Below are 230,686 nucleotides of genomic sequence, written 5' to 3' on the forward strand. Positions count from 1 at the left end.
CACTTGATGATCCGCAAACTCATCTTATAATCATGAATAAGTGCGGAAAATTGTTCATTACCTGCATTTTGGGACAATAAGATACCGGCCTTTTTAAATAAGCGTTGGTGAACTTCTTCACGCGAACTTAAAAATAGCAGCATTTTTTTTACATTGCTATCGCTGGTCATCCCCACATGTTTCATATAAAGCTTCTTCATCCTGTTCTCAGCTTCTTCATTGAGTCTCATAAGTTCGATAGAGCTCGCCTCTTTTTCAACATAGCCAACATCCCACGGAGATCCTTTGGGATCCGTCAAGGGCAAATTGTCAATGCCGAGTTTTCTGATTGCGGTGCCGATGACCTCCATATGTGCCAGTTCTTCCGACCCTAACATGCCCAACAGATCGCGTATGTATGGATTTTCAGCCTGCAGCCGCTGATGCATCAGACGCATAAATGCGGTCAATTCGCTGTCGTATCCGGCAAAGTGCTCCAAGAGGACTCGGGCGAGTTTTTCATCCTTATAATCAACATGAACAGGAAAAAGCAACCGTTTTTGATAACTGAACATTTCTTCCCCTTCCTTCTCTATGAGTCGGACATGGACATACAATCGATGTATTCCCACGTTCCATAGGTTATTATATTGAGAAGATGGCGTTACGGTCACAATGCTTGTCTCGCCTTAATGTAAAAATCCGCCACCGAATTGCCAGCAATGACATATTGGATAAATATGTCTCTTGCACGCGTATACGCATCGAATAATTCCTTGGCGTTCTCCTGTGATTGATAGACTTTCCAATAACCTTTAAGTATCGGCTTTGCACCTGGACATTCGATAAACATCCTCACATCGTGCAAAGGGATCCCCAGAAAAAGACCGACCTCATGCGGAAACGGCGGGTGCCTGAATCGAGCCTTCAGGATGTCCAGGTTTGAACTCCAACTTTCATCCGGATTATAACCGTATTGGATTAAGAAATTCCGGTTAGCGTGATCGGACATTATTTTATCCAATCGGAAGGCATTATAAAAAAAGACGGTGATCTGTTTATTATCGCGATATAACTCTACATAGTCTATGGTGATGGGGCCACTCACCAATGGAAAAAATGCCGTCTTAATGCGATCCCAGATCTCAGGAAGGTCCTTGCGAACCCCTCCGGTAAATGTCATCAGTTCAGCCGATTTGGAAGACCATAGCAATGGCATCAGATGAAACATGATCAAATCAAGAAGATAGTCTCGGGTTGAAAGCGTATGGCGATGAGTGAGGTAGGATAAAAGATGCTCGTTCATATGCCTGCCTTACCTTTGAAGATGTAATCTGTTTTTCTTTTTATTTTTTTAAGCCAGGCAACAAATTATGCACACAGATACGCCGCTCCGTTAAAGTATTTGAGGCCTGCACGTGTTAACTCCGCGGCATCAAGTCATGAATAAAAAAAATCCCAAATTCGCACGCGATTGCGAATTTGGGATACCGTCTTATTCCTTCATTCCATTTCGTTATACTTATCGTGGTTTGTCAAATTTCACTTTAAAGACCGGCCAGTTTCCGTAAAGCGGCTACTTTGTCAAGCTTTTCCCACGGCAGATCAAGGTCATTTCTGCCGAAGTGACCATAAGCTGCCGTTTGGCGATAAATCGGCCTGCGCAGATCAAGTGTATTAATAATTGCCGTCGGGCGTAAATCGAAGGTTTCTTTGATAAACGCTATGATACTCTCATCGCTGATTTTACCCGTACCAAACGTTTCAACGGATATGGATACAGGATAGGCAACGCCGATAGCATAAGCTATCTGAATCTCACAACGGTCAGCCAGTCCGGCAGCGACGACGTTTTTGGCCACATAACGGGCAGCATAAGCTCCGGAACGGTCTACCTTGGTGGGATCCTTTCCAGAAAATGCGCCGCCCCCGTGACGGGCCATGCCGCCGTAGGTATCGACTATGATTTTCCGGCCGGTAAGACCGGCATCCCCTTGGGGCCCGCCGATAACAAATCGTCCGGTTGGATTAATATAATATTTGGTCTTCTCATCCAACATTTCTTTAGGTACGACAGGTTCAACAACCTGCTTTAAGAGATCCGCCTCAATTTGTTCGTGTGTTACCTCCGGGCTATGCTGGGTGGAAATAACAATCGTATCGATCCGAACCGGCTTACCGTCCTGATATTCAACCGTGACTTGGGTCTTCCCATCCGGTCTCAAATAATCCAGAACTTTTGTCTTACGGACTTCACTCAGTCTCCGTGACAGCTTATGCGCATAGTAAATGGGTACCGGCATATAGTTATCCGATTCGTTGGTGGCATAGCCGAACATCATGCCCTGGTCTCCGGCACCAATCTCGCTCACATCAGATTGAGAAACTTTAGCCTCAAGTGCTTTATCCACGCCCATAGCGATATCGCTGGACTGTTCGCCGATAGAGGTTAATACAGCACATGTATCCGCATCAAAGCCATACTTCGCCCTGTTATAACCAATTTCGCGAATGGTATCCCGAACAACTTTCGGAATATCAACATAACAACTCGTTGTGATCTCACCGCTGACGAGTACGAGACCGGTGGTCACAGACGTTTCACAGGCAACCCGGGCTTCTTTGTCCTGACTTAAAACCGCGTCTAAAATCGCATCAGAAATCTGATCGCATATTTTATCGGGATGCCCTTCGGTTACTGATTCTGAGGTAAATAATTTGTAACCCAACTAAAATCACTCCTTTGTTAGGTTGCCTTTGATTAAGGCGGCTATTTCTTTCACCAATGTCCTGGCGATTTCTATTTTGCTCATTTTTGGCAGATCCAGTTTCCGTCCATCCGCATAGAGGAAGCTTACAATATTGGTATCTGTCCCAAAGCCCGCACCGGGTACAGTCACATCGTTAACAACCAGCATATCGACATTTTTGCGTTTCATTTTATCCAAGCCGTTGGCATAAGAATTTTGTGTTTCGGCAGCAAACCCGACCAAAAACTGATGTTTCTTTTTTTCGCCAAGGGCAGCTAAAATATCCGGATTGGGAATTAACTCCAACGAGTATGCTTGTCCATCTTTTTTTATCTTTTGCTCATGGCGGGATGCCGGTCGAAAATCAGCGACAGCGGCCGCCTTGACCACAATATCAAGGTCGTTGTATCGCTGGAGTACTTCCTCATACATTTCTTCCGCCGATGTGACCCGAACGAGGTCAACGCCACTGGGTACAGGTATTGCGGTGGGACCGCTTACTAACGTGACTTGCGCTCCAGTCTCCGTAAAGGCTTGCGCAATAGCATAGCCCATCTTGCCGGAACTATAGTTACCCAAGTAACGAACAGGATCAAGCTCTTCCCGCGTACCGCCTGCTGTGACCAGCACATGGCGTCCCTGCAGAAGATTTCGATCTGCAAAAAAGCCCTCCAAATAGGCAACAATTTCCGCAGCTTCGACCATCCGCCCGTCGCCCTCAGTCCCGCATGCCTGATATCCCTTAGCCGGGCCAATAACATTTACCCCACGCTGCTGCAATATTTCAAGGTTTTGCTCAGTCGCAGGGTGGTGGTACATGGCATGATTCATCGCCGGCGCCACAAAAATTGGATTCTTAACAGCCATGAGTACGGTGGAAAGAAAATCGTCCGCGATACCGACTGCCATCTTAGCCAGAATGTTGGCTGTCGCCGGAGCAATTAGGGTGATATCCGCTTTTTGAGCCAACGATATATGTTCGATGTTCCACGTTTTGGGTTCGTCGAAAAGATCCGTGTATACCGGCCTGCCGGTAATACTTCGAAACGTGAGCGGCGTAACAAACTCTGCTGCGGAGCGCGTCATGACGACATCGACTTCAGCACCTTTTTTCTTCACCCTGCTGGCGATATCGACAGCCTTATAAGCCGCAATACTGCCGGTCACACCCAAGAGGATACTTCTACCTCGAAACATCACTGTCTACCTTATCAAAAAATGTCGAATCAACTTTGCCGCCGGCAATCTCAGCAAGCGCTCTGCTTACGGGTTTGGTATCTTTGAAATCATTGATATCCAAATTCGCCATAAGCACCCGGGCTCTTTTTGCCGCTGCGACGACCAATGTGTATTTACTGTCAGCATGATTCATCAGAATATCCAATGACGGCTGTTTCATGATTAATTCCTCCTTTATTAAGAAGACGTTTTCTTTATGCGGCAATGTTCCGCGATAATGATACTTTTTATTTTCTCAACGGCGACATCAACTTCATCATTTTCTACAGCATAATCGTAATCATTAATATTCTGCATTTCTTCTACAGCCTGAGCCAGCCTCAAGGCGATGACTTCCTCGCTCTCTGTCCCTCTGCCATGGAGCCGGTCAGCCAGTTCTGTAAAAGTAGGCGGTACAATAAAAATAAAGACGCCGTGAGGAAATACCTCTTTTACTAACTTAGCTCCTTGAATATCAATCTCTAATAAAATTGTTTTATCCTGTTTCAAAACATTGTGGACATGAAACAAAGGAGTCCCGTATAGGTTTCCACAAAATTCAGCCCATTCCAGAAACTCGTTGTTGGCAATCATGTCCAGAAACTCTTCCCTGGTACGGAAATAATATTCTTTCCCCTCGATTTCTCCCGGTCGTGGGCTTCGGGTGGTAACCGAAACAGAATATTCAAGGTTCAGCTTCTCAGCCTGACTAAACAATCGTTTGCACAATGTGCCCTTTCCAACTCCGGCAGGCCCAGAAACAACCAGCAGCAGTCCTTTATCTTCCATCTCAGTCAACCGGATCCTCATTACTGGATTCTTTTACTGTCAGTCGGTGCGCAACCGTTTCAGGCTGAACCGCTGAAAGGATGACATGATGGCTGTCACACATAACCACAGCACGTGTTCTGCGGCCATATGTCGCATCGATCAACATGCCTGCATCCCGGGCTTCCTGAATGATTCGTTTAATCGGTGCCGATTCCGGACTGACGATAGCAATGATTCTATTGGCAGATACAATATTGCCAAATCCTATGTTAATAAGCTTGATGTCCAAGGTTTATTTACCTCCTGCTCACTATTTTTGCTCTCTATTTTTATATAAACTATGGATTACTCAATGTTTTGTACCTGTTCCCGGATTTTTTCCAGATCGCTTTTTCCTTGAACTACGATACGGGATATCTCCATGTCATTTGCCTTTGAGCCGATGGTGTTGATTTCTCTGTTCATTTCCTGAACAAGAAAATCCAGTTTCCGCCCAATTGGTTCGGATGCGGCAAAAGCATCTCTAAATTGAACGAAATGGCTTCGCAGCCTGACCAGTTCTTCTTCAATGGACGCGCGGTCAGCGAATATCGCCACTTCCGTAATAAACCGGGTCTCTTCAATTGCCGTATCGGCAAGGAGTGTCGACAGCCTGTCCCGCAGCTTTTCCTGATATTCAACGACGACCTTTGGTGCTCTGAGTGTTATCTGATCGACCAGCCCCGCCAAATCATCAATCCGCTTCAATAGATCCGAAGTAAGTCGGTTTCCTTCATCGCGGCGCATGCAGACCAACCTATCAATCGCTTCTTTTAACGCTGATTCTAAAAATGGCCATAAATCATCGGCACTGGTTTCTTCGTTTTCGACGTTGAGAACTTCCGGGAGAGTAACCAAGCTGAAAAGGTCGCATTTATACTCTGTATTGAGCAAATTTGCCAGTTCCTTCAGAGAATTATCATACGACAGCACTAAATCTTTGTCAACCTTTACTAATCTCTTTTTTTCTTCCGTTTCCTTGATATTAATATAGATATCGGCTCTGCCTCGCTGCACCTTTTCTTGGACAGCTTTCCGAAAACGTTCCTCAATGCTATTGAGGTTTCTGGGCAGCTTGACCACCACTTCCAAAAAGCGGTTATTGACAGTTTTGATTTCAACGGAAATCTGATAACCACAGCCCTTGGCTTCGCCTCTGCCGAAGCCGGTCATGCTATTAGCCAAAATTGCTCAACTCCTTTAACGCTAATCATAACACTGATACGACACTGTGGGCAAGGCGGATAATGGAAACTCCCCCCAACAGGCGACGAAATACCTACTATCGGAGGGAGTTATCCGTTTAATCTGAATGATGCGAATGATGCTCGTATCGATTTTAGCTTAATCGTGTTTTGATTCTTTCAATGGCTTTCTCGGTATTTTCCTTCGTATTGAACGCGGTTAACCGGAAAAACCCTTCGCCACTTGCTCCGAAACCAGCCCCAGGGGTTCCGATAACGTGTGCTTCCCGCATCAGTTTGTCGAAGAATTCCCATGACCCCGTCTGTCCGGGGGTCTTCAGCCAGATATACGGTGCGTTAATCCCGCCAAAAACCGTATAGCCCGCATTCTCCAATCCTTCACGGATAATCGCTGCATTAGCCATATAGTAATCGATCGTTTCCTTGATCTGTCTCTGACCCGCTTCTGAAAAGACAGCCGCTGCTGCAGCCTGAACCGGATAAGAAACGCCATTAAATTTCGTGGTCTGTCTCCTCAGCCACAGTTTATTTAAACTATGGGCTTGACCATTGCTATCGTAGACCATCACTTCCTGAGGAACGATCGTATACGCGCATCGTGTCCCGGTAAAACCCGCAGTCTTGGAAAAACTCCGGAATTCTACGGCGACCTCACGGGCTCCTTCGATTTCGAAAATACTGTGGGGAACACCGTCTTCTCGGATGAATGCCTCATAAGCCGCATCGAAAAGGATAATGGCTCTGTTGTTCCGTGCATAGTCGACCCATGTTTTTAATTCATCTTTTGAAAGGGTCATCCCCGTTGGGTTATTCGGATAACACAAATAAATCAAATCGACTTTGACGTCCGGAAGTGCCGGTTTTAAGCCGTTCTGCACATTACACGGCAGGTAGACGATCCTGTCATATTGACCTTTTTCCTGGTTATATAAACCCGTACGTCCTGCCATAACGTTGCTGTCAACATACACCGGGTAGACAGGATCGGTCACCGCAAAAACAGTGTCAACACCAAATAGTTCCTGGAAATTCGCAGTATCTGTCTTAGCACCGTCACTGACAAAGACTTCGTCAACACTGAGTTTAACACCCCGCGGCGTAAAATCATGGGCGATGATTTTCTCGATCAGAAATTCATACCCCTGCTCCGGCCCGTAACCCCGGAAAGTCTTCTGGCCGCTCATTTCATCAACAGCTTGATGCATCGCCTCGACGACAGCGGATGACAGGGGCTTGGTTACATCCCCAATCCCCATTTTGATAATATCACAATCCGGATTCTCACTGCGAAATTGTCTTTCCCGGCGAGCAATCTCCGAAAAAAGATAACTTCCGGGTAATTTTAGATAGTTCTCATTGACAAAAGCCATCGTATTCACTCTCCTGATAGTTTATGTATTTCAATATTTAATTTGTAAATATATTCCTTGCTTGATCGCTAGGCGATCAGTCAGCACTAGCGATTCTCTAATGTCTTCCCCTCAAAGACATAGACAGCCGGTCCGGTCATATCCACCGTATTATCCTTATTCCATGCAATCTCCAAATCTCCGCCGGGCAAGTGGACAGTCACGTTTCTCTGGGTTTTACCTGCCGATACAGCCGCGACAACGCAGGCACAGGCTCCGGTCCCACAGGCAAGCGTCGGTCCTGCCCCTCGTTCCCAAACCTTTACAGTAATTTCCTGCGGATTATCGATCCGTACGAATTCAACATTCGTTTTTTTCGGAAAAAGCGGGTGTTTTTCAATGGCTGGTCCCAGTGATTCGAACAGCAGCGCGTCCAGATCATCGACGATAATAACACAATGCGGATTGCCCATCGACACAGCCGAGAATAGGAATTCTTGGCCTTCGGCAATCAATTTTTCATTTAAAGCGTTCTCTTTTTCAGCTAAAACCGGAATCAAACCCGGAACAAGACAGGGTTCACCCATATTGACGGTTACTCCAACCACTTCTTCCTCACTGATTTCCAAGTTAACCGAAAGAATCCCCGCCAGCGTTTCGATGGTCATTGCTTTCTTTTTGACATAGCCGCGATCATAGACATATCTGGCAAAACAGCGTATCCCATTGCCGCACATCTCCGGTTCTGAACCATCCGGATTAAATATACGCATCCGTGCGTCAGCCTTATCCGAAGCGAGGATGACGAGCAATCCGTCTGCGCCAATCCCGAAACGACGATGACAGGCGCGAACCGCTATTTCGGAATAATCCATAGGGTCATGTAAAAGAAAATGATCCAGGCAGATAAAATCGTTTCCCAGACCATGCATTTTCACAAAATCCATACAGGTTCCCCTTTTCTAACCTTTTCTAACCTTTTCTAAAGAATACTATGAGATTAGCCTCGGGGTCAATATTTTTGACAGAAGTATACATAATCCGTCCGGCATAAAATGTTATGCCGGACTCAACACCACCGGCAGGATTGAATTGTGTCATAGTTTCTTCTGTATCAAACGTGGCCTGGGGCTGTCTGTTTTCGCGGCATTTCCTATCATGCGAATCAAACCGATGATTACACTCGGTCCGCCGGCAACGAGCAGGATTACAATCCACTGCCAGCCAGTAAGTGCCGTCGTCTTAAAAATAGTCTGCATAAAAGGCAGATAAATCGCACAGAGCTGCATGGTCACTGAAACGGCTACAGCACCGACTAATAAGGGATTAGAGAATATACCCACCTCGAAAATCCCTCTGCGTTCCGATTTGCAATCAAATACATGAAAGAGCTGCGAGAATACCAATGTTGTAAACGCCATTGTCCGAGCTGCCAGTAAACTTGTACCGTAAAATAATCCAATAACGAATACCAGCAACGTGCCCAGTCCGATTATTGTTCCTCGTATCAATATTTTTTTTCCCAGACCTTTGGCAAAAACATTTTCTCCGGGCAGGCGCGGACTTCTTTTCATAATATCCGGTTCGGATCCGTCAACACCCAAGGCCATAGCAGGCAACCCATCCGTTACCAGATTCACCCACAGTATCTGTATAGGTAACAGCGGCAGAGGCAGTCCGGTCAGTGTTCCCAAGAACATTGTGAGTACTTCCCCGAGATTACAGGACAAAAGATAACGAATGAATTTGCGGATATTGTCATAGATTCCCCGCCCTTCCTCAACTGCAGCCACAATCGTTGCAAAGTTATCGTCAGATATGATCATGGCTGAGGCTTCCTTGGTTACATCCGTCCCTGTTTGTCCCATAGCGACGCCAATATCCGCTTCTTTAACCGCCGGCGCATCATTAACACCGTCACCAGTCATCGCCACAATTTGTTTATTCTTTTTATACGCCCGAACAATGCGCAATTTATCTCGTGGTGCCACTCTGGCAAAAACAGAAATATCCATGACCTGATGTTCCAGATCGTCATCGCTCATTTGGTCAAGATCTATACCGGTCACGACGTGCTCATCTGTGCCTTTGATGATCCCTAACTCTTTGGCCACCGCTTGTGCTGTCAGTTTATGATCACCGGTGATCATCACCGGTTTTATACCGGCTGCCTGGCATATTTTGATGGCTTTAATAGCGCTGGTACGCGGAGGATCAATCATCCCCATCAGGCCAAGGAACGTGAGATTATCTTCCACCTCGCCGCTGACATCACTCTTGGGAATGTCTCTGACAGCCAGGGCCAGGACTCTCAGGGCATGCGTCGCCATCTCATCATTATAGGCAAGAATCTTCTTCCGTCTCTCAGGGGTCATCGGGACAACACCATCTTTGGTCATCTCCTGTGTACATAAGCCTAAGATAACATCGGCAGCCCCTTTTACATAAGCCGTGAAGGCATCTTTGCTTTTATAAATAACTGTCATCCGTTTACGCTCGGATTCAAAAGGAATCTCAGCGACCCGCTGTTCCTTCCGTTCAAGCCCTTCACGCCAGATACCCGCCTTCGCTGCAGCAACTAATAATGCACCTTCTGTGGGATCGCCATCGATCCCCCAAACGCTGTCCGGATTCTTGCCACGAAATAACCCGACTACCCGGACGCCTTTTTTAGTCAGCACGGCATTGTTGCATAGGGCTGCGCATTTTAACAATTCTTGCAGGGGGCCTTTTTCCTTATAGGGATTGATGCCATGATATTCTCCTTTAGGGTCATAACCCTGTCCTGTCAGTGAAATAATCTGATTATCGCAGAATATCCTGCGCACTGTCATTTCATTTTGTGTCAGTGTCCCCGTCTTATCCGAACAAATAACCGTCGCACAGCCCAGTGTTTCTACTGCCGGCAGTTTACGGATTACTGCATTGCGCTTGACCATCCGTTGTACACCAATGGCCAATGCAACCGTAACGATAGCCGGTAGACCTTCCGGGATTGCCGCTACTGCCAACGAAACGCCGGCAAAGAACATTTTTTCAAAACTCTCGCCTTGCAGGATCCCGGTAATAACAACGACCACGCAGACTGCCACACTGATTGTCACCAACCATTTGCCTAGTTGGGCGAGTCTTTTCTGAAGAGGGGTCTCCTCGTCCTGCACTTCCTGAATCATTCCGGCAATGACTCCCATTTCCGTATCCATTCCGGTGGCAACTACGACACCAAGACCACGGCCATTGACAACGATCGTCCCCATATAGCCCATATTTTTTCTGTCTGCTATTGGCAGGTATTCATCCAATAGGGGGTGATCTACTTTGGCTGTGGGTTGGGATTCTCCTGTCAGCGCCGATTCCTCAACACGGATATTGGTTGTTTTCAGCCAGCGGATATCTGCCGGTATACGATCACCTGCATCCAGCATGACAATATCACCGGGAACCAGTTCCGAAGCGGGCACGCGTACCGTTGTGTTGTTACGCAGTACCATCGCTTCGGGAGCAGCTAGAGAACGCAGGGCTTCCATGGATCTCTCGGCACGATATTCCTGAATAAACCCTAAAATTGCATTCACAAAAACAATAGCCAGAATCGTTACAGCATCTGCGATTTCACCCAATAATCCCGATATCAACGTAGCAACCATCAGGACCATCACCATAAAATCCTTGAATTGACCCAAAAACAAGAAAACCGGATTAATTCCCTTTTTGATACTCAATGTATTCTTACCGAATTCCGCCAGTCTTCGGGTGACCTCCTTATCGCTAAGGCCTTTTCCCGGTTCGACCCGAAATCCCTTGCATATTTCAACATCTGTCATGATATGCCAAATCTGCCGCTGCATTCGTGTGCCTCCTTTTTCTTTGTGAATCTTTCCTGCCTGCATAAATTCAATAAGGCATTCCCTCATAGTAATGCTATTCAGCCTGTCCAGAAAAAAGTACTGCCTGACAGATGATTGTGTATACGATTTGCACGTTACGATGGCAATATAGGTGGACAATGGAATTCGAGAAATTCAGCCGTCCTTATGCTATACTGATAACATCTCAACATATCTGAATACCAACGCATCCCATTCTGAAAGGATACACATTATGGCATTAGACAGTATTACTCTTTACCATTTGATCAAAGAGCTTCAGCCGCAGTTAATCGGCACCCGCATTGACAAGATACAGCAGCCTGAAAAGGAAGAGATCCACCTGATCATACGCGGATCGGGTAAAAATATGCGTCTATTATTAAACGCCGGAAGTACCGCTGTCCGGCTCCACCTCAGTTCTGAAAGCAAAAAGAACCCCCTCACTCCGCCGATGTTTTGCATGATTCTGCGCAAGCACATTGAAAACGGTAAAATCATTGCTATCCGCCAAGTTGGTTTAGAGCGTGTCGTTACCCTGACCATTCAGAATTACAATGAGCGCGGTGATCTGCAGAATTATGACTTGCATTTGGAAATCATGGCCAAGCACAGTAACCTGATCCTGGTCGATTCGGAAACAAACATCATTCTCGACGGTATTCGCCGATATTCGCATCTTCTCAGCCGTCACCGCGAAGTTCTTCCCGGAAGACGTTATGTGGCGCCACCATCACAAAATAAAATCGAACCGATGGGTAATGAAGAAAAGTGGATGCAGAAAATTTTGGAGACACCGCTTGACAGAAGAATCTCCGACATCTTAGTCATGTTCTTTGATGGAATCAGTCCGGAACTTGCCAGAGAAATCGTCCTGAGAGCCGAGCTCGATCCGAATAGCGTACTGGATAACTGCGGTGAAATCGATTTAAGCCGACTGTATCAGGCCTATGCGTATTTTTTGATAGATAAAGCCGTCTTGCCGCTCGCTCCCTGCGTCTATTATGCGTCGGACAAAGATAAGCAGACACCCACAGCTTTTTCGATTGTTCCTTATCGGCAATACGCGGATCTTTACCGAAAGGACCTCTCCAGTCTGAATGATACGGTGGACCTGTATTATACTCAGAAAAATACTTCCAATAAAAACGATGCAAAAAAGGGTTCACTGCGCAAGGTTGTTCAGGACCATTTAAGCCATGTGATCAAAAAAGACGGTATCTACACGGAGACCACTGCCAAAGCCCAAAAAGGACTGGCCTATCAGAAACTGGGAGAACTATTAACGGCCAACTTGTATAAATTGACACCCGGGATGAAGGAAGTCACAGTCGAAGACTATACTGATCCTGAATATCAGCCGTTGACAATTACGTTGGATCCGAATCTATCCGGAATCGACAATGCGCAACGGTATTACAAAATATACAGCAAAGCCAAGTCGACGATAAAAAACACACTACCCCTTCAGGAAGATGTCCGCCAAGAGATGGCATACCTTCAGTCTTTACTCCTAAGCATTGATCAAACCGCGAATGATACTGAACTGGGTGAAGTCTATCAGGAACTGATCGATCAAGGGTATGTCGCATGGAAACACGGTAAGGGGGACGATGCCAGGCACTCCGGGGGGAAAGGCCTCGCTGCCGGCAAGGGCAACCGCTCCGGCACCGGCGGCAAAAAAGCGAAAGAAGCCCCGGTGTACTCTATTCCTCATCATTATTCTTCACAAACTGGCAAAACAATTATCGTCGGACGCAACAATAAGCAAAACGACTGTATGACCTGGCGCGAAGCAAAACCAGGGGACCTCTGGCTGCATGTAAAAAATATACCGGGATCCCATGTCATTGTTCCACTGACGGAAGGCGAAGAATTCCCGGATGATCCGACCCTGCTTGATGCCGCAGCACTGGCAATTTACTACAGCCAAGCCCGTGGCTCATCCCACGTTCCGGTGGATTATACCCATGTCCGCGAGATTAAGAAACCCCGCGGAGCAAAGCCCGGGATGGTCGTTTACGAGCAAAACTGGTCCCTGCTCTTAACCCCGGATCAGGACACCATTAACCGTCTCCTCTCCACCGAAACCTAAAAAATAAAAACAATTTCGGAAAAGAGATTGACAAAAGGTAACATGTTACGTATATAATATACGTAACATGTTACCTTTTGTTTTTGGCTATGTTTTCCTAAAAACCTACAAATGATTTAGGACGGCGACGCCATGGATGTGCTTATCTTGTGAATGACCATTCCCAGGAACAGTAATTATGAGAGGTGAAATAGTGAACGAAATAGAACAACAGGCATTTATCTTCGGCAATATTTTTGTTTTGGCCAACAGGCTCCAGGTACTGGGTGATGCTTTTGATAAAAACATAACCATCAAGCAATGGCTGTTCTTGGCCTGTGTCGCCCAGTTTAAGTCAGCGCCCACCGTGAGTGAAGTCGCAGAGCATATTGGTTATTCCAGGCAGAACGCCAAGCGCATGGCAGATGCACTCGAACAAAGGGAGTTTGTCCGCATCGTCAAAGATAACACCGATGCCAGAGCATTACGGATCCATCTGACTCCCAAGTTTAACGATTATTTTGAATCACGTCGCCAAAAAGAAGTCGCATTTATACAAAACCTATTTCATGGATTTGACTTGAAATTAACGAGCGGATTGTATCAAGGATTAATCCAACTTACAGAAAATATGATCACGATGGAGAAAGAAAATGCGGAAGTTAAGGAGTAGAAAAATGACGTCAATCATTTTAAGTGTAATTGCACTGATCCTCGTAATCGCCCTCTATTTTATTCAGCCTTATTCCCCATTAAAATCCGATTTTTATCAATTGGCCAACCGGTTGATCTCTGAGTCCGGAGAAGGAACTGCGCTTTTTGGGCAGCAGGATATCGCCGATCTACCGACGCCCATACAGAAATATTTTATTCACTGCGGTTATATCGGGACCCCGAAAATGGCTTGGCTGAAAACAGAATTCAAAAACGTTGCTTTTTCTACCGGTGTCGGTAAAGCAACGCTTAAGATGGATTATACACAGTATAACTTTGTAGAAGTACCCAACCGTTTAGCCTTTATTGACAGCGCGCTGTACGGAATACCCTTTCAAGGTTTCGATAGCTTCAGTCAAGGAAAAGGTTCGATGAAAGGAGTCATCGCCAAGGCGTTTACTTTATTTGACCAACAGGGTGCTGAAATGGATAAAGCCTGTCTTGTAACGGTCCTGGCCGAATGCTTGTATGTCCCTAATATTGCTCTCCAAAACTATATCACGTGGGAAGCAATCGATGATACCCATGCCAAAGCGACCATCAATTACTTCGGTATGCAAGGCGAAGGCATTTTTACCTTCAGTGCCACAGGCGAAATGCTTTCGTTTACGACAAATGACCGTATGGCGGTCGGGTTTGACGGGGTGAAGCAACGCGTTTCCTGGACAGCCGTATGCTCCGATTACACAAGAAATGACAACGGGATCCTCAAACCAACCAATTTTAAAGCCATCTGGCATTATCCCCAAGGCGACCATATTTATTTTGACGGAGACCTAGTGCCATGTAAACCCTAATTCCTGTACATCCTTGCGGCAAATTTCATGTAATACTGCGTTGTCTTGCCGCTCCTACACCTTCCATGGTGTCCGCGGCATTAGTCCATCCGTGGACGTTAATCGGCATACGCTCGGTATGCCTTGCCTCCGACGGCCAAGGATGGCCTAGTGTCGCGATGCCATGGAGGGCAAGGAGCGACCGCCTTGTCTTACAAGAAATCTGCTCGCAATTATATTACGGTTTTAGAGTTTACAATGCACTAGTATCGGAATAAAATCCTTTCCCCGCTTCCCTGGCCTGTTTCTGAAGCGCTATAAATTCATCGACATATTTGACGTTTGGCGGATAGGTGTCCACGCTGGCATGCCCTTCCGCCAAAAGTGTTTTATTGACCATTTCACCATCAAGGTAAACATAAGCCAGCAGACGGCCATACCGATCGCGCTCCTCGACATCGCGTTCAATTTGCACCGACCGGCCTGCCAGTAACGATTTCGTATAATCGGCGGCGATTTTTCCATAGGGTACGTTTTTATCCTGATCGGGGTGCACAGATTCCGGTGTATCAATGCCGATCAGCCTGACCCGCTCATTTTTCCCGTTAATATCGAGGATGATCGTATCGCCGTCCACCACCCTGACCACACGATAAGGACCCATTAAGTCCACAGGGATATCATTTCTGTCGTTCGCTTTTAATGCCGCAATAAGATGTGATCCTGTTTTCTGTCCATAGACGACCGAAAACAGGATTACACCTATGATTACCAGATAACTTATTCGTTTCGTTGTGATGTTTTTTTTACTCATTAGATATTCACATTTCTCAAAAATTTTTCCCGGTCACCTAGTATTATGATAATTAGACAAATATATTTGTTAGGGTCCGGTCCACGCACCACATTCCGCTTTCGGCTCTTGCGCCATCCGTGAATTTGCATTAAGGAAGTTAAAATTCTTTTGCCCTCCTTGGCGAATTTTAACTTAGGTCCATCCATGGACCGTTGCGCTTCGCCTCCATGCGCCGCTTGGCGCTGGAATTGTGGTACGCAGACCGTGCTATGAAGCTGAATGTCCAGTTATTTAGAGAGCGTTGTACTAGTTATACTGAGACCGGTCATACACTGACCGGTCAAGAATAATAGCTCATAAAACGAAGTGGCAAGGTATTTGAAAATTATCTGCACGGGATTGGAAGGCTTATTTGATGCCCCTGCTACCCGGCTTTTCACATGGTATTCCTTGTTGACAAAGCGTACAATTTTCCGGTTCAAAGGCTTCAATATTCAACTGGATCAAGCTATGCAGTTCTATCCCGTCAAAATCTGCTTTGCCGCCGCTGCGGTCAACCAAAACGCCGACACCCACCGGCACAGCACCCGCTTCCTTAACAATTTCAATGACTTCTTTCACCGACCCGCCGGTTGTGATCACATCTTCAACGACCAGAACCTTTTCACCGGGCTCGAGTTTAAATCCTCGGCGCAAAGCCATGACGCCATCTTGTCTTTCGGTAAAGATTGATTTGACACCGAGGGATCTGCCAACTTCATGGGCGACAATGATTCCGCCCATTGCCGGTCCGATGACTGTCTCGATCTCCATTCCCGTGAATTTATCCGCGAGCTCTTTACCCAGTACAGCCGCTTTTCTCGGATACTGTAAAACCTGGGCGCACTGCATATATTGCGCACTATGTTTGCCGGATGTCAATTTAAAATGGCCATTCAGTAAAGCACCTGTTTCTATAAAAATGCCTAATATCTCTTCATTACTTAGTTTTTGATTATTAGAACAGCAGTTCGTCACAATAAGTCCACCCTTCTTATCATTTTGCTTTGTATTTTACCATCTTCATCTCTAAAAATAAAATACTTTATGACCTTTAGTCTAGCCATGGCTATCTTTCAATGACGTGTCTTTTATTCTGATCTGGGATAAAAGCATGCCGGCGAACATCAGAACACACCCTAAAAGCTCAACGCTGCCCAGTCGTTCATTCAGAATAAAGTATCCGCCAATACCGGCAAATAAGGTCTCCATGCTCAAAACAATAGCGGCTTGAGATGGTTTCGCATATTTCTGCCCCACGATCTGAAGCGTGTAGGCAACACCCACTGAACAGATTCCGCCATAGAGAATCGGAACCGCTGTCAAGGTGATGCCCTGCCAGGTAATGGTTTCAAAGATCACGGCCGCTGCCATACACAGTACAGAACAAACAATAAACTGATAAAAAGCCAGCCGAAGCGCATCGATCCGTTTGACATAAGCGTCAATGATCAAAATATGCGCGGTCCAAAACAAAGAGCCACATAACTCGAACAAATCGCCGCGCTCTATCTCAAAACCTGTTTTGACGCTCAAGAAATACAACCCGACAACGGCCATGACCGTTCCCAGGACAGCCGTTTTCGCTAAACGCTGTTTGAACAATACATATCCCACGATGGGTACAAAGACCATGTATAACCCCGTGACAAAAGCCGCTTTTCCCGCTTCCGTATAAATCAATCCGATTTGCTGCAGGGAAGCCGCGCAAAAGAGAACAAGACCGACAATCAAACCCGGCTTTAATGCCGCTTTCCATATGTGTGGAACCTGATCCATTTTGCCTTGTTTTCTATCGAAGTACACCATTAAGGGAAGCAGAGAAAGAGCGCCCAATGCAAAACGGACGCCGTTAAAGGTAAATGGCCCGATATGTTCCATGCCCACGCGCTGAGCAACAAAAGCCAGCCCCCAAATCAAAGCGGCCAGCAAAAGAAGGACATTCGATTTTTGCGAACTCATTGTATACTCCTTCAGAAACAAACTCTTTAAAAATTAGACACTCTAAGGAATAACGCTTATATAAATGTTGAATTAGTTGGAATAGTTAGATTAGAGTATTTTCGAAAGGAAAGCTTTTGTGCGCTCCTCTTTGGCTTCCGCAAAAAATGTCTTGGGATCGCCTTGTTCGATAATCCGACCTTCGTCCATGAAAATAACTCTGTCCCCAACCTCACGGGCAAAACCCATTTCATGGGTCACAACAACCATGGTCATTCCCTCATGGGCCAAGTTTTTCATCACATCGAGCACTTCATTGATCATTTCCGGATCCAGTGCCGACGTTGGCTCATCAAACAGCATGACTTTGGGACGCATGGCTAAAGCGCGCGCAATGGCCACCCGCTGCTGTTGTCCGCCGGAAAGCTGCTCCGGATAAGCATTCGCCTTATCGGATAAGCCGACCTTTTCCAATAGCACTATCGCCGTTTTTTCTGCCTCTTTAGCAGAAACTTTGCGGACCTGCATCGGTGCCAGGGTAATGTTTTTGAGTACAGACATATGCGGAAAAAGGTTAAAACGTTGAAAGACCATCCCGACTTCGGTACGGACGGTATTAATATTAGCACTGTTGCTTAAAGGGATCCCATCAACAACAATCGCTCCATCAGAGGGTTCTTCCAAGTAGTTGATACAGCGAAGTAGCGTGCTCTTACCGGAACCGCTCGGCCCGATAACGACAACAACTTCTTTTTCTTTGACATGGAGATCGACACCTTTAAGCACGTGGAGTTTTCCAAATTTTTTATGCAAATTCGTGATCGTGATCATTCGATGTTATACCTCCGCTCCAAATAGCCGACCAGACGGGAGATCACAAAGGTCATTACCAGGTATAGAAATGCTACCGTCAGCCAGATTTCAAAGCTGCCATACGTCGTAGCGATGATCAGTTGACCTCGGCGCGTCAGTTCTTCAAAGCCAATGACCGACACCAGCGATGTATCCTTAAGCATAGCGATAAATTCATTCCCTAACGGCGGAATGATCCGTTTAAAAGCCTGGGGAAGAATAATAAACCGCATGGTTTGAGCCCAAGACATTCCTAATGACCGTCCAGCCTCGGTCTGGCCTTTATCTATCGATTAGATCCCGGCGCGGAAAATCTCGGCTATATAAGCACCACTGTTAACGCTGCAGGCTGTGATTGCAGCAATAAACGGGTCGATACGCTGTCCTGAGAGCATTGGCAAAGCCCAGTATATAATAAAAATTTGTACAAGTAGTGGCGTGCCTCTGAGAACATCAACATATATAGCAGACAGAATTTTGATAGGCCAAAATTTTGACAGTCGAGCGATTCCGACAAACATACCGATTATAAGACCAAAGCCGACACTGATAGCCGTAATCTTCAGTGTGATACCGGCCCCGGCAACGAGTAACGGGAAAGAACGCACTATAAGTCCAAAATCAAAGTCCATAATTTCACCCTTAATATAGAGTACCCTGTGTTATTCCCTCAGCGAGTTAAGGATCATTAAACAGGCTTACTTAGTCTATCATATATATTCTGATCGATAAAGGTATAAATCACAATCAACAATCCGTCAATCCATCTCAACAAACTAAAACTGCACACAATTATTCAGCTTAAACAAGGATATGAGGGTACGGCCTCTGTCGCACCCTCATTTAGAAGACAATCTTACTTTTGTGCACCAAACCACTTGGTATAGATTTCGTCATATTTACCATTTTCTCTCAATTTAGCCAAAGCTTGATCAACTTTTTCTGCCAATTCGGTGTTCTTCTTCGCACTAGCGATTCCGTAAGACTCAGCGGTCAAAGGCTCACCAACCTGTTTCGCATCTTTTCCGCCTGCTTGGGTGATGTAATAATCGTTAACCGGTTTATCGTTGATAACAGCGTCAACTCCGCCGGCTTTCAGTTCAAGGAAAGCATCCGGTGCTGTATTGAATTCGCGAATGGTGGCTCCCTCAACTTTTTTGGCCTCCATGGCACCGGTTGTTCCGATTTGAACAGCAATCGTTTTTCCTTTGAGATCATCAAAGCTGGTGATTGTCGTATTATCGGAACGAACAACAATGGTCAGACCTGACTGATAATACGGTTTGGAGAAATTAACCTTGAGAGCGCGTTCATCCGTGATTGTCATAGCTGAGATAACGAGATCAATGGTACCAGCTTCCAATCCGGGGATCAAACCATCAAAAGGCATACCCTGCACCTTGACTTCATAACCCATTTCGTCGCCAATTGCTTTGATCAGGTCCATATCAAAACCGACATATTCTTTGGTTTTTTCATCCTGATATTCAAAAGGAGCAAACGCGGTGTCCGAGCCAACATTCAAGACTTTCTTTTCCGTAGTTTTACTGCCACAACCAAATAAACCGAGTGATAATACGAGAAGGCCAATAAGCATAGTAGTAATTAACTTTTTCGACATCAGCAGAAACCTCCCATAACATATTCTGTTCTTAATTTTACACACGGAAGGTTCATGTAACAAGTATTTAAAAAAAAAATAAATTGTTTTTAATGAATATTATAACAAAAAAAATATTAATATATGGAAATATATTAATATTATGTAAATATATTCAAAAATAAGTTATTATCGTCGTTGATCAGTTCCCTTTATGAAAACAAATTATTTTGGCATTGATGGCATCATCACCGCCACAAATTTTCCAGGGCTTTTCTTGGGTCATCGTTTAGGGTGATTGGTCTTCCCACGACAAGATAGGAACTTCCGGCTTCCAAGGCCATCTGCGGTGTTAAAATCCGTACTTGATCATTCTTCTCACTCCAGGAGGGACGAATTCCCGGTGTTACGAGCAGAAATTCTTTCCCGCATGCCTGGCGAAGCGCTTTAGCCTCCTGGGCCGACGCCACAACACCGTCCAAGCCTGCGTTTTGAGCCAGTTTGGCTAATTTAAGAACCTGTTCCTCCGCACTACCCTGAACCCCGATTGCGCTCAGCTCATCGCCGCTCATACTGGTTAACACCGTGACCCCAATAATCCGTTTGTCAGCCTTATGACACACTTCAGCAGCGCGAGCCATCATTTCATACCCTCCGCTGCAATGGACATTGATCATATCCACCCCCGATGCCGTCAGAACCTTCAGTGTTTTTTCCACAGTGGTCGGTATATCGTGGAGTTTCATATCCAAAAAAATATTGAATCCCATTTCCTTAAACTTGTTAATCAAGCTTAGTCCCGAGAGCGCATAGAGTTCCAGCCCGACTTTAAGCCAACACCCGCTTTTTTCTAACTGTTCAGCCAATTCCAGCGCCTTCTCCGTCGTATTGATATCCAAGGCAACCATGACTTTTTCATTCAAGGCTTGCAGGTTTTCTCTGCTATGTATTGGTTTTTCTATTGAATTCATTTTTTTGTTCCCCTTCTAGTTTCTGTGAGCTAATCCGATGATTTCGCCGATTGAATGATACCCTTTTGCTGAACAATAATTTTTTATCCCATTCACTATCGTGATCGGTGCCGTCGGATCATTGAAATTCGCTGTGCCAATGCTGACTGCGCTCGCTCCTGCCAACATAAACTCAATGGCATCCTCCCAAGTGGATATCCCACCCATACCAATGATCGGCAGTTTGACGGCTTGGTATACCTGATAGACCATTCTGACGGCAATAGGACGGACAGCCGGGCCGGATAGACCGCCCATGGTATTGGCGAGTACCGGTTTCTGCGTCGCGATATCGATAACCATACCCAACAGTGTATTGATCAGGGATACACAATCCGCACCGCCGTTTTCCACGGCTTTGGCCATTTCCGTGATATCGGTCACATTGGGTGATAATTTGGCAATAACCGGCAAATCGGTTTCTCTCCGAACGACGGCAATAGCCTCCTCCGCACTCTTCGGATTGGTGCCAAAAGCCATACCGCCGTGTTTGATATTCGGGCAGGAAATATTGACTTCCAACGCCGCGATGCCACAGCCCAATTGAAAAGAAGAGGCCATAAGCGCATAGTCTTCCAAGGAAAAACCGGAAATATTCAGAATAAGTGCGGTATCCAGGGATCGGATCTCCGGAAGATAGTCCTTCAAAAAGACGTCAAGCCCAGGATTCTCTAACCCGACTGAATTTAAAAGGCCCGATGGTGTCTCGGCCAATCTCGGCACCGGATTACCTAATCTGGGTAAGGGTGTAGTCCCTTTCAGTGTGATTGCCCCCAATTCCGTAGGCGGGCAATACGCTGTATAGGCTTGCCCAAAACCATAAGTCCCCGAGGCTGTTATGACCGGATTCCGGAGTTTTAAACCCGCCAGGTCCGTACTGGCATCAAAAGTCTGCATTCCAAACAACCTCCCGTCCCTTAAATACGGGGCCATCTGAACAAACTCGTTTCCTGGCCGGCTGTCCGTCCTCCCCCATCACGGTACACACACAGCCGACACAAGCCCCGACACCGCACGCCATCCGTTCTTCCAGTGACACTTCGATAGGGACATCATGCGCCAGACATCGATCCGTAACCGCTTTAAGCATGCCGTTCGGGCCACAGGCAGCCGCCTGCAGAAGTCCCTGTTGCCGTAATTCCACGGTATGCTTATGTTCAAGATATTTATCTAACAACAGCGTAACAAGTCCCTTTTCACCGTAACTGCCGTCCATGGTGGCTATCTCAAAATCCAAACCCATGGTGATGAGGCTGCTAAGTCCGGCACTCTCTAGAAAACCCCTATTCTCTCCACCCCAGAGCAGCTTCATCCGAATATTCTTCTTTTGTGCCGCCTGGATCAAAGAATAGAGCGGAAAGATACCAATTCCGCCGGCGATGAGCAACAGTTCACCGTCTTCCGGAACTAAAAATTCCGTGCCTAAAGGACCTAATATACTCAAGTGATCGTTCTCATCAACCTGGGAAAGTAATTCTGTTCCTTTCCCTTTGACCCGATAATAAATCGTCAGTTCTTCCTTTTCACTGTCAATACCGGCGATACTTAACGGTCTTCTTAGCAAAGGATCATTGGTGTTATTCACTTTGATATGAAGAAACTGTCCTGGTCTGGCTTCTTTGGCCGCCTGGCCTTTCAAGACCAGCTTATAGATACCCAGGGCAGGGTGCCCGACAAATCTGTTTTCGACTACGCGTTCTTTAAGGTACACGATTCATTCAACTCCCTTTGATCTATCAGAAAGGATCCAGCGTTTTTTTGTAGGATATCACTAACTTATCAGCTATTTTAACTTAAAGCAATAATACTCGGCGAATTCAGCTCGAGAACATGCAGCCAGGCCTCCGCTGTATCCATGCTGGTGAAACAGGGAATACCGTATTCGACCGCACTGCGCCGTATCGCAAACCCATCGCTTTCCGTCTTGCGTCCGTTTGTCGTCGTATTCAGGACGCATTGAACCTGTCCGCGGCGAATAAGCTCGGGAATGTCGGCTGAACCGCTATGCAGCTTGCCCACAGTCGCAACCTTTATGCCGGCGGCTTCGATTGCTTTCGCCGTACCTTGGGTGGCGATGATTCTGAATCCCAGCTTAACAAAACGCTTAACGAGCGCAATTCCCTCTTGTTTGTCCCTATCCGCCAATGTTGCCAGCAGGGTACCATGGACCTTGATCTGCATCCCTGCAGCGATCAGCGCTTTATATAAGGCTTTTTCATAGTTATAGTCAATACCCATGACTTCACCGGTGGATTTCATTTCCGGGCCGAGGGAAGGCTCAACGCGATGCAGCTTGGAGAAGGAGAAAACCGGGACTTTGACAGCTACTTTATCTCCGATTGGCCAAAGACCGGTGGCGATTCCCATGTCTGCCAGCTTTTCGCCAAGGATCACTCGGGTGGCCAGATCCACGATCGGAACTTGGGTGATCTTGCTTAAAAACGGAACGGTACGACTGGAGCGCGGATTCACTTCCAGGACATAGACTTCATTTTCATAGATGACATACTGAATATTGAGCAGTCCTTTGACCCGCAGGGACCGGGCAATGGATATGGTAAGCTCTTCGATGACAGAGATAATCGATGACGGCAGTGTCTGCGGCGGATAAACGGCAATGGAGTCGCCAGAATGAATACCTGCCCGTTCTAAGTGTTCCATAATTCCTGGGATACACACTGTTTCACCGTCGGAGATAGCGTCGATCTCTACTTCCTTGCCCAGCAGATATTGGTCGATCCAGATGCTCTGACCAGGAAAATCCGCCTGTGCTTTTTCAAAAACGCCTTGAAGTTCCTGTGCTTCATAGACAATCTGCATCGCGCGGCCGCCCAGGACATAGGAAGGACGTACAATCAAGGGGAATCCGATATCCCCGGCGAGTTTCTCCGCTTCGCTAAGTGAGTAAACGCACCCGCCCCGGGGCCGGCGTGCCCCGATTTCCTGAAGAACATCATCGAAGATGCTTCTTTCTTCAGCTCTATCCGTATCTTCCACGGTCGTACCCAGAATAGTATACCCGCGACCCGCAAGTCCTTTGCATAAGCCAATTGCTGTCTGCCCGCCAAATTGAACAACAACGCCCTCGGGCTTTTCTTTTTCCAGTACGGCGGTAACATCCTCCATCGTCAACGGTTCAAAATACAGCCGATCGGCGGTATCAAAATCGGTGGATACCGTTTCCGGATTGTTGTTAATAATGATGCTCTCAATTCCAGCCTTACGCAAGGATTTTACGGCATGGACCGAGCAGTAGTCAAATTCAATACCCTGTCCGATACGAATCGGCCCGGATCCAAGTACGACCACTTTCCGCCTGTTCGTTGGCAGAGCCTCGTCTTCAACATCGTAACTGGAATAAAAGTAGGGCGTTGTCGCTTCAAATTCCCCGGCGCACGTATCAACCATCTTAAATACCGGCGTTAAATTGTGCTGTGTTCTGAAGGCATACACCACATCTTCCTGCGTCTGCCAAAGCCGCGCGATCTCTCGGTCGGAAAACCCGATGCGTTTGGCTTTCGTCAATTCATCCATGTTCCAGGGATTGTCTCTGATCACAGGTACAGCCATGACGATTCCCTGAATTTTTTTCAAAAAGTAGGGGTTCCATTCATTTAAGCGGTTGATTTTCTCCAGGGACCATCCGCGGCGAAAAGCTTCCGCGATGATAAAGAGAAGCGTATCTTCCGGTTGGTTGCAGCGCTTTTCCAGCTCATAATCCGAAAGAGTTTCCATCTCCTCCAACAAGATACCGAAAGCCTTTATCTCCAGAGAGCGCACTGCTTTTAACAGGGCGGTTTCCAGATTCCGGCCCAGGCTCATGACTTCGCCGGTGGCTTTCATCTGGGTCCCTATGCGGCGGTCCGCATCGGAGAATTTATCAAACGGCCAGCGCGGGATTTTGACGACCACGTAGTCGAGTGCCGGTTCAAAGCAAGCGGATGTTTTTCCCGTGACCGCGTTGGTCAATTCCGCTAACGTATAGCCGACGGCTATTTTGGCGGCGACTTTAGCGATGGGGTACCCGGTTGCTTTGGATGCCAGGGCACTCGACCGGCTCAAACGCGGATTTACCTCGATAACGCAATATTCCAAGCGTTCCGGATGCAGGGCGTACTGAACGTTGCAGCCGCCTTCAATACCTAAAGCAGCCACTATTTTCAAAGCAGAACTTCTCAGGGTTTGGACTTCTTTATCCGTCAGGGTCTGGCAGGGTGCGACAACAATACTATCGCCGGTATGCACCCCAACCGGGTCCATATTCTCCATATGGCAGACCGTGATACTATTACCGCAGCTGTCCCTTAAAACTTCGTACTCGATTTCCTTCCAGCCGGCAACGCTTTTCTCCACCAGGATCTGTCCAATCATACTGGCTTTTATTCCACTGGCTGCAAAGGTCTCCAAACTCTGAGGATCTCTGGCTATTCCGCCGCCGGTACCCCCTAACGTGAAGGCTGGACGAACGATAACAGGGTAACCGATTTCTTTCGCAAATGTCAGTGCTTCCCCCACATCAGAAACAATGATACTGGCGGGAATCGGCTCATTGATTTCCTGCATCAAATTGCGAAACAGTTCTCTGTCTTCCGCTTGGCTGATACTATCCAATGAAGTACCCAAGAGAGTAACGCCGCAGCGTTCCAATATCCCGGCTTTTGCCAACTGGAAAGCGAGATTTAAGCCGGTTTGCCCGCCCATCGTCGGGAGCAGCCCATCCGGACGCTCGACTTCAATTATTTTCTCTAAGAACTCTATCGTTAACGGTTCAATATAGACTTTATCAGCGATTTCTTTGTCTGTCATAATGGTAGCGGGATTGGAGTTGACCAATACGGTTTCAATCCCTTCTTCCCGCAAGGCTCGGCAAGCTTGAGTTCCCGCGTAATCAAACTCGGCGGCCTGTCCGATGACAATGGGTCCCGATCCGATTACCATGACTTTTTGCCAGTTTTTTTTCGGCATGTTGTCCCTCCTAATTTATTTCAAACCCAATGGCACTGGGCACCATTATCTCTCTCCTGTTTATTCCAACATCGTCGCGAAAAGATCAAAAATATTATTGTTTTCTTCCGGTCCAGGTGCGGCTTCCGGATGATACTGCACGGTGAGTACCGGAAATCTGTCGTGACGCAGACCTTCAACAGTCCCATCATTGACATTTCTGAACATGACAGAAAAACCTGTCCCGTTTAGGCTCTCCTCAGTGACCGCGTAACCGTGATTCTGGGATGTCATGGTTACCTTACCCGTATTCAGGTTCTGGACCGGATGATTTCCGCCGCGGTGTCCGAACGGCAGCTTGTAGGTATTCGCACCGGCTGCCATGGCCATGATCTGATGACCCATGCAGATTCCCAGAATTGGCAGCTTATCAATCAGCTGGGCCATATTCCCGGCGATTTCCGGAAGTCCCGACGGGTCTCCGGGGCCGTTGGTCAAGACCAATCCTTGCGGCATAATATCCAGGATCTTCCGGGCGGGCGTTCCTGCCGGAAAGACGTGAAGCTGGTAGCCCCGTTTGGTCAGACAGCGCAGGATATTCTTTTTTGCCCCAAGATCCAGGACCGCGATGGTCGGACCACTTCCCGGAATGACAACTTCTTCGGTCACGGTGGCCTGATAGACCCAGTGTGTATCCGGTTCGATAACCTTCGGGGCAAATTTCTGCCAGTAATCAATTCCCTGACTCAGTTCCTCGACCATGACACCGGGAATGGTACCATGGTTCCGAATATAACGGGTCAAAGCACGGGTATCCAGCCCTTTCATACCCGGTATGCCATGTTCACAGCAAAAATCCTCGAGACTTTTATCCGCATGCAGGCTGCCCTCTCCTGACGAAAGTTCCCTCACCAGAATTCCTTTGATCAGGACTTTATCTGCTTCACTTTCTTCATTGTGCCAGCCGTAGTTACCGATTTGTGGGTGAGTAAAGGTCAGGATCTGTCCGGCATAAGAGAGATCCGTGATCATTTCCTGGTATCCGCCCATCGATGTGTTAAAGACAACTTCACCTTTGATTATTTTATCTGATGCATTCCAGGGTCCGAACGGATCGCCAGCGAATGCTTTCCCGTCGCTTAATACAAGCCACGCCATAGTGTTCCTCCTTATCTTTTGAGACCCTAGTACGCCATTCTTTTAATCCGTCTACTAGATGACTTTTCTGTCAATCATGCGTATCGTGCCGCCAATAATGGTCATCACCGGCATTCCCTCCATCACCTGACCTAAAAACGGTGTATTCTGTGCTTTGGATTCCATTGTGTGCGCTTCGATTTTCTCTTTAAAATCTGGGGCAAACAATACCAAATCCGCCGGGCTTCCCGGTTGCATGCTGCCTCCCGGCAGCCCGAAGCGACGAGCAGGATGCAGCGACCAGAGCGCAACAACCTTTTCCAGCGTGAGTTTATTTTTCAGGATCAGGTTTTGCCACACCGCAGACAAAACGGTCTCCAGCGCATTAATCCCAAAGGGCGCTTCCGCAAACGGCCGGGTCTTTTCTTCCCAGGTATGCGGTGCATGATCCGTCGCCAGCATATCGATAGTCCCGTCAAGAAGTCCTGCCAGCAACGCGGCCTGGTCTTCTTGACTGGGCAGGGGCGGATTTACTTTCATCGATGTATTGGTCAAAGCAACATCATTTTCGGTAAAGATCAGGTGATGGGGATTTACTTCCGCCGTAACGTCAACCCCTCGTTTTTTTGCTTCCCGGATAATCTGGACACTCTCTTTCGTGGAAACGTGGGCGATGTGCAGCTTCCCGCCTGTTTCCGCTGCCAAAAGCACATCCCGCGCCACCATGATGCTTTCCGCACTGGCCGGGATTCCTTTTAACCCCAAGCAAGCGCTCATTTCGCCTTGACGCATGGCGCCATGATCTGCCAGGCTTTCATCCTCACAATGACTGCTGATCGGGCAACCGGTGACTTTCGCATATTGCAAAGCCAGTCGCATCATTTCTGCGCTTTGGATCCCTTTGCCGTCATCGGAGAAAGCAACGGCACCGCCGTCGCAAATATCCGCCATTTCAACCAATTCTTTGCCCTGAAATCCTTTGGTTACGGCGGCGATAGGATAGACCCGGGCCATGTCCGCCCTTTCCCCCTGCAAACGGACAAATTCGGTCAGTGCCCGGTTATCGATGATGGGAGCCGTATTCGCCATGGCAAGTATGGAGGTAAAACCCCCGCGTACTGCCGCTCGGGATCCGCTGCGAATATCTTCCTTTTCTTCCTGTCCGGGCTCTCGGAGGTGAACATGAACATCGATCAGACCTGGAAACAGAAATTTCCCTTCGGCTTCAATTTGCCTGATATCTTCTAATGTGTCTGCACCTAAAGCCGCAACGACGCTTTCCGGGTTAAAGTTCCCCCCCGCCTTGATAATTGTATCGTTTTTTACCAACACATCGCCCTTTTCAGATAATCCTTGTGCCGGGTCGATAATATGCGCATTTTTAATCCATAACATGGCCGGTTCCTCCTATCAACAAGTAAATTAACGCCATTCTGACTGCAACGCCATTGGTGACCTGAGCTTCAATCACTGACTGGATACTGTCTGCCAGTTCGCTGGTGATTTCGACGCCGCGATTCATTGGGCCGGGATGCATGACAATCGTTTGTTTTCCCGTTTTCTGTAAGCGCTCTGAACTCAGACCGTATAGTTTGCTGTATTCCCGCATGGAGGGCAAGAGTCCGCTCTGCTGACGTTCCAACTGCAGACGCAAGGCCATGACGGCGTCGGCTCCGGGAAGTTCCTTATCCAAATCGTACGAGGTTTTGACCCCCAGGTAATTCATTTCTGGCGGCAGCAGCGTAGGCGGACCGACAAGAACAACCTCCGCCCCCAGTTTCTTAAGCCCCAACGCATTGCTGCGGACCACCCGAGAATGCAGGATATCGCCGACAATGACAATCTTTTTGCCTTCAATATCGCCTAATCTTTCCTGCATCGTAAATATATCAAGCAATGCTTGCGTGGGATGCGCGTGCTGCCCGTCGCCGCCGTTTATTACACCGGCTCTGAGCTCGTTGGCCAAAAATTCAGCAGCACCGGAACTGCCGTGTCTTAAGATAACCAGATCGACTTGCATGGCTTGCAGTGTTTTTGCTGTGTCCAGGAGTGTTTCTCCTTTGCTTACACTGCTCGAAGCCACTGCGATATTGGTAGTATCTGCTCCCAGGATCTTAGCCGCACTTTCAAAAGAAGTCCGTGTCCGTGTACTATTTTCATAAAAGAGCATGACCACTGATTTCCCTCTGAGTGTCGGAAGTTTCTTGATCGGCCGCAGAACAATTTCTTTCATAGGGGCTGCCGTCGTTAAAATATGTCTGATCTCTTCTGCCGTCAGATTGTCCAAATCAAGTAAATCCTTGTGTTTCCAATTCATGCATAAGCCTCCCGTCAAAAATTCTTTAGATCCATGGCAAAATAAGTAAAACTCGGCTGGCGCCGAGTCCTTGGACGAAAGCGGCTGCCGTTAGTTGCACTTATGTAAATCAGAACTTGAATCAAACTTTCTGGAACAGAAAGTAACTTATACTTTCTGATATACTAAAAAAACCTGCCGTAGGGCAGGAGAAATTGTATGACAACTCTGCTTACCCTTGGTTACCTCTCTGGATAACATTTAAAGGGGCGATATCATTTTCAGGTGTTTATGTTTTTCCTGTTGGATTCGTTCGTTCTGAAAGAAATACCTCTTCTGTCTGATCCGTTTCCTCCAAACATACAGAAACGATCTCTCTGCTGGAAGTTGGTACATTCTTACCTACATAGTCAGCGCGGATGGGAAGTTCCCTGTGTCCCCGGTCAATGAGGACTGCCAGCTGGATCTTTGCCGGCCTCCCGAGATCGATCAGTGCATCAAGCGCGGCACGGACCGTTCGTCCGGTGAAGAGCACATCGTCAACTAAAATAACATTTTTTCCATCCAAATTGAAAGGTACTTTGGTTTCATGGATGACTGGCTGGATAGCTATCGTACTTAAATCATCCCGATATAACGTAATATCCAATAATCCCAGAGGAACCTTCACCCCTTCATACTCCTGGATCCTGTTCCGGATCCGTTCGGCTAATGGGACTCCCCGGGTTCGAATGCCAATAAGGACGAGATCATTGGTGCCTTGGTTTTTCTCCAGTATCTCATGCGCAATCCGGCTAATGGCTCTGCGGATCCCTTCCGAATCCATGATCTTATTTTTTGGAGTTCCTTCCATGCCCGTCACATCCCTTCACCTGTTATATCCATTATTTTTTGTCTGTCAGCTCTAAACTATCCCTGATTAGGACGGCAATTCTATTATATAAGTAAAACTTGGCTGGCGCCAAGTCCTTAGACGAAGGCGGCAACTATAGCTGCACTTATATAATTCAGAACGTGAATCAAACTTTCCGGAACAGAAGTCACTTAGAGTTTTTCTGATATACTAAAAATAGCTGTCTGCAGGAGCAGACAGCTATACATCACGTTCACTATTCGTTCGTACAACTCAATCTCTGCCTTGCCTGCCTCACGGGACAATTTTAAAGGCAATTCCTATTCACTTGTTATGAATAGTCTAGTACACCTTGGGAAAAAAGTCAATTCACGATAAGCCAATTCATATGGATAAGCTATTAATAGGAATTCCTTAACGTCTCCAATACAGTTATAAATGATGCTGGCGGGGACACAGTGAATTTCATTTTTTCTCCGGTCCGCGGATGGACAAATTGCAGAGTTTCAGCGTGCAAAACTTGAGCGGCTAAGCCAAATGGATTTTTCTTGGGTCCATATAACGGATCACCCAAAACGGGATGTTTCATATATGCCATATGCACGCGGATCTGATGGGTTCTTCCCGTTTCCAGCACCGCCCGGATCTCAGTAAATTGAACAAATCGCTCCAGAACCTCATAGTGAGTGACAGCCTCACGCGAATGTTTAAAGACAACCCCCATTTTTTTCCGATCTTTAGGATCTCTGCCAATAGGAGCATTGATCGTTCCGGATGGTTCGGACAATACCCCGTGAACCACTGCACGGTAAGTCCTTCCGGCAGTGTGTTCTTTGATCTGACCGGCTAAATGATGATGCGCATCATCATTTTTAGCAACAACTAACAGTCCTGATGTATCCTTATCAATACGGTGAACAATCCCCGGCCGGATTATGCCGTTGATCCCCGAAAGGTTTTGACAGTGATAAAGTAATGCGTTGACCAGAGTGCCGCTCCAGGCTCCCGGTGCCGGATGAACGACCATTCCCTGGGGTTTGTTGATAACCAAAAGGTCTTCATCCTCGTAGACAATAGTGAGCGGGATATTTTCAGGTTGGACGTCTAATTGCTGCAGCGGCGGGAAAGAGATCTCCACCGTATCATTATCCTGTAAACGGTAATTCGCCTTTCGGGGAAGACCGTTGACCAATACGCGTTCATCCTGGATCAGTACCTGAATATAACTCCTGCTGACCTCTGTTTTTGCCGCCAATGCCGTGTCCAGACGCTGTCCTGAAGTGACCTCAACTGTCTGCCATGTGTCAGGGCCGTCGTTTTCTGTTACATCCGTAATATTGTCCGCATGCACCTGTCCGTTATCTAAACTATCTTGCTCATTATGTTTAGTCATGAGGTTCCTCTTTCATACGCAATATTAATATGACCAGGAATACACTTCCGACGAGGATCATACTGTCCGCAATATTAAAAATATAGGACCACACCTTAAAATCCAGGAAATCGATAACCTTTCCTGTCTGGATCCTATCCCACAAATTGCCTAAAGCACCGCCCCCGATTAACCCCATGCAAAAGCGCATCCATTTCTGGTCTCCTTTAATTTTCGTCTGGATATAGAAAAGTGCGGCCAAAACAATCACGGAAGCAACGATCAGGAGCCAGGTCCGGCCTTGCAGCATACCAAAAGCAGCCCCGGGATTCAATATATACGTGATGTGAAAGAATCCGGGAATAACACTAAGGCTTTCACCAAGTGCTAAATTACTCTGTACAATCCATTTAGTGACTCTGTCCACTACCAATATGATAACCAATGTTATCCATGTGTATAAAAAAGGCAAATTCAAACCTCCAGTAATCGATTAATCCTCAATAATAACCGTACCTGTATCACCGTTTTTGAGTCCGAGGGCATTCGCCTCATCCGTATCGATATGAAAATCCCAGGCATACGTGCTGCTTACCCGCACGATGACATTGTGCAATACACCGCCGCGAGGTCCTTCAAACATTACTTTAACGATATCTTTATCTTTCAGTCCGTATTTTTTTGCATCCTCTTCACTGGCATGAATATGACGTTTCGCTGCTATAACACCGTAGTCCAGGTGAACCTTTCTGTCACCGTTTATTAAATCGATCCCCGGTGTTTCATCTAATTTACCGGATTCACGCGTTTCTACTGTTACTCCCAGTTTGATTGCGTCTGTCAATGCCAATTCGATTTGTGTTTCTTTACGAGCGGGCCCTAATACGCGCACGCCGGCAAGTGTTCCCTTTGGTCCAACCAGGGTCACCGTTTCTTCTGAGGCATACTGTCCCGGCTGACTCAGTGCTTTCTTAAAAGTCAGTGCTGCATTTTCACCATACAATTCCTGTATATGCGCTTCGGAGAGGTGAAGATGGCGATTGGAAATACCTACTGGAACCGTACATGTACGCATGTAACTATCACTCCTTTATTTGTTGCGTTCACTTTTTGTATGCTTGCTGCCTGCCATCCGTTGATACTAGTACATCATTCTTTAAATACCATGAGAGAAGTACCAGGAATTATTTACGTTTTCAGGCAGATCTCAAACTTTTGGCTTAGCCATCGATTTTTTCGATGGTAATCTGTCCGTGTTGATAAACAGGTACGACCGAATAGATGTTCACTAAAGCGCAGAAATCGATGTCGCATTCCATTCCTATAGAAAGCATATATTGGCCATGCCGTGAATTTTTGAGGGTTTCTTTTATATTCTCTCGCGATATATTGTACATCATCCGAGCGGCAAGTCCAAGATCATTAATGGAAAACCCACTGCCTAGTCCAGCCAAAATCATTCCGGCGCAAATTGTATCCGGAAGATCAAAGCGTTCTTCCGTCCCGGCACAAATAATAACGAGCCCGCGTATCTCCTCATGCCTGGCCAAAAACAACTTCACCGCTTCCGTTACACTGTCTGCGTTTAACAATGAAGCGATCCAGATCTTCGAAGCCTCTTGAGCTGCTTGAATCGCTTTTGTTCCGTTAGTTGTGGTTATAACTACTTTTTTGCCGCTGACAACTTCGGGAGAATAGTCAGAGGGAGAATTACCGAGATCAAAACCGTCGATGCGCTGTGCTCTTCTTTCTCCGCCCAGTAATACGCCCGACTCACCCGCTTTTATTTCTCTGGCTTCTTCAATGCCGCAGACAGGAACAACAACCCGGCATCCGTTGGCCAGGGCCGTAATCACGGTACTGGTAGCCCTCAGCACATCGATGACGATGACTGCTTTATCCGTCAGGTCTGGCATAGGAAAATAACCAATGCAAGGCAGCACTTCGACATCCAAGGCACTGTCCTCCTAAGCAGCGTAATATTCTATAGTTTACCATAAGGCTATCATTTGAAAAACCCATGTCGCTAAAAAAGGAGAGACATCTGACTATAGGCTGACAAATGCCAGAAGAATAGCGCTCCCCAACAACGCAGGCAGGACCTTATCTTAATCTGCATTAAGGGGAGCGCTAAAACACATATTCAAAATTTCTCAATGACAGCATCCGATGTCTTTATGCTTCGATGTGACCAATAATCTTATGATCACGAAAAATCGATTCGGTTAAATTTTAAACTGACTGGTTAACCCACTAAGTACTTCAGCCATTTTCGCAAGGTCCTCAGCCGCATTGCTGATATCCAGCATGGATTTTGTCGAGGCTTCAATACTTGTCGCAATTTGTTGTGAACCGTCGGTGCTTTGTCCGATACTCTTGCTTATTTCATTCATCGCCATACTGACCTCATTGACGATCCGCACCACCTGATTGCACTTGGACGATGCTGCTTCCGTGATTTTCTCAAAGGTTCCCGCATCCTCACGATACTGAATAGCCGTATTCATATACCCCTTATAATCGTCACTGACATTCGTATTGATATAGTATAAAAGCTCCTTCGAATCTTTGACTAATTCATCGATGCTTTCCCTCACTTTAGAGGTCACACCCTTAATATTCTCTACCGTGGACGCTGATTGTTCCGCCAGCTTTCTTACCTCTTCCGCCACGACGGCAAATCCTTTTCCTTGCTCACCCGCCCGGGCTGCTTCAATCGCCGCATTCAGAGCAAGTAAATTTGTTTGTCCGGCAATATCCGCAATAAGGTCGGTCATTTTGGAGATTTCTTCGACGATCTTTGATTTCTCAATGGTGAGTGTCATTCGTTCTTCCAGCTTGATGTACATTTCCTGCGCTGTTTGCTGGGAAGCATTGACCGAACGATAGACGGTATCAACGCGTCTGCCAATGTCTTGAGCATCCTTTCCAGCACCAATCATCTCGTTGTTTAACAGATCCATGGAGGCATTCATTTCCTCGCCGGATGCCGACACCTGCTGGCTTGAGGCATTTACTTCTTCAAGCGAAGCAGTAATTTCTTCTGTCGATGCGGCGATCTCTTCCATATTGGCAGATGCATTCTGTGTAATGCTGGATAATTCTTCGCTGGCTGCCGCAAGGTCAACCGCAGATGCCGCAATTTTACCCACCGTCATATTCAACACATCCTGCATTTTCTGGAATGCCTGCGATAAACGTCCAATTTCATCTTTGCGGCTCAGATTATTAGCATCGACTTTTTGGGTTAGATCGCCATCAGCAATAATTTCAGCATAAACAGCTGCTTCGTTGATGGGCTTGGCCATCTTTCTGCCTGTGATTAACGCAACAATAGCCCCAATGACGATAATAACAAACGAGATGATCACAACACTGACTTTAAGCGGGTTCAGCACTGCTAATATTTCGTCAACGGGGGCGGTGAGAGCAAGCCCCCAACCGGTGATTCCTATGGGTGCATACCCCATATATTTTTCGACGCCCCTGAATGTATACTGTCCTGAGCCTTTTTCACCTTTTATGACCTTATTCTGGATAAAATCACCTAAATGTGCAACACCCGAATCACTCTTTGCTGCTTCAATCGGATTATATTGACTTTCAACAAGTGTTTTATCCGGATGGGCGATGAACACGCCTTGGCTGTTGACAATAAACGCATATCCGGTTTGGCCTACCTTCAGCGAATCCGTCAGCGTTGTCAAGCGCTCCGCGTCTTCTATTGCCGCCAGAACACCCATCACAGTGCCGTCAATTTTTAGCGGGACTGCAAAAACGATAACAAACGTATTGTCAGCCTTGCTGTGAATAACATCAGAGACGGCTCTTTCACCTCTTATAGCCTTTTGAAAATATTCACGATCTTTAATGTTAGGTGTCTTATTGTCTGAGGAATATATGACTGCACCATTAATATTCGTTATAAACATAGACTTATAATTTGCTCGTGATGCCTCTTCGCGTAACGCTTTCTTTTTGTCATCTGCTGTCGCATCGGCGAAATTGCCTGAACCGCGAATAATGTCGCTACTGGCTAAGACTTCAAGCGAATCTAACGACAATTTTATGTTCGTTTCGACATTTCCCGCCGCTTCCTCTGCCAAGAGTGTCATGGATGCGCTGACTTCTTCAGATACGGCTGCAGCCGCGCGATTATAGGCCAGCAGACCGTAAGCAACATTCGCTACAATGAGAACAACAGCGAAAATAAGCGCAATTCTGTTGCCAATACTTTTCATTCTCTTCCACCTCATTGTCTTTTTTGGTAATAATAAACATTACCAATTTAATTATATTATTATATATATCGTTTGATAGTCAAAATTTCATTAGCTCTAATTTATATTTTTATGAAATATTTGATTATAAAAATTATCATTGGTTTGTGACACTCGGTATAAATTTCTTCCAGAAACATTCCAAATTCGCCATCGATGGCGAATTTGGAATACCATCTCCTACCAGGAGGCAAATAAGAATAATCACCGCTCCTAGTCATCCATGACTTCGCGGCATAAATTCATCCATAAAAAAACCAGCGTTTTTAGGCGCTGGCCGGTAACAAAGAGCTTATAGCCATTGTTTAAACTACCGTTTGGCGGGTAGTAAAAAAGATTAAATGTTTTGCGAAATTTCTTCGAGTCTTTCGGCAGTGCAGGTCAGTGATTGGACTGACGCGCTGATTTCCTGAAGAGCAGCAGATACTTCACTGGTACTGTTCCCCAGTTTAGTTATTTCATCGGTCACATCACCAATGAGTTTGCGAATGCCGACGATGATTTTTTTTATTTCTTTGGCCGAACCTGCGCTGGATACTGCCATTGAACGGATCTCCGAGGCGACTACTCCAAAGCCTTTGCCGTGTTCACCGGCTCGAGCTGCCTCGATCGCGGCATTAAGGCCCAGTAATTTCGTGTCGCTGGCGACAGAATCAATATAAACAACGACCTCTTCCATTTCCTCTGCTTTGTTGTAGATATTCCCCGAGGATGCGGAAACGCTCTCTCCGCTCTCCGCCAGTTGTTCGGCAGATGCGGTAATGTTCTCGATTGCTGCTGTCATTTGTTCCATTGATGAAGCCAGCTCATGGGCCATATCACGGAGCTTGTCTGCAGCTTCGATCAATTCCGCCGGCATGGCCATAGCCATACCGCCGATCAGATCTCCGTTGTTAAACAATGGATAGGTTATGCAATAATATGAACTACCGTTTACCGGATTATCGATACGATCGGTGACAGACGTCTTTGACTGGAGCACATGATAAGATGACGTTCCCTGCTTGACTAAATCACCGTTGTTAATTGGAAGCTGAATTTTTGAACCTTGCTGAATTTCAATAAACTTTTCCGTATCAAAGAGAGCAACAGCACCTTTACCTCCGACAGTAGCCTGAAACATAGGAATGAGTTGCGCGTAGTTTTCAATCATCATAATCTTATCTTTCCTTTCTTTCAATCCTAAGTAATGTATATGGACATAAACGTTTAATTTTATTGTGGTATATTTTCTGAATAGAGTAATCTTCAATTATTCTATCAAAGGTTCGGACTTTTCTTCCGAATTCAGCCAGGCTGTGACATCTTTAGATAGTAGGCGCTCAATATCCAAAATCGGAAGGATATTATCCTCGAGTTTGATTATTTGTGAGATTGTTCCGAAATACACTATGGCTGGCACAGCTTCAAGCGAATTGGTTTCAATGATTTCGATGACATCATCAACATAGAGGCCCAGGCACGCGTTACCATGATCCAGGATAATTATCCGCGGTTCCCCGCCGGTTCTTTCCTTGGCATCGACCCCGAATTTGCGGTGCAGGTCAATAATGGTCAAGACTTCGTCCCGTACTTTGGTGATCCCTTTGACATAGTCTGGCGCGCCAAGCAAGTTTCTGATTTCCAAAGGTTTAATGATTTCACGAATATAACATAATGGAATTGCATACTCTTGCTTGCCTAAAGCAAATTGCAGATATTGGCTTAAATCCATATATGGTGTTCCTCCTCTTTCAATACATTAGAAATTTGCTCGTATGATATTTCAGGCAAAGTCCTTATTAATTCATTGACGATCAGGCTGTCCAATTCTCCGTTTTTTGATGCAAATGTAAGGATCTCCAGCGCTTTCTCCTTGCTCATAGCCGGACGGTATGGCCTGTCACTAGTCAGTGCGTCGTAAATGTCGGCAACTGTTAAGATCCGGGTCTCGATGTTGATGGCGTCTCCGCTTATTCCGTCGGGATAACCGCTGCCGTCAAGTTTTTCATGGTGCTGCCGGATAATCCGGTTGACATTGTGGAAGGCCTTTATACTGCTGCAGATCTGTTCCCCGATAACCGGATGCTTTTTCATCAGCGCATACTCCTGATCAGTGAGCTTGCCGTTCTTATTTAAAATATTATCCGGGATGCCGATCTTCCCGATATCATGCAGGATGCTGGCTGTTGTAAGGTCTCTGATCTGCCGGGTGGATAAATTCATATTTTCAGCGATCTTCACCGCATATTGGCTGACCCTCTCCGTGTGCCCCTCGGTATAATGGTCCTTGGCATCAACCGCTTTGGCCAAAGCTAAAAGGATGTTATTGACATTCTTCAGGTCATCTATAGCATGTTTTAAACCTACGATATAACCGATTTTAAGTTTTAACTCCAAGGCGTCAAACGGTTTGACCAAGAAATCGTTGATACCCACTTTTAATGCCCGTGTCCTGTCTTTCTTATCCTTCGACCCGGTCAATACCAAGATCGGCAGGAACCTTCCCTGGTCGCTTTCTCTGATTACTTTGCTGACTTCAAGTCCGGACAATCCCGGCATATTTATATCCAAGATCACAAGATCCGGTTTGGCCTTTTGGATTAAGTCCAATGCATCTATACCGTTTTTCGCTGCAAATACGCTGTAACCCAGTTTAATTAGATGCATTTTCAATGATTTGAGTGAAACCGGGTCATCATCGGCTATAACAATCTTTGACCCTTTTAATGTTGCCTCCATAAATTGAACCCACTTTACCCTTGATTTCGTTTTATTCTGTCATGACGTTTTGAGCCATTCCTCAAGCTTTTTCTTCAGCTGTTCCAGCGATACCGGTTTGCTTAAATAGTCGCTCATGCCAGCGGCTAAACATTTTTTCTCATCCCTTTGCCTCGAGTAGGCCGTCATGGCTATGATCGGAATACTTATCGGCAGGCGAACCCCCAATTTTCGAATCGCCCGCGTGGTTTCAAAGCCGTCCATGCCCGGAAGCTGACAATCCATCAGGATCAAATCAAAAACATGCTCTTTAAATCTTTCAATAGCATCCTGGCCGTTCTCAACAACCATAACGGAGTAACCCAGCTTTTCCAGCTGTAACAGTACCAATTTTTGGTTGACAGGATTGTCTTCAACCAAAAGGATCCGCCATTTGACTTCAGGTTTTTTCTGTAAAATTGGCGTCTTTACGTCATGTTTTTCTAAAGTTTTCAAAGATTTTCTTAATATATTTGCATTTCTTGATTGATTTACATTTACTAATTGATTTTCATTTATATTTTCTGCTGAGGGAGACAAGATGCGACACCGCCGGAGCGGTACCTCAAACCAAAAAGTGGATCCTTTCCCCTCCATGCTGTTCACTCCGATTTCACCGTTCATCATTTCTACTAATCCTTTGGAGATGGATAGCCCCAAACCAGTCCCGCCGTATTTCCGCGTGTTGGAGGTATCCGCCTGGACGAAAGGCTTAAAGATTTCATCCTTTAAATATTCCGGCAGGCCAATTCCGGAATCTTCAACTTCAAAGCGGACGACATCCCGTTTTTTATCAGTGTTTTGCAGCAGGGCGCGGATTCGGATCTTACCTGATTCTGTAAACTTAACGGCATTGCTGCTAAGGTTTAGCAAGATCTGGCCAAGCCGATGGGCATCTCCGACAACGTATTCCGGAACATCCGCTGCAATTATGGTTTCTAAAACCAATCCTTTTTCTTTTGCCTTAATCTGCGTCAGCTTTACTATCAAATCGAGGATCCGATGAATACTGAACTGATCGCTAACGAGCAGAGCCCTGCCTTCCGATATCTTGGCGAAATCAAGGATGTCGTTGATCAGCGACATCAGCAAGTCCGCAGAATTCCTGACATCAGTCAACAGCCCCGACTGCTCCTTGTTGAGCGGTGTATCCAGTAATAGTTCGGTCATACCAAGGATTGCATTCATCGGGGTGCGGATCTCGTGGCTGATATTGTAAAGAAATTGGCTTTTGTCCCGGTCTGCTTTTTCCGCCGCTTCTTTTGCCTGTCGAAGTTTTTCTGCCGATAATTTCTCTTCAGTTACATCCCTGGATACGCAAACGATGTATTCGACATGGCCCTCTGCATCAAGCTTTGGTATTTTTGTGATACATAATGCCCGAAAAGTTCCTTGTGCATCGCGAATCCACTTCTCGGTGGATATTTTTTCCCCGTTCTGAAAGATTCGCTTGTTTTCCTTGACAAATTGATCCGCCAGTTTTTTGGAGAATATTTCATAAAGGCTGTGATATTGGACGTCCTCTTTAGCGACGCCTAAGAACTCCGCATGCGCTTTATTGACTGCCCCATAGTGTTCGGCGTCTTTTAAATACCAGATCTGGGTCTCGATATTTTCTAGTAATGCCGCCTGTTCCTCCGCTTTGATCCTTAAATCCTCACTGGCTTTTCTTCTTTCCAGAGAAGAAGCGAAAATCTCACCCACGACTCGGAGCATCGCCAGCGTATGTTCGGACCAGACGATCTCAGATTTACCGGATTCGAAGCGAATAAACCCGACCAGACGCTTCCTGACGACCATCGGTACGAGTACGGATGCCATTTCTTCGTCGTCCGCTCCCCGAGGGATACGTATATTTTCTTGGCTGATCAGCATATCCATCCACCAAGGCATCTGCTCCAGCGGTATTGCCTGAAAATGTTGCCTTATGGCTTGAACCCCTTCATCATGCCACTCATGGGTGTTGTCGATGATGGAGCCTTTGTTGGATAACTGGAAAACAGAACACCGGTCGACCTTCAGCATCTTGCCGATGATTTCCAAGGACATTGTGATCTCTTGATCGATCTCCATATCTTTTAGATTGATGAAATGCTTGGATAACTCGGTGACGACCGACTCAAGATGCATACGTTTGATTAATTCGGCTTCGATCTCATGGTGCCGCTGACTCACGCTCTCGAGCTGACTGATCATTTGGTTGAAGGATAATGTCAGCTTGGATATCTCGTCATTTCCGCTGTGAGTAACCCGCAAGGACAGGTCATTGCTGTCAATGATCTGGCTGATGGTTTCATTTAAGCGCTGGGCCCGTCTAAGAACCATGAACTTCAGAAACAGCCAGCAAATCAACCAGGTGATCAAGACACTCACGACGACAGAAATAATAAAATAGTTGCCGATCAGGGCGCTCTGCTTAACGATACTCAAGGGGATGTCCATCCGAATTAGTAAGACCGGTTTATCGGATAAATCCTTGAGCAAGGTATACCCGGACAGGATCTGATCATTGTGGCTGAACATATAGACTGGTTTATTCTGGGCGGACTGGGTCTTGAAATAATCCACCGCCCTTTGAAAGTCGTCAGGCAGATTGTCGTAATCGTAAGCATACGTCAGCGTGGATACTCCTGTCAGATTCTCCATACGGATGATCTGGCCGGCATCGAAATATTTTCCGACGATCAGCGTCCCAATCACCTTGTCTGTTTCGCCTGCTTTTGGTATATGCCGGCAAACAATCAACATCTCACGCCCCTCAAGATTGATGATCCCTCTCAGCGAATTATCTGTGCTCTTAATGACAGGTATCTTTTGAGCCAAAGACGTATCGATTCCCTTGGAAAACAGGATCGTGCCATCCGAGCGTTTAAAAATCATAAAATGCAGTTGCAAATTTTCAAAGATCTCTTCGGTGAGATAAGTATGGATGTACTGCGTATTCCGGTCTCGGAGAAATGTAGCGGTATTATCCCTCAAAGCATAATTCGATGCGACCGTATCCAAACTGATGAGATCATCATTGATCACCCCAAAGATCCGGTCCATGGTATTCCGCATATATTCTTTTTCGAGTTCTGCGAAATTGTTTTTGAAGACGATACTTGTCGTCACGACAATAATCAGGCAGGAAATGATAGACGAAACGATGATCAGCAGGAGCGATTTCTTAAAGAGATTCATCTGCGCTGCTCCTCAGTCTCAAAAATGCCCGTTGAAACGCATCTATTTCCTTTTGGAGAAGCTCGATGATCCTTTTGGCCTGATGGATATCATCCTCCGTGATGATTTTTCCTTCTTTAGCCATTTGCTCCAATCGGTTCAATAATATCGCTGCTGCGTCCATTTCAAAGTTGACGACTGCGCTCCGCAGTTTATGGGCTGATTTTGTCAGCGTATCATAATCGCCTTGACGCATGGATTGATTGATATGATTTATTTCTTCAGCAAACAAATTGACCATATCCGAGCTGATCTCCAAGACGACATCTATATCTCCGTTACAGAGATCCATAATATTGATAAAGTAGTTAACCGTATCTGTCATTTCCATAACTCCCTGTAGTAATGGTTTTATTTTAAAATGCATATGTAAATAATATTTGTTAAATTGTAAAGGTTTTGTAAATAAAAAAACGCGGATCATCGCCTGAAGCGATAACCCACGCCGCGTACGGTCTCGATATAATGGCCATTTTGTTCGTTATCCCCGATTTTTTTGCGTATTGCGGATATATGCATGTCGATCGTTCGCGATTCTGTGACATAGAGATCGCTCCATATCTTTGTTAACAGGTCATCCCGGGAAAAGACGATTCCGGCATTCGCCGCAAGAAACAACAAAATTTCGTATTCTTTCATGGTAAGATCGACTATTTTGCCTTCCTTCCGGACTTCCCGCATTTCGGGATTGATTTCCAGCGTACCGAAAACAAGCTGACTGCATGACGCTTCGGCAGAAGGTCTTACGCGTCGCAGGCACGCGTTGATTCGGGCGATAAGTTCGTGCTTGTCAAACGGCTTGGTGATATAATCATCCGCCCCCATCTCCAGGGCAAGCACCGTATCAAGTTTGTCATTGTTGCAAGTTAGGATAAAGATGGGAGTATCGTGATGAACCGGATGCTTCCGGATCTGTTTCAAGAGTTCAAATCCATTGATGTCCGGCAGGTTAAGGTCTAAAATAACCGCGCTTATTTTCGGGTCGGTCAGACAAAAATCGGCTTCCTCGCCGCTTCGCGCTTTGACCACTGAAAAAAAGTAGCTCTCCAGAACATATCCAATCAAATTCAGTGTGACACTATCATCTTCAATGATTAAAATACTTTTTCTGTTACTCATATACCTTACAATATAATACAATTTTAGGTAAAATGCGATATTATTCTCTAAAATTTTGCAGCTTTTTAGCAAATAGAGAATTTATATATTGCCATGCCGTAGAAGATATTTTTAACTGAACATGTTAAACGTCACAACAAGGTAAATACTTCAAAAAATCACCACCACCCGCCAGGTGGTTTTCGTTAGACAATAAAAAAACCGTTCTTTGCGAGAACGGTTTCAGTAATATCATTCTATTTTAGAACAGTCGTGCCATAGCTATAAATATCTGGGGCAAGATAAGACTTCTGATCAAGTACAAGGCTAAAACGGCAAAGAATGGGGAGAAATCCACCATCATGCCGGGTCCGCCCAGCCTGATTTTTCTAAATGGGGCTACTATTGGTTCTGTAATATTATAAATTAAGAGCACAAATTTATTTCTGGGGGATAATGGTATCCAGGAAAGAAAACAGCGGATAATCACAGCCCATTCCAGAATAAGTAAAACTAACATAAGGATCTGGTAAATCCAAGTCAGAATAGAAATTCGTATTACCTCCTCAGTCGCAATCAACCATTAATCTTGGGCCACAAAATTTCCCTTTCCGATGTCGTTGCCTTATAATTGAGCTCGCCGCTGATGTCCACATTGTTTGGAACAAACAGGAATATTCCGTTGCCGACCTTTTGCATGTTTCCGCCTAAAGCATAGGTTGTCCCGCTGATGAAGTCAACAATACGCTGCGACAGATTTGAGTCGGTTCTTTCCAAATTGAGTATGACCGATTTCCGTGCTTTTAAGTGCTCGGCAATACCTTGACATTCTTCAAAGGATACCGGTTCCACGACGATAACGCGAACTTGTTTTTGCGTATGGATACTGACAACCGGTGCTTGTTTCCGTTTAAATGCACTGTCTTTCATTTCTCGGTTAAATGCGTCCGGATCGGGTTCTCTGAGAGCGCTTTCTCTGTAATTGTTGTTCCTGTATTTTTCTGTTCGACTGGAATATCCTTCATCCATTTCCTCAGGTTCAAAATCTTCCTGATCATCGTCCCCGAAGCCCATGATTCCAATGAATTTGTCTAAAATCTTCGCCATTTTCATCCTCCCTGATTAAAATACATCATTTATATTTTGGCAGTCAATTCCTGTGTCCGAAAATGACACTCCCGACTCGGACGATGGTAGCGCCCTCTTCGACGGCCATTTCGTAGTCCTGACTCATCCCCATGGATAAATGGGGCAGGGTATCTCCAGGAAAAATACCCTTTCGCTGTAAATCATCACGAATCTCGCGCAGCTTCCGGAAATATCCCTTTGTTTCTGCCGGCCCGGCATTGAAAGCACCAATCGTCATTAAGCCGTGTACACGGACGTTCGGATATTCCTTCACTACCTTAAGGAAGTCGATGACTTCATCCGTCTCCAAGCCCGCTTTCGCTTCGTCTCTGGCAACATTGACCTGTACCAAGGTGTTCCACTTGATCCGCCGCTTGTCCCCTTCCTCATGGAGTTTTTCCAGAAGAGAGATGCGATCCAGCGAGTGGATCAAGACGATGCTGTCATCAAGATACTTTACCTTATTCGACTGCAGCCGACCGATAATATGCCACGCACATTCTCCGGGAAGCAAAACATGTTTGTCCTGCCATTCCTGAACTTTGTTTTCGCCAAATGCCCGGATTCCTGCTTCATAAGCCTCAATGACCCGGTCAGCCGAGACTGTCTTGGAGACAGCCAGAATTGCCACATCCTCCGGTTTTCGTCCGGATCTTTCAGCTGCGGCGGCTACTCTTTGTTTTACTTCCTCAATGTTTTTTGCAATGCTCATATCCGTCTCCCACCAGCTGTCTGGCATTACCAATTGTATATGTTCTACATTTTCCTTGATTTCCCTGCTTTTTATGCATAAAAACCAGGGAAATATAATATTTCTTTTAAAGAATTAGGATTAATTAGGACTAAAGTACTACGTTTTTATTTTCTCACAAACATTCCCTCGATATCTTTTCGCGGATTAACGACAACTTGGGTTCCCAACGGTAACCCTTCGACGCTGGTCAATGTTGCGTTACTATCCAATACAACCACACTGCGATACCGGATCACACCATCCAGAAGGATATAAACGCCTTTTTCTTCCCCGGTACCCCAAACAGCACTGGTTGGTACGACTAACCCTTTGCTGGATGATTCGAAGCTCCAAATGATCTCCATTACCCGCTGTGCCGTACTTGTGGATATATATTCAGAAAAACGGATAACAGCACCTTTCGGTTCGCTGGAAACCCGCATCACTGTTGCGGTATACTCCTCGTCGTTGATTTTAACTTCGATAAAATCCCCTTTCGCCATGTGATCTTGTTCACCAAGGTAAAGGAACGCCCAACTCGGCAATAAATTATTGACCATTTTCCCAATCGGTGCATTCAGGTATACCGTATCGGTGTTCTCTTGGTTGGCATTGCTTCCACCCTTCGTCTGAGAGTTCTCAGCAGACTGCCCGTTACTTTCCACCTGTGCCACAATACCGCCGAGCTCGAGATTCATCAGATTCTCAGGCGTCACTACCTGTTCCAAACCATCATAGCTAGAAAAAAACAATCCGGAAATGGGAGCGCTGACCGCGTTACCTGAAGATATTGGATCATGCCCTACCCCGGAAGGTACTACGGTTGCTACCGTCTCCCCCCGTTTATATCGCTTGCCGTCTCCCACTGATAAGACAGAACCTTCCACAGGTGATGTCAGTATGACTTCGGTATTAGCAAAAACTGCTTTGATATTTTTCTCATGTGTGACCTCGCCTTCATGAATGCTGGTATAAGTTAGCTTACCAGTTATCCAATTAGACCGGTAATCCCATAAGATCAAGCAAGCCAAAAATATGACAATAAGAATGAAAATATAATTAATCCTTCGTTTTAGCGGTTTTGACATAGATGTATCCTTTTAACTTATAGTTTTTTCTTTTAACTTATAGTTTTTTTGCCTGATTAAGCTATTTCTTCGCAATAAATGCCGCCATCCGGCCTGTGATTCCCTCTCGTCGATAGGAGAAAAAATCCTCTGAGTGACACGATGTACAGAGATAGGCTGTTGTGATATTTTCGGGACGGATACCTTCTTGTGTCAGCAGAATCCTATTGGCGGCAGCAAGATCGAGGGTGTATGTACCCTGTCCGTACTCGGTGAGGACTGTTGGTAGGCTGGATCGGTCATTAATCTCTTCTTTTAACAGCGACACGACATTCTCCCCAACGGTATAACAACAGGGCCCAATACACGGGCCGATTGCTACAAGACACGTGTCAGGGTCTCCTCCTGCCTTCTTTATCGATGTCAGCATTTCGCGGGCGATATGATGAACCGTCCCCCGCCATCCGGCGTGTGCAAGCCCAATTATCCCAGAATTCGGTTCAAAAAAATATAATGGAACGCAATCCGCAAAAAAGCACATCAACGCCGTATTGTCGCAAGTGAGCATCCCATCGCAGCCTGGCAGCGCCGTCTCCATCGTGCTCATCCCAAGTCCTTTAGAGGCTTCGTTAATAAATCGCACCTGCGTACCATGGACTTGTTCCGCTGCCACACAGTCTTCCAGCGAATATCCAAATCCAGAAAGAAATCGTTTTCGATTACCCAGAACATCACCGGGATTATCCCCAACATGAAATGCAAGATTCAAGGAGGCGTAGGGCGGTTTGCTCAGACCCCCGATCCGAGTAGAAAATACCGCTGTGACTCCCTGTTCTTCCCATTCAGGTATTGTCAGGAAATTCTGCTCCGGTGAAACAGTCCGTTGCCATTGCATAATAATCTTCCAATTCCCTATATCGAAATTATGAATACGATAGTTTAATAATTCTACACGTTGTGGCTATGTCCCTGCATTAATAGGCAATATTGATAAGATCTTTGCCGTCTACCAGAATAACATCGACGCCAATTTTTAGTACTTTATCCCAAGGTATAAGGACATCTCCGCCGCGTCCGCCGCTGAAAAATCCTTTTCCTTTATAACCTGTCATAATGACAATACCCTTCACAAGCCCTTTTTCCAGGTCAAGATCAAGATCGATAACCGGTCCCAGACGACGTCCATCTTCAATATTAACAATATCCAGCACACGCAGCTCGGAAACCTTCATAATAGAGCCCCTCCTCTACTTACTATCATATGAGGAGGGGCTTAAATCATGTTATTGGTTGATCTGCAAACTTTCTTTTTTCTGTAAAGCTTCTTGGTTGCCTCAAACGTGTTTGCGCATATACTTTAAGGCAGCCTTTTCCAAACGGGATACCTGGGCTTGAGAAATACCGATTTCCTCAGCAACTTCCATCTGGGTTTTCCCCTGAAAAAACCGGAGCGAAATAATTTTCTTTTCACGCTCGCCCAGCTTGCCCATTCCTTCCCGGATGGCTATCGACTCTAACCAAAGTCTGTCCGATTGTTTATCGTCACCAATTTGGTCCATCACAAAGATGGGATCACCGCCGTCATGATAAATCGGTTCGAACAGCGATACAGGTTCCTGAATAGCGTCTAACGCAAAAATGACATCTTCATGAGATATTTCCAGTTTCTGTGCAATCTCATTGATCGTTGGTTCCCGTGCGCATTCCGAAGCAAGTTTATCCCTGATCTGCAACGCTTTATATGCGATATCCCTCAAAGAACGACTTACCCGGATTGGGTTATTGTCTCTTAAATAGCGCCTTATTTCCCCGATGATCATCGGCACAGCATACGTCGAAAATTTGACATTTTGGCCAAGGTCAAAATTATCGATCGCTTTCATTAGCCCGATACAGCCGACCTGAAACAGGTCGTCAACATGTTCTCCTCTGTTACTGAAGCGCTGAATGACACTCAAGACTAACCGGAGATTCCCTCGGACCAATTGTTCGCGGGCTGATTTATCACCAGCCTGGTATTTCACGAACAGCTCTTTCATCTTGGCCCCACTCAAGACGGGCAGTTTGGATGTATTGACCCCGCAGATCTCGACCTTGTTTAAGACCATGAAAATACCCTCCAGCCGTGGTTAAGTCCCGGATATTCTCTGGAGAGTATTCCCTAAGTGCGCCTAAGTTATTCCAAAAACTTACTCTAAACGGACGAATTCCTTTCTCAGCCTGCGTATGATTCTTTTTTCCAGTCGCGATATGTATGATTGGGAGATACCCAGCCGGTCTGCAACTTCTTTCTGAGTCTTTTCTTCAATGCCCCCCATGCCGAACCGCATTTCCATAATAAGTTTTTCCCGATCAGTCAGACTGCCCATCGCTTGATTGAGTAACTGTTTATCGACCTCCTCTTCAATCGGACGGGAAATGATATCGTTATCTGTTCCTAACACATCGGACAATAGCAGTTCGTTACCGTCCCAATCGATATTTAAGGGTTCGTCAAACGAAACTTCTGTCCGGATCTTATTATTTCGCCTTAAATACATCAGGATCTCATTTTCTATACAGCGAGAAGCATACGTAGCGAGTTTGATTTTCTTGGCGGGATCAAACGTATTAACAGCTTTGATTAACCCGATGGTTCCAATAGAAACGAGGTCTTCAATACCAATTCCGGTATTTTCAAACTTTCGGGAAATATAGACTACCAGTCTCAAGTTACGCTCAATGAGAGTATCTTTTACCGATTGGTCCCCTTGTTCCAGTCTGCTGATCAGATTTTCTTCCTCTTCCAGACGCAGCGGCGGAGGCAGGGCTTCGCTGCTTCCAACATAATATATCTCTTTAATTCGGCCCCATCTTAACCTAATTCGATTGATCAGGGATACCCATTGTCTCTTTATTCGTGAACAAAATGCTTTCAACTGCGCCACTATGCGATCTCCTCCCTACCGTTCGTCTTTTGAATATTTTCCGGATGCAGAAGCGCTTGGTACTTTCCTTCCGTATTTAAACGCTGCTGTACTAATGCTGCCGTCATTGACTGTTCCCAGCACGTATCATGTTGGGTTATTTTCACGGTTCCCAGGCGTATTCCCGGCAGCCAAACCTGACCGTTTATCCCCTTCGCGGCGATAAATACCATCTTGCGGATCACGCTTTCATCACTGTTCCAAATAAAGGGCCATGGGTTTGCTTCATTCCGCCAAGGCAGGTTCAGGAACTGCTGGATTTCTTCAGGCAGTATCTCACTCACAGCCTTTTCTTCCAGAATCATCACCGGCGTATTCGTTAATGGATCCCGAAGTTCATTCCCGGTATCGAGCAGCGCTTTGATGGTGAGTTTTTTGCCGTTTTCCATCATCAATTCCACATCATACAGGACGTTATCCAAATACAGATTTCGCTTTGTAAGCTTCTCCCAGACTCGGTATCCACCGACCAGGAGTATGGCTATGACCGGCAATATCCAGATATCGCAGAGTAAAAGCCCTGTAGTGCTGCCGGTTATACCGATCCAGCCAGCCAGAAGATAATAGATCCCCCCGCTGACGGCAGCTAAAAGACTAAAATAGAGGAGTCCTTTGGCCAGCTCATATATGCTCTTGGTTCTGAATGCCACAGCGACCATCAATATGGGGATCATTATCCTGGATATGGCGATCACTGCGTTCATCTCATAGAGAATAAATACAACCGGCAGTTCGCCGATGAGCACCGCACCAAAAACACTCAGCTTGTAAACTTTTTTTCGAAGCAGATAAGCCGTAAAGTACAACAAAAAAGCATCCATAGCGCCATTGAGGAACAGAATGACATCCAGGTAGTACATACCCGAAGATCCTTTCAGCACAAGCGGTAAAGTGATTCTATTACCACATTATACCCTTGTACCAAGAGAAATCCTGTCGCTTTAAGTGGGCTTGGGATGCGATATTATTGGCTAATGATAGATAGATTTTGGGGATATTGGGCGATAATGACGGAGGCGTCACCTGATCCTTATTTTCTCAGGATGGGAATAGATATTAAACCTGTCTTTTCGGGCAAATCCGATCGTGGCCAGGTTTAATTCCTCAGCGAGTTCAACTGCAAGATCTGTCGGTGCTGCTTTGGAAACAATCAGGGAAATATTCGCTCTGGCAGCCTTGATTACAATTTCCGAGGTAATTCTACCGCTGAAAACAAGATATTTCTCCTTTACATCGACAGACCTTAAAAATGCAGCTCCTATCAATTTATCAATCGTATTGTGCCGTCCGATATCTTCAAACATCAGAACCAACGGCTCATTCTCTATGTTTATGTCACTGAGGGCGGCGTTATGAACTCCCCCGGTACAGCGAAAGACATCTGATCTTTCTTCTAATAGGGTGATGGCTCTCAGTATGTGCTCGCTCCTGAATTGAACATCCGAGGGGACAGCCCTCACTTGTTTGGCGTCACTGATAAAATAAAGTCCTGCTCTTCCCTTGCCGCAGCAGCTGGCGATATTCCGACGCAAAAAACCGCTTGGCAGTGCCGCCGTCTCATCAAGAACAAAGTTTAAAAATCCTTCATCCTCTTGTAGTTCGATGGCGTGAATATCGGAAAGGTTCTGGACAATCCCTTCACTTAGAAGGAATCCAACACCCAGCTCGGCAAGATGATCCGGTGAACATACAATCGTGAGGATCTCCTTGTGATTGATGAATATAGTTAGAGGGAATTCACGGACGATGTCATCCTTCTCTGTAGCAGCAGCATCTTTATATACAACAATCGGTCTTTTTACCGTTAACTTGTCCAAATAGTTACCCCCTGTTTCCCGTCACTTCTTTATTGTAATATCTTAACCTTTCCTAATCAATTATGCAAAGCATAACAGATAGTCAATATTTCCTGCTGAATGTGCTCATACTACCACTATAAAAAGGAGGCGCTGACAATGCATACCATGTGGAAGGGTTCTGTCAGTTTCGGACTCGTCAATATTCCCATCAAAATGTTTGCCGCGACAGAAGAGAAAGATATTCGGTTCCGCTATTTACACAAAGAATGCAATACCCCTCTGAAATATAAAAAAGTGTGTCCAACCTGCAATAAAGAGGTCAAAGAAGAAGACATCGTCAGAGGGTACGAGTATGAAATCGGGCACTTCATTATTATCGACGAAAAGGATCTGCTAGCCTTAAAAGCCGAAGCAGAAGAGAAATCCATCGAGATTCTTGATTTTATCAATCTGGCGGAAATCGATCCTATTTATTACGATAAGTCTTACTATCTGGCACCGCAGGAGACAGGAGGTAAGGCCTATAATCTGTTGCGTCAGGCTATGAACAACACGGGAAAAATCGCCTTGGCCAAAATGACGATCCGCAACAAACAAACCCTCTGTGCCCTGCGCGTCTATCGGAAAGTTCTTGTCCTGGAAACCATATTTTATCCGGATGAGATCCGGCCGGTCAGCGAGATTCCGGGTATTGCAGAAACTGCGGGGATAAATGAAAAGGAACTGGATATTGCTACTCAGTTGATCGCCAATCTCACGGCTGCTTTTGAACCTGACAAATACAAGGATGACTATCGGGAAGCGCTGCGGGATCTGATCAACAAAAAGATTGAGGGAAAAGAAATCGAAGTCGCTCCGGAAGCGCCGCATCGCAACGTCATTGACCTGATGGAAGCTCTCCAGGCCAGTTTGAAAGAAAGCAAAAAGAAACCAACTAAACGCAAAGCCAAAGCAGCCGAAACCGAGACACCGGATCTCCCGCCGGAAGACAATGTTAAAGAATCGCCATCAGCAACGGTAAGAAAAGCAAAATCAACCGCCAGTTAACCGGGAGGCAGATATGGAACTGCTCGAAGTTATGGAACCGGTGCTTTCCCCCAACATTGCCAAAGGTGACGAATGGCTCCACCAAATCAAATGGGACGGGATCCGGGGTATCACCTATATTGAAAACGGCAATGCGCATATCTATACCAAAAGCGGGCGCGAACGAAGCGCTTTCTATCCGGAGCTGAGCGGGATTACCCGGCAACTCAACGGTCACCAAGCAGTAGTTGACGGTGAATTGGTTGTTTTTGACCCGCATAACAAGCCTGCCTTTAATCTGATTATGAAAAGAGAACACCTGCGAAATTCGACGCGGCTGGAGCATTACCTCAAGTACTATCCGGTACGGTATATCCTTTTTGATTTGTTGTACTTGGACGGCAAAGACCTGCGTCGATACCCCCTGCAGGAACGCAAGCAGAATCTTGTACGCTATTTATCCGTTTCGCCTGAGGTTGGTATTACCGATGATTTTAATGATGGGCACGCTCTGTTTGAGTTAATGAAATCTAAAAATTTCGAAGGGATTGTCTCCAAGAAAAAGAACAGCCTGTATGTTTCGGGCAAGAAACATACGGATTGGTTCAAAACGAAGATTAACAAGAAGATTCTCGCTGTGATTGGCGGATTGTCATTAAAGGATCACTTTCCAAATTCACTCCTTCTCGGTTATTACCAGGAAAATCGTCTGATCTATATTGGCAGTGCAAGCATCGGGCTAACCCAAAACGATTTGCAGTTGCTGAAAAAAACCGCTGTAGATTTAGCACAGGATCAAACTCCTTTCAGCAATTTAATTGCACGCAAAGACGCGATATGGTTTCGTCCAATCTTAACGTGCTGGGTCAGTTTCCTGGAATGGACGGAAACCGGGGGTCTCAGGCATCCTAAAATAATCGGCTTCAGTGATTTATCGCCGACCGCAGCCCAAGGAAAGGAATATATCCTGGAATGAACCTCGATGTTGACGGAAAAAAAGTTCCCATCACGAATCCGGAAAAGCTTTTATGGCCCAATCTAGGCATTCGTAAGATAGATTACCTGAGAATCCTTTTAGAATTAGGGCCTTATCTCTTACCCTATACCCAGGATCGATTACTCACAGCAATTCGCTACCCTAACGGGTATCAGGGAAAATCTTTTTTTCAAAAAAATATCCCAGCGCATTCCCCTTCATGGATCCCGACTCATCTCTGGCATGACAATCAGTATATTATTATTCGGGATAACGCGGTTCTGGCCTGGCTGGGAAATCAGGCGGCATTAGAATTTCATATTCCCTTTAATTCATACACACAGGCGGATTTTCCGAGTTCCCTGGTGTTTGATTTAGATCCTTCGGAAGGCCAGACCTTTGACGATGTAACGGAAGTGGCTCTGATTATTTTTAATGACCTGAACACATTAAATATTAACAGTTTTGTAAAAACATCAGGCGCCAGCGGCTTACAGCTCTATATCCCAGTCGGCGGAAAATATGATTATAATACCGCCAGGAAAATCAATGAATTCTTCGCCCATTATTTTGGACAGAAATATCCCGAGAAAATCACTATCGAGCGCAGCGTCGGTAAACGAGGGCGAAAGCTGTATTTTGATTACCTGCAGATGTGGCAAGGTAAGACCATCATCTGCCCTTACTCACCTCGCGCAACAGAATATGCGTCCGTCGCTGCCCCGCTGGAATGGAATGAACTAAAAAAGGGCATTCACCCCAAAGATATCACCCTATTGAATATTGGCACCAGGCTGAAATCAAAAGGAGATCTCTTCGCGCCACTGCTTAACGGGGGAAAAAATACGGATCTGGATTTTATCCTGAAGCATTTATCATAGTGCCTTGTAAACTCTAATTCCTGTACATCCTTGCGGCAGATTTCATGTAATACTGCGTTGTCTTGCAGCTCCTTGCCCTCCATGGCATCGCTGCATTCGTCCATCCGTGGACATTAATCGGCATACGCTCGGTATGCCTTGCCTCCGACGGCCAAGGATGGCCTAGTGTCGCGATGCCATGGATGGCAAGGAGCGACCGCCTTGTCTTACAAGAAATCTGCTCACAATTATATTACAGTTTTAGAGTTTACAAGGCACTAGATTGATGAAAAACACCACGCTGGTGCATTTTTTATTTTTTTTGAATCAGACTAAATAAGATAAATACCAGGAGGCAATACGATGACCGAAACACTATTAGAAAAAACAGAAGGGCGGATCAGTTATCATGATTCCGTCGAAGAAATGATGAAACGCATACGGGAAGATGGGATGTCCAATGTTTTCGACCGTTATGCCGCACAGGAAAAGATCCGCTGTAAATTCTGCTTGGAAGGATTGAGCTGTCAGCTGTGTACCAACGGGCCCTGCCGCATCAGTGAAAAGACCGGACTGGACAAAGGGGCGTGTGGCATCGGCGGCGATGCCATGGCTATCCGCAATGTTCTTCTGCGCAATATCATGGGTGCAGGCACATACAGCCACCATGCCTACGAAGCCTTCCGGACACTCAGAGCTACCGGCCAAGGTAAAACGCCGTTCCAGCTGACCGATGTCGACAAGTTAAAATGGCTGTGCGGTCTTGTCGGCATTAACGTCAATCAAGATCAGAATCAATTGGCAATCCAGTTGGCCGATTTTCTCGAAGCTGAAATGGGCAGAGATCCGGATAACCCCAGCGTGATGGTGGAGGTCTTCGCTCCGAAAAAAAGGAAACAGGTATGGAAAGACCTCGGCATCTATCCGACCGGTGTAAACCATGAAGAGCAAAACGCGGTTGCCAGCTGTCTGACCAATGTTGACGGAGACTATGTCTCTTTATCCAAAAAAGCCCTTCGCTTGGGTCTTTCCACCATTTACACGGCACAGATCGGACTGGAAATGACCCAAGACATATTATTTGGCACGCCACAACCCCATGAAGTCAATGTTGACTTAGGTATTATGGATCCGGACTATGTCAATATTGTCTTTAACGGCCACCAACCCTGGGCCGGTGTCGCTACGATCCTAAAAGCGCGTACTCCGGAAGTGCAGCAGCGGGCAAAAGACGCCGGTGCCAAAGGACTTCGGATTGTCGGCTCGATTGAGACCGGGCAGGAACTGCTGCAGCGGTTTGTTATTGATGATGTGTTTGTTGGTCTTATGGGGAACTGGCTGTCAATTGAACCTCTGTTGGCGACAGGTACGGTTGATGTCCTGGCTATGGAGGAGAATTGTTCCCCTCCTGCCATCGATCAGTATGCCGAAAAGTACCAGATCACCCTGGTCGGCGTCAGTACAATCATCAATCTTCCCGGCCTCAATCATCTGATACCGTATTACCCGGCGGAAGTCAGTTCGATGGCTGATCAGCTTATCGATTTGGCCATCATCAACTTTACAAAGAGGAAGAACAACATAACTCCCCACGTACCGGCCAAGATCCAGAAGGCGATTGCCGGCTTTTCGACTGAAGCGGTGCTGGCTGCCCTGGGAAATAAACTCGACCCGCTGGTAGACGTGATTGCATCCGGCAAAATCAGAGGCGTCGTTGCTTTAGTTAATTGTTCCAGTCTGCGCAATGGTCCCCAGGATTGGAATACGGTCAATGTCGCCAAAGAACTAATTAAGCGGGATATCCTGGTCGTCAGTGCCGGCTGCGGCAACCATGCGCTTGAGGTTGCGGGCCTTTGCAGTATCGAAGCCCAGAATATCGCCGGCGAAGGGCTGAAGGAAATCTGTCAAGCTCTAAAAATACCCCCGGTTTTGAGCTTTGGCACCTGTACGGATACCGGTCGGATTTCTATGCTGGTGACTGCACTTGCCGATCACCTTGATGTAGATGTACCGCAGCTACCGATTGCCGTCACCGCCCCGGAATGGATGGAACAAAAAGCCACCATCGATGCGGTTTTTGCTTTGGCCTACGGTACGTACACCCATCTTTCCCCAACCCCGTTCATCACCGGCGCGCCAAAGCTGGTCAAACTGCTTACTGAGGATGTTGAGACACTGACCGGAGGAAAAATTGCCTTAGGGGATGATCCTGTTCAAGTCGCTGTCGATATCGAAAACCATATTATCTGCAAGCGCCAAGCTTTAGGATTACAATAGCACCGCGTATAACGCCTCAAAATATCCCAGTATACCTTTCTTCAAATGCGATGCAAATTATTCGTATTTGGGGCTTGTCCGTCTGCACAATACACTTTTGGCGCTTGTGCCCTCCATGGCATGCCGCTCCTACACCCTCCATGGTGTCCGCGGCATTAGGCCATCCGTGGCCGTCACAGCCGCACTCCGCCTTCATGCTCGGCTTGGCGCTGGAAATGTGCCACCCATACCTACTATTGGGTCATTTAGTCTGAGTAATGGTTCGAAGAATGCTTTTAGCAGGTTTTTAAGACAAGGGGAAAGTTTAAGTTATCCCATATTAAAAGAAAGGGCTGCTGTCTACGAAACCTGATTCGTGACAACAGCCCTTTCTATAGAAACTGATGATACTTATAGAAACAATCCAGATACTAATAACTATACAGGCAATAAAGAGAGTTATAGAGTTTTACAGAGACTGACACTAATTTATTACTGCTTTCTATTCGTAGGAAGACGTTTTAAACGTGATTTCCGGGTATTTGTCCTTCAGACGGTCAAGATAGTACTCGTCTTCGAGCAAAACGACCAGCTGGTCATCCAAGTCCTTAACACACAGGTTGCGCAACCCTCTGAGGTTTGCTGTATCCACCGGCTTATCGCTTTTGACCCAGCGGGCCATATGGTGAAGGAGATGATGCAACTGAACACGTGTACCGTATTCATTTTGCAAACGATATTCAAGAACTTCAAATTGAAGTTTACCGACTACGCCGACAATCATTTCTTCTGGACCATCCATAAATGTCCTGAAAACCTGTACAGTACCTTCTTCCGTCAGTTGTTTTAGTCCTTTCTGAAACTGTTTGTATTTGGAAAAATCAAGGTTGATGATTTTTGCAAAATACTCGGGTGAAAACTGCGGCAGCTTCTCGAATTCAAAGTCCGCAGATTCCGTTAGCGTATCCCCGATCCGAAATATTCCGGGGTCAAACAATCCAACAACATCGCCGGGGTAGGCTTCTTCAAGGATATCACGATCCTGGGCTAAAAATTGCTGCGGCTGGGGCAATTTTATTTTTTTCCCGCTGCGGACATGATTGGCCGCCATACCGCGTTCGAACCTCCCGGAGCAAACCCGCATAAAGGCGATACGATCACGATGAGCCGGATTCATGTTGGCCTGGATCTTGAAAATGAATCCGGAGAAGTTCGGGTCTGTGGGTTCGATCAGGCCAGCCGTACTTTTTTGCGGCCGCGGCGCCGGCGCCATATCCAAAAATTGCTCCAGAAAAGTCTGAACTCCCACACTGCTTAACGCACTGCCAAAGAATACCGGTGACAGCATGCCCTGTTGAATCATTTCATCATCAAAGGCATCACCGGCAATATCCAGAAGTTCCATATCTTCACATAGTTTATCGTACAATGCCGGCTCAAGACATTCTTTTAGCGCCGGGTCTTCCAGTCGTCGCTCGTCGGCATAGATCAGCTGCCGTTCACCGTGACGATAGAGTTCCAGACAGTTCTGCCTGCGGTCATAAATCGCACTGAAATCTTTGCCCATCCCCACCGGCCAGTTCAACGGGACAGTATTGATCCCCAATACATCCTCGATTTCCTGGAGAACATCCAACGGATCCTTGCCAAATCGATCAAGCTTATTGATGAACGTAAAGATAGGGATTCCACGCATACGGCATACTTTAAATAATTTGATGGTCTGGGCTTCTACTCCCTTGACTAAATCGATCAACATGACGGCACTATCGGCAGCCATCAGGGTTCGGTAGGTGTCCTCACTGAAGTCTTCGTGCCCCGGTGTATCCAAGATGTTGATATGAATGCCGTTATAGGTAAACTGCATCGCACTCGAGGTTACGGAAATCCCACGTTCCTTTTCTATTTGCATCCAATCGGAAGTTGCGTACTTGCTAGCTTTCCGCCCTTTGACCGTTCCGGCCAAACGAATTGCGCCGCCAAAAAGAAGAAGTTTTTCCGTTAATGTCGTCTTCCCGGCATCCGGGTGGGATATGATGGCGAATGTTCTTCTGGGTTTAACCTTATTATCTATTGTCGTGTTTTCCATTAAATTCCTCAGGTTTCTCAAAATGTACCCATCCGGGCCATTCACTATAATATCATAAACTTTTTATTTTTAACACCCGCATCGCATTCAGCACCGCAATCAGTGCAACGCCCACATCCGCGAATACAGCTTCCCAGAGGGTAGCCATACCCAATGCGCCAAGGGCTAAAACGACAATTTTGATTCCCAAGGCAAATAGGATATTCTGCCAGACGATGTGACGTGTCTTGCGCGCGATTTGGATCCCTTCCAGTAACTTTGACGGTTCGTCTGTCATCAGGACGATATCGGCCGCTTCGATTGCCGCATCCGAGCCTAATGCTCCCATAGCAATGCCGATATCCGCCCTGGCCAGTACCGGCGCATCATTGATCCCATCCCCGATGAAAATCAGTTTACTGTTCTTTTCCTTTTCTTCCTCAAGCTTTTCTAATATCGCTACCTTTTGATCGGGAAGCAGCTCCGCATAAACGTGATCAAATGCCAGCTGTTCCCCTATTTCCTCACTAACCGCGCGGTTATCACCGGTCAGCATGATAATATTTTTTATACCGGCTTGACGTAAGCCGTTAATTGTATTGGGAACATCTTTTTTTAGGATGTCCGTTATTAATATATGGCCGGCATATCGGTTTTCGATAGCGATGTAAACAAGCGTACCCAGTGCAGAAGCCCTTTCAAAAGAAATCCCCTTGTTCTCCAGGAGTCGGACATTGCCGGCCAGAATCCGCTGTCCTTTATAGAAAGTCTCTACACCCTGTCCGGGAATTTCCGTGTAGTTTTCCACATTATCTGTGTTTATCTTCTGCCCAAATTCTTTCAGAATGGAAACAGCAATGGGATGTCCGGAATAACTTTCTGCCGCCGCTGCCCATTCCAGGATATTTTCCTTAGTATACCCGTTTGCCGGTACGATCTCGGCAACTTTAAATACGCCTTCCGTCAGAGTACCAGTTTTATCAAAAACAACGGTTCGCACTTGGTTTAGAGCTTCAAGGTAATTGCTGCCCTTAATGAGGATGCCGTGGCGCGAGGCGCCGCCGATCCCCCCAAAAAAGCTCAGGGGAATGGATAGAACCAAGGCACAGGGACAGGATACCACCAGGAAGATAAGCGCCCGGTTGAGCCACTCACTGAAGGTTGCCCCCGGCAAAAGAAGCGGAGGGAGGCACGCTAAAAGAACAGCACCTAAAACAACTGCCGGGGTATAGTAATGGGCAAATTTTGTGATGAAATTTTCCGTCGGTGCTTTTTTGACGGATGCATTCTCCACAAGCTCAAGGATGCGGGCGACCGTACTCTGACCAAATTCTTTAGTGACTCTGACCCGCAGCAGCCCGTTGATATTGATAAATCCCGCCAGAATATCACTGCCTTCTTCTACTTCTCGCGGCGCAAACTCACCTGTCAGCGCCGAGGTATCGACAACGGACCGACCATCAAGAACAATACCATCTAAAGGCACTTTTTCTCCGGGTTTGATCAGAATCATTTGGCCGACTAGCACATCTTCCGGTGCTGTTTTTCTCTCCAGCAAGCCATCAATGAGGTTGGCATAATCCGGTCGTATATCCATCAGAGTCGCTATCGATCGTCTGGACCGTTCAACGGCGCTGTCCTGAAAAAACTCACCGATCCGGTAAAATAGCATAACAGTAACCGCTTCCGGATATTGCCGGAGCGCAAAAGCGCCGATGGTGGCAATAACCATCAAAAAATTCTCGTCAAACAACTGTCCCCGCATCATGTTGCGGAGCGCATGATACACCACTTCCCCTCCAATCAGCAAGTAACTAACGAGAAACAAGGTGAATTCAACGGTTGGCGTTAGTTCAGCCACATAGGGAACAACAAACAGAACAACACCGACCAGTGCGGACCAGAAAAGAGGACTGCGCAACTGATTGTTAAAATCAACCCAGCGTATACTTTGCTTTTCTGTTTGTTGTTTTGGTCTTTTATTTGTAAGCTCAACGACGTGAACACCACTCTCAATCCGTTGAATGATATAGGTGATTTGTTTAATGATATCCGCTTTATTTTCACGTTTTCCTAATTCTGGATCTAATTCGATGAAGAATTTTTTACTGACGAAATCTAAATTCGCCGCATTAATTCCCTTCAAGCGTTGGACGGCTTTTTCTATCTTTGCCGCACATTGGGCACAACACAGGCCTTCGAGCATCAGTGTGGTTTCAACCGTTTTTGCAGACATACTCTTTTCTCCTTATCATGATGTCTTTTCTATCAGCTTTTAACCGTTAGTCTTTAAAGCGCACGGCCTCAACCTTCCTTAACATGGATCATTCCCTGATTGAAAATCCCCTGAATATGCTCGTCGTCAAGGGCGTAAAAGACGATTTTTCCTTCTTTCCGATTTCGTACAAGCCGGCATTGTTTGAGTATACGCAATTGATGGGATATCGCGGACTGCGTCATATTCAGCAAAAAGGCCAGATCACACACACACATTTCCGCTTCCGAGAGCGCCCAAAGGATCTTGATGCGGGTCGTATCCCCAAATACTTTAAACAGTTCAGCCAGATCATATAGATTTTCTTCTGCAGGCATAACGTCTTTGACCTTTTTGACAATGGCATCATGAATAACTAAACAGTCACATTTCATAAATTCGCTTTTATCTGTCATTAGCTCTTTCAACTCTTTTCTGCACCAACTTTCATCTTCATGTCATATCCGTTAGTACTTGATTTCTGCATTAATTTGTAATACGTGTTTAACACTTGAATACTTGAATAATCATTCAATTATTTAAGTATAGTTTATGCTTCTTCTTCGCCCATAGTCAAGATTAAAAATATTCTTTAATGCCTTCAAGACATATAACTCATCATTCGTAGCCGGTAAATATTGATTTGAGTTTTTTAAAGCCATGGGTAAACGCAAAATACAGATGCCCTGACACGGAGTAAACCAGCATTAATGATAACACATAGTGCGATAAACGAACGGGGTTAAGACCGCCTGCCGCTTTAGCTGTCCCCTCAAATTTTTTTGAATAAAGCGCCAGCCCTGTTATGATCTGTATCGGAATCACCAATGCAAAATTCGTGATGAGCAGTTTCTGCCCGGGGTTATATTTGGGATACGTCACTTTTTTATTGCTTAGAAAGAATTCATATTTTAAGAATCCTGGAAACGACAGCCATGTTTTGCGATTGGGAATAATCTCCCTGTAGTTCTTATCCTTAAACCCGTAGACAATCCGTGCGAGAAATGAAAAGATCAGTGCGTATTGTGAGACAGCATGGACTTTTTTTGCGGAATCCATCGTATGAAAGACGTTGAAACGGGACGGGTTATGGATATAAAAACCGCTTAAAATTGACGTGATAACAGCTGGGGCATAGATCCAATGGAGAATAATTGCCGTTCGTGTATGCCGTTGTTTTGCTTTCATCACTGCAGCCTCATTTCTTTGAGAGGCGAACCGGGGGTTATGATATGTGTTGAGCAAGAAGAACAGATATCAAAAGCCCTGATGACACGGCCAATCTCAATGGGCTGAGCTTCATCCGCTATGGACGTACCAATCAGCGCTTCCTCAACCGGCCCTTTTTGTCCAGTATCATCCTGAGGTGAAAAATTCCATGCCGACGGTGTAATGATTTCATAATGAGCAATCCTGCCCTTCTTTATTTTCAGCCAATGTCCCAGTGGTCCGCGCATGGCCCCGGTAAGGCCAACACTCTCTGCTTCCATCGGCATTTTAAACGACGAAAAAGTCGGCTCACCCGGCCTGATCTCAGCCAGCCAGGTTTCCATAACTCTGCCGGTTATTTCTGCTTCCAAAGATCGGGCCCTAATTCGGTCCATGGTAGATATTCCGTTACGGTAATCCCCGCGAATCCAAAGTCGGACCAATGGTCCGCCTTCCATAGGTATTCCAAAATAGCGCGGTGCTTTGACCCAAGAATAAGCGTCCTTTTTGTCAACGTCAGCCACGGTTATACCGGATCCAGGCTCTGGGGCAGCGGGATTATCACTATACCAGGATCGACTGATGTGTTCTGTGATATTGGAAAGATTCACGTCCTTGAGCTCTCCGTTGAGAACGGCACCACCAGGTAAATATCTCTCTCCTGTGTTTCCGGCCAACGGAAAGAGCCCGAACTCCAACATATTCAGCTTCCGTTTGCCAATATTAAAATAATCGGGGTAATAATCAGCCAGAATATGGGTATCATCCTGCATCGTCGTTCGAATAAATTCGTTGATCTTCTTTAGTTTCGAATTAAAGTGCACAATCACATCCGCGGTCGGCGCCACACTACAGCCGCCGGCTAAAATACTATGGGGGAAAGGCGTCTTGCCGCCAATTAAAGCAATCATTTCCGTAGCCAACCGGCTTATTTCAATAGCTTGAAACATATTTTTCACCAGATTATCGTTTACGTTTTTAGGAAAACGTTTATCAACGGCATAGCCAGTATCAAGAGGGGATAACTGCGGGCCTTGGATATAATCTGTCAGTACAAAGAGATAAAAATGCCGAATATGATTCTGCAATATATCCGCGCCAACAATGAGATTGCGCATCAAATGACCGTTATACGGCACCTGGATACCCGCAGCGTTTTCCAGAGCATATGCCGCCGCAAGAGCATGCACGGATGAACAGATCCCGCAGATCCTTTCGGTAATGTAGCCGGCATCGCGCGGATCCTTTCCTTCAAGAATTCTTTCAAAACCGCGATAGAAAATCCCTCTGCACTGGGAATCAACAACTGTCTTGTTTTCGATAGTCACTTCTACGGCACTGCTATTATTCAGACGGCTTAGCGTACCAATTAATATTTTCTTCATGCTGGTTTCCTTAACAAATGTATTTTATGGTTTCACAGTTTTTGGCGTATCGGCATAATTGGTTATGATTCTGGATGCCAATTATTTTTTCCCCTTTTTGTGTTTTCCTAGGCGCATTGCCTTTATCGCGCGTAGAAGCGCTTTTGTTTTTTTCCTCCTCGGGAAATCATCGCGTATCGTCTGCGCCAGCCGCCCCGTCAGAACACTGCCCGCCAGATGTGATCCGATGCCAATGGCGGTAGCAGCCCCAGTGAATATTCCAAAACGGTTGGCTGTCAATTTAATACCAGGCAGTTTAACATCGGGCGAGTGCTCAAAAAAAGGTACGTCCCCGTCGATGAATTCAGGGCTGGTGCACCCGATACACGGTGTGTTGGCTTTAACCGGCCAATTGACATGTTCCCCATTCCACTGGCGGTCAGGACAGTCGGCATAGGTCGATGGTCCTTTACAGCCGATTTCGTACATACACCATGGTTCTCCGTGCGTCTTGGCAAACAAGCTGTTATCAAAATAACTGCGACGCTGGCAGCGATCATGTACTGTGTTGCCAAAAAAGAGTTTAGGACGTTGATAATTGTCCAATGCAGGAACCTCGCCCTTGACTAAATAAGCCAGCGTTCCAACCATCCACTCCGGGTTGATAGGACAGCCGGGAACGTTGATAACTTGTCTGTCCAGTACTGCCTGCAGCGATACGGATTGTGAAAGATTTGGTGCCGCAGCATAGATACCGCCAAAAGCAGCGCACGTTCCGGCAGCAACCACATAGCGCGCATTGACACTTAATTCCCGTACTGCATCCAAGGCCGTCCACGGCTTGCCTTGACGATACCCGATAATGGAATAGCGGCCCTCTGAAGCCAACGGAATACTGCCTTCGACGATAAGAATATACTGACCCTTACACGACCTTTGCGTCTCCTCTAGAATCGCCATACTGCTGTTACCTTCAGATCCCCCCCCGAGATAATCATAACGAAGATCGATCATGTCGGAAATAAAACTCTGATAGGTTGGATCAAGTGTATTCAGCAGGGAAAGCATATCGCCGGCACAGGTATTAGTCCCTAACCAAATAACGGGCGGTTTCTTATGCCTGCCAGCTGATAAGGTTTGGGTTACAGCATTGATATTATTCTTGTGAAGATATGTTATATGATTATTGGTATTTTTATTGCCGTGACAGATACGATCATTGTCCATCACTGTCGCTTACCTCACCCATTTAGTTTGGAAGCTTTTTTGGCATGAACCCTCATCAGTTAAAGGGTTAAAATCAGTGTTCGATATTAATCTAAATCTATTATTTCCTGCCACCTTCGTACTATACCAAAGGATTTTTTTAGTCTATACGACGTGCTTAACGCATAGATATTTATGATTGGCATTGTATATCGCCATGGAAGGATGATAGGCAATGAAACTAAAAAGAAAGATTCTGCCCCTGCATCGTAAGCGTATTCTATTTATTTTGACCTTTATTCTTCTGACTGCAACTCTCGTGGTCCGAGATATTTATCTGAAACCGGAAGTGACCACGAGCCAACTTTTTGATCAGCCAAATCCGGATACCCCCGCCTATGAGGCTGTCATGAAAAGAGATATCCTTTGCCTGATGCTTGCTTATCCCAGTTATATCACCGGTATTGAAAAAACAGACAATAATCAGGTTTATCTTGTCATGAAGTCCGGCCGAAAAATTTTATACGATGATGAAAAGGAAAAAAACACCTGGCAAATATCCGATAACCCGGATCTACAAGATATGATGCAACAAATCTATCCATTGGGCAATATAAGCACGTTGATGCTCAGTCACAATAATCCCGGCTGTCTAAGGGTCTATCCACTGCTTAAAGAAGTATATGGTGTCAACAAAAAAACGATACTGGCCAATTTGGTTAAGGTCAGTATCGGTTATAAATATGTGGAATTTAACCAAAATAACAACGCCTCGATGGCCTTAGCATCCGTTATGAAAGAACTTCTTCCGCTTTCCCGGCAAAGCAACAAGATCTATGCTGCTTCTTTTCCCTGCAGCGGCGCCTATAATTATCGTTTGATTGGCGGTACAGGTCGTTTAAGTTCCCATGCATACGGTATAGCCATTGATCTCAATAATAATAAATACGATTATTGGCGATGGTCAACGCGCGAAGAAGGCCAAAAGAGACTGGATGCCTATCCCCAGGAAATACCCCAAATTTTTGAAAAATACGGGTTTATCTGGGGCGGCAAATGGGGAAATTTCGATATCATGCACTATGAATACCGCCCGGAAATCATTTTAAAAGCACGGTATTTTTCTGAAGATCCTATTTCAGGTATTCCATGGTATGCCGGTTTGCAGAATGACAAAGAAGCATGGCAGTATATTTGGCAGATCGAGAATAGTCTCAAATAACCATTCAATCGTCAAATACATCATTCGGGGATGACATTGGGATCTTTATCATATAATAATAGTGTCTCTAACAACCATCGTAGTTTATACAGTAATGATCATCATGGATTTAAAAGGCTTGTCCGATGAATCCTCCGGCTATAGCTGCGGTGAGTAATGTAATCAGCTGGGCAATCAGACTTTCCCAGCGTTTGGCTGGTTTGCCTTCAATTTGCCGAATCCTTTCTTCATGGTCGGTAATCTCGCTGTCATGTTTTTCCATCAAAGAGGTAAGCCGGATAATCGCCTCCTGAACATCTTTGATCTCAAGCTCGCAACGATCCGTCTTTCCTCTTTCATTGCTCAGGTAATTCTCCAGCGCCTTGTGGCGTTCATCGCATAATTCCTGCAAAACCATCTTTTTCTCCATGGTCCTGCTCCCTTCATGATATCTGTATGCATTAATAGATTCACTATATCTTATAAAAATTGAATAGTTATGTTCCCATATACTGGTATATTGTGTTATATTTTAGGAAGTAATGCGACCCAAGGACATAATCGTTTCAGCTTACCTTGAAATGGCAGGAGGCAGCAGCGCTTGAATAAAAAAGAATTGGGACTCATAGGCGAGGACCTGGCGACGAAACACCTGGAACAAAAAGGTTTAACCGTCGTGAAACGTAATTATCGCTGCCCCAAGGGCGAGATGGATATCATTGCCCGCGAGGGAAAAATACTTATTTTTGTCGAAGTCAGACTGCGGACCTCCACTGTCCGGGGATATGCAGAGGAAAGTATCGGCCTGTGGAAAAAACAGCGTTTACGGAGTATTGCCACTTACTTTTTGCTCGAACAGGGCTATGAAACATGGCCGGAAATCCGCTTTGACATCGTGGCGATCAACGTGATCGAAGGCAAACCGACGATCAATTGGCTTCAAGGGGCTTTATAGAGCAACAAGAATCCATAAAAACCAATACCAGAGGAAAAATGCCTTAAATAGATTACAAAACAGACAATTAATTTCCATATATTGTCTGTTTGTGTTATATTTTAGTAAGGGCCATCTTCAATGGTAGGCTTTTTATTCAGCTAGAATAGGTGGTGTCTCATGTTTGCATCTATTAACGGGATGGCTGTTGATAGCTTCACGTCGCGCCCTGTTCAGGTCGAGGTGGATATCAGCAACGGCTTGCCCGGCCTGGAAATTGTCGGTTTAGCAGCGACGGCAGTTAAGGAAGCCCGTGACCGCGTGCGCTCGGCGCTGAAAAATTCCGGCTATCCATTTCCATTGCAGCGCATCACAGTCAATCTGGCACCCGCTGATCTAAGAAAAGAAGGATCCGGACTGGATCTGCCGATCGCGTTAGGGATACTTGCGGCAATGAATGAACTTGATACGTCGGCTCTGGAGAAGTTTGTTTTTGCCGGTGAGCTGTCCCTGGAAGGGCAGCTTCGGCCTATCCCTGGTGTATTATCCATAGCCCTTCATTTAAGAAATACGCCGTTTTCCTTGGTTATTCCCCCGGCAAATCTCTCAGAAGCCCGGCTTGTGGATGATTTGATCAGTGAAAGTGCGGTCAGTCTTGCCGAACTCGTCCAAATCTTAAAAAAAGAGCAGTCTTTCAGCGTTTCTCCCGCAAACGTCATTTCTCCGCCCACCGAAACAGTTCACGCGGATTGGTCCGATATCCGGGGACAAGCCCAAACGAAACGCGGTCTGGAAATTGCTGCTGCCGGCGGCCATAATTTAATCATGGTCGGTCCGCCGGGTTCCGGGAAGACCTTGCTGGCCAGAGCGTTTGCCGGTATCCTGCCGCCATTGACTCGTGAAGAGAGCCTGGATGTCACACAACTCTACAGCTTAGCCGGAATCCTCCATGAAGCAGGCAGCCTCGTCACTGTCCGTCCGTTCCGTAATCCACATCATACGGTAACGGTTGCCGGCATGATTGGCGGTGGTCAAAAAATTAAAGCCGGTGAGCTGAGCTTAGCCAATCATGGCGTTCTCTTTTTGGATGAAATGCCCGAATTTTCACGAAGTGTTTTGGAAGCCCTTCGCCAGCCGTTAGAAGACAGAAAATTAACGCTGATTCGGCTGCGTGAACGGATCGAATTCCCGACGCGGGTCAGTCTCATCGCGGCGATGAATCCCTGTCCGTGCGGAAACTTCGGTGATAACGGTCGGGAATGTTCCTGTACTCCCCAGCAAGTCCATTTATACCGCAGCCGTGTTTCGGGTCCTCTGCTCGATCGCTTTGATCTTCAGCTGGAGGTTCCCCGGCTGAGCTATGATGAATTGAAAAACGGAGAGAGTCCGGAAACATCAGACAGCGTCAGACATAGAGTCATAAAGGCCAGAGAAATCCAGTGGCAGCGCTTTAGCTGCTGCCGAACTAATGCGGAAATGACCGGGAGAGAAACCCAAGCGTTTTGTGAATTGGACCCCGCCGGCGAATCACTCTTCAAGAAAATATTTGATAAAAGCCTATTCAGTGCACGAGCTCACGACCGTATCCTCCGTGTGGCCAGAACTATTGCCGATATGGCTGGATCAGAGATTATCCGTGTGGAACACCTCGCTGAATCGCTCCAGTTCCGGGCGTTGGATAAATTGAATTAGGAAAGCCGGGGATTATACCCCGGCCTTATATATGCTCATAAATACATCGTACTTATTCAATGCTACATCTAATAATTGACTAGCAACAACCATTTTATGATCTGTTAGTATCTTGTTCTTTTCATATAACGTGTACATATTTAACCGCAGCTCTTCTATTTGATTTAATAATTCCTCAAGCTCAGACATACACAATCCCACCTTTTGATTAATAGGAATGTTATCGCAGAATAAGCAAAGCATTACCAAAAGAAGCATAGAGGAACATACAACGTTGTTTACGGACAATGTACAGTCTCTATTAAATTATTGACACCTTTCATTTTATTGGTAACTATAGCATTGAGATTCCCATGTTTAAAGCCGTCTAATCGATAGAATCTTCCTGAAAATTCCATTTACATCCCAGCGTATCATCAACGGAGCAGATATCTTCATTTTATACCTTCATACAAGCATATAACACCACCACCGTTTGAATATTGGAAATATACTAAATATTCTACATAATACACTATTTTCCTGCCAAGGAATATTAAGTAATGCTAAATTTTTTTTTTTATAAACATTTCTTTCCATCTATATTTAATGGGAAACTCAATTCCAACAAAATTATAGAAGTTATATCACATTCTATTTTCAGGTACATACACGAACAAACTCCTTCATTCCATAATATGGATTATCCAATGAATAAGGAGTGATGATATGCATCATCAGGTTCGTCACGGGGATAATTTGTCCAAAATAGCACGCCGTTATGGCGTAACCGTTATCTATATAATCAGACTCAACCCACATCTAAAAAAACGCAGACATCGAATCAATGTTGGCGAAAGAATCAAAATCCGTTAGAAAAAATGTGTTCCCGTAACTTGTCATTAACTGCCGCGAGATGTTAATTTATTGGCAAATTATTCTAAATCCGGAAAAATAGCGAACAGCCGCACGTTGCATCGGCTGTTCGTCTCTTGTAATCAGGTCAACTGGAATCATTTTCTATTTTAAGGTATAATGAATCAGAACCGTGACGTACATTTATTTAAGTAAAGGTAATCGTGCAAAGGAATTTGATCTTATGATGATGGAAATGGATCGAATACTGATTGAGCTCATCATCCTTACCGGGATCATCCATATCGTTGATACACTGGCCTACTCCGTACGGCTGAATTCGGTTAAGAGCGGCCAGGTCGTTTTATCATTTTCTCTGTTTAATATGGTTGTGCTCGTTTCCCGAACAGCCAATACGTTCCAAGGGCCATTAATCGGCAAAATCGTCGGTTACGGACTGACGCATAATATCGACCCTGCAGGGGATCTCCGTTTTGTTATCTTCGCCGCAACCGGCGGTACTCTTTTGGGAATCCTGTTGATACCTACTTTTTTAAAGGTATTTCAAGCCGCGGTCAAACGGTTGGAAGAAGCAGGATCGGTTCCCTCCCTGGTCATCGAAGCTTTGCAGGTCAATAATATCAAGCGGATTGTGAAGAGCACGGTGAGACCCTCTCGAAGTATGCTGCAAAAATTAAGGTACAGAGAAATCCCCAAACGATTCTTACTGATCAATATCATCGTCACCGGGATTTATACCATTGGTGTCATTGCAGCCCAGTATTCAGCGGTTTTCGTTCCTGCAGAAGACCAATTAGCGGCAGCCGCTGCATCTGGAATGGTCAATGGAATAGCCGCTATCCTTCTGACCTTTTTTATTGACCCCAAATCTGCCATCGTTACCGACGAGGCACTGCGGGGCAAACGGCCTTATGGTGATGTCAAAGCACTGGTTATCCTGCTTATCACCACGAAGCTGCTCGGGACACTGCTTGGTCAAGTGTTGTTCCTTCCTGCCGCCCACATGATTGCCTTGTTTTTTTAATAAGCAAATAACCATAAATCGACCGGTATTCTTTACCCGGTAACCTTTACTATCATCTCTTTGATCGGTGAAAAACTCTGCCGATGGATTTGACATGGACCAAAACGTTCAATCATCGCAAGATGCTGCGCGGTGCCATACCCTTTATGCCGGTCAAAGCAGTATTCGGGATAGATCCGATGCATGTCATCCATAAGCGCATCCCGGGTCACTTTGGCAAGGATAGACGCAGCCGCGATGCTGGCACTCAGACCATCTCCGCCAATTACCGCTCTTTGGCCTAATGTGATATTTAATGTGTCTCTACCGTCAATAATTATGTAGTCCGGGGTGTGCTGCAAGGCATCCAAAGCCCGGGTCATGGCAAGTTTCGTTGCATTTAAAATATTGATTAAATCGATTTCGCTTGCGGTTGCACTGCCAATGGCATAAGCAACAGCTTGATCTTTTATTTTTTCCGCTAATTCTTTCCGCTTCTTTTCAGATAACTTCTTAGAGTCATTGAGTCCCGGCAGATCAAATTCAACGGGCAGGATGCAGGCAGCAGCCACGACCGGTCCTGCTAATGGACCGCGCCCGGCTTCATCGATACCGGCTATACTGCGATGACCTTCTCTCCAAAGCCCTCTCTCAATCTCCAGAAGCCTCCCCATTCTCTCGGCTTCGTCCATGATAGTATCTCCTCAATTTAAATGATAAATCGTGTCATCAATAGTATCTTCTGTTTGAGGAATATGATCTTGTTCTCAGTCCATCGTCACTTTGGCAATCTTACCGCTGCGGAATTCACGCAGAAATATCTGAGCGGCCTTGAAGGTATCGATGCGTCCGCCGCTGATCAGACAGCCTCTTTTTCGGCCAATCAGCTCAAGTCCGAAACCAGATTCTGATTCATTCTCATCGCTTCTCTCCGCTTCCGTCATTTCCTCTGCCGTCAGCTTATAAAAGCCTGCCAGATCCTGCGGGTAATTGGCCTTCAGCCATTTTAGCAACCATAAAGCCAGCTCTTCCTGATCAAATACTTCGTCCCGTACGGCACCGGTGACCGCAAGCTTTCGTCCGACTTCGGGGTCATCAAACTTAGGCCAGAGCATTCCCGGCGTGTCCAGAAGTTCCACTTTATCATGGATTCGTACCCACTGATTGCCTCGGGTAACACCCGGTTTATTTCCCGTCTTGGCCTGAGAGCCGCCTGTCAATTGATTGATCAGGGTTGATTTGCCAATGTTCGGTATACCGACAACCATCACTCGGATCGGTCGTTCCCGCACGCCTCTGGCAGCCAAACGCTCTCTTTTTTCCGTCATCAGTTTTTCCAATAACGGGACAATATTTTTTATACCTATACTCGTTGTTGAACTGATCGCTAAAACCGGGCCATCCTTTTTTAACATTGTAACCCATTGTTCAGTCCGGACTTTATCGGCCAAATCCGATTTATTCAGAAGAAGCAGACGTTGTTTCGTCCCCAAGAGCTGGTTTAAAAGTGGATTTCTGCTGCTTAAGGGCAGTCGGGCATCAGCCAGCTCCAGAATGATATCGACCCACTTCAATTGTTCTTCGAGTTTTCTTTTGGCCCGGGTCATATGACCGGGATACCATTGTATGTTCATAATACTCCTTCATGGATCAGGCGTTAAAAAAGAGCTGAATTTCTCCAGCTCTTTCTCTTTTTTCTTTTTTAGCGGCGCTCTCTAATGCGAGCTGATTTACCGTAGCGATCACGCAGGTAGTAGAGTTTAGCTCTGCGGACAATCCCTCTGCGTACTACCTCAATCCTGTCAATACGCGGGGAATGCAGGGGGAACGTTCTTTCAACACCAACGCCGTTGGAAACACGGCGTACAGTGAATGTTTCCCTTAAGCCATCGCCCTTTCTTTTGATCACGAGACCTTCAAAGACCTGAATACGCTCACGCGTACCCTCGATAATACGTACGTGTACTTTGACCGTATCGCCGGGGCGGAAAGTAGGAATGTTATCTTTAAGCTGTTGCTCTTCAATTATTCTAATATAATCCATTAAAAATACCCCCTTCCTTGCCTAGATGTTCGTAACTCCTTCAACTAAGCCAGAGGACCATCCGTTTTCATACTGTACTATATTACCATAGACCGGAAATTTGCGCAATATCATAAGTGATTAATCATGCTGAAATAATCGGTCATTACGGCGAAATTTATCGTCATGTTACTATTTACTGAACGTCGATTTTATATTCCTTGAGTTTCCGATAAAGGGTTGATTTACTAACCCCAAGCAGTGACGCTGCTTTAGGAATGTTATTATTGGTATCGGAAAGTGCTTCTTCTATATGAACCTTTTCCAAATCCCGCAGGTCAAAAACGCGCTGGTTGATCGCAGCGTTTTCCTTCTTTGGGGTCAATAAATTGTTCGGTAGATGATCGATCGTGATCTCCTTGCCATTGGCAATATTGACAGCGTAGATGATTGTATTTTCTAATTGGCGGACATTCCCCGGCCAGCTGAACAGATCAAGTATTTTTTGTGTCTCCGGATGAATTTTCGAGGCCTTGATCCCCGTTTTCTGACAGTAATTCTGGACAAAATAGTTACTGAGAAGCGCGATATCACTCCCCCGCTCTCTTAGCGGCGGGATGTCGATAGACAACACGGAAAGCCTGTAATAGAGGTCTGCCCGGAAAAGATTCTTTTCCACCAGTTCCCAAAGGTTTTGATTTGTGGCGGCAATGACTCTAAAATTGACCTTTTTATGAGTCTGCCCCCCGATGCGCATAACCTGTTTATCCTGAAGGACCCTCAGCAAAACAGCTTGCAGTTCATAAGGCATGTCCCCGATTTCATCTAAAAATAATGTACCGCCGTTGGCCAGTTCGATTTTCCCGGGGCGTCCGTTGCGGTCTGCCCCCGTAAAGCTGCCGCCTTCATACCCAAATAGTTCACTTTCGATGAGCTCACGCGGCAAAGCGGCACAATTGACAGCCATAAAAGGCCCTTTGGGCCGGTTGTTGTTATGGATGGCCTGAGCGTAGAGTTCTTTGCCTGTTCCGCTTTCACCGATAAGCAGAATATTTTCGGATGACCCAGCAAAAACCTGACCAAGTTTAACTGCCTTTTTAAATGCCGGACTTTGCCCAATAAGATTATCAAATGAAAACCTGGCCGCATTTCCAGCGCGGACCGCAGCTTGTACGTTGACTTTTTCCAAGAGATTTAAACGTAAAACAGCCCCTTTGACCTGACTGGTATCCTGTTTAACAATAGGATGGATATGGATTAAATAGGATTTCCCCTCATCGCCTGCATGAACGATTTCTTCGAGTTCCATGTTATAGCCCGCTCGAACCGAGGCCATAAGCGGAGAATTTTTACTCAAGAAGTTTTTAAAGTTTAGTGTTTTTAGCTCTGCAATTTGGTTGTTTGCTTGCGAATTGATCTTGAGGATGGCAGCACCTTCTTCATTCAGATTAATTATATTCCCGAATTCATCAATGGTGATGATCCCCTCATCAATCACTGCCAACGTATTCTTCAATAAGTTATTAACATCTTCCAGTTCATTATAACTTTCTTCGAGTTGAATGCGGTTTTCTATGGCTGCTGCCATTGCTGTTACTAAGGCAAAGGTATTATAACAGATGATTTGAAAATTCGGATCCCAGGGAGGATGAATAAGCGGCTGAGCCAGGGAAATTACAGCATCAACCTCACCGTTTCGATCCAGAATCGGCACTGAGGTAACCACAAAATCTTCAAGATATTTGCTGTAGTGCTCGGGTCCCATGAGCTGGACCGGCCTTTTCAGTCTTCTGCAAAGAATATGGGCAGTGGTACCGGCAACATTCTCGTCAAACACTTTGCCTAGGAATTTACGTTCTTCTATAGTATAGTTATCGTTCAGACGATACAGCGGGATGCCATTTTTGTCATCTAAGGTTAGCCGATAAGCAAGGTCCGAGGGAACCTCGAAATGGTCAAACATTGATTTGATGAATTCAATGAGCAGCCGGTTTTCCTCTTGGCTTTCTTCGACGGTATGGGCAGAGAGTTGTTTTCCCAGTTTCAAATTTTCAGGATCGATACCTGCTTTTCGGCTTCTTATCCAAGAATCAGCAACCTCGGGGCTCAAATAAGGAGATTCCCTGGGGTCAACTAACTTATTGTCAAGAAAATCCTGTTTACATTGAACAATTCCTTCCCAACGTTTCCTTGTCATCTGCCTGTAATTGTCAACGTGAAATATGCCGGAAGTCATAGAATCTTCCTCTCTGTTTACATGATAAACAATTGGCCATTAATTTTTCTTTATTCGATTCTAAATAATAATTGTAATAGTAATCGTAATAGTGATTTTTGTAGTAATTGTAATACGTTATTATTTTTAGATTACCTTCATTATAATATTTTAACATAAACTCAAATTTCGTACTATAAAAGACAGACACCAAATTCATTACTTTTCTTGCTCCACATTCATACTCTGGGTTGGATAGGGTGGCATATGTAAAACAGCTGCTATAGAATATGTGACTTCTATAGCAGCTATTTTTTGTTCCTAAATAAATAGCGAATAGTTATTCAGGATATAGACTTGATTATTTTGGAGCAAAGAGCACCATTTTGGGTTGCCCGTTAATCTTTTTGGCCAGCTCCTCTACCGGACCATACTCCATGACAAGCGACTGACAGTGTTTAACGCACGTCGGCTTCTTTCCTTTAGCGACACGATCAGCGCAGAGATCACATTGATCCGTTGGGATGGGAATGAATTCATACTGCCATTTTTCTTCGCTGATCTGCCAGGGGCCGATTTCAGCCAGTTTGATCCCCCATTGATCAACAGGAAGTTTATGCTCCATCTGACAGGCTACTTCACAGCTGTGGCAGCCGGTGCAATATTGATAGTTAATTAGCAAACCATTCTGTGCCATTGTGTTTCCCTCCTCTATTCGGCTTTGTATACTTTGCATATTAAGGATTTACTATTGGAACCAAATCCGCTGCGGCCGAATTTCGCCGGAACGAGTTGATTGACATTTGCTTCGAAGACATCATAGAGTTTTTCCGGGTCTCTTTCCGGGTACCACCAGGCATGGTCGCAGTTAACCACGCGCGGGTCAATACCGACGGAAAGCTTGGCTCTCATTTTTACTTTACCGAGACGGTTTTCGATCCAGCACCAGTCGCCTTCTTTGATCCCATTGGCGGCAGCTGTCTTTGGGTGCATTTCCACGAGGGGATCCGGCCGCAAAGATCTCAGTCTGGAAATCTGACGGTGCTCGGAATGGAAGTAGGACCAATGGCGGGCACCGGTTGTCAGCACATACGGGAACTCTTGCATCAATTCCGGACTGCTAAGCGGACCTTCCTCCGGTTCTTCAAAGAACGGCAGCGGTTCCAAACCCCACTCGTCAAACAGCGTTGAATAGAGCTCAATGCGACCGGTAGGGGTGTTGAAGCCCGGGATTCCATCAAAACGCTGCTTGCCATTTTCATATTTATGGTACTCATATTCCGGATAAACCCAGTTTTGTTCCCGGGTTTCTTCAAATGACATGCCGATTTCTTTCATCGTATGGCTGAAGAATTCGGTCAGTGTGTCTCCCGGCCAAGCTTCCGGATTGAAGCGCTTACCAAGTTCATAGGTGATCTGCATGTCGGATTTACATTCACCAACAGGCTCCATCGCTTTATTAATGGTCTGGACATAGTAGTAAATGCTGCGGATACCGTCTCTCTCAGGGAAAGTCGCAACCGGAAGAACGATATCGGCACACGCCATGATCGTCGGTGTCATGAATACATCCAGTACAACGTTGATATCAGCATTTAAGAAACCTTTGAGCATTTTTGTTTCAGGCTGCATACCGGTACAAGCAATAGGATTCGTTGACAGCATGAAATTTCCTTTGATCGGATAGGGCTTACCCGTCAGCATCGCATCGACCGTCATATCGGTCTGGGACAGAACAACGCCGCCGTACTCATACATCGGATATTCTTTGCCGCCGATACGTTTTTCACACACGTCAAGCGGCAGCATTTCCTTTGGATCGGGTGGGTTCCAGGTTTGAATGTTAAACGGTTGGTGCGTCGGTATCATACCGCCGGGGATATCGATGTTGCCGGTGATGCACCACAGTGACGCTACGGAAAGTGATCCCGGGATTGCTTCCTTGGTCATATCCAACGCAAGACCCCATTGAACGGAAACGGGTTTCTGTGCCATCATTCGGGCAGCACGGCGGATTTTTTCTTCAGGGACCCAGGTGATTCGGGCCGCTTTTTCAACCGGATATTCAGCGACGCGTTTCGAATATTCTTCAAAGCCATAGCACCAGTTCTCTACAAAGTCCTTGTCATATATACCTTCTTTAATAATCGTGTCTGCCATCGCCATGGCGAGGGCAGCATCTGTGCCTGGACGGAGCTGCAGCCAGAGATCGGCTTTGGATGCAAGCCATGTTAGACGCGGATCGACAACGACAAGTTTGGAACCTCTCTTCATACAGTCGATGATCCAGTGTCCCATATTGCCATCGGCATTGGATACCAGCGGATTATTTCCCCAAATAAATATAACCGCAGGCGGCTGCCAGCCGGGATGATCATAACGATCTATAAAGTATTGGGAACAGTCCGGAACCGTATAAGTCCCCATCATCGTGTTGGAGGCAGCAATTCTCGGTACATAGCAGGATGCGCCGCTGAGATAATAAGCATAGTTCGGGCTGCCGAAAGAATAGCAGATGCGAACAAGGTATGGCGCGGTGCCGCGGCCTGTTCCGCAGCTGAAAACGACGGATTCAGGGCCGTATTCTCCTTTTATTTTATTGAATTCTGTTTCGATGATGTCATAAGCTTCATCCCAGCTGATGCGCTGCCATTTGTTCTTGCCGCGATCTGCTTTGTCACGTTTCATCGGATAGAGCAGGCGGTCCGGATGGTATTCCACCTCGGGCAGGGCCAGACAGCGGATACACAGACGTCCATTATAGAACGGATTTTCCTCGTCTCCTTCAACTTTGACCAGTCGACCGTTCTTATCGGTATATACCAGAACGCCGCAGCCGTCATGACACCCGGGCGCAGCCCAAGCAGCAGTACGGGTAACGGTCATACCGTCTTCTTTCCATCGCCAGGGTTTATCCCCTCCGGTAAATTTTACATCACTTTCTCTGAAGAAGTCTGGGCGAACAAATTCTTCTTCCTGGGCATTTTTTTTGATATCTTCCGCCATTATTTTTTCTCCTTTCAAAAAGTACTTAAGAATAGTAAGTTTTGTCCTATATGAGCCCATAGATCATGGTTTGACGTCTATTGATATTGCAAAAAGTGTGCCACTCATTTGCCATGATAAAAAAATCACGAATTAACTTACTTTTAGCGTGTTTGTGAAAAAAAGAAAATATAGGTCGGATTGCCAGACGGTTCCCTTTTACGACCACACGTATTATTTTAGAACCGTCTGTATCTCTCCGAATTAGATGAATCTACTGAACCAGTATTTCTCGAAACCGATTTTTGCGAGATAAGCTGCCCGGGTTGCCTTCCATAGGGTGATTGACGGGCTAGGTGTTTTATAATAATCAACCGATGAATAGCGGGCTCGACCGAACCCGGTAATCATAATTCAGGTGCCTTTCCCTTTATAGTAATGCGTTTGCTTTTCCCCTTTGGACAAAAGACTAATATTCCTGGCGACAATATCCGCTTGATAATGCGCGTACACACCGGCTTTGGGAGCATAGGCGCCAATGACGGGAAGTCTTACCGCGGCTGCGTCACCGATGGCATAAACGGCAGGATAGTCTGTCTCTAACGTATCTGGGTCTACTCTCACAAAGCCGCTCTTATCCGCCATTTCTGATTTACGTATGACCTCGGGTGTCCAGTGAGGAGCAATCCCCAGCAAGAGGTCGGCGGGTATTCGTGTATCATGGTCCAGGATCAACGCTTTTTCCTCAACCCGAAGCACTTTTGCTTCTGTAATCAATTCGATACCTCTATCCGCAAGCATTTTTCGCACACTTTGTCCAACCTGAGGTTTAGCTAAAGGCTCCGGAGAAATGTCCGGTGTAACCAACGTGAGTTTGATTTTATGCCGGATTCCTTTTTTTTGAAAGAACTGATCTAACAAAAACATGCTTTCATATGGAGCCGGTGGGCATTTATAGGGTAGGCTGGATATGAAAAAAACAATTTGCCCCGACGGAAAATTGTTTAGTCTTTCATAAATATTCATAACACCGTTTAAATCATACGCATTGAGAGCATATTGCTCAAATCCGGGAACAGACTCTGGATGATACTCCACTCCCAAAGCAATAATCAGATAGTCATAGGCCAAGTCGCCCTGATCGGAGGAAACCTGCTTTTTTAGCAAATCGATACGCTTGACTTCCTGCTTTAAAATATGGATATTCTTTTTTTCCAGGCGCACTAATTTACGTATGACATCTTCCGGCTTGCGCTGACCGGTCATCAACAGCGGATAAGACGCAGCAAAGCGATGATCATCTTCTCGGTCAACGACCGTTACCTGCATATCATTGCCCGCGGCTTTCTTTAAGATATTGGATGCGACAATACCGCCGATTCCTCCGCCTAGGATTAACGTGTTTTTCATCAAGATCACCCCAGACTATTGTCTCCCATAGAAAACACTTTATTCCCGGCAATCATACAATTTACATTTTTCAGTGCCCTCTCAGCCTATCCAAAATGATCGCAGCGGCTGAACGCACGGAAAGATGGTTATATTCTCCGTATCCGTATACGGGCTGCAAAATAAAGTCGGCCTTTTCCATTTCTTCTTGGATCATCCCCCAACCAGTACCAAACAGGACCACAAAAACATCATCCGTATTTTCCAACCGGCTTCGCAAATCAGTATAGGCGATGGTGTTGGGATATAGTCTGGCATCCGTAGCTGCCGTAAATACACGTTTCCCGGGGTTATCGTTCTTGATGGCGGTGATAACTTCTTCGCGTGTCGAGGCCAGCCGGACCCGTTCAAAAGCCTCATAGCGGTTAGGGTTATACTCGGCACCGTATCCCTCCCGCCAAAAGCCCATGATCCTTTTTGCCAGATCTTGTTGAGCCTGACCAGGATGGACGACATAATAGGCATTAACACCGTATGTGATTGCCGCTCGGGCTATGTCGTGAATGTCCAGATTCGTGATCGACGTCGCGATTTGCTCCATGTTTTTATTGTAGACCGGTGCATGAATAAGGGCTACATAAAGTTCTCCCATTATGTCCTCCGTTTTTAAGAGCAATTTTCTATATACTTTTCGGGTTAGCTGCGTCATATATAGATTATTCTGAAATGGTTCTTTTGCGTCGTTTTCTGGGGATTGGTTTTAGATGTTCCCAGCGTGAACGGTAAGCAAAGATTTCGGGATGCGCGCTTGCCAGTTCTTCCATTAGTTCGTAATCACCTGGCTGGAATGCGATTTGAGGGATCAGGTCGCTTCTTCTTATGAAAGTCCGCTTCAGAGACTCCTTACGGCGCCAGGCTTCGATTTTGGCATGATGACCGGACTGTAAGACTTCCGGTACCTTCATCCCCTCAAATTCAGGCGGTCGTGTGTACTGAGGATACTCCAGCAGGACTTGGGCGTGAGAATCATTTTCGTGGGAATCGACCCGGCCCAGAACACCAGGCAAAAGTCTGGCTACACTGTCAATAATAACCATAGCCGCAAGTTCCCCGCCGGTCAGAACGTAATCACCGATAGAGATCTCTTCATCGGCTAAAGTCCTGATCCGCTCGTCAAAACCTTCATAATGGCCGCAGATAAAGACGAGTTCATCAAATTGCGTCAGGTTCACGGCATCCTGTTGTTTAAATATTTTCCCCTGAGGCGATAACAGAATGGTGCGTCGGCTTCGTCCAATGCCTTTTAAGCTCCTGACAGCTTTGAAGATCGGTTCCGGTTTCAGTACCATACCGGCACCACCGCCATAGGGGACATCATCAACATTTTTATGTTTGCTTTCGGCAAAATTCCGGAAGTTGATAAGCTCAACTTCAAGCAGCCCAGCTTTCTGCGCCCGGTTCAAAATGCTTTCTTTGAGAGGCGCAAACATTTCCGGAAAAATTGTCAGTATGGTCACCTTCATACTTTTATAGCCTCGCTTTTTATCTAGCACCAAACAGTTGAACATCCAAAAAGACTATCAGAATCAGAAACTGTAAAACACAGAGCACACAGTGCTCAATCTTCCAGCAAACCCGGCGGCAGTATGACGTCCATCCGTTTTTCGGCAACATCGACCCTTTTGACAACGGACTTTAAGGCTGGGATGCAAATTTCTCGTTTACCGTCCTTAACCAGATAAACATCGTTGGCACCCGTTTCGATCACACTGGTTAATGTGCCTAATAATACGTCGTTTTCATATACCTGCATGCCCTCGAGCTCAAAATAATACCAGCGGTCTTGCAGCGGCGGTACTTCAGAACGGTCAACCCGGACCTCAAATCCGCGATACTTTTCGACATCTTCCGGTGTTGATATCCCATCCAAGGTTATATAAACGATTTGTTTCGGGTCGATCCTTACTTCCCTCACGGAGAATTCGATTTCCTTTTGCCCTTGAACTAAAAATACGGTTTTTAGAGTTTTAAACCTATCGACATTATCCGTTATTGGGTAAACCTTTATTTGTCCCTTAATCCCATGCGGTTTAAGGACCTCTCCGATAATTACACGATCAATTTCCAACGAAATCAAACGCCCCTCATACACGTATTTTCATGGTGCCATACTACATATAGTCAAAAAGGGCCTGAGCCCTTTCCAACTTACTGGTCAATATCAACAATTACCCTACGTCCATCCTTAACTGCCGCAGCTTTGACAATGGTCCTTATGGCATTAGCGATTTTACCCTGTTTGCCGATAACCTTGCCCATATCTTCCGGTGCAACGATCAATTGTAGGTGAACCGTTTTCTCTGTTGCGTTCTGAATAACAACGACGTCATTCGGTTTATCAACCAGAGCTTTGGCTAATACTTCGATTACTTCTTTCACAGGAGTCACCTCCATGCTTACTTGGATTTATGAAACTTTTCCATAATCCCGGTTTGACTGAGCAAAGATTTCGCAGTGTCAGAAGGTTGGGCTCCTTTTGTAAGCCATTCCAGAGCTCTGATCTCGTCTATCTTAATTTCATGAGGATTTTTAGTGGGATCATAATAACCGATCTCCTCAATCGCTCTGCCATCACGTCGGGATGCTGAGTCACATACCACCAGACGGTAGAAAGGATTCTTTTTTGCACCCATGCGGCGCAGACGAATCGTTGTTGCCATACTTTCACCTCCTCTAAAGGAATATTGCTTATTATTCAAAGAAATATCTTAATAGAACATTTCTTAAAATCATGTTTTAAACGGGAACGGCAGCTTCGGGAAGGCCTTTTTACTATGTCCGCCCTTCTTGCCTTTCTTGCCCTTCTTTGTTCCGCCTTTGCTGGCTCCACCCATTCCAGGCATACCGGAAAGCTGTTTCATCATCTTCTTGGTCTGTTCGTATTGTTTAAGAAGTCTGCCGACATCGACGACGGTTGTCCCACTGCCTTTGGCAATTCTCTTTTTGCGGGAATCTTTGATCAGATGGGGCTTTCTTCTCTCCTCCAACGTCATTGAAAAAATGATTGCCTCCGATTTATAGAATTCCTTCTCATCGATGTTCACACCTTTGAGCTGTTTCCCAATACCAGGCAGCATTTCAAGCACCGAGGACAAGGGGCCCATCGAGCGCAGCTGTTGGAGCTGATCCAGATAATCATCCAGCGTCAGTTCCTGCTTACGGATCTTTTCTTCCATTTCCTTGGCTTTTTTTTCATCAAAATTTTGTTGGGCTTTTTCAATCAAGGTCAGGACGTCGCCCATACCCAGAATCCGCGATGCGATCCTCTCCGGGTAAAAGACTTCCAGCGCATCGATTTTTTCACCAATTCCGGCATATTTGATTGGACAGCCAGTAACGGCTTTGACCGAGAGCGCTGCCCCGCCGCGCGTATCGCCATCAAGCTTGGAAAGAATGACGCCGCTTAACCCCAGTTGGTTATGAAATGCTTCAGCGGCATTAACCGCATCTTGTCCGGTCATAGCATCAACGACGAGCAGTATTTCATGCGGCTCCACTTTTGATTTTATATTGGAGAGCTCATCCATTAATTCTTCGTTAATATGCAAGCGGCCTGCCGTATCCAAGATGACGACATCGTTGCCGTTTTTTCGAGCATATGCTAAGCTTTCGCCGGCAATCCTCACCGGTGATTCCTGTCCCATCTGAAATACCGGAACATTGATTTGTTCACCAAGAACTTCCAATTGTTTGATTGCAGCAGGACGATAGATATCGCAGGCAACAAGCAACGGGTGTTTCCCTTGTTTTTTCAGCATATTAGCAAGTTTAGCACCATGCGTCGTTTTCCCAGCTCCTTGTAAGCCCACCAGCATAATGACAGTCGGTGGCTTAGAGGATATAGCAATTTTACTTTCGCTTCCGCCCATCAGACTGATAATTTCTTCATGTACAATTTTAATCACATGCTGCCCTGGCGTAAGGGATTCCAGTACATCCTGGCCGATTGCTCTTTCTTTGATCTTGGCTATCAAATCTTTGACTACCTTAAAGTTGACATCGGCTTCCAAAAGGGCAATACGAACCTCACGCAAAGCTTCCGCAACGTCAGCCTCGGTCAGTTTTCCTTTCCCCCTCAGTCTCTTGAACGTAGCCTGTAATTTTTCACTTAAGCCCTCGAACATTGCCATCCGCGGCGTTCCTTCTTTCCCCAATTAGTCTTCGTTTTTTATCCTACCGTCTAAATTCAAACCATCATTTATTCCAGTGTATCCGATATGATCTCTCGGATTCGCGTCTGTAGATCCTGTTGGCGGCGCCATGCCGCTTCGCTGGCAAAGTCCTCCTGATGAACTTCCTCTAATAAGGACTCGATCCGCAGAAATTTCTCTTTTTCCAGAATAAACCGTGAGATCAATTTTAATTTTAACTCATAATCTTCCAGGATCTTTTCCGTTCGTTTCAGCAAATCATGAACGGCCTGTCGGCTGATGCCCTCGGTATCCGCAATTTCAGACAGGGAGTAATCCTGCTGATAATAAAGATCCCATATTTTACCCTGCTTAGCTGTAAGCAGAGGGCCGTAAAAATCATACAATAATGCCGTTTCAGCAATTTCTTTCATATATTTCCAGACCTCACTGTAAAGTATTTTTGCTTTACATTTATGTATTCTAGTCCGAAATAAACCATCTGTCAAGCGCATTTGTTCTTAGTGTGCATTTGTATTCACTGTATTTGATTTTCTCTGGCTTCCTATCGACATTCTAAGGTTACCAAAAATATTGTATGTCTTTCTCCATCGATGACTTCAGCACGGGTTTCTCCCTCGGTTACTAGTACAACGTTCTCTAAATACCATGACAGAAGGATGTAATTATCTGGGCTGGTCTGCATGCCACATTCCGCTTTCGGCTCTTGCGCCATCCTTGAATTTGCATTAAGGATGTTAAAATTCTTTAGCCCTCCTTGGCGAATTTTAACTTAGGTCCATCCATGGACCGTTGCGCTACGCAATCCATGCTCCGCTTGTCGCCGGAACTGTGGCACGCAGACCTGATTTGAGGTGTAAAGAAAATTAAAGAATGCTGTACTAGAAAATGTTGGCGTTAGATAGAATAAAAATTGCCAAACCCTCATTGATCATCTACCAACGATGAGTTCAGCAAACAAATTGTCGGGGCGATCATCCTGATGGCGCGATCGATTAATATCATCATCATTTTCTTCAAACTTCAGAAGCGATTCGCTGCGCTCTTTTGGCAACTTCCAGGCAAATCTGAGCTGCATCCAGGGTAAGCAGGTTACTGTTCTCCATAATGATCTTACCGTCAACCATCACAGTTCGGACATCACTGCCACGGGCGCAGTAAACGAGATGCGAAGGAACAGAAAATCGCGGATAGAAATGCGGCTGATCAAAGTTGATGGATATCAAGTCAGCTTTATAGCCCGGTTCGAGTTTCCCAATATCACTGATACCTGCTGCTGCTGCACCGCCGACCGTTGCCATTGCCAATACATCATAGGCCTTAAGATCTTCGGGAGACCCAACAAGCTTTTGCTGGAAGGATGCCGTGCGCATTTCGCCAAACATATCCAGATCATTATTGCTCGATGTTCCGTCCGTACCGAGACTGACCGTGATACCTCTTCTTTGCATTTCCGAGATTCGCGCGGTACCGCTGTTGAGTTTCATATTGCTTTCGGCATTATGGGCAACTCCAATCTGGTACTTTTTCAGGATATCCATTTCACCATCGTCAATATAGACACAATGGGCGGCAATGATGTGACCCCCGAGCACCTCTTCTCTTTCCAGCCAGCGGAGCGGGGTTGTGCCATATCGTTCCTTAATGGTAGCAACCTCAGACTGCGTCTCAGCCAAATGGATATGTAAACCCGATCCAAACCTATCGGCTTCCCTTTTTACTGTACGCAGAAATTCACCGGAACACGTGTAGGGCGCATGCGGTCCAAAGAGGATTTTGATTCGTCCATTACCGGCATCATGGTATTTCTCGAATAACGCAACATTTTCTCGCAGGGATTTCATCCCTGCTTCTTTTGTACTTTCGATCATACCACGGGACAGCAGGGCTCGGGTTCCCGCTTCTAACACAACCCGCACCGCTTCTTCCTCGGCAATATACATGTCGGCCATAGTGGTTGTCCCAGACCGTATCATCTCGCATAAAGCAAGGGCATTGCCCCAATAAATATCTTCCGCCGTCATTTTGTCCTCAAACGGCCATATCTTTTCCTGAAGCCAAGGCATCAGCGGCATATCGTCTGCATAGCCACGGAGCAGGGTCATTGCCGCATGGGTATGCATGTTGATCAACCCAGGCATAACCACATCATTTTGTAAATCGAGGATCTTGTCCGGAATGAAGTCCGCCGGCGCGGTACCACATTCTCCCACAGAAATGATCCTGTCACCATCAACAGCGATTTCACCTTGTGGATAAAAATCATCCGGCCCGGTCATCGGCAAGACCATAGCCCGAATCAAATATTTGGACATAAATTTCCTTCTTTCCGCTGACATTCATTCTCAGTCGCTTATTTCACTAAAAGCTTCAGCATATTCACCGAATAGGGTGCTGTAACGATTCCTTTTTCTGTAATAATCCCACTGATATATTTCGACGGTGTAATATCAAAAGAAGGATTATAAACCTGGACGTCATCAGGCACAATTTTCACACCCATGATTGACCGGACTTCATTCGCATCCCTTTCTTCTATGGGGATTTCATTTCCGCTGGATATTTTTAAATCAATGGTTGTTGTCGGTGCTGCGATATAGAATGGGATATCGTGTGCTGCTGCCAGTACAGCAAGAGTATAAGTACCGATTTTATTTGCAGTATCTCCGTTGGTTGCAATACGATCTGCGCCGACAACCACCATATCGATTTTCCCCTGTTGCATGAGATAGCCTGCCATATTATCCGTAATCAGTGTCATCGGGATTTGATCCTGAACCAGTTCCCATACTGTTAACCGTGCTCCCTGCAGGAACGGGCGAGTTTCTCCGGCGTAGACATGTACTTTTTTCCCCGACTCATGCGCAGCGCGAATGATACCAAGGGCTGTACCGTATTCTACGGTGGCTAGGCTGCCAGTGTTACAATGGGTAAGGATATTGGCCTTTTCTGGTACGACGGTATTCCCGTATTCCCCGATCAGCCGGTTCATTCTGCGATCATCTTCGGCAATATCCTCGGCTTCCTTGACTAAGGCTGTACGAATTGTTTCAATATCCTGACTGTCGTTGTACTCCCTGAACTTATCTTCCATCTTATTTAAGGCCCAGGAAAGGTTAACTGCGGTCGGGCGTGTTCCTTCCAGGGTGGAACGAACTTCCTCCATGGTGTTCTTGAAATCATCAATATGTCCTTGATATTTTAGTGCTCCTAAGGCATACCCAAAGGCGGCGGCGGCTCCAATCGCAGGAGCTCCACGTACCTCCATCCCCTTAATCGCATCGGCTACGTCTGTATACGAATACGCTTCTCTGTACTGTTCTTCGAATGGTAATTTTGTTTGATTAAGTATCAATAAATGGTCACCTTGCCATTGAAGAGCTTTCATCCTATATCCGCCTTTCTAAAACAAACCTGTTTCTTTGTTCCCAGTCGCACAATAACACCGCTGATCCAGGTCCATCAATTTACAGGTGCTTTCCACCAGTGCTGCAACAGTATTGCTCAACAAATTCATACTAGCGATTACTTCGGCGTGTGTCAACGGTTCATGATTAATTCCTGCCGCCTGGTTTGTCACCAAGGCGATGGTCGCATAACACATGCCTAATTCCCGTGCAAGTACAACCTCCGGAACCCCGGTCATCCCTACCAGATGCCCGCCTAACAGGCGGAACATCTTGATTTCCGCAGGTGTTTCAAATCGGGGACCCTCAGTACAGACATAGACGCCGCCGTTTTTAACCTTTATTCCGGCTCGCACTGCACCTTCTGTTATATTATTACGCAGTACCGGGCAGTATGGTTCCGTAACGTCAATATGCAGGACACCCCTGTCGCCGCCTTCATAAAACGTAAGCGGACGGTTCTTGGTAAAGTCGAGAAATTGATCGACGAGGACAATATCGCCAATGGTTAATTCGTCAACTATCGAACCTACCGCTCCGGTAGCGAGTATCTTTTTTACGCCCATTGTTTTGAGGGCCCAGATATTGGCGCGGTAGTTAATGCGATGGGGGGGATACGTGTGACCGGTGCCATGCCGTTTAAGAAATACCACTTCAGACATTCCTATTTCGCCGATATCGAGTGATACATTGCCGTAGGGCGTATCGACACGATGTTGCTTCGTTTTTTTTAAGACCAGTTTCTCTACACCGGTCCCACCAATGAGAGCATAATTCAAAGGATTTATTCCTCCTCATTGCGGTCGAAGAGTGCCCGTGCGAATTCTTTGGGATCAAATGGTCTTAAATCCTCCGCCCCTTCTCCGATACCGATCAATTTAACGGGAACATCCGCTTCATCACGTATTCCCAGGATAACACCGCCTTTAGCAGTTCCGTCAAGCTTCGTCAAAATAATCCCGGTAACATCGGCAGCTTCCTTAAAAAGTCTGACCTGCTGCAGTGCATTCTGGCCGGTTGTCGCATCCAGCACCAAAAGAACTTCATGGGGTGCCTCGGGGACTTCACGTTCAATGACTTTTTTTATCTTCGATAATTCTTTCATCAGATTGACTTTATTATGCAGTCTGCCGGCTGTATCAATGAGGAGTACATCCATATTACGGGATTTTGCCGCCTTGAGGGCATCAAATGCTACGGCAGCGGGATCGGCTCCCTCAGCTTGTTTGATAACTTCTGCGCCTGCGCGCTGTCCCCACACTTCCAGTTGTTCGATTGCTGCTGCTCTAAACGTGTCTCCTGCTGCTAATAAAACCTTCAGTCCTTGTTCATGTAGGTTCTTAGCTAATTTTCCAATGGTCGTCGTCTTACCGACACCGTTGACCCCAACGATCAAATAGACGGTAGGTTTATTATCTGAAATAGTTAATGGGCTTTCTTCACCGAGCAAGGTCGTGATATGTTCCTGCAAAAGATTCTTGAGAAGGGCACGGTCGGATATTTTTTGTTCCTTAACGGATATTCGGAGCATTTCAACGAGTTTCATCGCTGTATTGATACCGACATCAGACTGAAGAAGTACGTCTTCCAATTCTTCATATAGATCTTCGTCGATTCTGCCGGCCCCGGAAAAAATTTGTTCCATTTTGCCGACAAAGCCCTGACGAGTTTTCGTTAAGCGTTCTTTCAATTTTGAAAATATTCCTGCCACGTGATCGATCTCCCTTATTTATATACTCCATTTTTTATGACGTATTTCTGAAATGATGATAACGACTTAATAAAGGCTTCGAATCAACTTACTGCCGATGCCGCCGCGGCTGCTCTATCCTCCAATTCGACAGTAAGAAGTTTCGACACACCGGATTCTTCCATCGTGATGCCATACAGTCTGTCGGCCGATTCCATGGTTCCTCTGCGGTGAGAAATCAGGATGAACTGAGTATGGTGGGATAGTGTCCTCAGATAATTGACAAAACGCTTGACATTGGCTTCATCCAGAGCCGCCTCGATCTCGTCAAGTAAGCAAAATGGGCTGGGCTTGACTTTCAGAAAGGCGAATAACAGGGCAATCGCGGTGAATGAACGCTCACCTCCCGATAAAAGGGATAAAAGCTGCGCTTTTTTTCCGGGAGGCTGGGCAACGATACGTACACCGGTTTCCAGAAGATTCTCGGGGTCATCCAGCTGAAGTTCTGCTTGTCCACCGTTAAAGAGCTGCGTAAATACTTCTTTGAATGCGGCATTCACAGACCGGAAGCCCTCTTCAAACCTCTCAATCATGCATTTATCTAATTCGGAAATGAGTTCCTGCAAGGTTTTTCCTGCTTCGTCCAGATCATGCTTTTGGGTGGTGAGAAACTCAAAACGCTTCACTGTTTCAGGATACTCCTCTAAGGCCGTATAATTGACCGGACCGAGGGCCTCGATTTCCTGTTTATAGGCGGCAATTGTTTCCTGCAGAGACTCCTTCTTATCCCCGGTGAGGTAAGCTTGAGCCTGTTTCCAGGGCAACCCGTACTCTTCCTCAAGGCGGTTATTGCCGGTTTCCCATTCGGCCTCCCAGCGTGTGACCTTAAGCTCACTTTGATGAAGCTGTGCCTCCATTTCTTTTGCCTGATTTTTCATCTCCAGGATATCTTGTTCCTGTTTCAGGTTGTTTTCGGCAAAAGATTCCTTCGCTCTGCGCAGTTCAATTAGCTGATATTTTTTTTCCTCTAATAGTGTGTTATATTCTTTAACGCGGTTTTCTCCTTGAATCCTGCCCAGTCCTATTTCTTCATCATTCTTCCGGACTTCGCTCAGTTCCCTATTCTTTTCATCCATTAAACGCTGACTCTTCAGGGTTTTCTCGTTCTCTTCAATGATAGCCTGCCGGACTTGATCAAGCTCCTGTTCCCAGCGAGCAGCTTCGACTTTAGCCGATGTTATTTCATCCGATAGTTCCTGGGCCTCTGTCACTTTCTCTTTGAGCAGGTTTTCCAAATCCAATTGTTCTGTTTGTAAGGCATTGATTTTATCTTCTGTTTCCTTTAAAGATTTTTCTGTCTTTCCGATAATCGCTGTCAGTGTCGTCATTTCAGAACGGATCTCGTTCAGTTCAAACGTAATGAAGCGGGCGTCTTCCTCCAGACGCTTGAGCCTATCTTCAAAGTGTCTGGTATTGGCAGCCATTATCCCCTTCGTTTTCTGGATTTGTGAAAATTCCGCTTCAATTTCATCCTGTGCTGCCACCAGTTTTTCCATGTCTTTAGCAATTAAACTGCTTTCTTGTTTTTTACAAGCAGCTTCTTCGTGAAATTCGCGTGTTTTCGCTGTAAGCTCTTCTATTTCCCTTACCCTGCTGAGCAAGCCGCTGCTTTGGGTCCGCGTACTTCCCCCGGTCAAGGATCCGCCGATATTGACCTGATCGCCTAAGAGCGTAACGATTCTGAATCGATAATTATTGGATTTCGCAATATCAATGGCACTGTCCAATGTATCGGTGACCAGAATTCTTCCCAATAGGGATTCCATAATATCGCCAAAACGTGTATCGAATTTAACAAGATCAACGGCCAACCCTTGGAAGCCTTTATGTTTCTTTGTTTTCTCATCCAGGGACTGCCTTGTCCCTTTAATGGCATCCAACGGCAAAAACGTTGCCCGTCCATTATTTGTTCTCTTCAGATAGTCGATACACGTTTTTGCGTCGTTTGTTTTTTCCACAATGATGTTCTGAAGGGCGGCGCCCAATGCGGTTTCAACAGCCAGTTCAAACTTGGTCTGCACCTCGATGTTATCCGCAACGGTTCCGAATACACCCCGGCAGGTGATTTCACCCTTGCGGCAAGCGATTATAGCCTCGCGTACGCCTTTATTATACCCTTCCAGATTGTCCTGCAGCGTGTGCAGTGCATGCAGCCTGGCGTTAGCCTGATCCGCTTTCCTGAGAAGTTCTCCGTATACTACCTCAGATTGCTGCTGCTCTGTTTTTTTAGCGGTGAGGGACCTCATGATCTCTGTACTTTTCTGATTAAGCACTTCTTCACGTAATTCCAGTTCGATCAATTCATCTCTTTGGACTCCGATCTCACGGAGCACCGAATCCTTTTCAGCATCTTTCGCCTGGATATTCTTCTGATACTGCTTTTCCTGCTGCATCAGCGTATCTTTTTTCTGCTTGGTTTCAGCCTCAATACTGGTTAATTTGCTTTTTTCAGACAACACATCAAATATTTCAGTTTTTATCTCGTCCAAACGGGCTTCCCCGCTAAGCGTCCGCAGCTCTTCCAGACGACATTCTTTTATTTTCAAATCAGCATAAGCACGATTTAAGGTCTCTTCCAGAAGGACGCTTTTGGCTGCATAAGCCTGCCCTTTTTCTTGAGAAAACTCTAAATTATCCTGTGCAGCCTTCAGTTCTTTCTCCAGCCGGCTGGACTGTTCCTGCATAAAGCCGCGTCTTTCGGAGAGCAATGACAACGCATGTTCCGCATCGCTGACTTTATTCTCCAAGGCATATACTTCACCTTGCATTGCCTGGACTTGCTGTTCCAAATGGTCCAGTTCATGGCGTTTGATAATAATTTTACTTTCCTCTTCGTTAATGCGCGCAGCAAATAAAGCAAATTCATTGTTTAAAGATTCGCCCGCTGTGCGCGCCTTGATGAGTTTGCTGTTGACCTCAGACAATTCGTTAACGATGAGACTGATTTCCATTTTTTCAAGAGCCGCAGTAATTTCCTGACTCGTCCTTGCAGCCTCAGCCTGCTCAGCAAGGGGTTCTATCCGTGACTCAACCTCAGCAATGATATCGCTCAGACGTTCCAGATTTAATCTGGTATCATCAAGTTTCTTCAAAGCTTCCTTTTTGCGGTGACGAAATTTGCTGATACCTGCAACTTCTTCAATGAGGGTGCGTCGCTCATCCGACCGCAGATTGAGAATTTCTTCAACACGTCCTTGTCCGATGATCGAAAAACCTTCTTTTCCTGAACCGGTATCCAAAAACAGTTCCTGAATATCCTTCAGCCGACATGGCGTTCGATTAATAAAATACTGACCTTCACCATCCCGATATACTCTGCGGGTTATGACGACTTCGTCATAATCAAGCGCAAAGAGGCCGGTGGTATTATTAAAAATCAAGGATACCTCCGCCATGCCTACCGGGCGCCGTGAAGAGCATCCTGCAAAAATAACATCTTCCATCTTGCTTCCGCGCAGGCTTTTCGCGCTCTGTTCTCCTAAAACCCATCGCACCGCATCAGCCACATTACTTTTCCCGCTCCCATTGGGTCCGACAATGACACTCATACCGGGATGCAAATCAATTTTTATTTTATCAGCAAAGGATTTAAATCCCTGGATATGGATCGATTTAAGAAATACTTCCTCGTCATTTCTGGATATTACCAATCTATTCCCCCCAAGTCTTTAACGCAAAACGGGCCGCCTGCTGCTCGGCTTCCTTCTTTGTCTTACCCGTACCTTTTCCCTGCAATTCACCACGAAGGTAAACCCCTGCCGTGAATAACTTGTCGTGGTCCGGTCCCGTCTCCTCCAATATCTTATAGTGAACTTCAAATTCTCTTTTTTGAGCTTTTTCTTGAAGCATGGTTTTGAAATCTCCGTAATTTCCCTCATTCAGTTCCATTATTTCCGGAATTAACATATCAAGGATGAATTTACGAACTTTTTCAAAGCCATACTGCAAATATACTGCCCCAATAACAGCTTCCAGAGCATCCGCAATAATCGAAGGCCTGTCTCTGCCGCCGGAAGATTGTTCCCCTTTACCCAGGAATAGTACCTGACCAAGGTTTATACTTCGCGCTTTTCGAGCAAGTGTCGTTTCATTGACAACAGCTGCCCGCATCTTGGTCAGCTCACCTTCAGGCCTCTCGGGATAGGTTAGAAAAAGGTATTCTCCGACAATAAAATCCAGAACTGCATCACCTAAAAACTCCAAACGTTGATTATTCTCCATCCCGCTGTTCGGGTTTTCGAACGTAAATGAGGGGTGTGTCAGTGCCTTATAAATCAGGTCGCGTTCAAAATCTTCAAAGTCCATCTCCTGGATAAATGTTTCGACTTCCTCGATTTTTGATCGATACTTATTTTTCGTGCTCTTATGGAAAAAATGGCGGCTTTTTTTGCCCATTGGACGCCTCCTTTCTATTAAAACGTGTTTAACTGATCCGTTTTCAACTGCACGATAGGAACACGCACTGCTTCGCTTATGATGCAAGGCAAGGGATGTTCACGCAGCTTTGCTGTTTAGTTTAAAGCCCCGTAGCAGCCTTACTACGGGGCCCATTGACTACATATTTTCTTTCACATACTTTACAATATCGCCGACGGATTGAATGTTTTCTACCTCTTCATCCGCAATATCAAGGTTAAATTCTTCTTCCAGAGCCATTACGAGTTCAACAATATCCAATGAATCAGCATTCAGTTGTTGGAAAGTTGTTGCCGTCGTGATTTCCTCCTCATCGGCTCCTAACTGGTCCACAACGATTGCCTTTACCTTTTCAAATACATCCATGCATGCCACCCCCTCTCAGGCAGTTCAATTTGTTTGTTCATACAATGTAACTCTAATGGATATCCTTTACACAGATTATGTAACATCTACTTAGAGTTTACAACGTACTTGCGTACTATATCAACCCCATACTTTCTGTTTTTTGCCAAATAACCTCATATTGCTAAGTTATTTTCCTTGATAGGATATCTTTGCTGCAACGATGGTATATAGGATGATATTTTACGGTAGTCTTACCCTATAATGTGTAGGAATAAGCCTTTTATTCAGAATTGTACCAGTATTTATCAAGATTGCAAGGTGCTTTCGTCCAAACCTGCCCCAATTCTTTGGATTATTTTTTCATTGACGCATTCTTTGGCTACACGAATCGCATTATAAATTGCCTTTTCTTTGGAACTGCCATGACAAATGATACTGGTTCCATTGACACCCAGCAGCGGTGCTCCGCCGTATTCAGCATAGTCCATCTGTTTGGCGATTTCCTTCAGTCCGGGTTTAACGAGCATCGCCCCAATCTTCCGGGATGTGGTGGCTGTAATCTTTTCTTTAATCAGTTGAAATAGAGCTGAGGACAAACCTTCGAATGATTTTAAAACGATATTGCCGACAAAAGCATCACAGACAATGACATCGGCATTACCATTGGGAACGTCACGGCCTTCAATATTACCGATAAAATTCAGAGAAGCGGTTTTGAGCAGCGCGTAAGCAGCCTGTACCAATTCATTTCCTTTTCCTTCCTCACTGCCAATATTGAGGAGCGCAACCTTGGGGTTATTAATACCTAATACATTCTCGGCGTAGATACTGCCCATCATGGCGTATTGCAGGAGATTTTCCGGTTTCGCATCCGGGTTGGCTCCTACATCAAGCAAAAGCTTTCCACCCTGGAGTGTCGGCAAGACGGTGCAGATTGCCGGTCGCTGGATCCCTTTGATCCTGCCAAGTCCAAGTAAAGCGGCTGCCATTTGCGCTCCTGTACTTCCTGCAGAGACCAGTGCATCAGCCTCGCCCTCTTTAACCAATCGCGTCGCCACGACAATGGAGGCATCTTTCTTCTTTTTGATGGCGGCAGCGGGATGCTCGTTCATCTCAATGACTTCAGAACACTCATAGAATCCGATATTTTCAGAAATTTTTTTTTCAGGTATATGGTCGATGATGTCATCTTTACGGCCAACCAGAATGATCTTGATTTCCGGCCAAGCCTGAGCGGCTTTCAATGCCCCTCTGACGATCTCTAAAGGCGCATAATCCCCGCCCATAGCATCAACAGCTATCTTCATCATTCCGCACCTTCCTTTCTGCACCCTATCCCCGTAATTATCATCCTTAAGCAGATGATGAGTATGCATGGAAATAAGACAAAAAGCCGTTAACTATAAACAAAGTCAACAGCTTTTGCAATAACAATCGTATTATTCACCCATCGATACTACTTCTTTGCCATTATAATAGCCGCAATTAGCACATATATGATGCTGAAGCTTCTGTTTATGGCACTGGGGGCATTCCACAAGGTTAGGAGCAGTCAGTTTATCCATTGCTCTGCGTCTGCGAACTCTTGATTTGGATTGTTTATTTTGATGAACACCCATTGATATTACACCCCCTTATTCCACTTGGATAATATTTCGAAGCGAGGATCGATATCCTCACTGATACACGAACAAGTGCGCGTGTTCAGGTCTGCTCCACACTTAAGACATAAACCTTTACAGTCTTCCGAACAAAGGAACTTCATCGGAAGTTGTAAAACAATTTGTTCGATGATCCTGTCATCGATGGCAAACTCATCTTTCTCGAAAATGAAAGCACTCTCATCCATCGCTTCAGAAGCAAATTCCGCAGGGAACCATTCATCCTCAAAGGTAATCTCTGATGAATATGTAAATGGTTTCAAGCATCGTGAACAATTCACGGCGATTACCAAGCGAATTGTTCCCTTAACCAAAAGCGACTTGCCCAAATTCTCAATATCAAGAGTTACTTCAGCCGGTTGAGTAAATGTGTACTCATCCGTTCCGAGCTGCAGCGGTGAAAATTCTTCGATAAACCTAAAGGTTTTTGAAGCACCTTCTGTATGCCTTAGATGATATACGTTAATAATCACCAGCAATCACCTCGATATGCAACAACTGTAATTATAGTTATCCGTTTTTTCTTTGTCAAGAAAAGGATTACATCTTCTCAATGATTTCCTTGGTATCCAAAGCTATCATTAACTCTTCATTGGTTGGAATAACAAGCACCTTGCAACGGGCACCCCACTTGGAAATATCCACTTCTGCCCCGCGGCTGGCTTCGTTTTTCTCTTCATCAATACTAACGCCCAGATAACTCAGCGTATTACAGATTGAAGAACGAATCATCGGGGAATTTTCGCCCAGACCTGCCGTAAAGATGATTCCATCAACACCATCGAGGATTGCTGCATAAGCACCGATGTATTTCTTTACGTCATGAACAAATACATCCAATGCCAGCTGAGCCCGATAGTTCCCTTCATCAGCGGCTTTTTCTAAATCCCTGAAGTCACTGCTGACACCGGAAAGGCCCAGAACGCCGCTTTTCTTATTCAAAAGAGCATTCACTGCATCACCGGATATTTTATCCTTTTTCATGATAAACGATACTATTGTAGGGTCAATATCACCCGAACGCGTTCCCATCATCAGGCCTTCCAATGGAGTAAAACCCATGGACGTTTCCACTGATTTTCCATATTTTACTGCGGTAATAGATGATCCATTTCCAAGGTGACAGCTGATCAGTTTTAACTTGTCGGGTTTTTTGCCTAATATAACAGCTGCCCTTTGACTGACATATTTATGAGAGGTTCCGTGGAAACCATAGCGACGTATCTTATATTGTTGATAATACTCATATGGGATCCCATAGATATAGGCTTCCGGTGGCATTGTCTGGTGAAAAGCCGTGTCAAACACAGCAACTTGGGGTGTTCCCGGCATCATTTGTTCACAGGCAATAATCCCGGCAAGATTGGCAGGATTATGCAGCGGCCCCAGTTCAAAACACTCCTCAATAGCCTGCTTGACCTCATGGGTCACCAGTACCGAACCGGATACTTTTTCTCCGCCATGAAGGACGCGATGTCCAACAGCGTCTATTTCATTGAGCGACTCAACAACACCATACTCCGGATCTGCCACAGCCTGCAGTACTAATTTAATTGCTGATGTATGATCAGGTAAATCAGCAACAATCACTTCTTTTTCTCCGTTCTTGGGACGATGTGTCAGCATCGCACCAGGCAACCCGATCCTTTCAACCAAACCTTTTGCCAAAGCATCCTGCGACATCATATCCATCAACTGATACTTAAGTGACGAGCTGCCGCAGTTCAAAACAAGAATCTTCACTAATGACACTCCTTTACTCTCTTCAACCTAATGTGTTTAGGTCTTTTCTCCTCTATATTCCTTGTCTATACCCCTGTTGGGATCCTCTTGGATCCTCTCTCTCTATTATATACACGACCCATAATCAGGTAATGCATATAACAATGCACATTAAAGTCTACCATATCTGCTTAACCTGTCAACCCTATTTCAAAATACTGTTTCAGATTTTAAAATCAAATTGACTCCTTCTATTTAGAATGTCAATGCCCTCTACATCATATACATAATCAAAGCCGGATCAAATTACGGGATATGACCATGGAAGGTTGGTGAACGCGCGTTGACATTACTCAAAGTCCTTCCCTTTATTGTTCTGGCCATCAGCATGTTTATATTCCCGCAGGAAGTCGTAGCGTCTGCTTCCACCGGACTTTCTCTTTGGGCCAATTACATCCTGCCTGCCCTGTTCCCATTTTTTATATTAGCTGATTTGCTCATGAAACAAGGACTGGTCGATTTTCTTGGGGCGTTAATGGAGCCTTTAATGCGCCCTATCTTTCGTTTGCCGGGAAAAGCAGCCTTCATTATTGCAATGATCCATACGAGCGGTATCCCCATCGGTGCTATCTTGACCAGTAAATTAAGGAAAAGCGGAGAGATATCTCGCCTTGAGGGGGAACGGCTTCTTGCGTTTACAAGCAATCCAAGCCCCGGCTTCATGCTCGGAGCCGTGGCTTCAGGGATGCTGGGCAATGCAGCCGTAGGAATTGTTATTGCCGCATCGGTCTATTTGGCTAATCTAGGCGTTGGCTTAATCTTTCGATTTTATGGCACGGATTCGGAGCCTGCTCCGTCTGGCGCTAAGTACACCTGGCGGCATTCTTACCAAAAACTAAAAAAATACCAATATAACAAAAAACCCTTTGGCGAGCTGTTAGCCGATGCAGTTCGGGAAAGTACGGCAACGATCCTGCTCGTTGGGGGTTATATCATATTCTTTTCTGTGATCACCCATCTCCTGGTTGTTTTGGGAATCAGCTCCCGCCTAGCCAATCTCATTCATATGGTGTCAGCCGGTCAGATATCCCTGCTGGGAGGAGACGCCATCATCCAAGGATTCATGGAAACAACCCTGGGCTGCAAGGCAGCAGTATTAGGCTTTCAATCCATGTCAACACAAGTTGGTGTGATTTGCTTTATGTTAGGTTGGGGCGGATTATCTGTCTTTGCGCAGGTACTAAGCTTTACTACATCGACCGATCTCCGTTTTCGCCCTTTTATTATTGGCAGAATTATCCACGCGGTATTCGCACTATTCTTAAGCCAGGTATTCTTAAAATTCATGCCCATTCAGACAGCAAATCTGTCTGGTTTTCTCAGCGTAAAGACACCTTGGCTTTTCTCTCTCAAATGGTGCTGTATCTTATTACTTTGCTTCGTTTTAGTTTTTGTTATATTACGTTTTCTGTCTGAATTATATCTCAGGAGATACCAATAACTAGGTTTAAGTTATTCGTTATCAAGGGATTGGACCCTGTCATCCCAGCGGGTCATCGAATTCAATTCTTCTCTGCTGGCCTTAATTGATTTAAAGGCATCTCCGATTTTTGATTCAATATCCAGAAGCATCTCATCCGCAAACTTTAAAGCGCCAAGTTTTACTTCGCGGGAATATTGCTGTGACTTTAATACAATCTCTTCCCCGTAGGCACGTGACTGCGTAACGATCTCATCTTCCTGGATAAGTTGATCAGCTTGTTTTTGAGCACGGTCGAGGATGCGGCTCGCCTCACTGCGTGCTTCTTCTATGTAACGATCCCGTTCGGCCAAAAGGTTATTGGCCTGTCTAATTTCCTCGGGCAGTACCGAACGAATCCCATCCAGCAATTCCAATATGGTCTCGCTGTCAACCATGATTTTCCCTGTCAAAGGCACCTTCGTTCCGTGATCCAGCACTTCTTCCAATTGTTCAATAAGTTCAATCAAGTGATTTTCCAAAGAGATTTCCCTCCTCATCGTTTTCTCTTTTTTGAATAAACCATACCTTGGTGTCGCCATATTCCTTGGTCAATCTTATTTCCAGAGGATAAATATCATCGGTGATAGATTCTTGCGCTGACGTTTCAATGACAATCACACCATTCGGTTCTAAAAGATCCATTTGACAAAGGCTCGTCAGTATGTCTTCTGCCAACCCCTGCCGGTATGGCGGGTCAGCAAATATCAAATCATATCTTTTTCCCGTAACGCGTTTGATGTAGTCCTTGGCATCACTTTGCCAGATGTTCACTTTAAGGTTTGCGCCCAGCATCTTAGAATTCTCTTTAATGGTTTTAACCGCATCCGATCCTTTGTCGACGAGATCCGCATATGCTGCCCCGCGTGACAAAGCCTCCCAAGCCAAATTTCCGGTTCCGGCAAAAAGATCCAGTACTCTCGCCTCAGACACCTTGTCTCTAAGAATATTAAAAATGGCTCCTTTGACTTTATCCGATGTTGGACGGGTAAGCATGCCCTTGACTGTTTTTAAATTCCGTCCTTTCCAATCCCCCGCAATAATTCGCACGTGCCTGTCTCTTCCTTAAATTAATGTCTATTATAACGTTATTCGGATAATTTTACATACATTTTCCCAAAAAAAACACTGTTTTGAAGAAATTATTTACACATTTCTATTTAGTATAACATAATTATTCAACATCATAACAGACATGATGCCCTGTTTGACGTGAATATGGGCTGCAGAAATATAACATACTATTACAGATTTCAAAGATACCAAATCAAATAAACTTCTTAGGAGACCGACTATGACTGAGTTACTGCATAAATCACGTTTTCTTAAACAAATGAACATCTCTCTGGATCTCGCTGTTGAAGCACACGATCTTTTAAGGGGAGAGAGCGGTCAGGAGATATCCGGCGTCATCATGAACAAAGAAGAATTTGAAGATGCAACTGTCACGGCTATCCAGATCACAAATGCCCGTGGTGAAAAAGAGCTGGGGAGGCCTAAGGGTAATTACATTACGATCGATGCCCCGGCTGTGAAAGATAATGACTTTGAACAGCATAAACGAATTACCCATATTCTAGCAAACCATTTATCCAGTCTTTATAACATCAAGGAAGATGCCAGCTTTCTCATCGTCGGTTTAGGGAACTGGCAAGCAACACCCGATGCCTTAGGTCCGAAGGTAGTTGAAAAAGTCATGGTGACACGTCATCTTTTCTATTATACACCAGAGGAAACAAAAGGGAAAATGCGCCAGGTAGCCGCTATTTCGCCTGGTGTATTAGGGCTGACCGGAATTGAGACCGCGGAAGTCATCCGTGGCCTCGTTGAACACGTTAAGCCGGATTATGTCATTGCCATCGATGCTTTAGCTGCCGGGGCGCTGGAAAGAATCGGTACAACTATTCAATTAGCGGATACCGGTATTAACCCCGGTTCCGGTATTGGCAATCACCGTAAAGGTCTGAACGAGGAAACATTAGGATGCAAAGTGATCGCCATCGGGGTACCCACTGTGGTAAACGCAGCAATCATTGCGCACAAAACGGTTGAAGAGTTATTTGAACAAATGGAATTGGAACCTGCTTTGGCTGATATTTATTGTGAAGAAAACGAGCCTGTCTTAATCAATGTCATGAAAAAAGCGCTTTCACCTTTTCAGGAAAATCTGATGGTCACACCGAAAGACGTTGATACCCTAATCGAACGCAGTGCGCGCATCATTGCCGGCGCTATCAACCAAAGTATTCATCCCGGTATCACTGCTCAAAACTTTGAAACCTATTTACAGTAATTGTGCTTTCTAACGTAGGTTCAAAATAAACTAAACAGGATATGGCATCTGTGCTATAATAAATTAATAGTACATTTATATCAATGATCTCCATTTACAGTCAAGATCTTCTTGGCTTCTTTCTTTTTTCTTATCGCTGCGATTGACAATTAATCCTCAAGGAAACAGGAAAAAGGAATAAGGAACAGCAAACAAACATTGATTAAGAAAAAAGGAACATAGTGCTACTCGTTCTCAACCCTGAACCCGTTGCTGGGAGATGATGTCGATGTCACAAAACGATTCAGTTCATACAATGAAAGCGCGCCTTTGGACTAAACCCTATATCATGATCCTTATCGCCAATTTAGCGGTCTATTTCAGCTTTCATATGCTCCTCCCCACACTGCCTCTTTATATCAGTCAACTCAAAGTCACTCCGGATATCATCGGTCTGGTCATGGGCTCATTTACGATCACTGCATTGGCTGCACGTCCGTTTATCGGACGCATTCTCGATACAAAGGACCGAAAAAAGGTGTATCTCGCAGGACTGCTGATCGCTTTTGCCGCAATTTATGGCTATAGCATATTCCCGCTTGTCCTTTTTGTTCTTATCTGCAGGCTCATCCACGGACTGGGGTGGGGGATAACAACCACAGCGATTGGTACGATCTTATCCGATCTGGTTCCTCAGGTACGACTTGCCGAGGGACTGGGATATGCCGGTGTTGTCAATGTTGTATCTATGGCAATTTCCCCAATGGTCGGCTTATATGTTGCCGGGCATTGGGGTTTTCAGAATCTGTTCTATATATCAGCTTTTTTATCCATGCTTGGTATCGTATTAGGGACCTTGATTCCCTATCCGATGCGTATAGCCCCGCAAGGACAACGTTTGATAAATCCGCAAAAGAATGTATCTGGATTTATGGCAACCGCTTTTGAAAAAAGAGCCTATCTGCCTGCCATTATTGCCATCTTTACCTCTATGGCCTATGGTTCACTTATGACCTGTCTCACGCTCTATGCCGCTGAATTAAATATAAATAATATCGGAATATTTTTCAGCGTATATGCTGTTACCTCGATCATGACACGGCCTTTTATCGGAAGACTATCCGACCAAAAAGGTTACAGTATCGCGATAATACCAGGTATTATTTTCTTTTCCTTAAGCCTCTTGCTTCTATTTCTGGCACAAAATATTTATTTCTTTATTGCGGCAGCCGTTCTTTATGGTCTTGGCAACTGTGCCTTGCAGCCTACATTACAAGCGATGGCCGTAAAAAAAGTCCCTCAGGAAAGGCGGGGTGCTGCCAATAGTACCTATTACAGCGGTATAGACATCGGAATCGCTATCGGCATGGTGTTATCAGGATTTTTGGCCAAGGCAGCAGGTTACAGCATCATGTATCTGCTGTTTATTATCCCGATGTTCCTCTCTCTGATCATATATATTTTAGCTGTGAAAACGATTCTGGCGAACCGGAGTCAAAACAGATAAAAGCGTATCCATTGATCCTCTTCATAAAAACAAGGAATGAAGTAGTCTCATTTGCTTTTCTTCAGGCGAAAGAAGAAGGATACTGTGGATATAAAGATAAAGAGGTAATAAAAAAATGGAATAAAAATCTTTACTTGGAATTTATTATGTTATATACTGCTAGTAGCCTAGAAATGTAGTTTCTCTATTTCAATGAAATAGAGATTAATAATATAATGCATCATAATAAAACTATGCAGCTATCTGGAAGGGGGGTTATTAGGAAAAGGGGGATTCTTATGTTAAAGATTTTAATCGTGTCCTTTCTCTCGGCAATAATTGGTCTTATTTTGGGATGGGTCGGTTTTACCTTGTTTGCACCTTCTGCAAATATGCTTTTCTTTTTATCTATGGGTGCTGTTATTGGATTTGTTTGTTCATTATTATCACAGTGTTACCTTGGGTCAAGTATGAAAAAAATGATGGCTAAAGCTCAAGGCTAAACTATGTCATTATTCATTATTAATTATTAATTTATAATATCTTTAAGCACTAGTATTTATTTAATTCTGTACCCCTTTTGGAAATAAAAATTTTACCTTCCTCATGCATTATATTATTAGGACGAAAAACACCTCTTTGCTGTTTTATTGGAGTAATATCCATTTGCAGCAAAAGGTGTTTTTTATGCATAGATGCATTGAAACTGAAGCCGCATACCGTACGAAGTCTAGATATATCCCTGATTAAACCATATTTAAGGCACTCTTCAGTGTTTGCGATAATTAAATCTAGTACAACGTATTTGAAATAACTACCCAAAAGAATATCTCAATCATTTACTTCAAATTAGGTCTGTGTGCCACAGTTCCGGCGACAAGCGGAGCATGGATTGCGTAGCGCAACGGTCCATGGATGGACCTAAGTTAAAATTCGCCAAGGAGGGCAAAAGAATTTTAACTTCCGAAATGTAAATTCATGGAGGGCACAAGAGCCGAAAGCGGAATGTGGCATGCAGACCAACCGCAGAAAAATGCTTACGTTTTTGTTTGCCTAGTTATTTAGAATACACTGTACTAGTACCTTGTTAACCCTTAAAATTTAGCCCTTATTTTTAATCGTTTTTTTAGTTCTCTTTTGCGGAAGACCCATTTCCTGAGAAACTTCATATTTTAAATTTTCAATTTCAAATTCTTTATCCCGATCAATGTCGGCCATTCTCTATCCCTCCAAACCATATTTCAGTTAAAGGATAGTATCTGCCGTCCTCCAAAAATCATTCATGGATGACACAGGAATTAGTATTATGTGAACAGGCTAATTCAGACCGATCTTTTCTTTTGGGTAAAGCCGGTTTGCTTCTTTATGTACACGGTCATATTTTACCGGTTCCTTCAACACATTTTGGAGAAGCTGATATGCTAGTTCAACAAGCCTGCCATCCGATGTCAGATCCGTCAGTTTTAATTCCGGAATGCCGTGCTGACGCAAGCCTAATAACTCACCGGGGCCACGAATCTTGAGATCTTCTTCGGCAATTCGAAAGCCGTCTTCCGTTTCACAAAGGATATTGAGACGGGCACTGTCATGAGTATTGCTGACCAAAATACAATAAGACTGCTCGTTACCGCGGCCAACACGCCCCCTTAGCTGATGAAGCTGCGCCAGACCAAAACGTTCTGCCCTTTCCACTACCATGACCGATGCATTGGGAACATTAACACCGACTTCGACCACTGTTGTTGTCACTAAAATATCGATATCTCCTTGACGAAAAGACTGCATGATCTGTTCTTTTTCCTGACCCTTCATCCTTCCGTGCAAGAGCGCGACGCGATAATCGGCAAAGACTTTCTTCATTTCTTCTGCCTTTTGTGTAGCCGAGACCAAATCTGATTTTTCTGTTTCAGCAACCAGCGGGCAGACGATGTACACCTGTCTGCCGGTAAGGATTTGTTGGTGCAGAAATTTTTCCATGCTCCCGCGGCTGCGATCTGAGATTTTTTTTGTAATGACAGGCTTTCGGCCATTCGGCAGCTCATCCAATACAGACAGCTGAAGATCCCCGTATAACGTGAGAGCAAGTGTGCGGGGTATCGGTGTGGCAGTCATGACCAAAACATGCGGATTTCCACCTTTATCCTGGAGGAGAGTACGTTGTCTGACGCCAAAACGATGCTGTTCATCCGTTATTACCAATCCCAAAGAATTAAATTGCACTGTTTCCTGGATCAAGGCTTGCGTTCCGACAACAACCTGTGCCTGTCCGCTTCGAATCTGATCAAGAATCTGTTCTCTCTCCGATCGTGTTTGATTTCCAATCAGATATACGACACGGATACCGAGCGGTTCAAAAGCTTCTTTTATGGACTGATAATGCTGACCTGCGAGCACTTCTGTCGGGGCCATCATCGCCCCCTGGAAACCGGAGCCGACCGCCTGGAGCAACGCGCACATCGCCACCGCCGTTTTCCCGGAGCCAACATCACCCTGGAGTAATCGTGTCATGGTTTTATCGTTTTTTTCCATGTCTTTAAATATTTCTTTGATGACGCGTTGCTGCGCCCCCGTAAGTTTAAAAGGGAGGGATGCAATAAAAGCATTCACTAAATGGTTTCCCTGGTTGATAACACATCCTGTTTTTTGGGTTCCGGGAGCACGAAGCATAGCCAAGGCGAGCTGTAACAACAGGATTTCCTCGATGACCAGCCGTTCTCTGGCTTTTCTTTGTGTATCGGTTGCCGAAGGAAAATGCATCTCTCTGATTGCCTTCGATCTTGGCATAAGTCCAAAGTCTGCCGGCAGAAATTCTTCAAATAACTTATCGGTTTGGGGAAGAGCTGCTTTGACTATTTCACGGATTGCTTTGGAATTGAGACGGTTCGTTTCAGAGTATATGGGTATGATGCTTTCCGACTTTCCATCACCTGCACCCTTGCTAATTTCTGAAACGAGGATTTCAGGTATTCTCTTCTGCCACTGAACTTTCCCCGTAACGGACACTACCATCCCTTCAGGATATTGCTTGGGAATATAGATTTGATTAAACCAAACGGCATGAATATATCGACCATCCTGTTCTATATTCAGTCTTACGACCTTGATTCTCCCGTTGGTGACGTGACTGCCAGTCACAGTACCTTCGACAGTAACGTACTCACCATCCTGAAGATCAATGATACAGCGTTTTTGCCTCACTTCATATTTACGCGGAAAATATCTTAAGAGATCTTCAACCGTGAATATCCCCAGGTTCTCAAATTGTTTGGCCCTCTGCGGTCCGACACCCTTGATGTACTGAAGGTCCGGAGACGGGTTTGTTTTCTGCAAAATAGCAGTGTCTTGGGCAAGCTGTTGTGCTATGGCTGTTTTTTCGTCGGGCTGCTGGGGATGACCGAGCAAACCATGCATATCCACCTTAGTTTGAGCGTCACTGTGCATCACTGTATCGACATCCCCTAGGATGGCATACAGTTCCAGCCATATCCCCCGGCGTTTGTACGGGCTGACAGCTTTATATTCCTGAGCTAAATATTTCATCCGCTCTAATTTATCCCGGGAGACAATCTGTGCAAGCCATGACAATGCATCGAGCCAATAATCGCTAAAGCCTCCGATTGCTCCCGTATTAATGAATCCTTGCTTTTCTTCTGCCCGCATAGCCTTGTAGAGGCTATTCAGCAAATTTCCTGACTGCAACACGCTCTCACCTTACCCGAGTAGATTGTCATTGTCTATGTAGTACCCTGTCAGTTTTATGGTTGGCAAGGTACTAGCCGTTCCCGTAATTTTTCAGCAGCGGGTGTTACCGCTAAGCCTCCTTGCGCTGTCTCTTTAAGACTACACGGCATATTTCTTCCAATCGATGCCATGGCATCGATCACTTCATCCAGCGGTATTGCGCTTTTGATCCCGGCTAAAGCCATTTCTGCCGCAGTCAGTGCAATGACCGCTGCGGACGCGTTCCGTTTGACACACGGTACTTCAACCAGACCCGCTACCGGGTCACAGACTAGACCGAGAAAACTCTTCAGCGCCATCGCCGAGGCATGGGCTGTTTGTTCCGGCGTCCCCCCGGCCAATTCCACTGCGGCAGCAGCGGACATGGCGGCTGCCGCACCAATTTCCGCCTGGCAGCCGCCCTCCGCACCGGATACACTCGCACGTTCAGCAATGACCATACCGATCCCTGCTGCCGTAAAAAGGGCTGCAACAACGGCATCATCTTCTCTGCAAAGGCTCTCATTAACCGTAAGCAGAACACCTGGCAGAACCCCGCATGAACCTGCTGTCGGCGCCGCGACGATTCTTCCCATGCCTGCATTGACTTCAGCAACCGCCATTGCTCTCGCAGCTGCCCGATTCACCTTGTCGCCGAGCAGCGATTTTCCACTTAGTCTATAATTCTCCAAAAGTGCGGCATCTCCTCCCGTTAAACCTGAGAGTGATTTCCAAGTACCTGTCATACCCTGTACAACCGATTCCTGCATAACAGTATAATTGGCCTTCATTTTTTCAACCAGCTCGGTTTCGGACCTCCCCGTCCTGGTCTTTTCTTCCTCAATAACAATCCTGCTGATTGTCGTCTGCTTTTGGAGAGCTCTTTCTACTAATTCCTGATATGAGCGCATACCATAACCTCCTACGGTTCTATTTGTCACCCAAGTCTGTCAACAGCCATGGTCTTTGTGATCATTGGCATCTTCTCAATTTCCCTAACCAAGTCATCGCTGATTTTCTCATCGGTTTCGATTACTGCCAAAGCATCCTGTCCTTTTCCTTCTCTGGTCACGCGCATCTGCGCAATATTGATACCCTGAACAGCCAGTTGTCGGGTTATATCGGCTACCATTCCAGGATGATCGGCATAAATAACAATTAATGCAGGATACTCTCCGGAAAATTCCACTTCAAAGCTATTGACCTCTGTTATACGGATCTTTCCACCGCCAAGTGAAGCTCCAGTTACAACGGCTTCTGACCCATCGACATCCGTTAAGTAAAACCTGGCCGTATTCGGATGGACATCACCCAGATGTGCGGATTCAAAAATGACTGTTATCCCTTCCTGTTCAGCAAGGTATGGGGCTTGTCTGATCCGCTCGTCATCCGGGTACATGCCCATCAAACCGGCGATTAACGCCAAATGCGTTCCATGTCCCTGCCCTGTTTCGGCAAAAGAGCCATGTAAAAGAATCTTTGCCTGTTTCACTCTTTTACCAAGTATCTGTGCAGCCATGTTAGCCAATCGGACAGCTCCGGCAGTATGAGAACTTGAAGGACCGACCATGACAGGTCCCAGCAGATCAAAAACACTATTGACCTTCATATTGCCACTCCTCTCTGCATGATATATAAAATTTTAAAATAGCAAAAAGGGAGACAAGAGAAGCGTCACTTTGTCTCCCCCCTGTCTCCCTGTCTCTGTTAAACGTTCATTCTACGCCAAGTATATAATAGTATAAGGGCTGTTTTCCAGAATAGACTTCGACTTCAATATCCGGTTTTACGCCTTTGAGCCACCCGGTTAGGACGTTGACATCTTCTTCAGCCATATCTTTGCCGTAAAATATCGTTACCAAATCCTTATCCCGCCAGTGCATCCCTTCCAGGACATTTTTGGCAACGTCGAGAATTTCTCGGCCTGTTGTGGTTATTGTTCCCTCAATGAGTCCGAGAATATCCCCTTCGGCTATTTCTAAATCACCGAATTGCGAGTCACGAACGGCATAGGTGACTTCACCTGAACTGACATGGGTCAGCACCTCCGACATCATTTCAGCGTTTTCATCAATCGAACTGTCAGAATTAAACGCCAGAAGAGCTGCGATAGCCTGGGGAATTGATTTTGTCGGTATAACCATAACGTCTTTATCCGTAATGAGCTCATTAACTTGTCCGGCCGCCATGATAATATTGCTGTTATTAGGGAGGATAAATACTTTTCGTGCCGGTACCTTCCGGGCCGCTTCAGCCAAATCATTGGTGCTTGGATTCATGGTCTGTCCACCGAATACCACTTCATCGACACCCAAACTCTCAAAAATCTTGGCAATTCCCTCACCCATTGCGACTGAGACGATACCATATTCTTTGATCGCTGCTGCCTCTTGAGGAGCTTCCTTTTCAGAATCGATACCACCACCGCTTAGATTCTCCGAGGTATTCTCTGCGTATAATTCTTCAGTAGTTGTACTATCCGATGTTTCTTTGGCTTCATGCGCAGCATGCTCGTTCTGAGCAAGCATATTATGAATCTGAACTTCATGGAGAGAACCATATTTGATTGCGATACTCAGAATATTACCCGGATTTTTAGAATGGATATGAATTTTGACCACGTCATCGGTGCCAACGACCAAAAGGCAGTCTCCATTGCCTAATAATTCCTGCCTGATAACCTCGGGATCAAGTTTACTTCCTTTTACTAAGAACTCTGTACAATAAGGGTATTCTAAATCCCCGATCGCAACGATCCCGGTTGCTTCACGCGTCTCTATCGCGTATTCCTGCTCTGGTACGCCTGGAATTTTATTTCCTTCGAGTACTGCTATCCACCCATAAAGAATAGTTAAAAACCCTTGCCCGCCGGCATCGACTACCCCTGCCTGTTTTAGTGCCGGCAGCATCTCGGGTGTCTTGGCTAACGTTTCCTCGCCTTTTTCACATCCTGCCCGCAGTACCTCAAGAATATCCGTTGTTCCGCTTTTAGCCTTATTTAATGCCCCTCTGGCAGTTTCCCTGGAAACAGTGAGTATGGTTCCCTCTACCGGTTTCATGACCGCGCGGTAAGCTGTTTCCACCCCTGCCTGGAGGGCATGAGCCACTTGGATAGAATTGGCTTCATCAAGCCCTTCCAATCCTTTGGCAATTCCCCGCATGATTTGGGACAGAATAACACCCGAGTTACCTCTCGCTCCCATTAAAGACCCTAAAGAAGCGGCAGCAGCAATCTCATGCACGGATTTTCCGGTATTTTTATCTGCGGCCTGGGATGCCGCCTTAAATGTCAAATTCATATTTGTCCCTGTATCCCCATCAGGGACAGGAAAAACATTCAAGGCATCGATTTCTTTCTTTCTTTGTTCCAGAAGGTGAGACCCCGATCGCAACATATCTTTTAATACATTACCGTCAATTTTTTCTGTTTTCGTTTCAGACACGGCATTCAAAAAATTTTCCTCCTACTCATCGTGTGATCTCTATGATCAGGGATAACTCTTATTCTAAGAATCTTACACCCTGCACATTGACGTTGACTTCGGATACTTTCAGTCCGGTCATTGTTTCAACCGTATAGCGTACTCTATCCATGACATTGGAGGCGACTTCCGATATTTTGACGCCATATCCCACAATAATATTAAGATCAATAATAAGTTCGTCCTCTTGAAGAGTTACGATGACCCCTTTGGATAAATTCTCTCGTTTAAGCAGTCCGGAAACACCATCTGACAGTTTCCGGGACGCCATACCAACTAGTCCGTAGCATTCGATTGCCGCTGCCCCTGAGATCGTAGCAATCACGTCTTCAGAGATATCGATGTTTCCCAATTTTGTCTCCATCAGCTTGGCCATTTTGTAACCCTCGCTTTCTCCAGTATAATCTATACAGAATCGGTGCCCTTTTGTTCATTTTTTATCAGCTGTTGAATTTAATTAATTCGCTATGATAAAAATAGGATAATATACGCACTGGGCTTTCGTCAAATAATAAAGATAATTAAACTGCTCTTGCCAATTCTTTTATCTTCTGCTAAACTGTATAAGTGTCATTTGGGGTGAAAAGGAGGTAGTAAATCATGGCAAATATTTGTGAAGTATGCGGAAAAGGAGTTTCTTCCGGGATGAGTGTCAGTCACTCCCACATTCGCTCCAAGCGTACCTGGAAACCGAACCTCCAGCGTGTCCGTGCTGTAGTGAACGGTACTCCCACCCATGTCAAAGTCTGCACGAGATGCCTGCGTTCCGGAAAAGTTAAACGCGCAATATAATGATTAATCATCTGACTGTGTTGGATTAAGACAACCCCGGCTTTTTACTAGCTGGGGTATTTTACATTAATAGCAACATTTCGATATATAGCGTTATCTTCTATACCGCTATACAGCGATACCACTATTCCGATCGCGGTTTTCTCATTGTGGTATGTGTTGATTACAGACGGTAAATCAACGCTTTGCCCTCATGTATCTCTATAGTTATTTCCTCATGCGTAAATACATTACTGATCCCACGCGGAGAATGCTGCGCCAGATTTAATCGATCCAATTCATAATATAACCCTTCGGCTGAAATACAAGCGTAATCCGATAAAGGGACGATGGACAATTGCTGCCCTATGTTGCCTTTGATTATTTCCTTGCCAGGTACCATGACCCAGGCTTCCGATTGTTTATCTTTCATCTTCAGTCTCAGTCCTTTTTGCGCATAGCCGATCATCAATGAGATATTGCCCATTAAATGATCCATGCGCTTTCCCCCGGCCGCATAAAGGATAATCTCACTCTGAGGCGTGGCGGTGGATTTTAACACCATTTCCGCATAGGCCACGGCCAGCTCCAAATCGGTCTCATCTTTTTCCTTGGGATATTTTTTTATTTCTGTATGGCCTTTTATACATCGCTCCAGGTTGTCATCGGTAATGGAGTCCAGATCACCGACAAGAATATCCGGCAATCTTCCTGACGCAATGGCAAGGTTTCCCCCGCCGTCGGCACAAATCAACATCGCAATCTTGCTCTTATCCAGTTCGCTGCGTCCCCATTCGAAATCCCATTCGCCATTGGCCATTACTGCTGTCTTCATGATTTCCCTCATTGTTTTTTCTTTTTACGCACAGTGATCTGTTCTTCTCTGCCTGCATCTAAAATATCCGCGATGGCCTGTTTCGGGTCAGGTGACGAAAAAACAGCTGCGCCGGCCACCAGAATTTCAGCGCCGGCTTTACTGACAAGCCGTGCTGTATCCTTATTGATACCACCATCGACTTCAATCCGGCAAAGTGGATTGACCTCTTTTAGGATTTCCGATAAAGCGACGATCTTTGGCAGGACTTCTTGAATGAATTTCTGCCCGCCAAAGCCGGGATTGACTGTCATGAGTAATACAATATCCAATTCCTGAAGAACGTATGTGAGTACATCCAAGGGTGTAGCCGGATTGATTGCCACACCGACATTCACCCCCAGTGACTTGATCTGTTGAATAAGTCTGTGTAAATGTCGTGTTGATTCAGCGTGAACTGTAATACTGTCTGCCCCTGCTTTGACAAAGTCCTCGACGTATCTTTCCGGGTTTTCTATCATCAAATGGACATCAAATTCCAATGTCGATACTCTGCGCAAAGACGCGACGACTGGGGGGCCGATAGTAATATTAGGGACAAAATGTCCATCCATGATATCAATATGCAGAATGTCAATGCCAGCCTTCTCAACGAGACTTACATCTTCGCCCAGTTTGGCGAAATCGGCAGACAAAATCGACGGAGCAACGGTCAGTGCCATAAAAATCCTCCTTAGCATGAGCAACTATAGCTATAATTCTTCATTATCTGCGGAAATCCTTTTTAGTATCGCTGTTCGTTTTCAATCACTTCTTTTAGGAACGTCGTGTAATGGTCATACCGTGACGCAGGAATATCCAAATTACTTAATGCCTCTTTAACAGCACAATCTGGTTCTTTATCATGCATGCAGCTCGCAAAACGGCAATTTCGCTTATAGGGGGAAAACTCAGGAAAATAATCCTGCAGTTCTTCTCTTTTCATTTTAGGCAGATAAAGTGAAGAAAACCCCGGGGTATCTGCGACAAGCCCGCCGGCAACCGATAAAAGTTCGACATGGCGGGTCGTATGCTTTCCCCTGCCTATCTTTTGACTGACTGCCCCAGTCTTTAGAATCAGTCCCGGATTGAGGGCGTTGATGAGGCTGGACTTTCCGGTACCGGATGGGCCCGCCAAAACAGTTACTTTGCCCTTGAGTTCTTGAATGACTTCTGATATGCCCTGACCCGTCTTACTTGAGATCGGTATTGTTCGATAACCGATAGTGCGGTAATCGACAGCCGGTGTACTGTCTCTGGCTATGAGATCAGCCTTAGTGAAGACGATGAGTGGTTCTATCCCTGCCTTAGTGATTTGAACCAACAGGCGATCTAATAGATTATAGTCCGGATCCGGAGTTGCCAAAGCAAACACCAGCATAGCCTGATCCACATTGGCGATATTCGGCCTGACTAAAACATTCTTTCGCTCCATTACATTTTCAATCGTGCCTTTACTTTCGGTGCCGGGAAGGATCTGGACTTTGTCACCGGGGATAAAATCCTGCTTCTTGACGCGAAAACGACCGCGCAGGGAGCATTCCCACACCCGGTCATCGGCATAGACATAATAAAATCCGGCATATCCTTTCATCAATGTTCCCTGAAGCAGCATAAATACACAACTTTCTTCTTCATATTCTTTATTCGATATACGTATGCCTTGCGTTTGTTCTTCTAACATCGTTGAGTACAAGGTCCTTTTCAATGACCGATAATCGTTATTCAAAGCAATACGCGTTTAATTGGGTATAGCATCGCGTTAACCTATGCTGCCGGCCCGGGTCCCAGCGAAACATAAATAGTAACTTCCGATCCCTGATGAACCGGTTGTCCCGGAGCCGGATTGGTTCGGATCACCGCGCCTTCCGGGAAGTCATAGGACGTTTCAGTCTGAGGAATCACAATGAGCTTAAACTCCTTAAGAATTTTTGTTGCCAAATCGGAAGAGTAGTTGCGCACATCGGGCATGACTGTCAGCGATTGAATAATCCCGCTGCTCACATATAATTCGATCTTACTGGTACTTATTTTTGCCCAGGTCGATCCCTGTGCCGGTGATTGACCAAATACTTTCCCTTCAGGAACGATAGCACTGGTTGTTTCCTTGACCTCGATTTGTTCCCTCAGAAACCCGACAGCGAGTATCTTCGCAATGGCATCATCCAAAGTGGGATTTCCTATCGTGACATCCGGCATGACTAAATATTCTACGCCCTTGCTTATGGTTACGCCGATCTTTCTTCCCGCTTTTACCTCTTGTTTGGGTTTATATTCCTGATTGATTACTTTATCCTTATCCGTTTCATTATCACTGAAAGCATAATCGACATCTCCCAAAGACAAACGTACTTTGGCCAACTCCGTTCTTGCCTCTTCTTGGGTCATCCCGGTGAGATCCGGTACCGGGACCGACTTACTATGGGTAAATATCCACATGCCCAATACGACACTAACGATAACAACCAGGATCAATACGGCTAACACCGGCATAGGTATCTTCTGATAAAACTTTTTATTTTTGAGCAAGGCTTTGTTATCCTTTTTTTCACCGGAAACTACTTTTTCCCGAAGCCCCTTATGAACCTGGGTCTGCATTGTGTCACGTTTTTCATTCAGGCTGCCTTTTTCCCATACAATCGTCTCTCCGGCTTCAACTTTATGGAGGTCTTCTAAAAAATCCACAGCGTTTTTATAGCGATCTTCCGGTGATTTGGCAAGTGCTTTCATGATAACAGTTTCCAATTCCGGGCTTACGCCGGGAACGAGCTTACCGGGAAGTTCGACTTCTTCCTGAATATGCTTTAAGGCAATGGTAATCGGCGTATCACCGTCGTAGGGAAGCTTCCCGGCAATAAGCTCATACAGGATGATTCCTAAAGAATAGATATCGGATTGGGCTGTTGTCGGAGCTCCTTTCGCCTGTTCGGGTGATAAATAATGAACAGACCCAACAATATCTCCTGTATGGGTGAGCGTTGAAGCCGACGCTGCCCGAGCGATTCCAAAATCAGTCACTTTCGCTCTTCCGTCTGCTGTGACAAGTATATTCTGCGGTTTGATGTCACGATGGATAATGTTATTGATATGCGCATGTTTCAGAGCCTCTGCGATTTGACGTACAATATGGATAGCCTGCTCCTGGGAAAGAGGCGCATGCGTGCGAATAAGATCCTTCAGTGTTTGTCCTTTGACATATTCCATCACAATATATTCATTATTATCATCTTTACCCACATCGTATATTGATACAATATTATGGTGGGAGAGGCTGGCCGCTGACTGGGCCTCGCGGCGAAAACGCCGGATAAACCCTTCATCGGAAGCGAACTGTTCTCTTAATACCTTGATAGCAACAGTTCGGTTCAGCAGCATATCCTTCGCTCTATATACGATCGCCATTCCGCCGGCTCCGATTTTTTCTTCTATTTGATATCTTCCTCCAAAAATCTTCTCCATTAGTTTTCACCTTCTCTCAATTCAAGTGCTTTTTCAATAACTGCTTTAGCGATCGGGGCGGCAGCACCGCTTCCGGTTCCTCCATGTTCAACTAATACGGCAACCGCTATTTTCGGATCGTCGGCGGGAGCAAATGCCACATACCATGCGTGTGTATCCTCGTTTCCTCCCGTTTCAGCTGAACCGGTTTTCGCTGCAACTTGGACGTCAGGCAACGCGCCGGGGGCAGCCGATCCTTTATTGACCGCTAAGATCATACCGCTTTTAATTATTTCGGCATTACTTTCACTTAAAGGTGACAGCCAAATTTCCGGCGTGCGTTTATATATTCTATTTTGCTTGGAATCAAGCACGCTGTCAATCAAATGTGGGGCCATTATTTTTCCGTTATTGGCGACACCTGCTGTGATCAACGCCATATGAAAAGGACTCACCATGACTTCACCTTGCCCAAAGGCACTCGACGCCAAAAGATTCGCACCCAATGTCTGCGGTAAGGGATCCTCGTTAGTTACAGAACTCGGAGGTACATAGAGCTCAAACGGAATATCTTGACCAAAACCAAAGTCAGACAGTGCTTTTAAAAAGTTCTGAGCACCGGCTTTAATACCGTATTGTGCAAAATACGTGTTACAGGAGTACGCCAGTGCCAGATCGTAATTGACCCATCCATGCACTTTCCCATTTTGTTCCGGAATCGTCTGCCCATTGATGACGGTTTTTCCCTCGCACTTAAAAAGCTCCGTTGTATCTAAACCGGCGCGGAAAATAGCGCCGGAAGTGACGATCTTCATCGTTGAGCCTGGCGGAAAAAGAGAAAAGGCATGATTCAGCAAAGGGCTGTTTTGCCGGGCCAGGATCGCGTCCCATTCGGCTTCCAATGTTGTGGCATCATAACTCGGCTGGCTTACCAGAGCCAATACATCCCCGTTTTGGGGATCGATAGCGACAACCGCTCCTGTTTTGCCTTTCAGCCCTTCATAGGCAGTTTCCTGCAAACGGGCATCCAAAGTCAGTACCACGTCGTTGCCGGTCCGCTTCAACTCAAAGGTATTTTGTATTTTTCGCAATATCGATTTATCATTGATTCCCAAGAGCGTCTCGGCTTCGGTTGCTTCCAGTCCGGCAGATCCGTATTGTACCGTCGCATAGCCTATCAGCGGCTGAAACATTTCACCCAGGGGGTATTCACGGAATTTATTTTCGCCGGTACCAACTGTCTTTGCCAGGACAACACCATTTCGATCATAAATACTTCCCCTTGTTATTCTCTTTTCCAGAAAAACGGCGCGGCGGTTCGCGGGGTTGTCCAGCATCGTGTCCGCATTGACAACCTGCCAATACGCAAGCCCCAGGCTTAAGAATACGAAGCTGAAAACCATTATCAGCGCAATGTTGCGAATTCCCTTCGTCATAATGCATTCACCCGCTTTCCAATGGGTATTTCATTCAGTACAAACGAGGAATGATGCGAAATATTAGCAAGAATGCCTAATAGCATAAAATGGACAACCATAGAGCTGCCCCCATAACTGACCCAGGGCAAAGGGAGTCCCGTTAACGGCAGCATTTTTGTCACGCCCGCGAGAATGATCAACGCCTCAACCCCGATAAGAATCCCGATACCAGCCGACAAAATCTGCCCGAACCTGTCGCCGGCTCTGACACTGACTGCAAAACAGCGCAGGACGACAATAATAAATAGGCTTATCACCGCCATCGCGCCTAAAAAGCCCAGTTCTTCCGCAATGACAGCGAAAATAAAGTCGGTATCACCATACGGGATCTGATAGGCGCCAATGCCATTTCCCAATCCGGTCCCCAGTAATCGGCCTCCGCTGATGGCAAATATCGATTGGGCGATTTGAAAAGATCCACCTGTTGGATCAGCCCATGGATCGATCCATGCGGCTACTCTGACACGGACATGGCCAAACAAGAGATAGCCTATTGCCCCGGTCACTAGTATCAGTGGAATGGACGCGACAAGGTATAATACCCTCTCCGTAACCAAGTACATAATGAATACCATCAGCAGAAAAAACACCAGAGCTGTACCCAAACTCTTTTGAGCTCCTAAGAGACCAAGAACGATTACACCAATAAATAGAAACGGCCCTACCGTATGGATATCCGGCAATGATATCCGGCCCACCTGTACGGTTCCAAAACGCAGAAGTTCTTTATTTTTGCCTAGATAAGACGCCAAAAACAGCAACAGAGCAACCTTGACAAGTTCCTCAGGCTGAAATCCCCTGACCCCAAAGGAAATCCAACTCTTGGCTCCGTTCAGTGTTGTACCAAATACCAGGGTCACCAGGAGCAACAGCAACGCAAGCATTCCCCAAAGGTATTGATATTCACCGAGCTTGCGATAATCTCTGAGAATAAGAAATACGACATAAAATACAATCATGCCTAAGTTTGCCCATAAAAACTGCGTTTCTGCTCTGGAAGGATTGATTCGGACTAAAAAAACTAACCCAATAACCATAATGGTCTGAACTGTCGGCAACAGATACTTATCCCCTTGATAATGGTAAAAAAGTTCAAACAAAGAACCGGCAATAATTAAAACGGAGAATATAGCGCCTTGCAGCAATAAGCCATTTTCCGCCATATCATTCAATTTCAGGACACCTAAACCGATCCATAGAATGGATAGAGTTATCGCTCTCAGAGAAAGACTCTTTAGCATTATTATCGCTCCATCACACAGCACACGGCTGTAAAATTGTCCGGAGCTCCCCGTTTCAAAACAAGCCGCTTGAGGATATCCAAATGCTCCTCCAGCGGTCTGAGAACGGAAAACTCTGCCGCTATCTCCTCTTCCCCCAGTTCGTTGGAAAAACCGTCCGTACATAGCAGGAAAACATCGTCCGGCTGGGTTTCCAACTGATAACAATCAACATCAATTTGGCTGTCAACACCAAGTGCCCTTGACAATACGTTTTTGTGCGGATGGTTTCTGGCATTTTCCTCAGTGAGTTCACCGAGACGAACCAGTTCATTCACCATGGAATGATCTTCCGAAATGAGAGAAAGGGTATTGTTGCGCCATAAATAGATCCTGCTGTCACCGACATGGCCAATGATCGCCTTGTCACCACGGACAAGAAGTACCGTTAACGTTGTCCCCATCCCCTGAGTTCCTTCCGTCTTCAATGAGACCTCGTATACTTCGCTATTCGCCTGTTTGACTGCTTCGATCATCCATTTCTGAAAGTCGTGATCAGTAACATCCTGAAGTTTCATCGCTTGTACTCTCAATTGAGCAATAGCGATCCCGGAAGCGATTTCACCGGCATTATGCCCGCCCATACCATCTGCCACAGCACACAGGGACTCCTCCGGCATAATAAGATAATTATCTTCGTTGTTCTTTCTTACACAACCGGTTTCATGAATCTTTGCTGCTTTCATCTCTCCACCTCGAATATACAAAGGTAATACTGCCGATCTTGATAAAGTCTCCGGCGACCAGTTGTACCTGGGAATGGATTCGTTCGCCGTTTACCCAGGTGCCGTTTGTACTCCCGACATCCTCCAGAGTCGTCGCTCCCTTACTGTGTTTAAATTCTGCATGGTCCAGTGAGCAATAATGATCGGGAACTACGATATCGTTATGTTTCCCTCTGCCAATAGAAAGGCCATGGGAATCTATTTTAATCTTGCGCCCTTTAGGAAGTTTATCTGTTCCGCTGATAATCTCCAAGCATCCAATGCCGGACTCTGCTTTGGTCAGAACGCCTCTTGTCTGCAGGTCCGCCAGCATAACCGTCAATATCCGTATGAGAAAAAGATAGATGAAGGATACAAAAATGACCCTTCCCAAAACCGATAACATTTGCACTTCAATCACCGACTTTACTATCCAGATAAAACCCAAACTGCGTTTGCCCAGCTTTTATTCGATCACCAGGATTTAACCGATACCTATCGACTCTTAATTTATTGAGATATGTACCATTTGTACTGCCTAGATCCTGAACAAACCATCGGTTATTTTCTTTAAAAAGCTTTAAGTGGTAACGGGAGATTTCCAGATCCAATACGGCGATATCACAATCCTGCTGACGGCCAATGACGCATTCATCCTTATTGATGGGGTAGATGCTACCCTTCTCATCTCCCTTAATAACTTCGAGATAAGGAAGGCTTTTCCTGCTGTCAGTGTGTGCTAATGCCCTTAATAATCCGACACCGTCCGGCAACACAGTGGTTTTTTCCATGTCTTCCGACGTATCACGGCGATTATCATCGTCAATTTGCCATTTAGCTACCGCCGTATCATTAAATTCAACACCAATCTTAATGAGCCCGAGGGCTAACTCATCAGCAGGCTTGATTTCAACGATAGGAAGTGTAAGAAATGTATACCCTTGCCGTGTACCTTCATCATAAATAAATTTTGCTAGTTCAGTTAAAAACGTCTCACCGAAGCAGACCATGGTTTGATGATCTGACGGACATAAGTGCACCCGGTAGATATTCGGTACATAAACATGAGAAATGCTGACCTGTCTATTCTTGAGCATTACCCTAACCAGCTCATGGGCTATATGAACAGGCTGAATCGGACCCGCTGATTTACGAAAAAAGTAGGTTATTACGTATTCCGCTGCCGATTCAACTCGGTTTAACAGACTCATCGATCTCACTCTCCAAACGCTGTCTCAATTGTCCGCAGGCTGCATCAATATCCAGTCCTTTTTCCTCCCTGATCGAAACCGGGATATTCCCTGCTTCCAAAGTCCTTTTGAAATCTGTGATCTTCTCTTTGGATGGCCGCTGGATTCCGCTGCCGAAAACCGGATTGACCGGGATCAGATTAACATGGGCGAGCATTCCGTGCAAAAGAGATACTAACGCCATGGCTTCTTCCTTCGAGGCATTCGTTTCATTCAACGCCATTTCAAACGTGACCCGGCGATTTGTCTGAGTGGAATAAACCCGGCAGGCCTCCATCAACTGGGCTAAAGGATAACGTTTGTTAATCGGTACCAGACGATCGCGGACCTTGTTACTGGCGGCATGCAGTGATACTGCAAGTCCCACCTGAGGATTGTCTTCGGCGAGTTTAAGGATTTTCGGAACAATGCCGCTTGTTGAAATAGTCACCCGGCGCATGCCAATCTTTTGTCCATTCTCACTGTTAAGTATCCCGATTGCTTTCATGACAGCCTCATAATTAAGAAAAGGTTCACCCATTCCCATATAAACAATATTGGTAACCTTAAATTCAGGATCCTCCTGCTGAAGATAACGGGTTACATCAAGAATTTGTCCTGTGATCTCACCGACAGTTAGATTCCGGCGAAAACCAGCCATCCCGGTAGCGCAGAACGAACATCCAACCGGGCATCCTACCTGTGTTGAAACACAGACAGTCTGTCGGTCTCGGCTGTCCAGATTGGTGTAATCCATCAAGACAGTTTCAATCGTTTCGCCATCCGCCAGTTGGAATAAAAACTTGCGAGTACCATCTTTCGACTGCTGAATCCGCATTATTTCCAAAGGCTTCAGTGTAAAGATCCGGTTAAGTGTATCTCTGTCCGCTTTTCCGATATTCTTGATTTCGTCCCAGTGCTGGGCTGATTTTTGATTGATCCAGTTGAAAAGTTGATTCGCCCTGTACTTTTTTAATCCATTCTGCAGGCATACCTCCGCCAGCTCGTCCTCAAGGTATCCCCGACAATCCAGCTTTTCCATACTTTGTATTATTCACCCAATTCACTGTTTATAAACATAGCCGTTGAAACTTCGCTAAGAAAAAGCCATCCATATGGTGGATATGGGGCATAATTTGCCATACCCCTTTGTGCAGCTGTTTGCGATCTCTGTCATCCGTGATGTCAAACGGAAGATCCTGCGTTATATCGACAGAGGAAAATTCAGGCCGAAGCTGACGAAAGGCCTTGACGATTTCGAAATTCTCTTCCGGTTCGATGGTACACGTCGAATAAACGAGGACACCACCCGGTCGTACATGTTCTGCTGCTTTGAGCAATATGGCCAGCTGGAGCTCCGGCAGTTTCTTTATTTCCTCTTCACTCTTTTGCCAGCGAAGATCGGCTCTCCTGCGAATGACTCCAAGTCCGGAACAGGGTGCATCGACAAGAACACGGTCAAATTGTGCCAAACTATTCGGCAATTCACGTGCATCCCCTTCCAACGTCGTAATCATCGTGATTCCTAAACGCTCCGCAAGTTCATCGACAAGATTCAACTTCTGCGCATATTGGTCTACTGCAATAATGGTGCCTTTATTGGCCATAAGCTGTGCCATATGCGTTGTTTTTCCTCCGGGTGCGCTGCAGACATCCAGTACACGTTCATTTTCTCTGACACCCAGAATGTGGGCAACTATTTGGGAACTCTGATCCTGAACTGTAAATAAGCCGTTCCTGAATTCATCAAGCTGTTCCAAACTACCGTGATCTTCAATGACCAGGCATTCGGGAACAATGGACTCTTGCCCGACCATAATGCCCTTTTCTTTTAAGTCCCTGATCAGTGTATCTCTTGTTGTTTTTAGCGTGTTAATCCGGATTGTTGTCGGCGAGGGCTCATTGTTGGCCATTAGCAAAGCCTCGGTTTCCTCACGTCCCATCCGTGAGAGCCAACGCTTGACCATCCATTCAGGATGAGAATAGCGAACGGAAAGATAGCGAACCGTATCTTTCATCGGGTCAGGCCACTGAAAATTCCAGGCCATATCGGCCGCTTTACGCAAAACACTGTTCACCAGCGGAACAAGGGATTCCTTGCCAACGATACGGACAATTTCCACACTTTCGTTAATGGCCGCAGAAACAGGGATTTTATCCATGAAAAGAATTTGAAATATCCCCACTCTTAAGTTGGCTCTGATTTCATGCGGCAGCGCAGACATTGGCTTGGCTAGGTGCCTACGCAAGGCATAGTCCAAAAGCAGCTTGTTTTTTAGGACCCCATTGACCAGAGCCGTGGCCAGGTTACGATCACGGGGCTGGGACAATACAGGTAATTGCGAGCGCAGCAGCAGGTTGGCATACGCGCCTTCTTTCTCTACCCTCGTAAGAATACGCACGGCTAATAGCCGTGCGTCGTTTACTTTTCGTTGATCACGCATGTGATCCTTGAATTCATTTTGCTTTCCGGGACCGTTATTATTTTTGTGTATCATGATTTCTACCATTGCTTCAATATTCTTAGAGGATTTTACCATAGTAATTATACCATAACCGCATGGCAGAAAGGAAATCCCCCGCGTAATTTCATGTTTACGAACGTTAATCGTCTCTGCTCTGGGCAATTAGCACAAATCGCAATAACGTCAGGATTGCTGTCAATGCCGCAGCCACATACGTCAACGCTGCTGCACTAAGCATCTTCTGCGCGCCGTGCATTTCGTCTCTGTCGGCGATGATGCCGCTGTTGCCCAGAAAGGCAAGCGCCCGGTTACTGGCGTTGTATTCCACAGGCAAAGTAACGATTTGGAACAGGACGGCAAATGCAAAAAGATAAATCCCCAGAGTTAACAAAAATGACGTTTGCGTCAGAAATAAACCGAGAATAATCAGAATGGGGCCGACATTACTGCCAAAGGAAGCAATCGGAACAAACGCGCTCCGAAGCTTTAATGGGACATACCCATCCGCGTGCTGGACCGCATGGCCTGTTTCGTGAGCGGCCACAGCCAGAGCAGCAATAGACGTGCTGTTATAGACACCGCTGCTTAAACGGACGACTTGCGTCCGGGGGTCATAGTGGTCTGTCAGATGTCCAGCCACCTGCTCCACTTTGACATCATACAGCCCATTCTCATCCAGAAGGGCACGGGCTATATCCGCGCCGGTCCTGCCTGAGTTGCTTCTGACTTGGGAATATTTTCCATAGGCACTGCTGATTTTGACCTGAGCATAAATGGTCAGGATAATGGCCGGTATCAGCAGGATAATTGTCGAGTCAAATAAGGGAAATATCATGATGAACCTCCTTCGCGAAAATTCCGCGAGCTACACAAATAATAGTTTAATGAAATGGTGAGTATCTGGTTCAGTATCTTTGTTTGTCTTTGTTAATACTGAAAGTATATCCATTTCAGCTGAGATTTTGCTTAAAATTATGATTTTCCCACTTTGCGTGTTAACCGAAAATCTCCCCCGACTTTAGCCGATATCCGTTATAGAAATCCGGCGCATGCATTCTCTTTTTTCCCGCCGGCTGCAGCTCTTGAACATAGAGGATTCCTGAACCGGTCTGCACGGCTAAGGCGCCATTTTCCAACCCAATAATCAATCCGGGGATCTTCTCCGCTGGTGTATCCCAGCCTAATTGCTGAGCAGCTACACTGCTTTGCCATATCTTTACCTGTTCTCCGCGGAAGAATGTAAATGCGCCGGGCCAAGGATTCAGACCGCGGATACGGTTATGGATCTGTTCGGCATGCCAAGACCACGCAATCTGTTCATGTTCCCGTGTCAAAAGTGGGGCATATGTAAATTGTTCCGGTTGGGGGGTCGGTTTGATCTTCCCCGCAACAAGGCCGTCTAATGTTTCCAGGATAAGCTCCGCCCCCATCCGGGCTAGTACGTCATATAATTCACCCGTCGTCGCTTCGCTCGAAATCGGATAATCCCTGCACAGCAGCATATCGCCCGTATCAAGTCCTGCATCCATGAGCATGGTTGTCACGCCAGTCTTAGTTTCGCCGTTCAGGACCGCCCAGTGAACAGGAGCTGCTCCGCGGTATGCCGGAAGCAAAGACGCGTGTACATTGATACATCCGTAAGCAGGTATCGCCAATATTTCCTTGGACAAAAGCTGTCCAAAAGCAACAACAACGATACACTCCGGCTCAAGACTTTTGAGCAGAGTGACTGCTTCCGGTGATTTGATTTTGGCTGGCTGATAAACAGCGAGTCCGTTCTCTTCAGCAAAGACTTTAACCGGACTAGCCTTTATTTTATTTCCTCTGCCTGAAGGTCTATCCGGTTGGGTAAATACGCCGGAGATCGCGTGTCCTGCTTTGTACAGGGCTTCAAGTGCAGGCACTGCAAAATCCGGTGTTCCCATAAACACAATTCGCATACTGTCACATCCTGTATCAGTTATCATATAGTTTTTCAGCAATATCAACAAATAAGATCCCATCAAGGTGATCTGTTTCATGTTGGATAACCCTGGCCAAAAATCCTTCCGCTTCCAGATCAAACTTCTCGCCGTTTCGGTCAAGCGCGCTGACTACAAGTCGCGTAGCTCTTTTGACATCACCATACGTATTGGGAACACTTAAACAGCCTTCCTGGTCCATTGCTTCTCCGGACTTTTTTATAATAACCGGATTAACAAACTCCCTTAACCCGTCCCCGGCATCGACGACAATGACTCTTTTCGGAACTCCGACCTGCGGAGCGGCTAAACCTACTCCCTTCGCCTTATACATCGTCTCTGCCATGTTATCAAGCAACTTATGGATATTTGGCGTTAATTTAGGTACCTCGACCGCTTGTTCCCTCAATATTTCTTCGCCGATACGTACTATTTGATAAATGGCCATAGTCCATCCGTCCCTTCTCCTTGAATTTTAATGATATGAAGTGTGTGTATATTATACCTTTTGCCATGCGCATATTCAATTTTATCTCCGGCCATTGTTTGTGGCAAGTAAGGGGACTATCCGTAATTCCGTGATCCATTACAATAAAACAAGTGGTATCTGTTCTTATGACGTCAGCGGGTCGGCCTCGATACTCAATTTAATGCCTGAACTGGCGGGGGTGCGGTAAAAATCATGGACACCCTCATGAACGATCCGGCGCAGGATGCTTGGATTTTTACCTTTAACCGAAAGCTGCCATCGAAATTCATTTTTTATGCGTGTCAAGATTGCCGGTGCAGGTCCAAGCAAATCATATTTTTCCCGTTCCTTCTCCCCTAGCTTTTGACGCAGGGACCCCGCTAATTCGTGGGCTGCTTTAATCACACGATCTTCCTTCTCATGAAAAAGCATGATTCGGATGATATGCGAGAAAGGCGGATAACTTTGTTTTTTCCGGTAAGCGATTTCTTCCCAAAAAAAGGCTTCATAATCTTGATTGGCAGCAAGCAAAATGGATCGCTCCTCAGGGGAATACGTCTGAATCAGCACTTCACCGTCTTTGCTGCCGCGTCCTGCGCGTCCGGCCACCTGCGTCAACAATTGGAAAGCTCTTTCTCTGGAACGAAAATCGGGCATATTGAAAAGCTGATCGGCCGAAATAACACCGACTAAGGTCACATTCGGGAAATCCAGGCCTTTGGCCAGCATCTGGGTTCCGACTAAAATCGGTGCCTCTTGCCTGCGGAAACGGTCTAGAATTTGCTTGTAGCGTTGAGACCCCGCTGTTGTATCGGCGTCAAGCCGTAAGACTTGAATCCCCGGAAATAACGCGCTAACCTCCTCCTCAACCTTTTGCGTTCCCTGTCCAAAAAATCGGATGTAACGGCTATTGCACTCCGGACAGTGATGAAAGACATCTTGTTGATAATTACAGTAATGACAGCGGAGCTGCTGACTATGCGTGTGGTAGGTCAGAGAAACATCGCAATGAGGGCAGCGTGCGACATAACCGCATTCCCGACAAAAAACAAATGTCGAATATCCGCGGCGATTTAAGAAAAGGATACTTTGTTCACCGCGTTCAATGCGATCCTGGAGCTTATTCCGGAGGGCCAAAGAGAACATCGTCTTATTGCCGCCCGCCAGTTCCTGCTTCATATCCACGATCTCAACCGTTGGTAACGATCGCTTATTGAAACGTTCCCGAAGGCTTACGTAGCCAATTTTCTGCGTTTGTGCTGCCGCAAATGCCTCCAGTGATGGGGTTGCACTGCCAAGCACGACGAGCCCGTTCTTTTCCTCCATCCGTCTGCGGGCAACATCTCTGGCATGGTACTTCGGATTTTCGTCCTGTTTATAGGCATTATCGTGTTCTTCGTCCATAATAATCAGTTTAAGATTGGGCAACGGCGCAAAAACGGCTGATCGTGCTCCAATAATGATTCGTTTCTTCCCTTCCAGGACATTCTGCCAAAGTGCCAATTTATCGGTTGCACCGATTCCCGAATGAATGACAGCAACCTTTTCCCCAAACTTTTCTGTAAATATCCGGGCTATTTGGGATGTCAACGAAATCTCGGGCACCAAAATGATCGCATCGCCGCCGTCATCCAGAATCCGAGCTGTAAGCTCTTGATAGACCTCTGTCTTGCCGCTTCCGGTAACCCCATGTAACAGGACAGTCCCAAATTCCCTGTTCGAATAGAATCCGGATATCTTATCCAAGGCATTCTCCTGAGCAGGGGAAAGTGATCTGTTGTTCGTGCCTACAGATGACTTTCCCTGGATAACACCGTGTGATATATCTGATTTTAAACTATCCTTCACTGTGATTTGCTTAGGTGATGTGTCTTTTTTGTTTTGTATATCGGCACTGCGCGTTTCTGAAGACCCATAATAAACGCGGCTTGCTCCGGTATTTCGTACTTCCTTCTTAATCCAGCCCTGTTTGAGCATTTCTTCAAGCAGGGCATTGCCAACACCCGTTTTCTTAGTTAAATCGCTTTCCGGAAGCCCCCCGCGTCTGGCGCGATTCAGAAACATTAAAACGTTATACGTTTCCGGGTCCAACAGCTTAAGCACCTGTACCTCTTCATCATGCAGGGCTGCATTTGGAAAGTACCACGTTTCCGCTTTCCCTTTCAGAAAAGGCCAGACGGTATGAAGTGCCTGAGCAACCGGGCAAATGGTTGTTTCCGAAAGCCAACAGGCTAATTGGATCAATTCCTGCGGTATAAGAGAATTCTCTTCAAGAATTTCCTCAATCGCCCGGAATTTGGTTTCGCTGTCAAATACCGGTGGCTCCGTTGTCGTACTCACGACCAAACCCCGAACCTTTCTGTTTTTTAGAGGGACAACGACCATCATACCAGCTTGTATAGACATATCATGGGGAATAGAATAATGAAAGCTTTGATCTAGTCGCCTATTGGCAACGTCCACCAGCACCTCTGCAAAACCAGCCAATTCTCGAAAGCCCCCTTACATTGCTGCTTAATACGGTTATTGGTTCATAATACACATGACAATTAAATTATAGCAGATATTTCACGCTTGATTCAGTAGAACAAAATCAAAAATGTGATTTTAAAATACCTGAGAATGCGCAGATGCCTTTGAATCTTAAATCTTTATCTAAATGATGTTAGAATAAAAAAATCAAAAAAATATCAAAAAAATATCTAAAATACTATTGACCTATTCCAAAAAGAGCGTTATACTAAAAACATCATCCGGTATATACAAGGTTATACAAGGTTATACAAGGTTATACAAGGTTATACAAGGTTATACAGGACAACAAACGATAACCGTTCGGGATGATACCATAAAAGCAAACTTCGGATCTAAGCCAAGGTGCACTCATCATTTGTGTTCTTCGCTGCTGATCCATTGATCGTCCAGTACTTGGCGGGGTTATTAAAACATCCACTTCATTCTTCATTAACAGCTGGCAGATTTATTACAGAACAGACACACTACTATACACGAATTGACCCCGCCAAGATTCATATACCACTGGACATATAAATTCGACAATCACTTTACTTATTTTGTTAAACGTCCTCCCTTTTAAATATACTAAAGCCACAAAACACTGTTTTGTGGCTACTTTCTTTATATTCAGGTCAAAATTAGGTCAAATTAGTTTTTATATAGTCACTTTCCTCTGATGTTAAACCAAACTGAGCCATAATATAATCATCCAATTCAGCATAGTGATCTGATCCATTAATCATCTTATCGGCCAAACCCACTATATGACTGAAAACAGCTTCTGTCCACAGTGGCAGCGGGAGCCGCTCCAAATCGCCCCGTAATATTTTCAATGTATGATATTTCCTGGCAAAAATGAATTGATAAAGAGAACTATTGAACAAGGCCAAAATTACCTTGACAGGATAGTTCTCTATTTTCGGTATTAGGATATTGGCACTGTTCAGTGTCAGACAGCCCGTGTTGTCATAAGCAAAAATAAGTTGGCTCGAAATGAAGCGATAGATGAGCTTCTCTTTTGCGCGGTACTTATACACTGGCGCCACCTGCTGATAGTCCTGCGGAGTAAACCGAATATAAGTTGTTGGTGCTTTCAATGTAAATCGTTTAACATCCGAGCCTTTATAGACCGGTTCCATTTTAGGAACCATCGTTTTACATAGATGTCTCTGGTTGTCGCCGGTTACGATCCCCAATGCCCAATCGGCTTGATTTTTTAACGTGGTATGCGCTGCTGTATATACCTTGCGTAATATCACTTCATCCTGCAAAGACAGAAAGATATCGATCACAAACCCCGGATTATTCAAAAATCGTTTTTGCGAGATCCGGTATTCCTTATCGGGGAATCTTACAAGTACATCAGCGGCATTTTCATCATCATATAACGGTGTCGACTTTTGTATGTCAATCCGAATAACGGATGAAAAAACATGCTGGAACCGTCTTCCCAAATATTCAATTTTATTTATGCGGCAATTTTTTAGAATATACTCCCGTATATCACTATGCAGCCGTACATTCAACAGCGATTCGGGTAAGATGAAAGACGCTGTCCCCCCATCCTTTAAAAGCGCGATGCTCCCTCTAAGAAAATAAGAAAAGGACTCCCCGGAAGTGATCTCCGGAAACACCACCGCCAACTGTCTGACAATATCGCCATCGATATCGGCGCCCCACGGGGGGTTTGTCGCAATAAAATCATAGTGGGCCGCTGGTTCATCCACCGCTTGCTGTAACGCATAGTGTTTCAATGTGTCGCAGTGAAATATATTCGGTCGGAAATCCCTCGCATAATAGAGCAGAAGATTAAGGCGAGCGATCCGCACCGCATTTAAATCCAGATCCATTCCCCAGATGTTTTCCGGATTGTCGATGGTACGCGCAAAAGCCAAAAGGAACTGACCCGTGCCGCAGCAGGGATCTAAAACCCTTTGGCCTTTTTGAATGTTGCCTTGAACCGCATCTTTTACAATCTCCACTGGGGTAAAGTAAGAGCCTGATCTGGCTTTTTCCCCTTCGTGAGTGAGTGCCTGGTAGACTATTCCTAGCACCTCACACCCAGTCGGCAAGGGAAGGTTGAATAAATAATCATAGACTTCATCGTCCTGTTTTTCATGAAAAATATAAGCTGGAATGTCAGCATAATACGCGTACAGCTCCTGATAAACAGCTGACCTGCGAAAAATTTCCCTTGGAAACTGAAGAATGCGCTGAAGATCTCGACAGTAAATTTCTTCTGTGCTGCAAAATAGATTCAGGGCCAAAAGAAAAACAGCGACGCTTCTTTCCACTTGGCGAGAGATAAGATAATCGATCAGCGCGAGGATCAGCGTTTGATTTCCATCGGCCTCGATATATTCGACGGGAGCAAACATCCTGTCGGCACTGACTTTATTAGCCCTTTTACGCAATCGCCGAATGTTTCCGTCGGCGATCTTCTTTTTTAAATTCAGGACATCCGTTAAGAGAAAGGATCGCTTCGCCATATCAATCGGCTGAAGATATCCATACCGTGTCCAATTTCGGATACTGGCATAGGATATCTCCAAGATCTCAGCCGCTTGTTTTGCTGTGATTAATCTATTACCATGGTTTGTGTTGAAAGATTCAGCATCCTTATCCAATGAGTCACCACCAAATTTCATGTTATAAAAGTACTATGCCCAATTCCCGAGACAACGTTGCTTCGCTTGATGGTGTTATATACATCACGCAATTTCGGATGGAGAGATTAGTGACCCTTTCTACTCCGCAAGTCCTTTGATGCCGATATCCGTACGATAATGCGCGTTCGGAAAGACGATTTTTTCTACTAAAGCATACGCTTCTTTCCGAGCAGCAACAATCGATTCTCCTCTGGCGGTCACACCGAGAACCCTGCCGCCGGAACTGACAAGTTCACCTTGATCCATCTTGGTACCTGCATGGAATATGACTTGACTATCCTTAGTTTCAGGGAGTTTAATGACGATTCCCTTGGTGTATTCCCCCGGATAACCTGGTGCCGCCATTACAACACATACGGCTGTACCGTCCAACCATTCGATACCGATATTTTCTAACCGGCCGTCGATACAGGCTTCAAATATCGGGATGAGGTCAGACTTTAATAACGTCATAACGACCTGGGTCTCCGGATCGCCAAATCGAACATTGTATTCTAATAGTTTTGGACCCTTGACCGTGATCATCAACCCAAGGAATAATATCCCGGTAAACGGCGTTCCTCTTTCGCGCATGACATCTAGAGTCGGTTGGGCAATCGTCCGAATTACTTCTGCTTCCAAGTCTTTAGTCCAGAATGGCGGAGGACTGTATGTCCCCATTCCTCCCGTATTGAGGCCTTGATCACCGTCCAATGCGCGCTTATGATCCTGAACCGGTGTCATCGGCAAGGCTCTATCCCCGTCGCAAAAACATAACAGGCTGACTTCCGGTCCTTCAAGGAATTCTTCGACAACCACTTTTTCACCGGCTGAACCAAAAGCGCCCCCCATAATCGTATCCAAGCCATCAAGCGCTTCGTCTAATGTTGCAGCGACAATAACACCCTTACCGGCGGCCAGACCGTCTGCTTTAATAACTATCGGAGCGCCGATATCACGTATGTATTGCTCTGCCATCTTTTTATCGACAAAGGTTTGGTATGCTGCCGTTGGCACCTTGGCAGCATCCATGATTTCCTTAGCAAAAGCTTTACTGCTTTCGAGAAAAGCCGCTGCTTGGGATGGCCCAAAAATCCGAAGCCCTTCAGCCTGAAACGCGTTGACAATACCCAAACTGAGTGGTTCTTCTGGCCCAACAATTGTCAGATCAATACGCTCGGTTTTGGCAAAATGAACAAGGCTTTGGATATCGTTCGCTTTGATCGGAATATTCCATTCGCCCGTGCCGGCATTACCCGGAGCGACATACAGTTTTCTGCACAAACTGCTCTGATTGATTTTCCAAGCTAAGGCATGCTCCCTGCCTCCCGAGCCGACAATCAATATGTTCTTTCCGTTAGTATCATGAGTATTTACGTTTGTCATTTACATCCACCTCAATCGGTATTTGAAAAGAATCGTATCTTAAAAGAAACTTATTAACAACAGACGTATTCAGAGTAATTAATACCGTGATGAACAGGATTGTACCACTCAATCCGATAAGCTGTTATCAGGTTTTAGAGATTTTAATGTTGAAAATGTCTTCGGCCGGTATGAACGATGATCACCCCTAAACGGTCAGCCGCAGCGATGACTTCCTGGTCTCGAATGGAACCGCCGGGATGAACAATAGCCTTAATACCATAAGATTGCGCCAGTTCCACGGAGTCCGGGAACGGAAAGTAAGCATCTGAAGCCATATAGGCGCCTTTCGCTTTTTCTCCGGACTGCTCTAAAGCAATCCGGGCAGACCCGACCCGATTCATCTGACCGGCACCGACTCCGATTATCTGACGGTTTGCCGAGACAGTGATGGCATTGGATTTCACATGTTTGCAGGTCTTCCAGGCAAACTCCAGTTCAGCCAGATCCTCCGGCGTCGGCTTCGCCTCGGTGACGGTTACCCATTCGGTGACCGGCGTTGTTCCATTGTCTTCATCCTGTACCAGAAAACCGCCGTTGACTGTGCGGATCTTCCAGCCACGTGTTTTGCAGCATTCTTCCCGACCAACTGCAAAGAGACGGAGATTCACTTTGGCCGAGAGGATTTCCAGAGCTTTCGGACTAAAATCGGGTGCAAGGATGACTTCATAAAATTTCTCTTTCATAACCATGGCTGTGTTCTCATCGATGACTCTATTCAAGGCGATGATCCCGCCATAAGCAGAAACCGGGTCCGCGGCCAATGCCCTTTCGTACGCTTCTTGAACAGAGCTTCCCAGCGCGACCCCGCATGGGTTTGTATGCTTAATAATGACACACGCCGTTTGCTCATATTCCGCCGCAATCCGCCAGGCCGCGTCCATATCCATCCAGTTATTATAGGACAGTTCCTTGCCCTGCAGTTGTTTTCCATAAGCCAAGGTGCCTTTGCCTGCTTCGGGATCGGCATAAAATGCCGCCTGCTGACTGGGGTTTTCACCGTAGCGCAGATCCTGGACTTTCGCTGCGGATAAACGCAGCTGCTTCGGAAAATAATCCTTCGTGTTAATCTGCCCTTCCAAATATCCGGCAATCAAACGGTCGTATTCTGCCGTATGGGCAAATGCTTCCGCTGCGAGTTCTTTGCGCATCCCGGATGGGATCGCTCCATTTTCTTTCAGGCTAGATAGGACTTTGGTATAGTTATCAGGGTTAACGACGATCGTTACTCTGCTATGATTCTTCGCCGCTGAACGAACCATGGTCGGTCCGCCAATATCAATATTCTCAATGGCTTCTTCAAAGGTTACCCCTTCCTTAGCGATCGTTTCGCGGAACGGGTAAAGATTGACACACACCAGGTCAATAAAGTCAATGCCGTTTTCTTCACATTGGCTTCTGTGTTTTTCGCTATCGATGGCCAGAATACCGCCATGGATTTTTGGATGCAGTGTTTTGACCCTGCCATCCAGTATTTCCGGAAATCCGGTGATCTCCGTCACATATTTAACGGGAATATTGGCTTCTTGCAACGTCTTATATGTACCGCCTGTCGAAATCAGTTCGTACTCCTGTTGAACCAGCCCAGCTGCAAATTCAATAATTCCAGTTTTATCCGAAACACTCAATACTGCTTTCTTTTTCATGCGATAACCTCCATCCATTTGCCGGTAAACCAACCACGATTTACAACAAAACGTATTAACAAAAAGTATTAGGGAAGAGTTTTTCTGTATACACACTTTTTCTTGTTATCAAGAATCTCTTTGGATAATAACCCTGCGTCCGTCGCGCTTCACTTTTCCGTTAGCCAATAATCGGATTGCTTCAGGATAGATGATATGTTCCTTCTTCAATATCCTTGCTGAAAGCGTTTCTTCATCATCCTCATCAAAAACAGGTACTGTTTCCTGCAGAATGATGGGCCCTGAGTCCATCCCCTCGTCGACATAATGCACCGTGCAGCCACTGACCTTAACTCCGTAATCCAAAGCCTGTTTCTGGGCATGGAGGCCCGGAAAGGAAGGAAGGAGCGCCGGATGGATATTGACAATCGGGTATTCGGCTGTGCGCACAAAACGCGGGCTTAATACGAGCATATAACCGGCCAGAATCAACAATTCCGTGCCGATATCCTCCAACCAGTTTAAAATGTCAGTCTCCTGTTCGCTTTTATCGTTATAATTATCCCGCGGAAACGCCCTGACCGGAATCCCGGCTTTTTCAGCAATCGTTAATGCCATGGCATCGAGATTATTGGAGCCCACACCGACAAATTCTACAGGAAGAGTACCCTCCTGCCATTCCGCAATCATGGCCTGCAGATTACTGCCGCGTCCGGATGCGAGTACAGCGACTTTCATCGATAACTCACTTCCTGTCCGGAAATAACTTTGCCAATCACGATAGGTTCCTCGCCGTTATCCGTTAAGATGGCACGGGCTTGCTCCAAATTTTCCGAATGTAGAATCAGAATAAATCCAATTCCCATATTGAATGTCTGCAGCATTTCTCCCTGTTCGATATTCCCTATTCTCTGCATCAGTTGAAATATCGATGGGACAACCCAGCTGGTCGTATCGATTTCAACTCCCAGTCCGTCCGGTAACACTCTGGGTATGTTTTCAGTAAGTCCACCGCCGGTAATATGGACCATACCCGGTATTTGCACTTGCTCCAAAACAGCAAGCACCGATTGCACATAAATCCGGGTGGGTGTGAGCAGTACTTCCCCGAGTGGTTTTTCAAGCTCTGGGAATATGTGATCAAGTGCATATTCAGAAAACACTTTTCTCACTAATGAAAAGCCGTTGCTGTGCAGTCCGCTGGACTTCAGCCCCAACAAAACATCGCCTTCTCTGATCGCAGACCCATCGATAAGCCTGTCCCGATTGACGGCCCCTACGGAGAATCCGGCAATATCATAATCGTCTTCGGCATAAAATCCGGGCATTTCCGCCGTCTCTCCGCCAACAAGCGCGCACCCGGCCAGACGGCAGCCCTCGGCGACACCGCCAACAATCGATGCGATCCTATCCGGCACCAGTTTACCGACGGCCAAATAATCAAGGAAAAACAGTGGTTCTGCCCCCTGGACCAGGACATCATTCACACACATGGCAACTGCATCTTGTCCGATCGTATCGTGTTTATCCATCTGGAAAGCCAAGCGCAGCTTTGTGCCGACGCCGTCTGTTCCGGATACAAGCACCGGATCCGGATACTTTTTCAAATCTAAACTGAACAATCCGCCAAATCCGCCCAAACCACCCAATACACCGGGGCGCCAGGTAGCGGCAACCGCGGGTTTTATTTTCTCGACAGCCTGATTTCCAGCCGCAATATCAACACCGGCATCCTTATACGTATAACCCATTCTACTTCCTCCTACTCTTTCTCAGCATTCCATGCCTTCCTTGGAAAAATGCTGAGGAATCGTTGTTGGGTAATCACCATTAAAACACGCTAAACAAACGGAATCTCTGCCCAACGCCTTTTTTAACCCTTCCTCCGACAAATAATACAAGGTGTCTGCACCGACAAACTGACGGATCGCGTCAATAGACATCTGATTAGCAATCAGTTTTTCTCTCTCCGCTGTATCAATACCGTAATAACAGGAATAGCGCACCGGCGGAGAACTTATCAACAGGTGGACCTCTTTAGCACCGCATCCTCGCACCATTTCCACCAGTTTTGAGCTGGTCGTTCCCCTGACAATGGAATCATCGATCATGACGACCTTACGTCCCTCTATAACCCGGCGATTGGCATTCAATTTGATGCGTACCGCAACCTCCCGCAGCTCCTGTGTCGGCTGAATAAACGTCCGACCGACATAGCGATTTTTTAACAACCCCTCTTCAAAGGGGATTCCCAAGGTCTGTGCATACCCCAGCGCTGCAGGCGTACCCGAGTCGGGTACCGGAATGACGACATCGGCGTCGACCGGATATTCCCGGGCCAGCTGTACACCCATTTGCCGTCTGCTTTCCCATACATTGACGTTATCCAATGTGCTGTCAGGTCGTGCAAAATAAATATACTCGAATGAGCATGGTGCCACCCGCTGCTGCGGGGTTGCGAAGCGGGAACAAAGTCCGTTTTCATCAATGGTCACGAGTTCACCCGGGGCAACATCACGAACAAACTCTGCTCCGATCGTGTCCAGGGCACAGCTTTCGGATGCAAAGCAATAGCGCTCGCCCAGACGTCCGATACAGAGAGGCCGTAAACCATGAGGGTCTCTCGCCCCGATAATTTTATCTTCAGCCATAATCAGCAGGGCATAGGCCCCCTTAAGATCGATCATCGCCTTAATAATAGCATCTTCCAAGCTATATAAACGATAGCGCGCAATCATATTCAGAATTACTTCACTGTCAATGGTCGTCTGAAAAACGGTCCCCTGACTACCGAGTTCCTGCCGGATTTCGACAGCATTCGTTAAGTTGCCGTTATGGGCCAGCGCCATCATTCCCTTCTGGAAATGAACCACTAACGGCTGGGCGTTGGATAAAAGGCTGGAACCCGTTGTTGAATAACGCACATGACCAATCGCCATCTTCCCCTGAAGCTCGGTTAAGGTATCCGGGGAGAATACTTCGGTAACCAATCCCATGCCTTTCTCGACTACGATCTTTCTTCCATCGGAAACCGCAATCCCTGCACTTTCCTGACCACGATGCTGTAACGCATAGAGTCCATAGTACGTCAAACGGGCGATTTCCTTATCGGGAGCATAAATTCCGAATAGGCCGCACTCTTCCTTTGGCTTATCATCCCAGAGCAAATCCACTGTCAAATACCCCTTTCCCAGCTGCTATCATGATGACCCTGGAAATCCGCGAGGCGCACCCCAAACAACTGATTAGGCTTGCGCATTTTGGACTGCCTCCTGAATACGGGTATAAACTTCAGCATAAGCTTCCTCAATTTTTCCGAGGTCACGACGGAAACGATCCTTATCCAGCTTTTCGCCGGTATCTTTATCCCAGAAACGACACGTATCCGGAGATATTTCATCTCCGAGCATAACTTTGCCGTCAATCATGCCAAATTCCAGCTTGTAATCAACAAGATCGATACCGGCGGCGGCAACAATGTTGGTCATAATGGTATTTACCTTCAGCGCAATTTCCTGCATTGTTTTGATTTGTTCCAGCGTCGCCCAACCCATGGCAATGGCGTGGGTTTCGTTGACCATAGGGTCACCCAGGGCATCATCCTTGTAGTAAAGTTCAAAGATCGGGGACGGGAGGATATAGCCCTCTTCTTTACCTACTTTTTTGCATAGGCTGCCGGCTACAATATTGCGAACAACAATTTCCAGCGGGATCATTGTCAACCGTTTGACAATTTGCTCCCGATCGCTTAACAGTTCGACGAAGTGCGTGTTAACGCCATTCTTCTCCAGATACGTAAACATCATCGCTGACATTTTGTTATTGATGACCCCTTTGTCAACGATGGTGCCCTTCTTTATCCCGTTAAAGGCCGTGGCGTCATCTTTATACTCTACCCAAAAATAGTTTTTGTCGTTGGTATCATAAATCTTCTTGGCTTTTCCTTCATAAAGCATTTCCCTTTTTTCCATGGCGGAGCCCTCCTGATATATTATTTAATTACAGCCTTGCTATTTAGTTTTATCCAATGATTAAAGGAGCCCGACTCTTTTGAAAATATAATCCACATGCTGGGTATGGTATGAATAATCAAACAGGGCATCGACTTCCTCCGTAGTCAACACCTGCATAATTTCCGATTCTCCTAATACCAAGTTCTTAAAAGGCACTTTCGTATCCCAGGCCTTCATTGCGTTCCTCTGTACCAGTGCATAAGCCTCTTCTCTGCTCATGCCTTTTTCAACAAGAGACAGCATCACACGCTGCGAAAAGATGAGGCCATAGACTTTCTCAATATTGGTCAGCATTTGATCCGGGAATACCCTTAATCCCTCTAAGGTCTGGATCATTTTGTGCAGCATATAATCCAGTGCAATCGTACTGTCAGGAAGAATAACCCGTTCAGCTGAAGAATGGGAGATATCCCGTTCATGCCAAAGGGCTACATTTTCAAAAGCCACTTGGGCATTGCCACGGATCAGGCGTGCCATCCCACAAATACGCTCTGAAACAACCGGGTTTTTTTTGTGCGGCATCGCAGAAGAACCTTTTTGACCTTTGCCGAATGGTTCTTCGACTTCATGGACGTCTGTACGCTGCAAATTACGGATCTCCGTCGCAATTTTATCCAACGAAGATGCAATACCGGCAAGCACTGCCACGAAATAGGCATGCCTGTCCCTTTGAATAATCTGGGTCGATACCGGGGCCGGTTTCAAGCCCAGGCTCTCACAGACTAACTCCTCAATTTCCGGCTCGATATTAGCAAAGGTCCCCACTGCGCCGGATATTTTTCCGACCCGGATCCCTTCCTTGGCATCTTCCAGCCGTTCAATCTGTCGGCGCATCTCATCATACCAGAGTGCAAACTTTAGGCCAAACGTGATGGGCTCTGCATGAATGCCATGGGAACGGCCCATTTGCAGTGTATCCTTATATTCCAAGGCTTTTTGCCCTAAGACATCGATTAGTTTTGTCATTTTTTCCAGGAGAATATCCGAAGCTTCAATCAGCTGCAGCGAGAGCGAGGTGTCCAGTACATCGGACGAGGTAAGCCCAAGATGGATGTACTTCGCTTCGTCGCCAACATTTTCAGCGACATTAGTCAGAAATGCCAGCACGTCATGCTGTGTGGTTTCTTCGATCTCTTTCACGCGTTCCCAGGAAAATGCAGCTTTTTGTTTAATTACATCTACTGCTTCCGGCGGGATCTTTCCCTTTTTTGCCCAAGCCTCGCAAGCGGCAATCTCAATTTTCAACCACAAAGTCAGCCGATAATCATCTCTCCATATTTTCCCCATTGCGGGAAGGGTATACCTTTCTATCACGAAAATTCTCCTTTATCACGTTTATAAATGATGCAGCGTATATGTTTTGTCACTTAGCGGCTTTCAATTTATCCTGAAGTGCATTATCTTTTGCTTCAACATCAGCTGCCATCTTTTGGCGGTATTTAAGTAATTCTTCCTGTAAGCGTGCATCGGCCATCGCTAGCATTTCTACAGCTAAAAGCGCTGCATTCCGAGCACTGTTGATTCCGACCGTTGCTACAGGGATTCCCGGAGGCATTTGAACAATGGCATAAAGCGCATCAATACCATCCAAAGCGCCGCTCTTAATCGGGACGCCAATAACCGGAACGACACATGCGCCGGCAATTACGCCGGGAAGATGAGCGGCCATGCCGGCTCCTGCAATGATTACTTTGCCGCCCTGCTGTACAAAACCCTCAACCCAATCGACAGTCCGTTTTAATGTACGATGCGCCGAAGAAATTTTCATTTCATAGGAAATTGAGAATTGATCCATTATTTTGGCAGCATCCTCCATGATCGTCAAATCAGAATCGCTGCCCATAACAATTCCTACAGAAACCATTCAAAAAATTCCCCCTAGTTCAGTATTTTCCTCACTATCTATTTTAACTGACAACGCATAGACGGTCAATTAAAATTCCGAACAATATTATATATTTTTAATATAATGTTCGGATAATGGACATCTCATCTGCATAGCCTTTATTATCGTATAGTGATCCATCACAGAATGAACACTAGTTCAAACCAATCATTGGCTGCATTGCCTTCAACAACATAAGAAGGCGGTGTCGCAAAACTACCTTATTGGTTTGCGACACCGCCCAGATCAATATCAATTTGTTTGTTTTTTTAGGTCAACAATTTTTTATTCTCACCGGTGCATCAATGTTATATTCTTTGATTTTACGATACATCGTCGTCTTACTGAAACCTAATATCTTTGCGGCTTCACTTACATTATTTTTTGTTTGCTGCAACGCCTTGATTATTGCGATCTTTTCCATCTCTCTTATCGATAGATTCGCATCGGCCTTAACTTGACCACCCGGTATTTTGTTTTCATCCATACTATGTTCCGAATGATAAAAACCTTTTATTTCAGTAGGGAGATCATCGATTTGAATAATTCCTTCCTGAGCCATGTTGACGGCGTAAAACATGGCGTTTTCCAACTGTCGGACATTGCCTGGCCAATGGTAACGGATGAGCACATTGCTTGCATTTTCGCCTAAATACGGCACTTCGATTTGCAGTTTCTCAGCCGTTACGTTAATAAAGTTTTTTGCTAACCGAATGATATCCGGTCCGCGTTCCCGCAAAGGCGGTATCGATGCTTTGAATACAGCTAACCGGTAATATAAGTCCTCTCGGAATTCATTATTCGACACCATTTCAAGTAAATCCTTATTTGTTGCCGCAACGAGGTTAAAATCAATAGGGATGTATTTACTGCCACCAATACGCATGATCTTTCTTTCTTCAAGTACGCGCAACAGAACAGGCTGCAATTCCGCGGGCATATCGCCGATTTCATCCAAAAATAGCGTTCCGCCGTTCGCCAATTCGATTTTGCCTAATCTTCCGCTGCGCTCAGCACCAGTAAATGCGCCTCCTTCATAACCAAAGAGTTCGCTTTCAATGAGGTTAGACGGTATCGCTGCACAGTTTACTGCGATAAAAGGTCCTTCCGGCCGCTTTTCATTGTGAATGGCTTGAGCGAAAAGTTCTTTGCCCGTACCGCTTTCCCCTTCCAGCAGTATGTTGGTATTGATTTGCGCAAATTTTTTAGTCATTTCAATCGTGCGAATCATAAGCGGCGAGGTGGCGATAATATCATTAAAGGTAAAGCGCGTTTCCTCATTCTTATATTGGTTAATCACCTTTTTCGGTTTATTGCTTTTCACAATATTGATCACGCATCCGATAATCAGTCCGTCTTTATTTTTAACGGGTTGTACGGATCGTAATTCTAATTTCAAATTACCGGTTTTTAGGATATAGATTTGAGCATCAAGTACGGGCTTCCCTGTCTCCAAAACAGCGTTGATCGCTGGCTGATAACCTAATACATCCTCAATTTTACTTCCCTGCAACTCGCTATCGTTAAATGAAAAGTAGTTCAGAGCCAGCTTATTGGCCTTAGTGATATAGCCATTCTTATTAATAGTGATAACGCCTTCCTGGTATGACTCCAATGTTGCATAGAAAAACTCGTCATTTCCCGCTGCCCGCAATTCATTTTGGATAGCCCAGGCCATACTGACTGCAAAGCCCAAGGTATGCTCATTTTGATTATAGAAATCGGCGCTGGCGATACTGAGTGTTCCAAGAAGATTATGATTGGGATCAAAAATTGGCGCTGACGATACCGTTGTATAGTTAAATGACTCACAGTAATGTTCAGGTCCGCAGATTTGAATGGGGCTTTCCAGCAAAAGACACAGGCTATGAGAACATGTCCCCACCGTCTTTTCGGTCCAGATTGCCCCCGGCCGCATATAGTTTTCCTCATTGATACGATTGTTTTTACCTTCTAATACTCTTAATATAATCCCTTTCGCATCGGTCAGAACAATAATGCAGTCAATGTTATACAGCATGTTCTTAAGCTGTCGGATATAGGAATCTGCGATTCGAATCAGCAAATCATTTTCTTTTAATAACGCTTTAAAATCGTGAGAGTTTAAAGTAGGCGCTTTATGAATTTTAAATAAATCCAAGCCGTCGCGATAGGATCTTAACCAGGAATCCACGATTTCCGGTCGTACAAGGTCAACCTCAGCAGGACTGATTTTGCCGCTTAAAACATCATACTTTTGCTGTTTGATTTTTTCTATAACAATAATATCATTTGAATCTTTAAGAAGTGCCGGGGTGTTACCATTTTGTCTATTTTTGATGATTGGACTCAGCAGTTGCTCTATGGGCATGTCCATGGTTATTCACCCCTTTACACTTAATTGACTACTACATGAAATCATTATAATCCATTTGCATTAGAAAAAGAATACGTTTTCCATTCACAAAGAACGATCAACTGGTTAATTATTTCAGTCCGTCGATGTCCTTTTGCCCACGCGGTAATTGGCGATGTCTTCAAACATCTGACGGACGCTTTTCGGCTTTTTGCCTGTGAGCGTCTCGAAGTCATGGGTGCAATAGCTCATTTTGTCATTGCGGATAGCGGCCCCAAATGTAACCATCCCTTCAGAGCAGAACGGAAACGCTTTGGCGCTTTCAGCCCATTCCCCATCCGTCCGCCGCGGCACACCGAGGGAATCAAAGAAGGCATAGTTGGCTTCATCGTCTACATACTGATAGGTCACCTTTTTCCCTGTCACTTCCGAGCCAATGGCACAAAATTCTTCCATGGTATTGGCGGTCGGTCCGGAAATGTAATAGACTGTGTTGTCTACACCGGCCCCCGCTGCAGCACAGGCAGCGGCTTCTGCACAGTCGTTGCGCGAGACATGGGCCATTCGTCCCTCACCCATATTATTAGAAAGAATCCCTGTGGATGCAGCCGCTTCTTCAAAGGCGGAGATCATCGCTTCAGCGTATTGGGAATTGCGTAAAAATACATATTTTAAAGGGGTAGTCAGGATATAGTTTTCCGTATACTGGTGATCGAACTTTTCGTAGGAATCGCAGGAATCGTCACCACTTCCGACAATGGAGGTATAGACGATCTTTTTGACCCCGGCAGCGACAGCAGCATCTACAGCCGCTTTATGGGCATTCCTTCTCTTTTCCCCGACAAACGGCATCGATATCAGGAGCAATACCTCACCGCCGGCAAAAGCTTCTTTCAGCTGCTCCGGATTATTAAAGTCGGCATAACGGGTCTCCACGCCCTGGGCTGCGAAGGCTTCTAACGCGTTTTTATTGGGTGCCGTAAAAATAAGATCCGTCACAGGGACCTTCTTCATAATACTTCTGGCGGCATACCCGCCAAAGTTACCGTCGACACCGGTGATAATGATTTTGCCCATGATTATCTCTCCTTTTTTCCATGCATTTACCTCAGTCATTTCAGGATAACTATTAAGGATTATCAGTACAAAAAGATACGTTATCGTTTATTGGTTTTCAGCAAGAAATTCCGCTATGTATTTATTATAAACAGGTACATAGCAGAATTTGCACAGTGATATTCTAAACATACAGTATTGAATCGTTACCGCTCTGAACTGCACCCGTTCGTTAGAAATACGCAAGGTGCAGTTCAGAGATAATGGGAAAATCCTTATTTGGCAGACAGTGTCGGTCTGACGCTCTCCGGAATCTTCGGAGTGGCCCTATCAAATATGAAGGCAACAACACCAAGTCCACTTAAGATGATGGCGCCAAGCAAGAGTGACGGTCTGCCGGGAGCCATGCCAAAAGCGCCTGTCAATGCGGTCAGAATAAACGGGGAGAAGAAACCGCCTAATCCGTTGAAGGCTGAGAGCAAGGCAAATGCCGATCCGGCAGCGGCGTAAGGAACGATATCAGAAGTTTTATTAAAGAAGTTGGAGCCGGCAAAGCCTAAGCCTACACCGATAATTGCCATGGAGAAGTAGATCATATTGATTGAAGTTCCAGCGTAGACGAACACGAAGAAACCGATTGCTACGACCCAATAGCATGCCAGCAGGGAGAAACCTTTAAGGAAATTACGGATGTGCGAGAAGAAGAAGCCCCCTACAAAACCGCCCAGGGTCATAATGGAGAAGGCTGTACCGATCTGACCACCGGTACCGACGCCTTCAGTGATGATAATAATGGCTGCATTGGTAACAACCGCAGCAAAACCAACGTTCCAAAGCGCGTTCAAAACGCTGAGCACCCATTGACGGGCCGGTACCTTGGCTTTTTCCTGAGCCGTTCCCTTGACCAATTCCGCTTTTTTCGGAGGCTCGGGCAGGAACAAGAGCGGGATGGCAAAGAAGAGAATACCGAGGAGATAGGAGAAGAAAGTGTAATGCCAATTAACAGCAGCAAGACTTCCACCGAGCTGCTGGAAGATGATACCGCCAAACATGCTGATCGCAAAGGCCCAGCCGATCATCTTCTGTTTTTCGTTACCGTCGTAATAATCAACGACATAGTCATTGGCCATCGGGTACATGAGTCCTACACCGAAGCCGACAACTGCCCGGAAGAACAGGATGAGATAGATGTTATTCAAAAATGCCGGCGCAATACCACCGATGATAAAACAGAAAACAGCGATATAGAGAATGACTCTTTTTCTCATGACTTTAGCAAACCAACTATAAGCCAGTCCGCCAACAACGATCGTTAAATAGGTAATCGAGGCGATATTTTGAATCAGAATTGGATTGACGTCCGGCATCGCCGCCTGAATGATGCCGAGGGCCGGTGTGGCTGCGCCCGTGCCGACTTCTTGCAGGGCGATGAGGAGGATAGCCAGTTTGAGTAAAATACCACTATTCGCTTTCTTCATAAGTTCTCTCCCTTTCTTAAATACAAAGAAAATTTTATCTAATAAGAACGACATATAGATATTCTATCTCTAAAAATATTTTTTAATAAACGGGAAGCTGTTTTGGAATTGGGCTGAATACAATTAATACCGGCCGATATCCGTGGCGATCTGGTAACCGACAGAGGTTGCTTCATAAATGGTCTTTGGTGTCACACAGTCCCCGATGGTATAGAATTCCGGCGCATAGTCAGCCAGCGCATATGCTTCCTCGCGCAGGGGTTTCTGACCGATGGCATAAATCACCGTATCCGCTTCGATCGTCCTGATTCCATCCGCCCCTTCAACAACCAACCCTTCAGCCGTCACTTCCAAGGCTTTCGTGGATACACGGATCTGCAGGTTCTTGAATTTTTTCAATTCTTCCATCAACCCGACCCCATGCACCAGCGGGAATCCCAATGGCATTTCCATCAGCCCGCTCATCCGTCCGGACGTGCCTTCCACTTGCGGCGGGGTGGCAATGGTTCCGTTCGCCATTTCTACAATGGTGATGTCATGTCCTTTTTGGGCAAGGAAGATCCCCAGCTCGATCCCAACCAGTCCGCCCCCCATGATGACTGCCTTATTGCCAACAATCTCCGGCTGGTAATAGACTGCCTCCGCACCGACCACATTCTTCCCTTCGATCCCCGGGATATTCGGGATCATTGGCCGGGCACCCATGGCCGCGATAATCACATCCGGCTGGAAGGACTTGGCGAGTTCCGGCGTTACTTCTGTATTCAGGTGAAGTTTGATCGGCGAACGGGATACCTTTTGGGCCTGACGCTTGATATAGACAGCGAGATTGGCCTTAAACGGGATATTCTCTTCACATAACAACGCTCCGCCCAGCCTGTCCGACTTTTCACAGAGAATAACGGTGTGTCCGCGCTTCGCTGCGGTCAATGCCGCTTCCATTCCGCCCATGCCGCCTCCGGCCACAAGCACGGTCTTCTTATGCATTGGCGGTGCTTGGGTCATACTCAGCTGCTCGCGGCCTATTTCCGGATTCACTGTACAATAGAAGACACCGCCCACCGTACTGTGGGAGAAACAATTGAAGCAGCGCAGACAAGGTGTGATCTCTTCTTCACGTCCCAGACGCGCCTTGATCGGCAGATCCGGATCAGCCAAAGTCTGCCGTCCCAGGGCCACCACATCGGCTTGACCGGAAGCGATGATCTCTTCCATCATGGCCGGATCCGTTAACGCACCGACTGTGGCTACCGGGGTTTTGACTACTTTCTTGATGGCGGCGGCATACGTGACATTACATCCGTCCGGACGGAACATCGGCGGGTGTGTGGCCATGGAAGCCGCGTCGATTTCATGGTGCCCCACCGAGACATGGATCAGATCCACGTGGCCGTCCAGGGCTTGGGCAATTCGGATGCCTTCGTCTATATCGTAGCCGTCCGGCAGAAATTCCGTCCCGCTCATCCGGAATTCGATGGGTACAGCCGGACCGATCCGTTTGCGGACCGCTTCAACAACAGCTAACGGGAACCGCATCCGGTTCTCGATGGATCCGCCCCATTGGTCGGTCCGTTTATTATCCCGGGCTGAGATAAACTGTGACATCTGCCAGCCATGTCCGCCATGCAGGGTGATCATGCCAAACCCGCATTGCCGGGCGAAGGATGCCGCATCGGCATAGGCCATGATCAATTCCGCGATCTGTTCGTCATTCATCCCCCGGATTTCCACGCCGTCCGGACGGATGCCGTCACAGGGGCCTAAGACATAGCCTCTGTTTTCCGGCATGAGCAGCGGATTGGCGTTTTGCCCGGCATGAACAAGCTCAATGGCGGCCATTGCCCCATGACGGATGATCGCCGTGCTGACTCGGGTGAAGTTGGCTTTCCCCAAAAAATCGTTGCCGCGCATCTGAAAAGGATGACTGCGGCCGTAGGCAGCATCGACCATCATATCGCCGACACAGACGGACGCAAATCCCCCCAGTGCTTTTCTTTCATAGAAATAGGCGGCTTCTTCCGTGAGAAACCGATTGTCGGTGAGTCCCGGGTAATCCTGGGGCGAGGCAAATATCCGGTTGCGGAATACGGTTTTACCCAATTGGATAGGTTCAAATAGATGTTTGAATTTGTATTGACTCAAAAGGTTTCCTCCTTTCTTAATAATTGATTTTGTGGATTGATTTTTGACAAACGCTGATTGCTTTCGTTGGCTTCATAGTTCTGTATTGAATATTTCATTGCCTTAAACCTTTCGACTGTTCAAATGATTCGGTAAATACCCCCATCCGTAAACTATAATATTGAACTGTCCAGCAACATATTATGCAAGAAACAGGCCAAGGTTATTATTGCCTGCTGGATTACGCAACAGCTTGGGCTTTGAATATGAACAGTCCGACTTAATTCGTGTTTAATCGCGTTCTAAAACGGAACAACGTTCCCGGGACTTTTATCAGAATATAACGAAGTTGTGCTTAATTGTAACTAACCTTGATTCGCTATATCTATATTTTTTTTGCCTGGGCATCGGCTGTATAAAACTTTGCATCATAACTCCTTTTGTACTGTGAACCGCATTTTTAATAAAACCACATGGCGGTATTATTTCATTTCAAAACAAATAAGTAACGTATTAAACATTACACCCCATTTGAAGTTACATTTTAGCACAACGCGGTGTATTCAATTTTTCAGGCAATCCCAAACACAAGGTGGTTTTATTGATCAAAATTGAAACTGGCATAGTTAATGCAAATAGTATTCAGTGAATATTTCATTGCAAAAACTGAATATGCTGTCCAAATCGAGAGGGGGAATCTTACATCGCGTGACCCTATCTATGTTACTTTTGTTCGAGTCTACTTATATGCTTAAGCAAAGGGGACATATATTGAACAAAAATCTAAGAAGAAGGAAGGATCATAATGAAGTATAATAACGCTTATAATTTTGACCTATATCCTAAAACCCTTCGCTGGCAAGAAGGGGATTTAACCGCCACGCGTACGACAATGTGGAGCGGTCCCGGATGCCATAACGGGTGTCAGCTCATTTTCTATACCGATAAAGACGGCAAACTGGTGAAAGTTGAGGGGGACCCGAACAGCCCGTATAACCAGGGCCGTCTCTGCTTGCGTTGCCTGGAACTTCCCGAAATAACTAACCATCAGGACCGTTTGAAATGGCCGCTGAAACGCGTTGGCGAACGCGGTGAAAATAAATGGGAGCGCATTTCCTGGGATGAAGCTTATGATATCATTGCCGAGAACGTCCGCAAATTCCAAAAAGAAACCGGCCCTGAATCCATCGTCAGTATGATGGGAACCGGCCGTAATGTATCCCAGGCTTTGGGACAAAACCAATATGCTAATTTTGGCGGTCCTGATGTCTGCTTAGCATTCCTTTCCGGTGATTCCTGTATGAATCCCCGTGTTGCTCTGTGCTATGTTATGATGGGCAACATCAACGTAGCTGACATGTCCCAGTTCAGAGAGAATCGCTACGAAGATGACAGCGAGTGGGCTGCTCCGGAAAACATCATTGTCTGGGGTAATAACCCGGTTGTCAGTAACTCCGACTGTTTCCTGGGCCACTGGATCGTCGAAAGCATGAAACGCGGCTCCAAGCTGACCGTTGTTGACCCCAAACTGACCTGGATGGCTGCAAAAGCGGACACCTGGCTCCGGATCCGTCCCGGAACCGATGCTGCTTTGGCTCTGGGTATGCTCAATGTCATTATTAATGAAGATCTCTATGACCATGATTTTGTGGAAAAATGGACCCATGGTTTTGAAGAGTTAAAAGCCTGCGTACAGGAATATACACCGGAAAGAATGGCCGAGATCTGCTGGATCAACAAGCATGACCTGGTTGATGCTGCCCGGACCTATGCCAATGCCAAACCTGGCTGTATCCAATGGGGCCTGGCCGTCGACCAGTCCAAAATCGGTATCTCTACCGCCCAGGCCATCATGTGCTTAGTCGGCATCTGCGGCAACCTGGATATCCCTGGCGGTAACGTCTTGATCGACCAGTCTGCTAACCTTAACTTCTCCTACGGCTGCGGTATTGATACACTTGAACCCGGCATGAGAGAAAAGCGTCTGGGTGACGACAAATTCATTCTGAAAACATACGGTTTTGGATCCACCTCCCAATCGGACAGCGTTCTGGAAGCCATTGAAACCGGCCTTCCGCACCCAGTCCGGATGCTGTGGCTGCAATCGGCCAACCCCATTGCGAACATGGCACAGGATGCGCCGCGTGTTTATAAAGCGATCAAGAGCATGGAGTTCGTGGTCGTTATCGACTTGTTCATGACACCGACTGCCGTTGCGTTAGCCGACCTGGTCCTGCCGGCAGCCATGAGCCATGAGCGTGACTGTATCCGTGTTTGGTACGATCCCCTCCGCACCTTGTCCAAATGCGGCACCTATTATGAAGCCAAAGAAGACGAACAAATCGGCATCGATCTCGGCAAACGCCTTGCACCGCATAAATGGCCGGAATGGGTTAACACCACCCGCGACTTCATGAACTGGAAACTGCAAGAGGGCGGCGTTCCCTGGACCATGGAAGAAATCGAAGCCGAAGGCGGTATGATTTATCATCCGTTTAACTATAAGAAATATGAAAAAGGACTCTGCAGAATGGACGGAGAACCTGGCTTCAACACGCCTACCGGTAAGTTCGAATTATTTATCACCGTCTTTGAAGCTTTCGGAAACGTTGCACCGTCTCTCCCTTACTGGGAAGAGCCGCCTGAAAGCCCGTACAGCACACCGGAACTGTTTAAGGAATATCCGCTCGTGTTAACCACAGGCCATCGTTCCTTTGAATTCTTCCATTCCGAACATCGTAACAGCAAAACCAGCCGCGAATTGCACGCCAATCCGCTCTTCGATATTCATCCCGAAGCCGCTGAAAAATTCGGTATCACCGAAGGGCAGTGGTGTTGGATCGAAAACCGGATGGGACGCTTCCGCCAGATCGCTCGTTTCGATATCACCCTTGATCCGCGTGTTATCCGCGCCGAGCACGGCTGGTGGTTCCCAGAGAAGGAAGCTGCCGAACCGACACTCTTTGGTGTCTTTGACTCCAACCCGAACAACGTCATTCCGCAGTTCGAATACGGCCCGACCGGTTACGGTGCGCCCGTTAAATCACTCATTGCCAAAGTATACGCCTGCACGGAAGAAAACAGCAAAATTACACCTACCGAGCAAGTAACGAAATTAGGAGGGTTCGGTTATGTCAAATAATACTGAGCGTTATGGCTTGCTTATTGATTACGAATATTGTTCCGGGTGCCATGTTTGTGAGGTAGCATGCAAAAAAGAGCACGACCTTACCGTAGGCCAATGGGGAATTAAAATCCATCAGGATGGCCCCCGTCAGCTTGATAACGGCCGTTGGGAATACACATATATTCCTGTTCCCACCAGTCTTTGTGATTTGTGCGCGGATCGCGTTAAAGGCGGTAAACTGCCAAACTGCGTCCACCATTGCCAAGCCGGTGTTATGGTCTATGGCAAGATCAGTGAGCTGGCTGAAAAGGTAGACAAAGACACAATGGCGATATTCAGCCGATAGATAAACCCATGTAAAGTACATGGTGAATAACTAGAAAAATTCGTCTCACGAGCTTATCCGGGAGTCTACTGTCTCGGATAAGCTTCTTTTTCAATAACTCCAGCCTAACTTGCTGCTTTTCATTTTTAAACTATTTCCCGTCAAACGTGGCCTTAGATCCTGGGAGATGTTACTTTTTGGCACAACTATTTTTTCTTGTCCTGCCGCTTAACTACAGCGAATACCGCAAAAATGACGTCTGAATTAACCTGGCCTGCTTCTTGCAATAACACCGGGTGTGCTATAAGCAAGCCCGTACCGATGGAGGATATGATGGACGACAATGAAGGAATCATCTACGAAGAATTTGATGTCATTGAAATTGAGGAGGTCAACGGTTCCATTTCTTTGGATGAATCGATCAAGAAAGTGCTGGTTGAGGTATCCCTAAAGATTATCATCAACCAAACAGAATTTGTCTCTCTTTTGTGCCTTAACAAATATCAGCAGGAGCTTGCTCTGGGGTTCCTGTACAATGAGGGCATCATTGACTCATACCAGGATATTCTAACCATCGATTATAACGAAAGGCTACAGGCCGTGATCATTGAGCTGAGAGATGGCGTGCTTATTGACAGGCAGGAAAGCCTGCGTAGTGTTACTTCCGGATGCGGTAAATGTTATACCTATCTAAATCCACTTAAAAAGTCTCTCTACGAACCAAATATAAGCACTTTAACCTTTTCCGCCAAAGAAATTTTAGATAGGATGAAGCAATATATCGAACAAGCTGAGCTATATAAAAAGATTGGAGGCGTTCACAGCGTTTTATTCTATACCGAAGGTTTAGCCATCCAGAGCGAGGATATCGGCAGACATAACTGCATTGATAAGATTGCCGGCATCTTACTGAAATTAAACAAACTGCAAATCGCTAAAGAAGGGATTGCTTTCATCAGCGGAAGAGTTACCTCAGAAATCATGACCAAAGTCATCCGACTGGGTGTTCCTGTGGTTGTTTCCAAGTCAACACCAACGATTGCCGCTATTCGGCTTGCCCGCGAATTTAACATCTCTCTTCTCGGGTATGTCAAGGGTAACAAAGGAACAATTTACGCCTGCCCGCAGAGAATTGAACCCTCAATTTTTAAAGAAAGGTAAAAGTACAATGCGATTGCATTGTCGGTGAAAAGCATGAAGGATAATGAAACACTCATCCAAACAGGCCGTCATGTCACTCAGTTTCCGGCAGATGTATCCCTTTGCGCGGGATGCTCATCCTGTGAAATTGTATGTTCTCTTCTTCACGACGGAGTCGTTGGCCCAAGCTATAACAGAATTTTTGTTGAGAGAGGCACTATTTCCATGATCCACCGTATCTATGCCTGCCAACATTGTGTTGACCACCCCTGCTATCATGCCTGTGCGCGCAAAGATCAAGCCATGTGTCTGGATGAAAACGGCATTGTTTATATCAACGAAGAATATTGCATTGGCTGTAAACGGTGTATCAAAGCGTGTGTTTTCGATCCGCCACGGATCAACTATGTTAAAAGCAGTGACAAGTCCAAAAGAAAGGCCAAAAAGTGCGACCTCTGCCGAACACGGCCTGAAGGACCTGCCTGCGTGGAGTTCTGTCAGGTTCGGTGTCTAGGTATCAGTGATCTGCCGGATGAAAGGAGATAGATGGTATGGCGACGTTATATGGATATGTTGGTAAGATAGCCCGTATCAACCTAACCGACAGCACCGTAACACATATACCCACTTCAAACTATGTTCCGAAATACCTGGGCGGCCGCAGTGTGTGCAATAAGATTTTCTGGGATGAAGTCGGGCCTGGGGTTAAGGCTTTTGACCCCGAGAATAAAATTATATACATGACAGGTCCAACGACGGCGACGGGGATCCCCACCGGGGGCCGTACTGTATTTACCGGCATTTCACCAAATAGCTACCCGGAACAATACGCCTGGAGCGGTATAGGGGGATGGTTTGGTGCGGAAGTTAAATTTGCCGGTTTTGACGGCTTTATTCTCGAGGGCAAAGCACCCGAACCAACCTATTTATACATCGAAGATGGCGAAATCAATTTTCTTTCCGCTCGCAATTTGTGGGGCAAATTAGTCCACGATACCCAACGGAAATTAGAAGAAATCCACGGCAACGATGTCAAAAGCATTGTCATCGGACCCGCGGGTGAAAACCTGATGCGTAATGCCAGTATTACCACAAGCAATGACAATGTGGCAGCTAAAGCCGGTTTCGGCGCTGTATTCGGCTCCAAAAACCTGAAGGCGATTACGGTTCGTGGCACGGGCACCGTCATTCCGGCAGATATAAAGAAAATACTTGAACTGCGGAAAAAGATGGGTTACCCGCAAGCACAACCAAATCCGATTCACCATGAAACGACCCATGGCATGTGGGGTAACAATATCCCAGTCGAAGGAGGCTGGCTTAGGGGACAAGTGGCCTGCAGCCATGGCTGTAACCAGCATTGCAACAAATTGATGCTCGATATGAAATCGGCATTTAAGGAAGAGAAAGTGAATCATGTAGAAAAATGTGTCAGTATTTTTGCCTTTGGGTATAAAGAGGATTGTTGCTGGGTGCCTATCCAAACCTTTGAGACCAAGCAGAACCATTTGCTTCCCTGCAAAATGCTCAGCGGCGAGCCGCTGCCTCCCGATCCGACGGATCCGCATTTTAAAGAACTCTATGATCTTGTCCCCGGGGACATTGTGAACTTTTGGGAACCAAACTTTGATAAAGGCAGCATCATTAATGACCTATGCAATGAGTACGGGATGGACAAATGGGACGTTATTGTCTGGCTATTGCCCTGGCTTTCCATGGGTAAAAAAGAAGGTGTATTTGACGGGATTGATTTCGGCATGGAAATCAATGTCGAGTCGGAAGAATTCATCAAATATCTCATGGACAGCATTGTCTACCGCAAGACCTATTATGGCAACCTGCTGGCCGAGGGTATGGCCAGAGCGATCCGGGCTTTGGGTAAGGAAAAATTCGGCGATACGATTTACCATGGCCGCTATTCTCAAGTCGTTCCCGGTTTAAGACTGGATCTGCCCATCAGCCTGGAAACAGCCTGGGGTCACAGTGTACACTGGCAGGGACGCGGTTTTGAGGGCGCCATTAATAAACCCGGGTGGGTCGCGGTTAACCTGCATCAGATGAACTCCACCCGGGACACCCAAACCATTGCGCATCACCACGATACGTTTGACAACTATTTAGCCGTCAAAGACGATCCCTGTCGTCATCCACTGACAGCGATCGCCGTGATCAAGGGGGAGAATTCAGCTGAAATCAAAGATTCCATTACCTGCTGCGATTGGCAGAGCCCCAACCTCTTCTGGACGGATATGGAAGCCCAAATGTTCGAGGCGGCAACCGGCATCGAAATGACAGAAGAAAAGCTGAATGAAGCTGCAGAACGATCCAAGCTTTTATTCAGAGCAATACTCATGCGTAATTACGGACGGGACAGAGAGATGGAAGTCAACGCCATATATCCGATCATGACCTATCCTGACCCCTGGGGCCAAACATGCACCTGGGAGGAGTGGAATGATCTTGTTGATCTCTACTACGAAGAACGCGGGTGGGATAAAACAACCGGATGGCCTCCCCAAGAAGTCTTTGAAAAGTACGGCCTCCACGAAGTGGCTGATTCGTTAAAGGCTATTGGAAAACTTCCCGGCTGCAGATAAAAAATTATCGGCTTGGCAGACGCCAAGAAAGGTTATCACTTAAAAAAAACGGCAGAATACAAGAATATCAGGAGGAGAATTTATGAACAGACTGAATGGAAAAACTGCAATCGTCACTGGAGCTGCGTCAGGTATCGGCAAGGCGACAGCAATCATGTTTGCTAATGAAGGAGCTAAGGTCATAGTTACGGATGTTGCAGACAGCGGACGGGCCACGGAAGAGGCCATCAAGGAGTCAGGCGGAGATGCTGCTTTCTTTCAATGTGATTTGCGCGATAAAGACAGCATCAATGATTTGGTGCAATTCTCCATAAAAACTTACGGGCATATTGATATTTTATTCAATGCTGCAGGTATCCTGGTCAATAAACCATTCTTAGAACACAATGACGATGATCTCATGAAATTATTTGAAGTAAACTATCGTTCTATTATATGGACCATGCAGGGTGTACTACCGTTTATGGCCAAACGTGGAAAGGGGTCTGTCATCAATGTTTCTTCTGTATCCGCAGTCCGGCCGGAAACGAACGCCTATTATTACGGCGGGTTTAAAGCCGGGATCTACAAGATGACAAAGGACTTGGCAAGAGAATTTTCTCCCCAGGGAATCAGAATGAATACCATTCTTCCTGGCCCTATCGAAACCAATATGACACCGGAAATATTTATAACCGACCCTGCGGCACGGCAATCGTTGATTAATACCTTCTGTCCTGTCGGCCGCTTCGGCAAACCCGAGGATATTGCCTACTGTGCCGTTTATCTGGCTTCTGATGAAGCGGAATTTGTTACAGGCGCTTCTTTCGCCATAGACGGCGGGGCTTGCATAACCGGATAAAGAGTTAATCCACTCCACATACGCAAATAACGAATAAACGGTACCCCTTTTCGTACGGATCCTGTCAAACGAACGACAGGATTCAACCACGGGGTACCGTTATTTGTGTTGATATGGTATTCATTACTGATGGTTGTTACCAGTTCAGCGTTTTATTTATCATGATTGACAAATTCTGTGGTGACGACAGATCCAGATCGATCGGCTTATCCAAGGAAACATCACCGTCGGCAATAATTCTTACGACCGGTCTGGATGGCAGTTCAGGGTTTTGCCGGATTACATTTCCCTGCATTTTGTTACTCAACTGCACACCGATACCCGTTGGATAGGGTGCTACGGCACGACTGAAAAGGTTGACAATATCCGGATCAAATTGAGTACCTGCCTTGACAATAATATATTCATAGGCAAGGTATGGCTCCATCGCATCGCGGTAGGGACGTTTGCTGGTCAGCGCCTCATAGACGTCAGCAACAGAAGCGATTCGGGCATACTCATGAATCTCTGTTTCCTCAAGCCCTCGCGGATATCCACCACCCGCCCATTGCTCATGATGCTGAAAGGCAACGTGTGCCGAAAGCAAACTGAAATCGTGGTTGTTGCGTATATAATCATAACCGAACAGCGGATGATTTTTTATTTGCTCAAACTCTTCATCCAGTAGTTTTCCCTTTTTATTCAGGATTTCCCGAGATATTTTGGTTTTCCCAATATCATGCATTAAAACGCCCATACCCAATTCGATTAACTGATTCTGATTGTACTTTTTCTCAATACCGAGCAGCAACGCCAGCACGGTCGTATTAATCGAGTGATGAAATGTATACTCATCATAACCGATGATATCCGTCAAGTTGGACAGAATATCCGAACTATACAAAAGATCCTGGACGATATTCAAAACAGCATAGCGAACCGACCCGGCGTCGATTTCTGCGTTCGGATCCTGCTCCAGAGCGTGCGTTATGCCTCGTACCGTAGAATAGGCGATTTCTTTTGTTTTATCGGATATGGCATAGTTGATTTCAACATCTTCAAAACGATTATCCATGACAAATAAGACATCGAATCCGATAGTTTTAAGTTTTTCGATATAATCCTTAGTTAAAACAATACCGGCACCTAAAAGAATCTGTCCGTTGGAATTCCTTACAGGACGAGCCAAAACTGCTCCATCTTTAACATAATTAATATTAACTAGCCGCATAATGAACTCCTTGTTCGTAATTAGTACAGCAACAGTGCACGCGATTTTCTCCTATAATGTCGAAATCACTGTACATTAATTGATCTTTCCACTATATGGCGATTATGTCATATTTTTAACATCGGCATTATTATATTTATATATTTTTGACATAGGCTTGTCAACTGATTTCGAACATTTTTAATAAATCACCTTGGGGTTGAGCGACTTTTTTTAAATTGCACAGGAGGAGCAAAGTGAACATCTATTTCACTTTCCCCCTCCTTATTATATCGGCTTTTCCTAATAAAAACTTTATATTATTTTATAAATCCGTTCTTTTGTCAATCAAATAGCCTGTAATGAAGAAGAAAACGGCACCGATGGCAGCCTCAACAGCCATTTGAATCAATAAATAGCTGTAATGTGTGTTTCCTGCCGCAAACGGTCTGACGATGAAGGTATTCATTAAAGGTTCTGATACTTCGGCGCTCAACCATACCAGCAGCACGAAGATCACCGTCGTTATGACCCCGGCAAATTTTCGGTTAGCCAGTATACTTTTGCGGATGGTTATCGCCGCATAGAATATGAGTATCAGACTGAGCAGACCGATAAACAATGTCAGAACACAAAGGATCACAAACGTTATTATTTCGGATATTTCCATATGAATGTTATTCAGAACAAGATTGAAGAAGTCGGTCTTGTTTAGGAAATTCCATACTAACTCTCTATAAAATCCGAAAAAGTTCACAGCCAGTAAAAGGCTATACAAAGCTAAAAATAGGATTCCTTCCAGGATACCCGTCAGGACTTTTGCCCCAAGGATCTTAAGGCCGCTGTTGGGCGTCATAAAAAACATATAACCCGTTTTATGATCGAGATCGCGGCTGAACATCATCGCCATATTGACTACATAGAGTATAACCACTACCCAAAACAGCATCATAAAAAATAGTCCCAGAACCGCCATTTTTGACTCGTCAGATACATCACCGGTTTGCAGGCGGATTAATGCGGCGGCATTAAGAATCAGCGTGATTGCCAGAAATATCCCCAGTAATTTTGATTTACGTAATAATTCATATTTAATGAGATTAATCATGATAAACCTCCTTGTATAGCTGTTCGATAGAACACGCGCGATCCACCCTGAAGCTTTCAGCATTCCCAGCCAGGATAATCTGCCCTTTGTCCAGGAAAATAACTTCATCGATAACGGGCTCCAATTCACTGACCAAATGGCTGGATATCACCATCGCGCAGTCACTCCTTAATTCCGACACAACGATTTTGATAATCTTATCCCGTGATACAGGATCGATCCCATTCAAAGGTTCATCGAGCAGATATAGTTTTGCTTTACGGGCCATGGTTATGGCCAGTTTCAGCCGTGCTTTCATTCCAGTTGACATACTACGGACTTTCATATCCTCATTAAGTGCCATAAACTCCAAATATTCCAATGCTTTTTTTCGATCAAAATCCGCATACATATCCTTATAAAAATCAAGGACCTTTCGAACTTTCATCCATTCGAAAATGAAATCTTCTGTCGGCATAAACGCTGTGATTTTTTTAGTTTTCGCCCCAACCGGAACATCACCAATCGTTACTCTACCGTAAGTTGGCTTATACAAACCTGCAGCGATCTTAAAAAAAGTTGTCTTCCCACTGCCATTAGGTCCGAGTAAACCATATACTTTGCCTTCTTCAATTTTAATACTGAAATTTTCCAAGGCCTTTTTGTTGAAGAATCCTTTGGTGATATTATCTGCCGATAGCAGTGTTGTCATTGAACTGCCTCCTTTTTGACCCAGCTCTGAATTAGGTCCATCATGTTTTCGTAGCTATAACCGAGTTCCTTCATCCCCGTAATAAAGTTGCCGATGATTTCTTCCGCCATTTCTTTTTTCATCATATCTACCTTCTCCTCAGATTCAGTAATAAATGTACCTATTCCTCGCTTGGTAAAGGTTATGCCTTCCCGTTCCAGTTCACTGAATACCCGGACCATTGTATTTGGGTTGACATTGAGATTCTGTGCGTATTCCCGCGTCGACATCAGCTTTTCACCCAAAGCGAGTTTACCCAGTAGAATATCCCTTTTGATAAGGTTCATAATTTGAATATAGATGGGCACATTATTTTCGAAGTTCATAGAATCACCTCTACTTATTGAACTAGTGCACTATTTGTATAGTACACTAGTTCAATAAGTGTGTCAAGTCTTCTTTAAATAACTGAACATTCAGCTTCATAGCACGGTCTGCGTACCACAATTCCAGCGCCAAGCGGAGCATGGATTGCGTAGCGCAACGGTCCATGGATGGACCTAAGTTAAAAATTCGCTAAGGAGGGCAAAAGAATTTTAACTTCCATAATGTAAATTCACGGATGGCGCAAGAGCCGAAAGCGGAATGTGGTGCGTGGACCGGACCCTAACAAATATATTTGTCTAATTATTTAAAAATCATAATACTAGAATTATTGGGTTTGAGCTGGTATTCTATGGATGTGTATTTCGATAATAATTAATTATGACAGGGGTGCTTCAGCTTTGGAAGGTAGTCAGACAAGTCTCATCGTGACAAATGAATTCAAATGTGAAGGTTGTAACAAGTGTATCCGTCACTGCCCAGTTAATGCTAATACCGCCTATACAAACACCGAGAACAAAGTGAAAGTCAGGGTAAACAGTGATTGGTGCATCCATTGCGGTAAATGCCTTGAAGTGTGTGATCATGAAGCAAGAACCTATATGGATGATACCGACCGGTTTTTTAGTGATTTAAAAAATGGAATCAACATCACGGTAATCGCAGCACCTGCCGTCCAGACAAACTTTAACAACTATAAAAAACTATTTGCTTACCTGAAATCACTGGGCATCCAATTGATCTACGATGTTTCATTCGGCGCAGATATTACAACGTGGGCTTATTTAAAAGCCATCAATGAGCAAAAGATTGAGACCCTCATTGCCCAACCCTGCCCCGCTATTGTCAGTTATATCGAAAAATACCAGCCCGAAATCATTGATAAGCTGTCCCCTGTCCACAGCCCGATGATATGTTCTGCTATCTATCTAAGAAAGTATTTACGGAATAACGATGCCATAGCTTTTTTGTCACCTTGCCTTGCCAAAAAGGATGAAATGGAAAGCACCGGCCAGATCATTTCATATAATGTGACCTATAAAAAGCTTGTGGAATACTTGTTGGAGAACAATGTTAACCTTGATGACTTTGCCGAAAAGGATTTTGATGCCAATCCATGTTCTTTAGGTTTCCTGTTCAGCCGTCCCGGTGGTTTAAAAGAAAATATTGAAGCAATCGTACCGGATGCTTGGGTGAAGCAAGTTGAAGGTACAGACATTGTCTATGACTACTTAACGCATTATAAAAACAGAGTAGCGGAAAGCAAGCCGGTCCCGCTGGTGGTAGACGCCCTGAATTGTACCCACGGCTGCAATATTGGCTCTGCGTCCTGTATTAGTTCCAAACTTATCGATGATATCGACCACAAATTTAATCATATGAAGAAAAAGAAACTCCAGCAAGCTACTCAAGGACGTATTATTAAGAAGGTAAAATGGATCGGTGAAGAGTTTGATAAAGTACTTAGATACCAGGATTTTTTAAGAGAGTACGATAAGAGTAAGGCTGTAAACCCTTTAAAATATCCTTCGGAAGACGAACTTGAGCACATTTTCATCGCCTTGTTAAAACCAGAAGCCAGTTCCCGTAAGATCAACTGCACCGCATGCGGCTGTCATACTTGTACGCAAATGGCTGTAGAGATATACAACGGACTGAATATTCTAGAAAATTGTATGGATTTTACACGCAATGAAGTCTTAAAAGAAACGGTAAAAAATACCGAAATCAATGCGATGTTGAAAGAAATTGAACAATTAAGCAATGACCGCCTACGCATGTCGAATAAGCTAAAAGAAAATGTCGTCCTTATAAAAGATTCTCTCACTGAACTGGCCAAAGCCAATGAAGAAAGCGCGGCATCCTTAATGGCGATTACAGGCCAAGCGGCAGTGACAGTTCAAACGGCGATCGAGCTTAAAGACAATGTGCAGCAAATGAAAGAAAAGCTAAATAGTTTTGTGAACGCATCGAATCAAATTGTCGATATTGCCAGTCAAACCAACTTACTTTCCTTAAATGCAGCGATCGAAGCTGCCCGCGCCGGTGAACACGGGAGAGGTTTTGCCGTGGTTGCCCAAGAGGTACAGAAACTTGCTGATCAGTCCGGAAATGTTGTTCAATCAACCATCAATGACGAAAATGTCATGCTGACATTGATCAAGACTATTTCCGAAGTCTCTATTGAACTTGAGAGAAAGATGAATGATGTTAGCAGGGCGATCGAGGATTCCTTAAAATCCAGTGAACAGATTACTGCTACTGGTCAAAATATATTAGCGACGGTAGAAAGCTTATTTGACGCTAATTAGCCTGCAGTCAGCCGATAAAAAATCATAGCTGTTGGACGATGTGATATGCTCCCTTCTAGGTAGACAAGTGAAATAATAAAAACTTGTTGCTTAGAGGGGAGTATATTTTATGTCAAAGAGAAAGATATCTAGCAACGAGAAGTTAACTGCTGTATTACGGTATCTAGATGGAAAAACTAGCCAAAATCAGATTGCCCGTGATCTTAATGTAAGTTTAGCATCTGTTCAACAATGGATTTTTAATTATGAGTCCATGGGAGCCGATGTTTTCTTAATGAAAGGAACTAAAAAATACACAAAAGTACTTAAGATACAAGCTGTTGAAGATTATTTAGCTGGTTTGGGCTCTCAAACTGATATTTGTAAAAAGTATGGAATTCGATCAAAAGGTAAGTTACAACGCTGGATAAAACAGTATAATGGTCATGAAGAACTAAGGTCTTCTGGAACAGGAGGAAGTACCATCATGACCAAAGGAAGAAAAACCACTTTCGATGAACGCGTTGAAATCGTGCGGTATTGCATTGCACATGATCATAATTACGCAGAAACATCTGAAAAACATCAAGTATCCTATCAGCAGGTGCGTAACTATACTGTTAAATATGAAGTCTATGGGGTTGAAGCATTAAGAGACAATCGGGGGAAGCGAAAGTCTCAGGATAAGATGAGTGAATTAGAAAAGCTGAGAGCTGAAAATAAGATTTTAAGAGCAGAAAAAGAACAGGCCGAAATGGAGGCATCTTTCTTAAAAAAACTCGAGGGGATAGAGAGGAGGCGGGACTAAGCCTGGTTCGCCATGAATTTATATATCAGGCTATAAAAGAAGAAAACCAAGAACATAATTATCCGATCAGCACCCTATGTAAGTTTGGAAAGGTATCACGAGCAGCATATTATAAGTGGCTGCATAGAGAAATACCTGAAAGCGAAGCAGAAAATCTTCGTATCGCTGATGAGATTGAAAGAATTCATGAGGAAAGCCCAGATAAAGGGTATAGAAGAATCAAGGATGATCTTGAGCGGTATCATAATATAAAAGCGAATGACAAGCGAGTTTTACGCATTTGTCGTAAGTTAGATATAAAATCCACCATTAAGTATTCAAACAATGGGTGTACACGACAGGCAGCCAATCCACAGTATATAGCAGAAAACATACTAAATAGAGAATTCACCTCTGGAGCTCCAAATGAAAAATGGCTTACAGATGTAACAGAATTCAAGTATTACGTTGGAATAATAAAGCACAAACTATATCTTAGTGCAATATTAGATTTATACGATAGACGAATAGTTTCATATATTATACGTGATTCTAATAATAACGCGCTGGTATTCGATACATTTGATGCTGCCATTGAAGCTAATCCGGACGCACATCCAATCTTTCATAGTGACAGGGGATTCCAATATACGAACAGAGCATTTCATGCGAAGCTTGAAGCAGCTGGAATGACCCAAAGTATGTCAAGAATAGCCAAATGTATTGATAATGGCCCAATGGAAGGCTTTTGGGGGATTATTAAACGAGAACGCTATTACGGAAAAAGATTTACCAGCAGAGACTCTGTAGTAGAAATGATTGAGGAATATATCGATTACTATAACAACAAACGATTACAGAGGAATCTTGGTGTATTAACACCTTTGGAGAAACACGAAAGTTATTTACAAGCAGCATAAAACTGCCAGCAGGTTATACCTACTGGCAGCAGAGTTTTATTTTTTTAATTGTCTACTTGACGGGGAGCGGTTCAATGAACACCTGTTCAACGCCAACAGCTTTTTTATCAGGAAAAATTAGAATATGCCAAAATACAAGGCATTCTTATAGGATTTTCTATCGGTAAGGTGGGTATGGTCTTTACAATCAAATACTCACTGAAATAAAAACATAAACAGGTAGGATACATCGCATAATAACAAAAAGACCTTACATATAAAGGCAAGGAGTTAACATGACCCTATGACAGATTACAAATCAGCCATTGAAGCCAATAAAGACACGATGCTTCAGTCTCTGCAGAAATTGATCCAAATTCCGAGTGTTACCGGCCGCCAAAAAGACGTCCTCTATGCGTTGAACACGTTTCTGGAATGGGGTCGGGAAATGGGTTTTGACGTAAAAAATTACGATGATCTGGGCGGAATCATCGAATTTGGCGAGGGTAATAAAAAAACCATCGGCATTATTGTCCATTTGGATGTCGTCCCCGAAGGAACGGGCTGGAACTATCCGCCGTTTGAAGGTAAGATTCAGGATGGCAAGATTTACGGGAGAGGCGCCATCGATGATAAAGGCCCGGCAATCTCGGCTTTATACGCATTAAAAGCTGTAAAAGACGCCGGAATAACACCTAAAAACAAAGTACAGCTGATTATCGGTTTAGATGAAGAAAGCATCTGGAATACTACGCCTAAATTATTAAAAAAAATAAAAGAGCCGGATTTCTCCTTTGTCCCCGATTCTGTATTCCCTATTGTCTGCGCTGAAAAAGGGCTAATCTGGCTGGAATTAAAAAGAAGCGTTGCACCGGATTCAATATTCGGAAATAAGCATAATCCTTCGATTGATGTAACGGATAAAATGGATGTATCCCACGATAGCAAAAACAATGCTTCTATATGTATAAAACACCTCCACGGAGGCGGCGATTCGTTGAATATCGTGCCGGATCTCTGTGAGGCAGTTCTCGAAATCTCCGGCAGTGATGGTTCTCCTGACATTCAGGAACAACTTTCGGCTTATGTAAAAGAAACCAACTATGACATCGAATTAAGCCATAATAAATCAGAGATCAAACTGATATCCCATGGCAAGGCTGCCCATGCCTTCAATTGCCAGGAAGGCCAAAACGCGATTTCACAATTGATTCTTTTTCTTTCTCAGCTTAATATTGATGAGCAACAAAAACAGCTAATCGAACTCTATGCAGAAAAATTAGGCCGCGATTGTACCGGCCAAAACCTCGGATTGCACTTCGAAGATAGATTAACCGGGAAAATGACTGTATGCCCAGGCTTTATCGCGATGGATAACGCATCTTTTACCCTGAAAATCGATATCCGTTTTCCCGCATCGGAGTCGTTGGATGCGATCCGGCCTAAAGTAGAATCCGCATTTGAGGATTTTGATGCCGATCTGACCATTCTCGACTCCCTTGAATCCCTGCATTTTCCCGAAGATGATCCGCATATCCAGGCCCTGCTTAATGTATATCAAGACTTTAGCGGAGACAGAGAAGCCCGCCCCATAGGGATGGGCGGGACTACCTTTGCCAAAGCGTTTCAGCGTGCTGTCGCTTTCGGACCTTCTTTTCCGGGGATGGCTAAAATCGAACATCAACCGGATGAATATATTGCAATTGATCATCTCCTGAAATGCACCGACATCTATGCTCAGGCCATCGAAGTCCTGGCTGCCTTATGAAGGAAGTTTCTTTTTTATAGAATTTGACCTTGGGAGTTAATAATCACTTCACTGTAGGGCACCGATATCCCCGCATTGTCCATAGCCGTCCTGACCGCACGCACGATACCGGAACAGCACGGGACATCCATCCGGATGACCTTCACGCTTTTCGGATTGTTTATCTTCAGTATTTGCTCGATCTTTTCCGTATAATAATCGTTGTCATCCAGTTTCGGGCAGCCAATCATCGTGATTCGATCCCGCATGAACTTTTCATGAAATGATGCATAAGCGTACGCCGTGCAATCGGCTGCGATGAGCAGATCAGCATGTTGCAGATAGGATGCCTGGGGATTGATTAGATTCAACTGGACGGGCCACTGCCGAAGTTCGGAAGGACGCTCATCCTCAAGATTTACTCTGCTGGGCACAGGTGCTTTTTTGATTTCAGCAGCCAGTGTTCCCGGACAGCCACAGGGTAATTTGGCACTTGTTTGCGCTTGGTGCTTGGCAGCATTCGCTTGCATTTTTGCCTTGACTAATTCTTCATTGTAATCGGCGGCTTCCCGCTCAATGATTTGGATCGCATCGACCGGGCATTCCGGCAGACAATCACCGAGTCCATCACAATATTCGTCGCTGATCAGCGACGCTTTGCCGTTGACGAGCTGGATAGCACCTTCATGACAGGCATTGACACAAAGTCCGCAGCCATTGCATTTGTTTTGATCGATTTCGATTATTTTTCTAAGCATGATTATCACCTTTCCTGTTTAATTTTCTCATTGTATTACGTGGTTAATACACCATCGATATTCTTTTTGTTAGCTTTACTATAACGCTTTTTGTTTGAAGAATCGGTAACGCATGTTACAAGTTATGTTACAAAATAAAAGGACCGCTGCATAGCGAATTAAAGCAAATTAAAGCCAATCTGTATGCAACGGTCTTTTATCATTAGTACCTTGTTAACCCTAAATCTCATATATCCTGGCAGCAGATTATTCTTCGCAATACTGCTTAGCCTTGTCGGAGGTTAACAAGGTACTGTTTTATTTTTTCTTGATTTCCTCATAGCGCTGAAACCATTCCGGAAAAACTTTCTTGAATTGAACCGGTTTAAAATTATCCTTGCGTACAAGAATGTGCGTTGTCGTCCCCTCAGCACATACCTCGTCCTCGCCATTTAAAACCTGATAGGCATAAACCGTCCACAAACCTTGATTCTCTTCGACCCAGCATTTCACAAAAACACGATCGCCATAACGAATTGCTTTTTTGTAGGTGGCATCTACCTTGTAAACGGGTGCGTAATATCCTTTTGTCTCCATTTCCATATAGTCATACCCTGCATCCCTGACCAATTGACATCGTCCCAGTTCAAACCATTTTAAATAATTGGCATGATAAATCACGCCCATCATATCCGTATCGGCATACGATAGTTGTATTTCTATTGTTGAAATCAGATACTCATTCATCGGTATTCCCTTTCGGTCCTTTGGTTATTTATCCCCAAAGGAAAATTTTTCTTTATGCGTCATACTGCTGTACAAATTTAAGTCTATTATATACGGAAACCAAAAGTAAAAGTATACATATTTTGGGGACCAGCTGGAAATACATTTGCGTTTTGAAAGGAAGTGCCGGTGTGATGTCAAACAAAAAATGGATCATACTCCCTTTGGTTTTTCTCTTGATCATCCAGATACCATTCCCGTTATTCGGTTCAGAAAAAGCTGTTACGGCGGATTCCACCCCGAAGATATCCCTTGAGCAAGCCTTGACAACTGTTAAATCCAATTTCTCTATACCAGTGGAGTATACGGAATTCTCTTCCGGCTTCAACAGTAATAATACCCATTACGTTTGGTATTTAAATTGGAACGCCCCAGGCGGCAGCGGCGGTAGTTTTTCCGCGCAAGTCGACGCAAGCAGCGGTGAGATCCTTTCCATTAATTCCTGGCAAACAAGCCAAAATGATCAATCCTTTCAACTTCCCGCTCTCACACACGAAGAAGCAAGACAAATCGCTTCGTCCACTGTTAAGCGGTTAACCGGTCAAAAATTTTCCCATCTCCAATATATCCAAGAAACGAATCTGGTACCTCTAAATCCATATGGATCTGCCACCTATGAATTCCGGTGGCAGCGGGTCGAAAACGGAGTTCCCTTCCAAGGCAACCTGGCAACTATCCAAATCAATGCGGATACCGGAAAGGTCACATCGTACACCATCGTCTGGAGTGACTTAGCGATTCCTGCAGTTAAAAATATTATCTCTGCCCAAAAAGCTATGGACGCTTTTCAAAGTGCCAAACTCCTTGAATTGCAATATTTCCTCACCCCCATTTATAAACCGCTCATCGTCGGCACTAATAATGAAAACGTACAACTGATTTACCAAATAAAGAACAATGGAACAATCGATGCTTTCTCCGGCCAGGCGTTGAATATCAGCACAGATCAGTGGCTGTTTAATGGAAGAGGCGCCGGTAATCTGAGCAAATCGACTGAAGATACTGCTCAGGCTGTTGTGTTGACACCCGAAGAACAGAAGGAACTGGCTGCCAATGCCAAACTCTTAACCAGAGATCAAGCCATCGCGGTGGCGCAGAAATGGATTACTCTGCCATCAACACTCACTTTAAGAAGCATCAATTTGTCTCAGGATTATTATCAGCGCAACGGAAAAGTTTGGTCTTTTGAATGGGGTTCGTCATCAGGTGATTCCTTAGCCCAAAGCATTTCCGCCCGCATCAATGCTGAAAACGGGGATGTATTATCCTTCAACATCTATAATCCGTCGTCTTCTCAAACCGGCACGAAAATAACTGCCGAGCAAGCGAAGATAATAGCCGAAAACTTTATCAAAAAAATTGCACCCAGCAAATTTGATCAGCTTAAACTGTCTCAAGATCCCGTCGACAAAGACAGCAACATGGAATCAACATCATTGCTGGTAACCTACGAACGGATCGTCAACGGTATCTCTTTCCCTTCCAATAATATTTCGATCAATGTGGACTTATTGACCGGCAAGATCTCGTCTTATAATCTGACCTGGTGGAATCTGGATTTCCCTCAACTATCCCTGGCCATTTCCCAATCGGAAGCTCAGAATAAACTCTTCGCTTCCCGCCCGATGATTCTGCAGTATGTTGTCCGCTATGAGTTGGGGGAAGCAAAAGAAGTCCGCTTGGTTTACCAGCCTTCAACGGAAAACAAGCTGACCTCCGACAGGATGGATGCTAAAACCGGTGCTTTCATTGATTTTCAGGGTAATCCCATGAAGCAACAGCCTCAACCGCATCGTTTCATTGATATTGCTGGTCACCCTGCAGAAAAAGAAATCACGTTATTGGGATTAGCCGGTCTTTTTGGTGAGTATGGCACTAAGTTTGAACCCTCAAAAAATATAACCGCTATTTCCTTACTGAGGGCTCTGAATGCTGCTAAAAATGGCAGTGAAAGCAGCCTTTCTGATGATGAGATCATAAAATTGGCCAAGGAACAAGGCTGGGTAAAAGAGAGTATTGTTCCCAGCCAATCCGTGAACCGTCTGCTCTACTGCAAAATCATGACCCGTTACCTTGGTTTGGAAAAGATCGCTATGGTCAGCGATATTTATCATACGTCCTATACCGATATTGCCAAAGATACACAAGGATATGTCAGCTTAATAACCGGCATGGGCATAATAAAAGCCGATGGAACCCAATTTGATCCCAATGCTTCCGTATCCCGTTCTGAAGCAGCTGCCGGACTGATTAAAGCGTTAGAGGTCGGCTTCAGAAATTGATAAACCGTTTTCAATATATAGTTGCTCTCGGGTTTGTCAGTGTGCCTCACTTCCGCTTTCGGCTCTTGTGCCATCCATGGCTTCGTCGCTCCCTGCCATCCTTGGCATCCGCGACATTAGGCCCTCCATGGCCGTCACAGCCGCGCTCCGCATCCGTGCTCCGCTCTGCGCTGGAATGAGCCACCCAGACTTACTATTGGGTCATCAAGCAATTTTAAGGGGCGTAACGAAAATTATACCATGTCACGTCAAAATATTTCCCTATATCTTCTGATTTCTTCAAATATTGCAGGATTGCATAGATCCATGAGCGGACGTTAGTGGGAGCGACGTTAAGAAACCAACGGTTTCTGTCCACGGATGGACAACTGTCGCGGTGCCATGGATGGCAAGGAGCGACAGCTTGCAGTAAGCAGCGGGGTTTTGGCATGTTAGCGAGGCGATACAGGAAAATAGTCCAGTGGACTGTTTTTCTGTATCGCTGGTTTTAGTCGTGGGAAACGGCATGATACATGTATCATGCCATGCAAGCCTGCAACACCCCAACACCCCAACACCCCAACACCCCAAAAGAAAAGACGCCATTGCTGACGTCTTTCACTAAGGGCTAAGTTATGATACGTCCCCTTAAATATCTGTTTCCTTCAAATCAAGTCTGCGTGCCACAGTTCCAGCGACAAGCGGAGCACGGATTGCGTGGCGCGGCAGATAGCGCCACGGATGGCGCTATCTGCCGAAAGCGGAATGTGGCATGCAGACAACCCCAGCTATGAGTATTTCTGTCCATGCTTGTACTCGTTATGATGATAAGTGATTTGCCCGGCTTAGAAATGCACGGTAAAAATATAGCCTAATACACCACCCAAAACAGCCAGGGCAAAACCGAAACAGCGAAATCCCGCTTTGATCAAAGGGATTTTCTTTTGATTTCTGACCAAAAAGTCCTCATTTTCTTTCTTAAGTACATCCATCATCTTACCCGGAAGGATGAACGCAAACAAACCAATAATCACATAGGCTCCAAATCCGACATAAACCAGAATATCAAGATTAAGATTGCTTCCGAAAAAAAAGGCAATAACCGTCAGTACCACCAAGGTAAAGAATATTTTCTCAAATAAAGTGCGTGACCTTTCAAATATTGGCTTCATCTGAACTACCACTCCTGCGTTATATTGGTGTAACTTAATGAATTCCCTTTCATTATAAAACAGGATAGTGAAAAATTATTCAGGTAAATAGTGGCTTTCCCAATATCTTCGGCGGATGTGAGTTTCCATTGGTTTTGAGTTTATTCCGTTGTAACCTTGGACAGATGCTTTCTGTCTGCGGGATAGTTGCCTAACAATTGGAAATAGGCGCTCTCTTTTTCGATTTCTTCGATTGCCTTCTTCACAACGGGATTATCCAGGTTGCCTTCGAAATCAATATAGAAAAGATACTCCCATGTTTTGTCCGCCATGGGGCGTGATTCGATTTTCATCATATTGAGACCATTGCGGGCAAAGTGACTCAGCACCCTGTAGAGGGAACCGGGTTCATGGGAAATAGCGACTGCCAGGCTGATTTTGTTGCTGCCCTTACGAAATTTCGGATGTCTTCCAATAATAATGAAGCGGGTGAAATTGGCCGGATTATTATTGATTTTTTCAGCCAATATTTCCAACCCGTAAAGCTCGGCTGCCCGCCTGCTGGCAATCGATGCCTGACCCGGTGTCCCCGCATCCGCTACTTTCTTGGCACTGACGGCTGTATTGCTTACCGGGATCTGATTCCACTGCGGAAACTGTTTGAGATAGAGACTGCACTGCTGGAAACCCTGGGAATGAGAACATACGTCTTTAATATCCCCGAGAGTTGCTCCTTTCAGTGCCAATAGGTTATGGTCGATCTGAATACTCTTCTCACCGACGATGGAAAAGCCATATCGGCATAATAAATCGTAGACGTCGGCAATACCGCCGGTAAACGAGTTCTCCAAAGGCAGTACACCGTAATCGATTTCATTCGCTGCCAATGCGTCGAATACATCGTCAAAATTGGTATAATTTTTGGTCTTGGGGTTATTGCCAAAGTATTCTTTTAACGCTTGTTCGCTGAAAGACCCGGGGATTCCTTGGAAGCCTACCGTTTCGCCGGTTACTTCCTCAACTTCTTGCAGCTCGGGGAAAACTTTCCACGACCCATTCTCCGGCTTAAAGAAACGCTCCGCCTGAATACCTTTGCTGACATGCATCACAGCCTTCAGGAATTCTTCGGCTGGTTTAGCCAGTTCTTTGTTTTCTACCTGGGTAATCTTCTGAAGAACTTTACCCTCGCGTGACTCATCGAGAATATTGATATGGTTCGCAATCTTAAAATCGGCAATTTCTATGACCGTTTCCATCCGGGTTTCAAAAAGTCGGAGCAGTTCATTATCGATTTCATCGATTTTTTGGCGGAGATCCTGCAGTTTTTTCTTATTTATATCATCCACGTGACGCCATCCTTTTCTATCATTAAGTCTAATATAGCCAATGCGGCCGCACTTTCCACCACAGGAACGGCCCGGGGCACAATACACGGATCGTGCCTTCCCTTGACCCGAATCTCAACTTCTTCATTCCTGGAAATATCCACTGTACTTTGGGCCTTGGCTATCGAAGGTGTCGGTTTTAATGCCGTTCGAAATAGGAGCGGCATCCCATTGCTTATACCTCCCAATATCCCGCCATTATGATTGGTTAAGGTCTCCACCCGGCTATTCACATAGACGAAGCTGTCATTAGCTTGGGACCCTTTCATTTGCGTGATGGCGAAACCTGCCCCAAACTCAACTCCTTTGACTGCGGGAATGGAGAAAAGCAGATGAGCTATTTTACTTTCCAGCGAATCGAAAAAGGGCGAGCCTACCCCGACAGGCAATCCGATAGCGGCTGTTTCCACAATGCCGCCCAGAGAATCTTCTTCCGCCTTGGCTAAAAGAATCTGCTGCTGCATTTCTTCTCCGATAGCGCTGTTAAGTACCGGGAAATCCATGCGGGCCAGCTCCTGGATCGAATTAACAGCCAAATCCAACTCATCAAAGCTTTCTTCCCGAATATTCCCGATGCTCAATACATGTCCGCCAATCGCAATTTCCTTCTTACTGAGGATCTGCTTAGCAATCGCGCCGGCTAAAACCATCGATGCTGTCAGCCTGCCGGAGAAATGCCCGCCGCCACGGTAATCATTAAATCCGCCGTGCTTGATCATTGCCGTATAATCGGCATGTCCCGGGCGAAGATTATATTTCAGGTCCTCATAATCGTTGGAATGTGAGTCTTTGTTCCAGATGATAAAAGTCAATGGGGATCCCGTTGTATGCTCATTAAAATAACCGCTGATGATCTCAAATTCATCCTTTTCCTGCCGGGGAGTCGAAAGTGCATTTTTCCCCGGTGCCCTTCGGGCTAATTCTGATCGAATAAAATCAAGATCCAGTTTGATCCCTGCCGGAAGCCCGTTGATGACTATTCCCACACATTTGCCATGGGATTCTCCAAACAAAGAGAGTTTAACATATTCACCCCAGGTTCCACTCATCCGCTATCCCTCCCAATCTGGTAAAATCGCGCCAAAAATGAGGATATGATTTTCTTACTGCTTCCGAACCGTTCAAAATCACCGGTCCGCTTGACTTGATGGACGCGACGGCCAAGGCCATGGCGATACGATGATCATTCCAGCTGTCCACAGTCCCGCCATGGAGAGTTTCGACTCCTTCGATTAAAAGTCCTTCCTCCTGCTCCCGGATACGCGCTCCCAATGTGTTCAACTCCGTCGCGATTGCTTTGAGACGATCCGATTCCTTAATCCGAAGTCTTCCCGCGTTGATGATGCGTGTTGTGCCCTGACTTAGGGCGCCAATAACAGCAAGGATCGGGACTAGGTCCGGACATTGGGACACATCGATCTCGATACCGTGAGTAGCCGCAGGCAGAACGTCCAATCTGTCCCCCGTTTCGGAAAAAGCCATCTTTGCTCCCATTTGCCAGAGGATATCTAAAATGACGCGATCTCCCTGGAGCGACTGCCTATTCAAATCATAACACGTAAGCCCGGTTCCAATTGTTCCGGCCACAAGCCAGAAAGCAGTCTGTGAGAAGTCCCCCTCGACGCGAAAGTCTATGGGGTTATATTTTTGTTTGCCGCCAATGAAAAACGCGTGGTAATCTGAATTTTCAACGATAACACCCGACTGTCTCAGGGCATCGATGGTCAAATCGATATAACCGCGGGATTCCAAATCGGTCGTAATCACGATGTTGGAGTCCCCCTGAAGCAGCGGGAGCATGAACATGAGTCCGGATATAAATTGTGAGCTGACATTTCCCGCTATGGAAAATTTGCCCGGCTTGAACCGGCCTGTTATGGTCAATGGAAGCGCTCTGCCCGCCGTTTCGTAAAGGATCCCCTGTTGATCAAACAAGTCGTAATACGCATTAAGCGGCCGTTCCGACAGCTTGCCTTCGCCGGTAAACGTTACCGGCCCGCCGGTGAGGGTGGCGATGGGTATCAGAAATCGGAGCGTAGAACCGGATTCCCGGCAGCGGATCGTATCACGAATAAGTTGGGGCTGTGAGCATCCCTTTAATTCTAATAATCCCGGCTCCTCCGCTTCTGCTGTTGATGCCAGTATCGATGTCCCCAAGGAAGTCATTCCATCGAGGGTCGCAATAATGTCTTCCGACAAAATCACATTATGGATCCGGCTTACGCCATCGGCAAGTGCTGCGGAGATAACCGCGCGATGACTGATACTCTTTGAGGGCGGGATCCGGATATCCCCGGATAGATTGGATGGCAGTATGCGCAAACAGGCCAAAGTACTCTCTCCTTCATGCTATGTGTATTCGTGCAATGTACCTATAATATTACCTTTAGAATCTCTCGCGGCGCTGACCGGCCTCTTTCAACATGCCGCTCAGCTGTTCCTGATTATTATCAGCAATTGCTGAACGGATATGCTGAACATTTTCAATAAATTCGTCAATCTGAACCAGAATGTTTTTCTTATTTTCAAGCAGGAGTTCGCTCCAAAGTTCAGGGTTCATTCTGGCAACTCGGGTCGCATCACGGAAACTCCCCCCAACCAGACTGCCGGTATCCTCAGTATCCCCACTGTTCATCAAAGCGGCAGCGATGACATGAGGCAGCTGACTGGTCAGAGCGATAACCGTATCATGTTTAGCCGGGGACATCTGAAGCGGCGTCCGAAACCCCAGCCTGAGAAGCATCTTTTCTATTACGGCGAGACTATCGGGTCGCGTCTCCGCCACGGGTGTCAACAAATAGTTTGCACCTTGAAAAATTGCGGCGCTGGCATTACTGTATCCACCCGATTCTTTACCGGCCAGCGGATGCCCGCCAACATAGCTTAGGTCACTCCGCAGGCATCCGTTGATTTCTTGAACCAGTTTTTCCTTGATCCCCGCGACATCGGTGATAATGGCACCCGACTTGAAATGGGCCAGATTGTTTTTAATGAACGTAACTGACTGGTCAGGATAAGCGGCGATAATAACCACGTCGGAGCGTTGCAGCGGGATTTCGGCATCTGTAAACCCTTGCGTAATGACGCCGTCCTTTTCTGCCTGATCCAAAATATTCGCATCGATATCTACCGCCCATATCGCTTTTGGATGTAATTGATGCAATGCCATGGCGAATGATCCGCCAATCAGTCCCAGACCCACTACCGTCATTTCCATACTACTAAAGTCCGGTTCACTCAAGAAACACACCTCCAAAAAAAGTGCTTTATTGTATCTCTATTTAAAACGATACGATTTTATTGTCAATCGTTGCCAGCTGCCTGAGGGAATTCATCAGGTCTTTAAAACGTTCCGGCTTGATTGACTGCTGACCGTCACACTTCGCGTTAGCCGGATCATTGTGCACTTCGATCATAACCCCATCAGCCCCGGCCACCAAAGCCGCTTTAGCCATAGGTTCAACCAACCACCATAACCCCCCGGCATGACTGGGATCGACGATGACCGGCAAATGGCTCAACCGTTTAATGACCGGTATCGCACCTAAGTCCAGTGTATTGCGTGTATAGGTTTCAAAGGTTCGGATGCCGCGCTCGCAAAGGATCACGTTTTCATTGCCGTGGGCAAGAATATATTCAGCGGCAAGCAACAATTCCTCAATCGTGGATGATAATCCTCTTTTCAAGATAATGGGCGTCTGAATTTTGCCGACTTCTTTTAATAGTTCAAAGTTTTGCATATTTCTGGCCCCGATTTGGATGATATCGACATCCTCCACAAAACGACTGAGATGCTCTGTCGACATCAGTTCGGAGACAATGGGCAAACCGGTTTTAGCCCTGGCCAGTTTCAAAAGATCAAGACCGTCTTCCCGTAAACCTTGAAAGCTGTACGGTGATGATCTGGGTTTAAATGCCCCGCCTCGTAAAAAACCGGCACCGGCTGCTTTAACCTCCTCAGCGATTTGAAGAATTTGTTCTTCACTTTCAACGGAACAGGGCCCGGCAATCACAGCAAAGTGACCGCCTCCGATTTTTCGGCCATGGACATCAATAACCGAATCCTCGGGGTGAAACAACCGGTTGACCTTCTTGAAAGGTTCCTGGACATGGATTACTTTTTCCACACTTTCCATGGCAAGAAACGTATCGGAGTCAATATTACTGGTATTGCCGATCAATCCAAGGATGTGATAATTAACCCCGGTCGATTCATGGATCTCGCACCCCATGCTTAAAACTTTGCCTTTTAATCTTTCGATTTCCTCCAACGATGTTCCTGGTTTCATAACAATAATCATATGCCGTCTCCTCCTTCAATCACTCATTCGTTTTGATTTTTCCTATCCGTACTTCTAAACGGCGCTTTCAATGACTTTCCTCCTTGATTTATTTGTCTCCCATGGCCTGTTTAATGATTCAAGCTTGAAAATATCTTTGGCCCAATAAATAAATAGAAGGCCCACTATTTCTAATGAGCCTTCTTTAACCTTAACAATTTTACTTTGATTATCTTCTCTCGCCGGTCATGCCGCGAAGCATGATTTTACCGGATGCTCATTAGTGAAGAGAGACCGTATGCGGTTGTAGAACAAGCAGAAATAACCGGTGCTAAAGTAAAAGTAATAATAGCACAGGCTAAAGGCGAAAAACGCGAACGTATTGAGTTGTTCTACGGGTCTTTTACCAATGATCGTTTCCATAGGAATCTCCGGTTGTTTAATTTTGGTTAATTATACAGCAGGCCAACTTCTCATGTCAAACAATTTATTTCTTTTTGAGGAAAATTGTCATCAAATTTCACCTTAAAACCATTTCCATATTTCCGTGAATCGTGATTTTGCTAAGTTAATGATTAATTTATTCAGGTTTCAATTGGAAACAGCCGTCAAAAGATATCGATTGCTGGTATGTAATTCTATTTGACTAACCATAATAACAGCATAAAGAATGAAGGGAAATCACAAAGTGACATCAAATAAACAGCAGCCGCAATGGAAAAAAATACTGTCCTTAATCACCTACAAAAAGACGAACAGACCCAAGACGTTCAGTTTGGGCGAAGACGCCTTGGACCAGGATCCGCTGCAAACAAGTACCGCTGGGTTCGGTAAGGACCAAAACAAGGCGTCAACGCCCCAACCACGAGAATCCACACCAAAACAAAAAAATGAAAAAGGTCAGAAAAAGGAATCGCCAAAACCGGAGCAGCGAAATACAAGTCAGCAAAGACAGGGACAGCAAACAAAACAAGACAAGGAACAAAATAACGATTCAGCGAAAACAAAACGGAAGATGGCGCGGAAACCGATGACTCCCGGCCAAGTTCGGTCATACCGTTCCGATCCGGATCACGTGCGTTCCGAATATACCGCGAATCTTGAGCTCATCAAGCAGCTATTTGGTGTCCCGCGTAACAAAGACTTGGTTATCCGCGAGTTCCGAATCAGTCAGAAAAAAAGAGCCTTTATTGCCTATTTGGATGGAATGGCCGATAAAATGGTTATTAATGATTTCATTCTAAAACCGTTGCTTGCCTACTCGGACGGGGGTGCCCCAATCTCTGAATCCGATGATCGTGTCCAACCGTACAAGCCGTACACGGATATCATTTTAACCAACGACATCAAATCCTTAAATAACATCCAAAAAGTCCTCACCGAAATATTAAAAGGCAATACCGCGGTTTACATCGACGGTCTCGATTACTTCCTGACGTGTGAATCCATCGGGTATGAAAAACGTGGCGTCGAATCGCCTAAAACAGAAGGTATCGTCAAGGGACCTCAGGAAGCTTTCGGCGAGAATTTAAGGACTAATATCTCCTTATTAAGACGCATCATTCGCAACAGTCATCTGATGACGGAATTTTTCGAAGTTGGGGAAAGAAGCAGTACGACGCTGGCTATTGTCTATCTTGGGGATATTGCCAATCCTTCTTTGGTAGGAGAAGTCCGACGGCGTCTGCAGAATATCAAGACAGATTTTTTGGTCAGTGCCGGCATGCTGGAGGAGTTAATTGAAGACAATCCATTAACGATAATACCCACTATATTGAGCACGGAACGCCCGGACCGAACGGCTTCCCATATCGTTGAAGGACGCGTGGTCATCCTCACGGACGGCGCGCCGTTTGCCATGATTGTCCCCGTTACGATGAATGAATTTATGCATTCACCGGAAGATGCCGCGTTAAAATGGCAGTATACCTCGGCACTCCGTTTTATCCGTTTCTTTGCATTTTTAGCCGCTTCGATGCTCCCCGGCCTTTATATTGCCATGACGACGTTTCATCGGGAGATGATCCCCACCGATTTGCTCATCGCTATTGCGAAAGCCAAAGAAAACGTTCCTTTTCCGACCCTAGTCGAGATCCTGCTAATGGAACTGGGGTTTGAGCTTATCCGTGAAGCTGGTATCCGTATCCCCGGAATTATCGGCAATACACTGGGAATTATCGGCGCTTTGATCCTGGGTGACGCCGCTGTTTCAGCGAATATTGTCAGTCCGATCCTCATCATTATCGTCGCTGTCACGGGTTTAAGTAATTTTGCTATTCCGAATTACAGCCTGGCCTTCGGGGTTAGGCTCACGCGTTTTTACTATATTATTGCCGGCACCCTGCTTGGCTTCTATGGGATAGCGCTGGCCGTTATCGGCCATACCCTGATGATGGTCAATTTGAAATCCTTTGGCATTCCGTTCTTTTCCGTTATCGCTCCCACAAGCCGATCAAGCCGGGATAAAGTGGTGCGCTGGCCTCTCTGGATGCAGGAAAAGCGCCCTGATTTTCTAAACACCCAGGATATTGAACGTCAGCCGGAGATTGCACGGCAATGGGCGCAGCAAGATCCGGATAAGGGATAAGGAGCACTGACATGATCAAGGAAGGGCATTTTGGTTTCTACGAGGCATATAGCCTGATAACCATCGTACTGGTAACGAAGATCTTTTATACCAGCCCCCTGGCCATTATCCGGCTCTTAGGGACGGCTGCTTGGTTAGGAACACTTATTTCCTGTTGTACCGCCTTACTCTTTTTTGTTCTGCTTTATTTCCTGATGAAACGTTTCCCGGGCTCAGATCTTTATCACATCTTTGAAACAGTTACCGGTAAATTCATTGGTAAAATCCTCATTTTGATCTTCACTGCCTACCTGGTCTACTTCGCAGGAATTAATTTAAGCGAGTTTATCGTGATTCTCAAGATATACACGCTGCCACTTTCGCCTTCATCTTTTCTAATTGGTGCATTTCTGCTCATAACCATTGTGATGGGATATGTTGGACTTGAGGGTATCGCCCGCGTATCCCGTGTCTTTGTCTATCCGATCATCGGCGGGGTTATCCTTATCTTGCTGTTAGCGATTCCAAGCTATGACTTTGACTACTTGAAACCCTATCTCGGATATGGCGTGCAAAAAACAGCCCTAGTCGGACTGCTGCGCAGTTCCGCCTATGATGAAATTGTGCTCTTAGCCGTTATAATCCGTTCTCTGCACAATGTAAAACTGTTTAAGCGTGTTGGCTTCCTCAGTCTTTTGACAACCGGTCTGATGCTTTCAGCCAGCTTAATGTGCATGATTGCCTCATTTCAATATACGGCGGGAAGCGAGCATATCTCCGGCATGTATCAGCTCACCCGCGTGATCTATTTCTCGCGTTTTTTCCAACGCGTTGAGACGTTATTCTTGTTTGTCTGGATCTTTTCATCCCTTATCACCGTCAGCTTCTTGTTCTACGAAGCGATTAGTTCTTATTGTCGCGTCTTTAAGATCACGAATCACCGGCCATTATTAATCCCCTTCGCCATCCTGATTTATTTCATCACGATGACCCCGACCACTGTGACCGACTTGATCGAAGTACACGTTATGTTTGTCCGTGAATATAGCATCGGGATTTTCATGCTTATCCCCCTGTTTGTCTTCGCTGTTGCTGTAATCCGCCGTAAAAAAGGAGTGAAATCCCATGCGGAAAGTTAGGTTTAACGCCTTTGGCTCCCATTCTAAGCTGATCTGTATTATTTTGATCGTCCTGGTTGGCTTTCTGCCCCAGTACGGTTGTTATGATGCCGTTGAGGTAGACGAAGAAGTCTATACGTTAGCTATCGGTGTGGACAAAGGGAGCAGCGGTATGATCCGGATGACCTTTCAGTATGCATCCTATAAGGAGGGAGGCGGAGGAAAAAGCGCCGGAAGCAGCGAATCAGGCGGGGGCGGCGCAGGAAGCAGTTCCGACGATACAGGGGAAGTAGACGGAACCATTGTAACGACTGTTGAGTCCCCCACCCTATTGGAGGGAATTAATCTTTTAAATGCCTCCGCCAACCGTCAAGTGTCACTGATGCATGCTAAAATGCTGGTTTTTTCCGAAGAGTATGCCCGGGAGGGCATCCAAAAATATATCGATCCGCTGGTTAGGTTTCGGGAAGCCAGGGAGTTCATGCGGGTTGTCGTCTGTCAGGGCAAAGCCGAAGACTTCATCCGGGAAAACAAAACACTTATCGGTACCAGCGCGTCGAAAGGCATTGACCTCATGTTTGAACAATCCAAGATGACCGGCTATTATCCGGATGTCTTTTTTACGGATTTCTATACATCACTGTTAACACCCTATGGTCAAGCAACGGCGGTCTATGCCGGGGTCAACGATTTTAACCATTTCGGAGAGGATAAGGATCATACGATGCTGCCGGCCACCCCAAAAACATCCTATGAACCGGGTATGATTCCGCGCAAAGGCGGGACAAAGAAAGAATTATTTGGTACTGCGGTGTTTGACGGTGATAAAATGGTTGGGAGCCTTGACCAGCATCAAACGCGCTTTTACCTGATGACAATCGGCGAATTCCGAACAGGGAATTTTACGCTGGAAGACCCAGACAAACCGGGGTACTTTATTGTCATCCAATGCCGATTAATAGAAAAACCTAAAATAAAAGCCCGTATGCAAAACGGGCTGCCTGTTATTGAACTAGAGTTAAAGTTGGATTCCAATATCATATCCATTCAGAGTCGAATCCACCATGAGAATCAACAAGACATAGCGGCAATAGAAAAACTCATTCAGGATTACTTCACCCAAGGTATCCAGGATACCATTCAAACTACTCAAAAGAAATGGAATACGGATATATTCTACTTTGGCAAGAAGGTAGCCGGTAATTTTATGACGATCCCGGACTTTGAACAATACAATTGGCTTGCCCATTATCGCGATGCCGTGATCAAAACCAACGTCAGCGTCAAACTATTTGGCTCCGGAAGCATCTATCAGGCCAGTCCGATCCGCAGTTCGACATCAATACAAGGGGAGAAAAATGAATGATCCAATATGCGTTTATCTTATTGATTCTGGCGAGTTCCTATTACACGTTTACCTTTGGCCAGAGTTTATGGCGGGATGACCATAATAAGCTGGGTGGATTCGGGGCCATGCTCATTGCCTTTATCAGTGCCTCATTACCCGTTTTCTTTATGTTCATAGGCCGCTGACTTGGATTAGTATCTCAGAAACAGAGTTTAACCCATCATGTATTTTTTAACCCATCATGTTTTATGGCATAGGTACTTCTTCTATCGTATATAAATCATCAATCGGTGCGGAAAGAAAAGCATTGATCCTTCCTTTTGACTGGACGGTCCATACTGCTTTTTCTTCTTCAGTCGCCGTTCCGTCGGATATTTTAGCCCGCAACGCGTTATAGGACCCGTCTTCCGGACGAGTGGCTTTCGGTTTGGCCAGGATCCGAACGGCCTTCCCGGTTCGCTTATTCGCTAAGGTCAAAGCCTGATTGCCGGTTTGATTATAAATGAAGTTGCTCTTCCCGAAAGTACAGCCGGTCAGCACCTGAATGGCATCCGTACTGCAGTTCCGGTTTTCCACCACCGCTGTCAATTCCTCTGCTGTACCCCGGACGATACCCAGTGCATCCAGCGCGGCATTGGCCTGACGAAAGCCCGTGGCCAACCCCATACATTCATGACCGTGAAATTCTACACATTTCTCCCAGGGGGTCTTTTCCTTACACATTGTGTTTTATCCTTTCAATTGCAGTAATCTTTTTTATTTTTCGGGTCAGTCTGGGTACTCAGTTCCGCTTTCGGCTCTTGTGCCCTCCATGGCACAAAGAGCCGCGCTCCGCCTCCATGCTTCGCTCGGCGCTGGAACCAACTACCCAGACCTACTATCGGGTCATAAATCTATTATCGTGCCTCCTAATAAAGTTGACACACATGCCCTCCATGGCATGATGTACTGGGGTCCTGCTACGAAGCAGCGCCATCCATGGCTTACCTCCGTACAATATTTATTAAGAAAGTACCGGCAAAAAATACGGCCAGGATCAGGACGATGGTTGCGCCGGTGGCTGTTCCCCAGTAGTAGGAGAAAATCAAGCCGACCAATCCTGAAATCATAGCGATAAGGACCGCAAACACATGATACTGCCGGATATTTCCGGCAATGCTTCTGGAGGCGGCCGCCGGGAGTACTAAGAGGGAACTGATGATCAAGATCCCTACCCAGCGAATAGCTACAGTAACGACAACCGCAATGATCACAGCAAACAGGAATTCGTAAAAACGCACGTTGATGCCTCTGCTTTTCGCCAAGGATTGATTAATACTGACCAGCAGCAGCTTATTGAACCACCCGGCCCAAAATATCAGGACCACGATGAGAATCACGCCAAGAACCATCAGCTCGGATGGGGCGATGCTTAAGAGATCCCCGATCAGATAAACGGTATATTTGCTGAATCCTCCGTTACGCGAGAGGATCACGATCCCGAGCGCGACAGCGGTGGAAGAGAATACACCGATAATCGTATCCGTCGATGCCATGTTGGCACTTTTTACAATCATGATGGCCACGGCAAAAATTACCGAGAAGCCTAAAAGAGCCCAAAAGGGACTTTGAATCCCCAATAGGACGCCAATGGCAATACCGGTTAAAGCCGAATGTCCCAGGGCATCGGAAAAAAAAGCCATCCGATTATTTACGATCATCGTCCCCAGAATGCCAAAAATCGGCGTAACCAGAATCACCGCCAGCAAGGCATTTTTCATGAAATCATACTGAAGCCAATCAAAGGGCAACAAGACATCGAGCAGATTATACCAGTGTGCGATCATGCGATTTTTCTTTCTCTCTTTCCCTATTTGTTGTCAACGGAATCGTCTCGATCAATTGTCCCGATTCCATTCCTTTATACGCTCCTTGTCCGAAGGTTTCGATGACCTTTTGGTTACGGAAGACGTCTTCGGCTGTTCCGCAACAGGTGATCGTCTTATTATTCAAAAAGACAACGCGATCCGCGTATTTGGCTACCAGGTCCAAGTCGTGAGAAACTAAAATAATCGATAAATCAAAATCCTTACGGAGCTTGGATACAATATCGTAAAATAACACCAAGCCCTTTTGATCGATTCCGGATACCGGCTCATCCAGGAACAGAAGGTTTGGCAGCGGATCCAAAGCCAGGGCGAGAAGCACTCTCTGCAGTTCGCCGCCGGATAAAGCGCCCAAGCGCCTGTCGATCAGATGCTCGGCTTGTACATGCTCCAAACTGCGTCGCATGCGGTCCTTTATTCTACGTCGTGTGCGGAACCATACCGGCGTTTTAGCATGAGCAGCCGCAAAAAGGTCCATGACAGTAACCGGTGCGCTGGAATCAAAATCGAGCTTTTGGGGCACATAGCCAATGATCGGATGTCCTTTATCGGCAACTGCAGCATCAACAAACTCTACCGTACCCGTGTGCGGAATTTCACCCAGCATCGCTTTGAAAAGGGTTGTCTTTCCGGAACCGTTGGGTCCAATAACTGCGGTCAGATCCCCGCAACATAATTGCAGATTGATATCTTTGAGTATTTCTTTTTTATTAATAGTGACACCGAGATTGCTGATGCGTGTCGAGCATAATCCGCAGCAGCAATTATTGCTCAATGTATGCGGACAGCTTACTTCGACAGGTTGGGGGTGCTTTCTGAGAGTCATTGCAGCGCCTCTTTTAAAATTTTAAGATTCTGATCCATAATAGAAATATACGCATCCGCATCCATCGGACCCGTAACAGCCGGATCAAGAGTATACACTCGGGCACCGGTTTCCTGGGCAATGGTCTTGGCGATTTTCGCAGAATACTGCGGCTCCGCAAACAGTGCTTTGACCTTGAGTTGCTTAATAATTTCGATTGTTTCCGCCAGTTCTTTCGCACTGGGTTCCGTGTTCGGTTCACGTTCGATGACACCGACGATATTCAAATTGAACTCTTCCGCAAAATAAGGGAAGGCTTCATGAAAGGTAACGATGTCGCGATGCGTTAATCCATCCAATACCTGATGCATTTTGACTCTTTCTGCTTCCAATTTAGCCAGATAGGCGGCGGTATTTTCCGCATAGTTATCCGCGTGTTGTGGATCAAGTATGGCCAGCTGATCACCAATGGTTTGTACCTGCTGCATCGCTTTGGAGATGCTGACCCAGACATGGGGATTTTCATTTCCGTCCTCAGTGATCAGCTCAATCCCCTGACTGGAATCGATGATCCTTAAGTCCGGGCGCTGAGCAATGATTTTGTCCATAAAAGATTCCATCCCTGCGCCGTTAATGATCAGAATCTGTGTGTTCTCTATATTCTTCATATCCTTCGTGGAAAGAGCATAGTCATGCAGACAACCGGCTGTCTGCTCCGTCATATTGACAACCGAAACCCCCGGAATATCCTTCGCGATATTCAGGGTAAAAATGTAAATCGGATAGAATGAGGTGGCTATTGTTATCGGCCCCTGGGCAACAACCGGCTCCGCATTGGCTGATACCTTCGCGCTCGTATCTCCTTTTGCCCCGCAGCCGTTAAACAGCACGAGTACTGACAGCAGCATCACCACTGCCACCATCCAACGTCTTGTACGCATTGTATATTCCCCCTGTTTGATCTGCATACTGACCGTATGCGAATTTATTAGATTTATTATAACATATTTGCAAATGATTTGCATTTGCATTGGAATAATATCTATTATACTGTGTCCAACAGTGTATTATTCATAGAATTTAATTTTCCCATAGATCGTCTCTAGCTTTGACATTTTTTATTGGTTCAAAACATTGTGAATTCCCGTAAAAGGTATACAATAAGTATAGAAGTAAGTAAAACTTGTCTGGCGCCAAGTCCTTAAATGAAGGCGGCAGCCATAGCTGCACTTATGTAATTCAGAACGTGAATTAAAATTTCTACGACAGAAAGTCACTTATATACTTTCTGATATACTAAAAAAGGACTGAGCAGATTGCCTGAACATCAGAATCCGGGATCCACGGAGTTACTAAAAAATGCAGGGATTAAAAATACCAAGCATCGAAGCTTGATATTTGAGTTGCTGGAACATGCCACAGAACCGTTAACAGCGGAAGACATCTTTATTTCATTAAAGGAAAAAAGCGCCTCCATTTCGCTTTCGACTGTTTATCGTGCACTGGAGAAATTGACTGCCGGCAACTTGCTCTTAAAGAGTACTTTATCTGATGACGGCAAAGCCCGCTATGAATTGAATAACCATGAACATAAACATTATCTGATTTGTATGAAATGCAATAAACACATTTCCATCGATGAATGCCCGATGAAGGATTTCGAAAAGCTGCTGGAAAGCCAGGAGAATTTCGATGTCATCCGGCATAAACTTGAAATCTACGGTTATTGCAGGGACTGTAAAACGTCGCCGTTACCAAAGAGGTAAAGGTATTTTTCTTTCACTTTTTTCCCGGTGAGCATTTCCAAAGCGCGGGCATAATAGTCGAGTTGCCGGCGATACCTTTCCAGCAGGATAAGCGAGCCGCCTTCAGGAATATGATCGGTTTTATAATCCACCAAAACGATGCCATCGTCTTCTTCAAAATAACAATCGATGACGCCCTGCAGCAGTATCGTATCCTTCGGATCAATTCCGACGGCCAAATCCGGATACATATCGCTGCAGGGTATTTCCATATTAAACCTGACTTCGCGCTTTATGACACGGGCAGCCCGCATGCGAACACCCAGGGACGACATGCGAAACATTTTGATTTTCATCGGATCGATACTCTCAGCCTGTTCAACTGTCAGCAAGTCTTTTTTGATCATGCCGGCAATCTGGCCTTCAATATTCTCTTGCTGCAGATCGAGATGCTGCATAACAAAATGCATCACAGTACCGGCTTCTGCCGCGTTTAAACCCTTCTTCGCCTCCAGAAACATCGGTTTCCGGATCAGGGGTTGTTTCCATGCGTCTGTCTCCAACGTCTGTTCCGCTTCAAAACGTCTTTTAAGTTCTGTTACCGTTACTTTCGGCGACATACGGGTGCTTTGAATATAGGGGTATTGCCAGCCCAGCCGTCGGTGGATATCTGCATTTATCGGCTTTTCTTCTTCGTCAACATCGGACAGACTGCTCAGCCAATGCCTGAATTCATTCTCATCCTGCGCCTGTTCGGCTGTCAGCCCGGTTAGTTCATATTTAGACCACAGACGAATAACCCACAGGGAAGAATCATCACTAAGACGATGGGCTGGAACATCCGCAGAATAGGCCATAAACGGCTGAAGCGCGGAATAAGCGTTCCTGTGTCTTAAGAGAGCAGGGCCAAACCAGTCCAAATAACGCTCTCCTTTTATCATGTCGTAGGGAGAAAGCGTGTCTCCAGTCTTCAACGCCGCTTTCTGCCATTTGGCGCAGGTTCCGGCAATATTGCCGATGGTTCCGGATATAATTAATTTTTCCCGAGCGCGGGTCATGGCAACATAGAGGATGCGCATTTCTTCCGATAGTGTCTCGATTTTTATTTTCTCCCGCAGGGCATATTTGGGGATCGACGGATAGGTTACCCGGAGTACGGGATCGGACACATCCGGTCCTAATCCCAGCTCTTGATGATAAAGAATGCTTTTATTTAAATCCTGAAGATTAAATTTCTTGCCGCAGCCTGCCAGGATGACCACAGGGAATTCCAGCCCTTTGCTTTTATGGATACTCATGATCCGAACGACATTATCGTTTTCTCCGAGGATCTTCGCGCTTCCCATGTCTCCCTGATTGGTTTTTAACCTGTCGACAAAATTAATAAAATTAAACAACCCTTTAAAGCTCGTTTCCTCGTATTGTTTGGCACGTTCAAAAAGCACCCTTAAATTCCCCTGCCGTTGCGCGCCGCCGGGCATCGCCCCAACGATTCCATAATAACCGGTCTCGGTGTACAGCAGCCAAATAAGCCTGTCTACAGACAAGTACCGGGACATCTGCCGCCATTTTAAGAGTTGATCAACAAAACGGGATGCCTTGGCTTTCGTCTCGCCCGCCGGTTTCACTCCCTCTTCTTTTACCGACTCGGGTGTATTTTCTCTCTCGTTGGCATCCGCAGCCAGGACAAGCAACGCGTCATACAACGGCGCTGTTTTTTTGGCAAGTCGCAGCTGCGCTAATTCATCGGGCGAAAATGAGACGAGCGGCGAGCGGAGAACAGCTAAGAGCGGAATATCCTGCAAGGGATTATCGATGATTTGGAGCAGTGAAAGAACAACCTGGATCTCAACGGATTTGAAAAATCCTGTCCCCGTATCGGCAAATACCGGAATGCCTGCCGCTGTCATCTCCTCAGTGAAAACATCAGACCAATTTTTCGTCGTACGCAGCAGGATCACGATATCACGGTAGTTAATTTTACGGTAACACCCCGATTCCTTGTCAAAAACAGCGGTCGCCCTGCCTTCGAGATCCAACCCCATCAACTCCTGGATTCGCCGCACGGCAAAGCGCGCTTCGCACTGGACTGCGTTTAGCATCGCTTGGTCCAGCGGTTCATCCTCACTATCCGCTGGGTCTGTCGGATTTTCATAAGTCTCCTGTTCGTCGTCGCCGTTGCCCGTAATCCGGTCTGGGTCGTCATTCTCTTCGGTTTCTGTTTGAATCAGATGAAATTCCACCGTACCGCCTGCCTGTAGAAGTTCCTCCGTATTATCCGCATACAGCGCGCCGGGATTGAGCGCTTCATTATCCGTGTAGTCCAGTTCGCCGACCTTGACCGACATAATCTGCTTGAATAAATAATTGACACTTTCTATCACTTCACTGCGGCTGCGAAAGTTCTTGTATAAACAAATTCGCCGATTTAAAGAACCCGGCTCCGGCAAATAGCCCCGATATTTTTCCAAAAACAGTTCGGGTTTAGCCTGCCTGAAGCGATAAATACTCTGTTTAACATCGCCGACCATAAATACGTTGGGTTTTTCCGACTCACTGCGGGATATCATTTTGATGATCATTTCCTGGACCAAATTGCTGTCCTGATATTCATCGACCAAAATCTCGGCATAGTGTTCCCGGTAGCGCTTGGCCGTATCCGAAGGCCGGTATTCCCCATCGTCGCTCTTTTCGGCAAGAATGCGGAGACAAAAATGTTCCAAGTCATTAAAATCAACGAGTGACTTGGCGGATTTCTTCGCTGCGTATCTTTCCATAAAATCACTGACCAACCGGGCCAGACATTTCATCAGCGGATAGATCACCGCCAGATCAGCGACTATCTCGGCCGAATTCTGAGAAAATGCCCGCTGCTGTTGCTTCTTGATCTTCTTTTTGACCTCTTCACGGATTTCTTTCACGGTATCCTGAATAGCTTTGTCTGCGTCCTTGCCTGGGATCGGCAGACGCTGAAACTGAAGGTCCTTTAATGTGTCAACAAGATTATCCCATTGGGATTCGCCCTTTATTTGACAACGCTGCTGCAGGTCTTTGCATAAGCCATATTCCTGCTCATACAGCGCCAGATATTTCTCAAGGCCTTGCGCGTTTTGTAAAAGGCTTAGCGCTCTTTCCATGTCCTCGATAAGCCCTTCGATTTCCATGGAGAAACTTCCTATAAGCAGCTCTCCCCACCGTGTTTGACTGAAATCGACATTCTGAGGGAACTGAAACTGCGCAGTCATATCATCCAGCCATTTTTCAGGCCAGGGACTGCTTTGGATAAAATGGTAGAGCGACAGAACCATATCCTGTATTGCCTGATCGTCCTTATTTCTGCCGTAGGACTCCAAAAGTTCAAAGAACTCCTGATCCTGTTCCTCCTGGCTGTAGATATCCTCAAAAAGATCATTGACTGCTTCAAGTTTAAGGAGCAGTGACTCCGTCTCGTCTGCAATTCGAAATGAGGGATCGATCCGGAGACGGTGAAAGTTGCTGCGGATAACCTCTAAACAGAAGGAATGAATGGTTGTGATACTGGCTTTATTAATCAATGTCAGCTGTTTTTGAATATTCCCGGGATCCGGAAGCCGCTCTAATAATGCCGCCATGGCTTCGGCAATCCTCTCCCGCATTTCAGCTGCCGCCGCATTGGTAAACGTCACAACCAGCAGCCTGTCAATATCGACGGGGGGCTCATGCTTGGTGATCTTATGGATAATCCGTTCCACCAGGACCGCTGTCTTCCCTGCTCCGGCAGCCGCAGCCACAATCAGGTTACAGTCTCTGGCCGTAATGGCGTCCCATTGTTCATTTGTCCACTTGCCGTGATCTCCCATGATGTTACCATCCTATGTTATTAGTATAAAACGTCTGCACCGTCCATGCTGTCCGCTGGATGTGTCATTGTCATTGTCTTTGTACTGTCATTTGCACCGTTATACCGGTATATTCTTGATTCGTCCCGTTCTCTCCTTCCATCGGCGGTGCTCTTTTGAAAAGAATCTTGTCCCGGGATAATTTTGCACGACATAAGCCAGACTAATTAACAAAAAGAGTCGAGGTGGTAGCTTGTATGCAATCTGTTCCTCATCCGCTGTCTAAGAAAATATTGATTCTCATGATTGTTTTCATGGTGGGAATGAGCACATTCAGTAATTCTGCCGATGCAGCGCTTGGAGACCGCAACCTTTCTCGCGGCTCACGCGGACCGGAGGTTAGTGAGCTTCAGAAAAGACTTTCCATGCTGGGGTATGTCGTCGGAAGAATTGATGGTATATATGGAGCTCAAACCGAGGCCAGAGTGCGTTTATTTCAGAAAGAACACGGTCTGCGGGTTGATGGCATTGCCGGCACCCGTACAATCCGCGAACTGAAACGCTTAACCGGAGAGAGTGTCACTGGCGGCGGCACGGCAATCGGTTATAAGAATTCAGATATCAATCTTCTGGCTCATTTAGTCAGTGCCGAAGCGAAAGGAGAGCCTTATCGCGGCCAAATCGCCGTTGCGGCTGTTGTTCTGAATCGTGTTAAAAGCTCTTCTTTTCCGAATACAATCCCAGGGGTCATTTATCAGCCCGGCGCATTTTCTCCGGTTTCCGACGGTACCCTTTGGAGTGAACCCGTTTCTTCCGCCTATGATGCTGTCTATGAAGCCTTAAACGGCACAGATCCAGCCTATGGCGCCTTGTTCTTTTTCAACCCGGCCAAAACAAGCAACAGGTACATCTGGTCCAGACCTCAGATTATACAAATCGGCAAACACATTTTCTGCCGTTAGGAGGAACACGATGATAAAGAAATTCGGATTATGGGCTTTATCTGCTGCCCTTGTTCTGTCGCTGGTCTGGGGCGTTAATCAATATCAACGGGCCGAGGGATTGGAACTAACGGCGGAAAACCAATACCAAAGTTCCTTTGCGGATCTGGTTACGCATCTTGATGGTTTAGAAACCTCTATGGCCAAAAGCAGAGCTGCCGGGACACCGACACAACAAGTACTTCATCTCAGCCAGTCCTGGCAGCAAAGTGAAACCGCCGTCAAGGATCTGTCCCAGCTTCCCACAGATCACTATGGGTTGAATTATGTCGATCAATTCTTGAATCAAATCGCTGAATACACCCACCTCACTACCCAGCAAATCGCTAAAGGTCAGGCGCTCAGTTCAGATCAGGATCAAACACTAAAAAATATGCATGAGCGTCTAATTGCCGTGAACCGGACGGTGCAGGAATTAAATGTTAGACTACGGACCGAAAGTATTCCCTGGCAGAGCAAAAACAGCCAAAATGCCAACGGGGCTGATGAAACGACTTCACCCGCTGCAGCCATCGGTGAAGAGGGTACGACAGCAAATCCCGATTCCGTCAGTTCGGGGCTTGAACAGCTCGATGCCAGCCTTCAGAAATACCCTCCCTATTCTTATGAAGGTCAGACCGATACCCATTTGGTAGCCGAACCACTCGGTCTTCCGGAAAAAACAGTGACTGAAGCTGAAGCCAAAGCTGCTGCGGCAGATTTTCTAAAAACGCTGGGGTATCCGGATGCGGCACCTGAATTTGTTGGGCCCTCCAACGGAACGTTCAATGTCTATGTATTTAAATCTGGAAGCACGACGGTGGATGTCGCGAAGAAAGGCGCAGTCATCACTTATTTCCGGGATGACAGAGAGATCGGCGAGCAGCAATATTCACCCGAGCAGACAGCCGCACGAACCCGACGTACTTTAAAAGCACTGGGTTGGGAAAACTTTGTTCAGACCTCGGTAAGCGATGCCGGCAGCACGATCCAGCTGGATGCCGTCGCCGAAGAACAAAATGTGCGCATCTATCCTGACAAAATCCGTCTCATTGTGGCCAAGGATAACGGTAAAATCACCAGCTATGATGCTACCTCCTATTGGCTGTTCCACCAACAGCGCACCCTTCTGCCAAAAATATCGCTCGCTCAAGCCAAAACCCGCCTGCGGATAGATGTCTCTATTGAAGAATCCCGATTGGCGGTAATCTCCCTGCCGGGCTGGCCTGAAGCCTTATGTTATGAATTTCGGATACAGCGCGATAATGAGGAATATCTGATTTATATCAATGCCGTCAACGGCAACGAGGAAAAAATCCAACGCATTATTCGAACCCCGCGGGGCGAATACTTAGAATAGCACCTATTCAACCCATACCCTAATTAAAGTAATAAGAGCCACAATTATACTTAATCTTTTTCATCACCATTTTTACAGAGTCATATGACTCTATTTTTTTGCACCTAAACACTTTATTCATGAATTATCCATGTTATCTATTTTTCGTAGCCTATTCTTACCGATGATGGACTGATTATCTGTCTGCCAATTCTGTAAGGTATCTATAGTGATGAAATACGCGGTCATTTCGCAACTCATCATCGCTGTTGTTTTTATGAAAATTATATTAGAATTAGTATAATGTACTTTTTTAATAAGAAAGGTGTGACTGGTTTGGGGGCAAGAATTACTGCTATTGGAACTTACGTACCTGAACGGATATTGAGCAATTTCGACCTGGAAAGTATGGTCGATACGAGTAATGAGTGGATAATAAAAAGAACAGGTATCCATGAGCGAAGAATCAGTAGACCGGATGAATTTACCAGTGATTTATGTGTCGCTGCTGTTAATAATTTAGTGTATCGATACAATAAAGATTTATCCGATGTTGATATGATTATTGTAGCCACAAGTACGCCGGATTTCCCCTTCCCCTCTGTAGCAAGTCTTATCCAAAATCGTTTGAATATACCCCAAGCAGGTTGCATTGACCTAAGTGCAGCCTGCGCCGGATTTGTGTATACATTGCACACGGCCCACTGCTATATTAAATCAGGACTTCATAAGAAAATATTAGTGCTAGGAGCGGATACACTCTCAAAAATTACCGATTACTCTGATCGAAACACCTGTATTCTATTTGGAGATGGCGCTGGTGCCGTGTTAGTTGAAACGGATGACCAAGTGGATAACTTTATTGCATTCCACCTTGGAAGTGACGGCAGTGGGGCCAAACATGTATACCGTACGGGATTAGCGAACAAAATCGATGGCACGGCGTTAACGGATACGCCATATCTCGTCCAGAATGGCAGAGAAGTTTTTAAATGGGTAGTAAAAAATATTCCGGGTTGTATTAATGAGCTTATGGACAAAGCCCATTCCAATCTGGATAAAGTGGATTGGTTTATCCCTCATAGTGCTAACTTGCGACTAATTGAACCGATCTGTGAAAAATTAGAATATCCGATGGAAAAAACGCTCCATAGTTTAGTCTATTTTGGAAACACCTCTTCGGCATCAATCCCACTCGCTTTTGATCTTGGAATCCGTGAGGGAAAAGTGAAAAAGAGAGACCGCGTGCTTCTGTATGGCTTTGGATCGGGTTTAGTTCATGCGGGGCAGCTTTTGGAAGTAGATTTGGACCAGCCAGTAAATTATTCTGACCCATTGTGATGATAACTTGAAGTCATGAACTTGAAAGTCACACCCTTTTTTCCAGTGTTATATAAACTTGACTGAAGATTGGCAAACCATTGTCCCACCATTTCAAAAAATAATCTTCCGCCATTGTTCTGTTCCCCGGTAATTCTGCGTTTTCATCCCTTTCTCTACCGGAGTCAAAGAAATACATCTCTTTTAGACCGTTGTCATACCCTACCAACGTCATATAATGCTGCCAGAATAGTCCATTGCCAACGATCACAATCACTGGGGTGTTTTCTTGCACGAGTTTTGTCTTTAATGAATTTATATCACCTTTAAAAATAGCCGCTTCAAATCCGTGTGATTCTATATAAGTAATGACACCCTTTGGCAAAACATATCCGGAAATAGGTATTTTATATGAAATTCTATTGTAAACCTCTTGACCCTCGGCACGTTGACCGACGTTTCGTAATACGAACGCAGTAGAAAAGGCGGCGCACTGGTTTTTTCCTTGATGCTCAAATGCCGAATTAATCGGAATTTCATACTTATCCGGAAGATTAACTGAAACGGTCTCGCTCGTAGGAAAAGGCGATAAAACATAGATTGACCCCACCAGGAGAAAGCATATTATCACAGTCAATAGCACCCATTTTATCTTAATTCTAATTGACCTCATCTTAGCCTCCGAAATTGTGCTTTGTTATAAGATGTAAGAATAGAATAACAATAATTACAAAAACTATATCCATAAAAATCTAAGGAGATAAAAATGGACAGAACAACTCGTGGACTACTAGCTGGAATAATTGCTGGTATTGCAATGAATGTCTGGAATCTATTTGATTATTATGTTTTCCATATAACAAAAATTAGGTTTCTAGACTGGTTATGGGTTCTATTAACATTGGATAAGCCAGAAAACTCTCTTCAAAGTGTTATTGCCCTTATAATCCAAATAATTATATGGGATGGGTTTCTTGGTGTAGTTTTTGCTCATCTGCTTGTTATGATCACCTCTCAAGGTATTGTTTACAAGTCAACAATATATGGTTTACTTTTGTGGTTTTCATTTAAAGTTGCCGTGAATTTTTATCGGATTCCAGTCTTATCTGGTATACAACCTTTTCCTGGGGCTCTTTCAAATTTATTGGCGGTGATTTTATGGGGAATTATTTTAGGATTAATCCTTAAAATATTTGAAAAAAGCAACAAAGGAATCGGAATTATTACATAAAGACCCTTGAAGAGTAATTGTCCAATGTCATTCCAATAAGATCTTCTGTCTATTATTAAAAAAGAACGCATAACTTGAAAATGTTCTGTTTCTTCGAAGCTTACCTTATAAAATCCTTTTCTAATTTGGTATATCAACGCATCAGTCTATCCTATTATTTTCAAATACCCAGTATACTCAATATTTTTAGTTGTTTAGTTATTTCAATAACCATGCCATGTTTTGTCCTAAATTCTTCATATTGCGAACACCCTCATCATCATTAAGAACCTCGCCTATGTCTTTTCCGTATACAATATTCCAGTATGTAGAACCCGCAACTATAACTTCTTTATTTAACAAAAAATGGTTCATCGTATCAACTGCTATCATTCCACCTCCTCTTCGTACAGCAGAAACTGATGCACCAACTTTATATTTAAGCATTTCCGGGTTAGTAGCAACAACTACACCAGCTCTTTCTAAAAATGCTTTCATTTTTGCTGAAACATCCGCAGAATATACAGGAGAGCCTAACAGAATACCATCAGATGTAGCTAATTTTTCAAAGCATTCAAAGAAAAAATCATTTTTTAAAATACAGTTTTCGTTTCCTCTACAAGCAAAGCATCCTTTACAAGGAGCAATTTCTTTATCGCAGAATTGGATTAATTCCGTTTCAATTTCCTGTTTTTCCAATTCTTTAAAGACGATTCTCATAATAATAGAGGTATTCCCGTCTTTTCTTGCACTTCCGTTAATTCCAATTACTTTCATGTCTTTAACTTCCATTTAAAATGTATCAATTACAAATACTAAGAACTTTGTGTGTTATGGTAGTCAAAGGCTCTGACTTATAAGAAAACCTTGGGCATTTATGAATCTTCCCAAGGCTGCGGTTTCATATTATTCAAATCTCTGGCTGCATGAATTATTGCTAATATTAAAATTGACTCATTACCTAATTTGTATATTAAGCGATAATTATAAAACACAATCTCACGAATACTGTCATCATCAACTTCAGGAACCTTACGTTCTAAATTTGTTGAAAGCTTTTCGATCATCTCAATTATTCGACTTGTAAATTCTATAGCATAGTATATTTATAATTTTGATTGCTGCTTCTTTTGCTTGACTCATTGAATTCACCTCTTTCAAATCCTATCAAGTATATCACCCAAAGGCGACTATCTACATAATATCTCCAAAAAATGTCATGCAGTAGAGCTTTCGCCTTACTGTTGCTAGTTTCGGCGCAGCACGCGATATGGGTGGTTGGCTAAGACTTTACCCAGCAAGGACTTTCACCTTGCAAGAAGTACCAAGCTTTGCTTGGGCGCACTAACGGTTCGCGTATTGCCGAAGCATTCCAATAACATTTATCTTTACTATGTTTTGGCAATACGCTGTTGTACTAAACCGCTGCGCGGTGGCTTTAGGAAAAACAACCTAATTTAATATGAGTCATGATATCATCTTTTCAAGCTCTCACTATTAACTTTGAAAGGATGATTTTTTCATGACTCAAAACCGTTATACCTTATCTTACCATTTTTTGCAAATGAAATCTGAAATGGAACTTCGCGGGTTCTCTCCTCAGAAATCTGCTGCCTGTGGGCTATTTCCATGTGGTTTTCATCATCCCGCATGAACTGAGTCCCCTTCTACTCTACAACCAAAAGCTGCTTTATTCTCTTTTACTTCAAGCAGCCGGTCATACTCTGACCGAACTGGCGAGAGATCCTAAGTATCTTGGCGCTGCCATTGGTCTTACTTCGGTTTTGCATACCTGGGGCCGGAATTTATCCTTTCATCCTCATGTCCATGCGATTGTCCCAGGAGGCGGACTTTCGAATGACGGTCTTCGCTTTGTCCGCTCCCGCAAAAAGTTTTTTATTCCGGTTAAGGTTGTTTCCAATAAGTTCAGGGGTAAGTTTCTATATTTTTTGAAACAAGCCTTTGCCCACGGTAAACTGAAGTTCTTACATGAGGCCGCTTCGCTTGCCACACCAAGTCATTTCTCTTCTCTTGTGGATACTCTTTATGCGAAAAAATGGGTTGTCTTTTGTAAGAAACCGTTTAAGTCTCCGGAGCATGTTGTTCGCTATCTTGGCCGTTATACACACCGGGTGGCCATCAGCAATTCCAGGATCACCGGTTTTAACGGCAGATCGGTTAGTTTTTCCTGGAAGGACTATAAAGATAAGGCGAAATCCAAGGTGATGACTCTTAATGTCGCCGAGTTTACCCGGAGGTTTCTCCAACATGTACTTCCCGACGGGTTTGTGAAGATCCGGCATTATGGGCTTCTCTCCAGCCGGAATATTGGTACGAAACTGCTTCGCTGCCGTCGGCTGGTGAGTTGTAAGATGCCGGCCTTTTTCCTCCGACCAAAAGTCCGGTATTGTCCTTGCTGCGGCAGTTCTAATGTGAATTTTGGCTGGCAGTGCTTTCCTTCTGCCGTCACTTGAGTCTTTTTCAATTGCATCGTTTTTGCAACGCCCACTTTGGGGAGGGGGAAGGTATGTCCTTTTTGAAGTTGATTCCGGTTATTCTTGAGTTTTTCCCGGCTCTATGTTTGAGACTTGCCCCTATTTTTATCTTTCAGCTCGGGTTTGAAAAGATTGAATTCCCATAGCTCTCTCTTCCGTCGGCAGACGGTTTAGTACAACACACGATTCATGATGTTCAGGTTTTTTGTATAGCGATTTTTCCTCATTTAACGCCATTGACTTTATGTCTTGGCTTTTTTCTTTGTACTGAACATCATAAATCGCTTACTGTTCTACGAAGTGGAAAGCCCCGTAATTCAGAAGGCGCCACGGATGGCGACTCCCCCAGAAATTATCCTAATTGGACTAATTAGATCCCAAAAAATTCCTCCATCCACTTTTTAGTCTCTTCAGAAGGATTATACTCATATCCATATTCGCTTATCTTATTCCAATAAAGATGATCATCTAATACATTATAAAAAACTAATTCAGATGCTACATAAATAAGCCAAGTTGCAGATTTGATAAATCCAATGTTGATGGTTAGTTGCTCAGTTTTTTCTTTATACTCAACTAACGGATTAATGTCGTTACGCAAATCACTCATATGAACAAATTGATTGCTTAATAATCCATTCATTCTTCCTATTGGTTCAATCACTTTCTTCCCATATTTTACAGTGTAGGTACTATCCAACTTTCCACTAATAAATTTTTCATGTCCATCATCTTCAAGTATGATATAGCAAACTGTACAAATTGTTTCTAATATATTCCTAATTATCATGCCAGGCTGCAATACAAATCCTTTTCTTAAAAGTTCAATACTTGCAACCAAAGAATTTGAAGCGTTCAATAATAGCTTAGAACAAGTTAATCTTCTATCATCTTCTTTATCTACAGATACTCTAAACGCATTAACAATGAGAAATTGAGCCTGACTAAAGAATTCACTGATTTTCTCTATATCACTTCCGCATAATTTATCAAAAGATTTCTCGATCTTCTTTGAATCTCTTTTTATTTGGTTAATCAGCATATCTTTAGTAAATATTTGAATTTGTCTATTATCATTATCTTGTACGATCCCTACAACTTTATTGAATTCAGGAAACTTCTTCTTTTTCCTAGACTTCTTTTTGGGGCGAGGTTTCTTCATTCCCTAATCTCCTCTTGCTAAACATAATGCTTTCTATAAATAGCGCCATGAATGGCGCTTTGCTTCCCATTTCGTAGAACGCCCCTCGTATTCCCGAAGTCTGGTTACTACCTGCATATTCTCTCAGATTTTGGGAATACGCTGTTCTACGACGTATCGTGCCCCCAGACTCAGACATCGCCACGGATGGCGATGCCTATAATTAACCACACTTAAGGATTAACCAACAATCATCAAATTTACGCAGTCTTAAGTCATCTTTCTTAATATAAAAATAGATTCGTCCGCAATCTCCAAACATCAATTCAAAATCGTTTGTTGCAACAGTATCTAATTGCAATAACAATTGCCAATGATTGCAGTCCCTCGTTAGCTGTTTTAGTGTTTCCGGGTCAATTTTCGGCAGATCGCCGCAATAGATTCCATTCGTTACTTTCTCACATTCAAGTAACATTCCATTCTGGATCACATCAGCATAGCCTAATAGTTTACTTATTAAATCTTCTTGCTCATAACCTTTTGAAGCTTTGATTTCATCATATTTATCCCAATTATCAAAATCATTCAATTCGATAAACTCTTCATAAGAAGGTAAATCAAATTTACTACTAAAATCAATTTTGAATTCGGGTAACTTAAATTCATCATCCATATCTTCAGGAAAGCCTGCTCTAGTAAGTTCCGTTAAATCTCCGTCAAAATAATAAACTTTAGCACTTCCTTTATCTTGTGGGTCAAACCCCCAGGTCATAGTCGAAAGTTCATAAAAGAAATATAGAATTCCTTTAGACGGGAGCAACCCTTCTCCATCGTAGCGTTTTACTTCTTCACAATTAATTTGAGCCAAAAAACTTAATGGGCGATTTTTAATTTCATCATTGAAATTCTTCCCTTCATAATAAAACCACTTGAAATCTTTAGGAACATCTGGATTGCCTCCAAATTTTGAAGTTCCGATGGGTAACTCTTCTCGCGTCTCGGTTCTAATGGTAAGCTTTATTGCATTCTTCTTCATTTCATCTAAAGCTCTTGACAAATCCATTTTGATCCTCCTTTAACGACGTTATTTCTACATCTTCAAAATTATACATAAGGTTTTTTCGTCCGCGCCAGGACGGCGCGGCCTTTGCACGATATGTCGTAGAACGCCCCTCGTATTCCCGAAGTCTGGTTACTACCTGCATATTCTCTCAGATTTTGGGAATACGCTGTTCTACGACGTATCGTGCCCCCAGACTCAGCAGCGCCACGGACGGCGCTGCCTTAATCATAAGCTCGCATCTAAATCATAATATATCAAAATATTTAATTCAGTTATTAAAACCTTTTAAGACAAGCTTTATGCCCAAAAGGTCTCCACCTGAATTTAATGTTACAACATAGTGGGATAAGAATATTTCTTGATGTTTATATACCGTTACTTTTTTGACCTTCTGATAATCAAATTTAAAAATATAGAATGCGGGATAATCCGGATGATTATAAACATTATAACCTGAATATACAAAATCGCTGTCTCCAATTAAATCGGAATAGACTTTAACGGCTATATCTTCAAGTTCTTTGGGTGTTAACATAGTTGCAACGGAAGTATACTCTTCTCCGACAAATAAGAGAATTTGTGCGTTAAAAGGATTTACGGCAGCATGGAAGCTTTCTGTCTGAAAAAAAAAGGCATATCTTGGTCTCATTTCTTTTTCTACCGGTTCTTGTTCTGAATATAGGGGTATGGGGGGATACAATTTCAACTCAATAATCTTTTGATTCGCTAAATTAGGCTTTTGGTTATAAGCAGCAAAATAAGTCATATAAGATTTAACTTTATAGTATGCCGTGCCATAAGAAATTACAGGGAGAACAAGAATAATCAGAAAGATCATAAGAATAATTTTAAGGAAATTATTTTTTTGTTTCAATTAACATATCAACTCCCACTTATCAGCACTACATTGATTAAAAGTATCTCTATATAAGATTTCTCAATTTACATAAAAGATACAAACGAAAGTTTATGGAGTTTATGATTAATACTAATATGAATTTAAAAAGTATTGCTTTGCTCAATCTTACACATGAAGCAAACCACTTCGCATTATTACTACTACCAAGAAATTCCCAAATCCATTTTGTCCCGCGCCAAGGATGGCGCGGTCTTTGCACGATATGTCGTAGAACGGCTGGGTATTACCGAAGTCTGGTTACTACAATCATATCCTCTCAGATTTTGGTAATACGCTGTTATATGTCGTAACGACAAATGATACCCCTATAAAAAAATTAAGGTTTCAAAGAAGTATTGGTAATGTAATCTCCAACAAAATTACCGTTGTTATATGTGAAAATCTTAAACAACAATCCTTCGTAACATGGTAAATCTACAATTATTTCCATAATACCATCGTTGTTAATATCAATAATTTCACCGGAACTAAAAACATCACAGTCCTTAACCAGTTCATCAAAATATTCATACTTTTCATTGAATACAGTTAAATACGAGACTATATGATAATTTGAGTCAACAAGACATTTAGTAAAGAAATTATTTACATAATCTACAACTAAAATTAAAAATTCATCTTTCCCATTACCATCAAGATCTACACGGCATACTTCCTTTACACATGAATTAACGTTATATTTTTTGTTAATTTCTCTTATGACTTCACTATTCTCATCAAATTCTTTAGGAAAATCTGAGGCTATATACTCGAACCGTCTTGGATATGGATTATAAGAGTTTGAAATTGCAACTTCATACTTTTTACCTATCTCAGAGGGAAAAACCACTTGCCAATAGTAATCTAATCCCCTTCCTTCGATTTTTCCATTAGCTCTTCCAATATAGGTTCCATCTGAATATAAATAATATTCCCTCTCATACTTTAAATACATTTCCTTATTCTTTATAACATCAGAACCATCAATAACTTTAGCATCCCTGTCAGTTTCATTTAGAGAGATTCCGTTGTATAATACAATCGGCTGTTCAACTTTTTGCTTAATATCACTTACACTCAAATTATCAGAACTTATATTCCCGGTAGCGGCTCTGTCTGAATTTGTTTCTGATGTCGTACAACCAGATAAACAAATTACTATTAACAAAGCAAAAAGAATACGAATAGCTTTCAAATAACTTCTACCTCCCAAAATAATTCTTAAGAAAAAATATTTGACCCAGTTATGACATATAACGTTCAGCCGTTCCCGAAGCGTCTTACATCATTCATATATTCTAAGTTTCGGGAACGGCGTGTTATCTGCAGTGTGGCCGTGTCTTACCCTTCTATACTTGACCTTTTCCTTAAAGCAAATTCAATCTTTTTCTGGGTTCTTTCGTCATTTGGTTTTAACAATTGCATCTTCCTAAGAAATTCTAAGCATTTCTCTAAATCTCCAAGCTTAGAATGTATATATGCCATATCATCCATTGCATTGAAGTCATTTGGTTCAAGTTCTAGATATTGCGTTAGATAATTAATTGCCTCATCATAACGCCCTAATTTAAGTAATGTGTAACCCAAGTTATATATAGAATCTACTTTTGTATCTTCATCCATTAACGATATACAGAATTCTTCGTATGCACATGTATAATTTCCCAACCTCATATGAGCTACGCCTAAGTTCAAATGAACATTAGGGTCATTTATGTTTAGATCCAATGCCTTTTCATAATAAGATTTTGAGGATTCATAGTCTTCAATTTTGTCAAAGTAAACCCCCAAATAAAAATATACATCTTCATTAAATGGATTAATCATTCGCGCTTTGTTAAACAAGGCAAACGCTTCATTATAATTACCTAATTTCAAATAAACTCGTCCTTTATTGATGAAGGCCCTCTCCCATAAAGTTAATTTCAATACTTCATCAAATAGTTCAATTGCCGAAGAGTAATTTTCTAATCCAAATTGACAACAACCCATATAATTAAGCGAACTTGTAACTTCTTCGCCATTTTCATACGACTCTTTAAAATAAGAATATGCCTTTTCATATTGTCCATTAACATATTGCTCTTCACCAAGTTCGTAGAGATTCAAATTGATCCTCCTTATAATACAATCGAAGCCCCAAATTATACCCAGAAGCCACATTGCAGATAACGTCTCGAGTATTGCCGACGCGTCCCAACCGCATTCATCTTTAAGAAGTGTCGGCAATACTCTGTTATCGGATGGATGAGGCCCCTCGGAGCCAGAGTGCGACAGGAAGTCGCACCCTTAACATTCCCTATTTATAGGCTTATGCGCCAACCTGACTAATCCAATCCCTAATATTTGTCCCAATTCTTTCAATATCACGTGCGCCTAATTCTCCACTGTGCATTATTACATTTCGCGACCTTTCTAGTGTGTTAAATATTTGTTTTGCCCACTCTATTGAAATTACATGATCTTCAAACAAGCTAATATTTTGAAGCATTATGGAGGCTAAATCACCAAACTCAGTATAATTTATTAAGCTATCTCCTCTTTGCGTATGCCATTTAATTTTATCTTCTTCTAATTTTCTAGATTCCGCTTTCTTTCTAATAGTTTGTGAAACACCGTCTTCCCACCAGTTTTCTCCCTTATTTTCTATTAGTATTTTCACAACAAAATCCCGCACCATATTTTCAAATGCTGCAATGGCAGCATATACAGTTGCCATTTGCTTAGCTTTTGCTACGAATTCATCATCGAGTAAATCTAAAGATAGACTATCTGAAATCTGTTTTTGAATAATCTCTGAGTAATGATGTTTACTTACTGTTCCAGAGTAATCCAACGCGACTTTCGTTAACTCCCCGCGCATAATAAATGAATAAATTTTGTCATCCATGATAACCACCTAAATCAAATGTTTTTTTAAACTTTGAAAGATTGCATCATAAACAGCCATATCTCTAGTTTCCGGCAAATGGATCTGAATATTATAATGTAAATCAAGAGATTTTGACCGGTCAGTTATTGGCTCATCCGGTCTTTTTTGCTCGTCATTTGCAGGCTTATCATGAGAAGGGCTTGTTTTAATATTAGTTACTTCCTTTTCAGCTTTTGGAGTAATACTTTTTGCTTTCTCCCAATCTGCATATTCACATAATGCTTTAAACGTTATTGCCATCAAACTAATAATTTTTTCAGACTTCTGACCTTGAGTTAGAGTTTTTAATTTATTTTTAACTTCGTCATTTGTCATATTTTGAGCATCAATACGAAGATTAAATAAATCTTCATATGCTTCTTTTATACCTTCTGCTAAAACTTTCTTTGATTGTGTTTGATCTAGAAAATCAAAATATCTTTGTGTTGGGGCAGAGCCTTCATCAAGCATTCCGACAGCCTTTAATACCCCAACAATTAGGCGATCATTACTGCTTGTAAATCCAAGATCAGATAAAAATTTGTTGGTAAAACGTTCAGGTGCCTTTGCTGTCAAAATAGTATTAAGTATACTTTCTAGGTTTCTAGTTGTAACTAAATAAGAATTTGTTAACATACTATTACTCCTCCATACTTATTAAAAATATGTTTAACTTTTTCACTTTCAATATTTCCCAGACATTCCCTAACAGGCGCCACAGGACGTGGCGCTTTTTGCCTCATCTTTCCGATAACGTCCTAGGAATTACCGCAGCATCATATCACATGCATATTGGCAAAGTTGTGGTAATTCCTTGTTATGTAACGTGGGAGGCCCCGTGACTCAGAGGCCCACAGGACGTGGGCCCCTTATAACTTTCAAAGTCTCCATTGTTGCAATAATAAGCATATTAACTTTATGAATCAAACCTTTAATGAAGCTCGAAAACCTCTGGCAGCATAGTAGGATTCTGCCCCATTGTGGTATACAAAGACAGTGTCATAGCGATAATCACAGAAGATGGCTCCGCCGAGTTTTCTAATATTAGCAGGTGTTTTCACCCAACTCGAAGTTTTGGTATCAAAATTTCCAAGTTTCTGTAGCTCCCGATATTGATCTTCCGTTAGTATCTCGATGCCCATGGCAGCAGCCATATTAATTGCGTTATTTACCGGTTTATTTTCTTTTCTTGACTCCAGCGCTTCACGGTCGTAACAAAGACTTCTACGACCTTTAGGACTTTCCTTCGAACAATCATAAAAGATGTATTCATCCGTCCAATTATCATAACCAACAACATCCGGTTCGCCACCAGTTCTTTCCATTTCATTAAGTGACCACAGTTTTCCAGGATTAGATTCTAGCTTTGTTAGTACATCTTCCCATTCAATACTATTATGTAAGTTCATGTTCTTCTCAAAACGGGATTTCAATGTTCTAAGTAATTCTTCACGTTGTTCTGATGACAACTCCATATCTTCTTTTTTCATAATAAAGCCTCCAAATATACTTGAACAGGCACTCACGTGCAATATCTTTAATATATGTAATCGACCTTAACCCTAATCCGCCGCAGGAAGCGGCGGTCTCTCTGCCTCCCATGTTATATAACGTCTCGCCGGTTCCCGCCGCGCCACGATCCGCATGCATCATCCTCCAAGTGGCGGGAACCGGCTGTTATGTAAAGTCGCGCGCCCCCAGACTTGAAGGCCGACAGGACGTCGGCCCCTCAAAATCTAACGACGCTGCTTTTTAGGCTTTACCCTTATTGCAATTAAATTCTTAATATCATCGAGTACTGACTTGTCTCTTACCTCTATCATTAACCAACGTCCACCACAGGAAAAAGATGTTTTCCTGTATAGGTTTTGAACATATGGAGTAAATGTTCCTAAAGCCATTTCTGCCTCTTCTTCCTCTTTGGCCCCTATCACGACTAAGGCAATATAATATCCTTCCATTGGATATAGCGTACATAATGACTTACTACTCTTTTGATATTTTACATTCCATCCCGGCTGCGCTGAACATTTACTATAGGCCATTTTGGGTTGAACTTGATATTTGATATCAAGATATGAAAGTAGTTCAGACCAAAATGGCTCCCCTTGGCCAATAAATTCTTTTATATCTTCATAAGATGGCTGGTGATCGGCGTTAAATAACTCACTCCAGTTCATAAACTCAATCCCCTTTTTTGCTGTGATCAGAAAATCCAGTCAACACCTAAAATGTCTTCTTTCACATGATAGTTCCCGCCACACGATGTGGCGGCCCTGCGCGCGATTTTATATAACGTTCAATCGTTCCCGAAGCGTCATATTACATTCATCTAGACGAAGTTTTGGGAACGATGTGTTATGTAAAGTCGCGCGCCCCCAAACTCAGCGGACGACAGGACGTCGGCCCCTTAAACAAATCAACACCCTCTAAAATCAAGTCCCGCCGGATATCCGCCATCATAAATCAGTACAACAAAATACTTTGAGTAGTCCTTTACACTTTTTAGATTTGAGAATTGTATATCTCTATGTTCGACTAATTCATCATCAAGTATTTCACTATTTACTCTTTTAATCTTCACATCCACTAAATAATCTTTTCTATTCTTAGCTGGTCTGAATTTGCATTTTTTATAATAAGACTCTACCCCGTCTAACGAAAGATCTGATTTAATAAGAATACAAGCAAAATAATCCATACCATCTCCATTTCCGTTAAGTTTCCCACACACAGATTCTTTCTCGATTAACTCTGTTTTGGCTGGCAAAGGGCAGTTATCCAGCTGCTTAGCAAAACTATTCAAAGTGAGATTGTGAACAATTGGGGTTAAAGTAAATAGTAGAACAAATAAAACAAAAGTGACAATTATTATTGCTGTAGGTGCAATTATTAAAACTTTAAGGATTCTCTTCATCATAAATACCCCAAAAATATACTTTGCAAACAATTTTTCCGCCGCAGGACGCGGCGGCCCTGCGCGCGATTTTATATAACGTCCCGTGAATTCCCGAAGTCTGGTTACTACCTTCATATTCTCTCAGATTTTGGGAATACGCTGTTATGTAAAGTCGCGCGCCCCCAGACTCAGAGGACGACAGGACGTCGGCCCCTTAAATATAAATAGAATTAAAAATGTAATTGTATATTTTTTCTATTCACTATGTATCGCTAGTTGTTTAATATAGTCAATTTTAAAGTGATAGTGCCTTTCAAGAAGACCTTTTAAAGTTTCATCTTCTTGTTCCAAGATTGAATCATATGAGTGGAACTGTTTTAAAAGTACCCGTGCATCTTGAAGGGTGATATTTCTTGCCTTAAGGGCTATAGCCTGTTCTTCTGTCGGTGCATAAGCTTTCGTATCTACTTTCATAGAGTAAGCAAGAAAATCCCCAACGGTCCATTTACTAATATCATCATTGGCAAGTTCAGGATAAATATTCTTAATATCTGGAATTATGCCGGGCGATAACAACCATGTTTTCTCTATATTTTTATAATCTCCAAAGTCCATATTTGCAATCTCTTCATCACTGAAACCGTGACTTTTCAAACTGTCTATCTGCATTTGCTGTAACGGATGTGTTTGATGCACTTTAGTGGTATCAATATTAGGAATGGAAATTGACAGAGATCTGGGCAATTCAACTAAAGCCAGGATAGTTGAGTTCTCTTCTCCAGAATCTTTAGCTTTGAGTGCTGCTACAATGTCGGCCGGCATCACCTCATTCACCGCATGATGAGTATTTGAATCAGGGGTGGTCTGTACGGCACTTGAGACATTGCCACAGCCATTAAGATATAAAAAGGAAAATAGCAGAATAATTGGGAGTATCCCCCTCAAAAATTTCTGTTTATTCAATAAATTAATCTTCCCTTCAATAATCCGCGCATGGAGGCGCGGTGTATTCGCGCGCGATTTTATATAACGTCCCGCAGTTCCCGAAACATCATACTACATTCATATATTCTAAGTTTTGGGAACTGCTTGTTATGTAAAGTCGCGCGCCCCCAGATTCAGAGGCCGACAGGACGTCGGCCCCTTAAACCACCCAAAATCATACTTTATCAAGAATTTCATTAATCACATTCGATAATGAAGATGATGGACTCTTTTTCTGTCCAAAATCCCACCCTTTGTATGCAGTAAAAACACTTTCCGGGATAAAATCACCCTCTTGAGTTTTCTTACTCTTGATAATATCTATCATTTCCTTGAATTCTTGAGTACCCTTGGCATATTCAAAATTCACCAAAACACGAACAACGTGAACGATATCAAACCAATGAGTAGGATATTTTAGTTTTCTGAAATTTTTCCCCATCCCAAACATATAAATTTTTCGTTCAGTGCTTATTTGCCAATGGTAACATATTGCATCTATTCCATTTATGACAAACGGCTCATTATGGTATTCCGGTAAAAGTGAAAATACTTTTAAGGCGTATAACGTTGCCAAAGGACAATGATCTTCTTTTCTACCAGGCCCCCTGAATCTCTCAAATGAACCCTTGCACCTCCAGCCATTTTGATCACTTAGATTGATCAAATAGTTGATCGCACTTTTTACACGATTATCTTTCTCATATCCCATCTTAATGAGGAAATAGAGAAGCACGGGGAAATCGCACAGCATCCACCCTGATTCAGGTAATCCAGTTCCCCCATAGTTTTTTGATATTTGCAGGGTAGATAAGAAAGCCCCTTCCTCACTTTGATCGGATAATATCTTATTTGCAATCCTCTTCATACCCTCATCATTTGTATCAAAGCCAGCATCTAGAAGAAGACCTATTCTATGAATAAAGTGATTAAAGTCATTATGCCTGGTTATAGCTTCTCCATCATAACCTTGACAATAATCATATATTTCTTCCATCTTTTCACTTTGCAAGTCCAAAACCCTTACCTTCTTCCTTTCAGGATCTTCTAAGCATCCTTCACAGATTTCCGCCACACGATGTGGCGGCGTTCCTTCGCGCGATTTTATATAACGTATTGCCGACGCGTCCCAAGCACATGCATCTATTCAAAGTGTCGGCAATACTCTGTTATGTAAAGTCGCGCGCCCCCAGACTCAGAGGACGACAGGACGTCGGCCCCTTAAATATTTCTGCGTCCAAGGACATTTCAGGATACACAATCCGCATATGGTTTCATTGAGGCCTATCTTTGAACTTTTCTCTAGTGCTGTCTTTCTACAATCAAATGCATTGTAAAACGCATCTCTATCTTTATTTATATTCCAATTTTCACCGGTAACTGCACTTGCTGGACATGACGTCTTACACTCCAGGCAATCACCACACTTTGATTCTTCTATCGGTATTCCTATATCCAAGATTGCATCTGTTAAGACGCTTGAAATTCTAATCGCTGAGCCAAATTCTTCTGTTATTAATAATGCACACTTTCCTATCCAACCCATTCCGGCTCTAGTTGCTACCGTTTTATGGGGTAATTGTGTTCTTCTTGTCTTTTCATCTATTTCAACATTGCTTTGTGTCTTAGGGTATGCTGAAAAACCTTTGTTTCTGAGAATCTCAGCAGTATATTCATCAAGTTCATTCAATAATCTGTTTATCCTTTTGTATTCTTCATAATATTCTAAAGTAGGCCCATCGCTAATACCTAATACTACTTCCGGCTTTAACGATACCCCAATGATAATTCCGTAATTAAATCCATTTGTTTGCTCTCTTGGTAAACATGATAAATCCGCAAATCCAATTTTTGAGGCACCTTTAGCAATTAACTGATTGTTTATTTCTTTGCTTATACCCATAATGAACACCTCAATTCATTAAATTATTCATCAAAATTTTTCATAGTCCTTCCTCAGCAAATCCGCCACACGATGTGGCGGCCCCGCGCGCGATTTTATATAACGTTCAGGGATTTACGCAGCGTCATAGTTCTTCCATATCGACAAAGTTGCGTAAATCCCGTGTTATCGGAAGGATGAGGCCCCCAAAGCTTGAGTGCGCCACGGATGGTGCGTATTTCGGCGTATCCGGACAGGCATTCCGGAGGCATCCGGACACCGTTCCGGAATTATCCGGACAGTAAACCGGGAACATCCGGACACTTTGTCGGTTAGTTGTTCATGTAATTTGTAGTAGCCCCTAATGCCTTGAAGCATACCCCAAATTATGGATATGGTCAACAAGAACCTTCGCCGTCGTGGTTGTGTAGAGTGTGGTCAGGCTCTTTTAAGGAATACCTCATACTGCCTGTCCAAGCTTTGTGGTCAACCTGGAGCGCAGCGTAAGGTTGTCCACAAAGCGGCACTATCCATAACCGGTTTCCTAAGACGACAGATCCTTGATCATCTTTTTGGCAGTCACTTCTCTCATGGATATTTTGGAATCCAGAGGCAGGATGTACGCATTATGGATCACACGGTCCATAATGGCGTCAGCAATTGTTGGGTCCGGGAACAGATCATACCATAGCGTATGGGAAACCTGTCCGGATAGCACCATAGAACCTTTGTTGTAACGGCTTTCAGCGATTTCCAGGATGTCTCGACTTTCTTCAAGCGAGTAAGCTTTCAGACCAATGTCGTCGAGGATCAAGAGCTTGATGTTCTGAAGACTCGACATATACCGGCTATACCGGTTTTCCTGTTTTGCTTCCTGAATTTCTAAAAGTAATTCAGGCATTCGGAAATATTTAGCGGGATAACCCTGCCTACAGGCACTATTCCCTATGGCGCAGGCGATATACGATTTACCGCTTCCCGTTTTGCCTGAAATAACAACGTTGAGTTTCTGCTCAATAAAAGCGCACGTCGCCAGTGTCTGGATAGTCTTTTTGTCAATGGTTCGATCGACGGTGTAGTCAATATCTTCAATGCAGGCATCCATGCCAAGCGTTGCCTGGCGTAAAAGCCTCCCGATCCGGGCATTTTTCTTAGACAGCCACTCTCTTTCTACCATGAGTCCCAGACGATCTTCGAAGGAAAGTTCTCTCAAATGAACATTCGGATCACTGAACATTTCGGCCATGACTTTAAGCTTTAAACTTTTCAGTTTCTCTACGGTAGGATTGTTAAGCATGGATGCCACCTCCCGCATAGGAACGGCTTCCACGGACGTTAGCATGCGCAATGATCTTGCATTCTTCTGCCTTTAGAGCTTTTGCGGTTACCTGTTTCAGGATGATGTTGAAGTACTTGAAAGTGTAAGTCCTTTTAGCAAGTGCTTCTTCACTGGCTTTTTCCATAGACTCAGATGGATAGCTTTTACTCAGTCTCATGATACCCATACAAGCTCGGTAGGTTTGCACTGGATATTCCCGGCTTTCAAGGACGTGTTTAATGAGTTCCAGAGTGTTCGGACCGATTGTTTTGGCCCAGGACAGAAAACGCTCTGAACTCCAGCCCGAGACGGCTTTATGTCCCTCCGGCATATGATCCGGCAGTGTCATATAGCGTTTGTAGTGGTTGTTGTTCCTTGAGAAGACGGCGATTCGTTCGCCGCTCACATAAATCTCAATGGTTTTGGAGGTGGCCCGGATGGAGCATTTCTGCCCAACATAGGTGTAGGGGACGCTGTAGAAGAATCCCTCATAATCCACATGGTAATTAAACTGGATTTTGGTCTCTTTCCACTCGGCAAATTCATATTTTCCTGCAGGCAATGACTGCAAACAAGGTTTGTCGATCTTCTCAAAGGCACTAAGACGGTTGCCATCCATCTTTTGAAAAGGCCGCACGATGAACTTGACCAGTTCTTCTTTTATCGCCTGGTTGAGCTCATACAGACTGAAAAATTGCCTATTTCTTAAAGCCGCGATGATCTTTCTGGAGACATTGCCAACCATATTCTCATCCGCTGCTTTGTCCTTTGGCTTGGCTGCCCTGGCAGGTATGATCGTTGTTCTGTAAAACCGGGCCATTTCGTTGTAACTCTTGTTGAGCACCGGATCGAACCGGTCAGGTGTCGTGACGGCGGTCTTTGTATTATCCGGGATCGTTACTTTCGGGACCCCGCCATAGTATTCATACGCTCTGACATGGGCGTCGATCCAACTCGGCAGCTTCATGTCGCCGTAGGCATAAACAAAGGGGTAAGCACTAGCCGGGAGCACCGCTACGAAAAGGTAAACGGTCTTGATTTCCCCGGTTTCCGGATCCACATAAGCCATGGTTTGGCCGGCCCAGTCGACCTGCATTTCTTCGCCCGCTTTGTGTTCGATATGCATGGTGAGCTGATTGGCCTTCTTGAATTTCCGGTAACGGTCGCAAAACTGCGTGTACATGATGCCGTCGGGATGCTTATGTTTATATTCTTCCCAGAGAAGCATCAGGGTGACACTTCTTCGCTTCATCTCATAGAAAACGTATTCCATATCCGGTTCGGGCATTGTATGTTTACTGGTTATCGGCGGATAAAGTAGTGACAGCAATTGCTTGTCCGTAAGGGTTACGGGCCATGTGACTCCGGCATTTTCTGCTCTTTCAAGTACTTCAGATACGGTGGATTTGCCGCAATCGCAGGATTTCCCGATTTCTCTCAAGGATAGACCGACTTCATGTTTTAATCTTAAGATTTCTTTGACTTTCAGCACTTCGAGCCTCCTCATCGTGTTGCCCCTTTCTTTCTTCTAAAGAAAGGGTACCAGTTAGTTTACTAACTCGACAAGGTGTCCGGATGCTGCCGAAATACTGTCCGGATAATTCCGTTTTACTGTCCGGATGTGTCCGTTACGCTGTCCGGATACTGCCGGAATCGGTGTCCGGATGTGTCCGAAATATGCAGATGGCGCACCCTTAATAATGGAAAAATAAATGAATAAGTGGCCTAAGTTATGCTAATCTTTCATAAGGATAGAAATTTTTAAAATTTCGATGTAAGTATGAACCTACTGAAGGTGAATTTAATAACCCTTCAAATTCATGCTTAGGAACACCTTTATAACAATAAAATGTTCCTGCAAGGAATCGAATATAAACAATCTGGTTTTCCTCATCATAACCTACGCTTTCAATATTAGAAGAACTCACAAAAATCATTTCAACATCGTTCATTTCGCATCCTCCTTTAATTTTTGATTTCTCCAAAGAGTTATTAATTGTTTATAATCATCTAATTTTATTTCTTTTTCCTCCATCCATTTTTCCGATACTTTCGGGTCTGAACTTTTTGGTGAGTTGGAAAGTTTATAAAACTGAATCCTTGAAGGGATTCTGACCCCTTCACCAGATATAATTCCTTCTCCGGTTCGTAAACTAGGTAACAAATCTATCATCGTTTGTAGTTCATCCTGAATTGCTGCACGAATGTGTCCTCTGTCTTTTGAATTATTCATACGTAATGCAATTATTGTACCGCATTGACTTAATACCGTTTCATCCAGTTCCGAAGGCCTTTGTGTAACTAAGCCTAATCCTACGCCATACTTTCTACCTTCTTTAGCAATTGTTTGTACAGTCCTTGATGATATTGACTTTTCTCCAGCTTGAAGATAATTATGAGCTTCTTCTAGTATGATAAGTAAGGGTTGTTCTTTTCCTCCGACATGAAGATTTTGCCCCCAGAACAATGCATCATAAATTATTTTCAATAATGTTCCGGAAATTGAGACCATGATTTCGCTCGGTATTCCCGATAAATCCAAAATAGTTATTGGCTTTTTACCACCAAGCCAATCAAATAATAAGTCACTCAAATCTTTATTAACTTTACCTTCTAAATTTGGGGCAAAGTTACCTGGTTGAAATAGGAAGTTATATGTTGAATCTTTCAATTTCAATCTAATACTATCAAGAAAGCTCAATATTCCTTTAGCTTGATTATTTAAAAAAGGGGCACCTCCTCCTGCACTTGCAGGTTGATATTCATTTGAAATCAAGCTATCTGCGTTGCCTTCGACTATTTTTGTAGTCATTTTTTCAGGGTTAGCTCTCTCTTGAAAAGTTTGTCTCTCAAAATCATCTAATTCAAACCATAATTGCTTAATACTAAATGGGATTGGAGAATCTGCAGTAACAAGCTCCTTTTGAATATTTATTGCATTCTTCTCGACTGATTTTAATTTAGCTTCAACCACTTTTGTTCTTACATAGTCTCGATTTTGATCAGATAGGTTGCCAGAAAAGATACTTATTAGTTCATTAAAAGGTAATGCCCAAAAAGGAATGTGCAACTCATTTTCAGTATCAGCTCTTATCTTGTAGACATTACTTTTTTCTTTTAAAACGCTATTGTATTCTCCGTGTGGATCAATAACGAGAATCCTAGAACTTTTATAACTTTTGTTAGCGATTGCATTTAATATTACTCCGACAGAGTTTGATTTTCCACTTCCTGTTGAACCGAGTACGGCAAAGTGACGAGCAACCAATTTATTTAGATCAATTCTAGCATTTAAGCTTTCAGAGATACTAATATTTCCGATAGTAATAGAATTATTTTCATCATACCCCCCGTAAATTACGTCTAAGTCCTTTATTGTAACTAAATGAACTTCATCTCCTGTTGTAGGAGATTGGGAAACCCCTCGAGCAAACTTATTACCAATTTGTTCACCAACTAAAACCATATTAAGCCATTGTCTATTATCTAATTTAGTATAATCCTCCTCAGTGATTGTTTCCCGGATTTTATCAGGAATAGCTGCAGCCCCGATTTGTGTTACTAATCCATATAGATTTGCATATCCAAGCGGAACTTTTAAAAATGATCCTATTTGTCCGATACGATATACGATCCCTTCAATAACAGGCATATTTGATTTCATATTATCTGATAATTGAACTGTAATTATATTCCCACTTACACTAACAATCTCCCCAATTTTGGTCTGTATATCATTCATACGTTTTGACCTCCATTTGGTTTATATTGTAAGATCATTGACTGTAGAAATGCTACAAATTTCGCAAAGTCAGGTAGTATAAGTTCCCCCTCACCAGTCCATTTCTCCTCGCCTTTTTTGACCTCATTTTTAGGTTCATCAGGATCTAAGGGACCATCTTCATCGAAATAAAGATTAACGTTTATTGTATCTTCTTTATCCGGTTCTCTCTTTAATCTCCATTTTCCATATTGACATCCTATTACTGCGCTTCGACAGCCAAAAACAGATAGTTTTCCATTTCCTTTACACAGTTTTACTAAACTGGAATCTTCAGATAAAGCATATCCATCCTTTTTTCCATCCTTCCAAAGGATGTCAAAATATAACACATAAACATGAGCAGATGTATTAGATCTTAGTGCTGTTAAAATTCTTTCATTTACATGTAAATCTCCAAACGAATAGCCACAAATTATAAGGATCGAATCTGGTTGCTTTAGAAAATTCGTCAATCTATCCATTAAAGCTATATACGGCTGTTTTTTCGAATCAGCATATTTTAGAGTAGAAGGATAAATTAAAATGTCTTCACAATCAGAATCCTTTCGCCAAACCCTTTCAATATTTTTGTCAATACTAATATCCAAATGCCAGCCTAATGAACCATGCAATTTCCAAAGCTTTGTCTGTTTTGATAAGTAAGATAAATCATCAATAGATTCTGGATAGAAAAAAGGTTTGTAGCTCCCAGAAAACCCATCAAAATAAGGTATAGACTTTTCTTCCATTCCCAATTCTAAAAAATAGTCATAATTGGTTGTAAAAACTTCTACTCCGTACTTCCTATCTGCACGACCTATCCACTCAGCGAAATCAACATGTATCAGATCATCAAGGCTCTTTTTAGCCAATATTTCCTCATGTACACATACTATTTTTCTTATTTGATTTTTGGTTTCAACTATTAGTGAATCTAGCTCCTCAACTTTAAGCCCATTTAGTATTCCATTTCCAATAATATGTTTCTTTTCTTCAATATTTGATAAAAATGTTTCAATGTTAAATTTATCTTCTCCAATTTCTTGTTTTATTTCCTTTATTGCAGACCTAAATATTTCGGTTTTATTTAGCTCAAATTCAATCATCTCTGTCATTTTACCAATTGCCGGGATAAACAAAGAATTTCTATTCTTCTTAGCTAAAGAAGTCCCTGCCCCAAATAAAAATGCAATTTTCTTCTTATCTGATATCAATAATTGTTGCAATCCTCTAACATACTCCGATGGATCATGAGTTAATTCATTCATTTTCTCTTCTCCTCAACAATATTTGAATTATAATTTAAGCTACTCATACATATTGTCTCCGCCGCAGGACGCGGCGGCCTTGCCTCATCTTTCCGATAACGTCTCGCCGGTTCCCGCCGCGCCCTGAACACATACATCATCCTCCAAGTGGCGGGAACCGGTTGTTATGTAAAGTCGCGTGCCCCAAGAGCCAGAGGCCGACAGGACGTCGGCCCCTTAATCGCCTGTCAAAATATTATTTTTAACTTTTACTTTTACCTTAAATTCACGCCTCTCTGTACTAGGATCTATTTTTTCGTCTATATGACTAATTGTTACCTCAAACTCTGATCTTTCTAAAAATTCAAATACTGAAGAAGAAAAAGTGTTGTAAGAGAAAGGTAACAAAATGTTTGTTAATACTCCTACTTTTCTTCCTTCGTTATCAAATACTACTAATACATCTTCTCTTCCAGCAATATCACCCAACCTTACCATCATTTGGTTACCAATAGTATAATTCCCTATATCTACATCAAAGCCCTCATCCCAAAAACCTTCTAATTGAAGAAACCCTTCATTATCGGTAAGTCTTTTTAGTTGCATTAAGTTGATAGCTAATGTTATTTTATTAGATGATTCCTTATCTTCCTCATTATTATCTTGTTGGATTTTTAAAGATAATGGTAAGTTATTTTTAAGCTTATCAATTTCTTCTTTTGCATCTTTTATCTCTTTTGTCAAGTCTATTGAAAGCTTTTCAAATGTTTTATTCGAAAGTAATATTTCATATTCAGTTTCTTTTTGTTCAAGTTTTCCTAAAACTTCAAGTTCTTCACCAATTATGTCAGCCCAATCCGCAACTGATGCTCTAATAGTTCCACGAACGTTAACAGCTAGTAAGTTTATTATTTCAAGCTCCCTAACCTCTTTGGATTGAGCTATCTTGTAATCTGTAAGTTGAACTAACCTATCATTACTTCTCTCGATTTCTTTGATTCTTCTATATGCAGCTAAAGCGAACTTTTTTTGACTCTGTTGGAATTGATCTTGAAGTGACATTTTTGATAGCATCCATGCAAAAAAGAGGGAAAAGATAAATTGTAATATCGAAAATAATGTAGTCTCTAACTGTGATAAACCTGCTTTACTCATTGTAATTTGTAATATTATTACTGTTACGGTTAAAAAGCCAAAGATATAAACAAGGTACTTATTTATCTTTTCCATAATCATTAATCCCTCCATTTGTCATTCTGATCTCAGCCGTCTTTTGCTTTATAATCACTTCAATAATCTTTCGCACTTTATCTCCGCCACACGATGTGGCGGCCCAGCGCGCGATTTTATATAACGTCTCGAGAATTGCCGAAGCGTCCCAACCACATGCATCTTAACAAAGTTTCGGCAATTCTCTGTTATGTAAAGTCGCGCGCCCCCATACTCAGAGGCCGACAGGACGTCGGCCCCTTATCCATTAGTAAGCCTTCGCCACTCCTTTAATAACAGTTGTTTTGGATTGTAATTCAATAGTATACCTGGTCCATCATCTGTAAGCTCTCTGAGCCATTGATCCCATTCTTGTTTCTTGCCTATTTCAATTGTGTTATAGCTTAGTGGGTTAAGAAATATGTACGAATTATTCATAACTTCAAACCCAATGCACTTGACAATACCACTTATATATTTTTCTTCAGTCTCGCTGTAAGATTCTATTTTAGTAATGAAATTCTGTATTCTGTTTTCATATAAAAACATGTTCAAGAGTGAAGAAGTACAAAATTCATACTTTTTAAAAACCTCGTTATAAGATTTTTCGTTAAAAATTTCATGCTTATCAATTAATTTCATGCTTATTTCAAAGTCAGTATTTTGTTTTCGGTGAATTTTTAGACATTTAGATTTAAATTCTAAAAATATTGTATTTAGCAAAGGAACAAATCTTCTTATTTCCTCATCCCTATCGATCCACCCAATATTCAATATGTCTTCCAGTTCTTCATTATTAACTATTTCAATGATCTCATTAATTATTGTCATTTATTTAGTCTCCTATATCCTAATCCAGCTTCATAGCAATAATATAGCAATATATTGTACTTAGAATAGACCCGGTACAAATCACAAATATAGATTTTTCCGCCGCAGGACGCGGCGGCCCAGCGCGCGATTTTATATAACGTCCCGCGAATTGCCGAAGCGTCATACTACTTTCATATATTCTAAGTTTTGGCAATTCGCTGTTATACGAAGGCCGGCAAATTCCCGCATGCAAAATATACGAGTTATTTTTACTTACAAATAATCAGTCTATCTATAATTTGCATGTATTATTTGAATTTCTATTATGGGAAGTGATGGAATATACTTCTCTTGCAGCTTAGTCCCACCATACCGAAAATACCGAAAAACCTTCTTTTAGTAGAGGTGCTACCTTTGGCTCTCCGAATTGATAACCTTCACCAATATCACTAGGCTGTAAATCAGATATGAAGTTAGATACTTCTTCAATACTCAGATTTGATAAGATATATACTCGTTCCGAAAATGGCCAATAATCTTCTTCAACCTCATATATTTCTACTAATATGTCCTGTACGCAATCTTTGTCTCTTAAAGTCATGAGCACGCTATAAAACTTTTCAATGCCCGGGTGATCTAATAAATTACATCCAATAGAGCTTTCATCAGTATTTCCTTCAAAAAAATCTTCTAAAGATACAACTGGTAATGAGTGAGATGGTTCAGGTATTAATTTTTGCGTATTTATTTTTCTAATCAGGTCATCTCTCATAAAACTTCCTACCTCCCTATTTTGACCCAGGCTTTAGTATAACGTTCAGGAATTCCCGACGCGCCCCAACCACATGCATCATCCTCCAAGTGTCGGGAATTCGGTGTTATGGGATGTTGCGGCAAATTTAACCCCAGACTTCATTTAATGCTTCCCTAAAAACCGTATTAAAGATTTGTTCTTCTCTAGGAACTCCGCTCCTTAACGACGATATGTAGCTTTCGAAATGATCTATCTTCAAATCGATAAATTCATTTATTACACTAATGCGTGGCTCAGAATCAAATTCCTCACCTGCTATCTTTCTTTTCAGTAATTCTTCGATCTCTCTGCTTAAATCACTTTTAGATAACAGAGTATCAAACAATCTTCCAAATTCTATCGGTGGAATATTCTCATACTGTTCAATCCACATGCAAGCCAAAATCGGCCTTAATACATAAAAGTATTTCTTTGTTCTGACCAAATCTCCTTGAAGGTATTCACGATAATTTGTTTTTGCCATACTCAGATAATGATATAAGCAAGCCTTTGGCGAAAAGTTAGAAGTAATTATGGATCTGATCTTTTCCGGCACCGATGTTGTTTGTTTATATACTATAGGAGATTGGAACCATTCAATCATAGATGGATTGGATTTGCGCACCAATTGTAAGGCCTTACGAATATCCCAGCCATTGATATCTAATGCATCATTGATAGGTACCTCAATTACATCTCTTTTATCAAAAACCGACAGATACCATTCAGCCGGATGTATATAAATAAATCGCACATCATAATCGCTGTCCTTTGAAGGAAATCCCCATGCTCGACTTCCGGATTCACATGCGTATAAAATACGGACGTGATATTGTTTCTCAATATTATTTAATTCAGCTAGAATTCTATCATGCATAAAAATTAATCCTTTCTCAGCAATTTCCCATAACGTCCCGAGTGTTACCGAAGTCTGCATATTACATTCATATTTTCCCAGTTTTGGTAACACTCTGTTATATGACGTAACCATAGACCCGAGATTCCATACTTATCTAACTAACCGACTTAATTGATCAGAAAGCCCATTTATGATCAGGGGGAAGGCAATCGTCACAAAGCAATTGCCCATCAACTGTAGCACCGTTACAAAGCTGAGTAATAGCATCTAGTTTTTCTCTATCTGTTACCCAACGATTACATTTTGAACATCGACCACAGTTTAAGGTACTTGGGTCAAGTACTATGCTTGAAGTTGATTCCCATTCAACCAGAACTCTATCTTCAAACATAATGTCTTTGGAAATCAGATTTTCTATTTGTTCAAACTGACCATTGTCTTTGTTAATTTCCGCCTCATCAATTTCCACAAGATAACTGGCATTAATCAAAACAGTCTTTCTTTCCATACTTTACCTCCTATCTAGAATAATTGAAGTTACACTCAACAATCATTTGAGAGTAAATCAAACAAGAATATCTACAATACGAATTGACCTTTTTAACCTACCCAAGAAATAGTAACTTTTTCCCCATACAATTCTCCGAAATGGTTATGTCATATAACGTCCCGCGAATTACCGAAGTCTGGTTATTACGTTCATATTCTCTCAGATTTTGGTAATTCGCTGTTATACGATGGGTTGTGCCCCCATACTCAGAGGCGGACAGGACGTCCGCCCCTACAACATACGTCTTACATACCTACTCAATAATTAAATCTTCGGATTTAAAATTACTATAGTACCTTCCACTTTGCGCAGTAAACTTTAATACACAATAATCCGGATCGGTAACTCCTCCGGGATAGTATAATTCGTCTCCATCACGCCATATCATCTCTTTTGATTCACTGTCCTCCAATACTTCCATTGTCCCTTTAAGCATTATTCCTCTGAAAAATCTCTTATCATAAAAATAAACACAGGCCTTTGGATTATCCAAATATTGTTTTACCCTCATTGACGATGTATTGGTTGTTAAGTATATGTACTTAATTCCTTCTCTCTTCCTTGGCGGTAACATTGCTTTCGAATTAGGAAATCCATCATTATCAACTGAACTAATAATTGAAACGCTCACTTTGTCAATCAGATTACCTATTGTTTTTTCCGTATCCCTCATCATCGGTAGCACTCCCTTTCAGAACGTTTTTCTACCCCAAAAACCACTATTACCTATTCCGTTCCGCGCCAGGACGGCGCGGCCTTTGCACAACCTGTCGTATAACGTCCCGAGTATTGCCGACGCGTCCCAACCACATTCATCTTTACTAAGTGTCGGCAATACTCTGTTATGTAAAGTAGCGCGCCCCCAGACTCAGAGGACGACAGGACGTCGGCCCCTTAAATACTTACATTGAACAGTAGAAATCCCTACATCGACCCTAATCTTTCCAATTCCACCATTTAAGTTTCTCTGGTTCGTGTATATCATTCTCAGCAAAATATACCGCACATCTAAACACATATAATTGGCATCTATCCACTCGGCAACCCTTCAGAGAACAATGTTGATCGTACATGCTCTGCGGATCTTGTCCTTTTAGTGATTCAATATTGGTATAACCCATTTCAATTAAATCTTTTTCGGTTTCCTTACCTACCCCAGGAATTTTTCTTAAATCTGTTTTCACGCTCTCACCTACTAAGCCATTTTCTACATTGCTCTATCCTTTTGCCATCATCACCTTGTTCTTTGTCATATGCAAATTGGTTGAGTAACTTACAAGGAAAAGTATCACATTCGCCACAATGCAAATGCTCTTTATTTTCACAACAAGCTTTTACCGGGCATTGCTCTCCCCAGAACGGTTTATCTATATTAACACAGCCTAAACAATTCGCTTTTTCTTTGTATTCACATTCCGTACATACGATCCCACACCTTGATTCAACCATATTCTTTTCTCCTCTTCTTTCATCCCGTATTTTATCCGCCACACGATGTGGCGGCCGTTCCTGCGCGCTATTTTATATAACGTCTCGCGTGTTTGCGACGCGTCCTAACCGCATTCATATTGACAAAGTGTCGAAAACACGCTGTTATACGCAGTGCAATGCCCCCGGACTCAGCGCCCGCCATGGACGGCGGGCCCTTCAATCACCTTGTTATCATTCTATAAAAATACAACAAAATGGCTTATTTAATAACTCGTAGTCAAAGCTATTTATCTGTGAAAAGTTAATTCGTTTACGAATTTTGTCCTCAAGCACAAATCCACTTCCAAACCAAATAGACCAAAGTTCAATTCTATTCCCTTTTTGAATGTTATTGAATAAATATTCCTTTATTTGATTTTTCCATCTTTCGTCTATGTTTCGCTCAAGCCAGTAAACATTTTTCCTCGTTATATAATCATCTAAACGATCTGGGGGATTATTACAGACCGAGATATGTAAACCTCCGAGTTCTGATTCATCCGCAGCATATAATACTTCCACATCATCGTCCAGTTCCTCCCATGGAACAGGTCCTCTAGGCAATGGTGTTATTTTCTTGATGTCCCTTACTTTGAGTTTTTGAAATCCACTCAAGTCAATCTCTGGTAAAACATTATCTGATGCTATAAATCTAAACAGACTCATACGTCCCTCCATTAACCGCCGCCATGGATGGCGGCCTTTCGCATTGCATTGCGTATAACGTCCCGCGTATTGCCGACGCGTCCCAACCACATGCATCTTTTCCAAGTGTTGGCAATACGCTGTTCTACGACGTATCGTGCCCCCAGACTCAGCAGCGCCACGGACGGCGCTCCTTAAATTTCTACCAACGAGCTCCTTAATAACAAAAAATATGACACGGTGCCGATAAATAGATAACTTTCTAATGTGCGAACGGCAACTCTTCCTTAGATGATATTTCCTTTTCAATATACATTTTTAACCTTTGAATTTTTTTACTTTGTGCAATCAGAATAAATTCGTAATATTTCTCAAAGTTCTTATTCGCTAAATCAATAATCCTTCTCTTTGCGTTATTAATCTGATCGGTAATATATTCTGAGGTATATTTTGTCTGGGACTTCTTTTCTAAGACAAAGCCACAAACAATTATTCTTGGCAAGACATCTTTAAATCTATAAAGACTGCCCAATTCTGCTTCAAAGTAAAAATCTCTCCAATCCCAGGAACATCCAAACCAAATATTGTGAGTATTGTTATTAAACAAAAACGAAGGTTGAATCCACCCTTTTGGCAGACAATATCTTGAAAAGCCTAATTCTAATAATGTTGGCTCTAATTCTTTCTTGAATATATCTTCAAATATCTTTTCTGACTCTCTCATAACATTTAACCTCTCAGTATTCCTTTCGTCCGCGCCAGGACGGCGCGGCCTTTGCACGATATGTCGTAGAACGTCCCGTGAATTCCCGAAGTCTGGTTACTATCTGCATATTCTCTCAGATTTTGGGAATTCACTGTTATATGACGTTTCCTGCCCCCAGATTCAGAACGCGCCACGGACGGCGCGTCCTTAATCAATCCGTTTCCATATTATAGCCGTAATCTCATTTCGGGACACTCCTGTTTTGTAAAACCTAGTTTTTCGTACAATCGTTCTCCATCCGCCGATGCAGAAAGATCAATTGATGACACTCCTAGATTTTTTGCTTCTTCAATTATTTTGATGACTGCTTTAGTAGCAAATCCCATTCTTTTATATTCAGGATAAGTTAATACATTAAGTAATGTTCCTGTTTTACCGGTAATAAACGAAGGACTGGCTGGTTTTTCAGATATAGAAAGAAATGCAGTTGAAGCTATTTTATTATCCACCTCAACTAATATGGCTAGAAATTCTTGATTAATATGCTTTTTAAAATAGCTTGGTAGCTGTAAACGAATTGAAGCTTCATCATCAGGTGACAATGTTCCAAAAAAAGTTGATAGAAAATCTAATCTTAACTTGATAAGTATATTGATATCTTCTATCCCCGCTTTTCTAACCTCCATCATCCATACCTCTTTTATCAATTATTCCCGCCATGGATGGCGGGTCAAGCAGGAAATGTCATATAACGTCCCGCGTATTCCCGAAGTCTGGTTACTACTTTTTTATTCTCTCAGATTTTGGGAATACGCTGTTATACGATGTTCCCCTGGCTTTCATCAAGCTTGTTAATAAAATCAAGGAATAAGGGCAGCCCATAGTCTTCTCTTTCCTTCAAAAATTTTGTCTTCTTATCAACGATATCTTTATAATCAGATTTTCCCAATAATCTTGCCATTGCAACAGCACAAATGGCCCTATGATAATGAATAGGCGCATGCCTCCATCCCTCTTTATCATCTCTAAGCAAGACTTCATAAACATTCTCTAGCTCAGAATATTTCTCAATGTACGGCACGGCAACTTCCATTACATATATATAAATATCATCGCAAACCGGACCAATATCTTCGAAATTGTTTATAGTCCATCGTTTTTGCCTTCCATTGATAAAGTTTCCTATCTCTGTCCCGATTGTACACGTCATTTTCTTCTCTCTATCTTTAATAAGTTTGTTAGACGCATTTGCCATATCTTCAACCTTGTCGATTCGAATACCTACACTTACTGTAATATCAAAATCTGTGACATGGTTGATAAAGCCGAGATGAATGCTTGTTCGTCCATATTCGGTAAACTTCCAGAACGACTGCCCATGAATCTTTTTATCAAACCCAATTTGAACAAGTCGCTCAGATAATTGCTTTAACAAAACTTCCCTATGTTCTTTCATACTTGCCATAAATTAACACTCCTCAAAGGAATACCTCGACAGGGGAATATCGTATAACGTCTCGTGAATTCCCGAAGTCTGGTTACTACCTTCATATTCTCTCAGATTTTGGGAATTCACTGTTACACGAAGTCAGGTGCCCCCAGATTCAGAGGCCGACAGGACGTCGGCCCCTTAATCATCATCCATCTATACTTACATAGGATAATTGCATATCATCATCGAATTCAACTTCTATGATATGTTCATCCAATTCACTATTTAGCCAGGTTAATTTGCCCCATCTATTACTAATAATTTAAATTTGGGCTTCCTTTATTCCATTAACAATTTCATCCTTTGAGTAACTACCAGAGTAAAAATCAAGTAAACATTTGCTCAAAATATAACCAATTATTTCATGTTTTTTAGACAGATATAATTCAAAAATTCTGTTGGCGTAAGTAACCGATTTTTCGTCAAAGGCATCTTTCCGAATCTTCACCGATATACCATCAACTTCAATCTCATAAGAATTATTGGATAGAACAAAATCTTCTCTCTTCATATCACTACTTCCTCACATTATTGTTTAGTCTAACTCGACCTTTTTGTACCAATTCTTTAGCCACATACGATTTCCTAGCCCATTAACTGAATCTTCCTTTGAATACTCAAGTATTACTTCTAATGCTCTAGCCTCTAGATCACGAGGGTAAGCCATATTTTCTAAAATATGATGCGCCACCCAAATATCATTTCTAAAATCTTTATGATTCAACAGTTCAGCAAAGTCATAAATTCTACATAAATAGTTTTCGTTTATTAACCGTGATATCATGATCATCCTGTCAACTGCTTTATTTGCCTTCCTTACTTCACTTTTATCTCCATAATTGATATCGGCGTTAACTTTAACGCAATCTTTGTATTCCTTTATAAGTTCCTCAAAACTGTGATTCTTCAAGTAAAACACCTACTATCAATTTAACTTTTAAATCCGCGCACGGAGGCGCGGGCAATGCACCTGATTTCGTGTAACGTCCCGCGAATTACCGAAGTCTGGTTATTACGTTCATATTCTCTCAGATTTTGGTAATTCGCTGTTATACGATGGGTTGTGCCCCCATACTCAGAGGCGGACAGGACGTCCGCCCCTACAACATACGTCTTACATACCTACTCAATAATTAAATCTTCGGATTTAAAATTACTATAGTACCTTCCACTTTGCGCAGTAAACTTTAATACACAATAATCCGGATCGGTAACTCCTCCGGGATAGTATAATTCGTCTCCATCACGCCATATCATCTCTTTTGATTCACTGTCCTCCAATACTTCCATTGTCCCTTTAAGCATTATTCCTCTGAAAAATCTCTTATCATAAAAATAAACACAGGCCTTTGGATTATCCAAATATTGTTTTACCCTCATTGACGATGTATTGGTTGTTAAGTATATGTACTTAATTCCTTCTCTCTTCCTTGGCGGTAACATTGCTTTCGAATTAGGAAATCCATCATTATCAACTGAACTAATAATTGAAACGCTCACTTTGTCAATCAGATTACCTATTGTTTTTTCCGTATCCCTCATCATCGGTAGCACTCCCTTTCAGAACGTTTTTCTACCCCAAAAACCACTATTACCTATTCCGTTCCGCGCCAGGACGGCGCGGCCTTTGCACAACCTGTCGTATAACGTCCCGCGAATTGCCGAAGCGTCATACTACTTTCATATATTCTAAGTTTTGGCAATTCGCTGTTATACGAAGGCCGGCAAATTCCCGCATGCAAAATATACGAGTTATTTTTACTTACAAATAATCAGTCTATCTATAATTTGCATGTATTATTTGAATTTCTATTATGGGAAGTGATGGAATATACTTCTCTTGCAGCTTAGTCCCACCATACCGAAAATACCGAAAAACCTTCTTTTAGTAGAGGTGCTACCTTTGGCTCTCCGAATTGATAACCTTCACCAATATCACTAGGCTGTAAATCAGATATGAAGTTAGATACTTCTTCAATACTCAGATTTGATAAGATATATACTCGTTCCGAAAATGGCCAATAATCTTCTTCAACCTCATATATTTCTACTAATATGTCCTGTACGCAATCTTTGTCTCTTAAAGTCATGAGCACGCTATAAAACTTTTCAATGCCCGGGTGATCTAATAAATTACATCCAATAGAGCTTTCATCAGTATTTCCTTCAAAAAAATCTTCTAAAGATACAACTGGTAATGAGTGAGATGGTTCAGGTATTAATTTTTGCGTATTTATTTTTCTAATCAGGTCATCTCTCATAAAACTTCCTACCTCCCTATTTTGACCCAGGCTTTAGTATAACGTCGTATAAACGCATATTTTTTGCGGTTTAAGTCCTAATTCTGGAGTATAGCCGCATGTGTTGCGGTTATATTGCTTTTAGCAGAAAGTTCAATTCGCAATTGTTTTTAAATGTCTACAAATCCATGGTGTCAATCGGGCTGTGGATTTTGGCAAGATCTTTTTTGCTGACGTGGGTATAAATTTCGGTTGTTTTTGAGTTTTTATGGCCTAGAAGTTCCTGTATATATCGTAAATCGGTGCCACCTTCAAGAAGGTGCGTCGCGAAAGAATGCCTTAAGGAATGTACCGATACATCCTTTTTTATATTCGCTTTCAGACATGCGGCCTTAAAGATATTCTGAACTGTCCGCTCCGATATGTGGCTCCCTTCCTGCTCGCCTTTGAAGAGCCATTCTGAGACTTTATATTGACTCACATATTTTCTTAAGATATTTAACGTCGATTGCGAAAGAATGGAATAACGGTCTTTTTTCCCCTTTGCTTGTCTAATATGGATGAGCATTCTGTCTTTATCGATATCGTTCACTTGCAGGTTGATAACTTCACTTACCCTTAATCCAGCTGAATAAATAAGAAATAAAATGGCACGATGTTTAATATTAGATACCGTAATGAGGATTTCTCTAACTTCTTCCTGGCTTAATACATCTGGAAGCTTTTCCTCCTTTTTGGGGCGAGGTAAATTATAGTTGATGTCACTTCTTTCTAATACTGTAAACAACAAAAATTTGATCGCGCTTACTACCTGATTAACGTAGGAGTGGGAACGTTTTTTATCTGCTAGTACATACAAGAGATATGTTTGAATAGTCTCAGTAGTTATTGCGCTCAATTCTTTCGGTGTAAACATTAAAAACTGGTTGATATGGCTAAGATAGCTTCTTCTTGTTTTAAGACTATAGCCCTTTAGGATAAGTCTTTCTTCCATTTTCCCTTGGATCTTCATGATACTTTCGGTTTTTGACTTTATCGAATTCAACCATGCTTTAGTGATCGGATCCAAAACTAAATCGCCGTTAAAGACTCGAAAAAGAGATGATAGCGTGTCTTCTGACCTGGCTAAGATCCAGCATTTTTTCCCTTGATCCCATGTTCGTCCCTTTATTGTTTTAATTTTTTCGACACGTTCTGCCGTATAGTCAAACATCACTAAGAGCTCCGTTTGATTTATTGGATTAATTTTAACCCAGACAGCCATTTTCATCCCTCCGATATAAGAGGCTATTCCCCAAAAATCACATTTCTAATTATTCCCACTAAGAGGAGAGTCGTCTGGTGGTTTATAGCGGAGTTATTTAGGATGATAGAAAATATATACAGACAAACAGACAAATAGATAAACAGATAATTAGATAAACAGTAAACAGATAAACAAATCAATAAGTATAAGATAGATAATTGATGATTAACATGATTAATACAATAAAAAGACTATATCTTAATTCCACATTTTTACTTATTTTCCTCTAAAAAATATCAATTATTTGCCAATAAAGAACAAAATAACCAGATCGTTATGATTACGGCTGGTTATTGGAGGAGTATTATATTCAAGTCTGCAATATTTCCTTTTTGGGCAATTTATCGGTTACCTAGGTTAATTAGCAGTTACCTACCGTTTAATTTCGGCTAATTACCGGTTAACTTGGACTAATTACCAGTTACTTGCCTGTTATCTTCCTTCAGTGTAAACAGCCAGGAACAGCTGCAAGATTCGTCGGTGACATCGGGGAAGCAGCTCAAACAGGTACATGCAATACGTGGATCAATGACTTTGGCAAATCCATCATACTCAAGGAATCCAACGGGTTTGCATGGATGGTAAGCCAGATTTTTACGGCTTCTGGCCGTTTGAACCCGACAGTCCAGTATCCGATATGTCAAGGTATTGCCGTCGATCACGATTTCACTGGGGTTGATGTGCGCAGCGAATCGTAAGCGTAACGCCTGGGCTAAACCTTCCAGCCCGGCCTGTTCAGGAAGCTTGAGAAATTCTTTTAGTCGCTTGGCTTCAATCGCTGTATAACGCTTCCATGCTTCGCCGTCATGATACATTGCTTCATCCATACCGAATTTGCGCTCGACCGACTGGAACCATACCCCGTCTAATGCGGTCCAGTTCTTGGCGTAAATTCCGATCAGTTCGATCAATTCTTCCTTTGACATGGCGTTCATCATTTCATTGTCTATCATTTCTTCCTCCGAATTCATAAACCCTTCTTTTAAGAGCGCTCTCTACGTATCAGTTACTATTACTCGGGCAATTAAACTTCTAAAAACCACGTTCATAGTTTCCTATAAAATAACGTGTAATGGTCAAACCATTTAGACAAATAATCACCGCACATCGCTAATTTATCACATTGATTGCGTTCATCTGTTCATTATAGTCATTATATTCATCGTATTCAGATCGAATGTATCTGTTTATCGTGTTCATCGTGTTTACCGTGTTCATCGTGTTTACCGTGTTTACCGTGTTCATCTGTTTAGCGTATTCAGCCCCCTACGGCCATGCTCATGATACGTGCCGTGTTATTGTCCGCCGAGAAGTCCCCAGACTTCCTCATCCTTTTTGTCCGTCAGCAGGCGAAAAGTGTTTTCTTTCCGTGACGGATCAAATTGGCAGACGGCCGCATAGCTGCAGTATTTGCAGGATGTTGTCCCCTTTTTCTTATAGGGACTGATGGCGACATTGCCGCTCATAATTTCTTCACATAAACCCTGCAGCAGATTCTTGACATAGCGTCGCAATATCTGGAATTGTTCCAGGGATGCCGCGGAAGATTTCCCCAGGCTGTCATCCTTGTTGATTCGGGCGGGAATAATTAATGAGGAACCGTCGATTGTCCGGTCCATTTCCTTGATCAGTTTGACATCCGCCAAGAGCAGGCCTTTCATTTTCAACTGCTTCATAATTTTTTGTTCGATCTCAGTTTCCGACAGCTTGCCGTTACTTTTAACAAAGGGATCATCGATTTGGAAATAGAGGATTCCGCCGGGAAGCACGGGCTGTTCAAGCGCCAATGCCTGGTTTTCCCACAAGGCATCCAGATAGGTAATCAGTTGGATCTGAAGCCCGTAATACACGTCGGCCAGTTTAAAATCTTTATTGCCGGATTTATAATCGACGATTCGGAGATAGGTGCCCTCTTCCGTCTTGAGCGCGTCGACCCGGTCGATCCGGCCCACGAGATGGACCTCCTGTCCTGAACCCAGTTCAATAACGATGGGCGGGAACTTCTCCCCTTCCCCGAACCCCAATTCATAGCCGAGGGGTTCGAATCCGCTGCGTCGCAAATGTTCCACGATCATCCAGACAGCCCGCGTGATCACGCGTTTTAATCTTCCGGCCAGCGCGGCGTAGCGTTTGGATGCGGCCAGACCGGAACCCTGCATGGAATTCAGCATGACATCGACGATGAGCGTTACCTGCTCCCTGCACCAGTCTCTCTCCATATCCCGCCACAGCAAATTTCCTTCGGCAGCTTGCCGTGAAAACGTTTCGATAACAGCATGCATAAATGTCCCAACATCCGGCGCACGGAATTGAAATAGTCTTCTTTCCTTGGCCTTAAGACCGTATTGCAGATAGAAGGCGAACTGACAGGATGTATATTTCTCCAGCCGGGATACGCTGGCATAGGCGGTCTCACCATACAATGCCCTGATCTTTTCCGGACTTACCGGATTGGCAAGGTTCCGGATAAAAAACGCATCGTGAACTGCCCGACATTGGGCTTGCCACTCTGTCTTTTCTTCATACCAGCGGTAAACGTCCTGCCACCAGGGTTCGATTGCTTGCCCCTCCGCCTTGAGTCGGAAGGCCGCCACCATCTGCCGAAAAGCCGGGGACTGACCGGCAAGGCTATCCAAGCCTGTTCCCGTTTGCAGGAGATTACTCTCCTGTTTGATCTGAGGAAAAAGTTTTCGCAGGCGATAGATGATCATCGAAGGCCGTAAGCTTTTTCCTTCCTGGTCGGCGATGGGCCAGCTCAGCCGCAGATAGTGTGACGCTGTGGTCAACGCACGATAAACGAGGTATTGTTCATTAAAGGCTTGGGATTGGGTATCATTGGCAAGTTCAATACCCAAGCGATTCAATGAGGCTCTGTCCTGATCGGAAATAATCCCTTCCGCTAAAGCGGCGGCAGGAAATACGCCGTCGTTGACGCCCAGGATCAAGAGGGCTTTGAGGTCGTGGCTGCGGAAACGCTCGATGCTTCCAATCAAGACTTGATCCAGCGACGCCGGGATAATTCCGATGGTGTATTCAGCCAAGCCGATCGTTAAGGTATCGGCAAATTTTTCCAAAGTTAGGGCGTCATCGCCCATGACTTCCACTGTCTGGTCCAGGACATGCATCACAATGTTCCATACCTGGCTATATTCGTTGGCCAGCTCGAGCAGTCCGTTATCCTTAAAATACTGCTGATAGGCTTCGATTCTCTCGGGCACCCCGATCCCGCACAGAAAGTCATACAGCGCCTCGCCGATTTCCGAAGTTAGCCTTCTGTTCTTCGTCTTCTGACGAAAAGCAAGCAGCGGCCGGATGATTTCATTCCGGATTCGATTAATTTCCGCCAGTTCCTGAGCCCGTTCAGCACGCGCGCTGTCCGCCAGATTCTCTTCCGGGATCATTTCCGGAATCATTTCCCACTCGGCGCTCATTGTCCAACGATTGCCTCGAATACCGCAGGCTAAAACATAATTTTCGATGTGATCGATATCTTCCTGTTCTAAGCCGGTGAGTCCGGTCTTCAGATAGCGAAAGACGGCTTCATACGACCAGTTCTCACTGAAAATATCCAGCATCGCCAGAATCATCCGCACCAAGGGGTGATCGGTGATCGCTGTTTTCTTATCCAGGAAATACGGAATCCCATATTCGCTGAATACCGTTTCAATCAACCCTTCGTAAGCCGTGAGGTTTCTGCTGAGCACGGCAATATCACGAAAACGCAGACCACCGTCCCGGCACAGCCGGACGATTTCTCCGGCAGCAGCCTCGATCTCGGCATAGGGATTAACGGATGCTAATAGGGAAATATCCTTTGTCGGCGGTTCAAAAACGGGATACGGATATGCCGAATAATACCGTTCCAAGTGGGATAGTTCCAGACTGTCCTGAAACCTCGGCAAGGAGGATGTATTCAAGTTTACCGCCGGTTCAAGGGTACAGCCGTACTCTTGAACCAAGTTCACCAGCTTGCGGTAGGCCCCTTTTACCTCGGCAAAGACATCGGTTCCGCGCATCTGTGCCGATGTAAGCGATTCTGTGCACAGCGTGATATTGACCTTCTCGGCCTGGGTGAGAAGCTTGGCAATGATCAGATATTCCTGGGGGGTAAATCCGGCAAACCCATCGATCCAAATCTCTGCCCCGCGAAACAGATCCGTGTCCACCATCTTAGAAGCCGCCAGGGTTAAATCATCATCGCTGTCCCGATAACGATCCCGGATTGTTTCCTCGAATCCCGCATAAATTGTACGGATTTCCTTCAGTTTATCTTTAAGCGGATCGGTATCAGCTAAAGCACCTTCGGCTTTCTGCAGATCTTCCGGTCCGATATGGTAACGTTTCAGTTCCGTCATTAAAGCCGATAGCGTGCTAACAAACCCTTTACGGTCTGCGGAATGAGCAAAGACCGTCAGTTCGTCTTTCAAGGCGGCTAAAATTCGAAACAGGATCATTGATTTCCCTGCGGAGTGAATATGAGGAAAGGCAATCCCCCCGGCTTCATTAAACACTCTGAAAGCCAGCCGACGAAAGCTTAATACCTCGACCTCCAGGATCCCGCCCGTCTCCAGAACGGCGATCAGATCCTTTTCCGCCTGAAGGGTATACTGCTCAGGCACAAGCAAAATCAATGGTTTCCCTGTTGCCTTTCTTTTGATCTGTTCTTTGATGGCATGCAGACAATAATAAGATTTTCCGCTGCCAGCACGCCCGAAGATTACTTTTAAACTCATCATTTCTCCTCTATAATCCGTACAAACGCCGCTTCAAAGCGCTCATTGTCTTCCTTTGTCCGTTTTTTTGGGTTGTTGGTTCGTCCGCCGCTGCGCCGCACCTTTTGTCCCAGGAAACGTTCAAATAAGAGTCTTTCGATGTTGGCATCGGTATAGACCAGCCCGTTTTGGTTAATGGCTCTGGCCCCTTTCCCCAAAACCAGTGCTGCCAGTCCGAAATCCTGGGTCACGACGATATCGGTCTTCGCCAATTGCTTCATAATCGCCAAATTCGCACTGTCCCGGCCCTGATCCACCGTAATGACCGTACTGTACCCATCGTTAAGCTCATGAGCGGTATCGATGATCATGATGACAGGGATATCCTGACTTTTCGCAATCCGGACAATAATGTCCTTGACCGGGCAGGCATCGGCGTCAACAAGGATCTTCATCACATCAGCAGGCCTCCTTGATCTCAGCTAAAAACAACGCGCCGTACTTTTCCAGTTTTCTTTCCCCGACACCGTTGATTCGGATCAGGGCCATCCGGTCTTGGGGGCGTTTTTCCGCCATCTCCCGGAGGGTGCTGTCTGCGAAAATCATATACGGCGGCAGACCTTCTTCCTGGGCGATTTTCCGGCGCAGGACCCTAAGTCGTTCAAATAATTTCTCCGCATCGGTCTGGTTTACTTCTTCGCGACGCAAGATGGACTGGAAGACTTTTTCCTCGCCCTTGAGCACAGGTACTGCTTTGGGGGACAACTTGATAACCGGGTACAGACCGCCGGCGACAGCCAGATACCCCTCCGCGGTCAAAAAGTTGATCCGGTCCTTAATTTCCTGCAGCGGGGTCTCTTTCATGATCCCGTGTGTGGACAATTTATCCAAGCCAAACTGCAGTATCTTTTTATTATTCGAGCCTTTCAGCACTTCCGCCACCAGGGCGGTGCCATAGCGTTCCTTCATTCGGTAAACACAGGATAAAATCTTCTGGGCGTCCAGGGTGACATCGACCTTTTCCATGCGATCCTCGCAGTTGCTGCAGTTATCGCATTTTTCCGGACTGTCCATCTCCCCGAAGTATTCCAGGATCGTTTTCCTGAGACACCGGGAGGTGTAACAGTAATCGACCATGGCCTGTAATTTTTTAAATTCATTGCCTTGACGCTGTTGGTTAAATGTGGTCTCCTCTATCATCATCTTTTGAATCTGGACATCCTGAGGCCCGAACAACAGAATACACTCTGCCGGTTCGCCGTCGCGGCCCGCTCTTCCTGCTTCCTGATAATACGATTCGATATTCTTGGGCATGTTGTAGTGAATAACAAAGCGGACATTGGATTTATCGATTCCCATCCCAAAGGCATTGGTGGCTACCATGATCGCAATGTCGTCAAAAATAAACTTCTCCTGACTCTGTTTCCGTTCCTGATCGGATAAGCCCGCATGATAACGGCCGACAGCCATGCCGCTGCTCTTGAGCAGGGTATAGAGCTTATCAACATCCTTGCGGGTTGCGGCATAGATAATGCCGGTATTGTTCGCATTGATCTTCAAATAATTCTGGATAAAAACTTTTTTATTTTCTCCCCTGAGCACAGTAAACTTAAGATTAGGACGGTCAAAGCCGGTGAGGAAACAATTGGGCTTTTTTAGGCCCAGCAACCGAATAATATCCTTTTTGACTTCCTCGGTGGCGGTTGCGGTAAACCCGCCCACAAGGGGTCTTACCGGCAGGGACTCCAGGAAATGGCTGATTCGCATGTAACTGGGCCGAAAGTCGTGTCCCCACTGGGAAACACAGTGCGCCTCATCCACCGCCATGAAACGGATCGGCAGTTCTTGCAGCAACGGCAGAAATTCCTCCGATTCCAGTCGCTCCGGCGCCAGATAAACGATCTTATAGTTCCCCTTTTGCAGCTTATCAATCCGCAAACGCGCCTCTCTCAGCGGGATCGAGCTGTTGATGAAGGTCGCCGGGATGCCGGTTTCCCCAAGGCTGTCCACCTGATCCTTCATCAGAGAGATCAGCGGGGAAATCACCAGGGTGATCCCATCAAAAAGCAGCGCCGGTATTTGATACGCGATGGATTTCCCGGCCCCGGTGGGCATGATTGCTAAGGTATCCTTACCTGCCAAGAGGCTGCCAATGACTTTTTCCTGTCCATCCCGAAACGCCTTGTAGCCGAAGTATTTTATAAGAGCTTCTTGGGCTTGAGTCATCATACGCTTCTATCTACTCCCTACACACATAGCACTTTACCCGATTACCCAAAATATAGTAAAAAAGCCATAGATTAATTTCTATGACTGAAAATTCTCTTCTTTATGTTATTTCGCCGGAAAGCGTTTATCTCCTCCCTTCGACCGTAAATTTCCCTATCCTATTTTTCCCTTCATTGACTATCTTTTTTTGATTGTTTTGAAGACGGTTTAATACACCTCGCGTCGGCTATTTTTTTCGGGATCATTTTTATCAATATAGATTTGTGCTGCCGTGTTGACAACCAAAGAGACTTTGATAAATAAAAGCAAACAGGCAACGCACAAGAGAAAAACAATAATCATTGCTCCCCCTACCAGAATGGATTCAAGCATGGTGATCAGCCCCCCGTTCCGAATGATATAACATCAATAATATATCGAAAATCATGAAGAATAGACCACTTGGCTGGGTGGGAAATACTGTAAATGAAGAAGCTGTTTGTTCAAAATCCAAATAGCAGGACATGGAGCATGGGCATAGTTAAATAGCTGCAAGAAAGAAAATTCTTGCAGCTTCATGGTTGATCGATTATATTTCATACTGGCGATAACTTGCTTACCGCCGATGGAAAATACACAGCTGATGGGTTGACAGTCTTTGTATGGTGAGATTTACGCGAGGAATCCCTCTAAAATTTTATCTTCCGCTTCCTTCTCTGTCAAGCCTAGTGTCATTAGCTTAACCAGCTGATCATTGGCGATACGGCCAATGGCTGCCTCATGCACAAGCTGCGCATCGGAATGGAACGCGGTGATCTCTGGAATCGAGGAGACACGAGCGGTATCCATAATGATCGAATCACACTGGATGTGACCGCGACACTGGGCATAACCGCGCATATTCAAATGGAAAATCTGGGTGGAGTTATCTTGTGCCACAGAACGTGATATGACTTGTGCCGTTGCATCTTCACCCTTCAGCTCGACGGTAATGTTCGATTCGGCATTTTGGTTCGTCGTTGTCAACAATCTTTCCGTGACGATCAGACGCGCATTCTTATGGAGGCGGACTTCCGTATCACGCTTGGTCTGATCCACACCTTTAATCTGTACCATCTCCAGCTCGGCGATACCGTCTTCTTCTATTTCAATAATTGTTTTGGGATTCAGGATACGCTCGCCGCTGCCGTCGCCCTCGCCATAGTGTTTCTCGACGTATTTCATGCGCGCACCCTTGCGGACAAAAAATTCATGAATCCCGTCATGCTGGGCCTTTTTGCTTCCGGGGTTATGAATACCGCAGCCCGCAACGATCAGGACATCGGAATCCGCTCCGACTTCAAATGTATTATACACCAAGTCATCGATTCCTTCAGAAAGAATAACCGG

At 44.6% G+C, this 230,686-nt stretch carries 215 protein-coding genes and 2 pseudogenes (2 of these 217 cut by a window edge); 39 read left to right on the plus strand and 178 right to left on the minus strand.

Going from position 1 to position 230,686, the window contains the following annotated elements; translation table 11 throughout:
• The 11 genes from LPY66_RS14415 to LPY66_RS14465 all read right to left on the minus strand — a co-directional run.
• Positions 1-554, minus strand: partial view of a manganese catalase family protein gene (locus LPY66_RS14415; protein WP_337984962.1) — the 5' portion only. The gene continues 1 nt to the left of window position 1, outside the view; the window shows 554 of its 555 coding nt (coding positions 1-554); its start codon is at positions 552-554; only part of the stop codon is in view: it crosses the left edge, with 2 bases visible at positions 1-2.
• A 95-nt stretch (positions 555-649) separates the two neighbouring features.
• Entirely contained in the window at positions 650-1,285 is a 636-nt protein-coding gene (locus LPY66_RS14420; RefSeq protein WP_337984963.1) for a DUF3793 family protein, read from the minus strand.
• 241 nt (positions 1,286-1,526) lie between these two features.
• Positions 1,527-2,708 carry a methionine adenosyltransferase gene (metK, locus tag LPY66_RS14425; RefSeq protein ID WP_337984964.1) on the minus strand — a complete coding sequence of 394 codons (1,182 nt, stop codon included), beginning with the start codon at positions 2,706-2,708 and terminating at the stop codon, positions 1,527-1,529.
• A 6-nt stretch (positions 2,709-2,714) separates the two neighbouring features.
• On the minus strand, positions 2,715-3,926 hold the full coding sequence (gene coaBC / locus LPY66_RS14430; protein ID WP_337988096.1) for a bifunctional phosphopantothenoylcysteine decarboxylase/phosphopantothenate--cysteine ligase CoaBC: 1,212 nt from the start codon (positions 3,924-3,926) through the stop codon (positions 2,715-2,717).
• Complete coding sequence (gene rpoZ / locus LPY66_RS14435; protein ID WP_337984965.1) at positions 3,913-4,128, minus strand: DNA-directed RNA polymerase subunit omega; 216 nt, start codon at positions 4,126-4,128, stop codon at positions 3,913-3,915. Before rpoZ ends, coaBC begins: the two co-directional genes overlap by 14 nt.
• A gap of 17 nt (positions 4,129-4,145) precedes the next feature.
• Entirely contained in the window at positions 4,146-4,736 is a 591-nt protein-coding gene (gene gmk / locus LPY66_RS14440; protein ID WP_337988097.1) for a guanylate kinase, read from the minus strand.
• A gap of 1 nt (position 4,737) precedes the next feature.
• Positions 4,738-5,007, minus strand: coding sequence for an extracellular matrix/biofilm regulator RemA (gene remA / locus LPY66_RS14445; protein ID WP_337984966.1), 270 nt, complete (start codon positions 5,005-5,007; stop codon positions 4,738-4,740).
• Positions 5,008-5,063: 56 nt separating this feature from the next.
• Entirely contained in the window at positions 5,064-5,942 is an 879-nt protein-coding gene (locus LPY66_RS14450) for a YicC/YloC family endoribonuclease (RefSeq protein ID WP_337984967.1), read from the minus strand.
• 154 nt (positions 5,943-6,096) lie between these two features.
• Positions 6,097-7,332, minus strand: coding sequence for an LL-diaminopimelate aminotransferase (locus LPY66_RS14455; RefSeq protein WP_337984968.1), 1,236 nt, complete (start codon positions 7,330-7,332; stop codon positions 6,097-6,099).
• Positions 7,333-7,418: 86 nt separating this feature from the next.
• Positions 7,419-8,258 (minus strand): diaminopimelate epimerase, encoded by an 840-nt coding sequence (dapF, locus tag LPY66_RS14460; RefSeq protein WP_337984969.1) that lies wholly within the window; start codon positions 8,256-8,258, stop codon positions 7,419-7,421.
• A 150-nt stretch (positions 8,259-8,408) separates the two neighbouring features.
• Positions 8,409-11,159 carry a calcium-transporting P-type ATPase, PMR1-type gene (locus LPY66_RS14465; protein ID WP_337984970.1) on the minus strand — a complete coding sequence of 917 codons (2,751 nt, stop codon included), beginning with the start codon at positions 11,157-11,159 and terminating at the stop codon, positions 8,409-8,411.
• A 253-nt stretch (positions 11,160-11,412) separates the two neighbouring features.
• Here LPY66_RS14465 and LPY66_RS14470 point away from each other — a divergent pair, with 253 nt between their 5' ends.
• The 3 genes from LPY66_RS14470 (at position 11,413) to LPY66_RS14480 (ending at position 14,762) form a co-directional block, all read left to right on the plus strand.
• The gene (locus tag LPY66_RS14470) at positions 11,413-13,272 is read left to right on the plus strand and encodes an Rqc2 family fibronectin-binding protein (RefSeq protein WP_337984971.1); all 1,860 of its coding nucleotides are present in this window, start codon (positions 11,413-11,415) and stop codon (positions 13,270-13,272) included.
• A 193-nt stretch (positions 13,273-13,465) separates the two neighbouring features.
• Positions 13,466-13,924, plus strand: coding sequence for a MarR family transcriptional regulator (locus LPY66_RS14475; protein ID WP_337984972.1), 459 nt, complete (start codon positions 13,466-13,468; stop codon positions 13,922-13,924).
• Between the two features lie 4 nt (positions 13,925-13,928).
• On the plus strand, positions 13,929-14,762 hold the full coding sequence (locus LPY66_RS14480; protein ID WP_337984973.1) for a DUF6544 family protein: 834 nt from the start codon (positions 13,929-13,931) through the stop codon (positions 14,760-14,762).
• 232 nt (positions 14,763-14,994) lie between these two features.
• Here LPY66_RS14480 and LPY66_RS14485 read toward each other — a convergent pair whose 3' ends face one another.
• From LPY66_RS14485 to fdhD (LPY66_RS14655), 35 genes and pseudogenes are all read right to left on the minus strand, one after another.
• Positions 14,995-15,555: a thermonuclease family protein gene (locus LPY66_RS14485; RefSeq protein WP_337984974.1), complete on the minus strand. Its 561-nt coding sequence runs from the start codon at positions 15,553-15,555 to the stop codon at positions 14,995-14,997.
• Between the two features lie 390 nt (positions 15,556-15,945).
• Positions 15,946-16,554 carry an orotate phosphoribosyltransferase gene (pyrE, locus tag LPY66_RS14490; RefSeq protein WP_337984975.1) on the minus strand — a complete coding sequence of 203 codons (609 nt, stop codon included), beginning with the start codon at positions 16,552-16,554 and terminating at the stop codon, positions 15,946-15,948.
• A gap of 81 nt (positions 16,555-16,635) precedes the next feature.
• Positions 16,636-17,538: a DMT family transporter gene (locus tag LPY66_RS14495; protein ID WP_337984976.1), complete on the minus strand. Its 903-nt coding sequence runs from the start codon at positions 17,536-17,538 to the stop codon at positions 16,636-16,638.
• Positions 17,539-17,628: 90 nt separating this feature from the next.
• Positions 17,629-18,348 carry an amino acid ABC transporter ATP-binding protein gene (locus LPY66_RS14500; protein ID WP_337984977.1) on the minus strand — a complete coding sequence of 240 codons (720 nt, stop codon included), beginning with the start codon at positions 18,346-18,348 and terminating at the stop codon, positions 17,629-17,631.
• Positions 18,345-19,001 (minus strand): annotated as a pseudogene (locus tag LPY66_RS14505) (amino acid ABC transporter permease). Before LPY66_RS14505 ends, LPY66_RS14500 begins: the two are co-directional and overlap by 4 nt.
• A gap of 224 nt (positions 19,002-19,225) precedes the next feature.
• On the minus strand, positions 19,226-19,990 hold the full coding sequence (locus tag LPY66_RS14510) for a basic amino acid ABC transporter substrate-binding protein (RefSeq protein WP_337984978.1): 765 nt from the start codon (positions 19,988-19,990) through the stop codon (positions 19,226-19,228).
• Positions 19,991-20,217: 227 nt separating this feature from the next.
• Positions 20,218-20,940: an orotidine-5'-phosphate decarboxylase gene (pyrF, locus tag LPY66_RS14515; RefSeq protein WP_337984979.1), complete on the minus strand. Its 723-nt coding sequence runs from the start codon at positions 20,938-20,940 to the stop codon at positions 20,218-20,220.
• Between the two features lie 15 nt (positions 20,941-20,955).
• Complete coding sequence (locus LPY66_RS14520) at positions 20,956-21,876, minus strand: dihydroorotate dehydrogenase (protein ID WP_337984980.1); 921 nt, start codon at positions 21,874-21,876, stop codon at positions 20,956-20,958.
• Positions 21,863-22,690, minus strand: coding sequence for a dihydroorotate dehydrogenase electron transfer subunit (locus LPY66_RS14525; protein ID WP_337984981.1), 828 nt, complete (start codon positions 22,688-22,690; stop codon positions 21,863-21,865). The genes LPY66_RS14520 and LPY66_RS14525 overlap by 14 nt, the downstream gene beginning before the upstream one ends.
• Positions 22,691-22,767: 77 nt before the next feature.
• Positions 22,768-25,944, minus strand: a complete 3,177-nt coding sequence (gene carB, locus LPY66_RS14530) for a carbamoyl-phosphate synthase large subunit (RefSeq protein WP_337984982.1) — start codon at positions 25,942-25,944, stop codon at positions 22,768-22,770.
• Positions 25,945-26,004: 60 nt separating this feature from the next.
• Positions 26,005-27,081: a glutamine-hydrolyzing carbamoyl-phosphate synthase small subunit gene (gene carA / locus LPY66_RS14535; protein ID WP_337984983.1), complete on the minus strand. Its 1,077-nt coding sequence runs from the start codon at positions 27,079-27,081 to the stop codon at positions 26,005-26,007.
• 54 nt (positions 27,082-27,135) lie between these two features.
• Positions 27,136-28,455: a dihydroorotase gene (locus LPY66_RS14540; protein WP_337984984.1), complete on the minus strand. Its 1,320-nt coding sequence runs from the start codon at positions 28,453-28,455 to the stop codon at positions 27,136-27,138.
• Complete coding sequence (locus tag LPY66_RS14545) at positions 28,442-29,377, minus strand: aspartate carbamoyltransferase catalytic subunit (protein ID WP_337984985.1); 936 nt, start codon at positions 29,375-29,377, stop codon at positions 28,442-28,444. The genes LPY66_RS14540 and LPY66_RS14545 overlap by 14 nt, the downstream gene beginning before the upstream one ends.
• Before the next feature lie 268 nt (positions 29,378-29,645).
• Positions 29,646-30,209, minus strand: coding sequence for a bifunctional pyr operon transcriptional regulator/uracil phosphoribosyltransferase PyrR (gene pyrR, locus LPY66_RS14550; protein ID WP_337984986.1), 564 nt, complete (start codon positions 30,207-30,209; stop codon positions 29,646-29,648).
• Between the two features lie 400 nt (positions 30,210-30,609).
• Positions 30,610-31,602, minus strand: a complete 993-nt coding sequence (locus LPY66_RS14555; protein WP_337984987.1) for an RluA family pseudouridine synthase — start codon at positions 31,600-31,602, stop codon at positions 30,610-30,612.
• Positions 31,595-32,053, minus strand: coding sequence for a signal peptidase II (lspA, locus tag LPY66_RS14560; protein ID WP_337984988.1), 459 nt, complete (start codon positions 32,051-32,053; stop codon positions 31,595-31,597). The genes LPY66_RS14555 and lspA overlap by 8 nt, the downstream gene beginning before the upstream one ends.
• Positions 32,054-32,074: 21 nt before the next feature.
• Positions 32,075-32,656 carry a phosphate propanoyltransferase gene (pduL, locus tag LPY66_RS14565; protein ID WP_337984989.1) on the minus strand — a complete coding sequence of 194 codons (582 nt, stop codon included), beginning with the start codon at positions 32,654-32,656 and terminating at the stop codon, positions 32,075-32,077.
• Positions 32,657-32,801: 145 nt separating this feature from the next.
• The gene (locus LPY66_RS14570) at positions 32,802-33,536 is read right to left on the minus strand and encodes a 2-phosphosulfolactate phosphatase (protein WP_337984990.1); all 735 of its coding nucleotides are present in this window, start codon (positions 33,534-33,536) and stop codon (positions 32,802-32,804) included.
• Positions 33,537-33,806: 270 nt separating this feature from the next.
• Positions 33,807-35,822: a methyl-accepting chemotaxis protein gene (locus LPY66_RS14575; protein WP_337984991.1), complete on the minus strand. Its 2,016-nt coding sequence runs from the start codon at positions 35,820-35,822 to the stop codon at positions 33,807-33,809.
• A 376-nt stretch (positions 35,823-36,198) separates the two neighbouring features.
• Complete coding sequence (locus LPY66_RS14580; protein WP_337984992.1) at positions 36,199-37,017, minus strand: methyl-accepting chemotaxis protein; 819 nt, start codon at positions 37,015-37,017, stop codon at positions 36,199-36,201.
• 96 nt (positions 37,018-37,113) lie between these two features.
• Complete coding sequence (locus LPY66_RS14585; RefSeq protein WP_337984993.1) at positions 37,114-37,575, minus strand: chemotaxis protein CheW; 462 nt, start codon at positions 37,573-37,575, stop codon at positions 37,114-37,116.
• Positions 37,566-38,582, minus strand: a complete 1,017-nt coding sequence (locus tag LPY66_RS14590) for an HD domain-containing phosphohydrolase (RefSeq protein WP_337984994.1) — start codon at positions 38,580-38,582, stop codon at positions 37,566-37,568. Before LPY66_RS14590 ends, LPY66_RS14585 begins: the two co-directional genes overlap by 10 nt.
• Before the next feature lie 39 nt (positions 38,583-38,621).
• On the minus strand, positions 38,622-41,783 hold the full coding sequence (locus tag LPY66_RS14595; RefSeq protein WP_337984995.1) for a response regulator: 3,162 nt from the start codon (positions 41,781-41,783) through the stop codon (positions 38,622-38,624).
• Positions 41,770-42,147: an Hpt domain-containing protein gene (locus LPY66_RS14600; RefSeq protein ID WP_337984996.1), complete on the minus strand. Its 378-nt coding sequence runs from the start codon at positions 42,145-42,147 to the stop codon at positions 41,770-41,772. The genes LPY66_RS14595 and LPY66_RS14600 overlap by 14 nt, the downstream gene beginning before the upstream one ends.
• A gap of 95 nt (positions 42,148-42,242) precedes the next feature.
• Entirely contained in the window at positions 42,243-42,941 is a 699-nt protein-coding gene (locus LPY66_RS14605) for a response regulator transcription factor (RefSeq protein WP_337984997.1), read from the minus strand.
• Between the two features lie 241 nt (positions 42,942-43,182).
• Positions 43,183-43,440, minus strand: coding sequence for a YggT family protein (locus tag LPY66_RS14610; RefSeq protein ID WP_337984998.1), 258 nt, complete (start codon positions 43,438-43,440; stop codon positions 43,183-43,185).
• A gap of 56 nt (positions 43,441-43,496) precedes the next feature.
• The gene (locus LPY66_RS14615) at positions 43,497-44,027 is read right to left on the minus strand and encodes a cell division protein SepF (RefSeq protein WP_337984999.1); all 531 of its coding nucleotides are present in this window, start codon (positions 44,025-44,027) and stop codon (positions 43,497-43,499) included.
• Between the two features lie 43 nt (positions 44,028-44,070).
• Entirely contained in the window at positions 44,071-44,760 is a 690-nt protein-coding gene (locus LPY66_RS14620) for a YggS family pyridoxal phosphate-dependent enzyme (protein WP_337985000.1), read from the minus strand.
• Positions 44,761-44,906: 146 nt separating this feature from the next.
• The gene (locus LPY66_RS14625; protein WP_337985001.1) at positions 44,907-45,869 is read right to left on the minus strand and encodes an HlyD family efflux transporter periplasmic adaptor subunit; all 963 of its coding nucleotides are present in this window, start codon (positions 45,867-45,869) and stop codon (positions 44,907-44,909) included.
• Positions 45,870-45,930: 61 nt separating this feature from the next.
• Positions 45,931-46,743 carry a peptidoglycan editing factor PgeF gene (pgeF, locus tag LPY66_RS14630; protein ID WP_337985002.1) on the minus strand — a complete coding sequence of 271 codons (813 nt, stop codon included), beginning with the start codon at positions 46,741-46,743 and terminating at the stop codon, positions 45,931-45,933.
• A gap of 79 nt (positions 46,744-46,822) precedes the next feature.
• Complete coding sequence (locus LPY66_RS14635) at positions 46,823-47,080, minus strand: YlmC/YmxH family sporulation protein (protein WP_337985003.1); 258 nt, start codon at positions 47,078-47,080, stop codon at positions 46,823-46,825.
• Positions 47,081-47,182: 102 nt separating this feature from the next.
• Entirely contained in the window at positions 47,183-47,956 is a 774-nt protein-coding gene (sigG, locus tag LPY66_RS14640) for an RNA polymerase sporulation sigma factor SigG (protein WP_337985004.1), read from the minus strand.
• Positions 47,957-48,037: 81 nt separating this feature from the next.
• Entirely contained in the window at positions 48,038-48,745 is a 708-nt protein-coding gene (sigE, locus tag LPY66_RS14645) for an RNA polymerase sporulation sigma factor SigE (RefSeq protein WP_337988098.1), read from the minus strand.
• 29 nt (positions 48,746-48,774) lie between these two features.
• Positions 48,775-49,674, minus strand: coding sequence for a sigma-E processing peptidase SpoIIGA (locus LPY66_RS14650; protein ID WP_337985005.1), 900 nt, complete (start codon positions 49,672-49,674; stop codon positions 48,775-48,777).
• A 159-nt stretch (positions 49,675-49,833) separates the two neighbouring features.
• Complete coding sequence (gene fdhD, locus LPY66_RS14655; protein ID WP_337985006.1) at positions 49,834-50,631, minus strand: formate dehydrogenase accessory sulfurtransferase FdhD; 798 nt, start codon at positions 50,629-50,631, stop codon at positions 49,834-49,836.
• A gap of 138 nt (positions 50,632-50,769) precedes the next feature.
• Here fdhD (LPY66_RS14655) and ku point away from each other — a divergent pair, with 138 nt between their 5' ends.
• The 4 genes from ku to cooS all read left to right on the plus strand — a co-directional run bounded on the left by ku (position 50,770) and on the right by cooS (position 55,752).
• The gene (ku, locus tag LPY66_RS14660; RefSeq protein ID WP_337985007.1) at positions 50,770-51,660 is read left to right on the plus strand and encodes a non-homologous end joining protein Ku; all 891 of its coding nucleotides are present in this window, start codon (positions 50,770-50,772) and stop codon (positions 51,658-51,660) included.
• A 13-nt stretch (positions 51,661-51,673) separates the two neighbouring features.
• Positions 51,674-52,615, plus strand: coding sequence for an ATP-dependent DNA ligase (locus LPY66_RS14665; protein ID WP_337985008.1), 942 nt, complete (start codon positions 51,674-51,676; stop codon positions 52,613-52,615).
• Positions 52,612-53,496, plus strand: a complete 885-nt coding sequence (ligD, locus tag LPY66_RS14670; protein ID WP_337985009.1) for a non-homologous end-joining DNA ligase — start codon at positions 52,612-52,614, stop codon at positions 53,494-53,496. The genes LPY66_RS14665 and ligD overlap by 4 nt, the downstream gene beginning before the upstream one ends.
• 342 nt (positions 53,497-53,838) lie before the next feature.
• Positions 53,839-55,752 carry an anaerobic carbon-monoxide dehydrogenase catalytic subunit gene (gene cooS, locus LPY66_RS14675; protein ID WP_337985010.1) on the plus strand — a complete coding sequence of 638 codons (1,914 nt, stop codon included), beginning with the start codon at positions 53,839-53,841 and terminating at the stop codon, positions 55,750-55,752.
• Between the two features lie 481 nt (positions 55,753-56,233).
• Here cooS and LPY66_RS14680 read toward each other — a convergent pair whose 3' ends face one another.
• The 6 genes from LPY66_RS14680 to LPY66_RS14705 all read right to left on the minus strand — a co-directional run bounded on the left by LPY66_RS14680 (position 56,234) and on the right by LPY66_RS14705 (position 63,853).
• On the minus strand, positions 56,234-57,820 hold the full coding sequence (locus LPY66_RS14680) for a peptide chain release factor 3 (protein ID WP_337985011.1): 1,587 nt from the start codon (positions 57,818-57,820) through the stop codon (positions 56,234-56,236).
• Between the two features lie 52 nt (positions 57,821-57,872).
• Positions 57,873-60,035, minus strand: a complete 2,163-nt coding sequence (locus tag LPY66_RS14685) for a heavy metal translocating P-type ATPase (protein WP_337985012.1) — start codon at positions 60,033-60,035, stop codon at positions 57,873-57,875.
• Positions 60,036-60,103: 68 nt separating this feature from the next.
• A complete protein-coding gene (locus LPY66_RS14690; protein WP_337985013.1) occupies positions 60,104-60,469 on the minus strand; it encodes an ArsR/SmtB family transcription factor in 366 nt (121 codons plus the stop codon).
• A gap of 202 nt (positions 60,470-60,671) precedes the next feature.
• Positions 60,672-61,241, minus strand: a complete 570-nt coding sequence (locus LPY66_RS14695; RefSeq protein WP_337985014.1) for a cytochrome b/b6 domain-containing protein — start codon at positions 61,239-61,241, stop codon at positions 60,672-60,674.
• Positions 61,241-62,647, minus strand: coding sequence for a nickel-dependent hydrogenase large subunit (locus LPY66_RS14700; protein ID WP_337985015.1), 1,407 nt, complete (start codon positions 62,645-62,647; stop codon positions 61,241-61,243). Before LPY66_RS14700 ends, LPY66_RS14695 begins: the two co-directional genes overlap by 1 nt.
• Before the next feature lie 81 nt (positions 62,648-62,728).
• Positions 62,729-63,853, minus strand: a complete 1,125-nt coding sequence (locus LPY66_RS14705) for a hydrogenase small subunit (RefSeq protein ID WP_337988099.1) — start codon at positions 63,851-63,853, stop codon at positions 62,729-62,731.
• Between the two features lie 214 nt (positions 63,854-64,067).
• Here LPY66_RS14705 and LPY66_RS14710 point away from each other — a divergent pair, with 214 nt between their 5' ends.
• Positions 64,068-65,054, plus strand: a complete 987-nt coding sequence (locus tag LPY66_RS14710; RefSeq protein ID WP_337985016.1) for a M15 family metallopeptidase — start codon at positions 64,068-64,070, stop codon at positions 65,052-65,054.
• Positions 65,055-65,163: 109 nt separating this feature from the next.
• On the opposite strand, the gene LPY66_RS14715 is transcribed toward LPY66_RS14710, so the two are convergent.
• Positions 65,164-65,463 (minus strand): hypothetical protein, encoded by a 300-nt coding sequence (locus LPY66_RS14715; protein ID WP_337985017.1) that lies wholly within the window; start codon positions 65,461-65,463, stop codon positions 65,164-65,166.
• Positions 65,464-65,634: 171 nt separating this feature from the next.
• On the opposite strand from LPY66_RS14715, the gene LPY66_RS14720 reads away from it, so the two are divergent.
• Together LPY66_RS14720 and LPY66_RS14725 are read left to right on the plus strand one after the other, a co-directional pair.
• Positions 65,635-65,988 (plus strand): YraN family protein, encoded by a 354-nt coding sequence (locus LPY66_RS14720; RefSeq protein ID WP_337985018.1) that lies wholly within the window; start codon positions 65,635-65,637, stop codon positions 65,986-65,988.
• Between the two features lie 159 nt (positions 65,989-66,147).
• The gene (locus LPY66_RS14725) at positions 66,148-67,659 is read left to right on the plus strand and encodes a YifB family Mg chelatase-like AAA ATPase (RefSeq protein WP_337985019.1); all 1,512 of its coding nucleotides are present in this window, start codon (positions 66,148-66,150) and stop codon (positions 67,657-67,659) included.
• A 12-nt stretch (positions 67,660-67,671) separates the two neighbouring features.
• Here the strand turns inward: LPY66_RS14725 and LPY66_RS14730 are convergent, their stop codons facing one another.
• A complete protein-coding gene (locus LPY66_RS14730) occupies positions 67,672-67,848 on the minus strand; it encodes an aspartyl-phosphate phosphatase Spo0E family protein (protein WP_337985020.1) in 177 nt (58 codons plus the stop codon).
• Between the two features lie 901 nt (positions 67,849-68,749).
• On the opposite strand from LPY66_RS14730, the gene LPY66_RS14740 reads away from it, so the two are divergent.
• The gene (locus tag LPY66_RS14740) at positions 68,750-69,538 is read left to right on the plus strand and encodes a lipid II flippase Amj family protein (RefSeq protein WP_337988100.1); all 789 of its coding nucleotides are present in this window, start codon (positions 68,750-68,752) and stop codon (positions 69,536-69,538) included.
• A 32-nt stretch (positions 69,539-69,570) separates the two neighbouring features.
• Here LPY66_RS14740 and LPY66_RS14745 read toward each other — a convergent pair whose 3' ends face one another.
• The 25 genes from LPY66_RS14745 to LPY66_RS14865 form a co-directional block, all read right to left on the minus strand.
• The gene (locus tag LPY66_RS14745; RefSeq protein WP_337985022.1) at positions 69,571-70,209 is read right to left on the minus strand and encodes a ribonuclease HII; all 639 of its coding nucleotides are present in this window, start codon (positions 70,207-70,209) and stop codon (positions 69,571-69,573) included.
• 75 nt (positions 70,210-70,284) lie between these two features.
• A complete protein-coding gene (gene ylqF, locus LPY66_RS14750) occupies positions 70,285-71,151 on the minus strand; it encodes a ribosome biogenesis GTPase YlqF (protein WP_337985023.1) in 867 nt (288 codons plus the stop codon).
• 68 nt (positions 71,152-71,219) lie between these two features.
• Positions 71,220-71,561, minus strand: coding sequence for a 50S ribosomal protein L19 (rplS, locus tag LPY66_RS14755; protein ID WP_337985024.1), 342 nt, complete (start codon positions 71,559-71,561; stop codon positions 71,220-71,222).
• 175 nt (positions 71,562-71,736) lie between these two features.
• Positions 71,737-73,737: a sigma-54 interaction domain-containing protein gene (locus LPY66_RS14760; RefSeq protein ID WP_337985025.1), complete on the minus strand. Its 2,001-nt coding sequence runs from the start codon at positions 73,735-73,737 to the stop codon at positions 71,737-71,739.
• Between the two features lie 379 nt (positions 73,738-74,116).
• Positions 74,117-74,452 carry a 4Fe-4S dicluster domain-containing protein gene (locus LPY66_RS14765; RefSeq protein ID WP_337985026.1) on the minus strand — a complete coding sequence of 112 codons (336 nt, stop codon included), beginning with the start codon at positions 74,450-74,452 and terminating at the stop codon, positions 74,117-74,119.
• Between the two features lie 14 nt (positions 74,453-74,466).
• The gene (locus LPY66_RS14770) at positions 74,467-76,761 is read right to left on the minus strand and encodes a molybdopterin-dependent oxidoreductase (RefSeq protein ID WP_337985027.1); all 2,295 of its coding nucleotides are present in this window, start codon (positions 76,759-76,761) and stop codon (positions 74,467-74,469) included.
• A gap of 393 nt (positions 76,762-77,154) precedes the next feature.
• On the minus strand, positions 77,155-78,150 hold the full coding sequence (locus LPY66_RS14775) for an NAD(P)/FAD-dependent oxidoreductase (RefSeq protein WP_337985028.1): 996 nt from the start codon (positions 78,148-78,150) through the stop codon (positions 77,155-77,157).
• Between the two features lie 70 nt (positions 78,151-78,220).
• A complete protein-coding gene (locus tag LPY66_RS14780; protein ID WP_337985029.1) occupies positions 78,221-78,781 on the minus strand; it encodes an RNA methyltransferase in 561 nt (186 codons plus the stop codon).
• A gap of 64 nt (positions 78,782-78,845) precedes the next feature.
• Entirely contained in the window at positions 78,846-79,652 is an 807-nt protein-coding gene (gene trmD / locus LPY66_RS14785; protein WP_337985030.1) for a tRNA (guanosine(37)-N1)-methyltransferase TrmD, read from the minus strand.
• Positions 79,653-79,747: 95 nt separating this feature from the next.
• On the minus strand, positions 79,748-80,251 hold the full coding sequence (rimM, locus tag LPY66_RS14790; protein ID WP_337988101.1) for a ribosome maturation factor RimM: 504 nt from the start codon (positions 80,249-80,251) through the stop codon (positions 79,748-79,750).
• Between the two features lie 86 nt (positions 80,252-80,337).
• Positions 80,338-80,568, minus strand: coding sequence for a KH domain-containing protein (locus LPY66_RS14795; RefSeq protein ID WP_337985031.1), 231 nt, complete (start codon positions 80,566-80,568; stop codon positions 80,338-80,340).
• 17 nt (positions 80,569-80,585) lie between these two features.
• A complete protein-coding gene (gene rpsP / locus LPY66_RS14800; RefSeq protein ID WP_337985032.1) occupies positions 80,586-80,849 on the minus strand; it encodes a 30S ribosomal protein S16 in 264 nt (87 codons plus the stop codon).
• A gap of 69 nt (positions 80,850-80,918) precedes the next feature.
• Entirely contained in the window at positions 80,919-82,313 is a 1,395-nt protein-coding gene (ffh, locus tag LPY66_RS14805; RefSeq protein ID WP_337988102.1) for a signal recognition particle protein, read from the minus strand.
• Between the two features lie 74 nt (positions 82,314-82,387).
• Positions 82,388-82,753, minus strand: coding sequence for a YlxM family DNA-binding protein (ylxM, locus tag LPY66_RS14810; protein ID WP_337985033.1), 366 nt, complete (start codon positions 82,751-82,753; stop codon positions 82,388-82,390).
• A 603-nt stretch (positions 82,754-83,356) separates the two neighbouring features.
• Entirely contained in the window at positions 83,357-84,655 is a 1,299-nt protein-coding gene (locus LPY66_RS14815) for an amidohydrolase (protein ID WP_337985034.1), read from the minus strand.
• Between the two features lie 38 nt (positions 84,656-84,693).
• Positions 84,694-85,728 carry an S-methyl-5-thioribose-1-phosphate isomerase gene (gene mtnA, locus LPY66_RS14820; protein ID WP_337985035.1) on the minus strand — a complete coding sequence of 345 codons (1,035 nt, stop codon included), beginning with the start codon at positions 85,726-85,728 and terminating at the stop codon, positions 84,694-84,696.
• A gap of 15 nt (positions 85,729-85,743) precedes the next feature.
• A complete protein-coding gene (mtnP, locus tag LPY66_RS14825) occupies positions 85,744-86,526 on the minus strand; it encodes an S-methyl-5'-thioadenosine phosphorylase (RefSeq protein WP_337985036.1) in 783 nt (260 codons plus the stop codon).
• Between the two features lie 5 nt (positions 86,527-86,531).
• On the minus strand, positions 86,532-87,458 hold the full coding sequence (gene ftsY / locus LPY66_RS14830; protein WP_337985037.1) for a signal recognition particle-docking protein FtsY: 927 nt from the start codon (positions 87,456-87,458) through the stop codon (positions 86,532-86,534).
• Between the two features lie 83 nt (positions 87,459-87,541).
• The gene (gene smc, locus LPY66_RS14835) at positions 87,542-91,147 is read right to left on the minus strand and encodes a chromosome segregation protein SMC (RefSeq protein ID WP_337985038.1); all 3,606 of its coding nucleotides are present in this window, start codon (positions 91,145-91,147) and stop codon (positions 87,542-87,544) included.
• A 1-nt stretch (position 91,148) separates the two neighbouring features.
• Positions 91,149-91,802, minus strand: coding sequence for a ribonuclease III (gene rnc, locus LPY66_RS14840; RefSeq protein ID WP_443112494.1), 654 nt, complete (start codon positions 91,800-91,802; stop codon positions 91,149-91,151).
• Between the two features lie 249 nt (positions 91,803-92,051).
• The gene (gene acpP / locus LPY66_RS14845; protein WP_337985040.1) at positions 92,052-92,279 is read right to left on the minus strand and encodes an acyl carrier protein; all 228 of its coding nucleotides are present in this window, start codon (positions 92,277-92,279) and stop codon (positions 92,052-92,054) included.
• Between the two features lie 287 nt (positions 92,280-92,566).
• A complete protein-coding gene (gene plsX, locus LPY66_RS14850; RefSeq protein ID WP_337988103.1) occupies positions 92,567-93,568 on the minus strand; it encodes a phosphate acyltransferase PlsX in 1,002 nt (333 codons plus the stop codon).
• Positions 93,569-93,700: 132 nt separating this feature from the next.
• A complete protein-coding gene (rpmF, locus tag LPY66_RS14855; protein WP_337985041.1) occupies positions 93,701-93,880 on the minus strand; it encodes a 50S ribosomal protein L32 in 180 nt (59 codons plus the stop codon).
• Between the two features lie 5 nt (positions 93,881-93,885).
• On the minus strand, positions 93,886-94,395 hold the full coding sequence (locus tag LPY66_RS14860) for a YceD family protein (RefSeq protein WP_337985042.1): 510 nt from the start codon (positions 94,393-94,395) through the stop codon (positions 93,886-93,888).
• Positions 94,396-94,462: 67 nt separating this feature from the next.
• Positions 94,463-95,665, minus strand: coding sequence for an acetate/propionate family kinase (locus LPY66_RS14865; RefSeq protein WP_337985043.1), 1,203 nt, complete (start codon positions 95,663-95,665; stop codon positions 94,463-94,465).
• Between the two features lie 322 nt (positions 95,666-95,987).
• Here LPY66_RS14865 and LPY66_RS14870 point away from each other — a divergent pair, with 322 nt between their 5' ends.
• The gene (locus LPY66_RS14870; RefSeq protein ID WP_337985044.1) at positions 95,988-97,145 is read left to right on the plus strand and encodes a nucleoside recognition domain-containing protein; all 1,158 of its coding nucleotides are present in this window, start codon (positions 95,988-95,990) and stop codon (positions 97,143-97,145) included.
• A gap of 11 nt (positions 97,146-97,156) precedes the next feature.
• On the opposite strand, the gene LPY66_RS14875 is transcribed toward LPY66_RS14870, so the two are convergent.
• Positions 97,157-97,645, minus strand: coding sequence for an ATPase (locus LPY66_RS14875; protein WP_337985045.1), 489 nt, complete (start codon positions 97,643-97,645; stop codon positions 97,157-97,159).
• Positions 97,626-98,213 (minus strand): 16S rRNA (guanine(966)-N(2))-methyltransferase RsmD, encoded by a 588-nt coding sequence (gene rsmD, locus LPY66_RS14880; protein WP_337985046.1) that lies wholly within the window; start codon positions 98,211-98,213, stop codon positions 97,626-97,628. The genes LPY66_RS14875 and rsmD overlap by 20 nt, the downstream gene beginning before the upstream one ends.
• 244 nt (positions 98,214-98,457) lie before the next feature.
• Here rsmD and gpr point away from each other — a divergent pair, with 244 nt between their 5' ends.
• From gpr to LPY66_RS14895, 3 genes are all read left to right on the plus strand, one after another.
• A complete protein-coding gene (gene gpr / locus LPY66_RS14885) occupies positions 98,458-99,456 on the plus strand; it encodes a GPR endopeptidase (protein ID WP_337985047.1) in 999 nt (332 codons plus the stop codon).
• A 268-nt stretch (positions 99,457-99,724) separates the two neighbouring features.
• Entirely contained in the window at positions 99,725-100,942 is a 1,218-nt protein-coding gene (locus LPY66_RS14890; protein WP_337985048.1) for an MFS transporter, read from the plus strand.
• A 278-nt stretch (positions 100,943-101,220) separates the two neighbouring features.
• Positions 101,221-101,424: a hypothetical protein gene (locus LPY66_RS14895; RefSeq protein ID WP_337985049.1), complete on the plus strand. Its 204-nt coding sequence runs from the start codon at positions 101,221-101,223 to the stop codon at positions 101,422-101,424.
• Between the two features lie 814 nt (positions 101,425-102,238).
• Here LPY66_RS14895 and recG read toward each other — a convergent pair.
• The 5 genes from recG to LPY66_RS14920 all read right to left on the minus strand — a co-directional run bounded on the left by recG (position 102,239) and on the right by LPY66_RS14920 (position 108,499).
• Positions 102,239-104,623 (minus strand): ATP-dependent DNA helicase RecG, encoded by a 2,385-nt coding sequence (gene recG / locus LPY66_RS14900; RefSeq protein WP_337985050.1) that lies wholly within the window; start codon positions 104,621-104,623, stop codon positions 102,239-102,241.
• 53 nt (positions 104,624-104,676) lie between these two features.
• A complete protein-coding gene (sdaAA, locus tag LPY66_RS14905) occupies positions 104,677-105,552 on the minus strand; it encodes an L-serine ammonia-lyase, iron-sulfur-dependent, subunit alpha (protein WP_337985051.1) in 876 nt (291 codons plus the stop codon).
• Between the two features lie 26 nt (positions 105,553-105,578).
• Positions 105,579-106,250 carry an L-serine ammonia-lyase, iron-sulfur-dependent subunit beta gene (gene sdaAB, locus LPY66_RS14910; RefSeq protein WP_337985052.1) on the minus strand — a complete coding sequence of 224 codons (672 nt, stop codon included), beginning with the start codon at positions 106,248-106,250 and terminating at the stop codon, positions 105,579-105,581.
• A 106-nt stretch (positions 106,251-106,356) separates the two neighbouring features.
• Positions 106,357-108,036, minus strand: coding sequence for a DAK2 domain-containing protein (locus LPY66_RS14915; RefSeq protein ID WP_337988104.1), 1,680 nt, complete (start codon positions 108,034-108,036; stop codon positions 106,357-106,359).
• Between the two features lie 106 nt (positions 108,037-108,142).
• On the minus strand, positions 108,143-108,499 hold the full coding sequence (locus tag LPY66_RS14920) for an Asp23/Gls24 family envelope stress response protein (protein ID WP_337985053.1): 357 nt from the start codon (positions 108,497-108,499) through the stop codon (positions 108,143-108,145).
• Positions 108,500-108,723: 224 nt separating this feature from the next.
• Here LPY66_RS14920 and rpmB point away from each other — a divergent pair, with 224 nt between their 5' ends.
• Positions 108,724-108,915, plus strand: a complete 192-nt coding sequence (gene rpmB / locus LPY66_RS14925) for a 50S ribosomal protein L28 (RefSeq protein ID WP_337985054.1) — start codon at positions 108,724-108,726, stop codon at positions 108,913-108,915.
• Positions 108,916-109,078: 163 nt separating this feature from the next.
• On the opposite strand, the gene LPY66_RS14930 is transcribed toward rpmB, so the two are convergent.
• The 28 genes from LPY66_RS14930 to LPY66_RS15065 all read right to left on the minus strand — a co-directional run bounded on the left by LPY66_RS14930 (position 109,079) and on the right by LPY66_RS15065 (position 143,895).
• Positions 109,079-109,729, minus strand: coding sequence for a thiamine diphosphokinase (locus LPY66_RS14930; RefSeq protein WP_337985055.1), 651 nt, complete (start codon positions 109,727-109,729; stop codon positions 109,079-109,081).
• Between the two features lie 8 nt (positions 109,730-109,737).
• Entirely contained in the window at positions 109,738-110,430 is a 693-nt protein-coding gene (rpe, locus tag LPY66_RS14935; RefSeq protein WP_337985056.1) for a ribulose-phosphate 3-epimerase, read from the minus strand.
• A gap of 62 nt (positions 110,431-110,492) precedes the next feature.
• Positions 110,493-111,362 carry a ribosome small subunit-dependent GTPase A gene (gene rsgA / locus LPY66_RS14940; RefSeq protein ID WP_337988105.1) on the minus strand — a complete coding sequence of 290 codons (870 nt, stop codon included), beginning with the start codon at positions 111,360-111,362 and terminating at the stop codon, positions 110,493-110,495.
• A gap of 152 nt (positions 111,363-111,514) precedes the next feature.
• On the minus strand, positions 111,515-113,206 hold the full coding sequence (gene pknB, locus LPY66_RS14945) for a Stk1 family PASTA domain-containing Ser/Thr kinase (protein ID WP_337985057.1): 1,692 nt from the start codon (positions 113,204-113,206) through the stop codon (positions 111,515-111,517).
• Positions 113,206-114,621 carry a peptidoglycan D,D-transpeptidase FtsI family protein gene (locus LPY66_RS14950; RefSeq protein WP_337985058.1) on the minus strand — a complete coding sequence of 472 codons (1,416 nt, stop codon included), beginning with the start codon at positions 114,619-114,621 and terminating at the stop codon, positions 113,206-113,208. The genes pknB and LPY66_RS14950 overlap by 1 nt, the downstream gene beginning before the upstream one ends.
• A complete protein-coding gene (locus LPY66_RS14955) occupies positions 114,618-115,904 on the minus strand; it encodes an FtsW/RodA/SpoVE family cell cycle protein (RefSeq protein WP_337985059.1) in 1,287 nt (428 codons plus the stop codon). Before LPY66_RS14955 ends, LPY66_RS14950 begins: the two co-directional genes overlap by 4 nt.
• Before the next feature lie 2 nt (positions 115,905-115,906).
• Positions 115,907-116,629 carry a Stp1/IreP family PP2C-type Ser/Thr phosphatase gene (locus LPY66_RS14960; protein WP_337985060.1) on the minus strand — a complete coding sequence of 241 codons (723 nt, stop codon included), beginning with the start codon at positions 116,627-116,629 and terminating at the stop codon, positions 115,907-115,909.
• A complete protein-coding gene (locus tag LPY66_RS14965; protein ID WP_337988106.1) occupies positions 116,607-117,059 on the minus strand; it encodes an FHA domain-containing protein in 453 nt (150 codons plus the stop codon). Before LPY66_RS14965 ends, LPY66_RS14960 begins: the two co-directional genes overlap by 23 nt.
• 1 nt (position 117,060) lies before the next feature.
• Positions 117,061-117,858, minus strand: coding sequence for an FhaA domain-containing protein (locus LPY66_RS14970; protein WP_337985061.1), 798 nt, complete (start codon positions 117,856-117,858; stop codon positions 117,061-117,063).
• On the minus strand, positions 117,836-118,927 hold the full coding sequence (rlmN, locus tag LPY66_RS14975) for a 23S rRNA (adenine(2503)-C(2))-methyltransferase RlmN (RefSeq protein WP_337988107.1): 1,092 nt from the start codon (positions 118,925-118,927) through the stop codon (positions 117,836-117,838). Before rlmN ends, LPY66_RS14970 begins: the two co-directional genes overlap by 23 nt.
• A gap of 19 nt (positions 118,928-118,946) precedes the next feature.
• Positions 118,947-120,320: a 16S rRNA (cytosine(967)-C(5))-methyltransferase RsmB gene (gene rsmB, locus LPY66_RS14980; RefSeq protein WP_337988108.1), complete on the minus strand. Its 1,374-nt coding sequence runs from the start codon at positions 120,318-120,320 to the stop codon at positions 118,947-118,949.
• A 160-nt stretch (positions 120,321-120,480) separates the two neighbouring features.
• Complete coding sequence (locus LPY66_RS14985) at positions 120,481-121,176, minus strand: zinc metallopeptidase (protein WP_337985062.1); 696 nt, start codon at positions 121,174-121,176, stop codon at positions 120,481-120,483.
• Between the two features lie 160 nt (positions 121,177-121,336).
• On the minus strand, positions 121,337-122,281 hold the full coding sequence (fmt, locus tag LPY66_RS14990; protein WP_337985063.1) for a methionyl-tRNA formyltransferase: 945 nt from the start codon (positions 122,279-122,281) through the stop codon (positions 121,337-121,339).
• A 16-nt stretch (positions 122,282-122,297) separates the two neighbouring features.
• Positions 122,298-122,750 (minus strand): peptide deformylase, encoded by a 453-nt coding sequence (def, locus tag LPY66_RS14995; RefSeq protein ID WP_337985064.1) that lies wholly within the window; start codon positions 122,748-122,750, stop codon positions 122,298-122,300.
• 165 nt (positions 122,751-122,915) lie between these two features.
• Complete coding sequence (priA, locus tag LPY66_RS15000) at positions 122,916-125,258, minus strand: primosomal protein N' (RefSeq protein WP_337985065.1); 2,343 nt, start codon at positions 125,256-125,258, stop codon at positions 122,916-122,918.
• A 668-nt stretch (positions 125,259-125,926) separates the two neighbouring features.
• A complete protein-coding gene (locus tag LPY66_RS15005; protein WP_337985066.1) occupies positions 125,927-127,936 on the minus strand; it encodes a TaqI-like C-terminal specificity domain-containing protein in 2,010 nt (669 codons plus the stop codon).
• A 99-nt stretch (positions 127,937-128,035) separates the two neighbouring features.
• Positions 128,036-129,322 (minus strand): phosphoribosylamine--glycine ligase, encoded by a 1,287-nt coding sequence (gene purD / locus LPY66_RS15010; RefSeq protein ID WP_337985067.1) that lies wholly within the window; start codon positions 129,320-129,322, stop codon positions 128,036-128,038.
• 143 nt (positions 129,323-129,465) lie between these two features.
• Positions 129,466-131,007 (minus strand): bifunctional phosphoribosylaminoimidazolecarboxamide formyltransferase/IMP cyclohydrolase, encoded by a 1,542-nt coding sequence (purH, locus tag LPY66_RS15015; RefSeq protein ID WP_337985068.1) that lies wholly within the window; start codon positions 131,005-131,007, stop codon positions 129,466-129,468.
• A 108-nt stretch (positions 131,008-131,115) separates the two neighbouring features.
• Positions 131,116-131,724, minus strand: coding sequence for a phosphoribosylglycinamide formyltransferase (gene purN, locus LPY66_RS15020; protein ID WP_337985069.1), 609 nt, complete (start codon positions 131,722-131,724; stop codon positions 131,116-131,118).
• Complete coding sequence (gene purM / locus LPY66_RS15025; RefSeq protein ID WP_337985070.1) at positions 131,721-132,737, minus strand: phosphoribosylformylglycinamidine cyclo-ligase; 1,017 nt, start codon at positions 132,735-132,737, stop codon at positions 131,721-131,723. The genes purN and purM overlap by 4 nt, the downstream gene beginning before the upstream one ends.
• Positions 132,738-132,758: 21 nt before the next feature.
• Positions 132,759-134,159: an amidophosphoribosyltransferase gene (purF, locus tag LPY66_RS15030; protein WP_337985071.1), complete on the minus strand. Its 1,401-nt coding sequence runs from the start codon at positions 134,157-134,159 to the stop codon at positions 132,759-132,761.
• 72 nt (positions 134,160-134,231) lie between these two features.
• The gene (purC, locus tag LPY66_RS15035; RefSeq protein ID WP_337985072.1) at positions 134,232-134,957 is read right to left on the minus strand and encodes a phosphoribosylaminoimidazolesuccinocarboxamide synthase; all 726 of its coding nucleotides are present in this window, start codon (positions 134,955-134,957) and stop codon (positions 134,232-134,234) included.
• 60 nt (positions 134,958-135,017) lie between these two features.
• Positions 135,018-136,313 carry an adenylosuccinate lyase gene (gene purB, locus LPY66_RS15040; protein ID WP_337985073.1) on the minus strand — a complete coding sequence of 432 codons (1,296 nt, stop codon included), beginning with the start codon at positions 136,311-136,313 and terminating at the stop codon, positions 135,018-135,020.
• A 49-nt stretch (positions 136,314-136,362) separates the two neighbouring features.
• The gene (gene purE, locus LPY66_RS15045; RefSeq protein ID WP_337985074.1) at positions 136,363-136,863 is read right to left on the minus strand and encodes a 5-(carboxyamino)imidazole ribonucleotide mutase; all 501 of its coding nucleotides are present in this window, start codon (positions 136,861-136,863) and stop codon (positions 136,363-136,365) included.
• 295 nt (positions 136,864-137,158) lie between these two features.
• Positions 137,159-139,240: a sigma-54-dependent Fis family transcriptional regulator gene (locus LPY66_RS15050; RefSeq protein ID WP_337985075.1), complete on the minus strand. Its 2,082-nt coding sequence runs from the start codon at positions 139,238-139,240 to the stop codon at positions 137,159-137,161.
• Positions 139,241-139,354: 114 nt separating this feature from the next.
• Positions 139,355-140,296 (minus strand): NmrA family NAD(P)-binding protein, encoded by a 942-nt coding sequence (locus LPY66_RS15055; protein ID WP_337985076.1) that lies wholly within the window; start codon positions 140,294-140,296, stop codon positions 139,355-139,357.
• Between the two features lie 254 nt (positions 140,297-140,550).
• Positions 140,551-141,753 (minus strand): MFS transporter, encoded by a 1,203-nt coding sequence (locus LPY66_RS15060; RefSeq protein WP_337985077.1) that lies wholly within the window; start codon positions 141,751-141,753, stop codon positions 140,551-140,553.
• A gap of 123 nt (positions 141,754-141,876) precedes the next feature.
• Positions 141,877-143,895: an oxidoreductase gene (locus LPY66_RS15065; RefSeq protein ID WP_337985078.1), complete on the minus strand. Its 2,019-nt coding sequence runs from the start codon at positions 143,893-143,895 to the stop codon at positions 141,877-141,879.
• 784 nt (positions 143,896-144,679) lie between these two features.
• Here LPY66_RS15065 and LPY66_RS15070 point away from each other — a divergent pair.
• The 6 genes from LPY66_RS15070 to LPY66_RS15095 all read left to right on the plus strand — a co-directional run bounded on the left by LPY66_RS15070 (position 144,680) and on the right by LPY66_RS15095 (position 151,904).
• Positions 144,680-147,016, plus strand: coding sequence for a molybdopterin-dependent oxidoreductase (locus LPY66_RS15070; protein WP_337985079.1), 2,337 nt, complete (start codon positions 144,680-144,682; stop codon positions 147,014-147,016).
• Positions 147,006-147,347, plus strand: coding sequence for a 4Fe-4S dicluster domain-containing protein (locus tag LPY66_RS15075; RefSeq protein ID WP_337985080.1), 342 nt, complete (start codon positions 147,006-147,008; stop codon positions 147,345-147,347). Before LPY66_RS15070 ends, LPY66_RS15075 begins: the two co-directional genes overlap by 11 nt.
• Positions 147,348-147,578: 231 nt before the next feature.
• Positions 147,579-148,487, plus strand: coding sequence for a formate dehydrogenase accessory sulfurtransferase FdhD (fdhD, locus tag LPY66_RS15080; RefSeq protein WP_337985081.1), 909 nt, complete (start codon positions 147,579-147,581; stop codon positions 148,485-148,487).
• 33 nt (positions 148,488-148,520) lie between these two features.
• The gene (locus tag LPY66_RS15085) at positions 148,521-149,012 is read left to right on the plus strand and encodes a 4Fe-4S dicluster domain-containing protein (protein WP_337985082.1); all 492 of its coding nucleotides are present in this window, start codon (positions 148,521-148,523) and stop codon (positions 149,010-149,012) included.
• A 5-nt stretch (positions 149,013-149,017) separates the two neighbouring features.
• Positions 149,018-151,063, plus strand: a complete 2,046-nt coding sequence (locus LPY66_RS15090) for an aldehyde ferredoxin oxidoreductase N-terminal domain-containing protein (protein WP_337985083.1) — start codon at positions 149,018-149,020, stop codon at positions 151,061-151,063.
• 82 nt (positions 151,064-151,145) lie between these two features.
• Positions 151,146-151,904 (plus strand): SDR family NAD(P)-dependent oxidoreductase, encoded by a 759-nt coding sequence (locus LPY66_RS15095; protein WP_337985084.1) that lies wholly within the window; start codon positions 151,146-151,148, stop codon positions 151,902-151,904.
• A gap of 136 nt (positions 151,905-152,040) precedes the next feature.
• Here the strand turns inward: LPY66_RS15095 and LPY66_RS15100 are convergent, their stop codons facing one another.
• From LPY66_RS15100 to LPY66_RS15115, 4 genes are all read right to left on the minus strand, one after another.
• Positions 152,041-153,114: an HD-GYP domain-containing protein gene (locus tag LPY66_RS15100; protein WP_337985085.1), complete on the minus strand. Its 1,074-nt coding sequence runs from the start codon at positions 153,112-153,114 to the stop codon at positions 152,041-152,043.
• Between the two features lie 304 nt (positions 153,115-153,418).
• Positions 153,419-154,201: an ABC transporter ATP-binding protein gene (locus LPY66_RS15105; RefSeq protein WP_337985086.1), complete on the minus strand. Its 783-nt coding sequence runs from the start codon at positions 154,199-154,201 to the stop codon at positions 153,419-153,421.
• Positions 154,194-154,892, minus strand: a complete 699-nt coding sequence (locus LPY66_RS15110; RefSeq protein WP_337985087.1) for an ABC transporter ATP-binding protein — start codon at positions 154,890-154,892, stop codon at positions 154,194-154,196. The genes LPY66_RS15105 and LPY66_RS15110 overlap by 8 nt, the downstream gene beginning before the upstream one ends.
• Positions 154,889-155,257: a GntR family transcriptional regulator gene (locus LPY66_RS15115; RefSeq protein ID WP_337985088.1), complete on the minus strand. Its 369-nt coding sequence runs from the start codon at positions 155,255-155,257 to the stop codon at positions 154,889-154,891. Before LPY66_RS15115 ends, LPY66_RS15110 begins: the two co-directional genes overlap by 4 nt.
• 399 nt (positions 155,258-155,656) lie before the next feature.
• Between LPY66_RS15115 and LPY66_RS15120 the strand changes: the two genes are divergently transcribed.
• From LPY66_RS15120 to LPY66_RS15135, 4 genes are all read left to right on the plus strand, one after another.
• Entirely contained in the window at positions 155,657-157,567 is a 1,911-nt protein-coding gene (locus tag LPY66_RS15120; RefSeq protein WP_337985089.1) for a [Fe-Fe] hydrogenase large subunit C-terminal domain-containing protein, read from the plus strand.
• A 109-nt stretch (positions 157,568-157,676) separates the two neighbouring features.
• Positions 157,677-158,354, plus strand: coding sequence for a helix-turn-helix domain-containing protein (locus LPY66_RS15125; protein WP_337984399.1), 678 nt, complete (start codon positions 157,677-157,679; stop codon positions 158,352-158,354).
• Between the two features lie 20 nt (positions 158,355-158,374).
• Positions 158,375-159,253 carry an IS3 family transposase gene (locus tag LPY66_RS15130; protein ID WP_337988035.1) on the plus strand — a complete coding sequence of 293 codons (879 nt, stop codon included), beginning with the start codon at positions 158,375-158,377 and terminating at the stop codon, positions 159,251-159,253.
• Positions 159,254-159,536: 283 nt separating this feature from the next.
• A complete protein-coding gene (locus tag LPY66_RS15135) occupies positions 159,537-161,000 on the plus strand; it encodes a Sapep family Mn(2+)-dependent dipeptidase (protein WP_337985090.1) in 1,464 nt (487 codons plus the stop codon).
• A 14-nt stretch (positions 161,001-161,014) separates the two neighbouring features.
• Here LPY66_RS15135 and LPY66_RS15140 read toward each other — a convergent pair whose 3' ends face one another.
• The gene (locus LPY66_RS15140; protein ID WP_337985091.1) at positions 161,015-161,737 is read right to left on the minus strand and encodes an ATP-binding protein; all 723 of its coding nucleotides are present in this window, start codon (positions 161,735-161,737) and stop codon (positions 161,015-161,017) included.
• A gap of 297 nt (positions 161,738-162,034) precedes the next feature.
• Positions 162,035-162,463 carry an acyl-CoA thioesterase gene (locus LPY66_RS15145; RefSeq protein ID WP_337985092.1) on the minus strand — a complete coding sequence of 143 codons (429 nt, stop codon included), beginning with the start codon at positions 162,461-162,463 and terminating at the stop codon, positions 162,035-162,037.
• Between the two features lie 173 nt (positions 162,464-162,636).
• Here LPY66_RS15145 and LPY66_RS15150 point away from each other — a divergent pair, with 173 nt between their 5' ends.
• The gene (locus LPY66_RS15150) at positions 162,637-164,784 is read left to right on the plus strand and encodes a YcdB/YcdC domain-containing protein (RefSeq protein ID WP_337985093.1); all 2,148 of its coding nucleotides are present in this window, start codon (positions 162,637-162,639) and stop codon (positions 164,782-164,784) included.
• An 824-nt stretch (positions 164,785-165,608) separates the two neighbouring features.
• Here LPY66_RS15150 and LPY66_RS15155 read toward each other — a convergent pair.
• The 6 genes from LPY66_RS15155 to aroF form a co-directional block, all read right to left on the minus strand.
• The gene (locus tag LPY66_RS15155; protein WP_337985094.1) at positions 165,609-165,935 is read right to left on the minus strand and encodes a hypothetical protein; all 327 of its coding nucleotides are present in this window, start codon (positions 165,933-165,935) and stop codon (positions 165,609-165,611) included.
• 140 nt (positions 165,936-166,075) lie between these two features.
• On the minus strand, positions 166,076-167,260 hold the full coding sequence (pheA, locus tag LPY66_RS15160) for a prephenate dehydratase (protein WP_337985095.1): 1,185 nt from the start codon (positions 167,258-167,260) through the stop codon (positions 166,076-166,078).
• Positions 167,248-168,348: a chorismate synthase gene (aroC, locus tag LPY66_RS15165; RefSeq protein WP_337985096.1), complete on the minus strand. Its 1,101-nt coding sequence runs from the start codon at positions 168,346-168,348 to the stop codon at positions 167,248-167,250. The genes pheA and aroC overlap by 13 nt, the downstream gene beginning before the upstream one ends.
• Complete coding sequence (gene aroA / locus LPY66_RS15170; protein ID WP_337985097.1) at positions 168,329-169,630, minus strand: 3-phosphoshikimate 1-carboxyvinyltransferase; 1,302 nt, start codon at positions 169,628-169,630, stop codon at positions 168,329-168,331. Before aroA ends, aroC begins: the two co-directional genes overlap by 20 nt.
• A 55-nt stretch (positions 169,631-169,685) precedes the next feature.
• Positions 169,686-170,549, minus strand: coding sequence for a prephenate dehydrogenase (locus LPY66_RS15175; protein WP_337985098.1), 864 nt, complete (start codon positions 170,547-170,549; stop codon positions 169,686-169,688).
• A 31-nt stretch (positions 170,550-170,580) separates the two neighbouring features.
• The gene (gene aroF, locus LPY66_RS15180; protein ID WP_337985099.1) at positions 170,581-171,600 is read right to left on the minus strand and encodes a 3-deoxy-7-phosphoheptulonate synthase; all 1,020 of its coding nucleotides are present in this window, start codon (positions 171,598-171,600) and stop codon (positions 170,581-170,583) included.
• 252 nt (positions 171,601-171,852) lie between these two features.
• On the opposite strand from aroF, the gene LPY66_RS15185 reads away from it, so the two are divergent.
• From LPY66_RS15185 to LPY66_RS15205, 5 genes are all read left to right on the plus strand, one after another.
• Positions 171,853-172,032, plus strand: coding sequence for a hypothetical protein (locus tag LPY66_RS15185; protein ID WP_337985100.1), 180 nt, complete (start codon positions 171,853-171,855; stop codon positions 172,030-172,032).
• 235 nt (positions 172,033-172,267) lie between these two features.
• Entirely contained in the window at positions 172,268-174,166 is a 1,899-nt protein-coding gene (locus LPY66_RS15190) for a spore germination protein (protein ID WP_337985101.1), read from the plus strand.
• A gap of 11 nt (positions 174,167-174,177) precedes the next feature.
• Positions 174,178-175,284, plus strand: a complete 1,107-nt coding sequence (locus LPY66_RS15195; RefSeq protein WP_337985102.1) for a GerAB/ArcD/ProY family transporter — start codon at positions 174,178-174,180, stop codon at positions 175,282-175,284.
• Positions 175,271-176,629: a Ger(x)C family spore germination protein gene (locus LPY66_RS15200; RefSeq protein WP_337985103.1), complete on the plus strand. Its 1,359-nt coding sequence runs from the start codon at positions 175,271-175,273 to the stop codon at positions 176,627-176,629. The genes LPY66_RS15195 and LPY66_RS15200 overlap by 14 nt, the downstream gene beginning before the upstream one ends.
• Complete coding sequence (locus LPY66_RS15205; RefSeq protein ID WP_337985104.1) at positions 176,626-176,796, plus strand: hypothetical protein; 171 nt, start codon at positions 176,626-176,628, stop codon at positions 176,794-176,796. The genes LPY66_RS15200 and LPY66_RS15205 overlap by 4 nt, the downstream gene beginning before the upstream one ends.
• A 61-nt stretch (positions 176,797-176,857) precedes the next feature.
• Here LPY66_RS15205 and LPY66_RS15210 read toward each other — a convergent pair whose 3' ends face one another.
• The 4 genes from LPY66_RS15210 to LPY66_RS15225 all read right to left on the minus strand — a co-directional run bounded on the left by LPY66_RS15210 (position 176,858) and on the right by LPY66_RS15225 (position 180,222).
• Positions 176,858-177,334 (minus strand): FmdE family protein, encoded by a 477-nt coding sequence (locus tag LPY66_RS15210; protein WP_337985105.1) that lies wholly within the window; start codon positions 177,332-177,334, stop codon positions 176,858-176,860.
• A gap of 260 nt (positions 177,335-177,594) precedes the next feature.
• The gene (locus LPY66_RS15215; protein WP_337985106.1) at positions 177,595-178,437 is read right to left on the minus strand and encodes a metal ABC transporter permease; all 843 of its coding nucleotides are present in this window, start codon (positions 178,435-178,437) and stop codon (positions 177,595-177,597) included.
• The gene (locus LPY66_RS15220; RefSeq protein WP_337985107.1) at positions 178,418-179,302 is read right to left on the minus strand and encodes a metal ABC transporter ATP-binding protein; all 885 of its coding nucleotides are present in this window, start codon (positions 179,300-179,302) and stop codon (positions 178,418-178,420) included. The genes LPY66_RS15215 and LPY66_RS15220 overlap by 20 nt, the downstream gene beginning before the upstream one ends.
• Entirely contained in the window at positions 179,299-180,222 is a 924-nt protein-coding gene (locus LPY66_RS15225) for a metal ABC transporter substrate-binding protein (protein WP_337985108.1), read from the minus strand. Before LPY66_RS15225 ends, LPY66_RS15220 begins: the two co-directional genes overlap by 4 nt.
• A 375-nt stretch (positions 180,223-180,597) precedes the next feature.
• Between LPY66_RS15225 and LPY66_RS15230 the strand changes: the two genes are divergently transcribed.
• Entirely contained in the window at positions 180,598-181,047 is a 450-nt protein-coding gene (locus LPY66_RS15230; protein WP_337985109.1) for a Fur family transcriptional regulator, read from the plus strand.
• Here the strand turns inward: LPY66_RS15230 and addA are convergent.
• Positions 181,005-184,865: a helicase-exonuclease AddAB subunit AddA gene (gene addA, locus LPY66_RS15235; protein ID WP_337985110.1), complete on the minus strand. Its 3,861-nt coding sequence runs from the start codon at positions 184,863-184,865 to the stop codon at positions 181,005-181,007. The genes LPY66_RS15230 and addA overlap by 43 nt on opposite strands.
• Positions 184,866-185,101: 236 nt before the next feature.
• On the opposite strand from addA, the gene sleB reads away from it, so the two are divergent.
• The 3 genes from sleB to LPY66_RS15250 all read left to right on the plus strand — a co-directional run bounded on the left by sleB (position 185,102) and on the right by LPY66_RS15250 (position 188,504).
• Positions 185,102-185,806, plus strand: a complete 705-nt coding sequence (sleB, locus tag LPY66_RS15240; protein ID WP_337985111.1) for a spore cortex-lytic enzyme — start codon at positions 185,102-185,104, stop codon at positions 185,804-185,806.
• A 10-nt stretch (positions 185,807-185,816) separates the two neighbouring features.
• Complete coding sequence (locus LPY66_RS15245; protein WP_337985112.1) at positions 185,817-187,184, plus strand: PepSY1/2 domain-containing protein; 1,368 nt, start codon at positions 185,817-185,819, stop codon at positions 187,182-187,184.
• 282 nt (positions 187,185-187,466) lie between these two features.
• On the plus strand, positions 187,467-188,504 hold the full coding sequence (locus LPY66_RS15250; protein WP_337985113.1) for a ketoacyl-ACP synthase III: 1,038 nt from the start codon (positions 187,467-187,469) through the stop codon (positions 188,502-188,504).
• 28 nt (positions 188,505-188,532) lie between these two features.
• Here LPY66_RS15250 and LPY66_RS15255 read toward each other — a convergent pair whose 3' ends face one another.
• The gene (locus tag LPY66_RS15255; protein WP_337985114.1) at positions 188,533-189,093 is read right to left on the minus strand and encodes a C39 family peptidase; all 561 of its coding nucleotides are present in this window, start codon (positions 189,091-189,093) and stop codon (positions 188,533-188,535) included.
• A 156-nt stretch (positions 189,094-189,249) separates the two neighbouring features.
• Between LPY66_RS15255 and LPY66_RS15260 the strand changes: the two genes are divergently transcribed.
• Positions 189,250-189,714 (plus strand): hypothetical protein, encoded by a 465-nt coding sequence (locus tag LPY66_RS15260; RefSeq protein ID WP_337985115.1) that lies wholly within the window; start codon positions 189,250-189,252, stop codon positions 189,712-189,714.
• A gap of 198 nt (positions 189,715-189,912) precedes the next feature.
• On the opposite strand, the gene LPY66_RS15265 is transcribed toward LPY66_RS15260, so the two are convergent.
• Together LPY66_RS15265 and LPY66_RS15270 are read right to left on the minus strand one after the other, a co-directional pair.
• Positions 189,913-190,470, minus strand: a complete 558-nt coding sequence (locus LPY66_RS15265) for a flavodoxin family protein (protein ID WP_337988109.1) — start codon at positions 190,468-190,470, stop codon at positions 189,913-189,915.
• A gap of 98 nt (positions 190,471-190,568) precedes the next feature.
• Entirely contained in the window at positions 190,569-190,799 is a 231-nt protein-coding gene (locus tag LPY66_RS15270; RefSeq protein WP_337988110.1) for a type II toxin-antitoxin system RelE/ParE family toxin, read from the minus strand.
• A 492-nt stretch (positions 190,800-191,291) separates the two neighbouring features.
• On the opposite strand from LPY66_RS15270, the pseudogene LPY66_RS15275 reads away from it, so the two are divergent.
• A pseudogene (locus LPY66_RS15275) lies at positions 191,292-192,167 on the plus strand (IS91 family transposase); the annotation flags it as partial.
• Positions 192,168-192,558: 391 nt separating this feature from the next.
• Here LPY66_RS15275 and LPY66_RS15280 read toward each other — a convergent pair.
• The 14 genes from LPY66_RS15280 to LPY66_RS15345 form a co-directional block, all read right to left on the minus strand.
• Complete coding sequence (locus tag LPY66_RS15280) at positions 192,559-193,350, minus strand: hypothetical protein (protein WP_337985117.1); 792 nt, start codon at positions 193,348-193,350, stop codon at positions 192,559-192,561.
• Positions 193,351-193,552: 202 nt separating this feature from the next.
• Positions 193,553-194,392, minus strand: coding sequence for a YwqG family protein (locus LPY66_RS15285; RefSeq protein ID WP_337985118.1), 840 nt, complete (start codon positions 194,390-194,392; stop codon positions 193,553-193,555).
• 268 nt (positions 194,393-194,660) lie between these two features.
• Positions 194,661-195,266: a hypothetical protein gene (locus LPY66_RS15290; protein ID WP_337985119.1), complete on the minus strand. Its 606-nt coding sequence runs from the start codon at positions 195,264-195,266 to the stop codon at positions 194,661-194,663.
• Between the two features lie 361 nt (positions 195,267-195,627).
• A complete protein-coding gene (locus LPY66_RS15295) occupies positions 195,628-196,485 on the minus strand; it encodes a hypothetical protein (RefSeq protein ID WP_337985120.1) in 858 nt (285 codons plus the stop codon).
• Between the two features lie 146 nt (positions 196,486-196,631).
• Complete coding sequence (locus tag LPY66_RS15300) at positions 196,632-197,399, minus strand: tetratricopeptide repeat protein (protein WP_337985121.1); 768 nt, start codon at positions 197,397-197,399, stop codon at positions 196,632-196,634.
• Positions 197,400-197,601: 202 nt separating this feature from the next.
• The gene (locus LPY66_RS15305; RefSeq protein ID WP_337985122.1) at positions 197,602-198,180 is read right to left on the minus strand and encodes a Swt1 family HEPN domain-containing protein; all 579 of its coding nucleotides are present in this window, start codon (positions 198,178-198,180) and stop codon (positions 197,602-197,604) included.
• 9 nt (positions 198,181-198,189) lie between these two features.
• Complete coding sequence (locus tag LPY66_RS15310) at positions 198,190-198,837, minus strand: DUF5343 domain-containing protein (RefSeq protein WP_337985123.1); 648 nt, start codon at positions 198,835-198,837, stop codon at positions 198,190-198,192.
• A 287-nt stretch (positions 198,838-199,124) separates the two neighbouring features.
• Entirely contained in the window at positions 199,125-199,691 is a 567-nt protein-coding gene (locus tag LPY66_RS15315; protein WP_337985124.1) for a DUF4256 domain-containing protein, read from the minus strand.
• Positions 199,651-199,854, minus strand: coding sequence for a hypothetical protein (locus tag LPY66_RS15320; RefSeq protein WP_337985125.1), 204 nt, complete (start codon positions 199,852-199,854; stop codon positions 199,651-199,653). Before LPY66_RS15320 ends, LPY66_RS15315 begins: the two co-directional genes overlap by 41 nt.
• A gap of 83 nt (positions 199,855-199,937) precedes the next feature.
• Entirely contained in the window at positions 199,938-200,381 is a 444-nt protein-coding gene (locus LPY66_RS15325; protein WP_337985126.1) for a DUF3788 domain-containing protein, read from the minus strand.
• A gap of 239 nt (positions 200,382-200,620) precedes the next feature.
• Entirely contained in the window at positions 200,621-201,121 is a 501-nt protein-coding gene (locus tag LPY66_RS15330; RefSeq protein WP_337985127.1) for a hypothetical protein, read from the minus strand.
• A gap of 234 nt (positions 201,122-201,355) precedes the next feature.
• A complete protein-coding gene (locus LPY66_RS15335) occupies positions 201,356-202,063 on the minus strand; it encodes a hypothetical protein (RefSeq protein WP_337985128.1) in 708 nt (235 codons plus the stop codon).
• A gap of 196 nt (positions 202,064-202,259) precedes the next feature.
• Positions 202,260-203,102, minus strand: a complete 843-nt coding sequence (locus LPY66_RS15340) for a hypothetical protein (RefSeq protein WP_337985129.1) — start codon at positions 203,100-203,102, stop codon at positions 202,260-202,262.
• Between the two features lie 177 nt (positions 203,103-203,279).
• The gene (locus LPY66_RS15345; protein ID WP_337985130.1) at positions 203,280-203,987 is read right to left on the minus strand and encodes a 4Fe-4S double cluster binding domain-containing protein; all 708 of its coding nucleotides are present in this window, start codon (positions 203,985-203,987) and stop codon (positions 203,280-203,282) included.
• A gap of 192 nt (positions 203,988-204,179) precedes the next feature.
• On the opposite strand from LPY66_RS15345, the gene LPY66_RS15350 reads away from it, so the two are divergent.
• Complete coding sequence (locus LPY66_RS15350; protein ID WP_337985131.1) at positions 204,180-204,302, plus strand: hypothetical protein; 123 nt, start codon at positions 204,180-204,182, stop codon at positions 204,300-204,302.
• 208 nt (positions 204,303-204,510) lie between these two features.
• Here LPY66_RS15350 and istB read toward each other — a convergent pair whose 3' ends face one another.
• From istB to LPY66_RS15500, 30 genes are all read right to left on the minus strand, one after another.
• The gene (istB, locus tag LPY66_RS15355; RefSeq protein WP_337985132.1) at positions 204,511-205,263 is read right to left on the minus strand and encodes an IS21-like element helper ATPase IstB; all 753 of its coding nucleotides are present in this window, start codon (positions 205,261-205,263) and stop codon (positions 204,511-204,513) included.
• On the minus strand, positions 205,256-206,776 hold the full coding sequence (istA, locus tag LPY66_RS15360) for an IS21 family transposase (protein ID WP_337985133.1): 1,521 nt from the start codon (positions 206,774-206,776) through the stop codon (positions 205,256-205,258). The genes istB and istA overlap by 8 nt, the downstream gene beginning before the upstream one ends.
• A 238-nt stretch (positions 206,777-207,014) precedes the next feature.
• Positions 207,015-207,236, minus strand: coding sequence for a KTSC domain-containing protein (locus LPY66_RS15365; protein ID WP_337985134.1), 222 nt, complete (start codon positions 207,234-207,236; stop codon positions 207,015-207,017).
• On the minus strand, positions 207,233-209,026 hold the full coding sequence (locus LPY66_RS15370) for an ATP-binding protein (protein ID WP_337985135.1): 1,794 nt from the start codon (positions 209,024-209,026) through the stop codon (positions 207,233-207,235). Before LPY66_RS15370 ends, LPY66_RS15365 begins: the two co-directional genes overlap by 4 nt.
• The gene (locus tag LPY66_RS15375; RefSeq protein ID WP_337985136.1) at positions 209,023-210,315 is read right to left on the minus strand and encodes an SIR2 family protein; all 1,293 of its coding nucleotides are present in this window, start codon (positions 210,313-210,315) and stop codon (positions 209,023-209,025) included. The genes LPY66_RS15370 and LPY66_RS15375 overlap by 4 nt, the downstream gene beginning before the upstream one ends.
• A gap of 216 nt (positions 210,316-210,531) precedes the next feature.
• Positions 210,532-211,530, minus strand: coding sequence for a hypothetical protein (locus LPY66_RS15380; protein WP_337985137.1), 999 nt, complete (start codon positions 211,528-211,530; stop codon positions 210,532-210,534).
• 234 nt (positions 211,531-211,764) lie between these two features.
• Positions 211,765-212,334 carry a hypothetical protein gene (locus tag LPY66_RS15385; protein WP_337985138.1) on the minus strand — a complete coding sequence of 190 codons (570 nt, stop codon included), beginning with the start codon at positions 212,332-212,334 and terminating at the stop codon, positions 211,765-211,767.
• Between the two features lie 340 nt (positions 212,335-212,674).
• Positions 212,675-213,088 carry a hypothetical protein gene (locus LPY66_RS15390; protein WP_337985139.1) on the minus strand — a complete coding sequence of 138 codons (414 nt, stop codon included), beginning with the start codon at positions 213,086-213,088 and terminating at the stop codon, positions 212,675-212,677.
• 127 nt (positions 213,089-213,215) lie between these two features.
• Entirely contained in the window at positions 213,216-214,046 is an 831-nt protein-coding gene (locus LPY66_RS15395; RefSeq protein ID WP_337985140.1) for a nucleotidyltransferase domain-containing protein, read from the minus strand.
• Positions 214,047-214,143: 97 nt separating this feature from the next.
• Complete coding sequence (locus tag LPY66_RS15400) at positions 214,144-214,476, minus strand: hypothetical protein (RefSeq protein WP_337985141.1); 333 nt, start codon at positions 214,474-214,476, stop codon at positions 214,144-214,146.
• A gap of 295 nt (positions 214,477-214,771) precedes the next feature.
• Positions 214,772-215,194, minus strand: a complete 423-nt coding sequence (locus tag LPY66_RS15405; RefSeq protein WP_443112436.1) for a pyridoxamine 5'-phosphate oxidase family protein — start codon at positions 215,192-215,194, stop codon at positions 214,772-214,774.
• 259 nt (positions 215,195-215,453) lie between these two features.
• Entirely contained in the window at positions 215,454-215,702 is a 249-nt protein-coding gene (locus LPY66_RS15410; RefSeq protein WP_337985142.1) for a helix-hairpin-helix domain-containing protein, read from the minus strand.
• 4 nt (positions 215,703-215,706) lie between these two features.
• Positions 215,707-215,967, minus strand: a complete 261-nt coding sequence (locus LPY66_RS15415; protein WP_337985143.1) for a DUF3795 domain-containing protein — start codon at positions 215,965-215,967, stop codon at positions 215,707-215,709.
• 213 nt (positions 215,968-216,180) lie between these two features.
• Positions 216,181-216,654, minus strand: coding sequence for a hypothetical protein (locus tag LPY66_RS15420; protein ID WP_337985144.1), 474 nt, complete (start codon positions 216,652-216,654; stop codon positions 216,181-216,183).
• 11 nt (positions 216,655-216,665) lie between these two features.
• Positions 216,666-216,815, minus strand: coding sequence for a hypothetical protein (locus LPY66_RS15425; RefSeq protein WP_337985145.1), 150 nt, complete (start codon positions 216,813-216,815; stop codon positions 216,666-216,668).
• A gap of 80 nt (positions 216,816-216,895) precedes the next feature.
• Positions 216,896-217,357, minus strand: a complete 462-nt coding sequence (locus LPY66_RS15430) for a hypothetical protein (protein ID WP_337985146.1) — start codon at positions 217,355-217,357, stop codon at positions 216,896-216,898.
• 209 nt (positions 217,358-217,566) lie between these two features.
• Positions 217,567-218,025: a GNAT family N-acetyltransferase gene (locus LPY66_RS15435; RefSeq protein WP_337985147.1), complete on the minus strand. Its 459-nt coding sequence runs from the start codon at positions 218,023-218,025 to the stop codon at positions 217,567-217,569.
• Positions 218,026-218,156: 131 nt separating this feature from the next.
• Positions 218,157-218,804: a hypothetical protein gene (locus LPY66_RS15440; RefSeq protein WP_337985148.1), complete on the minus strand. Its 648-nt coding sequence runs from the start codon at positions 218,802-218,804 to the stop codon at positions 218,157-218,159.
• A 289-nt stretch (positions 218,805-219,093) separates the two neighbouring features.
• Positions 219,094-219,342: a hypothetical protein gene (locus tag LPY66_RS15445; protein ID WP_337985149.1), complete on the minus strand. Its 249-nt coding sequence runs from the start codon at positions 219,340-219,342 to the stop codon at positions 219,094-219,096.
• A gap of 24 nt (positions 219,343-219,366) precedes the next feature.
• On the minus strand, positions 219,367-219,741 hold the full coding sequence (locus LPY66_RS15450; RefSeq protein WP_337985150.1) for a hypothetical protein: 375 nt from the start codon (positions 219,739-219,741) through the stop codon (positions 219,367-219,369).
• Positions 219,742-219,953: 212 nt separating this feature from the next.
• Positions 219,954-220,376 carry a pyridoxamine 5'-phosphate oxidase family protein gene (locus tag LPY66_RS15455; protein ID WP_443112436.1) on the minus strand — a complete coding sequence of 141 codons (423 nt, stop codon included), beginning with the start codon at positions 220,374-220,376 and terminating at the stop codon, positions 219,954-219,956.
• Between the two features lie 302 nt (positions 220,377-220,678).
• Positions 220,679-221,092 carry a hypothetical protein gene (locus LPY66_RS15460; RefSeq protein ID WP_337985139.1) on the minus strand — a complete coding sequence of 138 codons (414 nt, stop codon included), beginning with the start codon at positions 221,090-221,092 and terminating at the stop codon, positions 220,679-220,681.
• 157 nt (positions 221,093-221,249) lie between these two features.
• Positions 221,250-222,341 (minus strand): site-specific tyrosine recombinase/integron integrase, encoded by a 1,092-nt coding sequence (gene xerA, locus LPY66_RS15465; protein ID WP_337985151.1) that lies wholly within the window; start codon positions 222,339-222,341, stop codon positions 221,250-221,252.
• Between the two features lie 446 nt (positions 222,342-222,787).
• The gene (locus LPY66_RS15470) at positions 222,788-223,330 is read right to left on the minus strand and encodes a DUF6125 family protein (protein ID WP_337985152.1); all 543 of its coding nucleotides are present in this window, start codon (positions 223,328-223,330) and stop codon (positions 222,788-222,790) included.
• Positions 223,331-223,487: 157 nt separating this feature from the next.
• Positions 223,488-223,622 carry a hypothetical protein gene (locus LPY66_RS15475; protein ID WP_337985153.1) on the minus strand — a complete coding sequence of 45 codons (135 nt, stop codon included), beginning with the start codon at positions 223,620-223,622 and terminating at the stop codon, positions 223,488-223,490.
• Between the two features lie 50 nt (positions 223,623-223,672).
• Positions 223,673-227,110, minus strand: a complete 3,438-nt coding sequence (addB, locus tag LPY66_RS15480; RefSeq protein WP_337985154.1) for a helicase-exonuclease AddAB subunit AddB — start codon at positions 227,108-227,110, stop codon at positions 223,673-223,675.
• Complete coding sequence (locus tag LPY66_RS15485; RefSeq protein ID WP_337988112.1) at positions 227,110-227,544, minus strand: YaiI/YqxD family protein; 435 nt, start codon at positions 227,542-227,544, stop codon at positions 227,110-227,112. Before LPY66_RS15485 ends, addB begins: the two co-directional genes overlap by 1 nt.
• A gap of 4 nt (positions 227,545-227,548) precedes the next feature.
• Positions 227,549-229,318: a DNA helicase RecQ gene (gene recQ, locus LPY66_RS15490; protein WP_337985155.1), complete on the minus strand. Its 1,770-nt coding sequence runs from the start codon at positions 229,316-229,318 to the stop codon at positions 227,549-227,551.
• Between the two features lie 207 nt (positions 229,319-229,525).
• A complete protein-coding gene (locus tag LPY66_RS15495) occupies positions 229,526-229,690 on the minus strand; it encodes a hypothetical protein (RefSeq protein WP_337985156.1) in 165 nt (54 codons plus the stop codon).
• Between the two features lie 279 nt (positions 229,691-229,969).
• A protein-coding gene (locus LPY66_RS15500; RefSeq protein ID WP_337985157.1) for a SufB/SufD family protein crosses the window boundary here: on the minus strand, positions 229,970-230,686 show its 3' portion. The gene runs 201 nt beyond the window's last position; only the last 717 of its 918 coding nucleotides appear in the window; its start codon lies beyond the right edge, outside the window; its stop codon occupies positions 229,970-229,972.

This window comes from Dehalobacter sp. DCM (assembly GCF_024972775.1).
Lineage (GTDB): Bacteria > Bacillota > Desulfitobacteriia > Desulfitobacteriales > Syntrophobotulaceae > Dehalobacter.

Excerpts from the sequence above, each read along its gene's own strand:
- LPY66_RS14420 (WP_337984963.1), bottom strand. The coding sequence starts at position 1,285 with ATGAACGAGCATCTTTTATCCTACCTCACTCATCGCCATACGCTTTCA.
- coaBC (WP_337988096.1), bottom strand. The coding sequence starts at position 3,926 with ATGTTTCGAGGTAGAAGTATCCTCTTGGGTGTGACCGGCAGTATTGCG.
- rpoZ (WP_337984965.1), bottom strand. The coding sequence starts at position 4,128 with ATGAAACAGCCGTCATTGGATATTCTGATGAATCATGCTGACAGTAAA.
- gmk (WP_337988097.1), bottom strand. The coding sequence starts at position 4,736 with ATGGAAGATAAAGGACTGCTGCTGGTTGTTTCTGGGCCTGCCGGAGTT.
- LPY66_RS14455 (WP_337984968.1), bottom strand. The coding sequence starts at position 7,332 with ATGGCTTTTGTCAATGAGAACTATCTAAAATTACCCGGAAGTTATCTT.
- dapF (WP_337984969.1), bottom strand. The coding sequence starts at position 8,258 with ATGGATTTTGTGAAAATGCATGGTCTGGGAAACGATTTTATCTGCCTG.
- LPY66_RS14465 (WP_337984970.1), bottom strand. The coding sequence starts at position 11,159 with ATGCAGCGGCAGATTTGGCATATCATGACAGATGTTGAAATATGCAAG.
- LPY66_RS14470 (WP_337984971.1), top strand. The coding sequence starts at position 11,413 with ATGGCATTAGACAGTATTACTCTTTACCATTTGATCAAAGAGCTTCAG.
- LPY66_RS14480 (WP_337984973.1), top strand. The coding sequence starts at position 13,929 with ATGACGTCAATCATTTTAAGTGTAATTGCACTGATCCTCGTAATCGCC.
- LPY66_RS14485 (WP_337984974.1), bottom strand. The coding sequence starts at position 15,555 with ATGAGTAAAAAAAACATCACAACGAAACGAATAAGTTATCTGGTAATC.
- LPY66_RS14495 (WP_337984976.1), bottom strand. The coding sequence starts at position 17,538 with ATGAGTTCGCAAAAATCGAATGTCCTTCTTTTGCTGGCCGCTTTGATT.
- LPY66_RS14500 (WP_337984977.1), bottom strand. The coding sequence starts at position 18,348 with ATGATCACGATCACGAATTTGCATAAAAAATTTGGAAAACTCCACGTG.
- LPY66_RS14510 (WP_337984978.1), bottom strand. The coding sequence starts at position 19,990 with ATGTCGAAAAAGTTAATTACTACTATGCTTATTGGCCTTCTCGTATTA.
- pyrF (WP_337984979.1), bottom strand. The coding sequence starts at position 20,940 with ATGAATTCAATAGAAAAACCAATACATAGCAGAGAAAACCTGCAAGCC.
- LPY66_RS14520 (WP_337984980.1), bottom strand. The coding sequence starts at position 21,876 with ATGCAGACTTTTGATGCCAGTACGGACCTGGCGGGTTTAAAACTCCGG.
- carB (WP_337984982.1), bottom strand. The coding sequence starts at position 25,944 with ATGCCGAAAAAAAACTGGCAAAAAGTCATGGTAATCGGATCGGGACCC.
- carA (WP_337984983.1), bottom strand. The coding sequence starts at position 27,081 with ATGGCGTGGCTTGTATTAAGCGACGGGAAAGCATTCGCTGGCGATCCG.
- LPY66_RS14540 (WP_337984984.1), bottom strand. The coding sequence starts at position 28,455 with ATGTTATGGATTAAAAATGCGCATATTATCGACCCGGCACAAGGATTA.
- LPY66_RS14545 (WP_337984985.1), bottom strand. The coding sequence starts at position 29,377 with ATGAATTGGAAACACAAGGATTTACTTGATTTGGACAATCTGACGGCA.
- pyrR (WP_337984986.1), bottom strand. The coding sequence starts at position 30,209 with ATGGAAGGAACTCCAAAAAATAAGATCATGGATTCGGAAGGGATCCGC.
- LPY66_RS14555 (WP_337984987.1), bottom strand. The coding sequence starts at position 31,602 with ATGACTAAACATAATGAGCAAGATAGTTTAGATAACGGACAGGTGCAT.
- pduL (WP_337984989.1), bottom strand. The coding sequence starts at position 32,656 with ATGCGTACATGTACGGTTCCAGTAGGTATTTCCAATCGCCATCTTCAC.
- LPY66_RS14575 (WP_337984991.1), bottom strand. The coding sequence starts at position 35,822 with ATGAAAAGTATTGGCAACAGAATTGCGCTTATTTTCGCTGTTGTTCTC.
- LPY66_RS14580 (WP_337984992.1), bottom strand. The coding sequence starts at position 37,017 with ATGATGATTGAAAACTACGCGCAACTCATTCCTATGTTTCAGGCTACT.
- LPY66_RS14585 (WP_337984993.1), bottom strand. The coding sequence starts at position 37,575 with ATGGATTTAAGCCAATATCTGCAATTTGCTTTAGGCAAGCAAGAGTAT.
- LPY66_RS14590 (WP_337984994.1), bottom strand. The coding sequence starts at position 38,582 with ATGGAGGCAACATTAAAAGGGTCAAAGATTGTTATAGCCGATGATGAC.
- LPY66_RS14595 (WP_337984995.1), bottom strand. The coding sequence starts at position 41,783 with ATGAATCTCTTTAAGAAATCGCTCCTGCTGATCATCGTTTCGTCTATC.
- LPY66_RS14600 (WP_337984996.1), bottom strand. The coding sequence starts at position 42,147 with ATGACAGATACGGTTAACTACTTTATCAATATTATGGATCTCTGTAAC.
- LPY66_RS14605 (WP_337984997.1), bottom strand. The coding sequence starts at position 42,941 with ATGAGTAACAGAAAAAGTATTTTAATCATTGAAGATGATAGTGTCACA.
- LPY66_RS14610 (WP_337984998.1), bottom strand. The coding sequence starts at position 43,440 with ATGTTAGTTTTACTTATTCTGGAATGGGCTGTGATTATCCGCTGTTTT.
- LPY66_RS14615 (WP_337984999.1), bottom strand. The coding sequence starts at position 44,027 with ATGGCGAAGATTTTAGACAAATTCATTGGAATCATGGGCTTCGGGGAC.
- LPY66_RS14620 (WP_337985000.1), bottom strand. The coding sequence starts at position 44,760 with ATGAGCATTGCAAAAAACATTGAGGAAGTAAAACAAAGAGTAGCCGCC.
- LPY66_RS14625 (WP_337985001.1), bottom strand. The coding sequence starts at position 45,869 with ATGTCAAAACCGCTAAAACGAAGGATTAATTATATTTTCATTCTTATT.
- pgeF (WP_337985002.1), bottom strand. The coding sequence starts at position 46,743 with ATGCAATGGCAACGGACTGTTTCACCGGAGCAGAATTTCCTGACAATA.
- LPY66_RS14635 (WP_337985003.1), bottom strand. The coding sequence starts at position 47,080 with ATGAAGGTTTCCGAGCTGCGTGTGCTGGATATTGTTAATATTGAAGAT.
- sigG (WP_337985004.1), bottom strand. The coding sequence starts at position 47,956 with ATGGTCTTAAACAAGGTCGAGATCTGCGGGGTCAATACATCCAAACTG.
- LPY66_RS14650 (WP_337985005.1), bottom strand. The coding sequence starts at position 49,674 with ATGTACTACCTGGATGTCATTCTGTTCCTCAATGGCGCTATGGATGCT.
- ku (WP_337985007.1), top strand. The coding sequence starts at position 50,770 with ATGCATACCATGTGGAAGGGTTCTGTCAGTTTCGGACTCGTCAATATT.
- LPY66_RS14665 (WP_337985008.1), top strand. The coding sequence starts at position 51,674 with ATGGAACTGCTCGAAGTTATGGAACCGGTGCTTTCCCCCAACATTGCC.
- ligD (WP_337985009.1), top strand. The coding sequence starts at position 52,612 with ATGAACCTCGATGTTGACGGAAAAAAAGTTCCCATCACGAATCCGGAA.
- cooS (WP_337985010.1), top strand. The coding sequence starts at position 53,839 with ATGACCGAAACACTATTAGAAAAAACAGAAGGGCGGATCAGTTATCAT.
- LPY66_RS14680 (WP_337985011.1), bottom strand. The coding sequence starts at position 57,820 with ATGGAAAACACGACAATAGATAATAAGGTTAAACCCAGAAGAACATTC.
- LPY66_RS14685 (WP_337985012.1), bottom strand. The coding sequence starts at position 60,035 with ATGTCTGCAAAAACGGTTGAAACCACACTGATGCTCGAAGGCCTGTGT.
- LPY66_RS14690 (WP_337985013.1), bottom strand. The coding sequence starts at position 60,469 with ATGACAGATAAAAGCGAATTTATGAAATGTGACTGTTTAGTTATTCAT.
- LPY66_RS14695 (WP_337985014.1), bottom strand. The coding sequence starts at position 61,241 with ATGAAAGCAAAACAACGGCATACACGAACGGCAATTATTCTCCATTGG.
- LPY66_RS14700 (WP_337985015.1), bottom strand. The coding sequence starts at position 62,647 with ATGAAGAAAATATTAATTGGTACGCTAAGCCGTCTGAATAATAGCAGT.
- LPY66_RS14705 (WP_337988099.1), bottom strand. The coding sequence starts at position 63,853 with ATGGACAATGATCGTATCTGTCACGGCAATAAAAATACCAATAATCAT.
- LPY66_RS14710 (WP_337985016.1), top strand. The coding sequence starts at position 64,068 with ATGAAACTAAAAAGAAAGATTCTGCCCCTGCATCGTAAGCGTATTCTA.
- LPY66_RS14715 (WP_337985017.1), bottom strand. The coding sequence starts at position 65,463 with ATGGAGAAAAAGATGGTTTTGCAGGAATTATGCGATGAACGCCACAAG.
- LPY66_RS14725 (WP_337985019.1), top strand. The coding sequence starts at position 66,148 with ATGTTTGCATCTATTAACGGGATGGCTGTTGATAGCTTCACGTCGCGC.
- LPY66_RS14730 (WP_337985020.1), bottom strand. The coding sequence starts at position 67,848 with ATGTCTGAGCTTGAGGAATTATTAAATCAAATAGAAGAGCTGCGGTTA.
- LPY66_RS14740 (WP_337988100.1), top strand. The coding sequence starts at position 68,750 with ATGGATCGAATACTGATTGAGCTCATCATCCTTACCGGGATCATCCAT.
- LPY66_RS14745 (WP_337985022.1), bottom strand. The coding sequence starts at position 70,209 with ATGGACGAAGCCGAGAGAATGGGGAGGCTTCTGGAGATTGAGAGAGGG.
- ylqF (WP_337985023.1), bottom strand. The coding sequence starts at position 71,151 with ATGAACATACAATGGTATCCCGGTCATATGACCCGGGCCAAAAGAAAA.
- rplS (WP_337985024.1), bottom strand. The coding sequence starts at position 71,561 with ATGGATTATATTAGAATAATTGAAGAGCAACAGCTTAAAGATAACATT.
- LPY66_RS14760 (WP_337985025.1), bottom strand. The coding sequence starts at position 73,737 with ATGACAAGGAAACGTTGGGAAGGAATTGTTCAATGTAAACAGGATTTT.
- LPY66_RS14765 (WP_337985026.1), bottom strand. The coding sequence starts at position 74,452 with ATGGCACAGAATGGTTTGCTAATTAACTATCAATATTGCACCGGCTGC.
- LPY66_RS14770 (WP_337985027.1), bottom strand. The coding sequence starts at position 76,761 with ATGGCGGAAGATATCAAAAAAAATGCCCAGGAAGAAGAATTTGTTCGC.
- LPY66_RS14775 (WP_337985028.1), bottom strand. The coding sequence starts at position 78,150 with ATGAAAAACACGTTAATCCTAGGCGGAGGAATCGGCGGTATTGTCGCA.
- LPY66_RS14780 (WP_337985029.1), bottom strand. The coding sequence starts at position 78,781 with ATGGGAGAACTTTATGTAGCCCTTATTCATGCACCGGTCTACAATAAA.
- trmD (WP_337985030.1), bottom strand. The coding sequence starts at position 79,652 with ATGAAGGTGACCATACTGACAATTTTTCCGGAAATGTTTGCGCCTCTC.
- rpsP (WP_337985032.1), bottom strand. The coding sequence starts at position 80,849 with ATGGCAACAACGATTCGTCTGCGCCGCATGGGTGCAAAAAAGAATCCT.
- ffh (WP_337988102.1), bottom strand. The coding sequence starts at position 82,313 with ATGTTCGAGGGCTTAAGTGAAAAATTACAGGCTACGTTCAAGAGACTG.
- ylxM (WP_337985033.1), bottom strand. The coding sequence starts at position 82,753 with ATGAAAGAAATTGCTGAAACGGCATTATTGTATGATTTTTACGGCCCT.
- LPY66_RS14815 (WP_337985034.1), bottom strand. The coding sequence starts at position 84,655 with ATGTCCAAATATTTGATTCGGGCTATGGTCTTGCCGATGACCGGGCCG.
- mtnA (WP_337985035.1), bottom strand. The coding sequence starts at position 85,728 with ATGAAAGCTCTTCAATGGCAAGGTGACCATTTATTGATACTTAATCAA.
- rnc (WP_443112494.1), bottom strand. The coding sequence starts at position 91,802 with ATGGACTTTGAAGATTTTGAACGCGACCTGATTTATAAGGCACTGACA.
- acpP (WP_337985040.1), bottom strand. The coding sequence starts at position 92,279 with ATGGATGTATTTGAAAAGGTAAAGGCAATCGTTGTGGACCAGTTAGGA.
- plsX (WP_337988103.1), bottom strand. The coding sequence starts at position 93,568 with ATGAAGATAGCTGTTGATGCTATGGGCGGGGATTATGCGCCTTTAGAG.
- rpmF (WP_337985041.1), bottom strand. The coding sequence starts at position 93,880 with ATGGGTGTTCATCAAAATAAACAATCCAAATCAAGAGTTCGCAGACGC.
- gpr (WP_337985047.1), top strand. The coding sequence starts at position 98,458 with ATGACTGAGTTACTGCATAAATCACGTTTTCTTAAACAAATGAACATC.
- LPY66_RS14890 (WP_337985048.1), top strand. The coding sequence starts at position 99,725 with ATGTCACAAAACGATTCAGTTCATACAATGAAAGCGCGCCTTTGGACT.
- LPY66_RS14895 (WP_337985049.1), top strand. The coding sequence starts at position 101,221 with ATGTTAAAGATTTTAATCGTGTCCTTTCTCTCGGCAATAATTGGTCTT.
- sdaAA (WP_337985051.1), bottom strand. The coding sequence starts at position 105,552 with ATGCGCTCATATCAGGAATTAGTAGAAAGAGCTCTCCAAAAGCAGACG.
- sdaAB (WP_337985052.1), bottom strand. The coding sequence starts at position 106,250 with ATGAAGGTCAATAGTGTTTTTGATCTGCTGGGACCTGTCATGGTCGGT.
- LPY66_RS14915 (WP_337988104.1), bottom strand. The coding sequence starts at position 108,036 with ATGTTGCGATCGGGGTCTCACCTTCTGGAACAAAGAAAGAAAGAAATC.
- LPY66_RS14920 (WP_337985053.1), bottom strand. The coding sequence starts at position 108,499 with ATGGCCAAGCTGATGGAGACAAAATTGGGAAACATCGATATCTCTGAA.
- rpmB (WP_337985054.1), top strand. The coding sequence starts at position 108,724 with ATGGCAAATATTTGTGAAGTATGCGGAAAAGGAGTTTCTTCCGGGATG.
- LPY66_RS14930 (WP_337985055.1), bottom strand. The coding sequence starts at position 109,729 with ATGAAGACAGCAGTAATGGCCAATGGCGAATGGGATTTCGAATGGGGA.
- rpe (WP_337985056.1), bottom strand. The coding sequence starts at position 110,430 with ATGGCACTGACCGTTGCTCCGTCGATTTTGTCTGCCGATTTCGCCAAA.
- rsgA (WP_337988105.1), bottom strand. The coding sequence starts at position 111,362 with ATGCTGCTTCAGGGAACATTGATGAAAGGATATGCCGGATTTTATTAT.
- pknB (WP_337985057.1), bottom strand. The coding sequence starts at position 113,206 with ATGGAGAAGATTTTTGGAGGAAGATATCAAATAGAAGAAAAAATCGGA.
- LPY66_RS14950 (WP_337985058.1), bottom strand. The coding sequence starts at position 114,621 with ATGACGAAGGGAATTCGCAACATTGCGCTGATAATGGTTTTCAGCTTC.
- LPY66_RS14955 (WP_337985059.1), bottom strand. The coding sequence starts at position 115,904 with ATGCTAAAGAGTCTTTCTCTGAGAGCGATAACTCTATCCATTCTATGG.
- LPY66_RS14960 (WP_337985060.1), bottom strand. The coding sequence starts at position 116,629 with ATGAAAGCAGCAAAGATTCATGAAACCGGTTGTGTAAGAAAGAACAAC.
- LPY66_RS14970 (WP_337985061.1), bottom strand. The coding sequence starts at position 117,858 with ATGAGTCTGTTAAACCGAGTTGAATCGGCAGCGGAATACGTAATAACC.
- rsmB (WP_337988108.1), bottom strand. The coding sequence starts at position 120,320 with ATGCGTGATCAACGAAAAGTAAACGACGCACGGCTATTAGCCGTGCGT.
- LPY66_RS14985 (WP_337985062.1), bottom strand. The coding sequence starts at position 121,176 with ATGATATTTCCCTTATTTGACTCGACAATTATCCTGCTGATACCGGCC.
- fmt (WP_337985063.1), bottom strand. The coding sequence starts at position 122,281 with ATGCGAATTGTGTTTATGGGAACACCGGATTTTGCAGTGCCTGCACTT.
- def (WP_337985064.1), bottom strand. The coding sequence starts at position 122,750 with ATGGCCATTTATCAAATAGTACGTATCGGCGAAGAAATATTGAGGGAA.
- LPY66_RS15005 (WP_337985066.1), bottom strand. The coding sequence starts at position 127,936 with ATGAAATTTGGTGGTGACTCATTGGATAAGGATGCTGAATCTTTCAAC.
- purD (WP_337985067.1), bottom strand. The coding sequence starts at position 129,322 with ATGACAAACGTAAATACTCATGATACTAACGGAAAGAACATATTGATT.
- purH (WP_337985068.1), bottom strand. The coding sequence starts at position 131,007 with ATGAAAAAGAAAGCAGTATTGAGTGTTTCGGATAAAACTGGAATTATT.
- purN (WP_337985069.1), bottom strand. The coding sequence starts at position 131,724 with ATGAAAGTCGCTGTACTCGCATCCGGACGCGGCAGTAATCTGCAGGCC.
- purM (WP_337985070.1), bottom strand. The coding sequence starts at position 132,737 with ATGGGTTATACGTATAAGGATGCCGGTGTTGATATTGCGGCTGGAAAT.
- purC (WP_337985072.1), bottom strand. The coding sequence starts at position 134,957 with ATGGAAAAAAGGGAAATGCTTTATGAAGGAAAAGCCAAGAAGATTTAT.
- purE (WP_337985074.1), bottom strand. The coding sequence starts at position 136,863 with ATGGTTTCTGTAGGAATTGTTATGGGCAGCGATTCTGATTTGACGATC.
- LPY66_RS15050 (WP_337985075.1), bottom strand. The coding sequence starts at position 139,240 with ATGGACATGCCCATAGAGCAACTGCTGAGTCCAATCATCAAAAATAGA.
- LPY66_RS15055 (WP_337985076.1), bottom strand. The coding sequence starts at position 140,296 with ATGGGCAAAATCATTATCACCGGTGTCGACGGTAACTTTGGCGGGTAT.
- LPY66_RS15060 (WP_337985077.1), bottom strand. The coding sequence starts at position 141,753 with ATGAAGAAAGCGAATAGTGGTATTTTACTCAAACTGGCTATCCTCCTC.
- LPY66_RS15070 (WP_337985079.1), top strand. The coding sequence starts at position 144,680 with ATGAAGTATAATAACGCTTATAATTTTGACCTATATCCTAAAACCCTT.
- LPY66_RS15075 (WP_337985080.1), top strand. The coding sequence starts at position 147,006 with ATGTCAAATAATACTGAGCGTTATGGCTTGCTTATTGATTACGAATAT.
- fdhD (WP_337985081.1), top strand. The coding sequence starts at position 147,579 with ATGACGTCTGAATTAACCTGGCCTGCTTCTTGCAATAACACCGGGTGT.
- LPY66_RS15085 (WP_337985082.1), top strand. The coding sequence starts at position 148,521 with ATGAAGGATAATGAAACACTCATCCAAACAGGCCGTCATGTCACTCAG.
- LPY66_RS15090 (WP_337985083.1), top strand. The coding sequence starts at position 149,018 with ATGGCGACGTTATATGGATATGTTGGTAAGATAGCCCGTATCAACCTA.
- LPY66_RS15095 (WP_337985084.1), top strand. The coding sequence starts at position 151,146 with ATGAACAGACTGAATGGAAAAACTGCAATCGTCACTGGAGCTGCGTCA.
- LPY66_RS15100 (WP_337985085.1), bottom strand. The coding sequence starts at position 153,114 with ATGCGGCTAGTTAATATTAATTATGTTAAAGATGGAGCAGTTTTGGCT.
- LPY66_RS15105 (WP_337985086.1), bottom strand. The coding sequence starts at position 154,201 with ATGATTAATCTCATTAAATATGAATTATTACGTAAATCAAAATTACTG.
- LPY66_RS15110 (WP_337985087.1), bottom strand. The coding sequence starts at position 154,892 with ATGACAACACTGCTATCGGCAGATAATATCACCAAAGGATTCTTCAAC.
- LPY66_RS15115 (WP_337985088.1), bottom strand. The coding sequence starts at position 155,257 with ATGAACTTCGAAAATAATGTGCCCATCTATATTCAAATTATGAACCTT.
- LPY66_RS15125 (WP_337984399.1), top strand. The coding sequence starts at position 157,677 with ATGTCAAAGAGAAAGATATCTAGCAACGAGAAGTTAACTGCTGTATTA.
- LPY66_RS15135 (WP_337985090.1), top strand. The coding sequence starts at position 159,537 with ATGACAGATTACAAATCAGCCATTGAAGCCAATAAAGACACGATGCTT.
- LPY66_RS15140 (WP_337985091.1), bottom strand. The coding sequence starts at position 161,737 with ATGCTTAGAAAAATAATCGAAATCGATCAAAACAAATGCAATGGCTGC.
- LPY66_RS15145 (WP_337985092.1), bottom strand. The coding sequence starts at position 162,463 with ATGAATGAGTATCTGATTTCAACAATAGAAATACAACTATCGTATGCC.
- LPY66_RS15150 (WP_337985093.1), top strand. The coding sequence starts at position 162,637 with ATGTCAAACAAAAAATGGATCATACTCCCTTTGGTTTTTCTCTTGATC.
- LPY66_RS15155 (WP_337985094.1), bottom strand. The coding sequence starts at position 165,935 with ATGAAGCCAATATTTGAAAGGTCACGCACTTTATTTGAGAAAATATTC.
- aroC (WP_337985096.1), bottom strand. The coding sequence starts at position 168,348 with ATGAGTGGAACCTGGGGTGAATATGTTAAACTCTCTTTGTTTGGAGAA.
- aroF (WP_337985099.1), bottom strand. The coding sequence starts at position 171,600 with ATGATTATTGTTATGAAACCAGGAACATCGTTGGAGGAAATCGAAAGA.
- LPY66_RS15185 (WP_337985100.1), top strand. The coding sequence starts at position 171,853 with ATGCTCATTAGTGAAGAGAGACCGTATGCGGTTGTAGAACAAGCAGAA.
- LPY66_RS15195 (WP_337985102.1), top strand. The coding sequence starts at position 174,178 with ATGATCAAGGAAGGGCATTTTGGTTTCTACGAGGCATATAGCCTGATA.
- LPY66_RS15200 (WP_337985103.1), top strand. The coding sequence starts at position 175,271 with ATGCGGAAAGTTAGGTTTAACGCCTTTGGCTCCCATTCTAAGCTGATC.
- LPY66_RS15205 (WP_337985104.1), top strand. The coding sequence starts at position 176,626 with ATGATCCAATATGCGTTTATCTTATTGATTCTGGCGAGTTCCTATTAC.
- LPY66_RS15210 (WP_337985105.1), bottom strand. The coding sequence starts at position 177,334 with ATGTGTAAGGAAAAGACCCCCTGGGAGAAATGTGTAGAATTTCACGGT.
- LPY66_RS15215 (WP_337985106.1), bottom strand. The coding sequence starts at position 178,437 with ATGATCGCACACTGGTATAATCTGCTCGATGTCTTGTTGCCCTTTGAT.
- LPY66_RS15220 (WP_337985107.1), bottom strand. The coding sequence starts at position 179,302 with ATGACTCTCAGAAAGCACCCCCAACCTGTCGAAGTAAGCTGTCCGCAT.
- LPY66_RS15225 (WP_337985108.1), bottom strand. The coding sequence starts at position 180,222 with ATGCGTACAAGACGTTGGATGGTGGCAGTGGTGATGCTGCTGTCAGTA.
- addA (WP_337985110.1), bottom strand. The coding sequence starts at position 184,865 with ATGGGAGATCACGGCAAGTGGACAAATGAACAATGGGACGCCATTACG.
- sleB (WP_337985111.1), top strand. The coding sequence starts at position 185,102 with ATGCAATCTGTTCCTCATCCGCTGTCTAAGAAAATATTGATTCTCATG.
- LPY66_RS15245 (WP_337985112.1), top strand. The coding sequence starts at position 185,817 with ATGATAAAGAAATTCGGATTATGGGCTTTATCTGCTGCCCTTGTTCTG.
- LPY66_RS15250 (WP_337985113.1), top strand. The coding sequence starts at position 187,467 with ATGTACTTTTTTAATAAGAAAGGTGTGACTGGTTTGGGGGCAAGAATT.
- LPY66_RS15260 (WP_337985115.1), top strand. The coding sequence starts at position 189,250 with ATGGACAGAACAACTCGTGGACTACTAGCTGGAATAATTGCTGGTATT.
- LPY66_RS15265 (WP_337988109.1), bottom strand. The coding sequence starts at position 190,470 with ATGAAAGTAATTGGAATTAACGGAAGTGCAAGAAAAGACGGGAATACC.
- LPY66_RS15280 (WP_337985117.1), bottom strand. The coding sequence starts at position 193,350 with ATGAAGAAACCTCGCCCCAAAAAGAAGTCTAGGAAAAAGAAGAAGTTT.
- LPY66_RS15285 (WP_337985118.1), bottom strand. The coding sequence starts at position 194,392 with ATGGATTTGTCAAGAGCTTTAGATGAAATGAAGAAGAATGCAATAAAG.
- LPY66_RS15305 (WP_337985122.1), bottom strand. The coding sequence starts at position 198,180 with ATGGATGACAAAATTTATTCATTTATTATGCGCGGGGAGTTAACGAAA.
- LPY66_RS15310 (WP_337985123.1), bottom strand. The coding sequence starts at position 198,837 with ATGTTAACAAATTCTTATTTAGTTACAACTAGAAACCTAGAAAGTATA.
- LPY66_RS15315 (WP_337985124.1), bottom strand. The coding sequence starts at position 199,691 with ATGAAAAAAGAAGATATGGAGTTGTCATCAGAACAACGTGAAGAATTA.
- LPY66_RS15320 (WP_337985125.1), bottom strand. The coding sequence starts at position 199,854 with ATGATGCATGCGGATCGTGGCGCGGCGGGAACCGGCGAGACGTTATAT.
- LPY66_RS15325 (WP_337985126.1), bottom strand. The coding sequence starts at position 200,381 with ATGAACTGGAGTGAGTTATTTAACGCCGATCACCAGCCATCTTATGAA.
- LPY66_RS15330 (WP_337985127.1), bottom strand. The coding sequence starts at position 201,121 with ATGATGAAGAGAATCCTTAAAGTTTTAATAATTGCACCTACAGCAATA.
- LPY66_RS15345 (WP_337985130.1), bottom strand. The coding sequence starts at position 203,987 with ATGGGTATAAGCAAAGAAATAAACAATCAGTTAATTGCTAAAGGTGCC.
- istB (WP_337985132.1), bottom strand. The coding sequence starts at position 205,263 with ATGCTTAACAATCCTACCGTAGAGAAACTGAAAAGTTTAAAGCTTAAA.
- LPY66_RS15365 (WP_337985134.1), bottom strand. The coding sequence starts at position 207,236 with ATGAACGATGTTGAAATGATTTTTGTGAGTTCTTCTAATATTGAAAGC.
- LPY66_RS15370 (WP_337985135.1), bottom strand. The coding sequence starts at position 209,026 with ATGAATGATATACAGACCAAAATTGGGGAGATTGTTAGTGTAAGTGGG.
- LPY66_RS15375 (WP_337985136.1), bottom strand. The coding sequence starts at position 210,315 with ATGAATGAATTAACTCATGATCCATCGGAGTATGTTAGAGGATTGCAA.
- LPY66_RS15380 (WP_337985137.1), bottom strand. The coding sequence starts at position 211,530 with ATGATTATGGAAAAGATAAATAAGTACCTTGTTTATATCTTTGGCTTT.
- LPY66_RS15385 (WP_337985138.1), bottom strand. The coding sequence starts at position 212,334 with ATGACAATAATTAATGAGATCATTGAAATAGTTAATAATGAAGAACTG.
- LPY66_RS15390 (WP_337985139.1), bottom strand. The coding sequence starts at position 213,088 with ATGAGAGATGACCTGATTAGAAAAATAAATACGCAAAAATTAATACCT.
- LPY66_RS15395 (WP_337985140.1), bottom strand. The coding sequence starts at position 214,046 with ATGCAGACTTCGGTAACACTCGGGACGTTATGGGAAATTGCTGAGAAA.
- LPY66_RS15400 (WP_337985141.1), bottom strand. The coding sequence starts at position 214,476 with ATGGAAAGAAAGACTGTTTTGATTAATGCCAGTTATCTTGTGGAAATT.
- LPY66_RS15405 (WP_443112436.1), bottom strand. The coding sequence starts at position 215,194 with ATGATGAGGGATACGGAAAAAACAATAGGTAATCTGATTGACAAAGTG.
- LPY66_RS15415 (WP_337985143.1), bottom strand. The coding sequence starts at position 215,967 with ATGGTTGAATCAAGGTGTGGGATCGTATGTACGGAATGTGAATACAAA.
- LPY66_RS15420 (WP_337985144.1), bottom strand. The coding sequence starts at position 216,654 with ATGAGTCTGTTTAGATTTATAGCATCAGATAATGTTTTACCAGAGATT.
- LPY66_RS15430 (WP_337985146.1), bottom strand. The coding sequence starts at position 217,357 with ATGAGAGAGTCAGAAAAGATATTTGAAGATATATTCAAGAAAGAATTA.
- LPY66_RS15435 (WP_337985147.1), bottom strand. The coding sequence starts at position 218,025 with ATGGAGGTTAGAAAAGCGGGGATAGAAGATATCAATATACTTATCAAG.
- LPY66_RS15440 (WP_337985148.1), bottom strand. The coding sequence starts at position 218,804 with ATGGCAAGTATGAAAGAACATAGGGAAGTTTTGTTAAAGCAATTATCT.
- LPY66_RS15445 (WP_337985149.1), bottom strand. The coding sequence starts at position 219,342 with ATGAAGAGAGAAGATTTTGTTCTATCCAATAATTCTTATGAGATTGAA.
- LPY66_RS15455 (WP_443112436.1), bottom strand. The coding sequence starts at position 220,376 with ATGATGAGGGATACGGAAAAAACAATAGGTAATCTGATTGACAAAGTG.
- LPY66_RS15460 (WP_337985139.1), bottom strand. The coding sequence starts at position 221,092 with ATGAGAGATGACCTGATTAGAAAAATAAATACGCAAAAATTAATACCT.
- xerA (WP_337985151.1), bottom strand. The coding sequence starts at position 222,341 with ATGAAAATGGCTGTCTGGGTTAAAATTAATCCAATAAATCAAACGGAG.
- LPY66_RS15470 (WP_337985152.1), bottom strand. The coding sequence starts at position 223,330 with ATGATAGACAATGAAATGATGAACGCCATGTCAAAGGAAGAATTGATC.
- LPY66_RS15475 (WP_337985153.1), bottom strand. The coding sequence starts at position 223,622 with ATGAACACGGTAAACACGGTAAACACGATGAACACGGTAAACACGATG.
- addB (WP_337985154.1), bottom strand. The coding sequence starts at position 227,110 with ATGAGTTTAAAAGTAATCTTCGGGCGTGCTGGCAGCGGAAAATCTTAT.
- LPY66_RS15485 (WP_337988112.1), bottom strand. The coding sequence starts at position 227,544 with ATGAAGATCCTTGTTGACGCCGATGCCTGCCCGGTCAAGGACATTATT.
- recQ (WP_337985155.1), bottom strand. The coding sequence starts at position 229,318 with ATGATGACTCAAGCCCAAGAAGCTCTTATAAAATACTTCGGCTACAAG.
- LPY66_RS15495 (WP_337985156.1), bottom strand. The coding sequence starts at position 229,690 with ATGCTTGAATCCATTCTGGTAGGGGGAGCAATGATTATTGTTTTTCTC.